Origin of the sequence: Geobacillus sp. BK01, assembly GCF_052220245.1 — a bacterium.
Lineage (GTDB): Bacteria > Bacillota > Bacilli > Bacillales > Anoxybacillaceae > Geobacillus.
This window is the reverse complement of record NZ_JBQPTH010000002.1, coordinates 1-230,686: the sequence shown is the minus strand read 5'-3', so window position 1 is coordinate 230,686 and position 230,686 is coordinate 1. Positions and strand designations below refer to the sequence as shown.

Genomic DNA, 230,686 nt, shown 5'->3' with positions numbered 1-230,686 from the left:
TGAAAACAAAAAAATCCTCCCGATTTTGGTCGAGAGGGTGCGAAATGTGAGTTTGAATATGTTTTTTCAAGCCTGAATATTTTGAATACCTATGCACCTATTCATTCATCGTCCTCATTAGGTATAACCTCAAATAGTAGTCTGGGCTTCCACGTTTTCCAGTTTATTCCCATCCCCTAGTCGATCACTCTCTCGGCCATACCTATACAGGGGAAATGAATGTGTTCATATATGTCACATCTAGCTAAAAATTGGGCTATAATGAATGGGAACGAAAGACCAGCACAAAACAGGTGATGAATGGATATGAACATAAAAACATTATTGATTGCCCCGTATCCCGGACTGAAAGAATTGGCCTCCACGCTAGCCAAAGAACAGCAGGAACTCGATCTGACCGTTGTGCAAGGCGACTTGCAAGAGGCCATTCCGATTGTGAAACAGTACGAAAAAGAAGGGTTCGATCTAGTGATTAGCCGCGGTGGCACGGCACAACTGTTACGCCAATATACTTCATTGCCCGTTATTGAAATTCAAGTGTCGGGTTACGATATTTTACGTATATTGACACTGGTGAAAGACTATCACGCTCATCATTGGATGATCGGATTCACGAACATTTGCCAAGGATTTGTTTCTGTATCTAACCTTTTAGATATCCAGATCCCTTACACCATTATCCATGACCAAAAAGAAGTCGATGAAGCGGTAAAACAGGCAAAAGCAGCAGGCGCTCAAACGATTATCGGGGATACAGTCACTTGCAGGACAGCGGAAGCGTGCGGACTGCAAAGCATTCTCATTACTTCCGGCAAGGAATCGGTCATCGAAGCGTTTGAACAGGCAAAGCAAACGTATCAAATGCTCAAAAATACAGCCAAAGAAGCCAAACGATATAAACAACTATTGCAACAAAGCCGTGTCGCCATTGCGGTTTACAATGAACATGGCACCATCGAGTATGCCAGCCCGGCTTTTCAAAACCGATTCAATTGGATGAAAAACAACTCCAACGAATCATCCATTTATGCCTGTTTCCCCTTTCTTGACCGTGAATATAATGAGCTATGCCGAGCGATCGCACCTGTGGAAATTCAATCCACCTGTATCGTCAATGATGAACGGATGCATTTGTGGCAAGGGTGTTTAAACAAAGATCCGCTTGAACATCACTATTACGTACGTTTGGCTGAAAGCACCAAGCCCCAAGAAGAACAGGGCTTAACCGTTGCTGCTGTACAGCCTGCAATGCGTTCATTTTCTCAAATCCTCGGCAACAGCGCATCGATTCATCAAGTGGTTGAGCAAGGCAAAAGGGCGGCGATGCATCGCGAACCAGTGGCGCTATACGGGGAACAAGGAAGCGGCAAAAAAACGCTGGCGGGAATCATCCATTGCGAGAGCAAGCAAACAGAAGGAATGTTGTTGCACGTCCGCCTGACAGCTGATGACGGGCAACTGATTGACCGCCTCCACTCTATTTTCACCTATAGCGAAGGCGGAACATGTGTATTGCAAGGAGTCGAACTGCTGCCGTTACTGCGCCAAGATGAGATTGCCCAACTCATCCCTGCGGCAGTGATGAGGATCATCTTTTTATTTGAGAACGCCCCGGCTCATTTAGCCCGACAAAAACAGCTATCTCATCATCTGTTCAAACAGTGTAAGACCAACCAAATTCGCTTGCCATCGTTAAGAGAGTACACGGAAGACTTAGAAGAATATGCGCGAAAATTCATCGCCCAATACAATGTAAAGTACGGAAAACAAGTGGTCGGCATCGACGAAGCGGCGCTCAAATGGCTGCACCGCCATCATTGGAAAGGCAATTTGCAAGAATTAAACAAGGTGATGGAGCAAGCCGTCCAAGTAGCCGGCCATGAATATATCCGGGTCGAAGACTTAAAAACTATCGGTTTCCTTGGCAGTGGAAACGATTTATGTTTGGACTTGCACAAGCCGTTGGCCGAGATTGAAAAAGAGATCATTTGGAGGGTGCTTGAAGAAGAAAACATGAACCAAACGAAAGCAGCGAAACGACTTGGCATTAACCGAAGCACCTTATGGCGAAAGCTGAAATGATGTTGCATTTCGCGACATTATTTCAGTTTTTTATTTATTTGAACAAAAATGTGTTGATAAATAAAACGCAATGAACTACAATGTACTTGCAAGCGATTTCATATGAGCTAAATGTTTCATTTTTCAACACTTCACAGAGGGGGAAAGGGAGAAATGAAAATCAAAGCGACATTGGAGCGTATTCCTGGCGGGATGATGGTCGTGCCACTACTGTTAGCCGCAACTATTAACACACTTGTTCCTGATTTACTCCGGATCGGAAACTTTACTGAAGCATTATTTGTAAATAGTGCAAGTGCTTTAATTGCCCTTTTTTTGCTTTGCGCTGGGGCACAAATCAACTTACGCAGCGCGGGGGTTGCTCTTGGAAAAGGTTTTACCTTGCTTTTCATAAAATGGCTAGTTGGCGCGGTTGTTGGGCTAATCGCCTACCTTTTTGCTGGTGCGGACGGTTTGTTTCTAGGGTTAGTTCCCCTTGCCATTATTGCCGCCATGACCAACAGTAACGGAGGGCTGTACATGGCAATTGTCGGCCAATATGGTAAAGAAGATGACAAGGCAGCCTATTCTCTATTAGCATTAAATGATGGACCATTTTTAACTATGGTTGCCTTATCGATTTTCGGGGCAATGGGGTTCGTTGACGGAATGTTTTCAGTTGTCTCCTTTATCTCCGTCTTACTTCCCATTATCATCGGAATGATTCTTGGCAACTTGGATAGCGACATGAGAGAGTTCTTAGCTAAAGGCAGTGATATGTTAATCCCATTTTTCGCCTTTTCCTTAGGAATGGGAATTAATTTCGAGGCTATTGTCAAAGGCGGATTAAGCGGTGTGTTGCTTGGAGTAGCCACCGTATTTCTTACCGGCACAGCCGGGTATCTTGTCTTTAAATCTCTAGGATGGAATCCGATCGTCGGGGCAGCTGAAGGTTCCACTGCAGGCAACGCAGTAGCCACCCCTGCCGCCATCGCAGCTGCCAATGCTTCTTTCGCTAATGTTGTCGACTTGGCGACCGTCCAAGTAGCAGCTAGTACGGTGACAACTGCAATTTTGTTGCCCTTGTATATTGCATTTTTGTCCAAAAAATTAGAAAAGAAGAATAACAGCAAGAACACCGTCAAGTATCAAATGGATTCATAAATTGGAACTTCCCCTACCTTAAGGAAGGAGATGCACATCATGAAAATCGCAATCATTGCAGATGACTTAACGGGGGCAAATGACAGCGGCGCACAATTTGCTTACCACGGGTTAAATACATCCGTTCTGTTTCAACCTGATCCGAAGGCTTGGCATTTATCTAATGCGGTTGTCATTGATACTGATAGCCGCTCCTTACCTAAAGAAAAAGCATACGAGAAGGTAAAAAGTGTGTCTGAAACAATTAAAGAATATGCTACACTGGTTTACAAAAAAATCGATTCCACCTTGCGAGGGAATATCGGCGCAGAAATTGACGCCATTTACGACACCATGCAGCCGACATTTATGATGATCGCACCGGCCTATCCGCAAAATGGACGAACGGTTTATCAAGGATACCACTTTTTGTATGGCACCTTGCTTCATGAAACCGAGCTATCAAGGGATCCGAAATGCCCGATCGATGAATCATCCATTCCCCGCTTGCTTGCCAAACAGACGAAGCGGCCGATCGGGGTGATTGATTATCAAACCCTGCGCCTTGGCTTCGACAAGGTGAAAGAGCAACTGGATCACTACCGGGCTAACGGCATCCCGTATATCGTCTTTGACTCTGTCAGCGAAGACGATTTGCGTCATATCGCCCAATATGTGCGTCAGCTCAACGAACAAGTCGTCTGGGTCGGCTCGGCCGGGTTGGCGTATTATCTTCCCGAAGTATATGGCCTGCAAACATCGCCCAAAACGATGACCATAAAACCGAGCGGACGACCGATCTTGCTCGTTGTCGGCAGTGTAAGCCAAGTATCGCGGACGCAGCTTGACCGTGTTCTTTCTTTACCAAACGTCAAAGGCATCCAAGTCGATTCTGTACAACTGGTGCGCGACTGCCAGTCCCGCATCACGGAAATGGAAAAGGCGTTGCGCCAGGCCGAGAACGAGGCAAAACAAGGATTCCATATCGCCCTCTATTCCTCCGCTTCCCCTAGCGACATCCAACAAGTACAAGCCATCGGGGAAGCGGGCGGACGAACCCCGATCGAAACGAGCAACCTCATCGCTGAAAGCTTGGGGGAAATCGCCGCCGGGTTGATCCGTAACGGATATGTTGGAGCCATGGTGTTAACAGGCGGAGATACTGCCAAATATGTATGCAGCCAAATAGGAGCGGCCGGTTTTGAATTGATTGATGAAATCGAACCAGGGGTGCCCATGGCAAAGCTGATCCATGAGTCGGGAATGTACGTCGTTACCAAAGCCGGAGCCTTTGGTTCAGAAAACACTTTGATTCAAGCCGTTCATCAGTTACAAGGAGTCGATGCCAAATGAAACCTACCATTGGAATCACGATGGGAGATGCCGCAGGAGTTGGTCCGGAGATTATCGTCAAAGCCCTGCAAAACGCGTCTATCTACGAACAGTGCCATCCTTTGGTGATCGGGGATGCAAAAATATTGGAACGGGCTGTCCGGATCACAAACGCCCGCCTGACGGTTCGCCCGATTTCCGACATCGTCGAAGCGGAGTACCAATACGGAACGATTGACTGCCTCCATCTAGATTTACTCCCGGTCGACTTGCCGTTTGGCCAAGTATCGGCCGCAGCGGGAGATGCCGCTTTCCAATTTTTAAAACGGGCCATCGAACTGGCCAAAAACGGGGCCATCGACGCCATTTGCACCGCCCCGTTGAACAAAGAAGCATTGCACAAAGGCGGCCATCTGTATCCAGGGCACACAGAAATCTTAGCTGATTTAACCGGCACAGAGGACTATGCGATGATGCTGTCTTCACCGCAACTAAAGGTCATTCATCTCACGACCCACGTCGGGCTCATTCAAGCGATCGAAATGATTAATCCCGAGCGCACCTACAAAGTCATTAAACTGGCTCATGATACATTGACAAGAGCGGGGAAGGAACACCCAAGCATCGCCGTATGCGGCATTAACCCCCATGCCGGGGAAAACGGGCTGTTCGGCAATGGAGAGGAAGAGGAAAAGCTAATCCCAGCCATTCACAAAGCCCAGGCAGAAGGAATCAATGTCACCGGGCCATACCCCGCTGACACGCTCTTTTACCGGGCCGTACGCGGGGATTTTGACATCGTTGTAGCCTGTTACCACGACCAAGGGCATGCCCCGATCAAAGTGCTCGGACTCGAAGCCGGCGTCAACATCACCATCGGCCTAAAAGGCGGCATCATCCGCACCTCAGTCGACCATGGCACCGCTTTCGACATCGCTGGGAAAAACTTGGCCGACGAACGAAGCATGCTTGAAGCCATCCGCGTCGCCGTTGAGCTAGCGCCGAAGCGGTGATGGACAACACCATAGGCGGCAGTCCCCCATTCCTGCCGCCTATGGTCTAAACATCACTCCGGTCTGCCATCAACCAACACACCTGGATTAGAAGGATCACCGTTGTCGTGTGAGTAGAGTTCTTCTCCCCTTATCACAATTCGTTTCGCTGACCTTTCCGTGAACGCTAGCTGAGGCCGCATCCTCATTCCCCATCCCCTTGATCTCGGGATAGCGCACGCTCCCGTCCCCCCTGCAGCTTCTTCATCTTTTTCAATTCTTTCTTGATCTCGATGAGCGAATGATGGATCTTCAATGAAAGGATCCCGTCTTTTCTCGCCAACAGCCCTTCGTCGATCATTTTCAAATGATCCCACGCTTTTTCAATCGTCTCCTCATCGTAATTTCCGGGTTGCTGAATGATCGCCAACAATTTCTCTTTCGTATCACTCAGGCTTTTCACGATCTCTTTCAAACATTCGATCTCGGCGTGCCTGCTGTCGAGCAGCCACTGCATCCGTTCCTCTGGTTCCATCGAGCCTTCCCCTCATCTTTCCGCTCGGTGTCGCTCCGAGACATATTCCTACAAACCAGCTCTCCTTATCCATAGCCGCCCCACTGGCAGCACCGCCTTCCAGCCCGCACCGTTTTGTGCCATCGCCCATGCAAATCCCATTCACCACCCGTACCCGATCCCGCCTATGCCCATCTGTCCAATCCGCAGCCGCAAACACCGCTGCTCCCTCTTCATCACCGTGGCGCCGAATCCTGTCCCCCACGTTGCCAAATCCCCCTCATGATGTACATCTTATTTCGCAACGCCGTTGTTATGCATAAGTGGACGGATCAATGATGTAAAAAATATTCGGTGATATGTGCTCGTTCACCACCGAACAAATCGCTTGAACTTCCCGTATCTTTATCTTTTTCACCAACCAATAGCAGGCACGAAACAGATCTTATAGTAAAATGATTGTTAAAGCTGTCACCGCAATGTACAAGGAGGAATACGACATGCATAGAATCGGATTAGTCGGTCCCCGCCAATCAATTGAACGAGTGTTGGCTGTTTCCAATGAATTTGAACATGAGATTGAATTTCTTCCTTTCTCATATCAAGATGCTCAAGAAGTAAAGGAAATCGTGAAGAAATACGAAAACGAAGTAGATGGGTGGTTTTTTTCAGGTCCAGTTCCGTATATTATGGCGAGAAAGATACTGCGCCCTAACGCCAATTATGTCTACACCCCTTATACAGGTTCAAGCCTTTATAAGTGTTTGCTACAAATGGCTTACTATCAAAACCAAATTGTCCAAGGGATCTCCATTGATATGATTCAATCAGAAAATGTAGAAGAATCACTGCTAGAACTCGAAATTCCGATTGAAAACATCTACGTTCGCCAATTTGATGAAAACTATAATCGGGAAGAACTCATTCAATTCCATCTGCAGCTATGGAGACAAAAAAAGACAAAAGGGGCGTTAACTAGCCTCCATGCCGTTTACCAAGCCCTAAGGCAGGAGGGCGTTCCCGTTTATCGAATTTTCATGACTAAAATGGAGATCCGACAAGCATTGAAAATTATTGTAGAGAAAGTAAAAAGCTCTTACTTTAAAGACACACAAATCGGTGTGGAGATTATTGAAATTGACCAATTTGATCGAATGGTCGAGAAGTCAAAAACACCTTACTACTTAAAGCATATGGAATTGAAAATCAAGCAAACATTGCTTCACCTTGTAGAACGAATCGATGGCTCCCTCATTGAAAACGGAAACGGACGGTATCAAATCTTCAGTTCGCGGGGTGCGATTGAAAGGGAGATTGAGACGTTACGCAGCACCGTGCAACAAATCTCTTTAGACGTCGGTGCTCCCGTTGCGATAGGGATCGGATTCGGCGAAACAGGCTATGCGGCGGAAATGAACGCCCGTATGGCTGTCCAGCATGCCAAAGCGAAAGAAAATGGTGGAATGGTCGCCATTGACGACAGCGGATTGATCATTGAATCGATCGGCCAAGAAGAGGAACTGGCTTATGCATATCGTTCTGATAATAAGGAAATGTTAGAGAAATTAAAGAAGGCCAACATTAGCATGAAAACGTACAAAAAAATTGAGGCATTAGTGCAACGCATGGGTTGGAGCGGTTTTACCACTGCCGATGTAGCCTCACACCTATCGATGACAGTCCGAAACGCCCAGCGCATCATCGGGGGATTATGTGAAGTCGGTTTAGCTGAATGTATCGGCGAAGAACAGTCAGCCGCCCGCGGGAGGCCAAGTAAAGTATACAAGCTTCGGAACAAATGAAACATCCCTAAACGGGGTGTTTTCTTTGTTAAAAATGGTCACCATTGTATTGAAATATGGCAATCGTTCAATATATAATGAATTTAACGAAAATTTCGTTAAATATTCTTTTACGAAGGAGGGTTTTTATGTCGAAACATTTACAAACTGTGGAAGTGACCACACCACCCGAGCAAAAAGGGATCTTACGATGGATCGAGCGAGTTGGGAATAAGCTTCCACACCCATTTATGCTGTTTATCTATTTAGCTATTACCGTCATGATTTTATCGGCTTTATTAGCTGGAATGTCCGTCACCCATCCAGGGAACGGTGAAACAGTTGTCGTGAAAAGTTTGCTCACCCAAGAGGGAATTGCGTGGGCATTGACAAACGCTATTGGCAACTTTGCTGATTTTCCGCCGCTGGGACTCGTATTAGCCATGGTGCTTGGGATTGGTTTAGCCGAACGAGTAGGGTTAATTGAAGCAGTCCTCCGCAAAATGATGATTAGCGTCCCGAAAGCCCTCCTCAGCATTTCCGTCGTCTTTGTAGGTGTTTTAGGAAACCTCGCCTCTGATGCGGCTTGGGTCATCATTCCCCCCGTCGGCGCAATGTTGTTTGCGGCGGTAGGCCGCCATCCGTTAGCTGGGTTTGCGGCCGCAGCCGCTGGGGTAGGATCGGGGTTTACGGCCAACCTTTTTATTGCCGGCACGGATGCGTTGCTTTCAGGGATTAGCACGGAAGTAGCCAAAACGATTGATGCCAACGCCGTTGTCACTCCTGTGGACAACTGGTTCTTTATGGCCATCTCCGTCTTTGTTCTCGCCTTGATTGGTGCATGGATTACCGACAAAATCATCGAACCGCGCTTAGGCGTTTATGAAGGAGAAAACCAAGCATCTGTAGCCAAACTGTCCGACTTAGAAAACAAAGCGTTGAAATGGACGGGAATCACCGCCCTTGCATACATCCTCGTCATCGCTTTACTCATTGTACCCGAAGGGGGGCTATTACGTGATCCCGAGACAGGCGGCATTCTCAACTCCCCGTTCTTAAAAGGAATTATTCCTATCATTCTATTATTCTTCATCGTTGTATCTGTCACGTACGGACGAAAGATGGGACGTATTAAAAGTCAGGGAGACGTTCCAAAACTCATGGGCGAATCGATTAAAGACATGTCTGGATTTATCGTGCTCGTGTTCGTCATTGCTCAATTTATCTCCTTCTTTAACTGGAGCAACCTCGGCATACTGCTTGCAGTCAAAGGTGCTGATTTCCTAAAAAGCATGGACTTAACCGGGTTCCCAGTTTTGCTTGGCTTTTCTTTGCTCACCGTTGTTTTGAGCATGTTTATCGCCAGCGGCTCTGCCTTATGGGCAGTTTTAGCACCTGTGTTCGTACCGATGTTAATGCTGCTCGATTTCCATCCCGCCTTTATTCAAGTAGCCTATCGTATTGCCGATTCAGCAACCAATACGATCACGCCGATGAACCCATATTTACCGATGATGTTGGCCTACTACCAACGATATAAAAAAGATGCGGGATTTGGAACCGTTCTCTCGACGATGTTGCCGTACGCAATCATGTTTTATGTTGCATGGGTTGTCATGATGCTGGTTTGGTACATGTTCGATCTGCCTATTGGCCCAGGCATTTCCGCTCATTAACATCCTAAAAACAAAAAAGGAGTTGGTTAACTTGGACGTTATAGCCTTGCGACGCGATTTTCATAAACACCCTGAAGTCGGCTTTACCGAATTTCGCACTGCTTCCAAAGTGGTCGAAATTTTAACTTCTTTCGGTTATGAGGTGATTTACGGGCAGGAGGCGATGGATGGCGATTCCCGTCGGGGATTGCCATCCGAAGAACAACTGAATAGGGCATTTGAACGAGCGTTGCGTGACGGAGCCAATCCTGCAATTGTGGAAAGAATGAAAGGCGGATATACGGCTGTGATCGGCATATTAAAAGGGAAACAACCGGGCCCTACCGTAGCGTTTCGTTTTGACATGGATGCCTTACCCATTCACGAAAGTACAGATAGCGATCATTTTCCGCAGGCAGCAGGATTCCGCTCCATATACGAAGGCCATATGCATGCTTGCGCCCATGACGCCCATACCGCCATCGGCCTTGGGCTAGCCGAACGGTTAGCAGACAGAGACTTCTCAGGAACGGTCAAATTGATCTTTCAGCCTGCCGAGGAAGGGGTAAGAGGAGCCTACGCCATAGTGCAAAAGGGGCATCTTGATGATGTAGATCTTATTTTCTCTCAACACCTTGGCGCTAATGTCCCTTTAGGAGAAATTCATGGTGGGACGTCCGGTTTCTTAGCCAGTACGAAGCTCATCGCCCATTTTTACGGGGTGTCCTCCCACGCTGGCGCCTCCCCGGAGCAAGGCCGGAACGCCTTATTGGGCGCGAGCACCGCACTGTTGAACATTCACGCCCTTCCGCGCTTTAGCTCAGGAGCCACACGCGTGAATGTCGGCATCTTGCAAGGAGGGACTGCAGCCAATATCATTCCTTCTTACGCCAAAATGGTCTTAGAAACCCGTTCCATCTCAGAGGAAGTGAATTCCGAATTAGAAAATCGGGTGCGAAATATCATTGCCCACAGCGCCGCCATGCACGGACTCGAGCATACCATCGAAGTCATCGGCGCAGCGATTCCCATTTCCTGCGACCAAGAACTTGTCGACACCGTCTTAGAAGAAGCAAAAAAGGTGGAAGGTTTCTCTTCTTTCAAAGGAATCGGGTCCACTTCAATGGGAAGCGAAGATGCGAGCTTCATGATTCGCCGAGTACAGGAACGAGGCGGAAAAGGCACGTATATGATTATCGGGACAAACCATCCCGCTCCGCATCACCACCCGAAGTTTGACATTTGTGAAGAGGTTCTTCCTTACAGTGTAAACTTGCTTGATCGCATCGCTAGACGAGTATTGAAGTAAGGGGGATGAACATGTCTCACATTCAACAAATCTCGGAACTGATCGAACAAAAGCGGGATCTATTTATTCAAGTCAGTGATCAAATATGGGAATACGCCGAAACGCGTTTTGAGGAATACCAATCCGCAGAATTGCTCTGTCAGACGTTAGAAAAAGAAGGATTTACCGTCGAAAGAGGCGTTGGCGGAATCGAAACTGCGTTTATCGGAAGTTACGGTGCAGGAAAACCGATCGTGGCGATTTTAGGAGAATTCGATGCCTTAGCGGGACTGAGCCAAAAAAAGGCGGTCGCGAAACAAGATCCACTCGTTCCCGGGGGCAATGGGCATGGTTGCGGCCATAACTTGCTTGGTGCCGGATCTTTGGCCGCCGCCATAGCCGTCAAAGAATATATGAAACAGCACCATCTCCCCGGAACAGTCCGCTACTACGGTTGCCCAGGAGAGGAAGGTGGCTCAGGCAAGACGTTCATGGCACGAGAAGGATTGTTTGACGATATTGACTTCGCCCTATGTTGGCATCCAATGGACTACAACAGCATTTTTTCCGTCCATTCCTTAGCCAACTTCCAAGTGTACTATAAATTTAAAGGGAAAAGTTCCCATGCAGCGATGAGTCCACACTTAGGGCGCAGCGCCCTCGATGCGGTCGAGCTGATGAATATTGGAGTCAATTATTTGCGGGAACATATTATTCCTGAAGCCCGTATCCATTATGCCATTACCGATACAGGCGGCATCTCGCCAAACGTCGTCCAGTCTTACGCTGAAGTGTTGTATTTAATTCGCGCCCCTGAGATTTCGCAAGTTCAGGATATTTACGAGCGGGTGTGCGATATCGCCCGCGGAGCCGCCCTCATGACAGGAACAGAAGTGGAAATCGTGTTTGATAAGGCGTGTTCTAATCTCATTCCTAACCGCGTGTTGGAATCGGTTATGTACAAAAACTTTTCTGAATTAGGCGTTCCCGTTCATGACAAAAACGAACTGGAGTTAGCCGAGGCTGTCCGTCAGACGTTGTCCGATCAAGAAACTAACAGAGTGAAAACGATGTTTCCAGACCTAGCGGATAAAGCACTCGCCGACCGCTTAAATCCTTATGACGGCCGCTCTGTACCGTTATATGGATCGACCGATGTCGGAGATGTGAGCTGGATTGCGCCGACTGCTCAATGCGCGACAGCCTGCTTCGTCGTCGGATCTCCTGCCCACTCATGGCAATGGGTCACACTCGGAGCGACATCCATCGCGCATAAGGGAATGCTTCATGCCGGAAAGGTGCTCGCTGCTACTGCGGTAGACTTGCTGCAACACCCAGAACTGATCGGACAGGCAAAAGCAGAACTAAACGAGCGGCTAAACGGAAGAAAATACGTTTGCCCCATTCCTAAAGACGTAAAGGCAGCAGCAAGAAGATAAGCCCTTACTCGGAGCTTTTCAAGAAGCCAACAAACGTCCCTCTCGGTATACTGTAGACAGGTTCACCCTAGCACCCGGCCGAGAGGGACATTAATGAGATAGATTCGCCCACCGCGAGAAACGATTGTCCTCATACGCAACGCACCGAAAACCCATTTTCGAACCACTTTAAATCACCTATCGAATCATCTCCCGTACATGTCGAACGAATCCCCCTATCTCTTGGTCAACATGAAGAAAAATTGGTAATTGCATATAAAAACAAAATGTCGTATATTTATAAAAAAGAATCTATGATCATACGATAGCGAGGGAGCCCGATGCACATTAGTCATGCCGTCACGAGCGATGTGAAAGAGATGCACGCGTTAATTCAACACTTTGCGGAAAAAGGATTGGTGTTGCCCCGCTCATTATTATCAATCTATCAGCACTTGCAATGCATGTATGTGGCCAAGGAGAATGATCAAATCGTCGGCACAGCGGGGCTGCATATCTTGGGGCACGATCTCGGGGAAGTCCGTTCATTAGTCGTATCCCCTGATCATATGGGAAAAGGAATCGGCCGCATGCTCGTTGACCATATTACGAATGAAGCCATCCGACTCGGAGTGAAGCGATTAATCTCCTTCACATACCAAATCGAGTTTTTTCAAAAATGCGGATTTGAAATTGCGGAAAAAGCCACATTGCCTGAAAAAGTATGGATCGACTGTGTCAATTGCCCGAAGCTCGACTGTTGCGATGAAACGGCCATGATTAAATACCTTTGATCCTTCTCCCACCTGCGCAACCGCGGAGAGGTGGGAGATTCTTTTTTCGCCCCCTGCAGCAGGCGGTGAATGGGGTCATCCCCTTCCAAACAATCCCGCCTGCAGGCGGCGCAGGGAGAACATCGATGATGACAGACGCCGATTCCCCGTTTCTCTTCCACTCCTGTTGAGAAGCAAAGACCTTCTCGGCTTGAGAGGATGAAACAACCGCCCCTCGACGGAGCGGTCCCCACATCATCTTCCTTTTCCCTGATGCCATCTCCATGCGCTTTCAATGATTTGTGCCAACGAATACTCCGCCTTCCAGCCGAGTTCTTCCTCAATTTTTTGCGATGAGGCGACGAGACGGGCGGGATCACCTGGACGGCGGTCGGTGTAGGCAATGACCGCTTTGCGGCCGGTGACTTGTTCGCAACGTTTCGATTACTTCTTTGACTGAATAGCCTAAGCCGTTGCCAAGGTTGTATACGGCGGTCTTCTTTTTCCCCGTCAACAGCGCCTCAAGCGCCAAAATATGCGCCTTGGCGAGATCGGTCACATGGATATAATCGCGAATGCACGTCCCGTCTGGAGTGTCATAATCGGTGCCAAAGACCGAGATGTTCTCGCGTTGGCCTAATAAGTGCTGCAGAATGAGCGGGATCAAGTGCGTTTCCGGGTTGTGATCCTCACCGATTTCCCCTGACTCGTGCGCTCCCGCGGCATTGAAGTAGCGGAGGACGACATAGTTCAACCCGTACGCCGCCGCCAAATCCGCCAGCATTTGCTCGACCATAAGCTTCGAACGGCCGTACGGGTTGATCGGATTCGTCGGGCAGTCTTCAGTAATTAGCTCCACATTCGGAATGCCGTATGTAGCCGCTGTCGAGGAAAAAATGAAATGTTTCACCCCATAGTCCAACATCGTCTCCAACAGCGTCAATGTCGCAGCGACATTGTTTTGATAATATTTCATCGGGTTCTTGACCGACTCACCGACTAAGCTGTTCGCCGCAAAATGCATAACGGCTTGAATCGGATACGTTTCAAAAATCGATTTCAAATCAGCCTTGTTTCCTAAATCCCCTTGCACGAACACCGCCCGGTCATCAACGAGATTCCGATGACCGGTCGATAAGTTATCCAGTACGATGACTTGTTCTTTTTCCACCAACTCTTTCACGACATGGCTGCCGATATACCCCGCGCCGCCGACGACAAGAATCACGAACACTCCCTCGCCTTCTCAATGATTTGTGCTACCTTGTCCATGACGCTCTGCTCCAACTCTGTTACTAGCCGTTCGCTTTCCGCCAGCGAAGCGCCTTTCACGCCGAAGTACAACTTCGCTTTCGGCTCCGTGCCCGATGGGCGCAGACAAAACCATGAACCGCCATCTGTATCTTTCACCGCCACACCGAGACGATCCGCATCCGGATCGGTGGCCATTAAGACATCGGCGTCGATGGTTTTTCCGTATTTTATCGCCAACACAAAGGCGGCGTGTTTTTCCAAGTTGGGGCTTTCTAAACTTAGACAATAAAATGATATGTAAATGTTTTGAATTTACACAAGGCTGATCTCCGGGGTGATTCTCGCTGAGCACTTCGTGCGATGAGGTCTTTTCCTTTGAAGGATCTGTTTGTTCAAAAGGGACTATTCGAACAGCTAATGTCCAGAGAAGACGAGTGGTTTGTCCCATTTCATCACTGAATTCCCTAAGCTGTCATTGATCAATATATAATGCGTTATAAAAATAAATCAGAAACCCACTTCTACCGAACCGACTGCCCATACGACTGGCGCACCTTCCGCACCGACATCCGCACGATCCATAACGCCAACGTTGCACCGAGCGCATCAATGACGACATCTGACAAAAGCGGCGTCCGCCCAGGCTGAAACGACTGATGCCACTCATCGAAACAGGCATAGATGACAGTGAACACCCACGCCCCCGTCATCGCCCACCGCCGCGGGTAAAGCGCCCGCCATACGACAACCGCAAGCAAGCCAAACACCGACACGTGAGCGAACTTGCGCACGAGGGCATTCCAGGAAAACATTCCATCATCAATATGATGGACATGGACAAACGGCAGCTGTCCGACCGTTTCGCGAATCCAGTTGGCCGTATTGGCGCCCGTAAATAGGGGGGATTCGGTAAAGTAATAAATCATCCCGCACCAAGCGAGAACAACCATCCAAAGCATCCATCGCTTTTTCATTTCATCACCTAACTGATTCCAATGATCGCTCCTCTTTGTTCAGTCATTCCCGTTTTCGCTTTTGAATATAATAGCGGATCATTTTTTCTAGCTGTTCGAGCGTGTCGAGCGAATGAACGTCTTGCAAAATGTAGCGGATCACCTTTTTGACCGATTTCGGTTGTTGTTGGAAGAAAGACATGGGGATCACCTCGTTACGATTCATTTTCTTTAAACACTTGCTTTAATTGCTGAATGAGCTCCTGCACCATGTCTTTGGCGGTCATATGAGCCGCCACCTCCCCGCGCTGGCACGCTTCTAATAAAATGTATTTCAATTGCTCCGTTTCGGGCAGCATTGTTTTTTTCTCTGCCATAGTGATCACCTCCTGAATATAAAAAGAAAAGCCCCCTGTGCCATCATGACAACAGGAGGCTCGTCCATCTTCGTTTATCGTTGAATCGCGTGAAGGAATACGTCGATCACCCGGTTTTGTTCCTCGACCGTCATGCTGGAGCCTGACGGCAGACAGATGCCGTTGGCAAACAAGTCGTCTGACACACTCCAGCCTTCCTCATGCGGATAATACCGCACTCCGGCAAACAGCGGCTGCAAATGCAGCGGCTTCCACACCGGGCGGGCTTCGATATTCTCCGCCGCCAACGCATTGATAATCTCCATCGGCGTCACGCCGAGCTTCTGTTGATCAATCGTCAGCGTCGTCAGCCAGCGGTTGGACATCGTCCCTTCGAGTTCAGGCATGAAATGAATGCCGTCAATCTCCCCTAACGCTTGTACGTAACGATCAAAAATCGCCCGTCTCGCCTTCACCCGCTCGTACAGCACCTCCAACTGCGCCCGGCCGATGCCTGCGACGATGTTGCTCATGCGGTAGTTGTAGCCCATTTGACTGTGTTGGTAATGCGGCGCAGGATCACGCGCTTGAGTCGCCAAAAAGCGAGCTCGTTGCAGCGCATCGACATCATTAGAAACCAACATTCCCCCGCCAGAGGTAGTAATAATTTTGTTTCCATTAAACGAATAAATGCCAAACGCCCCAAACGTACCGCTTTTCTTTCCTTTATACGTCGAACCGAGCGACTCCGCCGCATCTTCCACCACAGGCACGCCGTAGCGGTCGCAAATCGCCAAAATCTCATCCATCTTCGCACTTTGGCCATATAAATTCACGACCACCACCGCCTTAGGCAGCTTCCCTTCCCGCTTCGCCGCGTCCATCGCCCGCTCTAGCGCCTGTGGGGACATATTCCACGTATCCGGCTCGGAATCGATGAAAACAGGCTCGGCACCTTGATACAAAATCGGATTCGCACTCGCAATAAACGTCAACGAGGAACAAAACACCACATCGCCCCGCTCGACACCAAGCAGCCGCAGCGCCAAATGAATCGCCGCCGTCCCCGAACTGACCGCCGCCGCCCCTTTCGCACCGACATACGCCGCCAGCTCTTTCTCAAACGCATCAACATTCGGACCAAGCGGCGCGATCCAGTTTGTTTCAAACGCTTCTTGAATATACTTTTGTTCATTCCCGCTCATGTGGGGAGGGGACAAGTAAATTCTGTTTTGTTGTTTGTTTGTCATATTAAACACCTTCGGTAGTTATTAAAAATTACTAAACGATTTAGGCCTGATTGGCTTCATCATGAAATTTAATAGGTTTCGCAGGTACACCAACCGCTGTACAATGTGGAGGAATGTCCTTTACAATGACTGCTCCCGCACCGATAATAGCGTACTCTCCCACACTGACTCCTTGAATAATTGTTGCGTTCGTACCAAAGTCGACCCCTTCTTTAAGACGTACATTACCGGAAATAGATGAATTAGGAAGGATAGTAGTATAGTCTTCAATAACAGTATCATGACCAATAGTACAATTAAGGTTAACAATTACAAAATTTCCAATTTCGATATTGCAAGTTAATATGTTTCCTTCACATATAATATTCCCCATCCCTATCTTATTCGTATTAGATATCCTAACACCAGGATGAATAATATTAGGAAATTTTATATGAGAATAATCTTTAAGTTTATTATAAATTAATTTTTTTACTCGAGGAGAACCAATTCCAATAACTACATTAATTTCTTGATTAAGAGATAATAACCATTCAATTGTTCCTAATACGGGATATCCGTTTAGAATTTTGCCTGTATTTTCAGGGTTGTCATCTATATATCCTTTTAAATTCCATGTGACTTTCTTCTCATTAATTATTTCAATTAAATATGCAACCTCTCGAGCAAAACCACCTGCTCCATAGATAACAATATCTTGCATAAAGTAATCTACCTCACTTTACTTGATGTTTTTGAGATACATTTCCTGCAAACTTTTCCATTGTAACATATTCCGATTGATTAATACCTTCCTTTTTTAAGACTTTAATCACGGTAAGAAACAATATTTTTATGTCCAACCAAAAAGTGCGATTATCGACATACCAAACATCCAGTTTAAATTTTTCTTCCCATGAAATCGCATTACGTCCATTCACTTGCGCCCAACCAGTAATGCCTGGTTTTACTTCATGACGACGAGCTTGCTCTGGTGTATACAGCTCTAAATATTCCATCAGTAACGGTCTAGGTCCTACGAGACTAATATCTCCTTTCAACACATTAAACAGCTGTGGCAATTCATCAAGACTATATTTTCGAAGAAACTGCCCAAATGGAGTCAATCTTAGATGATCAGGTAATAGCTCTCCGTTTTCATCTCGTTCATCTGTCATTGTACGAAATTTATACAAATAAAACGGCTTGCCATGCAAGCCAGGGCGTTGTTGCTTGAACAAGACGGGAGAGCCTAATTTCCAATGCACAAGAATGGCCGTTACCACCATGATCGGCGATAAAACAGCAAGGGCAATTAGCGCAACAATGAAGTCAAAACTCCGCTTCAGAATAAACCATCCCTCCCGTTGTCAGTATTGGGCTGTTGATTCGAAGACCTGTTCATACCCATTCGGATTTTGTGACTGCCACCGCCATGCATCGCGGCACATGTCTTCAATTCCCCTTGTCGCCACCCAACCGAGCTCTTCCTTCGCCTTCGTCGGATCGGCATAGCACACCGCTACATCGCCAGGACGACGATCAACGATGGTATATGGGATCTTCACTCCTGTCACTCTTTCAAATGCCGATACAAGCTCAAGGACGCTATATCCCCGTCCTGTACCGAGGTTATATGCCTCCACTCCCGTCGTCTCAAGAACTTTCTCCAATGCCTTTACATGACCCAAAGCTAAATCGACAACATGGATATAATCACGAACACCTGTGCCGTCAACCGTCGGGTAATCGTTGCCGAATACACGCAGCTCTTTCAACTTCCCGACTGCGACTTGGGTAATATATGGCATTAAGTTGTTTGGAATACCGTTCGGGTCTTCACCTATCCGCCCGCTCGGATGAGCGCCGATCGGATTGAAGTAGCGAAGGAGGGCGATGCTCCAGCTATGGTCGGATAGGTATAGATCACGCAAAATCTCCTCGATCATCCACTTCGTCCGTCCATACGGATTCGTCGGTTGCGGCGGGAAATCTTCCGTTATCGGCACACGCTCTGGCATGCCATACACCGTCGCCGAGGAGCTGAACACCATGTTCTTCACGCCGTATTTACGCATCACATCACATAATATCAAGGTTCCTGTGATATTATTATGGTAATACAGAAGGGGAAGCTCCACTGATTCCCCAACAGCCTTCAGCCCTGCAAAATGGATGACCGCATCAATCGAATGTTTGGCAAAGACCGCCTCTAACTCATCTCGGTCTAACAAGTCAATTTGGTAAAAAGGGAAGTCCTTTCCCGTAATCTGTTGAACCCGTCGCAATGCTTCGGGTTTGCTGTTAGACAGTGAATCAATGACAACAATGTCGTACCCTGCATCTAATAGTTCCACGCAAGTATGGCTGCCGATATAACCAGCGCCGCCAGTGATAAGGATGGGCATCTTTATTCCCCCGTTTGGTCATGTAAGAAAACAACGTAAACATCCTAAATACTTACTACATTCGTTAGTACACTTTCTCTACCGATAGAATGATATTCAATTGGATACTTTTTCACCTCTTCCAACGGATAACAATTCCGCCCATCAAACACGATGGGCGTCTTCATCTGTTTCATGTACAAGTCCAGTGGAGTTTGTTTAATCTCCTCCCACTCTGTCACAATCATAGCCAAATCAGCACCGGTTAATGCTTCTTCTATGGATGAAGCGTACATGACTCCATCACCAATAATGCGTTTGGCATTTTCCACTGCCACCGGGTCATATGCCACAACTAGAGCACCATCTTTCAACAGCTCTTGCACAATGACAATCGAAGCTGCCTCACGCATATCGTCCGTGTTTGGCTTAAAAGCCAACCCCAGCAACGCTACTTTCTTACCTCGCAGACTTCCAAAGCGATTGCGTGCCTTTTCCACTAGCTTCACTTGTTGCTTATTATTCACCTTAATGACAGCTTCCAACAATTCAAATTGGTGATCGACGTCCCCAGCAATTTGCACCAGCGCTTTTGTGTCTTTCGGAAAACAAGAACCGCCATAGCCAATTCCTGCCCGTAAAAACTGTGGCCCAATCCTTGTATCAAGACCCATTCCATAGGCAACATCTTCGACATTGGCGCCAACCTTTTCGCAAATGTTCGCGATCTCATTAATAAAGCTGATTTTCGTCGCCAAAAAGGCGTTAGAGGCGTATTTAATCATCTCTGCACTGTGAATGTCCGTGCGAAAAATCGGAATGCCAAATGGCTTGTTTACCTCCTCGATGACGGATGCTGCCCATTCATTGTCGGCTCCAATGACAATCCGGTCGCCATGGAACGTATCATAAATCGCTGAGCCTTCCCGCAAAAATTCCGGATTAGATACGATATAGAAATGAATGTCTTTTGTTAGATGTTGCTTAATCCATGTTCTAATTTTCTCATTTGTTCCAACGGGAACGGTACTTTTCGTTACGACAATTACTCCATCCCGTTCGATATACGTCGCAATATCTTTTGCGGCTTGCTCCACAAACCGCAAATCTGCCGAACCATCTTCCTTTTGTGGCGTACCAACCGCAATATAAATCACTTCTGCATCTCGAAATGCTTGTTGGTGACTGGTCGTAAAATGTAGCCGACCCCTTTCGATGTTTTTCTTCATCAATTCATCTAGACCGGGTTCATAAATAGGAGAAATCCCTTGTTTCATCTTCTCTACTTTTTGTTTATCAATATCCACACAAGTCACGTAATGGCCGATATCGGAAAGGCAAACACCAGTGACTAGACCGACATATCCCGTTCCTACCACAGCAATTGTTTTCAATCATTTCATCTCCCTGTTCGTCCATAAAAATCCACACTTGCAAAGGTGCTGACTTAGTTACTGATAGTACGACTTATACCATTCAACAAACGATCGTAGTCCTTCCTGGACCGGAGTCGAAGGCTGAAAACCAACCGCTCGGTACAGATCGTCAATATCTGCATATGTCGCTTCCACATCTCCAGGCTGCATGGGCAAAAACTCTTTTTTCGCCTCCACACCAAGTAATGACTCTAATGTCTCGATAAAATCAAGAAGGTTCACCGGTCGATTGTTGCCAATATTATAAATCTTATATGGTGCGTAACTAGAGCTCGGATCCGGACGGGAACGATCCCATTGTTCGTTTGGAAGCGGCGGCCGATCCAATAGACGCACCATTCCTTCGACAATATCGTCGATATACGTAAAATCTCGTTTCATGTTTCCGTGGTTGAACACTTTAATTGGTTTTCCTTCAAGAATGTTTTTCGTAAAAGAAAAGTATGCCATATCCGGACGTCCCCATGGACCATACACCGTGAAGAAACGCAACCCCGTTGTTGGAATTCCGTACAAATGGCTATATGTATGTGCCATTAACTCATTCGCCTTTTTCGTCGCCGCGTATAAACTTACTGGATGGTCGACATTGTCACTTGTCGAGAACGGCATTTTCGCATTAGCTCCATACACAGAGCTTGACGAAGCGTAAATGAGATGTTTGACAGAATAACGACGACACGCCTCAAGAATATTGACAAATCCGACAAGGTTCGAATCGACATAGGCATAGGGATTTTGCAGACTATATCGAACCCCTGCTTGTGCCGCTAGATTAACCACATGGGTAAATCGATATTGTTGAAACAATGAGAAAAGGCGTTCCCGATCGACCAAATCCAATTTTATAAAAGTAAAGTGATTATAGCTATCCAATTCAAGCAATCGATCTTCTTTCAGCTTTGGATCATAATAATCATTTAAATTATCAATTCCCACCACTTCATAGCCTTCTTTTAAAAGTCGTTTGGAAAAATGCATACCAATAAATCCGGCCGCACCAGTTACAAGAATGGTCATATCCGTGCCTCCATTTATTCTACTTGTAATAACTCTTGATACATTTTTACGATCCGTTCCACAACGATTTCCTCTGTAAAATTTTCTTCAATTCTTCTCCGCCCATTATTTCCAAACTCTTTCCTTTTTCCTTCATCATTCAACAATACGTGAATACTCGAAGCAAGACTTTCAACATTCTTGTACTTCACCAATAATCCTGTTTCCCCATGAACCACTAACTCCCTAGTCCCCAACACATCCGTAGCTACAATCGGTTTGGAAAAAGCCATTGCTTCCATGATAATTCGAGGGACACCCTCTTTTTCAGATGTTAAAACAATGAGATCAGCCATTTTAATATAAGCATAAATATCTGTTTGAAATCCTATCATCTTGACCTCATTCGAAAGATGATAGTCCTCTATTTTCTGTTGGATCTGTTCTTTTAAAGGGCCATCTCCTGCCAAAAGACATATAAAATCTGATTCATTTTGATATTCTTTTAAATGTTTTATCCCCTCTAATAAAAAGAAGTGATCCTTTACAGGCTCAAATCTGGCGCCTACCAAAATGACCTTTTTATCATTTGAAATACCTAATCGGCTTTTTAGTATCTTAATTTGTTCATCACTTATATTTTTATTTTCCTCATCCAACCTACGTAAATCCACACCGTTTCCTTCATAATAAACTGGTTTACGAGGAGCATATTTCTTTATTTTTTCTATGTCCTCTTTGTTTTGTGAGGCGATTGCATCACAAAATAAAGCACCGACTTTCTCAAGAAAGCGGTAAGTATGGTACTTTTTCTTGCTTTGTCCCTCATAAAAAGGCAACCCGTGGCTAGTATGAATAACAACAGGAACACCAGCCAACCTGCCGGCTATACGCCCAATAATTCCTGCCTTCGCTGTATGAGTATGAACAATATGATATTTCTCTTTACGGAATAATTTTGTCATACGAAAAATGGATATCACATCGTCTATTATATGGATCTGGCGATTCATATAGATAAAGCGGAGCTTGAAATCATAGTTTTGCATTAATTTTTCATTATATCCTTCTTCCGATGAAATAAGGTGAATGTCATAGTTTCTTTTTTTTAATAACGCTAGTTTATCAACCAATATCTTATGACTTAAGCTTGATGTACAGACATGAGCTATTTTTACCATAACAGACGCACCTTTGGATATTATTTCTCTGATAATAGAGATTGATAAATACTCTCATACCTCTCTACTACTAAATCCAACGCAAAATGGCTTTCTACCCGTTGTCTTGCTTTTTTTCCCATTCGTTTACGTTCTTCAACAGAAAGGCTAAAATACCGTAACATTGCGTCTGCGAGAGCTTGTGAGTTTTCAGGAGGAACGACAAAACCTGTATCCCCAACAATATATGCAGAATCTCCCACATCTGTCGTTACACAAGGGACTTCACAGGCCATTGCCTCACCCAATACAATTGGGAACGCCTCTCCTGCTTTTGAAGAAGAAACATATAAATCAAACTGCGGCATTAATGTATGGATATCATTCCTTCTCCCCATCAAGTGAACATTATTCTGAATTCCTTCTTTTTTAATCAAAGCAGACAATGTTTCATTTCCCTGATTAACACCATCTCCACATAAGACAAAATGCACATTTGGATATCTTTCGACTACTAACTTTGCAGCCTTGATTAGATTAGGATGGTCTTTCTGTCCATGCCAACGTGCCGCATGGCCTACTAACAAGGAATCTTTATTTAAAGACAGTTCCTTAAGAAGAGATTTTGGGTACTGACTTGGTTGAAATACTCCTAGATCAAATCCATTTGGAATAACTACCATTTTTTCTTCATTGTATCCTAATTGCTTATGACACTTCAAAGATGCGTGAGAACAGCATACAATTTTGCGGGGTAAATTTGATAGCATGCTACATAATTTAGCAACTAGGATTGTTTGTCTCTTTTCGATTTTTGGATCAAGGTTACTATGATGAATGCCCCATACAATATTCTTCACTCCAGCGAATCTTCCCGCTAACAACCCCATCAGGTCCGCATGATACATCCATGTTTGCAATATATCCGGCTTTTCACGTTTTAATATTTTCGCTAATTTAAATAGAAAAAAAGGGTTAGGAATTCCACGTTTCATCCCTAACCCCATGACTGGAATGCCTAACTCCTCAATCTTCTTACCAATCGGACCGACATCGGTCAAAGAGATTACTGAAACACTAAATTTCTGTCGATCGGTTTTGGATAACAGCCGATATAGCATCATTTCCGCGCCACCGGTATTGAGGCCGGTGATGAGGTGGATTAATTTGTAGCTTCTCTTATTCATAAATAACACCCTTTTTCCATTATCAAACAATATCTACAAACTATTTATCATAAGTAATAGCTTCATATCTAGATGGTGCTAAAGAAGGAGTTTCTTTATGAAGATTTCCTGAAGCCATTATTGCTAATATTAACCAAAATACTTTTCTATATTCCCAAGTTAAAAAATTTACACCTAAAAAGAGCATAATCATAAATATAATATGTAAAACCCTATGTTCAGGGTCAGTAAACTTCATTATTACATATACTAAATACAAAATAACTAAAGAAAATATAAAGAATCCTATAACGCCCTGTTCGACAAGAATAGAAATAAATGTATTATGCGCTACCACCCTCGCACCATAACAATCTAAAACAGCTTGTCGGAATGCCCCTATTCCTACTCCATTAGCCCATTGAACGTAAAACAATGTGAGAGCACACTTCCAAATATTTGTTCTGTCATTTAAATCGCCATTTGATACTTCTTTACTTATAGTACTAAGGCGCTCAACTGATGCTTCTGGTATCAAATTATATACATAACTTGATACCAACAACACAGCCAAAAATATTATAATACGAGATTTTTTCGATAATTGATGAAAAGTAATAAAAATATATAATAAACCTATCAATGAGACAACAAATGAAGTGCGAGAGGCTGTTAAAATTATTGAAAAATATCCCAATGGAATGTAAACTCTATTTATAAAGCTATTTTTTTGCTTAAGCGATAGATACCAGGCAATAGGTAGAGAAAGTGCTAGTATTAGACCCAGATCATTTGGATCAAATCCTTGAGCAACAAATCTATTTCCGTACACACTTTTATTCTGAACATAACTAGAAATAACACTAGCAACTGAAACCATTGCCCCCAAAACATAGGACTGCAGTATCATTAGTCTCGCTTTACCATTTGACAAAAATTCACGTAAAATCCAAATCATGATTAACAATTGAACATTAGTCAAAATTCTTTGGGCACTAAGGATTTTATCAAAACTCCAAAAATATGTCAGAGTTCCCCATACAATAAAAACAAAAAATAATATATCAAATTTGTCGATTCTCCTTATTTTACCTATGACAATTGTATAAAGTAACACCACAAAAAATAACAAAGCACCTACTAACTTACTGATTGTTCCTAAACCGCTAATAGTAATAATGTTTTCTATTGGAATTACAAAGACAAAAACACAAACCAAATATAATGTAACCCTTCTCATATAATTAACCCCGTACGATTAGTTAAAAAGGTTTAAGTATTTACTAAATACAAATTCATTTTTAAACGGTTGATACGCCTCCATCAATACTTTTTCGTCTTGTTTTCCTACATCGAGTTTCTTTAAGATTTCCTTGGCTAGATCCTTATCATCCCCCGTTTTGGCTAGAGAACCATATTCCCCATTTTTTAGTATCTCCCTTGGCCCACTCGGACAATCTGTAGCCACTATATTTGCACCACAGGCTAAGGCTTCTACCAACACAGTAGGTAACCCTTCCCATTTAGACGAAAGAACAAATACTGAACAACGTTTCATATATGCATACGGATTCTGCACAAATCCTATGATATCCACATCTTGCTCTAATCCCATGTCCTTTATTAAATTTAACAACTCTGTTCTCTTTTCACCATCACCCAAAATCACTAATTTCGCCACTTTTTGTTGTCTCACATGATAGAAAGCTTTTATAAGTGTCGGATAATCCTTAGCTTCTGTTAATCGACCAACAGCTAAGATGATTGGATATTGTTTGTTCTTAAACCAAGGATGATCCACTTCTTCATTCGCCTTTTGAAATAAATCGTCAGTGATGATCGGATTATAAATCACTTTAATTTTGGGCCGAGCAATATCCAATGTTTTTGACAAATCATCAGCTACCCCATTAGAAACTGCAATTATGTGATCGGCCAATGGATAAAAAGATCTCATAAAAAAGGGTACTAACTTTGAGCGAGAGTTAGTTGGATGTAATAAAGAGCGGCTTAATGTACTGTGTTCAGTAACCAAAATCCTAGTTTTGGTTAAAGAAAATTTAACTGCTAAAATAGCAATAACATTAGCATGATTCAGAGCTGATATTAAAGCATGGGGCCTATTCTTACGCAAATATCTAACTAAAGGAAACAGACTTAAAGCGACACGCGACACATTTAAATCAACGATACGAATATCATCGGGGACTTGTGACAAATAAGGACCTTCCGCTTTTGCCAAAACCAAGTCTACTTGAAAGTTATTTTTTGCGAATACTTTTGCTAAATTGACCATTACTCTCTCCGCCCCTCCTCCACGAAGAGAAGGGAGGAAAATACCAATACGATGCTGACTCATAGCAATAAAACTCCTTCACCTAAAAAATATTGTTTAAACAGTGTGACCCCATAACAAACCTTTTAACTGCTTAACACTTACTTTTACAACTCCAAGAGCCAATCCAAGGAAGTAATTGATTGTATATAATTCATTTAACAACCTATTTACATGGCTCTGTTCTTTTAAAAATTCTAATATATAACGGTTGCCTAAATACCTATCTCTCTCTTTTCTCCATTTTCTGTAAAATTCTCTATGAATGGAACTCAAACTAACAGATGATATTACTCTAAAATAATACGTATGCATATATTTTAAATATAAAAACTCATCCTTATATTTTCTGTAGAGATTACTTCGTTTCATAAAACTTTCAATTTCATCAAACACCTTGTAAATATCATACATACTCGATTTGTAGGAGTGCATTGCACTATTTTCTCTCTGTATATAATGCAAAAAAGATTTCTCTATTTTAATGACTTTTTTAGCCTGTAGCATTAAAAAAAAGTTAATTAATAAGTCCTCTCCAACCCTGATCCCCTCAACATATCCAATATTATATTTAGTAAATAAATCCCTTCTGTACAATTTAGTCCAAACACTAGCTTTAATATTCCCAAGAAAGAAATCCTTAATCGGTTCTTCATTTATTAACCTTCCGTCTATAAAAGGAAGAAGAGTTCCATTATCATAATCAATATATGCATTCGTAATAACAATATCTGCTCGATTGTTTTCAGCAGCTTCATACATTTCCTCTAAGGCGTTTTGTTCAATCCAGTCATCCGCATCTATTTGATAGATATATTTTCCTGTGGACTGAAGCAATCCGCTGTTTCTTGCTGCTGAAACTCCTTTATTTTCAGAATTAATGACTTTTATTCTATTATCAATATCAGCAAATTTCCTAGTAACTTCTAAAGTATTATCATTAGAGCCATCATTAACCACAATGATTTCAATATCTTTTAAAGATTGGTTAACTATAGAAGTTAAACATCTTTCAATATAATTTCCTACATTATAAGCAGGAATAATTATACTAACTTTTGGCAATACCAACACTCCCTGATCCTTCTATATACATGCTTATTGAAAAATTAGAGCATGTTGAAAAAATAAAGAACTTTACTGTAGATGAGCAAATTCGCTAACACAAATTGACAACTAAACAAAAAAGGAGACATGACAAAAAACAGCTCCATGTCGCCTAAGGGGTACCCTGTTTGTCTCTTAGGGGATGGAAATTACTGTAATGAAAAATGCTCATCTACAGGAACTTTATAAAAAACATAACGAATCCAGATCCCACCTTTTTGCACGTAAATGGAACACATATGCCTACGTATCCACTGTTTGGCATGACCTATTTCTAAAAGAGCGAAACGGTGCTTCATCAAGCTCAGACAACCAACACCTTGACTTTCTCTGGATTTTTTGGTTTCTTTCTAACAAAAAGCTACTTTGGTCAGCTCATAGTCATGATACTGAATAACGGTCAGATTTCATCTGCTAACATAAAACGAAAGGCACTATTTGCACTACATTCCTCTCCTCCCGTGCTCAAATAGCTAGCTCGATCAATCGCAAATGGCTAAAAGATACGATCATTGCCAATGTATTTCATAAACTTGAAAACGGCTATAGGAAGGGGAAACGATGTTTTTCCTCAGGCCTCCTAAGACCTCCCTTCCAGCTCGTGAACGACATCCATAAACATTCAGGGAAAGTAATATAGCACTTAGGGGGTATATTGTGATGAAGGAGTATTCCTTTTCCTCTCTGATTCCTTTCCCTACACATGCAACCCGTGTAAAAACTTCCTTTCAGGCATTGCATTACATGTTTCGTATTTGCATTAAATCGGCAATATTCTCCAGCAAGCTAGGTTACCCAATTACATACAATGATTAAATTTTTCAAAAAAAGGATAATAATATCATTGTTGGTTCCGTATATAAATGGACTCTTCGACAGAAAGTGCCTGTCAGCCTTCTATTGGTGATGAGCTTTGTTCTGTCCTTAATCTATGTATTGCATGAAGTTTGTTTTTTTATTTTATTATATACATTTACAAATAACTGTTTCTCATAATCATTCATACCAAAAAACCACATAATAAAAATATAAATAATGCTGTAAATACTACATTGCACAATCAAAACTAACCATGAATTAGACGAAATTAGTAGCAATACACTGCCAATAACGACTGAACATATCAATGACAGTAACAAACTGGATAACTTCCTGCAGAATTCTGGAATATTTAAACGAACTTTAAAGTGATAATATATATTCATGATTATAATATTACCAAATATCAGCGATAACGCCGTCCCTATGGCAGCTCCTATAGCCCCGTATATCTTGGATAAAAAGAAGCTAATAAGGGTATTGATTATCGCAATAAAAAGATACATCCAAGAACGAAATGCATGCATATTTTTAGCTTGCAAAATAGATATACCTACAGTTTGAGTTAAGACAAGTGATAGAGGTATCATTACAACTAATGCTATCCCCCAAGACACTTCGTAACTTGGACCAGCCCATAATAAAATAAATTTTTTTCCAAACAGCACAAAAGTACTTAAAACCAATCCCAGAACTAAAAATTGTATTCTCCCCGTTTTCACCAAGATATCTGTTAGATCTTCATCTGAAGCTTCTGTTGTTACCATCTTTGTGATTTTTGGAAGAAAAACACCAGAAATTGCAGTAGCAAAAGTGATAAAATATTGTCCTATGGTCATGCCTACCGAGAAAACAGCTACCTCATTCGTGTCCGCAACTACTCCAAGTACCAAATGACCTATTTTCCAATAAATCTGATCAACAATTACACCGATAAAAACAGGAAAAGTATATAAAAAAATCTCTTTAATGAGGTATTTATCAAACTCATAAAATTTAATTTTTATATGTAACTTTACAAAAACATATATTACACTAACAAGCATTAAAGCAATATTCAAAGCTGCATCTAGCAATACAATGGCTATTGCCTTATATCCCCAGAATAATAAGAGAAATAAGAGAATGGATCTAATCAATATTCTAACTATGTTAAGCGAGTGAAGAAAAACAAACCTTTCATATGCTGTTATAATCCCCCTAAATAAATTCATAGGTAATGTCAATGAAAGGCTTATAATTAAAATAATAAACATTGTTTTTGCTATTTCAATTTCTTCTGGTGTTAAGGAATTGCGAAATACGACATCTAGACTAGGATATATAAGTGCGCCTAATACTAAAATGATAAACGAAATAATTAAATAAATTACAGAAGTTAAAAATAAAAAGTTTCGTTCTCCCTTTTTATCATTGACCGCATGATACTTAGACACAAATCTGACAGTAGTGTTACCCAATCCAAAATCAAGTATCGCTATATATCCTACAAATGCACCTATAAGCATGTATAATCCATATTGGGACTGTCCTAAACTCCGTATAATAAAAGGAGTAAGAATCAAGTTAGCAATGTTAGCAAGAAAGATGGATATATAAGATAAAATAATTCCAAATCCTAACTGATTAGCAATCATAATTATACTCCATTTCTGTGAAAATCCCACGCCGGCGAGCGGTGATTTTCATCCCCGGGTGGAGGACAGATCACTTGCCCATGGAACTTTTCTGTACAAACGCGGCTTGGAAATCATGTATAAGAGTGTTGCATGCGTTTTGCAACACCCTCATGTGTATAAATAATCATCCAATTTCTGAAACTGTTTTTCTGAATTTTTAATCTGCTGGCTAATATCTACCAAATTAGTTTCCATAGATCTAAAAACCTCTTCTGGTTCCAGAGAATCCAGACCATTAAAATCTACATACGAACCTTTAAATCCTACGTCCTCCATAACATTTATCATTTTGTTACTATAAGCTATAGGAAATACGGGTTTATTATATACCCATCCTAATATCATTGCATGAAACCTTGTTGCAACGATAAAACTTGAATCTGCAATAACATCTAAGGCTTCATCGATATTCAATTGATAACCATATTCACTCACGTTATTTAAATATTCATTTGGTATTAATTTCATTATATTCTTTACTGCTTCTCTATCCCCCTCATTTTCACAAAACGACATAAGGATAACATTATACCCCTTTTTAACAAAATGAATTGTAATATCTTTTATTTTTCTATAATAGACTTCATCATAACCACGTAAATATTCCCTGTTAGATGGTTTTATCACCGATATTGTTACTCGCCTTTTAGTCTGTCTCTGAATATTCCTTTTTCTTAGTTGAAACACTATGTCACTTGCTACTCTAACATTAGGCAAATCTGCAAATAGATTATAAGAGTACTTCTCTCTAAAGCATATATCCGTAAACCATTTAAAAATTTCCTTATGCTGAAGGTAAAAACCCCTATCTGTAAAAGGACCAAAGTTAGCCCCTAAAAGAAAAAAAGGCTTCTTATCAATCCTCATACTTCTTAAATTTTCTATTTGATTTTTCCAATTCTTCGCTTGTATAAAGAGGGATCCCCCAATGTATACTGCTGCATCACAGTTTTTAGCGGCTAAACTACGGAAAAAGGAGTAGTGGATCCTCAATTTTCTAAAAATAAAATCAATCCCCTTAAGAACTATAGGATCACTAGATAATATCTCTAAATTCCTTAGCCCCCTAAAACATTTTTTATATTTACTCGGAGCGTATAAAACAAATTGTGTTCTGGGGTACCTCTCACATAGTATCTTAATAAATAGATCGTCCCCTAGATTAAAATTTGCATATGCATAAATCATAACCTTTTTCACGCGATTCCACCTCAATGAAAACATAATAAAGACTATGCTCATGTATCTCTTTTATATATGCAACATGAAGAGTTAACCTTCCCCTCCTCCTGCGCTTTAGTACTTCCCCAAAGATTCCATAGGTGTTATCGGCAAACTCGAGTATGGAGAGCAGGAAACTCTTCGTGAACGAGGACAAATGCTAGCTTTTCAATGAACATGTAACAGCTAATATCGAAATTGGATTTTCTCAAGATATATTAAGGTCTTTTTAATGAGAGGGAAAACAAATTAGATAAATATTAATATAGCTTGACAAACGCACGTTTCTCACTAATTTTACTGATGAGATGATATTCTATTTAAACTCTTCAATAAATAAAACAATCCTTTTGTTTTATACCTCAGTATATTTTTTATCTTAAAAAAGCAATAAATCAGGCTAGACATCCTGTACCTAATTAAAAATCCTATTAGCTGTTGCTGTATGCTTCCACGATAAAAATAATTAATGTTTTTTATAACTATTTCACTATCAATTATCTCTTGTATTTGTTTCTTTCTATCATACGAACCAAGATGATTATCTATATGAAACAAGCTGTCTAAATAGCTTATTATACTAGATGCATAAAGCATTTCAATAAAAATTTTATTTTCCTCTGTATACTTCCCGTTTTTTATTAAGAACTCTCTCATTCTTTGGAGCAGCATTTGTTGAATATCAAGTAAGTTATTCCTATAGATTTTTGTCAAGGAGTTACTATTTTGCTGCACCAAGTAACCATATAACTGGTCTTTGATAATTGCAATCTGGTTACAAACCTCAAGATATTCAAGATTAAATAGTAAATCTTCTCCCAAGTCTATATTTTCTCTGAAATAAATTCTAAACTTCCTAATAAACTCAGTATCATACAATTTATTCCATAGATAACCTATAAAACTATGTCTAAATAATCGCCCAAAAAAGTTTAGAAACTCTTTTTTGGAGTAGACGCCTTCAATGAAAGGAACATTTCTTGAAACCATGAAGCCATCAGTCTCATTAAATCCACATACAACCAGTTGGATATTTTCTCTTTGCTCCATTGCCTCAACTAATTTCCTCGTCATATCAGGTTCAACCTTGTCATCAGCATCAACAAACTGAATATACGTCCCTGTTGCAGCATCAAGGCCCTTATTTCTAGCAACCGACGGCCCTGAATTTTTCTGGTGTATTACTTTCACGCGATGGTCTATTTTCTTATATTCTTCACAAATCCTCCCACTTTTATCTGTTGAACCGTCATTTACTAAAATAACTTCTATGTTTTCATACGTTTGACTTAGAATGCTATCCACGCAATTTTTTAGGTATGCTTCAGCATTGTATACAGGTACTATTATACTTACCACATGGTTGTTGGATCCCATTGCACACCCCATGCCTTCCTTGATATAAAGTAATTTGAAGGGATTGCGAAAGTCAAAATTCTTGCTAAGCGTTTGGTATAAAAAGCAATAAAAGCTCAAAGTATATTAGCCTTATTAATCTGCCATCAAAAGCAATTTTATTATCAGATTTTCTCTAGTATATCATGACTATTCGCAATCCCCACCACCGTCTCCTTCACCTCTTCTTCACTCATCCCTTCAAACCGTTCCATAAAATCGTGGAGGATGGCTTCGTCCACCGCCGTCGCCTTCCCAATATGAATTTTCGGAAACACCTGTTCCGGATGAACCTCATTTTCATTCAGCAATTCCTCAAACATTTTCTCGCCCGGACGGATGCCGGTAAATTCGATGCCGATTTCTTCAACAGTGTAGCCGGACAGTTTGATTAAGTTTTTCGCAAGGTCGACGATTTTTACCGGCTCGCCCATGTCGAGGACAAAGATTTCGCCACCTTTGGCCAAGGCACCGGCTTGGATGACGAGGCGGGACGCTTCGGGAATGGTCATGAAGTAGCGTGTCATGTCCGGATGGGTGACGGTGACCGGGCCGCCAGCTTGAATTTGTTTTTTGAACAGCGGGATGACGCTGCCGCGGCTGCCGAGGACGTTTCCGAAACGAACGGCGACGAATTTCGTTTTGCTTTGTTTGTCGAGTTGCTGGATAAGCATTTCGGCGAATCGTTTGGTCGCTCCCATAACGTTTGTCGGGTTGACGGCTTTGTCCGAAGAGATGAGGACAAACGTATGTACCCCGAACGTATCTGCTGCTTCAGCGACGTTTTTCGTGCCGAAAATGTTGTTTTTGACCGCTTCTTTCGGGTTGTATTCCATCAATGGCACGTGTTTATGGGCGGCCGCATGGTAGACGACATCCGGTTTGTGTTCTTCCATCACTTCAAACATGCGCACGCGGTCCTGGATGTCACCGATGACAGGAACGATCTCGATCTGATCTTTGTATTGATTACGCAGTTCCATGTCAATTTGGTAAATACTGTTTTCCCCATGGCCGAGAAGGACGAGTTTTTTCGGCCGAAATTGGCACACTTGGCGGCAAATTTCCGAACCGATCGAGCCACCCGCGCCGGTGACTAAAATCGTTTTGTTTTCAATGTAGCCAGCGATGCTTTCGATATCGAGCTTGACGGGTTCGCGGCCAAGCAAGTCCTCGACTTGCACGTCGCGGAACTGGCTGACGGATACTTTTCCCGTTACAATATCTTCTAATCTAGGGACGATTTGCGTTTTGGCGTTCGTTTTCGCACATTGTTCAAAAATGCGGTTCAGTTGTTTTTTCGTCAGCGACGGAATGGCGATAATAATGTGTTCAATACGCAAAGCTTGGACAACGTCTTCAATATCGTTTGTCGTGCCAAGTACAGGAATGCCAAAAAACTGCAGTTTTTGCTTGTTCGGGTCATCGTCAATAAACACGATCGGTTTCAATTCCGCTTCCGGGTTGTTGATGAGCTGACGCACCACCATCATGCCTGCGGCGCCAGCGCCGATAATCATCGTCCGCCGTTTATTGACGTTTGGCTTGATGTAGCGGTCGCGAAACACACGCCAAACGAAACGCGAGCCGCCGATGAAAAGAACGTGGATCATCCATGTGATCATGAGCGCACGGGCGTAAATGTCTTGAAAAACGGCCCACTGCACGGCCGCTGTCGTCACGACTGAAAGCGTGACGGCCTGAATGATCGCCGTCAATTCGCCGATGCTCGCGTATTCCCACGCTTTCTGATATAAGCGGTAAACGAAGGCGAACAGATGATGGCTTACTAACAGCGTGACCGCGGACAATAAAATCGGTTTATGTTCTAATATTTCTACGTACGGATATAGTGTAAATACGCTAATATAAATCGCCGTCAGCACGATCGCTGAATCAAGCAGCATTAAAAATGTTAATCGTTGTCGATACGCCAACGCTTGCGTCCCCCTTCACCATAATCAAAAACGAGCCGTATGTGGCGGCTCGTTATACGTTCATGCCTTGCTTTGTTTGTGCTACGATGTTCTCCATAAATGCAAGCAAATCGTCTCTTAATTCTTCATTTTGCACCGCAAACTCGATCGTTGTTTTGATGAATCCGAGCTTCTCGCCGACGTCGTAGCGTTTGCCTTCGAATTCGTAGGCGAAGACGCGTTGGATTTCGTTCAGTTTTTGGATGGCGTCGGTGAGTTGGATTTCGCCGCCGGCGCCGGTTTCTTGTTTGTCGAGGAAGAGGAAGATTTCCGGGGTGAGGATGTATCTTCCCATGATCGCCAAGTTCGACGGCGCGGTGCCGGGCGCTGGTTTTTCGACGAATTGGCGCACTTGGTAGCGGCGGCCGTTTTGTTCGCTCGGGTCGATGATGCCGTAGCGGTGTGTTTCGTTGTCGGGCACTTGTTTGACGCCGATGACCGAGCTCAACGTTTGTTCGTATTGGTCGATGAGCTGCTTCAAGCACGGCGGGTCGGCTTGGACGATGTCGTCGCCAAGCAGCACGGCGAACGGTTCATCGCCGATGAAGTTGCGCGCGCACCAGACGGCGTGGCCCAGTCCTTTCGGCTCTTTTTGCCGGATGTAGTGGATGTCGACTTTCGACGGTTCTTTCACTTTCTCGAGCAGGTCGTATTTGCCTTTTTCGATGAGGTTTTGCTCGAGTTCGAAGGCGATGTCGAAATGGTCTTCGATGGCGCGTTTTCCTTTCCCTGTGACGATGATGATGTCTTCGATCCCTGAGGCGATGGCTTCTTCGACGATGTATTGGATCGTCGGCTTGTCGACAATCGGCAGCATCTCCTTCGGCATCGCCTTCGTCGCCGGGAGGAAGCGCGTGCCTAATCCCGCCGCCGGGATGATCGCTTTGCGCACTTTTTTCATCTATATGTAACCCCCTATGTATGGTTGGCTCGTATGCCCCTGCGTATCGGCACAACCGCGGCTGTGCCGATACGCCGATGCATATGGGCGTAAAAACAGTCCCTTTTGGGGACTTAGTTTAGCCTCTTTGGTTCATGATCGACGTTTTGCTGGAGATGCGGCACGTCTTGACGAATGCTTCCGACTGTGCCTTCCAACCGCTCGAGCCGCTCGTGGACAGGTTTCAGTTCTTCTTGTAAGGCGGAACGAAGCAATTCTTTCAGCTCTTGGCTCATACGATGGCTTCCCCCCTTGCTTTTGATGATCGCATGGCGGGGTAGGAAAACGTTACAACGTATATTCTCCTTGTCCGGAGTCATCCAATTGAATGTGATGATGGGGAACTTCATTTTCCAAAATAAAGAGGCATCGGTCGTTCCAATCCATATACGGCAGCTTCTTCACGGCTTTCCCCACCGGTTGCCGAAGCAAACTGGGATTCGGCGATTTCGTCAATAATCGATCATGGCGGTATACGGTGTACACACAGATTTTCGAAAAAGGCGGAAGGTTCAAAAGGCCTCTCAACATATGGGCATGGAGGAGGCCGCCTTCAAACTGCCGTTTCACCTTTTCCCAATTGTCTTCTCGTACAGTTTTCTTGCATTCAAAAATGTGCAGTTCCCAATGAAGTTCTTCTCTTTTGACAAAAACGATGCCATCGGGGGTGTTTTTTGTACGAAAATACGGAAAGCCGCTGTTTGGCTTAATTGAAAATACCACTGTCTCATTCGAACAGCGGAGCGTTAATTGTGCTTCTCCAGATGTCTCCTGCTCCCTTACATACAATGTTCCGCCTTTTTCCCCCGTTTTCTCATAAAAGCTTTTTTCAAGGTATTTGAGACTCTCCATCCTCTTCCCCCACCTGAAATGCATATGTCTCTTCATTCAACTGTAAAATGACTTCATTGAATGTTTCGGCCGGAAAGCCGTTTTCCGTCGGAATGAGCGGTGTAATGATAGTATCCTGCCCCTCAAGGCGAAATTGATAAGCCTTTGCCTTTTTCGGATCAAGGGTATCTTCATCCACATAACCATATGTTTTCATCAACTGTTCCCTATTTGGATGATGGTGCAGTTTGATCAAATTGTTCACCTGTTGGAACAAAATATCGCTATGGGTTGTCAACCATACAGGCATGCCTCGGTTGACCAGTTTGACGAGCGCAGTCGCTAATACGCGCTGAACGCGTGGATGCAGATGCGCTTCTGCCTCTTCGAAAAAGAGCGAACGATACGTTGTCTTCGATTTTAAAAATAAAATCAATGGAGACAGTTCCGTTACAAGCGACGATGTGACGTACAACGGCAGGCGCTCCTGTTTGCCTTGCGGACAATAGTAAAACGATGGAATGGGCCCTTTTTCCTGAGCCATGATCCCGTTGGCAATCTGGGTTTCAATGAATTGTCCGATATCCGCGTATTTGGACTGCCCACTTTCCTCCAAGCGCAACAACGCCTGCAAGAATCGGTATACAGGCAAAGTGAATTCAAGGGACGGTTCTTCATGTCCTTCGTTGATCATCCGTTCCATCATTTCTTGAACGAGCGCTTTGTAAGCCAACATGAATCCTGTTCTCGAAGCAGGCAAATACAACGCTTCGCCAGTGGCTCGCCCTTGAATGCCGCCTTGTCGGGATGGCGGGTAAAACGGCGATGTAAGCCCATCCATCAGCAAATTCCATGTAATGTATTGAGCCATGCGATATCGCTCGGTCGCTTGCCCTTTGCTTCGCTCCGTATACGGGATGCGAATATAATGTTTCCCCGTCGAAAAACGAGCACCTTGGAGGGAATCTTTCTTGTCAAAGATGATTCGCAACGGTTCAGAGCGGCGGTAGCGCTCGATGCTTAACGAACCAATCGGAATTTTGCGGCGGAAAACCGTTCGAATCAACTCACTTTTTTTGTTTCGCAGGACATCATTAAACCATTGGACAAATTGTTGTGCTTCATGGTTTCTGATGAAACATTCATGGCCAATCGCGGCTTCAAGAAAACGATCAATTTCCTTATACACTGGCGTGGCCGGAGGGTCTTTGGGAAATAGTTTTCGCCCCTCGGACAATACTCCCCAAAGAAGCGACATCATATAGCTTTTGCCGCTATTGTTGTCACCGACAAACAACATCAGCGGGGCAATCTCAATTTCTCCTTGTTTGATCTTTCCAAATCGCTCGACCTTTAATGTCCAAGTTTGTTCCATGCGCGTATCGCCTCTCTTTACACAAATAACAAATCCTCTATCTTTCTATTATAAACGATAGGCCTTTCTAATAAACGATACGCCTTTCTAATAATCATGGATGGGATCCAAAAATGAGTGAAACATCGGGCATCTAACCCGCCCTCACGCCACACCCTCGACGACGGGCGTCTAAGGTGCCGGGACCGTCATCGTCCCCACCCACGGCATGGCCGAGTGCCTCCGTTGATAACGGTAAGGAGACATCACCGACAAGAAAATAGAAAACAAGAAGAAAACGGTCAATCTTTAAGACAAGGCAGTCACCGCCATCGATGTCCTGTTGTGTGACCAAGTCGTCTTAAAGAAAGAACCGTTGTTGTTCGCTGTGCCATATTGCGCCTTCTGTCGACAATGCTTGACCGATTTCTATAAGCAAAGTCAGTCAATTTTCGACAGTGAAACAAACAGAAACGGGTTGACCCCTTCCTTATCCAATGCCATCATAGCATAAAATCTCTCAAAAGAGTCCTAGAAACTTCTTCTTTTTTTTCACCCGCTCCGGTTCGTCGCGGAATACGGCTTGGCCGCGGACGAGCAGTTCGGCGTTTTCGCGGAAGTAGTAGAGCGCCTCGGTGCCGAATTCTTTGCGGACCGTTTCGTACGCCGCGCGCAGGCGGAACGGGCGGTTCGTGATGTTATGGGCGTCGGAGGCGATGAAATGGGCCAAGTTCGCCTCGATCAGTTGGAACGAGAACGTTTTGATCTTCTTGCCGAAATGGCCGGTGACGCTCGAAGCGGTCAGCTGGGCCAGGGCGCCGCGCTTGACGAGCTGGTACAATCGCTCGGGCTGCTCGATGATTTCGGCGTTTCGCTCCGGGTGGGCGATGATCGGGATGAGCCCGTTCACTTGCATGTCAAAGAGCAGCTGTTCGGCGTATTTCGGCACGTGATCGGGCGGAAATTCGATTAAGATATACGGTGTATCGGCAAGCGTCATCACCTCGTGCCGACGGAAGCCATCCAAAAGGTCGCCGTGCAGGCGCACTTCCTGGCCTGGCAGGACGGTCAAGGCGATGCCGCGCCGTTTCAATTCGTCGTTCAGCTCCGCCGCCAATGGCAAGACGGACGATTTCGGGTTGTCATAGGCCCCATTTCGGTGATGGGGAGTGGCGATGATCGTCGCAATCCCTTCGCTGGCTGCCGCTTGCGCCATGGCGATGGCGTCTTCCATTGTCGACGCTCCATCGTCAACACCTGGTAAAACGTGGCTATGAATGTCGATCATCGTCACTCCTCCTCGCTTTTTCGTTCTACTAAACAACTATTATGGTAACATAGGAAAAACGGGCTATCAATGGTTGGAAACTGTCGAATGTTGTCGAAGTGGAAATAAAATTCCACCGGTTGAGGATAGGAGTGGCAACCGTTCTGCTTGTCTTCCAGTTGTTTTCTGAGGCAAAACGGTCTATAATCGAAGTGTTGTGAGACATTTTTTATGATAAAGGAAGAGTACCGATGCGAACAAAACGGCGAAAAAAGAAGAAATGGATCCGCTGGCTGGCGGGGCTGTTCGTTGTGTTGCTTGCCGGGGTAGGAGTGTTTGCCTATTCCGTTTACCATCATGTGAAACAAACGGCCAATGAGATGCATGAACAAGTAAACTGGAAGTCGGAGAAGCGCCAAGAAGAAGTGTCGTTCGAACGGAAAACGCCGATCTCGATTTTGTTGATTGGCGTCGATGAACGCAAAGGGGATAAAGGGCGCGCCGATACGCTCATCGTCATGACGGTGAATCCGAACAAGCAGTCGATTGAGATGGTGAGCGTGCCGCGCGACACCAGAACCGAGATCGTCGGGAAAGGGACGGAAGATAAAATCAACCACTCGTACGCCTTTGGCGGGGTGGAGATGACGATGGCGACGGTTGAGCATTTTTTGGATATTCCGATTGACTATTACATTAAAGTCAACATGGAAAGCTTCCGCGACATCGTCGATGCGGTCGGCGGGGTGACGGTGAACAACCCGTTCGCCTTTACGTATGAGGGCACGCACTTCCCGAAAGGGGAAATTACGTTAAACGGCACGGAGGCGTTGAAATACTCGCGCATGCGCTATGACGACCCGCGCGGCGATTTCGGGCGCCAGGATCGGCAGAAGCAAATTATTCAAGCGATTATTGAAAAAGGGGCGAGCTTCTCGTCGCTCGCAAACTACAGTGATGTGCTCGCGGCGATTGGGAAAAACATTAAGACGAATTTGACGTTTGATGAGATGAAAGACATTCAGGAGAATTACAAAGACGCCCGCAAGCAAATCAAGCAGCTTCATATTACTGGCCGGGGAACGAAGATTAATGGCATTTATTACTTGCTTGTGCCGGAGAGCGAGCGTCTGGCGATTTCGAACGAATTAAAAGAGCACTTGGAACTGAAGGCGACGGCGTCGCGGTAAATGAGGCGCGCACCCTAAACGGGTGCGCGTCTTTACTTAGCAATAAAGTATTTCGCCAAGGCCTCGGCCCATCGTTTGGTGCCTTCTTTCGTCGGCAAGTCGCTGTCCGGGTCGATGAAGGTGGCGAATTCGTCGCTTTCATCATCCGGCCAGGCGGGCCAATGATCGAGGTATGTATAGCCGTTCTCTTTGGCGAACGCTTGCAAGGCGGCGACTTGTTGGGGGTAGTACGTCGCATTGGCGATCGGGTTCGGCGGCTGCAACATCACGACCGCGTTCGGGGCCGCATTTTTCAGTTGCCCGATCATCGCTTGAATATGTTCGAGCGAATCGTCGATCGTGACGACTCCGTTGTCGTTTAAGAGAAATGGTTCTAGCAACACAAGATCGGGTTGTTCCTCCGCCCAGTCGGCGGCGATGCGCTGTTCGTCGGCATCGGCTGTGGTGAACCCTTCATATTCATGGACAGTGATATCGAACACGCCCTTTCCGTATGCTTCGTCGAGGGCTTGTTTGAATAAATCAGGCCAACCGCCTTTCTCCGGGGTGGACTCCGAACCGGCGATCACGAGGCGGATCGGGCGGTTTTCGTTGACCGCCTGTTTCATGACATGTTGTGCTGCGGCGGGCAGTTGCTTGGCGCGGGCGAGCACCGTTTCTGCTTTATGGGCCATTTCGTCTTGTTTGGACGTCGTTTCCATTTTGGCGCGCGCCTCTTTTACTACCGCGGCGATATTTTGTTCCCAGTAGAAATGGCTCGCGACGATCAAAGTGAGGCAGGCTGCGGCGACAATGACAATCAACACAACGTTTTTCAACCGTTCTCTCCCCCTTCGTTTCTCTATCGCATGAACGGCTTCCCACGCGTTGGGGAAGCCGTTCGTTGTTACTTGTATTGGTAGTAATAATAATACCCGCCGTCGCGATGTTTCCGCTTGTTCAAGACGACGCCGAGCAGCTTGGCGTTCGCGGCTTCGAGCAGCTCTTTCGCCTTGACGGCCGCCTCAATTTCCGTTCGTCCGCTTTCGATGACGAGGACGGTGCCGTCGCATTGGTTGGCCAGCACTTGTGCGTCCGTTACCGCCAAGACAGGTGGGGTGTCGAAGATGACAAGGTCGAACGTTTCGTACAATTGTTTAAGGCATTGGGCCATTGCGTTCGAGCTAAGGAGCTCGGCCGGATTCGGCGGGATCGGGCCGGAGGTTAAGATCGATAAATGGTCGATCTCGGTCTCCTGGCACGTCGGCAACAGCGGCGCCGAGCCCGTCAAAACGTTCGTTAATCCCATGTAGTTGTTTAACCGGAAGGTGTAATGGACCGTCGGTTTGCGCAAGTCGGCGTCAATGAGCAATGTCTTTTTTCCTTGTTGGGCGAACACGACAGCTAAGTTGGCGGCCGTTGTCGATTTTCCTTCGCCGCTGCCCGTCGAGGTGACGATAAACGAACGAAGCGGCTGATCGACGAACGAAAACTGAATGTTCGTCCGAATCGTCCGGTATTGTTCGGAAATCGGCGATTTTGGATTGTCAACAGCGATCAGTCTTCGCTCTGTTTTTCGGGTTTGTTTTTTACGAGCCAATGGTTTCACCTCTTGTTTGCGGAATGGTCGTGTTCGTCTTTGTTTTTTGGTCGCTGTCAGCGGCAATCAAGCTGACGGCGCCGAGCACCGGCAAGCCGAGATGGTTTTCGACGTCTTCTTCGGTTTTGATCGTGTTGTCCAAGTACTCGAGCAGGAAGGCGATCCCGACGCCGGTCATGAGGCCGACGACAAAGGCGATGGCCATGTTCAGCAATGGCTTCGGTTTGACTGGGGTTTGGTTTTCTTTCACTTCCGCTTTCGAGAGAATCGTCACGTTGTCGATGTTCATGATTTTGACGATTTCGTTTTTGAACACTTCGGCTGTTTTGTTGGCGATGTTCGCCGCCATGGCCGGATCGGGATCTTGGACGGTGACGGAGAACACTTGCGAGTCTTTTTCGCTTGAGACTTGGATTTGTCCGTTCAGCTCGTCGAGCGTCTGGTCAAGGTTTAATTCGTTTTTCACTTTTTCCAAAATGGTTGGGCTTTTGATGATGACGCTGTACGTGTTGATGAGCTGCACGTTCGTCTGGATTTCGTTGAAGTTGTAGAATTGCTGCTCAGATTTCGCCTGGTTGACGAGAATTTGTGTCGATGCCTGGTAGATTGGCGTTAATAGAAAATAGCTGACCACACCGCTTACAACGGTCGCCAGCGCGGTGATCAAGACAATAAGCCAAAGCCGTTTGCGCAACGTTTCGAACAGTTCGCGCAGGCTGATTGTTTCTTCCATTGTGTACCCCCCCTATCATCACCCGCCCGCATGATTCGACAGCGGACGAACCATTCCCATTATAGCGAATATATGAAGACATATCTAGCCGAAATCAGTACTAAATTTCCCCAATTTAAAAAGGCCGCCCAGGCAGGCAGCCTTTTGTCGTTATTCGTCTTTATTATCCCGGTCGTTGGCGTCTTGCGGGTCTTCAATCGGGTCTTCCGGGTCCGGGTTCCGGTCGTTTTCATCGTCGCCCACGTCGTTGCCCGGCGCCAAGTCGTTGTCACCGTTGTCGCCCGGGACAAGGTCGCCGTTGTTATTGTCCCCCGGCACAACGTCGTTGTCGGCGTTATCGTCTTGGTTGATGTCATCGGCCGGGTTCATGTCCATGTCATTGACGCCGTTGTCATCGTTGTCATTGACATCGTTTTGTTCGTTGTTTGGCGGCGGCGGATTGTCGTTGTCATTGTCGCCGTTGCATCCGGCCGCTAAAAAGAGGGCGACGACGGCGCTGAACAGTTTGAACAGCAGTGTTTTGTTTTTCATGGCACCTTCTCCTTTCTTCGTGTTGTTGTGACCTTATGTAAGACCGGTCCTTGTTTATCTTTCCCAGAAGAGCGCATTTCATACATCGGTGGTGAAACAAATGCGGAGGTGGCGGTTAGAGGAATGAATATACGCGCCCACAGAGGGGCGCGCGTGGGTCAGCCGTTTGTTTTCTCGCCGAGGGCGAACATGAGCTCTGTTTCGCAGACGAGTTCGCCGTCGACGGTGGCGGTGCCTTTGCCTTTGCCGATGGCGCCGCGGGCGCGGAGAATTTCGACTTCAAGGCGAATTTGGTCGCCTGGTTTCACTTGCCGCTTAAAGCGGCAGTTGTCGATGCCGGCGAAAAAAGCGAGGCGGCCGCGGTTGTCCTCGCTTTGCAGGAGGACGACGGCGCCGACTTGGGCGAGCGCCTCGACGATCAAGACGCCCGGCATGACCGGGTATTCGGGGAAGTGGCCGGCGAAAACCGCTTCGTTGGCGCTCACGTTTTTGATGCCGACGGCGCGCTTTCCTTCTTCGATTTCAACGATGCGGTCGACAAGCAAAAACGGATAGCGGTGCGGGATGATCGCCTGGATTTGTTGGATGTCAAGCATGGAAACACTCCTTTTCATTAGCATCAAAACGGTGACGCCGCAAGATCCTCTTATGTCCCTTTTTCAACAACGTCAACAATGTGCTGCCACGTCGACGGGCGGAATACGTCAAGCCACGCCCCGTCGCCGATGGCGCTGTAGCCGATGATGGCGCCGACGGTGAGGCTTAAGGCCATCAAGGCGGCGACGATGATGAGACGAAGCCAGATCGGGATGAGTCGCGTGCGCGCGAAACGGCGCGGCTTGGCGCCACCAGCCTCGGATGGCGGTTCGTGCGCGTTGTCCGCCGGTTGCTCTTCCGGCAAGGCAGCGGCCGCGCCGCTGTCGTGCGGGCTGGCGGCGGAGCGTTGCTGTTCCCGCTGCTTTCGCCGCGCGACGCGGGAGAGCGGTTCGTTTTTCGTTTCATTGCTCATGGTGATCTCTCCTTATGAGGAGCGCAAGTTGTTGATAAGCCCGAGCATCTGTTCGGAAATGGAAACGGCGCGGGCGTTCAGCTGGTAGGCGCGGTTGGTCGCGATCATGCCGGTCAATTCCTCGCCGAGGTCGACGTTCGATTGCTCGAGAGCCCCTTGTTTTATGGCGATGTCGTTGCGCAAGGCGCCATTCAATTCCCGCGCGGCGCCGGGGACGGCCGGCAAGGTGAAGACGTTGTCGCCTTGCGCTTCGAGAAGCTGCGGCCGGTCAATGGCGGTGACGCCAAGATTGACGCGGGCGACGATGGCGCCGCTCGCATCGATGGCGGTCAGCGTCCCGGTCGGGGACAGCTCGATGCGGTTCGTGCCGGCCGGAAGCTCGACCGGTGCGTTCGTTTCATCGAGCACGGGACGGCCGTCGCTCGTGACTAGAGCGAGGCGGCCGGCGGAAGGCGTGAAAGAAAAATTGCCCGCCCGGGTGTAGCCGACCGTTTCGGCCCCGTTTTGGCCGGTAAGGCGAACGCGGAACCATTGGTTGGCGGCGGTGAAGGCGACGTCAAGCGCGCGGCCGGTCTCGATGAGCGCCCCTTGCGCGGGTACGAGCATCGTCGAGGCGAGGCGCGCCCCGTTGCCGTAGCGCACGCCAGGCGGCGTTTGGCGCGGCGCTCCGTCATCAGGCAGGCGGTCGACTTGCTCGGTTAGGAGCTCAGCGAAGCTCGCCTCGCGCCGTTTAAAGCCGACGGTGTTGCTGTTGGCGATGTTGTGGCTGATCGTATCGAGCCGCTGCTGCAAGGCGTTCATTGTGTTGGCGGCGGTAAGCATGGAGCGGAGCACGGGCTTGTCCCCCTTTCGTCATCATTTCAGGCGGCCGACTTCGTTGACGGCCTTGTCCAAACTGCGGTCGTACGCTTGGATGATCTTTTGGTTCGCTTCAAAGGCCCGATAGGCGGCCAACAAATCGGTCATCGCGCGCTCAATGTCGACGTTTGACCGCTCGAGAAAGCGTTGTTTCACCGTGTACGTCACATTGCCGGGCGCCTGCGGCAGCGGGCCTGCCGTGCTGCGGAACAGGCCGTTTCCTTCTTTCACAAGCGTTTGCGGATCGGCGGCGAAGACGACGCCGAGGCGGGCGATTTCCCGGTTTTCGGCGATGATCGTCCCGTCGTCGCGGACGGTGAACGTTTCGTTCGGAACGGCGATGCGCCCGCCGTTGTCATCGAGCACATACCAGCCGTCTTGCGTAGTGAAATAGCCGTCCGGGCTCACGGTGAAATGGCCGTTGCGCGTGTACCGGATGTCGCCTTGACCGTTTTCGACGGCAAACAAAAGCGCGCCCCGCCGCCCGCTTTCCGGGTCGGCGGGCACTTGTCCGTCCACGATGGCGACATCGGTCGCGAGCCCGGTCTCGTTCACGTCCCCTTGCCGAAAGTTCGGGATGAGTTCTTGCATATAGACGCCCGTGTTCAGCGGCCCGATCACCGTTTGCGTCGGAACGGCGCGCGGCGGGGCCGACGGCAAGGACGCATCCTCAAGCCGGGTCATGAGCAGTTCCGGAAACGCTCTCATCGCGGCCGCGTCGGCTTTGTACCCCGGCGTCTCGGCGTTCGCCAAGTTGTTGGTCAGCATCTCGACGCGCCGCTGCTGGGCGAGCATGCCGCCGGCGGCGGTATACAATCCTCTTAGCATGGCAGCCACCTCGCTTGTCCACGAAAATTCGTTGCAAAAAGCCGCGGCCGGCTTGGGCGAGCGGCTTCGTTAGTTCCATTATAGGCGGGCGGGGGCAGCAGCCGCATCCCCCGCTTTTCCTTTTTTACACCAACTGCGATTTCGGCGCGCGGTCGATGTTCTCAAGCATCAGCCCGGTGCCGATGGCGACGCAGTCCATCGGATTTTCAGCGATGAACACCGGCAGCTTCAGCTCTTCGGCAAGCAGCTGATCGACGCCGTGCAGGAGGGCGCCGCCGCCCGTTAAAATGACGCCGCGGTCGATAATGTCGGCCGACAGTTCCGGCGGCGTGCGCTCGAGCACGCTTTTCGCAGCTTGTACAATCAATGACACCGGCTCGCGAAGTGCCCGTTCGATTTCTTCGGAGCGGACGGTGATCGTGCGCGGCAACCCGGTGACGAGATCGCGGCCGCGGACGTCGATTTCCTCGGCCCGTGCGCCTGGGAATACCGTTGCGACTTTGATTTTAATCTCCTCGGCCGTTCGTTCCCCGATAAGCAGCTTATATTCGCGCTTAATGTAGTTTAAAATTTCCATGTCGAACTTGTCCCCGGCCATTTTAATGGAAGAGGCGGTGACAATGTCCCCCATCGAGAGAACTGCGACATCGGTCGTGCCACCGCCAATATCGACGACCATGTTTCCGCACGGCTGGAAAATGTCCATTCCGGCGCCAATGGCTGCGACTTTCGGCTCTTCCTCTAAGTACACTTTTTTGCCGCCGCTTTTTTCTGCCGCCTCTTTGATCGCTTTCCGTTCGACCGATGTCGTGTTTGTCGGGCAACAGATTAAAATGCGCGGTTTGGCGAAAAAGCCTTTTAGGTCGAGCTTGCTTAAGAAATGCTTCAGCATCGCTTCCGTAATGTCAAAGTCGGCGATGACGCCGTCTTTGAGCGGCCGAATGGCAACAATATTCCCAGGAGTACGTCCGACCATTCGTCGTGCTTCTTCGCCGACTGCGAGCACTTTGTTCGTGTTTTTATCGATCGCCACGACGGACGGCTCATTGAGCACAATGCCTTTGCCTTTGACGAAAATGAGGACGTTCGCCGTGCCTAGGTCAATGCCGATATCTCGTGAAAACATACATTGCTCCTCCTTGCCTCTGCCCTGAAATCATTCCTAATTGGTTATTTTACCATATTCCGCGACCGGAATGATACTGCCAACGGCAGATGGCAAGGAAAAAGTTAATTGTTTTTCACGGCCTGTTTTTTGTACTTTTTCTTCGTCGCTTCACCGCCGCGCAAATGGCGGATCGATTTATGGTAATCGAGAATTTGTTTTACTTCTTGGGCCAGCTCCGGGTTGATTTCCGGCAGCCGCTCAGTCAAGTCTTTATGCACAGTGCTTTTCGACACGCCAAACTCTTTCGCGATGACGCGAACGGTTTTCCTCGTCTCCACGATATACTTGCCAATCTTGATCGTACGCTCTTTGATGTAATCGTGCACACCACTCGCCCTCCCTAAGTTGGATGTGAGAAGTGAGAAGTGTGAAATGAGACTCGTCTTGCCACTGATGAGCGCCGCTTTCGTTGGATGTCTCAGAAGCATCTTCGCCGCGTCGCTTGCCGGTTGTGAACGATCCCCACCTCAACCACTCTCATTGCTGTTCAATTTGTAACATTTTATTAGACAAAACGGGTATATATACCAGAAATATCAAGGCGGACAACCGTTTTTTCACAATTTTTTGCGGTTTGTAACGGAGGGGAAATGGGAAACGACTATACGTATAGAGAGGAAAAAAGGAGGAGTTGGGATGGGCAAAGGAAAAATGATCGGCGTCGCAGCCGTGTTGGCCGGGGTGGCGGCGGCGAGCGCGCTGTTTATGTATAGCAGCGGCGGCGAGCGCCCGCAGGCGAAAGACGACTTGCTTGGCCCCGCTCCGGCGGGCAAACCGGCCCCCGCCGGCGGGAAAGGGATCATCGCCGGAACGTTGGAGCCGTCGCTCACGTACGAAACGCAAAACGATGCTTACGTGTTTACGTTTACGGTCAAAAACCAAACGGAGCGCGTGCAAACGGTGACGTTTACGAGCTCGAAAAAGTATGACTACATTTTGTACCGCGATGGCCAAAAGGTGAAGCAGTACAGCGAAGGGAAAATGTTTGCGCAAATTTACGAAGAGCGGACGTTAAAACAAGGGGAAGAGCTGTCGTTCCAGGAGACGTTCCGCGGCCTGGAGCCTGGAACGTATACGCTCGAGTGGTGGCTCGCCGACAAAAACTGGCCACACGCCCGGGCGAAAGTGACGTTTACGGTGCAATGAGGCTTCGGGTGAACGGGAGCCGCCGCATGCGGCGCATGCCAAACGCCGCTCGTGCCGAGTTGGCCAACAGCCCGGTGAGAGAGGGCGCCCGTTCGCCTGTCAACGGCAACAATGACGACAAGAGGGATGCTTCCGTCACTGTGAGGAAGCATCCCTTCCATCTTTCTTTAGCCATAGAGGCCATTCATGGCGAGAGAAACACCGCCCCGTACACGAGCGCCAAGGCGATGACGTACGCCGGATGGAGGCGCCATTTGCCGAACATCAACAAGGCGCTGGCGGCAGCGAGACACACCATTTGGACGAGCCCGGCTCCTTCGTACGACTCGCGAAAAAAGTCGATCGCCATGATCCCAAGCATGACGGCGATCGCCGGGCGGATGTAGGCGGTAAGGCGCTTCACTTGCGGCGCATCTTTCCATTTGTACAGCAGCTGCAAAAGAGCCAGCAGCAACATAAGCGACGGGGCGACGCTCGCAAACACGGCGACGGCGGCGCCAAGGACGCCCGCTTGTTCGTAGCCGATATAGCCGGCCATTTTCGTGGCGATCGGGCCGGGAAGCGAGTTGCCGATCGCTAGCACTTCACTGAATTCGTTGACCGTCATCCACTGATAGCGGTCGACGACTTCGTGCTCCACAAGCGGGATGGACGCCGGGCCGCCGCCATAGCCTAAAATGCCGGGCCAAAAAAAGGCGAGAAACAAATGCCAATAAATCATGGTGACGCCCTCCTTTCACCGCGCTCGTTCCCGTTCGCCGCTTCCCGTTTTCCCCGCCCGACAAACGCCGCCGCCAGCAAAATGGCGACAATCAGCGCCGGATGGAGCCCGAGCCACTGCAAGGCGACAAAGCAGGCGACAAGCAGCAACGCAGCCGGCCCGATGCCGAGGGCCGCGCGCGCCTGCTTGGCAAACTGCCACGTCATTTCCGCCAACATGACCGCTACGACCGGCATTACCGCTTTTGTCATCCCGGCCACCCATGGCGTATCTTTGAACGAGGACAGCACAGCCAACAGCACGATCATCAACACAACGGTTGGCGCGGTTGTTGCCAAGACGGCGTTCACGAGCCCGAGCGGACCGCCGACGCGATGGCCGATATAACCGGCGAGCTTCGTCGCGATCGGGCCGGGCAAGGCGTTGGCAATGGCGAGAATTTCCGCGAACTCTTCATCGGTCATCCACCGGTATTTCGTCACGACCTCGGCGCGCACGAGCGGGATCGAGGATGGCCCGCCCCCATACCCGAGCATGCCGACGCGGAAAAAGGCGAGAAACAAATGCCATTGGTTCATCGGTGTCCTTCCTTTATCTTGAATTTCACCAAGCGGCGACCGCCCCGTCCGTGCGCGGCTCCGTCCCAGCGGCGAGCACGCCGGTTTGCGGGTCGCGCCAAATGATTTGCCCGCGGCCGAACGGACCGCCGTCTAACGCCACGCGGATGTCATGCCCTTTGCGGGCGAGCGCTTCGGCGATATGGCGCGGGAAGTGCGGCTCGACGAGCACGGTTTTCCCTTCCGTCCACTGCCAGCGGGGAGCATCGAGCGCCGCTTGCGGGTTCAAGGCGAAGTCGACGGTGTTCATGATCACTTGCAAATGCCCTTGCGGCTGCATGAATCCGCCCATGACGCCAAACGGTCCGACCGGCACGCCGTCTTTGGTCAAAAAGCCGGGGATGATCGTATGGTACGGCTTTTTCCTTGGCGCCAGCCCGTTCGGATGGCGTTCGTCAAAGGCGAAGTTATGGCCGCGGTTGTGCAAGGCAATGCCCGTGCCCGGGACGACGAGGCCGGAGCCGAAGCCCATGTAGTTGCTTTGGATGAACGACACCATGTTCCCGTCGCCGTCGGCGGCGGCCAAATAGACCGTTCCGCCTTTTGGCGGCGCGCCCGGCTCCGGCGTGAGCGCCTCCGCGCCGATTTGCGCCCGGCGCATAGCGGCAAACGATGCCGACAACAATTCATCCGTGCTGTAGTCCATATAGCGACGGTCGGCGATATACGCTTTGCCATCGGCAAAGGCGAGCTTCATCGCCTCGATTTGCCGGTGGTACGTCTCGACATCGGGAATGTTCGGCACGTCAAAGCCGTTCATAATGTTGAGCGCCATTAAGGCAACAAGCCCCTGCCCGTTCGGCGGAATTTCCCACACGTCATAGCCGCGATAGGAGACAGAAATCGGCTCGACCCACTCCGGTTCATAGTCGGCGAGGTCGTCCGCCGCCAAAAAGCCGCCGTATTGCTTCGAGAAGGCGGCGATTTTTTCCGCCAGCTCGCCGCGGTAAAAGCTTTCCGCCTCCGTTTCGGCAATCGAGCGGAGCGTCGCCGCATGGTCCGGGGACGCCCACACTTCGCCGATGTTCGGAGCGCGGCCGCCCGGCGCAAATGTCGCAAACCACGAGGCGAACTCCGGCCCGTTCAGCGCTTCTTTGTACACCCGATAAGCGTTCGCCCAATATTTGCCCAGCACCGGCGATACCGGGTAGCCGTTCTCCGCATAGGCGATCGCCGGAGCGAGCGTTTCGGCAAGCGGCAGGCGGCCAAAGCGCTTCGCCAGCGCCGCCCACGCCGCCGGCGCACCCGGCACCGTCACCGGGGCAAAGCCGTACTTCGGCATCTCGGTATAGCCGCGCTCTTTCAACGCTTCAATCGAAATCGCTTTTGGCGCATAGCCGCTCGCATTCAGCCCGTACAGTTTCCCATTTGTCCAAACAAGGGCGAACGCATCGCCGCCAATGCCGTTCGACGTCGGCTCCACGACCGTCAGACAGGCGGCAGCGGCAATGGCGGCATCGATGGCGTTACCGCCCTTTTTCAGCACGTCAAGCCCCGCCTGGGCCGCGAGCGGCTGCGATGTCGCGACAACGCCGTTTTTCGCAAACACCGTCATCCGCTGCGACGGATAGGGGTGGTATAGGTAGTCCATGGCCGGTATGCCCCTTTCTTTTGTTAAGTAAATTGAATCAAGTTCTTAACAAACGGAATATTTCCTCTTTCCATCCATTTTAAAAGAAAACGGGCACTATTTCCAGCTTTGTTTGGCGAAATAGGTCTAATATTCCGAAAAAGTTTGCTGCTTCATAGCCGCTACAACTTCAACCCCGTCCGGCTCTTGAAGCGGCGCAGCAAAATATGGCTCTCCACTCTCGTGATGCCTTCTAGGGCGTACAGCTCGTTGTTGATGAATTTTTCCAGGGCGGCAAAGTCTTCGACAAGGACGTGCATATGGAGCGTGCTCGGGCCGGTCATTTGGTAGCAGCTTGCCACGTTCGGATTCTCCGCCAGCTTTTGCGCCACTTCGACCAAATACGCCGGCTCGCAGTCGACCTCGAAAAACGCCGACACTTGTTTGCCGAATTTCTCCGAATTGATGACAACGGTAAACTTTTCAATGACACCGTGTTTGACGAGCTGGTTGACCCGCTCGCGGACGGCAACGCGCGATAAGTTGAGCTTTTTGCCGATGTCGACATAGGACATGCGGCCATCTTCAATTAACATCTCCAGGATTTTGCGGTCAATGTCGTCTAGTTTCACTGCATCGTCACCCGCCTACGTATCCATTTTTCTATCATTATATCGGTTGAAGCGGTGCGTTGGAAACTCTTTCTTTCGGTTGCGCTCCCCCTTGAACGGAAAAAAGGCCCTCTGTTTGTCCTGGCAAACAGAGGGCCTTTTTCTTTGTCAAGCGCTATGTCGGTTAGGCTCTTGCCATGCCGATCGAGGCGTCTGGCGTTTTGTAGGAAGACGCATCATCATGTTGGTCTTGTTGGTCGTCGTTTGGCGCCGTTGTGTTTTCGTCAGCCGGCGTTTGTTCCGTTTCGTTCGCCGGGTTGTCTTGCGTCGGCGCTGTTTCGTCGCTTGGCGTCGCTTTCTTCTCTTCGCTTGCGTTGGCGTTATCCGTTCCGGCGTTGTCTTCGGCTTTGTCGGTCAAAGCGGTCAACGGTTTATCGACGTAGTCGATCGGGTTGACCGGTTTACCGTCTTTGCGAATTTCAAAGTGGACGTGGATGCCCGCTTGTTTGTTAAATTCGCTTTGCCCTGCCTTGCCAAGCACTTCGCCTTGTTTCACCGTATCGCCTGCTTCCACTTTCACGTCAGCGAGCGATTGATAGACGGTCGTGACCCCTTGTTCATGGTTGATTTCCACCACGTAACCTAAAATCGGGTCTTTTTCCGCTTTCGTGACCGTGCCGCTTAATGCAGCCGTAACGTCAAACGTTTTGCCGTCCTGGCGCACAAGGTCGATCCCTTGGTTTGGATGGTACGTATGATCATAAAAGACGAGGGCTGCTTCCTGTTCTTGTTCCGATGCTTTTTCGTCATAGAACGGTGTTTTCACTTGTACTGCGTTCGGATCGAGCACAGGCATCGCGATGTTTTCGACCGCTTCATTGACCGGAATGGCCGGGTTTTCTTGCTCGGCGGTGCCGTTTTTCGCCACGTCGTTTTCGCCCGCGTTCTCCTGTTTGTCCGCCTGGAACCAGAGCGCGCCGGCGACAATCAACGCCGCGCAAGATAGATAAATAGCCGGAAATACCCAACGTTTGCGAAAGAAACGCTTCAGCGACGGTTGTTTTTGTTCCTCTCTCATGTTCATCACCTCAGCAACCATTTTGAACAGAAAGAGGAAAAGATATACACGCCGCAAACAATTTTTTTGCTTATTTTTTGACATTCGGCCTCGTTTTATGCAAAAAAAATCGGAGCGGACGCTCCGTTATTTTTTCACGGTCAACTTATTCAAAAAAGCAGTCGCTGAGGAGATGCGGACGCCGCGGTAATAATGTTTGACAATGTCGGCGTACGTTTTCCCTTCTTGGGCCATAAAGTTGGCACCATACTGGCTCATGCCGACGCCATGACCGTAGCCTTTTGTCGTGATGATGATGTCATCGCCTTTCCGCACCCACGTAAAATCGGTTGACGGCAAGCCGAGCCGTTCACGCACCTCGCGCCCGGTAAACGTCTTGCCGCCAACTTTCACTTCACCGACGCGGCGGCCGGGCGTGCGTGATAAAATGACGCCGACCGAACCGTCGGCGGACAGCGTTACGCCAAGACGCCGTTCAAATTCCGCAACGGTCATCGTTTTTCGCTGATAAAACTTCGGCGATTGTGTATCCCACGGGCTGGCTACGCTCTTTAAATACGGAAACTCGTTTTGCCAATACGCCTCTGAATTTTCAGTATACCCGTTGCTTGTGGAAAAAAAGAGCGCCTCGATCGGTTCATTGTTGTACGTTAAAATTTGTCCGCGCGTATCCAAAACCGCCTTCGTTATTTTTTTCATTTTCCAGTCATAGTCGCTTCCCCATAGCTTCCGCAGTTCGTCATCACTGTAATACACTTGGTGTGTCACCGTATCTGTCACGTTTGCGCCTTCGGGCAGGCGAAACGGCTGGTTGGCAAGCAGCTGTTTGACAATGTACGTTCGGGCTGTCAGCGCTTGTGCCTTTAACGCCTCGAGTTCAAATTCAGCCGGCATTTCCGCCGCTACAACGCCAATGACATATTGTTCGAGAGGAATTCTTTCTACGCGTTGTTCTTTGCTTCGGTAGACCGCCACGTCAACGGACGGCCCTTCGGCTGCCTGCGAACGTTGGAGTTGTTCTTGCTTGTGCAGTTGTTCGGCCAATTTTGCCACCTTCCCGTCGTAAAATGGTAGAACGAGCGCCGCCGGAATGACGAGGATGGCGACAAATAGGCATAGTGCGAGTACGATTACTGGTTTTAGTCGTTTCACCATAGCCGAGCCCCCAATATGCATTTTTCGAGCGCAAGCGGACATCATGAATCAATGCCTGCATGGCTTCGGTTCGTTACTATAGTTATGGGCTCGGACAAGTATATATGACAGTTTTCTTTCACGTTCCCTCCCATCCTTGAACGAGCGGATTTTGCGGTCAAAACGCGGAGGGGTGGCATTGGCCGGTCAAGCGGGGGCTAACGTTGGCCAAGGAAGGGGCGGCCAGGAAATGCAAAAAAACGACCATTCCCTACCAACGGTAGTTCACGGTCGTTTTTCGCCATTATCCGTTCCATTCGATCGCTTGGACTTGGTCAAGTTGTTCCGTTTCTTCGCGGACGCGTTCAATATCGGCGCCAAGCGCCGCCAATTTTTCGTGGAAGCGGACATAGCCGCGGTCAAGATGGCGCAGCTCGGTCACGCGCGTGTAGCCGTCCGCTGCGAGGCCGGCCAAAATCAAAGCAGCCGCAGCGCGCAAATCCGTTGCCGCCACCTCGGCGCCTTGCAGCTGGCACGGGCCGTTAATAATGACGGAGCGTCCTTCAATTTTAATATCGGCGTTCATCCGGCGGAATTCTTCCACATGCATGAAGCGGTTTTCAAAGACGGTCTCCGTGATCATGCTGGTGCCTTCCGCTTTTAACAAGAGAGCCATCATTTGCGACTGCATGTCGGTCGGAAATCCAGGGTATGGCATCGTCTTAATATCGGCCGCTTTCAACGTTTCCGGACCGATGACACGCACGCCGTTTTCCTCTTCGATGACCGTCACGCCCATTTCTTCCAGCTTGGCAATAAGTGAGCTTAAATGTTCGGGAACCGCCCCTTGCACGAGGACGTTGCCGCCCGTGATGGCGGCGGCGACCATAAACGTGCCGGCTTCGATGCGGTCCGGGATGACCGTATGCGCCGTACCGACAAGCTCGTCGACCCCTTCAATACGGATCGTGCCCGTGCCGGCGCCCCGCACCTTGGCACCCATCGCATTCAAAAAGTTCGCCAAATCAACGATTTCCGGCTCTTTGGCACAGTTTTCAATCACGGTCATGCCTTCCGCGAGCACGGCTGCCATCATAATATTTTCTGTCGCTCCGACGCTTGGGAAGTCCAAATATACTTTGGCGCCGCGGAGACGGCCGTTCACTTCTGCATCAATAAAGCCGTTGCCGACTTTCACGGAGGCGCCCATTGCTTCAAAGCCTTTTAAGTGTTGATCAATCGGGCGCGAACCAATGGCACAACCGCCCGGCAGCGCAACACGGGCTCGGCCGTTGCGCGCCAACAGCGGTCCCATCACGAGCACGGAAGCGCGCATTTTCCGCACATATTCAAACGGCGCTTCCACCGTCAACGGACCGGTGGCATCGACCATCACGGCATTGCCGGCGATGCGCACATCGGCGCCTAAATAGCGGAGCACTTCGCTGATTGTATATACATCGGAAAGAGCAGGCACATCATGAATCGTACTTGTTCCTTTAGTCGCTAATAAGGTGGCAGCGATGACGGGCAAAACGGCATTTTTTGCACCTTCCACTTTGACGGTGCCGCTCAACCGGTTTCCGCCACGGACGATGATCTTTTCCAAGGTATTCCCCTCCGCGTCCAATTTCTCTATATTAATATTCAATGGTAATGATTGGGGTTCCAACAACGACGCGCGTCTTGCCGCCCAATCTTTCTCTCAAGGCGAGTTGCATGTTCATCTTCTGGTGATTGGCGGCCGGGAGAACGTTCTTCCACTGCCCAGTATATGCAGACAGGGAGACAAATGACTCTTCCCGCAACCACTCGACAGGCGTCGCTTGAAAGTCTCGCAGCAATTGAGAGGCCTGGTTGAACAAACCACCTTTCATATTACCATTGAACTCGCCTTCAATACAAGCATAAAATGTAGGATCGTTCACAAATAGTCCGTTCGTCTTTTCTCGAATGTGTTGTGCTGCTTCTTTCCACCTAGTTTGGCTCCATGTAGGGCCAGTTGCTTCATAGAGGATATACGTTTGCGGCGTCCCATTTGTGACGGTCATCACGAGCTGAATTTGTTCTTGAAAGAAGGGGTGTTCGCGTTTGCCGATCGCTTTTTGCCAATGACTTGTGCGGCTGAACGACCAGCGAAACGAACGATACGTTTGTTTCAGTTCGGCCATTTTTTTGAAAAAGTCCGCATCATTTTGAATATCGTGGGCATACTCTCTTGTGTAAATGACCCAGCGGCCAAGTGAGGCACCGTGTTGCGTTAATGTATGTGCCATTGTTTCCATCGGTACCGACCATTCGTCTCCCCGCGCACCTTCCGTCCGGTACTGCCATGCGGCCAAAAACAGACTTGTGAGCATGAGCGCCATCAGCCATTTGATCTGTTTTTTTCTCATCTTCGTTCCCTTCCTCTCCTTACTTGTTATTGTTGCCACCAGGCAAGGGAACATACGTCAAAAAAATCGACAACAGATGATTTTTGAAATCGTTTTCATGCATAAAAAAAGAGCGAGCGGGCAACGCCGCTCACAAAGGGGGAAGGAGCCCGCGGCCGGGCGTGCGGCGGGCACTAGAAGGCGGTAAGGCGCACCGCTTGTGGAAGTGTGGCGATCGAGCAGATGCAGGGGAGCGGCGAACGGAACAAAAACAGGGCTTGGGCGGAAGATAAGCCGACACGATGCGACAAAAGCGGCTTTGGCGGCTTTGCTTGAGCGGATTCCAACCACCCGCTCCCCTCAATCGCGGAACAAATACGGCAAATCAGTTGACCATGCCCAATAGTCAAGGAAAAAGTTCGCGACCGTTGAGCCGATGGCAATCGTGAGCAAAATGTACAACAGCCGCCCTTGGACGACGCGGTTTGGCTTCAGCAACAGATCAATCCGCACCGCTTGGAGCGTCCACCACGTCACGGCCATAAACGCCAAATGAACGATAATCGCAACCAATGCCTGTTGGCCAATGATTGACATCACCGCTTTCCACCGTTACGCAAAACTTACAAAACTCTACAAGGTTTTCGTAGTCCACGCGTTTATGTTCCAATCGAATCCGTATCTTCTGCATCTGTCTTTCGAGTTTTGCCGTGTTGCGTGTTTTGACGTAACGGATTGCACCACCTTTCTCTTGAATTTTATTCATTTCATACTTTCTTGAGCATTGGCGCTGCAATCGGTGCAAACGCTTCTCCAGCTTTTAACTCCCTTATCCTCTTCTTGGCTTGGTTGGCTCTGTTTGGTCGATCATTTCCATGTCTACGTTGCAGCGTTGACAGATTTGCTCCATTTGCCAATACTGTCATCCTCCATCGCAATCACCCTATACATAAATAATGCCATAAAATTTTATTATTTACGCATAGAGTTGTATAAATCGTTATAAAAATGGTTTAACTGCTAACACCCTCTCTCGAAAAAAGGTCCACCGCCTCATTTTCTCTCATTGTTGCCCTCGATAAAGGAATTCCGTACCCCCTGTTTAACAAAAAAGAGGAGAGGCGTTCCTCTCCCCTTATTGTACCGTTACGGCAAAAAATCACCAAAATGCCCGAATTGGGCGAGCACATCGTACGCAAGCCCCGGCGCCCAACCGACCGCCAGCGTTCCGAGCGCGCAAAGGACCACAGCGGTCGACAATCCCGCCGGCAAGCGGCGCAATGGCGCGAGAGAAGCCGGGCGGAAAAAGAGCTGAACGAGCAAGTTGAAATAGTACACGTACGAGATGACGGTCGTGATCGCCATCACCGCAGCCAGCACGTAATGGCCCGGTTCGGTCACGACAAGGCCGATGAACAAATAGAGCTTGGCGATGAATCCGGCCGTCCCCGGAATGCCGGCGAGCGAGAGCAAAAACAAGCCGAGTGCCGCTGCCAAGAGCGGACGGTGCCGGTATAAACCGGCGAGCCCGGCCAAATCATCAGAGCCGGTTTCGTTGACGATATGCGCCACGATGGCAAACGCTCCAATGTTCATAAACACATAGGCGAGCAAGTAAATCCAAAGCGAATCGATCATCGTCCATGACATCGCGGCAAACCCGGCGAGCAAGTAGCCGGCATGGGCGATGCTCGAGTAGGCGAGGAGCCGCTTTAAGCTCCGCTGCCGAAGCGCCACGACGTTGCCGATGATCATCGTCAGTCCGGCCAGCACGGCGATGACGGGCTGCATCGACAGCAAGAGTGATGACGGGTCCCGTCCTTCTGCCGGCGCGGCGGCAAACATCGTCACAAACAGGCGGAGAAGGAGAACGAAGCCGGCTGTTTTCGATACGACGCTGAAAAACGCCGTCGCCGGAACGGGCGCCCCTTCGTACACGTCCGGCGCCCACATATGGAACGGGACGGTCGCCAGCTTAAACGAAACGCCAATCAACAACAGAAGGAAGGCCAAAGCGAGCATGTACGTCTCGTTCGTCTCCTGCAGCCGGCGCGCCATATCGCCGAGATTCGTCGTTCCGGTCAAACCGAATACATAGCTCATGCCAAACAGCATGATGGCGGTGGCGATGCCGCCGTTAATCACATATTTGAGCGCCGCCTCGTTCGACGCCGTTGCCGTTTTGCGCAAGCCGGCCAAAATGTAGGACGAGACCGTAAGCAGCTCGATGCTGACAAACAGCGTCAACAAATCGCCGCTTGAAGCCACCATCATCGCCCCAAGCAAAGCAAACAGCATCATGTAGACAAATTCACCACGATAGCGGCCGCCCTCTTTCGGCTCCCACTCGGCGACAAGGAGAAGAGCGAGCGCCCCGCCGGCTAGCAAGATGAGCTTGAACGCTTTCGCAAAGCCATCAAGCCGGAACGTATCGTGCAAAATTGAAACCGGCTCGGCCGGAATCATTGCCGCCGTCACCGCCAATGCGACCACAGCTGCCGCCGCTGCGCCCCAGGCGAGCGGGCGGCGGCTTCGCTCCTTCGGCATGGCCAAGTCAATCAATAACAGCACGACCGCCGCCGTGAGAACGATCCATTCGGGTGTCATCATGCTCCAATTTGCTTGCCACACATCGTTCATGTCGATCAACCCCCTAACCCGTTCATCATCGTCTCCAGCACGGCGGCAAGCGGCCCGGCCAATAACTGCGGATACACGCCGACCGCCACGATCAAGACGACGAGGACGAACGCCGGCACGGCTTCTTTCGCTTGTAAATCGATTGCATCCCCTCGCGGCTCACCCAAACCCGCCGCAGACTCTTGCGACCCGTGCAGGCCCAACGCCGATTCATATCGTTCGCGGGCGCGGCCAAACGTGATGTCAAGAATGGCCCGCAGCGAATAAACGGCGGCGAAAATCAACCCGAGTGCCCCGGCCGCCGCCAGCGCCGGCTTCGTTGCAAACAGTCCGAGAAAAGCAGTGAATTCGCCGACAAATCCGGCAAGCCCCGGCAGTCCAAGCAGGGCGAGCGCCGCGGTTAGCAAATACCCGGAAAAAAGCGGCATCGCTTTCGCCAGCCCGCCAAGCCGGTTGATGTCGGTCGTTCCGATCCGGTTGGCGAGAACGCCGACGAGCAAAAACGACAAGGCGGCAATCAGCCCGTGGGCGACCGACTGAAACACTGCTCCTTGAATGCCGGCCTCATTGAGCGCGCCAAGACCGACGAGCACGACCCCCATATGCGATACGCTCGAATAGGCGAGCACATGTTTCAGCTCGCGCTGCCGGAGCGCCAACAGCGCTCCGTATAGCACATTGACGACCCCCAACACCGCAATGGCGCCGGCAAACGTGCGAAACTCACCCGGAAACAGGCCGATCCCGAAGCGGATCATCCCGTATGCCGCAATTTTCAGCAACACTCCGGCGTGGAGCATAACGACCGGCGGCGGCGCTTCGACGTGAACGCGGATGAGCCAGCGATGAAGCGGAACAGCCGGCAGCTTGACGGCAAACGCCAACAGCAACCCGCCAAGCAGCCAATGACGCGCTTCTGCCGTCAACGGGGCGATCAGCTGCCCTTGGGCGACCGGATTATGTAACATTTCATGAAGGAGCGCGAAATTTGCTGTTCCGGTGCGGGCGACAAGCACGGCAATGACAATCAGCAACAGCGCCGAGCCGAGCCCATTGTACAGCAAGTAGCCGTATGCCGCCCGTTCGCGCTCAAACCCGCCCCATTTGCCGACGAGCAAAAACATGGCAACCAGCGTCACTTCGAGGAAGAGGAAAAACCAGATGAAGTTGGCGGCGGCAAACACGCCAAGCATGCCAATTTCAAGCGCGAGCAGCCACATAAAATATCCTTTTTTCTCCGTTTTGATCAGCACGGACGCGACAGCGGCCAATGTCCCCAACACAGCAGTCAGGACGATAAACACAAGCGACAGCCCGTCAATGCCAAGCTCATAACGGATCACATACGCCGCGTCTGTTAAAAACGGAAGGTTGGCGAGCCGCACCCAATCGCGCGCCTCATCGAGCTGCTCAAGAGGAAAGCCGCGCCATGACTGGATGAACGCAAACAGTGCCAACAATAACGGCGGTACGGTGGCGGCGGTGCCAAGCCATTGAATCGTTTTCGTATCCGTCCGGCGGACAAACGCCAGCAAAAGGATGCCTAACAGCGGTGAAAAAACGAGCAGCGACAAAAAGATCATAGCCAGTTCCCCCCTGTCAACGCGAAGATGACGACCAAAATGGCCAGTCCGGCCACCGTCACCGCCCCATATGTCTGCGCTTGCCCGTTTTGTCCACGCGAGCCGGCGGACGCAGCCGTGCCGACGATGCCGGCAGCCAGCCGGGCGAGCCCTTCGACAAGGAAGCGGTCGACATACGCCAACAGGCGGCTAAGGAATGACACAAACGCTACAACCGTCCACCGGTAGAGGTCGTCAATGTAATAGTGGTGGCGCAGCAATTCGTACACGTGCGGCGTGCGCGCGGACAACCAGTCGCGCGGCACGGTCCGCTTTCCGTACATGAGCCAGGCAAGGAGAATCCCGGCAAGCGACACAGTTGTCGCCACAACGGCGAGCCACCCCGGCGCCGCTTCATGATGGTAAGTCCCATCGGTCAGCCACTCACCGAGGAACGAGCCAAACCACGGCGTTTGAATGTACCCGGAAGCGATCGACAACACGCCGAGCACCACCATCGGCCCGACCATGGACGCCGGCGCTTCATGCGCCTCGCCTTGGTGACGCGCCGGTCCCGCAAAGACGAGGAAAAAGAGCCGGAACATATAAAACGACGTCAGCAGCGCCGCGGCAACCGCGAGCCAAAAGAGCTCGACCGGCCCGTTCGCCCAAGCCGCCGCTAAAATTTCGTCCTTGCTGAAAAAGCCGGCAAACAGCGGAACGCCGCTGATCGATAGCGCCCCGACCAAAAAGAGCGGCGCGGTCCACGGCAGCCGCCGCCAAAGCCCGCCCATCTCTTCAATGTTTTGCGTATGAACGGCGTGAATGACGCTGCCGGCGGCCAAAAAGAGCAACGCTTTGAAAAAGGCGTGCGTCGTTAAATGGAAGATGGCGGCGACATAACTGCCGGATCCGAGCGCAAGCATCATATAGCCGAGCTGGCTGACCGTCGAATAGGCAAGAACCCGTTTAATGTCCGTCTGCACCAAGCCGATCGTCGCGGCGAAAATCGCCGTCACCCCGCCGATCACAGCCACGGTCATCATGGCCGCTTCGCTTGCCTCAAAGAGCGGGAACAACGCGGCGACGAGGTACACCCCAGCCGCCACCATTGTCGCGGCATGGATGAGCGCCGACACCGGCGTCGGTCCTTCCATCGCATCCGGGAGCCACGTATGGAGCGGAAACTGCCCGGACTTGCCGATGGCGCCAATAAAAATGAGAATAGCCGTCAGGGTCGTCATGTCCGGCGACAGTGTGCCGTCGCCGACGGCGCGGAAAATGTCGTCGTAATCAAAGCTTTTCGTCTGCCAAAACAAGAGCATTATGCCGATGAAAAAGCCGACATCGCCGATACGCGTCATAATGAACGCCTTTTTCGCTGCTGCTTTTGCTTCTTCTTTATAGAAGTAAAAACCGATCAGCAAAAACGAACCGAGCCCGACGAGCTCCCAGAAGATGTACGCCTGCAGCAAGTTCGGCGACAGCACAAGCCCGAGCATCGCAAACGTAAACAGCCCTAAGTACGCATAAAAAGTCGAAAACCGTTCGTCCCCCGCCATATACCCTTGCGAGTAAATATGGACGAGCCAGCTGACAAACGCGACGACCGCGAGCATCCATGCGTTTAACGCTGTAACAGAAACCCCGGCTGTGAGCGTCACGTCGCCGATGGTCATCCATGTCCAGTTCACTTCATGCGTTGCCCCGCCAAGGCGGCCAACGAGCACAGCGATGGCCGCCAGCAGCGACAGAAACGTGGCAGCGATGCCGACGTAGGCGCTCGCTTTCCCCCATTTCCGCCCGAACAACAGCAACAACAAAAACGAACAAAGCGGGAACAGCGGCACAACCCAAGCTAGGTTCATCATCTTTCCCCATCCCCTTTTCTAATGTTTCAATGAATTGGCTTCATCGACTTGAACCGTTTTACGGTTGCGGTAAAAGGCGATGAGCGCCGCCAAGCCGACAGCCACCTCCGCCGCCGCTATGGCGATCGCAAACAACGCGAACACGTGCCCGTGAACGCCGGGATGGGGGCCGTATTTGGCAAACGCGACGAAGTTGATGTTGACCGCATTTAACATAAGCTCGATGCAAATGAGGACGATGACCGTATTTCGTTTCGTCAGCGCTCCGTACAGCCCAATGCAAAATAAGATAAGCGCCAACGCCAAATAAGCCGATAATGTCATTCGTCTTCCGCCTCCTTGCCGTCTTTTCTCGCCAGCACGATCGCCCCGATCAAGGCGACAAGCAAAATGACGGACACGATTTCAAACGGAATCGTATAATACGAATACAGCCATTTGCCGATCTCCCTCGCGTTATCAGCCGCGAGCGCGCTGCCGTCAGCCCCAAAATCAAGACGGCGGATGCCAAAGTAAACAGCAAGGCCAAAGGCGAGGACAGAGACGGCAACGACCGCTTTATGCCAGATGCCAACCGCCGTTTGGCGCTCCGCGTCATCGCCATGATGACGGGTCAACATGATGGCAAACAGCATAATGATGGTGATAGCCCCGGAATAAATGAGCACTTGCACGACGGCGACGAACTCGGCGGAGAGCAAGACATACAGCCCGGCGATGCCCAAAAACGTCATGACGAGGGCGATGACCATATGGACGACGTTCGTCAATTGGAGCATCGTCACCCCGCCGGCAATGGCTGCAAGGGCGAGCAGGAAAAAAGCAATGTCGGTTCCGCTCACGGCTTATTCTCCCTTCTGACGTTCGTGTCGTTTTCATCAAGCCAGGTCAAATCTTTATACAGGGCGTCGCGGCTATATTCAGCGAGTTCGAAGTTGTTCGTCATGACGATCGCTTCCGTCGGGCATACTTCCGTGCACAAATCGCATAAAATGCAAATTTCAAAGTTAATGTTGTACGTGTCAATCACTTTCCCTTTTTTCGTCGGATCGGGATGTTTTTTCCCCGTCAGCTGAATGCATTCGGTCGGACAAATGTTCATGCACTGGTTGCAGACGATGCACTTTTCCGGATAAAACTTTTGGATGCCGCGAAACCGATCCGGGAGCGGGAGCGGCTCGTGCGGGTAATCGTATGTCACCTTTTCGCGCGTCAACTCTTTTAACGTATACGCTAATCCTTTCACTAACCCGATCATCCGTCTACCCCTCTCGTGGGAAAAATAACGTTCCGGTACGGCCACGGGCTCCGAACACCACGGAGCCGTGCCTATGGGCGGCGGGTCGCCTCCCCAGCAAGGCGGGACCCCGTTCGTTTAGAAGAACAACGATTTTATAACGGCCGTCAACACGATATTGACGAGCGAAAGCGGGAGCAACACTTTCCAGGCAAACTCCATCAGCTGGTCGGCGCGCACGCGCGGGAACGTCGCGCGGAACCAAATCAAGACAAAGATGACCGCACAAAACTTCAGCGCAAACCAAACCGCTCCAGGAATCCAGCCGAGAAATGCGACCGGATGCCAGCCGCCAAGAAACAAAATCGTGATCAGCGCCGCCATGGCAAACATGTACACATACTCAGCAAGCATGAAAAACGCCCAGCGGAATCCGGAATATTCGACGTGAAAGCCGGCGACGAGCTCAGATTCTGCCTCCGGCAAGTCAAACGGCACCCGGTTCAATTCGGCTACCGCTGCAATAAAGAAAATCAAAAAGGCGAGCGGTTGGGCGAAAATGAACCATACGTCGTCCTGCGCTTCGACGATGTCCACTAAGTTCATGCTTCCGGCCAACAGCACGACACCAAGCGCCGACATGACGAGCGGAATCTCATACGAAATCATTTGCGCCGCCGCGCGCATGCCGCCAAGCAGGGCGTATTTGTTGTTTGACGCCCAGCCGCCGGCGACAACCCCGACTGTGGTCAAACCGGAAACGGCAATATAATACAAAAGGCCGACGCCGATATCGGCAAACCGGAACGACTCGGTAAACGGCAGCACCGCCAACACCATAAACGACGGCGTAAAGGCGATGATCGGCGCCAACATGTACAGCGGACGATCAGCCGCTTTCGGAATCGTATCTTCCTTTAGCAGCAGCTTTAATACGTCAGCGACGGTTTGCAAAAGCCCCAGGCGGCCGCCGACTTGGTTCGGGCCGATGCGCCCTTGCATAAATCCCATCACTTTCCGTTCGGCCAAAATGCCGTACGTAACGAACCCGAGCACTGTCGCCAACAAAAGCGCTCCAAGTCCGAAAAAGACGGCGGCGTTCGTCCAGCTTGGCGCCGATTCGAGCCATTGCTCCATCATCCATCGACCTCCCCGAGCACAATGTCAATCGATCCGAGAATGGCGATGACATTGGCCAAGTTTTCCCCTTTGAGCAGCTTCGGGAGTATTTGCAAATTGTAAAACGACGGGCGCCGGAACTTGAGGCGGTACGGCTCTTTTTTTCCGTCGCTCGCAATATAGCAGCCGATCTCGCCGCGCGGCGCCTCGATGCGGACAAACGTCTCACCCGGCGGCGCCTTAATAATGCGCGGCACTTTCCCGATGATCGGCCCGTCAGCCGGAAACTGCTCGCACGCTTGCTCGATGATGCGGAGCGACTGTTCCATTTCCGCCATCCGGCATTCATAGCGGGCGAGGCAATCGCCGCCTTCTCGCACCGGCACGTCGAACTCGAAGCGGTCATAGATCGAGTACGGCTCATCTTTGCGCAAATCCCATTTGACGCCGGTCGACCGCAAGTTGACGCCGCTCAGCGAATAGCTGATCGCTTCTTCTTTCGTATACCGCCCGACGCCTGTCACGCGTTCGCGGAAAATTTCGTTGCCGGTGACAAGGTCGTGGTAGCCGGCCAATTTTTCGCGCATGTACGGGACGAACTGCTTCACTTTGTCGATCCAGCCGTCCGGCGCGTCCCATTTGACGCCGCCGATGCGCATATAGTTGAACGTCAGCCGCGCCCCGGACAGCTCATTTAATAGATTAATAATCATTTCGCGCTCGCGGAACGCGTACAAAAACGGGCTCGTCGCGCCAAGGTCAAGCAAATACGTCCCCCACCAGACGAGGTGGCTGGCGACCCGCCCGAGCTCCATGGCAAGAACGCGCAAATACTCGGCCCGCTCCGGCACTTCAATGCCCATCATCGTTTCGACCGCATGGCAAAGCACATAGTTGTTCGTCATCGCCGACAAATAGTCCATCCGGTCGGTGTACGGGATGATTTGCGTATATTGGAGCCCTTCGGCGATTTTTTCCGTCCCCCGGTGCAAGTAACCGATGACCGGCGTCGCTTCTTGGATGATTTCACCATCAATTTTTAAAATGAGGCGGAACACCCCGTGCGTGCTCGGGTGTTGGGGGCCGACGTTTAAAATCATTTCTTCTGTGCGCAGCATCGTTCACACCTCCGCATCATACGGCTCGTAATCTTTGCGCAGCGGATGCCCGACCCATTGCTCCCCGAGGAAGATGCGGATTAAGTTCGGGTGGCCGCGGAATCGGATGCCAAGCAAGTCGTACGCTTCGCATTCCGGCCAGTTCGCCCCGGGCCAAAGCGGGACGAGCGAATCGATTTCCGGGTTGTCGCGCTCGATTTTCACTTTGAGCGCTACTGGCTGTCGATTCGGGTACGAGTACAAGTGGACATACACTTCCATATGCGTTTGAAAATCGGTGCCGTGCAGCTCGGACAAATAGTCAAACCGAAGCTGTTCATTGTATTTTAAAAACTCGGCCACTTTGTAGTACGATTCCTTGTTAACAACAAGGGTCGGTACGTCTTTGGCCAGCCTGTTGACATATGCGTCTTCCAGCACGTCCGGCCCGAGATGTTCCTGAATGACGCGGACATATTTTTGAAGCAGCGGATCGTTCGGCGACGGGGAAGACGGTTTCTCCGCTCCGTCCCCCGCTTTAGCGGCTCCGGCCTTCGCGCGGGCGGCGGCCGCTGCTTTTGCTTTTGCCGCCGCGGCGGCCGCTTTCGCCTTCGCGGCGGCCGCCGCTTTTTGTTTCGCCAGCTCATCGTCGCTTCCCGCCGCTTCAGCGGCCTTTTGTTTGGCCAGTGCCGCCGCCTTGGCTTTCGCTGCCGCTGCCGCCTTTTTCTTCGCCGCCTCAAGGTCGTCGCCTGTCGCACCCGACGCTGACGCCTCACGCTGACGGCGCAGTTCGGCTGCTTTCGCCCGCGCTTCTTCCGCCGCTTTCTTCTTCGCCGCCTCAAGGTCGTCGCCTGTCGCACCCGACGCCGATGCCTCACGCTGTCGCCGCAGCTCGGCTGCCTTCGCCCGCGCTTCTTCCGCCGCTTTCTTCTTCGCCGCCTCAAGGTCGTCGCCTGTCGCACCCGACGCTGACGCCTCGCGCTGACGGCGCAGTTCGGCTGCCTTCGCCCGCGCTTCTTCCGCCGCTTTCTTCTTCGCCGCCTCAAGGTCGTCGCCTGTCGCACCCGACGCTGACGCCTCGCGCTGACGGCGCAGTTCGGCTGCCTTCGCTCGCGCTTCTTCCGCGGCCCGTTTTTTCGCTGCTGCGAGATCTTCAGCTGATGCTGGTTGCGCCACATCCGACTCTTTGTTTGCCGGGCTGGCAGACGAATCCGAAGGTGTTTTCACACCGTCGGCGGGAGGACTGTCGGCCGACTTGGCCTGTTCGGCCGCCTGCTTGGCGGCCAGCCGTTCGCGCGCCAGCTGCTTCGCCCGCTCGGCCGCTTCTCTTTTTCGCTGGGCCAAATCTTTTTCCTCATCCATCGGTTACAACACCTTCTTCCCCGTTTTGGCTTCCAAGCGGATTTTTTCTTTTAGTTTATGAATGCCGTAAATAAGCGCCGCCGGGTTTGGTGGACAGCCGGGTATGTACACGTCGACCGGGACGATTTGGTCAACCCCTTTAACGACGCTGTACGATTTCACATACGGTCCGCCGGCTGTCGCGCATGATCCCATGGCGATCACCCATTTCGGCTCCGGCATTTGATCGTACAACCGGCGCAAAAGCGGCGCCATTTTTTTCGTCACCGTTCCGGAGACGATCATAACGTCTGATTGCCGTGGTGAGGCGCGGAAAAACGAGCCGAACCGATCAAGGTCGTAATGAGCGCCGCCGACCGCCATCATTTCAATCGCGCAACAGGCGAGACCGAACGTCAGCGGCCAGAGCGAATTGCTTCGCGCCCACCCTTTTAACTGTTCCAACGTCGTAAAAAACACGTTGCGCTTTACTTCTTCCATTTCGTCAAACGTCATGCCATCCCATTTTACATCCATCGTAACACCTTCTTTTTCCAGGCATAAATGAGGCCAATGGCAAGCAAAACGATGAAAATGATCATTTCCACTAAAGCAAACAAGCCGAGTTGGTCGTAAACGACCGCCCACGGGTATAAAAACACTGTCTCGACGTCAAAAATAACAAATAGCAAGGCAAACAAGTAATAACGGACTTGGAATTGGATGCGCGAGTCATGAAATGGGATGTTACCGCTTTCATAAGTCGTAGCCTTCTCCTCGTCCGGCACGTGCGGCCGCAACAAGCGTCCGGCCGTAAGCGCCCCGATTGGCAGCAGCACCCCAAGGCAAAGAAAGACAAAGACAATCAAATAACTGTTGGCATAAATGTTGCTCAATAAGCCCGCCCCCTTCCCGGTTTACTACATACGTATGTTGTTAATATTGAAATTTTTAAACAATTTCTTCGAATCTATTATAACATTTATATCCAGACGTGTCAGCAAAACTTCAGATTATCCCTGTCAACACGATGGCAAAGCGCCGATGCCGATCGCACAAAGACAAATAGGATCGTCCGCTTCAAGGGAGCAAAACGGATGAAGACAATGGGAGGGGGAAACGAGACGGGAAAACGACGTGTCTATCTCCGTTGGCAGGCGCCACTGGACAGGCGGGAAAGTCATCGCCCTATGGCCTTCATCCTTCGCTTTCGACTAGCCAAACAGCAAAAAAAGCAGAGGGGCATTCGCTCCTCTGCTTATCTCATTTCAGAAACATTCAAGCGATTCAAGGCGCGTTTTAGCGCCAGTTCGGCCCGCCTGAAGTCAATATCATCCTGTTGGCTTTGCAAGCGGCGTTCCGCCCGCTCTTTTGCCGCTTTGGCGCGAAGGACATCAATGTCTTCCGCCCGCTCAGCAGCTTGGGCCAAAATGGTCACGTTGTCCGGGCGGACTTCGATAAAGCCGCCGCTAACCGCAACATAGTCCGTTTTGCCGTCCTTCTTCAGACGGGCCGCGCTGATCTCGAGCGGGGCGACAAGCGGAATGTGCCCCGGCAAAATGCCGAGCTCCCCGCTTTTCGCCTTCACGCTCACCATTTCGACATCGCCTTCGTACACCGGGCCATCAGGAGTGACGACGCTCACATGGATCGTTTTCATTGTCCAATCCCCCTATCCCGGGTCACACTTCGACGCCCATGGCTTTCGCTTTTTCAACCACTTCTTCAATGCGGCCGACTAAGCGGAACGCATCTTCCGGAAGGTGGTCGTATTTGCCCTCCAAAATTTCTTTAAAGCCGCGCACCGTTTCCTTCACCGGCACGTACGAACCCGGTTGGCCCGTGAACTGTTCCGCCACGTGGAAGTTTTGCGATAAGAAAAATTGAATGCGGCGGGCGCGGTGGACGACGAGCTTGTCTTCATCGGACAGTTCGTCCATCCCTAAGATGGCGATAATGTCTTGCAGCTCTTTATAGCGCTGCAATGTTTGCTGTACGCGGCGGGCAACTTGGTAATGCTCTTCACCGACAATTTCCGGCGCCAGCGCGCGCGATGTCGAAGCAAGCGGGTCAACGGCCGGATAAATCCCCATCTCGGCGAGCTTCCGCTCCAAGTTTGTCGTCGCATCCAAGTGCGAGAACGTCGTCGCCGGAGCCGGGTCTGTATAGTCGTCGGCCGGAACGTAAATCGCCTGGATTGAGGTGATCGAGCCTGTTGCTGTTGACGTGATCCGCTCTTGCAGCTGGCCCATCTCCGTCGCCAATGTCGGCTGATAACCAACGGCCGACGGCATGCGGCCTAACAACGCCGATACTTCGGAGCCGGCCTGTGTGAAACGGAAAATGTTATCGATAAAGAGCAATACGTCTTGCCCTTGCTCATCGCGGAAATATTCAGCCATCGTCAAGCCGGTCAACGCAACGCGCATCCGCGCGCCCGGCGGCTCGTTCATTTGTCCGAACACCATGGCCGTTTTGCTAATAACGCCGGAATCTTTCATTTCATGGTACAAGTCGTTCCCTTCACGCGTCCGTTCACCGACACCAGCGAAAACGGAAATCCCGCCGTGCTCTTGGGCGATGTTATGGATCAGCTCTTGGATCAAGACCGTTTTCCCTACGCCGGCACCGCCGAACAAGCCGATCTTACCACCTTTGATATACGGGGCGAGCAAGTCGACGACTTTAATCCCGGTTTCCAAAATTTCGACTTCCGTCGCCAGTTCATCGAATTTTGGCGCCGGACGGTGAATCGGGTCACGACGGGCTTCAGCCGGGATCTCGTCCTGCAAATCGATCGGCTCGCCCAAGACGTTAAACACGCGGCCAAGCGTGACATCGCCAACCGGTACCGAAATCGGCGCCCCGGTATCGACGACTTCCATGCCGCGGATCAAGCCGTCGGTCGATGCCATCGCGATCGTCCGTACTGTATCATCGCCAAGATGCAAGGCGACTTCCAATGTCAAGTCGATATCGACTTCGTTTTCGTTGCGCGCTTGATGTTGAATTTTCAGGGCGTTGTAGATGGCCGGCAAGTGGCCGTTTTCGAACTTGACGTCTACAACCGGACCCATGACTTGAATAACGCGTCCTCTTGTCATCGTTTTCCCTCCTAACTTGCTAGTCCGCTATTGCAAGGCGTTTGCCCCGGCGACAATTTCCGTAATTTCTTGCGTGATCGAAGCTTGGCGAGCGCGGTTGTAGGAAAGCGTCAACGTGCGAATGAGTTCATGCGCGTTGTCGGTCGCGTTCTTCATCGCTGTCATCCGGGCGGCGTGTTCGCTCGCTTTCGCATCGAGCAACGCGCCGTAAATAAGGCTCTCCGCGTACTGCGGCAACAAGACGTCCAAAATTTCCTCTTGCGACGGTTCAAATTCGTACACCGTGCGCTGCTGATTGTCAGCCAAATCGGTGAGCGGGAGCAGCTTCCGTTCTGTCACATCTTGTTGGATGGCGCTCACGTAATGGTTATAGTACATATATAGTTCATCAAACGTGCCATCGGCGAACAACCCGACCGTTTTGTTAGCAATCTCCTTAATATCGGCAAACGACGGCTGATCCGGCAAGCGGGTAATATCGAGAATAACCGGCATGTTCCGTTTGCGGAAAAAGTTTAACCCGACGCGGCCAATGACGATGATGGCGTACTCGTCCGGGGAGGTATGGCGCGCCTGAATCGTTTGGTAGACGGTGCGCAGCACGTTGCTGTTGTACGCCCCGGCTAAACCGCGGTCCGATGTGATGACTAAATATCCTGTCTTTTTCACCGGACGCGAGATGAGCATCGGATGGGAGACACCGCCGGCGCCAAGCGAGACGTTGGCCACGACTTCCTGCATTTTTTCCATGTATGGGACGAACGATTTCGCGTTTTGCTCCGCGCGGTTTAATTTCGACGTCGAGACCATTTCCATCGCTTTCGTGATTTGGCTCGTTTTTCTCGTCGAATTGATGCGCGTTTTAATGTCGCGTAACGATGCCAAAGGTTTCACCACCTTTTTGTTGCACGAGATCTAACAGGTGCGGGGGCCGAAACGCCCCCGTCAGCCTTATTGGGAAACGACAAACGTTTTCTTGAACGCTTCGATCGCTTTATTGAAATCTTCCTCATTCGGAAGGTCTTTCGTCGTCCGGATATGCTCAAGCAAGTGCTGCCCGTTTTGGTCGAGCCACAAGAAAAGTTCTTTTTCGAAACGGCGCACATCTTCAACCGGGATGTCATCCAAAAAGCCGCGCGTCAGAGCATAAATGATGGCGACTTGCTTTTCAACCGGAATCGGCTGATGCAAATCTTGCTTCAGCACTTCAACCGTGCGCGCCCCGCGTGCGAGTTTCGCCTGCGTCGCTTTATCGAGGTCGGAACCGAATTGGGCGAACGCTTCTAATTCGCGGTATGCGGCCAAGTCCAAACGGAGCGTCCCCGATACTTTTTTCATCGCTTTAATTTGCGCGGCGCCACCGACGCGCGAGACGGACAACCCTGCGTTGATCGCCGGGCGGACGCCGGAGAAGAACAGGTCGGATTGCAAGAAAATTTGCCCGTCTGTGATCGAGATGACGTTCGTCGGAATGTAAGCGGAGATGTCGCCCGCTTGCGTTTCGACGAACGGAAGCGCGGTCAACGAGCCGGCGCCTTTGGCATCGCTCAATTTCGCCGCGCGCTCGAGCAGGCGGGAGTGCAAGTAGAAGACATCCCCCGGATACGCTTCACGGCCTGGCGGACGGCGAAGCAAAAGCGACAGCTCGCGGTACGCAGCGGCTTGTTTCGACAAGTCGTCGTAAACCACCAATACGTGTTGGCCTTTATACATGAAATATTCGCCCATCGATACGCCCGCATACGGCGCCAGGAACAAGAGCGGAGCCGGTTGCGACGCCGAAGCAGTGACGACGATCGTATAGTCGAGCGCGCCATGTTTGCGGAGCGTTTCGACAACCGTACGAACGGTCGATTCTTTTTGACCGATGGCCACATAAATACAAATCATATTTTGGTCTTTTTGGTTGAGAATCGTGTCAATGGCGACTGACGTCTTCCCTGTTTGCCGGTCACCGATGATGAGCTCACGCTGACCGCGGCCGATCGGCACGAGCGCGTCGATCGCTTTAATCCCTGTTTGCAACGGCTCATGCACCGATTTCCGATCCATAACACCCGGCGCCGGGCTTTCGATCGGGCGCGTTTCCGTCGTTTCAACCGGGCCCAATCCGTCAACCGGCTGACCGAGCGGGTTGACGACACGGCCGATGAGCGCTTCCCCTACCGGCACTTCCATAATCCGGCCCGTGCGGCGCACTTCATCGCCTTCTTTAATGCCGGTATACGGACCTAAAATAACGATCCCGACGTTGTTTTCTTCCAAGTTCAGCGCCATGCCCATCACGCCGTTAGCAAATTCGACAAGCTCGCCGGACATGACGTTATCAAGCCCGTGAACGCGGGCGATCCCGTCACCGATTTGGATGACGGTGCCAACATCGCTCACTTGAATTTGCGATTCGTAGTTTTCAATCTGCTGCTTAATGAGCGCGCTAATTTCTTCCGCTCGAATGCTCATGCCTTTCACCCCTGTCTCCAAATGTTAACCAATGAGCTGCCGCTGAATCCGTTCCAGCTGCCCGCTGACGCTGCCGTCATAAATGCGGTTGCCGATGCGCAGCTTCACGCCGCCAATCAATTCCGGGTCGACGATATTTTCAATGCGGAGCGTCTCTTTGCCAACTTTTTTGGCAAATACGTCAGAAAGCGCCTGCAGTTCCTCATCCGTCAACGGCCGGGCCGAATACGCCGTCGCCTCAACGATGCCGCGCGCATCGTTGGCAAGGGCGACAAACTGATCTGCCAGTTCAGGCACAAGGCCGAAGCGATGGCGCTCAAGAAGAAGCAAAAGCGTGTTTTGCACCGGGGTGGAAACGCCGGCAAACACTTCACGAACGAGCGCTTTTTTCTTGTCCAAGGAAAGTTTCGGGTTGGAAAGAATCGATAAAAACTCGCCGTTTTCCACCAACGCTTGGCGCACGGCGCGGATATCTTCTTCGATTCGGTCTAGCTGCTGTTGTTCAAGCGCGATTTGAAACAGAGCGGACGCATACCGCTTAGCGATCACTTCTTGGCTCATCGCGCTCCTCCTACCTCTTGAACGTCCTTAATGTATGCTTGGATCAGCTTGCGCTGGTCTTGTTCGGTCAATTCTTTTTCAATCACTTTCGAGGCGATGAAGACAGACAACGAAGCCACTTGTTCGCGGAGCGCGGCCATCGCCTGTTCTTTTTCACGCTCGATTTCTTGTTTCGCCGCTTCTTTTACTCGTTCCGCTTCCGCACGGGCCGAGGCGACGATTTGTTCTTTTTGCTCTTCGGCAAGCTTGCGCGCATTTTCAATGAGCGTTTGCGCTTCTTGGCGCGATTGCTTCATCAGTTCACGCTGCTCTGCCAACAGTTTTTCCGCTTCTTGGCGGTGTTTTTCCGCTTGGTCGATTTCGTTTGCGATATGCTCCTCGCGCTGTTTCATGACGCTCATAAGCGGTCCCCAAGCAAATTTGCGGAGCAAGATCATCAACAGAATGAAAGCGACAAGCTGAAAAATGATGTCTCCACTGTTGACCGCCCCTGCCGTTGCGCCGAGCGCCCATGTTTGTACTGGTGCCAACATGCTTCGTTCACTCCTTTCGGTCGTTGTCTCTTACTGAACATTCCGTTTGCTCCTTGCGCCGTTATGCGAGCACATATACATAAAGCAATGGCGAAGGTTTCTACCAAATGGTCTTCGCCATCATGATTTTGATCTTTCCTTGTTGTGGAAGGCGCTTGTTAACATTCCGTTAACAAGCGCTCCTCAATCCGTTATTGTCCTTGCACCATAAACGCGATAACAACCGCGATGATCGGAATCGCCTCAACAAGCGCAACCCCGATAAACATCGTCGTTTGCAACATGCCGCGAGCTTCCGGTTGGCGTGCAATTCCTTCAACTGTACGAGAAACAATTAAACCGTTACCGATACCTGCGCCGAGTGCGGCAAGACCAATAGCGATTGCTGCAGCTAATACACCCATCTGTAAAATCCTCCTTATAATTTAGAAAATTAGTATATTAAGAAATATTAAACATTAATGGTCATGGCTGACTTTATGCGCCATATAAACCATTGTCAACATTGTAAAAATAAAAGCTTGAATAGCCCCGACGAAAATACTGAATGCCTGCCATACCATCGTCGGAATGATCGCGGCGATCGTTCCGCCAACACCTGTAGCCAAGCCGCCGACAAGCAATGCAAGCAAAATTTCGCCGGCAAAAATGTTCCCATAAAGACGGAGACCAAGCGTCAATGTGTTGGCAAACTCTTCAATAATTTTCAGAGGAAACATAAACCACATTGGGCTTGTAAATCCTTTTAAATACTCAGACACGCCGCGCAACTTAATGCCATAATAGTGGGAAAGAGCTACAACCATCATGGCCAATGCCAGTGTAATAGCCGGATCAGCCGTCGGCGATTTCCACCATAATTCGTCATGGACGACAATGGAGAATGGAAGACCTAACATATTGGCAACAAACACATACATAATCAAGGTTAAACCAAGTAAATGGAAGCGCCCCCCTGTCTTCCAGTCCATGTTGCTTTTGATAATCCCTTTCACAAAATCAACAACCCATTCCAAAAAGTTTTGCAATCCTGTCGGTTTCATGGAAAGGTTGCGCGTCGCTGCAATGGCGATAGCCAACACAATAATGCAAGTAATAGTCACCATCAGTACATTGGCCAAATTAAATGTAAGGCCAAACAATTCGTAAAGCGGTGCCTTATGATCCACCAATGCTCACCTCGCTTTCTATGCAGCTGAATGATCATTATGTAAAAAATGATTTGCTACCAATAGGATATATGGAGTGGCCAAGCCGATGACGACCGGCACAACGGACAAATGTTGGGGATACTGGGACACAAACAGCGCAACGGCGGCAGCCAACGCAAATCGAATCATGGTCCCAAGCGAAGGAGGGCGCTGTCCCTTGACCATCGCTTCTCCTACTTTCATGACACGCCGAGCCAGCAGGCGAATGCTGTACAACCCGGTTACCGTTCCAATGAGCAAACTAAAAAACCATGCTTCATAACTAGTCAATATCCATCCTAGCGCATAAACTATCATGAGTACCAACGATTGCTTTTGTATTCGTTTCACGATCATATCCATCATCGTTTCTTATTCCCCGAAAAAGCGCTGGATTGTTTTCAGCGTGGCGAACACCCCCGCCGCTAAGCCAAGCAACAGGCCGATGACAAGAAAAAGCGGTTCACTGTCTAATTGTCGGTCAACCCATCTGCCGCCAAACAAACCAACTAATGTACAGCCGACCAACTGTGATGTGATCGCCGACATCAAGCCGATGGCCCGAAAAGGATGACGGTCGTTTTTTTTCATAATCGTTACCATACCTCGCCCGCTTAGACAAAGATAATTTCCGACAGTGAAAACCTTCTCAATCTACCCCTTGTAAGCATACAACACCGCTTGGTCAATGTCAATGTGTTCCCACATAAAACCTTATTTACACAGGGGAAATATTAATAATTTGTGACAATTTTTCATTTACTTTTCACAAAGATGATGTATAATGATATATTTTATTTTTGAGCGTTTTTTCTATCCTGATGCGACCATCTTAGTCCAAAAATGGGACGGGCGCATCCTTGTTTTGATGTCAAAAGGGGGTGTCCCAGCTATCGGCGGGGCACCCCTTTTTGGCCGTATGTGGCAGCCAACCGTTATTTCGTGCCAAACAGCCGGTCGCCGGCGTCACCGAGGCCGGGGACGATATAGCCGTGGTCGTTCAGCCGCTCATCAAGGGCGGCGATGTAAATGTCAACGTCCGGGTGCGCGGTTTCGACCGCTTTGACCCCCTCCGGCGCGGCGATGAGGCACATGAACTTAATGCTTTTCGCCCCCCGCTTTTTCAGTGCTTCGATGGCCGCCACCGCCGAACCGCCGGTCGCGAGCATCGGATCGATGATGATAAAATCGCGCTCTTCGACATCGCTCGGCAGCTTGACGTAGTATTCGACCGGTTTTAACGTTTCCGGATCGCGGTACAGGCCGATATGCCCCACTTTCGCCGCCGGGATGAGCTTCAAGATGCCGTCAACCATGCCGATGCCGGCGCGCAAAATCGGAATGAGGCCGAGCTTTTTGCCGGCAATCACTTTCGCCTTCGCTTTGCTGACGGGGGTTTCGATCTCGACTTCCTCAAGCGGCAGATCGCGCGTAATTTCAAACGCCATCAACGTCGCCACTTCGTCGACAAGCTCGCGAAATTCCTTCGTGCCGGTATGCTTGTCGCGAATGTACGTCAGTTTATGTTGGATGAGCGGGTGATCAAACACATATACTTTTCCCATGGGTCATCTCCTCTTCCGTATGTATGCGGTACACTTCTATACATTCTACTGGAAAACAGACGCCCGTTCAACTGTCCAAACAAAGGAAAAGGCACACTGTCCAACCGATCGTTGGCAGTGTGCCTTTATCATTCCGAACTGGCAACTCCCGCTTCGAAACGTAATCATGGACGGGAGAATGCGTCATTGTCCCAAGCGCTGCCTGTATTCCTTTAGTCTTGATAGAGCGGGAACTTGTCCGTCAAGGCAGCGACACGCTGGCGCGCCTCTTCGAGCGCTTGTTCATTGTCTGTGTTTTTCAGCACAAGACTGATAATGGCGGCGATTTCGTCCATTTCCTCAAGGCCGAAGCCGCGCGTCGTCACCGCAGCCGTGCCGATGCGGATGCCGCTCGTGACAAATGGACTTTCCGGATCGTACGGAATCGTGTTTTTATTGACCGTGATGCCGACTTCATCCAATACTTTCTCCGCCGTTTTCCCGGTCAGCTGCTGCGGACGCAAATCGACAAGCAATAAATGGTTGTCCGTGCCGCCGGACACGAGGGTGAACCCTTCATTTTGCAAGGCGGAGGCGAGCCGTTTGGCGTTGTCAACAACGCGTTTCGCGTACGCTTTAAAGTCATCTTGCAGCGCCTCGCCAAGCGCGACCGCTTTCGCGGCGATGACGTGCATCAGCGGGCCGCCTTGAATGCCCGGGAAAATCGATTTATCGATTTGTTTCGCAAACTGTTCCTGACATAAAATCATCCCGCCGCGCGGACCGCGCAACGTTTTGTGCGTCGTCGTCGTAACGAAATGGGCATACGGCACCGGATTCGGATGAAGACCTGCCGCAACAAGACCGGCAATATGGGCCATGTCCACCATTAAATAGGCGCCGATCTCATCGGCAATTTCCCGGAACTTCGCAAAATCGATGACGCGCGGATAGGCGCTTGCCCCTGCGACGATCAGCTTCGGCCGATGAAGGAGCGCTTTCTCGCGCACATCGTCATAGTCGATGACTTGCGTTTCCGGGTCAACGCCATACTCCACAAAGTTGTATTGTATGCCGCTGAAGTTGACCGGGCTTCCGTGCGTCAAATGGCCGCCGTGTGACAAATTCATGCCGAGCACCGTGTCGCCGGGTTTGAGGACGGTGAAATAGACGGCCATGTTCGCCTGCGCCCCGGAGTGCGGCTGGACGTTTGCGTGCTCCGCCCCGAACAATTGCTTCGCCCGCTCGCGCGCCAAATCTTCGACGATGTCGACGTACTCGCAGCCGCCGTAATAGCGGCGGCCCGGGTAGCCTTCCGCATACTTGTTCGTCAGCACCGACCCTTGTGCTTCCATGACGGCGCGGCTGACGAAGTTTTCTGAGGCGATTAGCTCGATTTTCGCGTGTTGCCGGTTTCGCTCTTGTTCGATGGCGGCGAACACTTGCGGATCTTGCTGTGGCAAGTAGTTCATCAATAGCTCCCCCTTACGCAAAATTCAGTGAATATTCGCTTTTATTTTATCAGTTTTCACCGGACAAATCCATGAATAAAAAAACTAGAACGTACAGGAATCATTCGGGTTTTCCAACGAATAAACAGCGCGGGCGCCGCCGATCAGCTTCGGCCGCGTTTTGGCCAACGTCACGCACGCCGATCCGACATGTTTCACCGGGACGCGCACAGGGACGGCGACCGGCTTTAAATGCATGCCGATGAGCGTATGGCCGATATCGATACCGGCATCGGCGCGAATCGCTTCAACGACAACCGGATCGGCAAGATGCCGATAGGCGTAGGCGGCCATCGCTCCTCCCGCCTGCGGGACCGGAATGACAGAAACGGCCTCAAGTCCGTGGGCGCGCGCCGTCTCCCGCTCGACGACAAGCGCCCGGTTCAAATGTTCGCAACATTGAAAGGCAAGCTCGATCTCTGTTTCGCGCCGCCATGCGTCAAGTTCAGCAAACAACATGGCCGCCACGTCCGTCGACCCGGCCGTGCCGATCCGTTCACCAAGCACTTCGCTAGTGCTGCAGCCGATCACGACGATATGGCCGCGACCAAGCGATGTCTGCTCGCGGAACGCGCGCAGGACGGCTTGCCATTGCTGCCGCCATTCGGCCAATTGTGCGTCCATGGCCATCCCCCTCCTCATTGATAAGCCGTGATCCCCGCTATTTTTGGCGAAACGATGCACCTTTATTTTTTACAAATACTCGTTCTCATAATCGGCGATTTTCCCGATCCGCCGCGCATGGCGGCCGCCTTCAAATTCCGTCTCCAGCCACGCTTTCGCGATTTCACGCGCCAGACCGGGGCCGATCACGCGCTCGCCCATCGCGAGGATGTTGCTGTCGTTATGCATGCGTGTCAGTTTGGCGCTGTAAACATCGTGACAAAGAGCGCAGCGCACCCCTTTTACTTTATTCGCCGCAATCGTCATGCCAATGCCGGTGCCGCAAATTAAAATGCCGCGATCAAACTCGCCGCGCGCTACCTTTTCGGCGACCGGGAGCGCGTAATCCGGATAATCGACCGATGTTTCACAATCACAGCCAAAATCGGTATATTCGATGCCCATTTCATCAAGAAGCGCTTTAATTTCTTCACGGATGCGAATCCCACCGTGGTCGGAAGCAATCGCAATTTTCATGTTCATTCGTCTCCTTTCCATCCGCCCCCTCTTCAGTCCGGGATAGAGGGAGAGCCTTTCACCTCAAATATGGCGCTGTGCAAGACTATATGTATATCTTATGTCTTTACAATCAAGGTAGGCACGTTTTCGCCGGCGTCTCCGTCCGATTAGCTGGCGCGAAAACGAGCGACTGCCGCTTGCAGCTGTTCCGCCTGTTCGACAAGTTCATTCGCCAGCTTGTGGACATCGCCGATCGACGCGGTTTGCGCCCGCGTCGCCGCCGCAACTTCGAGCGCACCGGCGGACGTCTGTTCGGCGATGGCCGCCACTTCTTGCGTCTGGGCGGCGGCCCGTTCCATATGGGCCGTCTGATTTTTCGCCAGCTCAGCGATCTCATGAACAGCGCGGATCAATTCATCCGCTGACGCCGCCATGGCGGCCATGGCGGCGTTCGTGCGCTCCCCTTTTGCCGCCTCGGCGTTAGAGGCGGCGACTTGCTTGTCCATTTGCGTCACAACGCGGGCGACTTCGTTTTGAATGTTGCCGACAAGTTCGGCGATTTGCTTGACCGCCTTCGCGCTTTCATCAGCCAGTTTGCGCACTTCCTCGGCGACAACGGAAAATCCGCGGCCGTGCTCGCCGGCGCGGGCGGCTTCAATCGAAGCGTTGAGCGCAAGCAAGTTCGTCTGTTCGGCAATATCGGCAACGAGCAACGTAATATTGCCGATTTGTTTGGCATTTCCTTCGAGCTGTTTAACGACCGTTCGCGACGTTTCTTGATCACGGGCGAGCTGTCCGATGCCGTCAACAAGTGAACGGATCACGTCGCGGCTTGTTTTCGATGTTTCCGCCATCTCGTGCGCCGACTGTTCAGCGCGCTCCGCCGTCCCTTTCACTTGTCCGGCAATGGCCAGCACATCTTCGACCGCCGCAGCCGCCGCCTGCATCGCTTCGGCCGAAGCCACCGCCCCTTCGGAAATGTCATCAATGGTCGCCGCAATGTCGCGCGCACGGCCAGCCGCCGCTTCGGAAGCCTCTCTGATCTCAGCGGTCTTTTCGTTCGTGCGCACCGCGTTTTCTTCAATGTTGACAACGACCGCACGCAAATGGCTGAGCATGCGGTTGAACGCGACAGCAAGCGAGCGGATTTCGTCATGGGACGAAGGAAGCGGAACATCCGCCTCAATGTGCCCGGCGGCCGCCTTGACGGCCGCTTCTTCGAGGCGTTTCAGCGGCCTTGTAATCCAGCCGGCAGCGATATAGGCGAGCACCCCTGACCAAAAAATGCCAAGCAGCAAAATCACGATCGTAAATCCGCTTTTGTTTACTGAAGTGAACCACCAATCATACAACACGTATAAGAAAAAAGCGCTTGTGGAGTACGTAATCAGCGCCAGCACCGTCGTAAAGACGACGAGCTTCAAGCGCAAGCTAAACGGACGGCGTGTTTCCCCCATCGTTTTCCCCCTTACCGGTCACGTTATATGATCATTTCTCTTGAAATTTTTCCACCAGGCGGTCAATGAGCATCGCCAACTCATCGCGCGCCGCCCGATACGCATCAACCGAGCCGCCGAACGGGTCGGCGATGTCGCCATCCGTTCCCGAGGCAAACTGCTTCAGCGTAAACGTTTTATCTGTTGCCTCCGGAAACCGCTGAACGATCATCTCTTTATGGCCGGACGTCATCGCCAATACGTGCGTCGCCCAGTCAATATGTTCTTTTTGTAACAGCGAGGCCCGGTGGAACGAGTCAATCCCCTTTTCCTTCAGCACTGTTTTCGCATGGGCGGACGCCTCGCTTCCTTCTGCGGCGAACACACCGGCCGATTTCACTTCGACATCGGGAAGCTGTTTGCTTTTCAGAAGCGCGGCGGCCATCGGGCTCCGGCACGTATTGCCCGTGCAGACGAACAAAATGCGATACGGCATGACAACCACCTCTTCACAACAATGGCTTATCACCAATATACCATAGGAAAAAGAGCAAAAAAAAGCAGGCAAGTCCGCTTTTTCCCCACTCAAACGAAAAAATTGGCCCGCCCGTCCCGATTTTTCAAGAAAAGAGCAGCTTCAGCCCGAACGCGAGCAAAATGCTGCCGCCAAGCGCTTCGCTGTACGAGCCGAGCCATTGCTGAAAGTGGCGGCCCACCAACAGCCCGATCCAGGTCAATACCGTGCTGAACAAGCCAAACAGCAAGATTGTCACCATCGTCCGCGCCCCGAAAATGCCGAGGCTCAGTCCGACCGAAAAGCTGTCAAGGCTGACGCTAAAGGCAAAAAAAAGCAACCCCGTCCCGCGCGGAAATAACGGCGAACCGTCGCCCCGTTGAAAGGATGCGATGATCATTTGCCCGCCAAGCCATAACAGCAGCACCCCGCCCGCATATGTAGCAATGCTTCCGAACTCGCGCGACAAAAAGCGGCCGACCGCCATGCCAACAAGTGGCATGAAAATATGAAACAAACCGATCGTAAGTCCAATATAAAAAATTTGCCGGAGCCGTAGACGCAACAGCCCCATCCCTAAGGCGACCGAAAATGCGTCCATCCCTAACGCCAGCGCCATCAGCGATAGGGCGATGATCTCGCCGATTAATGCGCCCATTCCTCTCCCCTCCCGGACTGGCCTTAGTGCTAACATATGCACGTCCAGAACCGTTTAGAAGCAACCTGACGATGGGCGGGATAAAGAAAACCGGTCCATAACGGACCGGTGGTATTTCGGGGCTTTCGTTCCCGCTATTCGCTAATGACGCGCCCGCCGGCCGCTTTGTGCAGCCGGTTCATGATCGCCACGCCGATGCCATCTTCCGGAAATGCTTCGCTGTAAATGAGGTCAACGTTCGTTTCATCAAATTGACGCAACGTGTCATACAGGCACTGGGCAACCGTCGCCAGCTCACGGCGCGTTCCGCACGCCAGCACGACATCGGCGGCATACAAATGTCGATTTTCCTCCGTCGTCAGCACACCGACTTTTTTTCCTTCAGCCCGGCGTTCATCGACAAGCTTCTGCAAAAACGCCGGAGGGCCGGCGGCGATCCAAAGCGGGGCTTTTGGGGCATAGTGTGTATATTTCATTCCCGGCGCTTTCGGCGCTTCCTGTTCGTTCCCAGTGCCAACAGCCTCGGCCACATAGCCAATCACCTCACAAAGCATTTCCTTTGTCACCCCGCCCGGGCGCAAAATCGTCGGCACTTCCCCGCTGCAATCAAGCACGGTCGATTCAACGCCAATGCCGGTCGGCCCGCCATCGATCACTCCGGCGATGCGCCCGTTTAAATCAGCGAGCACGTGCGCGGCCGTCGTCGGGCTCGGTCTTCCGGATCGGTTGGCGCTCGGGGCGGCAAGCGCCAAGCCGCTCGCTTCGATCAAGGCAAGCGCCAACCGATGATCCGGCATGCGCACCGCCACGGTCGGGAGACCGGCTGTCACCCGTTCGGACACCGCCCCCGCCCGTTTTGGCAAAACGAATGTGAGCGGCCCCGGCCAAAACCGTTCCATTAACGTTTTCGCGACCGGCGGGATCGAGGCGGCGACCGCCTCCACGTGCGCCATGCTGGCGACATGAACGATGAGCGGGTTGTCACTCGGACGCCCTTTGGCGGCAAAAATTTTTTCCACCGCTGCCGTACTGGACGCGTCTGCGCCCAAGCCGTATACCGTTTCCGTCGGGAACGCAATCACCTCTCCGGCCCGCAGCCATTCGGCTGCCTCTTGTATTTGTGGATAAATACGCCGCTTATCAACAATATTATCCACAACCCAAACGTGTGTTTTCAATCGTTTCACCTTCTCTATCGCCTTGATTCACCTTGAAGATGGCGGCTTTGTTTGGAAGTGCCGCGCCGGCTTCCGCCGTCCGTCCATCGTTATGCACAAGTTGTGAATAAATTTGTTATTTTTGTGGATAACCTTGTGGATATAGGACTATGGAATGAGCCGGGCAAGCCACTCTTTGAAGAAAAATTTCACTTCCACCCGCTGATCCGGCTCCGCGATGACGACGGGGGAAGCGTTCTCACCGTCCCGTTGTCCCTCTTCCCTTGCGGCGCCCGCGTCTTCGTTTACGCCACCTGCAGCGCTGTCTGTTCCATCCACATCTTTGTTCACACCACCCACATGACTCCCGGTGTCATCCACATCTTGATTCACATCGTCCGCGCCATTCCGGCTTTTGTCCCCGGTAGCTTCATGGGTGGAAAAAGCGGCAATGCGTTCAAGTTTCCCTTCCATAGCTGCCGCGGCACCCGCATCTTCTTCTTTTCCATTCGTCTGCGCCGCTTCTTGCCCATCCTTCTTCATCTTCGCTTCAAACTCAGCGGACTGGGCGGCCTCAGCCGGTGCCGGTTTATCCGCTCCGCTTGCCGGCTTTTCTTTCGCCGCCATCATAACAGCGTCGCCGTTGGAAAAGTCGAGAAAACAAAGCGGAGGAAACAAGACACACCACCAGTTTGCCCCCTTTCCTTCCCCAAGTGTGATCAAAACCGCATCGTACGTGCCGGCGGGATAAACGTAGTTGCCGTACACCTTCGTCGGGAAGCGGACCGGGCCAAATTGTACTTTGTACGACTGGCTGCTTTGTTCTTCGCGGAGAATGCGGGCAACCGTCTGCTCAATGTCCGGCAGGTGGGAGCGGATGACACGCTTCGCTTCTTCGAACGATGTCAGTTCGGCCACCCAGCCGTTAATTTGCGCGTTCACCGCATCGCGCACTTTTCGCTTTAATTGCTGGTCGGCCACACTGTCGCTGTTCGCCAAGATGCGGAGGCGAATCGCCTCGTCGGGAACCGCAACCGCCGCGTTTGCCCCTGCGTTCGTCTGCTGGCCGTACAGCTGAACGAGAACGCCTGTTGTTAATAGAATGATATATAAACATACAGCGATGGAATGTCCCTTGATTACCATGATCGGCACCGTCCTTTCACCATTCAGTGTGGACGGCGCCGCCTCGTTTTAAACCTATGAATCTAATTTTTTCTTGTCATATATACCATCCGGTCTTTGCCGTTTAGGTCAAACGCCACTTCGACCTTTGCTTCGGGAAACGCCGCAGCGAAAAGCGCCGCGACCGCTTCTCCCTGTCCGGCGCCAACCTCAAAAGCGACAAGCGCCGGCACGCCGAGTACAAACGGCAGCTCGCGGGCAAAGCGGCGGTAAAAATCGAGCCCGTCATGCCCGCCAAACAACGCTGTATGCGGCTCATAGTCTTTCACGACCGGGGAAAGCGCCGCGGCATCCGTGTCGGGGATGTACGGCGGGTTGGACACGACAACATCGACGGTCTGGCCGTGTTCAATCAGCGGCTGCAGCAAATCCCCGCATCGAAACGCGACGCGAGCCCCAAGCCGGGCGGCGTTTTCCTTGGCGACAGTGAGCGCGTCTTCGGAAATGTCGGTGGCGGTCACTGACAGCCGCTCGTTCTCAAGCGCCAGCGTGATGGCGATCGCCCCGCTGCCGGTGCCAACGTCAACGACATCGATCCGCTCGCGGCCGGCAAACAGGCGGGGGAGACGCTCGAGCACCCCGAGCACAAGCTCTTCCGTTTCCGGACGCGGGATTAACACATGACGGTTGACGAGAAACGGCCGGCCGTAAAAGTACTCATAGCCGATCAAATATTGGATCGGCACATGGTCGACCGCATGGCGGCGCACGTCGGCGGCAAACCGTTCATACACCGCTTCCTCAACCGGCTCACGCCAACGGGCGAACAGCCCGGCCCGGTCGGTGGCTAAATGATGGCACAACAGCCATTCCGCCGCCCGTTCTTCCTTTCCGTGGGCGCGTAAAAAAGAAGAAGCCCAGGCGAGGACTTCATGTACGTTACGACGCATCGTTCGCTTGCTCCAATTTTTTTCCTTGGTCGTCCAAAATGAGCGCCTCAATAATTTCATCCAAGTTGCCATCGAGCACTTGATCAAGCTTTTGGATCGTCAGCCCGATGCGGTGGTCGGTGACGCGGTTTTGCGGAAAGTTGTACGTCCGGATGCGCTCGGAACGGTCGCCGGTGCCGACCGCCTGCTTGCGCGTTTGGTCATATTCAGCGCGCGCTTCTTGCTGGTATTTGTCGTAAATGCGGGCGCGCAACACTTTCATGGCTTTCTCTTTGTTTTTGATTTGCGATTTTTCGTCCTGGCAAGTGACAACAATGCCGGTCGGAATGTGGGTGAGGCGCACAGCCGACATCGTCGTATTAACGCTTTGCCCGCCCGGACCGCTCGAAGCAAACGTGTCGACGCGAATGTCTTTTTCGTGAATCTCGACTTCGACTTCTTCCATTTCCGGCAAACAGGCGACCGTGGCCGTCGATGTATGGATGCGTCCGCCTGACTCTGTCTCCGGCACGCGCTGGACGCGATGGGCGCCGTTTTCAAACTTGAGCTTCGAGTACGCCCCTTTTCCGTTGATCATAAAAATAATTTCCTTATAGCCGCCGAGACCGGTCGGACTCGCTTCGATCACTTCCGTTTTCCATCCTTGCTCCTCGGCATAGCGCGTATACATCCGGTACAAGTCGCCGGCGAACAGCGCCGCCTCCTCACCGCCGGCAGCGGCGCGAATTTCCATAATGACGTTTTTCTCATCGTTCGGGTCTTTCGGCAGGAGCAACACTTTCAGCTTCTCAACGAGCGCCTCTTCCCGTTCTTCCAGCTCGTCAATTTCCTCTTTCACCATCTCCCGCAGCTCCGGTTCAAGCTTTTCCTCGAGCATTGCCTTCGCATCCGCGAGCTGGTTGCGAACCGACTTGTATTCACGGTACGTTTGCACCGTTTCCGCCAAATCGGCCTGCTCTTTCGAATAATCGCGCAACTTTTTCGGATCGTTGATGACTTCGGGATCCATTAAAAGTTCATTTAACTTTTCATACCGTTGTTCGACAGCCTCTAACCGGTCAAACACATTATTCACCTCTGTTTTTCAGCACAGTCTAATTTTAAATTATAGCATGAACCAAAGCCAAACAAAAACCCCCGCTTTTCATAAGCGGGAGCTTTCAGTTCAAGCGCACGATAATTTCATACGTCGGAATCGCTTTGGTCAACAGTTTGTCAATGCGGCTCGCTTCATGTTGCCGCTCTTCGGCGGACAGCTCATCCGGCACATCGACCGTCACATACATATTGCCGCCGTGAAACCAGATGGAGCTGGCGCGATAATCGGTGTGCCGTTCAATGAGTTGCGCGGCTTTGCGCGTATCGGCGCGCTGATTTTCGCTTCCTTCGGTCAAACTAATGAAGTTCGGATTTTGCCGCGTTTTTTCCGGATCGTCAAAATTGTTGTACAAGTCGCTGTCGGCATCGATTTTCGGCCGCCCGTCCGTCATCAGCCGCGTGCCGTTTTGATCTTCGCTTTGCTGGCGGTAGGACGGATGATCCGGGTCGGGCGAGCAGGCAGAAAGAAGCAAAACAACCCCTAACAGCCAGATGCGTTTCATGATTTCGCCTCCCTGCTGTTAGGATGCCCGGGACAAGTCATAATATTTATCCTCTCCGGCTGGGAGAGATCCTTTTTTTCCAAACGGCGTGAACATCGGGAAAGCCAAGCCGTCATTCACGGACGACTTATCGGGCCAGATAGCGATGGAACAATCAGGCACACATCGGTATTTATGATCGTTATGAGGCGGCACAGTCATTGAACAAACGGCTGGCGGCCTTTTGCCTATCGCCATCTTTTCCCGTGACTTACGAGCACGGTTGGCAAGCGCCGGAAAACCCGGCACATGCCGCGGCCGGCTGTCATTTGCCAATGTTGCCGTTCCGTGGCTGCCTCATCCCTTCAACCCGATTGCGAAGCGCGTGGCGCCGGGCTCATTCACCAATGCTACCGTTTCGTGGCTACGTCCTGCTCTCATTCGCCTTTGTGTTCAGCAAGCGGGCGGCCATGCCGCTTTTTCGGTTTGCCCGGCACTTCATGGTGATGGCGGCAGCGCGGTTCGTACGCTTCGCTGGCGCCAACCAAAATGACCGGATCATCATACGAGGCGGGCACACCGTTAATGAGCCGCTGTGTCCGGCTGGCTGGGGAGCCGCATACCGTGCATACCGCCTGCAGTTTCGTCACCGATTCGGCGATCGCCATAAGCGCTGGCACCGGTCCGAACGGTTCGCCGCGGAAATCTTGATCCAATCCGGCGGCGATGACGCGGTAGCCGTGGTCTGCGAGCGTTTGCACGACGTCGATGATGTCATCGGAAAAAAACTGCACTTCATCGATGGCGACGACATCGGTGGCGGTGGAAATGTAGCGAAACATTTCCGCAGGCGTTGCGACCGGAATGGCGATCACCGAATTGCCGTTGTGAGATACGACGGCATCCTCGCTATAGCGGTTGTCGATTGTCGGTTTGAACACTTTCACTTCCTGCCTGGCAAACTGGGCGCGGCGGATGCGGCGGATCAGTTCTTCCGATTTGCCAGAAAACATGCTGCCGCAAATGACCTCCAGCCAACCGGACTGCGTCATCACATACATCAGGGCCTCTCCTTTCGCTCCACACTGTCATCGAAACGACGGGCGCCCCGCCAAGCAAAGCCTAAAACGCCCGACGGCGCCTGGCGATAGGGGCGGCCCGTCCATCCGTTTTCACGAAAAAGCAGGCAAGCGGTGCGCTTGCCTGCTTTCGTCCGTTCTTTTTTACTTAAGGCCGTATTTTTTATTAAATTTATCGACGCGGCCCGCTGCCGAAACGAATTTTTGTTTGCCCGTAAAGAACGGATGGCATTCCGAGCAAATCTCGACGCGCAGCTCGTCTTTGACCGAACCGCTTTCGAACTCGTTTCCGCATGCGCAGCGGACGATCACTTTTTTGTACGCTGGATGGATCCCTTGTTTCATCGTTTTCATCTCCTTCCGCCCTGTATCTTCATCGAAACAGAGTTATTCGTTCGTGCGGGCTCGATGCCCAAGACGCTTCCGCCCTTATGGCGAAGCGCCGCGCATGGAACAGCCGGGGCTTCACGAGAGCAGCCCGGCCGGTACAGACGGTTCATCGTGTGAACACATAAGCGCTGGCTAAAACACACATGTTAAGATTATAACAGCTTTTCCGCTCATTTGCAACGGGCGATTCCCGGCAAATTCCGCCAACGTGTTATAAACGAAGCGGTCCGCCGCTTCTCCATTCTTGGTCAAGCATGGCGAAAAACTCTTCATTGGATTTTGTGCGGCGCAGTTTGTTTAAAAACCGTTCGATGAAGTCCGGTGAATCGGCCATTGTTTTGCGAATCGCCCACAGCTTGTCCAGATGTTCTTTCGGAATGAGCAGTTCCTCTTTGCGCGTCCCGGAACGGCGGATGTCGATGGCCGGAAAAATGCGGCGCTCGGCGAGCGAGCGGTCGAGGTGGAGCTCCATATTGCCCGTGCCTTTAAACTCTTCATAAATGACGTCATCCATGCGTGACCCCGTCTCGATGAGGGCGGTCGCCAAAATCGTCAAGCTGCCGCCTTCCTCGATGTTGCGTGCCGCACCGAAAAACCGCTTCGGCCGATGGAACGCCGCCGGATCAATCCCGCCCGAGAGCGTGCGTCCGCTCGGCGGAATGACCAAGTTGTACGCGCGGGCAAGACGCGTAATGCTGTCCATTAAAATGACAACATCGCGCTTATGTTCGACAAGCCGCATCGCCCGCTCTAAGACGAGTTCGGACACACGGATATGATTTTCCGGCACCTCGTCAAACGTCGAGCTGACGACTTCGCCCTGCACTGACCGCTCAATGTCGGTCACTTCTTCCGGCCGCTCGTCAATGAGCAAGACGATCAACTCAACATCCGGATGGTTCGTCGTAATGCTGTTGGCAATTTCTTTCAGCAACATCGTTTTCCCGGCTTTCGGCGGCGCGACGATCAATCCGCGCTGACCGAAGCCGACCGGGGCAATCAAGTCGATGATGCGGGTCGACAGCTTGTCCGGGGTTGTTTCAAGCTTCATTTGCCGGTTCGGATAAAGCGGCGTCAATCCTGGAAAATGAACACGCTCCTTGGCGATTTCCGGGTCTTCGCCGTTGACCGCTTCAACATGAAGCAAGCCGAAGTAGCGCTCGTTCTCTTTCGGCTTCCGCACTTTGCCGGACACTTTATCCCCATTGCGCAAGTCAAAACGGCGGATTTGGGAAGCGGAAATGTAAATGTCTTCCGAGCTCGGGGAATAGCCAACCGGACGCAAAAAACCAAATCCTTCCGACGGAATGATTTCGAGGATGCCTTCCATGAACGAGAGGCCATCTTGTTCGGCACGCGCTTTCAAAATGGCAAAAATAAGCTCTTTTTTCGTCAACTTGCTGTAATAAGAAATTTTGTATTGTTTGGCAAGCTCGTACAGCTCTTTGAGCTTCATGTTTTCTAAAACCGCTAACGTTAATTCCATTTCGACACCACACTTTGCAAAGTTTCCTATTCTCCCATCGTTTTTGTACGGGCATCGTTCGACAGGCGAAGGGATCATTCATATAAGAAGGTAATGAAGGCTGAAATGAAGTAGAATGGCAGAGCTTATTTCTGCATAAGTAACACGACTATTTTACCCTTTTCTCCGTTTTTTAATCAATCTTTTTTTCTTTTTCCAGACAAGGCGGCGGCCATGGCTGCCGGCGCCGCCAAGCCGGATGAGCAGAAAGGGCGCCAGATGGCCCCGTTTCGTTTTGATGAGCCGTGTTTACGTTTCCGCCGGTCGGCCGGACTTCTTACTTAATGACCAAATTCGGTTTTTTCTTCAGGCTATGCCGTCCCTCAATGAAGCGGACGGTGCCGGATTTGGCGCGCATGACGACCGAGTGGGTGAGGCCGTACGATCCTTTGAGCTGCACGCCGCGCAGCAATTCACCGTCTGTGACGCCGGTGGCGGCGAAAATGGCATCGTCCCCTTTCACCAAGTCATCCATGCGCAACACTTTGTTGACGTCAATGCCCATTTTCTTGCAGCGCTCGAGCTCGGCCTCGTTTTGCGGCAACAGTTTTCCTTGCAGCTCACCGCCAAGGCATTTTAAGGCGACCGCCGCAAGCACCCCTTCCGGTGCGCCGCCGGAGCCGAATAAAATGTCGACGCCGGTATGGTCAAACGCGGTGTTAATGGCGGCCGCAACATCGCCGTCATTAATGAGTTTAATGCGCGCGCCGGCTTCACGCAGCTCTTGGATGAGCCGCTCGTGGCGCGGGCGATTGAGAACGATGGCGACGACGTCTTCGATATCTTTGTTTTTCGCTTTCGCCACCGCTTTTAAATTGTCGATGATCGGCGCTTCGATATCGATCAGGCCAACCGCCTCCGGGCCGACGGCGATTTTGTCCATGTACATATCGGGCGCATGAAGCAAATGGCCGTGATCGGCGACAGCGACGACAGCAAGGGCGTTCCAACCGCCGGAGGCGACGATGTTCGTCCCCTCAAGCGGGTCGACAGCGACATCGACGCGCGGACCGTAGCCGTTGCCAAGCTTCTCCCCAATATAAAGCATCGGCGCTTCATCCATTTCCCCTTCACCGATGACAACCGTCCCTTTCATCGGCACCGTGTCAAACACATCGCGCATCGCCGATGTCGCTGCGTCATCGGCCTCATTCTTTTTTCCGCGCCCCATCCAGCGGGCCGCAGCGAGCGCCGCTGCTTCCGTGACGCGCACGAGTTCCATCGACAAGCTTCGTTCCATCGTTATTCTCCCCTTCCCCTGTTATCTGCCAAACGTCAGGCGTTTTTCACCTGCTCGATTTCTTCATCGGTCATTTTTTCGCGCCAAATCGTGGCGCCGATCGCAGACAGCTTTTCGACTAACCCGCTGTAGCCGCGGTCAATATGTTCGACGCCGGTAATCTCCGTCACTCCTTCTGCCATGAGCCCGGCGACAACGAGCGCCGCTCCGGCGCGCAAGTCGCTCGCTTTCACTTTTGCTCCTTGCAGCCTGACCGGACCGGTGACAATGGCGGAACGGCCTTCGACTTTTACATTCGCGTTCATGCGTCGCAATTCGTCGATATGTTTGAAGCGCGCGCTGTAAATCGTATCGGTGACAACACTCGTGCCGTTCGCTTTCGTCAATAGCGCGGTAAACGGCTGCTGCAAATCGGTCGGGAAACCAGGGTAGACGAGCGTTTTGACGTCAACCGCTTTCAAAACGTCGGAGCCGCAGATCCAAATTTGATCTTCACCCGTCTCGACGTGCACACCCATTTCGCGCAGTTTGGCCGTCAATGATTCGACGTGCTGCGGGATGACGTTGTCGATGACGACTTCGCTGCCGATCGCCGCGGCGGCAATCATGTACGTGCCGGCTTCAATGCGGTCCGGGATGATGGCGTGGCGGCAGCCCGATAATTTTTCGACGCCGTCGATACGGATGACATCGGTGCCCGCGCCTTTGATTTTCGCCCCCATGTTGGAGAGCAATGTCGCCACATCAATGATTTCCGGCTCTTTCGCGGCGTTTTCAATAATCGTCCGCCCTTTGGCGCGCACCGCCGCCAGCATGATGTTGATCGTCGCGCCGACGCTGACGACGTCCAAAAAAATGCGGGCTCCGCGGAGTTCCTCGGCGCGCAAATAGATGGCGCCCTGCTCGTTCGTCACTGTTGCGCCAAGCGCTTCAAACCCTTTGATGTGCTGATCGATCGGGCGCGGTCCGAGATGACAGCCGCCCGGCAAACCGACGACCGCTTTTTTGAACCGGCCGAGCATCGCCCCCATCAAATAGTACGAGGCGCGCAGCTTTTTCACTTTTCCGTTCGGAAGCGGCATGGAAACCATGTTCGTCGGGTCAATGACCGCCTCTTTGCCATCAAACGAAAACGAACCGCCGATTTCCTCGATCAGGCTTCCTAAAATACGCACATCGGAAATGTCCGGCAACCCTTCGATCGTCACCGGCGACTCGGCCAAAATCGCCGCCGGAATCAAGGCGACCGCACTGTTTTTGGCTCCGCTTACTTTGATCGTTCCCCGCAGCCGATCCCCGCCGATGATTTTGATTTTATCCATCGTCGTCTCCCTTCTTTGCTCGGAAGTTGGCTTCACCCCCAGGGACAAGAAAGCGGTCAGGCGGGCTCATCCCCCCGGCCCGAACGCGCCGGGGTGAGCCCGCTTAACCTAGGAGGCAAACAGCCTATTTTCATTGTTGCCGATTCCAGTCAGCGAGAAACTTCTCGATCCCTTGGTCAGTGAGCGGATGGTTAAACAACTGCATCAGCACTTTGTACGGTACGGTGGCAATATGCGCCCCGCGCAACGCCGCTTCTGTCACATGGTGCGGGTGGCGGATTGAAGCTGCAATAATTTCTGTCTCGATGCCATGAATGTTGAAAATATCCGCGATTGTGGAAATGAGCTCTAAGCCGTTATGGCCGATATCATCGAGGCGGCCGAGGAACGGAGAAACGTACGTCGCGCCCGCGCGCGCAGCCAACAGCGCCTGGTTGGCGGTAAACACGAGCGTAACGTTCGTTTTAATGCCTTTTTCGCTGAACGTTTTCACCGCTTTTAAGCCTTCCGGTGTCATCGGCACTTTAATCGTAATGTTTGGGGCGATTTTCGCCAACTCTTCGCCTTCTTCGATCATGCCGGCCGCATCGGTGGAAATGACTTCGGCACTGACTGAACCGGAGACGATGGATGTAATTTCGCGCAACCGGTCGTGGAACGAGACGTTTTCTTTCGCCACTAAGCTTGGATTGGTTGTGACACCGGCCAAAACGCCGAGTTCATGGGCTTGTTTAATTTCTTCCAAATTTGCTGTATCGATAAAAAATTTCATGATGTAACCCTCCTTGTCGTTATTTGGATGCAGGCAGACAAGCCCGGGCGGCGACTGAAAGCCGCCTGCCAGGCCGATCTTGCCGGTTGCTTGTTATTGTGCGGCTTTTCCGGATGAACCGAACTCACGCATTTTGCCGATAACCGTCGCTTTGATCGCTTCGCGGCCCGGGCCGATAATTTTGCGCGGGTCATAAACGTCCGGGTCTTTCGCGAGCAGCTCGCGAACGACTTTCGTAAAGGCGATTTGGTTTTCGGTATTGACGTTAATTTTCGATGTGCCAAGGGAAATCGCGCGCTGGATTTGCTCAGTCGGAATGCCGGTGCCGCCGTGAAGCACAAGCGGAATGCCAGTCATGTCACGAATTTGTTCCATTTCGGCAAATCCGAGCTTCGGCTCCCCTTTGTACGGACCGTGCACCGAACCGAGCGCCGGGGCGAGGCAGTCGATGCCTGTCCGTTTCACGAGCTCTTCACACTCTTTCGGGTCGGCGTAAATGACGCCTTCGCCGACGACGTCGTCTTCTTGTCCGCCGACGATGCCAAGCTCGGCTTCAACCGAGACGCCGCGCGCATGGGCATATTCAACGACTTGCGAGGTGATGCGGACGTTCTCTTCAAACGGGTGGTGGGAGGCGTCAATCATGACCGAGGTGAACCCGGCGTCAATTGCCGCTTTACATTTTTCAAAGCTCGAGCCATGGTCGAGGTGAATGGCGACTGGAACAGTAATGTTCATGTCTTCCATTAAGCCCTTCACCATGTTGACGACCGTTTTAAATCCGCCCATATAGCGGGCCGCCCCTTCGGAAACGCCGAGAATGACCGGCGATTTTTCCTCTTCAGCCGCCGCTAAAATCGCTTGCGTCCACTCTAAGTTGTTAATGTTAAATTGGCCGACCGCGTATTTGCCGCGCAGCGCCTCGTTAAGCATCTCCTTCATCGATACTAACGGCATGGTTACATCCTCCTTAGCTGATCGTCGTCTTTGTCGCCATGGCGGAACGTAGGCCCACAGGCGCAAAATACATCTACGTTATAAGCATACCAACTTGCCGGCAAAACAGCAACATTTCCCTCCTTTATTCTGCTAAAGTTGCACAGGCAGTGAAAAAAGAACTTTTACAACGAAATATGTTTTTTGACGGCGGCGCGCAAATCATCAATATCAAACGGCTTGGCAAAATGCATCAGCGCTCCGAGCTCTTTTGTTTCTTGGATCATATCGAGTTCTCCATACGCGGTCATGATGATCACTTTAATATCCGGGTCAATGTCTTTGAGCCGCTTCAAAATTTCGATGCCGTCCATACCAGGGATTTTCATATCGAGAAGTACAAGGTCAGGGTGGTGTTTGCGGACGATTTCCAACGCCTGCATGCCGTTGGCCGCCTGGTATGTCTCATACCCTTCGCGTTGAAACACCTCGTTTAACAAAATGCGGATGCCGTACTGGTCGTCGACAATTAAAATTTTGTTTCCCACGGTTATACACCTCTATTCCTTTTTTCTCCCTATTAATGTTTCGCATTTCCCGAACGTATTTCCTGCTTGCTTTTCTTTCCATTTGCATGTTTTGTATAATAACGGCGAAAGGAGGCCGAACAATGAAAATTTTGACGACACAAATGATCGGGATGCTGCAAAAAATCGCGGCCGACGAAGAATTGGCGCTTGAGGATGGGGCACGTCTGCTCGCCCAAGCGGTCATGGGCGACGGATGCATCTGGCTGTATGGGACAGGCGAGCTGGATGCGGTCGTCACGGCTGCGCTTCTCGGCCCGGATCCGCTGCCAAAAGCGACGCGCCTCAAACCGGGGATGGCTGATGATTGGAACGAAAGGGATCGAGCACTTGTGTTCACCCGCTTTTCTAACGACGAAGAGGCGGTTCGCCTCGTTGAACAGCTGCAAGCGCATGGTGTCGATACGGTCGCCGTCTCAACGCTCGTCAAAGGCGAACCAAGGTTGGCGGATGTCGCCGCCGTCCATATCGACAGCAAACTGTCCCGGCCGCTCGTCCCGACGGAAGACGGCCGCCGCATCGCCATGCCGACAGTCGTTGCCGCTTCGTTCATCTACTACGGGCTGCTTGTTTTGCTTGACGAAATTTTGGAGGAGTATCGATAACAGCCGCTTTGAAAACGTGCGCACCTGTCGGATGAAGCCGTTAAAAAACGGTGTCCGTTCGTCGGACACCGTTTCGTGTTACTGTTTTAATGACGCTTTAATAAACTCGCGGAACAGCGGCTGCGGCCGTGTCGGGCGCGAAGTAAACTCCGGATGGAATTGCGCGGCGACAAACCACGGATGGTCTTTCAGCTCGATGATCTCCACAAGCCGCCCGTCCGGACTCGTACCGGAGAAGACAAAGCCATGCTCTTCCATCAGATGACGGTATTGATTGTTGAACTCATATCGATGGCGATGGCGCTCGTAAATGACCTCATCGCTGTACGCCGCATGGGCGAGCGTCCCTTCCTGCAGCTTGCACGGATACAAACCGAGGCGGAGCGTGCCGCCTAAGTCTTCGACATCTTTTTGTTCCGGAAGCAAGTCGATGATCGGGTGCGGCGTATTCGGATCAAACTCGGCCGAATGGGCATTAGCGAGGCCCACAACATGACGGGCGAACTCGATCGAAGCGAGCTGCATCCCTAGACAAATGCCTAAAAACGGCACGCGCTGTTCACGGGCATAGCGGATCGCTTCAATTTTTCCTTCGACGCCGCGGTCGCCAAATCCGCCCGGGACGAGAATGCCATCGGCGTCTTTCAGCAACTCCTCCACATTGTCGCGCGTCACATGTTCCGCATTGACCCATTGGATGTCAATGTCCGTATCAAACGCATAGCCGGCATGGCGGAGCGCTTCGACGACCGAGATGTAGGCGTCCGGCAGTTCGACATATTTGCCGACGAGGGCGATTTTCGTCGTTTTCGATAAGTTGCGCACTTTCTCAACGAGCGCTTTCCATTCCGTCATATCCGCTTCGCGGCAGTTGAGGCGCAAATGTTCGCAAACGATTTGGTCGAGCTTTTGTTCTTGTAGCATGAGCGGCACGGCGTACAGCGTATCTGCATCGCGCGATTCAATGACCGCTTTCGGGTCGATGTCGCAAAAGAGGGCGATTTTGTCTTTCATTTCTTGCGGCATCGGCATTTCTGTGCGCACGACGATGATGTTCGGCTGAATGCCGAGGCTGCGCAGTTCTTTCACACTATGCTGCGTCGGCTTCGTTTTCATTTCCCCGGCCACTTTAATGTACGGCACGAGCGTGCAATGAATGTACATGACATTTTCACGTCCGACATCGCTTTTGATTTGGCGAATGGCCTCTAGAAACGGAAGCGATTCGATGTCACCGACTGTGCCGCCAATCTCGGTAATGACGACATCGGCGTTCGTTTCCTTTCCGGCGCGGAAGACGCGCTCTTTAATTTCATTTGTAATATGCGGAATGACTTGCACCGTACCGCCTAAGTAATCGCCGCGCCGCTCTTTGCGGATGACGGCGGAATACACTTTTCCGGTCGTGACGTTGCTGTATTTGTTCAAATTAATATCGATGAACCGCTCATAATGCCCTAAATCCAAATCCGTTTCTGCGCCGTCATCGGTGACGAACACTTCGCCGTGCTGATACGGGCTCATCGTTCCCGGGTCGACGTTAATATACGGGTCAAATTTTTGGATCGTCACGTTCAAGCCGCGGTTTTTCAATAGCCGCCCGAGCGACGCAGCCGTAATTCCTTTTCCTAGCGAAGAAACGACACCGCCCGTCACAAAAATGTACTTTGTCATCATGTCTTCCCCCTTGCCGAAATTACAGTAACAGTTTCAGTGTTTGCGAAAGGCGCAAATAAAAAACGCTCCGCTTACCATCCGTAAGGGAGCGATAATTCGATTCGTCCGTTTTTCAAGAGCCCAACACACATTGTACCGAGTTCCCCCGGCGAAGTCAAGCGGTTATTCGTCCTCCTCCGGCTCCTCAAGATCAATCTCTTCGTCAAGCGGCTCTTCGTCCAATTCAAATTCTTCCTCCTCGAGAACGTCGTCCTCAAAATCGACATCTTCGTCAAGGTCGAACTCCTCATCTTCGAGCAGCTCTTCGTCGTCGATCTCAAGCTCTTCCTCATCGTATTCATCCAAGTCGTCATAATCGAGATCTTCTTCGTCAAGCAGTCCTTCATAATCGTCGTATTCGTCATCAAGCGCTTTTTTCTTCTTTTTCGGCTTGACAATCGTCACCGTTTCGTCTTCCGTCTGGTCAAACGGATACCACGCGCGCAACCCCCATACGTTTTCCCCGACGCAAATAAACCGTCCGTCGATATTTAAATCCGTGTAATACTGGGCAAGCCGCGCGGCGATGTCGTCCTCCGCCGCGCCAGTCAATGCCGCTACTTCGCGGACGATTTGGTCAAACGGCAGCGCCTCCCGCTTATCAAGCAAAATGAGGTTCGCCAACTCGACGAACGACATCTCCTGCAATTCCTCTGGCGAGTATTGCTGCTGCAGGCTCAAATTCAGCACTCCCCTTCTATATAATGAAACAAATGAATGCAAGTGGAATACATACCATTCATTATAAACAAATTGCCGGCGTTTATGCTAGCTATTTAGCGAAAAAAGCAAAAAGAGAGCCGCCCCGTGGCGGGGGCAGCCCTCTTTCCGACAGATTCATCCCGTCAAGGCCGTTCCCTTCTTCGAAAGGTTTCCGTGTTGGCCCAGGCGGGCGGGCAAGCATAACGCGGCCGCATAGTGCCGGTCAAAGGGGCGGGCACCACCGCTGGCGGAGGCGAACGACGGAACGCTTTTTCCTACATATTCCGCCGGTATTGGCCGCCGACTTCGTACAACGCGCGGGTGATTTGCCCGAGGCTGGCGACTTTTACCGTTTCCATCAACTCTTCGAAAATGTTGCCGCCGCTCGTCGCTACTTGTTTTAAGCGCTCGAGCGCCAGGCCGGCTTTGTCTTTGTTCCGCGCCTGGAATTCGCGCAAATTGTGAATTTGCAGCTCTTTTTCTTCATACGTTGCCCGGGCGAGCTCGAGATTGTTCAATTCTTCTTCCGATGGCGGGTTCGGGTTCAAGAACGTATTCACGCCGATAATCGGCAGTTCCCCGGTATGTTTTTTCGTTTCGTAGTAGAGCGACTCGTCTTGAATTTTTCCGCGCTGGTACTGCATTTCCATCGCCCCGAGCACGCCGCCGCGGTCGTTCAACCGTTCGAACTCTTGCAACACCGCTTCTTCCACCAAGTCCGTCAGTTCTTCGATAATGAACGATCCTTGAAGCGGATTTTCGTTTTTCGCCAAGCCAAACTCTTTTGTAATAATAAGCTGGATCGCCATCGCCCGCCGGACCGACTCCTCGGTCGGTGTCGTGATCGCTTCGTCATAGGCGTTTGTATGGAGCGAATTGCAGTTGTCGTAAATCGCCAACAGCGCCTGCAGCGTCGTGCGGATGTCGTTAAAATCGATTTCTTGGGCGTGAAGCGAACGGCCGGACGTTTGAATATGGTATTTCAGCTTTTGGCTCCGTTCGTTGGCGCCGTATTTTTCGCGCATGACGACGGCCCAAATGCGGCGGGCGACGCGGCCGATGACCGAATATTCCGGATCGAGGCCGTTGCTGAAGAAAAACGACAAGTTCGGCGCGAAATCATCAATATGCATGCCGCGGCTCAAATAATATTCGACGTACGTAAAGCCGTTGGCGAGCGTAAACGCCAATTGCGTGATCGGATTGGCCCCCGCCTCGGCGATATGATAGCCGGAAATCGACACCGAATAATAGTTGCGGACGCGGTGCTTGATGAAATACTCTTGGATGTCGCCCATCATTTTTAAGGCGAAATCGGTCGAAAAAATGCACGTATTTTGCCCTTGATCTTCTTTTAAAATATCAGCTTGCACCGTGCCGCGCACCGTTTGCAGTGTATACGCTTTCACTTGTTCATACTCTTCCGGTGTGAGCGGGCGCCCAAGCTCGGCTTCTTTTTTCTCGACTTGTTGGTCGATGGCCGTGTTCATAAACATCGCCAGCAAAATCGGAGCCGGGCCGTTGATCGTCATCGACACCGATGTGAGCGGGTCGCACAAGTCAAACCCTTTGTACAGTTTTTTCATATCATCGAGCGTACAGATGCTGACGCCGCTTTCACCAACTTTGCCGAAAATGTCCGGCCGGTAGTCCGGGTCTTCACCGTAGAGCGTGACCGAGTCAAACGCCGTGCTGAGCCGCTTCGCTTTGTCTTCTTTACATAAGTAATGGAAGCGGCGGTTGGTGCGCTCCGGCGTCCCTTCGCCGGCAAATTGCCGTTTCGGGTCTTCGCCTTGGCGCTTGAACGGGAAAACACCCGCTGTATACGGGAACGAACCGGGAACGTTTTCTTTATACACCCAGCGCAAAATTTCCCCGTAGTCTTTAAATTTTGGCAAGACGACTTTCGGGATGTCCAAACCGGACAACGTTTTTGTCGTCAGTTCGGTGACGATTTCTTTGTCCCGCACTTTTGTGACAAACTGTTTGGCCGCATATTTCGCTTTCGTTTCTTCCCATGTCGCCAAAATGCGTTTCGATTCCGGTGTCAGCTTCGCTTCATAATCGGCTTTGAGCGTCTCAAGCGCGCGAATGACATCGTCAGACTCCCCGCGCTCGTTCGCCGCTTCGATCGCCCCTTCGAGCTGAAACAGGCGGCGGGCGGCCTCGGCTTGCTGCTCGGCACGGCGGTGGTACGAGCGGACCGTCTCCGCGATTTCGCGCAAATAGTAGCGGCGCTCGTTCGGAATGATGACGTTATGCTTTTCGACGTTGGCGACCGTTTTCAAACTCGTCTTCCAGTCCGTGCCCGTTTTCCGGTTGATCGTATCGACAAGCGCAACAAAGAGCGTATTTGTCCCCGGATCGTTAAACTGGCTGGCGATCGTGCCATACACCGGCATTTCCGACACGTCGCGGTCAAACAGCTGATGGCTTCGCTGATATTGCTTTTGCACTTGCCGTTTTGCATCTTCCGAGCCTTTGCGTTCAAACTTGTTAATGGCGATCAAATCGGCGTAATCAATCATATCGATTTTCTCAAGCTGCGTCGGCGCCCCAAACTCGCTTGTCATCACATACATCGAAACGTCGCACACTTCCGTAATGGCAGCGTCGCCTTGGCCGATCCCGCTCGTTTCGACAATGACGAGATCGAAACCGGCCGCTTTGACGACAGAAATGGCGTCACGGATCGCCGGCGACAGCTCGGAGCGGGAATGGCGTGTCGCAAGGCTCCGCATGTAGACGCGCGGCGAATGGATGGCGTTCATCCGAATCCGGTCGCCTAACAGCGCCCCACCCGTTTTTTGTTTTGTCGGGTCAACGGATAAAATGGCGATCTTGATGTCACGGATTTCATTCAAAAAGCGGCGCACAAGTTCATCGGTAAGCGAGCTTTTCCCCGCCCCGCCCGTGCCGGTAATGCCAAGGACCGGCACGCGCTTTTCCATCGTTTTCACTTGCGCGATCGCTGCTTCAGCGGCGGCCGCCGCCTCGTCCTTCGCCGCAGCGCGGTACTCGCACAACGTAATGAGCCGGGCGACAGCTTGCACATCGCCGGATGCCAGCCGCTCGATTTCATCGGTCACCGCCGTGACGGTCGGAAAATCGCATTCTTCAAGCATGATGTTAATCATCCCTTGCAACCCAAAGCGACGACCGTCTTCCGGCGAGAAAATGCGGGCGATGCCATACTCGTGCAGCTCCTTGATTTCGCGCGGGATAATGACGCCGCCCCCACCGCCGTAAATGCGGATATGGGATGCCCCCCGCTCTTGCAGCAAGTCATACATATATTTGAAAAATTCCATGTGGCCGCCTTGATAAGACGAGACGGCAATGCCTTGCACGTCTTCTTGAATGGCGGCGTTGACGATTTCTTCAACCGAGCGGTTATGGCCTAAATGGACGACTTCGGCGCCGCTCGCTTGCAAAATGCGGCGCATAATGTTGATGGACGCATCATGGCCGTCAAACAAGCTCGAAGCCGTGACAAAGCGGACATGGTGTTTCGGGCGGTAAATATGCGCCATTCTCTCTCCCCCTTTGTTCAAACTTGCTGTTTCTCCATAATCCCCTTTAACAAAAACTCCGTCTGCCATTCAATATATTCGTCAAGCGTATACATTTTCCGCAGCGCCCAACGGCGGAACGCCCACATTTGCCCGAGCACGATGATGTTGTGGGCAAAAAGGCGAATCTCGCTTTCGGAAAGCTGCAACGTCCCGCTTTCGACACATGTGCGCAAAATACGCTCGAAAATGGCTGTCATATCGAGCTCTTTATTGAGCACGTATGGAAGCGATTCTTTGCTCAGCGCTTTTAATTCTTGGTACATAACGAGCACTTCGTCGTCAAGCTCATCGACAACGCGAAAATAATGAGCGATCGCACGCCGCAACCCTTCAATCGTGCCGTGATGATCGCCGAGATCTTGTTCGGTCCGCTCCCGCACCTCGTCGTAAATGCGGTCGCACACTAAATACAAGACATCTTCTTTTTTGCGAATGTACTCATACAGTGTACCGATGCTAAACCCGGATGCTTTGGCGATTTCCCTCGTTGTGGTCCGGTGAAAGCCTTTTTGCTTAAAAAGGGAAATGGCGCCTTTAATCATCTCGTTGCGCCGCTTTTTCACAAGTTTTTCGTCTTTGACCGATGCGATCACTTCCCGTTTTTTCATTTCGGTTTCTCTCCCCCATTCCCGTTTAGCAGCAAGGCGATGCCCCGCCCGGCTTCCCGTTCGCGCGGTGGAACGGCTGAAATATTGTGCGGCACATCCCCGAAATAACTACCATGACCCGCGCGTCAGATCAGAGCGGGGAGATGCCGCGCGCTCTCCTTGAAACAGCTACCGCGATTCGCCCGGCAGAACGGGGAAACGGCGCGCGGTCCTTTCGTCACTGTCATGAATCGCGCGTCAGCATGCGCGAGATAACGAGGCGCTGAATTTCTTGTGTCCCTTCGTAAATTTGTGTAATTTTGGCATCGCGCATAAATCGTTCGACCGGATAGTCTTTCGTATAACCGTTGCCGCCGAAAATTTGCACTGCATCGACCGTCACTTTCATCGCCGTATCGCCGGCAAACAGTTTCGCCATCGCCGATGCTTTGCCATACGGCAAGCCGTTCGACTCAAGCCATGCCGCCTGATACGTCAGCAGCCTTGCCGCTTCAATGGCTGTCGCCATATCGGCGAGCTTAAAACCAACTCCTTGCTGTTCGGCGATCGGTTTCCCAAATTGGACGCGTTGTTTCGCATAGTCCACAGCCGCGTCGAGCGCCCCTTGGGCAATGCCGACCGCTTGGGCGGCGATGCCGTTGCGGCCGCCATCTAACGTCATCATGGCGATTTTAAATCCTTCCCCTTCTTGGCCAAGCAAGTTTTCTTTCGGGATGCGGCAATCTTCGAAAATCAGCTCGGTTGTCGGCGACGAACGGATGCCGAGTTTCTTTTCTTTTTTCCCGATCGAAAAGCCGGGGGTCCCTTTTTCGACGATGAAGGCGCTGATTCCTTTATGCCGCTTTTCCGGGTCGGTGACGGCGAAGACGACGTAAATTTCCGCTTCGCCGCCGTTCGTGATCCATACTTTAGAGCCGTTCAGGACGTAATGGTCGCCGTCTTTGACGGCGCGCGTTTTCATCGAGGCGACGTCAGACCCCGCCCCCGGCTCGGACAGCCCGTACGCGCCGAGCTTTTCCCCGGTCGCCAAGGCGCGCAAATACTTTTGCTTTTGCTCTTCGGTGCCGAATTTGTAAATCGGCCAGCTCGCCAGCGAAATGTGGGCGGAGAGCGTCACCCCGGTTGAAGCGCAGACGCGCGACAGCTCCTCGACGGCGATGACATACGCCAAATAATCGCTGCCGATGCCGCCGTACTCTTCCGGCCACGGGATGCCCGTTAAGCCGAGCTCGGCCATTTTGTTGAAAATGCTGCGGTCAAACCGTTCTTCCTCATCGCGCTCAGCAGCGGTTGGCGCCACTTCGTTTTCGGCAAATTCGCGCACCATCTTCCGCAGCATTTCATGTTCTTCGCTCAGTTGGAAATTCATAGCTTCATTCCCCCGTTTTTATAATAAAATCCTCGTCCCCATATGAGCGTGGTCATTGTTTTGTGAGCTGTTTGCTGATGACAATCCGTTGGATCTCGCTCGTTCCTTCGTAAATTTGGGTAATTTTCGCGTCGCGGAACAGCCGCTCGACCGGATAGTCTTCCGTATAGCCGTTGCCGCCGAACACTTGCACCGCCTCGATGGCGTTGTCCATAGCCGCTTGTGAAGCGAACAGTTTGGCCATCGACGCTTCTTTGCCGCACGGCAAGCCTTGGGCGCGCAGCCAAGCCGCGCGGTAGACGAGCCATTTCGCCGCCTCCGCCGCCGTTGCCATATCGGCGAGCTTGAAGGCGACGCCTTGCTGCTCGGCAATCGGTTTGCCAAACTGCACCCGTTCTTTCGCGTATGCCACCGCATGTTCAACCGCCGCTTCCGCAATGCCGAGCGCCTGGGCGGCGATGCCGATCCGGCCGACGTCAAGGTTCGCCATCGCGATTTTAAACCCTTCCCCTTCTTGGCCTAGCAAATTTTCCGCCGGCACTTTAGCGTCGTCAAACGTAATCGTTACCGTTCGCGATCCGTGCAACCCCATTTTTTTCTCATCTTTGCCGATCGCCATCCCCGGTGTTCCTTTTTCGACGATAAACGCGGAAATGCCGCGGCTGCCTTTTTCCTCCGGATTCGTGCGGGCGAACACGATGTACGTATCCGCTTCGCCGCCGTTCGTAATGAAAATTTTTGAACCGTTCAATACGTACGTATCACCGTGGCGCACCGCTTTTGTCTTTAAGCTTTTCGCGTCCGAACCGGCGCCCGGTTCGGTGAGGCAAAACGCCCCTAAAAACTCGCCGCGGGCAAGTTTCGTCACATACTTTTGTTTTTGCTCTTCCGTACCGAAATACAAAATTGGATTCGTCCCGACTGATGTGTGCACCGATAAAATGACGCCAACCGTCGGGCTTACTTTCGAAATTTCATGAATGGCGATAATGTAGGAAATAAAATCCATGCCTGCGCCGCCGTACGGTTCGGGAACGGTGATCCCCATCAGGCCGAGCTCGGCCATTTTGTTTAAAATCGGGCGCGGAAATTCCCCTTGTTCCATGCGCTCGACAAACGGGGCGATTTCCGCCGCTGCGAATTCGCGCACCATTTGCCGCATCATTTCTTGTTCTTCCGTAAATCGAAATTGCACGGGCCATCCCCCTTTGTCCTGTTGCTCGTCAATGTTGCCTTTACCCGCTTATTCGTATGTGTAAAACCCGCGACCTGTCTTGCGGCCAAGCCAACCAGCCTTGACGTATTTACGCAATAGCGGGCATGGGCGGTATTTGTCATCGCCAAACCCTTCATGAAGCGTTTCCATAATGTACAAGCACGTATCCAGCCCGATAAAGTCGGCGAGCGTGAGCGGCCCCATCGGATGGTTCATGCCAAGTTTCATCACTTCATCAATCGCCTCTTTTGTCGCTACTCCTTCGTACAAGGCATAAATCGCTTCGTTAATCATCGGCATAAGAACACGGTTGGAAACAAAGCCCGGAAAGTCATTCACTTCAACCGGCACTTTGCCAAGCGTCCGGGTGACCGCCTCAACCGTCTCGTATACCTCATCAGCCGTTGCCAAACCGCGGATAATTTCCACCAGCTTCATGACCGGCACCGGATTCATAAAGTGCATGCCGATTACGTTCTCCGGCCGCTTTGTCGCCGCTGCGATTTCGGTAATCGGGAGCGACGATGTATTCGAGGCTAAGATCGTCTCCGAACGGGCGATTTCGTCGAGCTCCGCAAACAGCTTCGTTTTCACATCCATGTTTTCGACAACCGCCTCAATGACGAGATCGGCTTTGGCGGCGTCATGCAAGTCGGTTGAACGGACGAGCCGCGACAGCGCGGCGTCTTTGGCTTCGGCTGTCATCTTGCCTTTTTCCACTTGGCGGCCGAGCAACGTTTCGATATTGGCCAGCCCTTTATCGAGTTGGGCTTCGCTAATGTCGTATAACAACACGTCATAGCCGGCGACAGCGCATACTTGGGCGATGCCCGACCCCATTTGTCCGGCGCCGACGACCATGATCGTTTTGACGTCCATGTTTCCATCCCCCTATAGCCAAATTCGCTAACGCTTTTGTTCGTTTCCTGACTCCATCCTTGGACAACGCAGATCGCAAACCAGCGGCCGCAGCGCCCAAGGAGGCGGCAGGCCATCCATATTCCAAAACCGCGGCCGCCCCACCGCCAAGCAAACCGCCTCCTGTATGGCGACAACGCCGTCAGGCGGCATGACGCGTCACGCCTCGACGGCGCGCGGCCGCGATGACGCGGCAGGCCATGCTTTATACTTCGATTAAGATGGCGTCGCCTTGACCGCCGCCGCTGCAAATCGCGGCAATGCCCAGCCCTCCGCCGCGGCGCTTCAACTCATGGGCGAGCGTCAAGATGATGCGCGCCCCGCTCGCGCCGATCGGATGACCGAGGGCGACAGCGCCGCCGTTGACGTTTACTTTTTCCGGATCAAGCCCGGCGATTTGAATGGCGGCAAGCGCGACAGCGGCAAACGCTTCGTTCACTTCGAACAAGTCAATGTCGTCAACGGTCTTTCCTGTTTTGCGGAGCAGTTCGTTGATGACAAGCCCCGGCGTTTTCGGGAAATCTTTCGCCTCGACGGCGATGGCCGTGTGGGCGACGACCGTTGCGAGCGGTTCGAACCCTTCCCGGGCGGCGCGCTCTTCGCTCATTAAGACGAGCGCCGCAGCGCCATCGTTGACGCCCGGGGCGTTGCCGGCCGTAATCGTGCCTTGCGGGTCAAATACCGGTGCCAGTTTGGCCAGCTTTTCCAGTGACGTATCTTTTCTTGGCGCCTCGTCGTGCTCGACAATGAGCGGCTCGCCTTTGCGCTGCGGGATCGAAACCGGCACGATTTCTTCCGCCAGCCGTCCGGCTTCGATGGCGGCAATGGCGCGCATATGGCTGCGGTATGCCCATTCGTCTTGCGCCTCTCTTGTAATGCCAAGCTCACGCGCCGTATTCCCGCCGTAGACGCCCATATGAACACCGGTGAAGCTGCACGTGAGGCCGTCATACACCATTAAATCTTTCACCGTGCTGTCGCCCATCCGCAGCCCCCAGCGCGCTTTCGGAAGCACATACGGGGCGTTGCTCATCGATTCCATCCCGCCGGCGACGACGACATCCGCCTCGCCTAAACGGATGAGCTGATCGGCAAGCGTCACGGCACGCATGCCGGATGCGCATACTTTGTTCACCGTCTCGGTGCGGACGTGCCACGGGATGCCGGCATGGCGCATCGCCTGGCGCGACGGGAGCTGCCCTTGTCCGCCTTGCAAGACGGTGCCCAAAATGACATGATCCACTTGTTCGGCGCTCACATTGGCGCGGGCGAGCGCCTCCTTCACGGCAATGCCGCCAAGCTCCGCTGCTGACAGCGCTTGCAAAGAACCTCCCAATTTTCCGAACGGGGTGCGAACCCCGCTTACAATCACTGCTTTCCCCATCATTCCTCTCCCCCTTTTCTCCATAAAGAAAACGATTACAAAACAAAGACTGAACGTTCGCTCGATGATGAGGCGAAAGAGAAGGCGTACCGCTGTACACCTCCCCCTCCCATTATACTTACTATTTTAAAAAATAGAAATTGTCTATGCAACCATTTTATGATGCGGCTTCTTCTTTTTCCTCACCAAACACCGATTTCGCCAACAGTTCCGCGACATCGTACGTCGAGACCCGATCCTCGACTTCTTTCGCTTTCGTGCCGTCTGACAGCATCGTCAAGCAGTACGGACAGCCGGAGCTGATCACCGTCGGATTGACCGCGAGCGCCTGCTCGGTGCGAGCGACGTTGATCCGGTTGCCGGTCGTCTCTTCCATCCACATGAGGCCGCCGCCGGCGCCGCAGCACATGCCGCGTTCGCGGTTGCGCTCCATCTCGACAAGCTCAACGCCCGGAATGGCGCGCAAAATTTGCCTTGGGGCGTCATACACGTCATTGTAGCGCCCTAAATAACACGAGTCATGGAACGTGATGCGCTCGTTGACCGGGTATTTCGGCACGAGGCGCCCTTCCTCGATGAGTTTGGCGAGCAGCTCGGTATGATGATACACTTCCGCCTCGAGCCCGAAGTCCGGGTATTCGTTTTTAAACGTGTTGTAGGCGTGCGGATCGATCGTGACAATTTTCTTGACGCCTGCCTTTTCAAACTCGGCGATGTTGTTCGTCGCCAGCTCCTGGAACAAAAACTCGTTCCCTAACCGGCGCGGCGTGTCGCCTGAGTTTTTCTCTTTATTGCCTAAAATCGCAAATTTGACGCCTGCCTCGTTGAGCAGCTTGGCAAACGCCAAGGCGATTTTTTGGCTTCGGCTGTCGTATGAGCCCATCGAGCCGACCCAGAACAAATACTCGATCTCTTCGCCTGCTTTGCTCGCTTCTTTCACCGTCGGGACGTGGATATCTTCGCGCAGCTCGCGCCAGTTTTCCCGCTCTTTCCGGTTTAACCCCCACGGGTTGCCTTGGCGTTCGATATTCGTCATCGCCCGCTGCGCGTCCGGATTCATCCGCCCTTCTGTCAACACGAGATAACGGCGCAAGTCGATGATTTTATCGACATGTTCGTTCATGACCGGGCATTGGTCTTCACAGTTTCGGCACGTCGTACAGGCCCAAATTTCTTCCTCAGTGATGACGTCGCCGATGAGGCTTGGCATTTCAATGGCCGCCGCCTGCTCGGCTGCCGCGGCGAACGCCAGCTGATTGCCTTTCGTATTTTTAAAGGCGAACGTCGGCACCCATGGCGCCCGCGACGTGACGACCGCCCCTTTTTCGGTCAAATGGTCGCGCAGCTTCAAAATCAAGTCCATTGGCGACAACATTTTCCCCGTGCCGGTCGCCGGACACATGCTCGTGCAGCGGCCGCATTCGACACAGGCGTACAAGTCGATCAACTGCTTTTGCGTAAAATCTTCAATTTTGCCGACGCCAAACGATTCTTGGCTTTCGTCTTCAAAGTTGATCGGCGAAAGCTTCGGCCGCGTCAGCCGGCTGAAAAAGACGTTGATGGGCGCAGCGATCAAATGAGCGTGCTTCGACTGTGGCACGTAGACAAGGAACGTCAGCAAAATCAATAAATGCACCCACCAGGAGACAAAAAACAGCACTGCCGCCCCGGTTTCGCCGACCCACGAAAATGCGCCGGCAATGAGCGAGGCGACCGGTTCGCTCCATGTCGCTTCCTCACCATGCCAAATCATGCTCATGCCGTTGCCAAACAATACCGACAACATCAATCCGCCGATAAAGATCAACACAAGCCCGGCTTTGAAATCGCGCTTCAGACGGACGAGTTTTTCAATGTAGCGACGGTAAAAGGCGGCGAGCACGGCGATTAAAATGAGCAAGGTGACGATTTCTTGGAAAAACGTAAACCATGGGTAAAGCGGCCCAAGCGGCAAGTGCGCCCCTGGCGCAAGCCCTTTGATGATAAAATCAATGGCGCCAAACTGGACGAGAATAAATCCATAGAAAAAGACGACGTGGATCAAGCCGCTTTTTTTGTCTTTAAGCAACTTTTTCTGGCCGAACACGTTGATCCAAATGTTGCGCAGCCGCTCATTCACTTTCTCGTCAAACTCAACCTTTTTGCCAAGTTTGATGTACATTGCCCGCGTTTTCACCACATACGCGAACAAATAAATGGCGTAAGCGGTTACAAATAAAAACGCAAGCAAGTTCACCAACAATAAGGCGTTCATCTTCTCTCCCCTTCCCCCACTTTTCCGGCGATTTTGTTGACATAACAAAAGGAATTTTCAGAATTGCGCTTTACGTCTATTGTACAAATGAATGAGCATTCAGTCAATAGCTTTTTTATCATTTCCGTCAGGAAGGTTTCCCCTTTCGAGCGAAAGAGGGGGACAAGGGGCTTTATAGTTGTCGGCGAGACGAGCCTCTCCGCTCGCGCTTGATCCGGACACGGCGGGATCCGAAGCACCGGCCCCCTGTAAGAACCGTTAAGTGCCCATCCGGCCAGGCGGGACGGAATCGGCGGCTCGAGCTTTGCTATTTTTGTACGTTGTAGGACACATTAATAAGTACTGAAGCGATGCACAGGAGGGGAAGGCATGGCCGTCATTGCTGTTATTGCCATCATATTCATGCTCATTTATCTTGATGACAAACTCGGACAGCTCGCGTTCCGGAACGGACGGAAAAAAGTCGTCTATCCGGAACGGAGAAGCGATATTACGCTCTATGTCAACGGCAGGCATTTATTTTCCGACTATTTTGCCGAGCTGCGCCGTGCCCGCGACCATATTCACATCCTGTTTTACATCATCAAAAGTGATGAAACGACGACACCATTTTTCCAAATTTTAAGGGAAAAAGCAGCCGAGGGAGTGAAAGTACGAGTGTTGGTCGACTGGGTCGGCAGCCTCGGGTTGCCGAAAGCGCTCATCCGCTCGCTGAGGGCGAGTGGAGTCGAATTCGCCTACGCCCGGCCGCCGCGCTTTCCGTTTTTCATTTACCGCCTCAACCGCCGCAACCACCGAAAAATTACGGTCGTTGACGGAAAGGTTGGGTACATGGGCGGTTTTAACATCGGCCGCGAATACAATGGGAAAGACGCCAATTTCGGGGAATGGCGCGACTATCACTTAAAAATCAGCGGCGAAGGGGTACACGACTTACAGGAACAATTTTTGCACGACTGGGAGGAGGCGACGGGCAAAACCGTCGCTGACAAACCCCGTTACTTCCCGCCCCTTCGCGCCGGCGCCATTCGCCATCAATTGGTCGCCACCGATGGCGCCGCACTCGAGGAACAGTATATCGATGTCATCCGTCATGCAAAAAAAGAAATCGTGATCGGCACCCCGTATTTTATCCCGAGCCGGCCGTTGTTTGACGAGCTCATGCGCGCGATCCGGCGCGGAGTGCGCGTCACTGTCATTGTGCCGCTGCGGGCGGACCATTTGTTTGTCCGCGAGGCCGCTTACCCGTATTTTTATCAAATGCTGAAGGCCGGGGCGCGCATTTACCGATTTTACCAAGGATTTTACCACGCCAAAACGATTGTCGTCGATGAGGAATGGTGCGATGTCGGCACCGCCAACTTTGACCGGCGCAGTTTGTTTTTAAACAGTGAAATTAACTGTTATGTGTTTGACCGTGCGTTCACCCGGCTCGTCAGGCAGGCGATCGAACGTGACTTGACACGCGCCGAGCCGCTGACGCTCGATTTTTGGCGGAATCGTTCGCTCCTTGACCGCGGCAAAGAGTCGATTTCCCAGCTGATTTCCGCCTGGCTGTAGGCAACGCGAAAAAAGCCGGCGATGTTCATGACCAACCCGCCTAACAGCGGCTTTCCCCGCGGGGGAGAACCTCGCCAAATGAGCCTTTTTCCCGGCAAAACCCGGCGCTTGGACGAACGCTCGGACAAAAGGGCAAAAGAATCCCGGCCGAAACCGCGAAACAAAAAACCCGGCCGGCGCCCGCGGCGATCTCACATCGCCAACATGGCGCCAGCCGGGATTGAATCAGCTTGCCATCCTGCGGCCGCCGTTCATTTCCAAAACAACGCCAGCCATTGAAACAGCCGCATCCCGAGATACACCCCGACGATGCCGGCAATGCCGGCCAACGCCGGAGGGGCCGGAATCGGCAGGCGGAACAACGTGAATAAACAACCGACGACCATGCCAGTGACAAGCGACAAGATGACTTCTTTCATTCGTTGATCCTCCACCGTTGTTTTCCTTTAGGATGTCCAAACAAAAAGGGGGCAATCGCCCCCTCCGTTCGGTTTGTTCGTTTACATTTGTTCGGGCGCTGAAACGCCGATGAGTGCCAAGGCGTTGCGCAACGTGATTTGCACCGCCTTCACCAGCGCAAGGCGGGCTCTCGTTTTTTCGATGTTGTCAAGATCAAGCACTTTTTCCGCGTTGTAGAAGCTATGAAGCGCTGACGCCAACTCAAACGCATAGGCAGTGACGCGGTGCGGCATCCGCTTGAGCGCCGCCTCAGCGACCACGTCCGGGAAGTCGCCGAGCACCTTGAGCAGCTCAATTTCCTTCTCGGTCTCCACTAAATGATGCAAAGCGAGGTCGCCTTCGTGCGACACGTTTTGCTCTTCCGCCTGGCGGAGAATGCTTGAGACGCGGGCGTGTGCATATTGGACGTAGTAAACCGGATTTTCATTCGACTGCGATACGGCCAAGTCCATGTCAAAGTCGAGATGCGTATCGCCCGAGCGCATCGCAAAGAAATAGCGGACGGCATCGACGCCGACTTCCTCCATCAGCTCGCGCATCGTCACCGCCTTGCCGGTGCGCTTGCTCATTTTCACGCGCTCGCCGTTTTGGTATAAATTCACCATTTGGATGATTTCGACTTCGAGCGCCTCCGGATCGTAGCCAAGCGCCGCAATCGCCGCTTTCATGCGCGGAATATAGCCGTGGTGGTCCGCCCCCCAGACGTTGATGAGCTTTTTGAACCCGCGCCGCAGCTTGTCTTGATGGTAGGCGATGTCCGGAAGCAAGTACGTATACGTGCCGTCTTGCTTAATTAACACGCGGTCTTTGTCATCGCCAAAGGCGGTCGAACGGAACCATGTCGCGCCGTCTTGTTCGTAAATGTAGCCGCGCTCGCGCAACGTCGAGAGCGCCTCATCGATTTTGCCGCTTTCATAAAGCGACGTTTCCGAATACCAGACGTCAAACGGAACACGGAATGCGGCCAAATCTTGTTTAATTTTGTCGAGCTCATAACGAAGACCGTACTCGCGGAAGAACGCAAGCCGCTCCTCTTCATCGGCGTGGACGAACCGGTCGCCGTATTCCTCGGCCAGCTGTTTGCCGATTTCGACGATGTCGTCGCCGTAATAGCCGTCCTCCGGCAGCGGCATATCGGTGCCAAGCGCTTGGAAATAGCGGGCTTCGACCGATTTCGCCAAGTTGTAAATTTGCTTGCCGGCGTCGTTAATGTAGTATTCGCGCGTCACGTCAAAGCCGGCTTTCGCCAAAATGTTGCAAAGCGAATCGCCGACCGCCGCGCCGCGGGCATGGCCCAAATGCAAGTCGCCGGTCGGGTTGGCGGAGACGAACTCGACTTGCACCTTTTCCCCGTTGCCGACGTTCGATTCGCCGTACGCTTGTCCGGCCTGCAAAATCGCCGGTACGACCGCCGTCAAATAGCGGTTGTCCATGTAAAAGTTGATAAAGCCCGGCCCCGCCACCTCAACGCGCGCCACCGATACGCGTCCGCGGTCGAGCTGCGCGGCGATGGCTTCGGCGATCGCCCGCGGCGGTTTTTTCGCAAGGCGGGCAAGCTGCATGGCGATATTCGTCGAGTAATCGCCGTGCGCCTTTTCGCGCGGCACCTCAAGCAGCACTTCCGGCAGCTCGTCGGCCGAAACGAGCCCGGCTTTTACCGCCGCCTGGCGAATTTCGTCTTTCAGCTGTTCTTTCATTTGTCCGACAATGTTCATCGGCTTATACCCCCTTAAATGTCAACGTCAACGTATGGCGCCCGCTCCGCTCGTTTTGCAGCACGAGTTCGTAGGAGAGAAAGAGCCGCCCCCGCTTCCGCTTGTCGTCATAGTGAAACTCGATCGCATCCGTTTTCGCCGCCATCGCCCACCGCCCAAACGCCGTTTGGTAATGGCCGGGCAGCTCTTGCCGGCGGCGGAACGTTTGCCGCATCTCGACCGCCCCGGAGCGAATGACGACGACTTCCTCAGGCGCGATTTTCACCGTCGTTTTCACCCGCCCCAGTTCGTTTTCCTCCTCAAACTGCAAATAGCCCGTTGTCCCTTTTATGTAATACACACCGTCCGCCTCAAGCACGACCGTCTCCCGGCGCGCACTGTCGCGGATGACAGCGACTTGGCGAAGCTGCACCGGCATACCATTTCGTTCCTTCATGGCTGAACACACCTTTGCGAGCAAAACAGTCATAACATTAAGTATAAAGAACTGCCCCGTCCGATTCAAGGGGGGACAAGCTTGGCGGCGGGTTTCTGTCCCCGTTCGCCAAAAAGAAAAAAGCCCAAAGCCGAAGCCTTGGAGCTTTTCTCCAACCACATTTTATGACGGTGTCCGAACGTTTTGCAGCACGTTAACGGCAAACGCAATAACCGCGAGGACGACGAGCACCCCGCCGATGGCCGTCACCGGCACGAACGCTTCGTTGCCGTAAACGACGAAAACAAGACCGATCATCATAACCGGCAACCCGATATTGTGCAGCCAAAAATGAACGTTGGCCAACTTGGTGGCTGCTGCTTGCGGGAATAAATGATAAATAATACCGGCAAGCGTCAGTGCGGTCCAGCCGAGCAAGTTAATATGGACATGAACCGGAGTCAGCGTAAACGAATGGGTCATGGACATGCCAAGACCGATACAGACGCCAATGACAAAGTAGACAACGGAAATTTTGATCAGCTTCACGCCCATCTTTGTTCCCCCTCCCCCCTTTTCTTTTGTTAATATATTACATATTATTATGTTCCGTACCCTTATATTCCTGCTCCTTTGGCCCTGCCCAAGAAAAAAAAAGCGCCCTCGCACATTGGCGATTTAGGCGCTTTTTCCTATGTTCACTTCACCACCCAGCCGAGCAGCATTTCTCTCACAAGCTTGCTCGCTGTGTTGGCGGTTTGTTCCGAATGGTCGTAAATCGGCGCGACTTCCACTAAATCGGCGCCGACAACGCGAACGTCAGAGCGGGCGATCTCATGGATCGCCGCCAACAGCTCTTTCGATGTAATCCCGCCGGCATCCACCGTTCCCGTACCCGGAGCGTGGGCCGGGTCGAGCACATCGATGTCAATCGTCACATACACCGGGCGGCCGGCGAGTTTCGGCAGCACCGAACGGAGCGGTTCAAGCACGTCAAACTTGGCGATGTACATGCCGTTTTGTTTCGCCCATTCGAACTCTTCTTTCATGCCGGAGCGAATGCCGAACGAAAAGACGTTCGTCGGGCCGATGAGATCGGCGGCTTTGCGGATCGGCGTCGCATGCGACAACGGCTCGCCTTCGTAATGTTCGCGCAAGTCGGTATGGGCGTCCATGTGAATGACGGCCAAATCCGGGTAATAGTCGTGCACGGCTTTGATGACCGGCCAAGAGACAAGGTGTTCGCCGCCGAGACCGAGCGGAAACTTGCCGGCATCAAGCACTTTTCTGACGAACTGTTCTATCAGCTCCAAGCTGCGGGCGGCGTTGCCAAACGGCAGCGGGATGTCGCCGGCGTCAAAGTAACGGACATCCTTTAGCTCCCGGTCCAAATATGGGCTATATTCTTCAAGGCCGATCGACACTTCGCGGATGCGGGCCGGACCGAACCGCGAACCGGGCCGGTAGCTGACGGTCCAATCCATCGGCATCCCGTAGATGACCGCTTCGCTCTCCTCGAAATTCGGATGGCTGCCAATAAAGACGTTGCCGGAGTAAGCCTCATCAAACCGCATTCATCTTCCCCCTCATTTCACCAAGTCCGCGACAAACTTCGGCAGTACGAAACACGCTTTGTGCAGCTCTTTCGTGTAATATTTCGTGTCAATGTCGTGGAACCGGTCGTCGCTGACCGCAAGCGGGTCGTATTTTTTCGAGCCGAGCGTAAACGTCCAGAGCCCGCTCGGATACGTTGGAATGTTCGCCGTATACAAACGGGTGATCGGGAAAATTTCTTTCACATCGCGGTAGACGTTGCGGATCAAGTCAGCTTTAAACCACGGGTTGTCCGTTTGGGCGACGAACATGCCGTCCTCTTTCAACGCGTTGGCGATCCCGGCATAAAACCCTTTGGTGAACAAGCTGACCGCCGGGCCGACTGGTTCCGTCGAGTCGACCATAATGACGTCGTATTCGTTTTCGCTTTGGGCGATGTGCATAAACCCGTCATCGACTTTCACTTCGACGCGCGGATCATCAAGCTTTCCGGCAATTTCCGGCAAATATTTTTTCGAATACTCGATCACTTTGCCGTCAATTTCCACGAGCGTCGCTTTTTTGACGCTCGGGTGTTTCAACACTTCACGGATGACGCCGCCGTCGCCGCCGCCGACGACAAGGACGTTCTCCGGCTTAGGATGGGTGAACAACGGCACATGGGCGACCATTTCGTGGTAGACGAATTCGTCTTTTTGCGTCGTCATCACCATGCCGTCTAAAATGAGCATGTTGCCAAACTCCGCCGTTTCGACCATATCAAGCTTTTGAAACGGCGTTTGTTCTGTATGTAAAGTGCGGGTAATGCGTGCCGTGATGCCAAAATGTTCTGTCTGCTTTTCCGTAAACCATAGTTCCATCGGTAACATCCTTTCTCCGAACATTGCTTACTATCAAGTTTCCCTTGCCAACGAAAAACTAAACATGAAAAAGTATAGAGCAATCTAGCAAAAATGCAAGGGGAACAAGTTTAAAATAAAAAAATTTTTTTCATACTAGTAAGAAAAGTGGGGAGCGCCCGCCCGCTGCATTTCGCCAGAGGGCCAAACGACGCGCTTTTCCGCCAACATCGCCGAGGTGATGCGCAATGGAACCGATCCCGGGCAGCCGTTTTCGCGGCACGTGGAAATATGTGCGCGCCGCCATGTTTATTAGTGTTTTTCTTGCGATCTTTGCTTCCGCCGCCCTCGGGAGCTTTATTTTGTTCGCCAAAATCGAGGGCGCCCCGCCGGTTGCCGTGCCGCAAACGACGATTTTTTACGCGGATGACGGCCGCAAAATCGGGGAAAGCGACCATGGGCAAAAGCGGTACTGGGTCCGGCTTGATGACATTTCCCCGCACGTCATTGAAGCGACGATCGCCGTGGAAGATCGAAAGTTTTACGAACATCACGGATTTGACTTGAAACGGATCGCCGCCGCGGTGTTGGCCAACATCCAGGCCATGGACAAAGTGCAAGGGGCGAGCACGATCACCCAGCAATATGCCCGCAACTTGTTTTTAACGCATGAGAAAACGTGGTCGCGGAAAATTCAAGAAGCGCTGTACACGATCCGCCTTGAAGCCAACTACAGCAAAGAAAAAATTTTAGAAGGCTATTTAAACACCATTTACTATGGCCATGGCGCCTACGGCATCGAGGCGGCGGCGCGTTATTATTTCGGCAAGCATGCCGATGAACTGACGATAAGCGAAGCGGCCATGTTAGCCGGCATTCCGAAAGGCCCATACTACTATTCGCCGCTTGTGAACGAAGAGCGGGCGAAAGCGCGGCAAAAAATCGTGCTCACCTCCATGGTGGAAGCGGGCTACATCAGCCGCGAAGAGGCGGAGCGGGCGTACCGCGACAAGCTCGTTTACGTCCGCCACCGCGAACAGGAGCAGCCCATGGCCCCGTATTTCCAAGATGTCGTCAAACAGCAGCTGCGCACGAAGCTTGGCCTTGATGAGCGGACGATCGAGCTCGGGGGATTGCGCGTCTACACAACGCTCGACCGGCGCCTGCAGCGAATCGCCGAAGAACAATTTAAGCAAGTCATCAGCCCCCATTCCGCCATCCAGGCGGCATTGGTGGCCATGGATCCGCGCACAGGGGAAGTAAAGGCGCTCATCGGCGGCCGCGATTATGAAGAAAGCCCGTTCAACCGCGCTGTGCAAGCCGAACGCCAGCCGGGGTCGACGTTTAAACCGTTTTTGTATTACGCGGCGATCGAGCAAGGGTTTACCCCGTCGACGCAGCTGCGCAGCGAACTGACCACCTTTACGTTTGACGGGGGCCGGGCGACGTATACGCCGCATAACTACAACGACTATTACGCGGACGGCCCGATTACGCTTGCCCAGGCGCTCGCCGTCTCCGACAACGTCTTCGCCGTCAAAACGCTGCAGTTTATCGGTGCCGCTAAACTCGTTGAAACAGCGAAAGCGCTCGGCATTACGAGCAAACTGAAGGCCGTGCCGTCACTCGCCCTTGGCACGTCGCCGGTGAAAATGATCGACATGGTCGCCGCATACGGCACGATCGCCAACTACGGCAAAAAAGCGGGCCCGGTGTTCATTAAAAAAGTCGTCGACGCGAACGGAAACGTCTTATATGAACACAAACCGGCAAGCGAGCAAGTACTCGACCGCGACGCGGCGTTTGTGACCGCCCACTTAATGACCGGGATGTTCGATCCAAAGCTCAACGGCTATACGACCGTCACCGGGCAGTCGATCGCCGATGAAATGACGCGCCCGTACGCCGGCAAGTCCGGAACGACGAAAACGGACAGCTGGATGATCGGCTTCGCCCCGCAACTTGTTGCCGGCGTCTGGACCGGGTACGACCGCGGTGAGACGATGAGCCGCTTTGATGAGAAACAATACGCGAAACAAATATGGGTTCGTTTTATGGAGGAAAGCCTCGCCGGCGAGCCGGAAAAATCGTTTAAGCCGACCAAAGGCGTCATCGGCGTCTACGTCGACCCGCAAAACGGAAAGCTGGCGACCGATTCGTGCCCGGTGAAGCGGAAAACGTATTATATCGCCGGCACAGAACCGGTCGACTATTGCACTGATCATTGGGAAAAGAAAAAGAAGAAAAAAGAAGACGGCAAAAGTTGGTGGGAAAAATGGCTGCCGTGGTTCTAAAGAAAATCCCCTGCGTTTGCACGCAGGGGATTTTCTTGTCCTAGTTTTCCTGTGTTATACATGTAGATTTAGTTTATCCTTTTTTCCAAACAAGAACAAGCCCTTGCCCATATCTTTTCACAAAACCGTCACATTTCCCCTTCCAAATCTTGTTTCAGCTTATCGCTCGAGCGGTTCCATATCTCGATGTCGTGGCCTTTCAAAAAGTTCGCGAGCACCCGTTTTGATTTGGCGTCCATATGGTCGACGATAATGTGCCGCTTCAGCGATTTATCGAGCCGGTTCACATGTTCCGGCAACAGCTTATAGCCGCGGCGCGCCTCGCGATCAACCGTCATTTCGCACGCCGTCACCCCGGCGTAATACGGGCCGTCGGCGCCACGCTCGATCGTCACCCAGACGATCCAATACGGCTTGCCGTTCGGGACGGCGGAACGGTCGGGCAAAAATTTAATGCCGCGCTCGACAGCGCTGCGCGCATGCATCGCCCCCATGTCGACGAACGCTTCGCCCGCTTCGACGTCAATGATGACCGGCGACACGTTTTCCAAGCTCAACGCCCCGGCGCCAAAGCCGCGGTGCCCGTCGGTCGGATCGTCCTTAATGATGTTAAACCCGATGTTTTTTTTCTTTTTTTGCTCCACTCGCTTCTTCCTCCTTCCTACATAAACAAGCTGGCAGCCAACGACTGCAAGTTCTCAAGCACAAACGGCAGCGCCACTTGAAACACCGGCTCAATCGTATAACGGTCGAGCGGCGTCAGCACGAGAATAAGGAAAATGAGCGCCCCGTAGTTTTCCCATTGCGTCATTTTCGCCCGCAACCCGTCCGGCGCCAAATCTTCAATAATACGATACCCATCAAGCGGCGGAAACGGCAATAAATTAAACACAAACAAGACGGTGTTCAAGCCGATAAAAATTTGGAAAAACATATCGAACCCGGCCGCAAACCAATCAGGCAACGCCCGCATGATGCCGAAATCGATCATCGCATACCAGATGACAAACCCGAGCCCGGCCAGCACCAAATTGCTGAGCGGCCCGGCGACCGACACAAGAATGCCGGCCAGGCGCGGATTTTTAAAATGGAAGCGGTTGACCGGAACCGGCCGCGCCCAGCCAAATCCAGCCAAGAAAATGAGCAGCGTGCCAAGCAAATCCAAATGGGCAAACGGCGATAATGTCAACCGCCCTTGATTTTTCGCGGTCGGGTCGCCGAACTTGTACGCGACATACGCATGGGCGAATTCGTGCACGGAAAACGCCAGCGCCAGCGTCAAGAGCACATACGGAATTTCGCTTAACGAATACGGCAAAATGTGTTCCACGTGATTAACTCCTTTTCCCCTGTATTCACTATCCTTAGTATACATGATTTACCGTCAAAAGTGGACTCAACTTCCTTGCCGCATGGTATAATAAGCGCGACAGCACTCGACAATAAAATTAGGAGGGAATGGCTATGCCGTACGTCACGATCAAAATGCTCGCCGGCCGCACGGACGAGCAAAAGAAAGCGCTGGTGGAAAAAGTGACCGACGCCGTTGTGGAAACGACCGGGGCGAAAAAAGAGAGCGTGGTCGTGTTCATCGAAGAAATGACAAAAGACCATTATGCCGTCGCCGGAAAACGGCTGAGCGACGCGGAGTAACAAACGGGGGGCGCCAGCGGGCGTCCCCGTTGCTTTTTGGGATAAAAACGAATATTATTATAGTTGTCTTTCATATTGTTCGTTTTTAGGAGGTTGCCTATGATTCGTTTTTCGGACAACACTGTCGACCACAAAACGGAAATTTTCGCCGGGTTGACAACATTTTTAACGATGGTATATATCATCGTCGTCAATCCGGTCATCTTGTCGGACGCCGGCGTCCCGTTTGAACAGGCGTTCACCGCCACTGTCATCGCCACCGTTGTGGGCACGCTTTGGATGGCCATCTTCGCCAACTATCCGATCGCCATCGCGCCCGGCATGGGGCTGAACGCGTACTTCGCCTATTCCGTCGTCGGGTCGCACGGCGACATTTCGTACGAAACTGCGTTTTCCGCCGTGTTCGTGGCCGGGGTGCTGTTTTTGCTGCTGTCGCTCACCCCGCTCCGCAGCAAGCTGATCGAAGTGATCCCTGACAGTTTGAAGCACGGCATCACCGCTGGCATCGGGCTGTTTATCGCTTTCATCGGCTTGCGGCTGACCGGAATCATTCAAGCTCATCCGCAAAATTTAGTGGCGCTTGGCAACTTGCATGCCCCGTCGGCTCTGTTGACGCTCATCGGCCTCGCCGTGACGCTTGTACTCATGATGCGCGGCGTCAACGGCGCGCTCTTTTACGGCATGGTCATCACCGGCGTCATCGCCTACGCGACCGGTCAGCTTCACTTTGACAAAGGAATTGTGTCGCTGCCGGCGCTGCCGGACGGGCTTGTCGTCGCCAATCCGTTCGCGGCCGTCGGCGATGTCATTAGCCACAGCTTGTACGCTGTCGTCTTTTCCTTTTTGCTCGTCACGCTTTTTGACACGACCGGCACGATGATCGGCGTCGCCCAGCAAGCCGGGCTGATGAAAGGAAACACGTTGCCGCGCGCCCGCGAGGCGCTCTTGGCCGACTCGGTCGCGACGACGATCGGCGCCATGTTTGGCACGAGCCCGACGTCCGCGTACATCGAATCCTCAACCGGCGTCGCCGCCGGCGGCCGCACCGGCTGGACGGCGCTCACGGTCGCCATTTTGTTTATCGCAGCCGCCTTTTTCAGCCCGCTCGTCGGCGCCGTTGCTGGGCTTTCCGCCATCACCGCTCCGGCGCTCATTGTCGTCGGCAGCTTGATGATCAGCAACATCGCCCATATCGATTGGCGCGAATTGGACGAGGCGTTCCCGGCCTTTCTCATCATCTTAAGCATGCCGCTCACCTCCAGCATCGCGACCGGCATCGCGCTCGGCTTCGTCTCGTACCCGCTTTTAAAAATCGCCCGCGGCCGCTGGCGCGACGTGCACCCGCTGTTGTACGTGCTTGCGGTGCTGTTCTTTTTGCAGCTGGCGTTTTTGCCGCATTAATGAAGAAGGTGTCCCCGGAACAATGGGACACCTTTTCGTCTATGGCCAACTGACGATCCGTTGAAACCGCATTTTCCACCCGTCTACACACAAGCGCTCTTGTGGCATCGGCTGCGCAGCGCCTCAATATACGCATACGCCTCTTCGATTTCGTCCTCGGTATAGCGCTGTTTGCTTTTTAGGACAGCGATCTTCTCTTTTACGTCGTCTTTTGGCAAATGTTCAAAATAGAGCACGGTCGAGACAAGCTCCAAAAAGCGCGCGTTTTGTCCGTTCATCGCCTGCATGCATTCGGCAAGGCCCGGCATCTCCCAGTCGTAATGGCGCAAAAACTGTTCGCCCGCTTCGGTCAATGTGTAGCGGTATTGCACATAGCCGCTTTTTTTCTCTTTCACTTCATGCAAAAAGCCGAGCGCGCACAGCTCTTCGATGCGGCACGTCAACTCTTCCGAATACGGGCCGTAAAAGTGAAAGTCAAACTTCTCATAAAACGGAAAGTCGAGCTTCTTGGCGATGTAAATCATTTTTTGCAGCTTTTTGCGGCCCGCTATTTCCCCGGCGGCCGCCAACGCCTTCATCACTTTCGCATGCTCTGTGAGCACTCCCCGTCATCTCCTAACCCTTTAAAATTTCCATAATTTTTTTCTTTACTGTCCGCTTCGTCGACATGTCTTCAAGAAAATCAGCGGGGAAATAGAGCTTATGGTCGGTGCGCCGCTTGCCGGAAATGGCGTCAACAAGCACCGATTCGCGCGACAGCTCGCGCAATTCCCCGTTCGGCATCAACAAGTAAATCGGCAGGCGCTCGCCTTCTTCGCCCGGCCGGTAAAAATCGTACGGCAAATCGGATGACGAATCGACGACTAAGTAATAGTCCGGGTCGATCCCAGCCTTTTTAAACAGGCCGGTCAGCTCGATCAGCTTTGCCATTTGCTCGTTTGTCGGATGGAATTCCGTATATTTGAACAGGCGGCGGTGGACAAACCGCCGGCATAAGTCGCTTAAGATCGGATCCCGCTCGTATTGCCATTGTTGGAAGTAAAACAATATGACCGCTTCATCGAGCGCCAAATAGTCGCCAAGCGTTACATGGCCCTCGAAAAACGACAAAAAGTGAACCGGCTTCGTCTGAAAGGCATACCCGTCTTCGTACAGCTGTTTCGCCCGATGCAAAATTTTCGTCAAAATGACTTCAGCGCTGCGCGTCACCGGATGGAAGTACACTTGCCAATACATTTGATAGCGGCTCATAATGTAATCTTCAACCGCATGCATGCCGCTTCGCTTAATAACCACTTGGTCCTCGCGCGGACGCATGACGCGCAAAATGCGCTCCATGTCAAAATAGCCGTAGCTGACGCCGGTGTAGTACGCATCGCGCAACAAATAGTCCATCCGGTCGGCGTCAATTTGGCTCGAGATGAGACTGACGACGAGCTTATTCGAGTACGTCTTGGCAATCACTTCCGCCACTTTTTGCGGAAAATCGCCATCAACCGCACGCAGCGCGGCATTTACTTCCGTATCGCCTAAAATGATCGCTCTCGTAAAATCTTCATGGTCAAGGTGAAACACTTTTTCAAACGAATGGGAAAACGGCCCATGCCCCAAGTCGTGCAACAGCGCCGCGCATAAGCAAAGAAGGCGCTCGTTATGGTCCCAATGGTCGCGGCCGACGAACACATCGTCGATGATGCGGCGGATGATTTCATAAACGCCAAGCGAATGGTTGAATCGGCTGTGCTCGGCGCCGTGGAACGTCAAATACGTCGTGCCGAGCTGCTTAATGCGGCGCAGGCGCTGAAACTCTTTTGTACCGATCAAATCCCAAATGACTTTGTCGCGAACATGTATGTACCGATGCACTGGATCTTTAAATACTTTTTCTTCATGAAGCTGCCCGCCGGGATACATCGCGTCCTCCTCTTCCGTCTCCAACATACATCTATTATACGCCGTTTCTTTTGGCAAAGAAATAGTTGACTTTTTTCCCCGCCTTTCTCCATTATTGACGGAAAAAACAAAAAATCACCTTCTTTCGGCAAAGAAGGTGACCGATTAGCGTTTTTTCAGTTTTTCGGCAATTTTATCGATCAGTTCGTCTTCCGTCAATGCCGCCACCGGGCGATTGTTGACGAAGGCGAACGTTTTTTTTCGTCCCGGACCGCAATACGACTGGCAGCCGATTTTAATGACCGCATCCGGATCGAGCTTTTTCAAGCGCGGAAGCAATGTCTTTAAGTTCGGCGCCTTGCAGTCATCGCAAACGCGAAACTCGTTCGCCATCACTTTTCATCCCTTTCCACAGCGTTTGCTTTGTGTATTCTACCGCTTTCGCGGGAAAATTGCAAGCAAGCGGCTTTCATTCTTACAAGTTGCCAATCCTGTAAACTCGCAACGTATAATTTTTTTTCTTTTTGCCCATCCTTTTACTAGCAGCGAAAAAGGAGTGGAGAATGATGAAACAACGACAAGACGCTTGGACGGAAGAAGACGATTTATTGCTGGCGGAAACGGTGCTCCGCCACGTACGGGAAGGAAGCACTCAACTAAACGCGTTTGAAGAAGTCGGCGATAAGTTGAACCGGACGTCGGCCGCCTGCGGATTCCGCTGGAACGCGGTCGTCCGCCACCAATACGAAGAAGCGCTGCAAATGGCGAAAAAACACCGAAAAGAGCGGCAGCGGCTGCTCGCCAAACAAGGTGGGGTGAAGAAGCGGCGCCTGTATGAACCGCCGATGCCGTCATTGGAGGAGCTTGGCGACGTAATGCAGTTGCCGGCTGTCATCCCGGCGGCACCGCAACCTCAATCCGTAACGCTTGATCAGGTGATCGCCTTTTTGAAAACGTTCCAATCGCACGAACGAAAACGGGAAACGCTGGTCAAAGAAAACGAGCGGCTGCGCCGCGAAATTGAAGAATTAAAGCAAAAAAATGCGGAACTTGAAGAAAAGGTTGCGAAATTAGAAGAAAACTCGTCAACCGTCCAAGAAGATTTTGAGACGCTTGTCAAAATCATTAACCGGGCACGCAAAATGGTGTTGAAGGAAGAAGAAGAGCGGGGGTTGACTTTCCGCATGGACTCAAATGGAAATTTAGAAAAAATCGCCGAGTAACGACAAAGGATGCCGGGTGAAGATAGCGGCATCCTTTCCTTTTAGTTGGACGTTTACCATCTTTGTTTCCGGCAGCCAAAACGGCCCTTCTCAACGCCGTTGGCGAGCAACGAAGCTCTTTGTCTTGATCACAGCGAACAGACGTTACCCGTTGATGTCTTCCATTGGCTCTTTGGTGAATACGTTGGCATTTCGTTCGACAATGCGCGTCCAATATTGTTCATACCATTCCCATTCTTCACCGTCGAGAACGGACGAATACAAGGCGCCGCCAAGCGATTGCAGCGTGCGCCAAAGGGCGAGCAACAGCTCGTCGACTGACAACTCGCAGCCAATGAGTTCAGACAGCGATGCCATCACCCCCGGGACGACATCGGGGTAAGTGAATTTCGTTTCTTCCCCTTGCCGGCCGATCTCATAAAAGCGGCGAATGAGCTCGCCACGCTTTGCGCCGCTGCCGGTGACGCAAAGATAAACTTGTACCGCGACCCCACCGCGCACGCGCCGTTGGGAGATGCCGGCGAATTTTTTTCCACCGATGCTTAAGTCATAGCTGCCCGGGCAGTATGAGCCAACGACTTCCCCCGCCTCGACGCGGGCGCCGTATGGCGCGAGCATGGCGGCAATGAGCGCATACATCGCCTCATACCCTTGTTCGATGGCGATCTTGTGTTTCGTTTCCGGGAAAATGAGCGAGATGTTCAGCACTCCGCCGTCAAGGACAACAGCCAGCCCGCCGGAGTTGCGGACGACGACGTGGTACCCTTCCTTGCGCAAAAACGAAACGGCCTCATCAATATAAGGAAGCTTAGTGTCGGCGGCGCCTAAGACGACGGTATTCTCATGCACCCACGTGCGGACGACCGCATCCGACTGTCCCGCGCCAACCGCGGTGCATAATGCATCATCGATGGCAAACGATTGTTTCGCATCAAACAGCGGACCGAAATGCGACTGGTCGATGACCCGCCATTTCGGCTGCCGCAGCAGTTCATGGCTCATCGCGAGCAACCCCTTACGTTGAACGTTCCGCTCCCATTATACCACATCAAGCCGGAACCATTACGACCGGCAAAAAAAGAAAGCGGCTAAACAGCAGCCAGCCGCCTTCTTTGACCCCGAGCCATGCATGAACAAGGTGTCGCCCATTCTTTGGCGAAACGAACCGTTTCTGACTTCTTTTTTTCGGTCCGCCGCCTCTTTACTCCCCGAGCGACTGCGCCGCGGTGATGAGCGCGAGCTTATAGGCGTCTTCGGCGCTGCAGCCGCGCGATAAGTCGTTGACCGGCTTGTTCAGCCCTTGCAAAATCGGACCGACCGCTTCAAAGCCGCCGAGGCGTTGGGCGATTTTGTAGCCGATGTTGCCCGCCTCAAGGCTCGGGAAAATGAAGACGTTCGCGTCGCCTTGAATCGGGGAATCGGGCGCTTTCTTTTTCGCCACTTCCGGGACGAAGGCGGCGTCAAATTGGAACTCGCCGTCAACGATGAGGTCCGGCGCCATTTCTTTCGCCAGCCGCACCGCTTCCGCCACTTTTTCCGTCTCCGGCGACGAGGCCGACCCTTTCGTCGAAAAGCTGAGCATCGCAACGCGCGGCGTGAGGCCGAACATGTTCGCCGTGCGGGCGCTCTCGACCGCAATTTCGGCTAAGTCTTGGCTGTCCGGGGCGATGTTAATGGCGCAATCGGCAAACACATATTTTTCCTCGCCGCGCACCATGATGAACACGCCGGACGTTTTGCGGATGCCTGGTTTCGTTTTAATAATTTGCAGCGCCGGGCGGACCGTATCGGCCGTCGAGTGGGCCGCCCCGCTGACAAGGCCGTCGGCTGCCCCTGTATAGACAAGCATCGTCCCAAAATAGTTCTCATCCAGAAGCAGTTTGCGTGCCGCTTCTTCCGTCACTTTCCCTTTCCGACGCGCGACAAACGCGGAAACGAGCTCATCAAACCCGCCATAGCGGCGCGGATTGACAATCTCCACCCCTTCAAGCGGCAAGTCAAGCGCAGCTGCTTTCACCCTTACTGCTTGCTCATCGCCAAGGACGATCGGCTGAAGCACTTGCTCTGCCGCCAAACGGCTCGCCGCCGTCAAAATGCGGTCATCCGTTCCTTCCGGAAATACAATTTTCCGCCCGGTGCCGTCAACTTTCACCTTTAATGCCGTAAATAAATCGTTTGCCACGATTCATGCCTCCTTTATGATCGACTGGCGTTTTCCGTACGAAACACGCCAGCCTTCCTCTACTATTAAGCATACCGCTTTGGATGGGAAACGCAACGCTAGTAAGCCTTTCCAACCAATAATTCACCTTTTGGAACAATTCAGTATCTTTCGCCTAGTGCACGAACATCCGCTTTTTTGGCCAAACTATGATATAGTGATACTGTACGATTGATTGAATAAAGGAGTGACGATGATGAGCGAAGCGGCCCAAACGTTAGACGGTTGGTATTGTTTGCACGACTTCCGCACAATCGACTGGAGCGCGTGGAAAACATTGACAAACGAAGAACGCCAAGCGGCGATTGATGAGTTTTTGGCGCTCGTCGATCAATGGGAAGCGACGGAAAGCGAACAGCAAGGCAGCCATGCCATCTACACGATCGTCGGACAGAAAGCGGATATACTGTTTATGATTTTGCGCCCGACACTTGATGAACTTCATGATATTGAAACGGCGCTCAATAAAACAAAGCTCGCCGAGTATTTGCTGCCGGCGTATTCGTACGTCTCGGTCGTGGAGCTAAGCAACTACTTGGCGTCCGGCAGCGAAGACCCGTATCAAATTCCGGAAGTGCGCCGGCGCCTGTACCCGATTTTGCCGAAAACGAACTACATTTGCTTCTACCCGATGGACAAGCGGCGCCAAGGCCAAGATAACTGGTATATGCTCTCAATGGAACAGCGGCGCGAACTCATGCGCGCCCACGGCATGACCGGCCGGAAATACGCCGGCAAAGTGACGCAAATCATCACCGGGTCGGTCGGTTTGGATGATTTCGAATGGGGCGTCACGTTGTTCTCCGATGATGCGCTCCAGTTCAAAAAGCTCGTTTATGAAATGCGCTTTGACGAAGTCAGCGCCCGCTTTGGCGAGTTTGGTTCGTTTTTCGTCGGCACCCGCTTGCCGGTGGAAAAAGTTTCTTCATTCTTCCATGTATAAAAAAGAGGGGCCCAAACGCGGCAGGGCCCCTTCGCTTATGTTCCTATTCTTCAGGCAACCGGCGAACATCTTCCCCTGAAAGGTCAGCCAAATGAGCGATTTCTTCCGCCGTCATTCCTTTGCACGCCAGTTACAAATCAGCTGTTTCATTCCTTGCTTGATCCCTTCAGGACAAAAAATATTTCATAATCTGATTTCCTTTTTGGCCAACCTCCCCTGTTTTTGTCATATACAGCCCAACTGCCCCATACATATAAATCAGAAATTCCGTTTAAACCGTTTGTCCGCCTGTCACCATTTTCCCGTTCCATCAATAGCCTATTACTGTCGAAATTCACAACGACTGAGGTGACGATATGGGTCAGATCGCTCCCTCCATTGTAGCCCACACAGAAGAGGAAGTAAAGTTGCTGGCTCGGCTCATGCGAGCTGAAGCGGAAGGAGACGGGCGGCTTGGGATGCTCATGGTCGGCAACGTCGGCGTCAACCGCGTCATCGCCGACTGCCTTGACTTCCGCGGCATCCGCTCCATCCGGCAAATGGTGTTCCAAAGCCCGGGCGGCTTTGAGGCGGTGCAAAAAGGGTACTTTTACCAACGGGCGCGCGAAGTGGATATCGGACTAGCCCGCCAAGTGCTCCGCGGTTGGCGCTATCACCCGGCGACAAACGCGCTTTGGTTTTTCCGTCCGCCTGAAGGCGAGCCTTGCCCGCCGCAATGGTTCAACCAATGGAACGTCGGCCGCTACAAGTCGCACTGTTTCTTCGCGCCGACTCCATCCGATTGTCCGCGCGTTTATTAACATGTTTGATGAGGAGGTTTTTTCATGTCCAACCATACAGAAAACAATTTCTATCCGCTTGATGAGGAACAGCAATACCATTACTATGCGCCGTTCGACCCGGAGCGGCAGCAACCGTATGCGGCTTATCCGTACGGTTACCCGTATCCGCAGCCGTACTATCCGGCGGCGTACCCGTATGCCTATTACCCGCCGACGGCTGCTGCGCCGACCTTTGGTTTGCAAGCACCGACGTTTGCCGCCCCGACGCCGACACCGACCACCGCCGCTGCACCCGCCACCGCCGGCCCGACTGTTCCGGGGATGCTGCCGATCGAAGAATCGTACATTGAAAACATTTTGCGGCTAAATAAAGGAAAAATCGCCACCGTCTATGCGACGTTTGAAAACAACCGTGAGTGGAATGCGAAAGTGTTCCGCGGCGTCATTGAAGCAGCCGGGCGCGACCATGTCATCTTAAGCGATCCGCAAACGGGAACGCGCTATCTAATCCCTATGATTTATCTTGATTACGTCACGTTTGAAGGCGAAATCGCCTATGAATATCCGTTTGCCGGCCCGACGGCTGCGGCCGCGACACCGCTCGCCACATATACCCCGCGCTGAGGCGCAACATAGCCCATCCGAAAACCGGCAAAACGGCTCTTTAACTTGGCTGCCTTTTGGCAGCCTTCTTTTTTTAACTGATGTGATGGCTATCACAAACTGGTCCCCATCAACCATATATACTGATGGTAAACGAAACAAAAGAGGGGCTCGCCTATGGTTTGGACAGTACGCGACTTCTTGCTGGGAGTGCACATTGCCGCTGCGATGATATGGGTAGGGGGAATCGCATTCATTGGCTGGGCGGTGTACCCGGCCGCCCAATCAATGCCGCCGCTGCAGCGCCGGTCATTTTTCCGCTCGCTTATGCAGCGGTCGCATCGGCCACTTGCCGCCGCGGGCGCTGTCGTGATCATAACCGGAATCTTGCTCGGTACCGTCGCTGGTCCCATTCACCGTTGGGCGGACGTATGGGGGACTGTTTACGGCCGCTTATGGTTAGCCGCCCTCCTGACCGGGCTCACAACGCTCAGCTGGGGGACGTTTGTCGGCTACCGAAAAGCGATGGCCGTGTTTGCCGATGAACAGCTTTGGCGTCAGGCTGAAGACGGTGACGATGGGCCATTAAAAAAAGCCATGGCGTCGATCGTCGCCGTCCAATCGGTGGAAGCGGCCGGGTTTGTCGTGTTGCTCATATGCATGCTTTTACTTTCTTGATGGAAACGAGGGGGAGACATTGTTGAGCCATAAACATCACAACGAAAGCCAACCGCTGTTTTACCGTTTTTCATGGCTTCACTTAATGCGCCCGCCGACATGGAGCGGGACGATCAGCCCTGTGCTGGCTGCTGCCGCGTTTGCAGCGAAAAAGGCGAGTATGCGGCCCGGCGCGTTGTTGACTATGCTCATCGCCTCTGTCTTGATCCAATCGGCCGTCAACATGCTCAATGACTATTTTGACCGGCTGCGCGGCCAAGACGGCGACAAATGGACGGACACCCCCGGCCATGGCCCTGCCCACCGGCTGATTCCCGCCGCCGCTGGCGTCATGCTCGTTGCCGCCGGCGCCTTGGGCGGGTATTTGGCATGGCAAAGCCATATAGCCGTCGCATGGGTCGGCGTTGTCGCCATCGCATGCGGGATCGCCTACTCGGCGGGGCCGCGCCCGCTCGCTGCGCTTGGGTTGGGCGAGTTAACCGCTGCCATCTGCATGGGTCCGGTCATCACGATGCTCGCCTATGCCGTACACGGCCATGCGCCCGACGCTGCTGTGTTCGCCTTGTCCATCCCGTTTGCCTTCCTCATTGCCTCAATGATTTTGACGAACAATATCCGCGACATCGAAAAAGACCGGCCGTTTCGCCGCACATTGGCCATGCGGCTCGGGCGGAGAAACGCGGTGCGCCTGCTTGTGCTTCTTCTCGTCTCCGCCTATTTATCGATTGCTGCCTTGATCGTTTGGCATGTCGTCCCTTTGTTTGCCGCGATGACAGGGCTTGCGCTGCCGCTTGCTATCCGTCTTTGCCTCTGTTTCCGTCCGGGGGCTAGCCAAGCTGAACAAGCGAACGGCATGAAATGGGCGGCCCGGCATCATTGGGCGGCGGGGCTATTGTTAGCGCTCAGTTTGTGGCTTTCCTTATAAAAACAAAAAACGGAGCGTCCCGCTCGTGCGCTCCGTTTATAGCCATTTCAACGCCGCATAGCCGATCATCACCCAGGCGATCAAAAAGGCGACGCCGCCAAACGGGGTGATCGCACCGAGCGGCTTGATTTGCGTGACACTCAACACGTATAAGCTGCCGGAGAACAGCACAATGCCGGCAAACATCACCCAGCCGGCCGCGCCGATCAGCCCGGCGTTTGGCACCTTGCCAAGCAAAAGTCCGACGATAAACAGCCCGGCCGCATGAAACATCTGGTATTGAACCGCCGTTTTCCACGTGTCCAAATACCGATCCGGAATTTTTCCCTCCAACCCGTGCGCGCCAAACGCTCCCAACGCCACAGCCAAAAACGCGTTGAGCGCGCCGAGGAAGATGAACGTTTTCATCACGATCCCACCTTTCACATTTAGAGATCCCACCTTCCATTATAAATAAGGATATATCCTCGCCACAAATAGCAAAACTCCCATTTCCCCGTAACAGAATCCATTTTTTATTTTGCGCCAACATAACAAACGATGGCAAAAAACTGCCATCGTTTGTTGTCCCTGATCGAATTGTCATGCGGAAGAGCTTCTTTTTCCTCACATCTCTTCCGGTTTTTTCACATCAACATAACGTCCGCAGAAGAAGCCAAGGGCATCTCCGTCTTCGTACGTATAGCGTTTTACTTCTCCCAAAAACAAGATGTGGTCCCCTCCGTCATATTCCCGCCAAGGCGCGCATTCAATGACAGCAAGGCTTCCTTCTAAGTACGGAGCGCATTCGCCCTCCGCCCAAGGAATGGAAAGTTGCGGATTAGGCTTGCCGGCAAAATGGTTCGATAACTCCTTTTGCTCGGTGCGCAAAATATTAACAGCAAAAGAATTTCCGCTCATGTACTGACTTGCTTTTGTTTTCCGGTCAACAGAGACAAGAATGAGCGGAGGCTCAAGGGAGACAGATGTAAAAGAGTTGGCAGTCATCCCCCGCGGTCCCTCCGGACTATTGTACGTAATCACAGTGACACCGGTCGCAAACTTCCCAAAACATTTCCGCAAATCTTTCGTTTCGATCATTTGCTTTTCCCTCCTATCCGTATGTTTTCATTCTCTTCTTCATCATTGTTTCGGGAGCGTTTCTTTTTCATCCAAAGTGACTCCCCCGACACTCCAATGCGACTTCGGGAGTTCGTAAATCGCGATACGAATATTTCCTTTCGGAGCATTTAGCGTACGGGCGATCGCCTCGGCAACTTCGGCAATCATCTGCTTTTTTTGTTCCTCTGTTCTTCCTTCAAGCATGTGAATTTGCACGAGTGGCAACTTTTTCCCCTCCCCATTAAGCAAATCAGTAATTTCATGGTGCGTGTCGATGAAGGGACGCATTCCCCGATGGGGGAAACGTTGTGAACCTTCCTTTCCATCACGCTCAACAACCGTTGATCTACAAGAAACCGTCGTGTTTCACTTGTTCTTCTATTCGGCGTTCCTCACTCAAACACAACTTGCACATCGCCCAAATGGGCAAAACTGGCTTGCACGACATCCCCAGGTTGAACAGCGATCGCTTCTGTAATTCCGCCGGTAAGCACTAAATCTCCCGCTTTTAGCCGCTCCCCTTTGCGGGCCAGCATTTTTGCCAGCATTGCGACAGAACGGGCAGGATGGCCTAACACATTGGCAGGGGTCCCGGTGGCTTTCACTTCCCCATTAATGCGCAGCGTCATTCCGAAAGTTGCGACTTCTTCCTTTTTTGCGCCAACAAGGCGATGACCAAGAACAAATTTTGCTGAAGAAGCATTGTCCGCAACGACATCCGCCAACGTAAAACGAAAGTTTTCATAGCGGCTATCAATAATTTCAATAGACGCCATGAGATGGTCTGTCGCCTCTAACACTTCTTTCTCTGTCACATTCTCTCCGCTCAAGTCTCTGCCTAGCAAAAACGCCACTTCTGCTTCAACACGCGGATGAATAAATGAATTGTAGGAAAGACGTTCCCCATTTTCTACTAACATGCTGGCCAGCAATGTTCCATATACTGGTTCCGACACGTTCATTTGTTTCATCTTAGCCGGGCTCGTCAGCCCCATTTTATATCCGACTGCACGATCCCCTTCCTTTTGTTTATGGGCTATCCATGCCTCTTGAATCGCATAGGCTTCCTCTATGTCAAAGCGATGGGATAAACTGAGACAAGGGATCGCCTTGCGCTGCTTTTCCGCTTCCTCTAAGATCCTCACAATTCCGTCCCATTTTCCGTTTTCCAACAATGTTCCCCTCCCGTTTCGTCTGTCTGTTCCAGCCATGAAGCAGCGGCATTACTAAGCGGCCGTTCAATGTGACATGCTTCCTCTGTCTATGCCAACGCTTCGAAACGGGGGCTTCTCGGACGATCCGTCTCATCGTGGAAAGTGAATCGAGCGGATTCGTTGTCCACCCCGCGGTTCGAAGCCCGGTTCGTCCTTTTTATGGCGCCCGTGCATCTTCCAAAAGAGGAGACTGTTTTTAGGAATGGGCTAAAATTGAACCGACAGCGTTTCCCAACCAGAAAATTCGACGTTCACCTTATCGCCTGGCCGGACATCGACCGCTGCCGATAAAGCACCGGAAAGGACGACTTCTCCAGCCTTAAGCGGAATATCAAACCGGCCGAGAAAATTGGCAAGCCAAGCGACGCTGTATAGAGGATTCCCGAGCGCCGCCGCGCCTGTCCCCGTATTCACCAATGTATCGTTCACATATAGCGCCATTCCGATTTCCGTAACATCGATGTCTTGAAGCGGAATCGCTTCTTTCCCAAGAAGAAACAAGCCCGAAGAAGCGTTATCCGCGATCGTATCAGGAAGCCGGATGTTCCAATCGCGAATGCGGCTATCGACAATCTCGATCGCCGGCACAACCCGATCGACGGCGTTGATGACGTCAAGATGCGTCAGCCCAGGGCCTTTCAATGTTTTTTTGAGAATGAACGCAATTTCTCCTTCCACTTTCGGCTGCAGGAGCTTTTCCCACGGCACACGGTCTCCCGCTTTGATTTCCATCGTATGAAGCAAATGCCCATAATCGGGTTCATTCACTCCGAGAAGCTGCTGCATCGCTTTTGATGTGAGCCCAATTTTTTTCCCGACGATCCGATCGCCTTGATCGACTTTGCGACGGATATTGATCAGTTGAATTTGATATGCTTCCTCCGGTGTCAAGGAAGGGATGTGCGTTGTGAGGGGATCGATCCCTTCCCGCGTTTTTTCCGCTCGAAAAAGACGTTCAGCCAACTCTTCCAATGAAGGCATGAGCTGCTTCCTCCTTAAAATATTTGGCCGATATCACATCATCGTGACATTGGCTGTTTTCTTTTTGATTTCCAAAGCGACGTCGACAATCATATCCTCTTGGCCGCCGACGACTTTTCGTTTGCCAAGCTCGATTAAAATATCGCGGGCATCAACGCCAAACTGTTCTGCTGCGCGAAAAGCGTGAAGAAGGAAGCTGGAATAAACGCCCGCATATCCCATTGTTAAACTCACCCGGTCGATTTGCACGGGGCGGATCATTTTCGGTTTCACAATGTCTTCGGCGGCGTCCATGGCACTGTAAATATCGAGTCCGGTATCAATGCCCCGTTTATCAGCCGCCGCAGCGAACACTTCTAAAGGGGTGTTGCCGGCTCCTGCTCCAAGCCCAGCCAAGCTGCAGTCGATGCGGTCTGCCCCGGCGTCGATCGCAGCAAACGAGTTGGCGATGGAAAGACCGAGATTGTGGTGGGCGTGAAACCCGATTTCCACGTTGGGAGACAACGCTTGCCGTAAAGCGCTGACTTTTTCGCCTGCCTCTTCCGGAAGCATCGCACCGGCAGAATCCACGATATAAACGACATCAGCTCCATATGATTCCATCTTTTTCGCTTCTTCCACAAGAGTGCTTGCCGAAACCATATGGGACATCATTAAAAACCCGACAACTTCCAACCCCAACCGTTTCGCTTCCCCCATATGTTGTTCAGAAATATCCGCTTCTGTGCAATGAGTGGCGATCCGAATCGTTTCAACCCCGATTTCTTTCGCGCGGGCCATGTCTTCGGCTGTACCGATGCCGGGGAGAAGAAGAGCGGTCAGTTTCGCACGTTTGATCGACTCACGCGCTGCCCGCAACAAGTCTTCTTCTGTCTCTTTCGAAAAACCGTATTGAATCGTCGATCCGCCCAAGCCGTCCCCGTGAGTGACTTCAATATGGCTGACACCTAACGCATCAAGTTTAGATGCAATTTCCTTGACATCGTCCACGGAAAATTGGTGTTTGACAGCGTGCATCCCATCGCGCAGCGTCACATCCGTGATTTTGACTTTTTTCTTTTTCATCATATCCGCCTCCTTCTTCTACTCGTTTTTCACTACGGCGAGACGATGTTTAGCCATCTCTTCTGCCACTTTCACCGCTGCTGTCGTCATGATGTCCAAATTTCCAGCGTACACAGGAAGAAAATCGCCAAGCCCCTCTACTTCAATCGACACGTTGACGATACCGTCGCGGAAAAGAATATCCCGATTGAGGCGGTAACCCGGTACGTACGTTTGAATATAAGACACCATATCATGGATGGATTTGATGATGTTCGCTTCCGTTTCTTTGCCGACATCTCCCACTTGGCAGTAAATCGTGTTGCGCATCATAATCGGCGGTTCGGCCGGGTTGAGAATGATGATCGCTTTTCCTTTTTTGGCTCCGCCGATCACTTCGTGAGCTTTCGCTGTCGTTACCGTAAATTCATCAATGTTTTGCCGCGTGCCGGGCCCGGCGCTTTTGCTTGAGACGGTGGCAACAATTTCGGCATACTCGACCGGGGTGACCCGTTGCACGGCATAGGTGATCGGCACTGTCGCCTGGCCGCCGCATGTAATCATGTTGACATTCAACGTATCCAGATGCTCATGAAGATTCACGGCCGCACAAACGTAAGGCCCACGCGCTGCAGGGGTAAGGTCGATCGTCTGGATACCGAGAGTCTGCAATATTTTTGCATGGCGCACATGAGCTTTCGCGCTCGTGGAATCAAATACAATGTCCGGATGCACGCCGGCGTCGATCGCTTGTTTTAACCCTTGATCAAACGTCTCCAATCCCTTCTCTTTCGCCCGCTTCAAACCTTCGGATTGAGGATCGATGCCAATCATCCAGACAGGCTCGACCCACGGGCTGCGCAAAAGTTTATACATAAGATCAGTACCAATGTTCCCAGACCCGATAATGGCGGCTTTCAGCTTTTTGACGGCTGTCATCGGTTTCTCCCCCTTCTTAAAGTTTGACTGTAATGTTGGTCAGTTCGGAATAAAAATCGATGCTATGTGCTCCCCCTTCTCGTCCGATGCCGCTATGTTTCATCCCGCCAAACGGGGTGCGTAAATCGCGCAAAAACCATGTATTGACCCAAACGACCCCAGATTCGATCTGATGGGCGACGCGATGCGCTCGTTTTAGGTCACTCGTCCAAATCGTCGCACTCAATCCATAGTCGCTGTCATTAGCCCGGGCGATGACTTCTTCTTCTGTGTCGAACGGAAGGACGCACGCCACAGGACCAAAGATTTCTTCTTTGACTACGCGGCATTGGTCATCGACATCCACAATAATGGTCGGCTCCAAGTAATAGCCTTTTTCAAGGCCTTGCGGACGCTTTCCTCCCACTAGGATGCGCCCTTCGCTGCGGGCGATGTCTAAATAGCCGGATACACGTTCCAAATGCTCCTTGCTAATTAAGGCGCCTACATCTGTTTTCGAATCAAACGGATCGCCGACGACAAGCTGCTTCGTCCGTTCCACAAACCGTTCAAGAAATTGGTTATAAATCGGACGTTGTACGTAAATGCGCGATCCCGCTAAGCATACTTCCCCTTGATTGGAAAAACTAGATTTGATCGTTGTTTCGATCACATCATCTAAATCCGCATCGCTAAAGATGATGTTCGGGTTTTTCCCCCCTAGTTCAAATGACAGACGTTTCAATGACTTTGCCGCTGCAGCCATGATCGTTTTTCCTGTATGGGTCTCCCCGGTAAATGAAATGGCATTGACATCCGGATGCTCTGTCAAAAACTGGCCTGCCGAATGAGGACCGAAGCCGTGAACAATATTGACGACTCCATCCGGCAATCCGGCATCCTTCATCACTTCCGCAAGCAGGGTCGCTGTCATCGGCGTCAACTCTGCCGGCTTCGCAACGATCGTGTTCCCCATAGCGAGAGCTGGAGCCATTTTCCAAGTAAGCAAAAGCAACGGCAAATTCCACGGGTTGATTAGCCCGACGACGCCTACCGGCCGGCGGATCGCATAATGAAACTGGCCTGAATCCATCTGGTACGATTCCGTCCCCACAGAGTGAAGATAATCGGCAAAAAAGTGAAAGTTGTACGCCGCCCGCGGAATGTCGAGATGAGCGGACAACGAGTAAGGTTTCCCTGTATCGAGAGATTCCAATCTAGCAAACTCTTCTTTTCGCTCTAAAATGAGGTCGCCAATCCGTCGAATGACAGCGATGCGGTCATGAATGGAATATTTGCCCCATTCCCCTTTCAACGCGCGTTTGGCCGCTTGTACGGCACGGTCAATTTCTTCCCTCCCCCCCTCGGCAACCCAACCGAGCTCCTCTTCGGTTGCGGGATTGATGTTCGTAAACCGCTCCCCTGACTCAACGAACTGGCCATTAATAAAGTGACGGCAATGGAAGGTGAACCCCACTTTTTTGATCCCCTTTCGTTATCTTATATAATATCAAATATAATATATTATATCGAATTTTCTAAACATGATACCACATTTGTTCGCGGACGACAAGCGTCCGGGATGTTGGCCACGATCACGAAATCTCCTGGCTATTAGATTTTATTGGTGAAAAATTGGAGAACGAGCTGGTGAAACGCATGGCGAAGTTCAATTTGTGTCCAGTGGCTGCATTGGCCAAAAATGGCTAGTTTCATGTTTGGCAAATGTTGTGCTAAGTAATGGCTCGTTTCAACTGGAATAATTGGATCTTCGCGTCCATGGATGAGTAAAACTGGCTGCTCGATTCGCCGTAAGGATGCGGCTGGGACGACTAAATCATCGACATGTTGTTGCCGCGGAGACGGAAACATAGCTTCATATGAACGGCGAATTTCGGGTTGAAGGGCTGAGGCTAACCGCATTTCGGCAATCTCGCTTAATTGATCCCGCAAAAATTGATCGTCATAGGCAAACCAACGAATGATTTGCATCATAGTTTCTTTCGAAGCATCTTCGTAAAAGCCCCAAATGCGATCTAACTCTGTCGTAATTGGAAATGGCGCGCCGACCGGACCCATGAGTGTCACGCGATTGATCCGTTCAGGAATATGAAGCACTAAATGAAGGGCAACAGCTCCTCCTAACGAATTTCCTACCACATGCGTCCGCTCAATGTGTAAAGCATCCAACAGTTGTTTCAATTGTTCAATCCATATTTTCAACCAAGCCCGTGTCCCTTGTGGAGGAGAATCAGGCTTCTCACTTTTTCCAAAACCGATCAAATCGGGAGCGATGCTATAAAAACCATGCTCGCTAAAAAACGGAAGCGCATGTTGCCAATTGGAAAACGCCGTTGCTCCAGGTCCGGAACCGTGAATGAAAAGAATAGTCTCTTTTCCTTTCGGACCAGCTTCATGCAAATGCGTTTGGTACGCTCCTGTTTGGATGTAAATATCATTCATATTTTCCATATCCGTCTCCTCCATCATTGATAGTTTCCCTCTTGAAAACTATAGGCGTGGAAAGTCAAAGAAAACCGGTATTTTCCGTCAACGGATGGCCCGCTTAGAAGGATGATAAAACGAGAACCATCTGCCGGAAAATAGCGTGAAAAGGGCGGCTAGCAGATTTTTGACATACGAAACCTTTCTTTTCTTAACCCGACTTTCCACCCTAATCAGCTGTCTGTTAGACGACAACCGCCTATCCCCGTTTTTCCGACGATTTTTTGATTATGGAGAGATAGTCATGAAACGCCCGTTTCTTTTGAATGTACATCCATCTTTCCATCTCTTCTTCATTTTGCTCTTTCAATGCTTCGATCATCATCCAATGTTCTTTTTGGGATTCAACCATGCTTGCCGGTGTTTGGACAAAAATCCAACGCGACCGCGCTGATTTTTCCCATACCGTATTGACAATGCGGTACAATTCTTTCCATGATGAAAAACTGTAAAGCAATTGATGAAACTCATAATTTAATTGGGAATACTGGGCGGTGTCGTTTTGTTCAGCGCATTCATCCATTTGTTTGACAAGCTGTTCAAGTTGGGCAATGGCGTTCTCATCCACCCCTTTTACCGCCGTGCGAGCTAAAATCGGTTCTAACGCCAGCCGGATTGTAAAAAGTTCCTCCATCTCCTCGAGTCGCACCGGCGCCACCCTTGCACCGACAAACGGCGTTCTCTCGACCCATCCCTCTGCTTCCAGCCTGCGGAGAGTCTCCCGCACCGGTATTGAGCTCGTGCCCAACTCGCGGGCAAGATGATCGACGACAAGACGTTCACCGGGCGCTAACTTTCCGCTCAAAATCGCCTCCTTTAATTGCTCGTATACCCATTCCGAACGAGTTAACGGCATTCGCGCCATCAAAATAACCTCCTATATATTAACTAGGGCCATCAGGCATCCTCTTTACTATTATTTTTATTAGATATTTTATCATTTTTCGCCTCACCACCGCTAACGCTATTTTTAAAAAATTACGAACCATCCGCCTAAGCCCGAGGAATACTTTTCTCGTTGGGAATCAACGATGAACGGCAACCGTTCCGGACGAACGAAAGCAGCCCTCCATCCGGCTTCCCGGCGTTAAAAATAAAGGTTCTGTCATTCCTCCCGTTATCATGACTGAACCGGCTGTCAACAAATTGAATGAGCTCGTCTTGAATCGTATACGCGTCATTCACTGTCATTTCAGGCTACTCGGCCGTGAGCGGAGGAATGAGCTTTCACGCGCCCGCCATAGACGTTGTGCCAACTCCCGATGCCGTGCAGATGCCATTTGCTCCCCCTCCCTTCGGCTCTCGGCATGCCTCGTGAGACTCGATGGGGTGATTCGTATGGAGTTTTCATAGAACTGTTTGCATACGTCTAAACTGCCTTTGTAGTGAATCGATGACAACTTATATGATGCCTAATAGCTTCTCCGCTTCTTTCCAACGGCCTGTCGTAATGAGTGACCGAATTCTTGTGGATGAAATCACTTCGCCGGAGTCACAGCGAATCGGATCGATTGACCGAACATGAAAAACGGCGGCCAGCTCATCGATACTCCCTTCCCGATTGCGGCCAAACCGAAAGTCGCGGCCCACCCATATTTCTACGGGATGGAGTATGCGCAGTTCTTCCATAAATGACGCGGCACTACGCGTTATATAATGTTCGTTAAAACGGGCAACGATCACCTCATCGACTCCGAGCTTTTCTAAACGCTTTAGCTTCTCATCGATCGGCGTGATCATCGGCATGTTTTTTAAGTAGCATCGGGGCGGAGGATCAAACGTGTAGACGACAGCCGGAACACGAAACATGGCTGCCCGTTCAACCACTTTCCTAATCAGCGCTTGATGTCCTAAATGAACACCATCAAATGCGCCTACCGTCACTACGGATGAAGAAAGAGACAACTCATGGGGACGGTACAAACGCACAGTCATCACATCCTCTTTCCCCAGTTTGAAAGACGTTGCGAAATTGGCACAAACTATAGGACCGTATGAGCCAGATCCGCATGGACAAGACCCGAATCTGGCTCATACCCATCCGACAAACTAATGCGATTTATTTCTTGCGAATGAGGCTTACATCGTCCGGATTCACAAGATCCGGAACAGTCCACCCGTTCAGATCGTACTCCGCCATACACTGTTCAGCGAACTCTGTAAACCGTTTGGCATCGCCGTTGTTCAGCGCCAACAAAAGAACCTCAAGCCGAATATTCTCATGGTTGCCGCCGTAGTTGCGCTCATATAGTTCATGCCGGCCGCCGAATTCCGATCCGATCGCATCCCAAAGGAGCTTTAATAATTTGACGCGGCTTTCTGCATCGTATCCGTTTGATCCGCGCACATACTTTTCAAGGTAAGGACGAATCTCCGGACTCAGGAAGTCCGCCGCATGTGACGGGAGATAAATCAGTGAACTAGCCAAATCTTTCTCAATTAAATCTTTAATTTTTGGATAAGCCTCCGTCGCAAACACCCGATACGCCAAGCCGGCGGCAAGGTTCGGCAGCACATAATCCCCGGTCCAAGGTTCAGGATTCCGCACTTGAGCTTCCGACAGCGACCAGAATAGGTGACGCCAAGCCAATATTTCGCCTACCCGGGCTTGAACGCCACGGAAATCTTTGACCCCTGTCGCTTCAGTCGCCTTAAGTACGAGTCCGGCAATAAAGTCCAGTTTCACCGCCAACCTTGTCAGGCCATGGAGGGTATAGCGATTGATAAACCCGGAAAGCGGAAAGAACGCATTGACCTTCTCAATATCGCCATAGATAAAGATGTTCTCCCATGGGACAAGGACATTGTCGAAAACTAAAATCGCGTCGTTCTCGTCCAATCGGCTCGACAACGGATAATCGAACGGACTTCCTGTTGCCGCCGCCACAAACTCATAGGACGCCCGGCTGATCAATTTTACCCCCGGTGCGTTCATCGGCACGGTGAACGTCAGCGCAAATTTTTTATCTTTCACTGGAACCGGTCCATAATGGCTTACGAAATTCATATGCGTCAACGCGCTTCCCGTCGCCACAACTTTCGCACCGGACACAACCAGCCCCGCATCGGTTTCTTTCACAACATGCATAAACACATCTTTCGCTTCTTCAATCGCTTTATTCCGATCAATTGGGGGGTTTACAAGAGCATGGTTCCAAAACAATAGCTGCTCTTGCGTCTTTTTATACCACTGCTTCGCGTTTTCTTGATAAGGGGCGTAAAAATCACTGTTTGCCCCTAACGTCCCGATAAAAGCTGCTTTATAATCGGGCGATCGTCCAAGCCAACCGTACACGACACGCTGAAGTTCTGCGATCGTGTCGCGGCCCTTGATTAAATCTTCGGCGCTTTTCGCAGCGACAAAATATGGATGCGTCCATCCCCCGCTTCCCGTATCGGTCGGCACTGTCCACTTCCAGTTTTCCGGTCCGCCTTTCTCCTGATCTTCCGCATGCAGCTGATGAAGGCGATCATACCAGCGGGCAAACATCCGCGTCGCATTCCGATAAGCGGGGTGTGTCGTCACATCTTTGATTCGTTCCCCATACACATAAACTTCACGCCCATCGCGCAGGCTCTCTAAATACTCCTCCCCCGTAAAGGGGCGAACAGCCTTTTTTTGTTCGATTGCCATCCAAATCCCACCTTTCGTTTTTTGCAGCTCTTCACCTACACGTGCACTTGACGATGTAGCGGCGTTTAGATGGCCTGTCAAGCACAACCTTCGGTGAAGAGCGGGTTTGAACAGAGAAACTATTCTATTCATGTTGTGCGAGTAGAGCTCCGTATCAGGGGATGATCGTTGGAATGAATGGTGCGAAGTTTGAAAGGGAATGATTGCTCTTTGATCAAGTCGTTACGCCTGTGAAACCCTCAATCCACTCTTGGCGATGGTTAAAGTAGAAAATACCTCGGGCAAGCTGGTCGACCGTCCACTTCACGACCGGCATATCAGGATAAGCAATATAACCTCCTGTAAAGACTTCATTTCGGTTTCCTGACGGGTCAAAGTAATAGATCGTCTGTCCGCGCGTAATGCCGTGGCGTTCAGGTCCTACATCAATCGGTACATCATGTTTGGAGAACACATCTCCCGCTTTCCGTAAATCATTAAACTCATCGAGCCAAAAAGCAAAATGGTGGAGTCGTTCGTCTTTCCCTGGGATGATGGCAATATCGTGAGGAGTATTGCTTCTGAATAACCATGCAGCGATCGGCGTTTCCGACTGTTCGTTTTCCACAACTTTTTCACTCATATAAAAGTTAAGCGCCTTCATCAAAAAGTCAACAGTTTCATGAGGGCGTTCCGCCGTAATCAAAAGGTGGTCGATCCGTGGGACACCGACGCCGATCAGCCCTTCCGGCCATGGCGCGGGGTTGACTTGCGGAACCGCCTTTCCTTTATACTCCATGTCAACAAAAAGTTCCATCGTATGCCCGGAAGGAAGGCGGAAACGCAGCCCTTCACCAACTTTGTAGTTTTCACCTTTCGAAATGCGTCTAACTGATGCGCCATACCGTTGCAGCTGGATTTCTAGCCGCTCCATATCTTCGTATGTGTGCACTTTAAACGCCATTTTTTCGAGGCCGGCACGATCCGATTGGCGCAAGACGATGGAATGATGATCGTACTCGTCCCATCCTTTTAGATAAATTTCGTTTTCAGTACGGTCCGTCATTTGCAACCCCATGACTTCTACATAATGCTTCCTTGCCTCTTCGATGTCTGTCACATTCACAGAAACAAAGCCTAAACGCATAATTCCTTCTCCCATAACGAAACCTCCTTCTGTTTCATTAAATCGCTTCATCTTTCAGTCTAAATAAATGCGTGATCCGCGTTTCTTGCTTCCGTAAATAGATGGTTAGATCCGAAAGCGGCCGTGATTGGCAAGTAAGAATAAAATGCTTTTCCCGTTCTTCACTCGTGAGAGCAGCACGGGAATAAATGTCACGGTGATGCACCTCACCATCGAGCAGTTTTACTTTACAAAAGGCACAGCCTCCCCTTCGGCATCCTTGAAATGAAGGCTGACCGTCCCTGCCATAGAAATGCGTTCTCAATGTTTCCAAAATCGTTTCGTCTTCGCTTCCCGTGACCTCCTTTCCATAAGGCTCAATACGAATGGTGTATTGTTTGTTCACATGCATCACAACCTTTTTGGCATGCTGAAACCCGTTCACCCTCTGAACCGTTCGTTTCTTTTGTGCGAAGTATGTTTAGCGCCGCCCGGCCAATTTCCTCATCCTCTTCTTCCGTGCCGCCGCTGATGCCAATGGCGCCAATCACTTCGCCGTCTACCTCGATCGGAAATCCTCCCCCAAAAATAACGAGATCAGGGGTATGGGGGATCCCGTGCAACAGACGTGGATTATGTTGGATCACATCAAGCCATTCCCCCGTCGCCATTCCAAAGGCAGCCGCGCTATACGCCTTGCGCTGGGAAATTCCGATAGATAGTAGCGGAGCACCATCCATCCTGCGAAAAGCCTTTAAATGCCCGCTCTGATCAGCAATGGCCATATTGACGGCCACGCCCAGTTCCTTAGCCTTTTCTTCAGCACGGGCTAACATGGCTTCCGCTAGTTCAAGGGTAATACTTTTGATCATTTGATAGTTTTTCATCCTTCTCCCTCAACCTCATCATATCGTGTTCGGTTCACAACACCTTTCCATTCTCCCAATAAGCGGCCTTCTTTTTCTAGTTGCGCCGATATTTACGATCGTGACCACCTGACTCATACAAGCTGATACGACACGAACGCTCCCAGACAACATTTAAGCGCTTTCATAAACTACCTACGTATAATTGCAGTCGCCAAAAAACGTAAACGGATAAAAACGACGTACACACTTGCTGTGGGAAGGAGATATCGGCGCTGCTCGAACATCACCACCTTTTTTTAAATTTTCAATCTTCGTGGTTATAATATCAAATATAATATCAAATTTCAATACTGAATTTTTAAAAAACACAAAATAATATAATCAATTATGAAATTGGACTGCGGAATGGGAAGAAGGGGGTGCCCATTCACAGACAAACCCGCGGAGATAGTCGGTTATTCCGCGGGCTTTCTGCGTCTTATCCTCAAAAATCCAGCAACGACTCCCCGTTCGCCTCATCGTCAATGTCGGGGGAGCGTCCCGTGGCGGAAACGCCGCCAAGCGACAGCCCGCTCCCGACTGAAATCGGTCCGCTAATGACAAGCGGCCCTGCGGGGGCGGCTGGAGCGGACAGTTGCAGCTGGGCGGTTGGTTCGAGCATTAAGTCGCATAAGGCGCGGACAGCGGCGACATGTTCCCGCATTCGCTGCGGGTCATCGGCCGCCTTCGCCTTGCGCAATTCGTCTTCGATTTTGGCAACAACCGCTGCAAAAGGGATTGTCACGACTTTTCCCCCCTTCTTCATTCGGCGCGGGCGCCGATGTTCTCAATTTGCCAGTCAATCGGTTCGCGCCCGTGCTCGGTTAAAAAGGTGTTCGTCCGCGAAAACGGGCGGTGGCCGAAAAAGCCGCGCGCGGCGGAAAACGGGCTCGGGTGCGGCGCTTCAATAATGAGATGGCGCGGATTTGTAATCCGTTCTTTTTTCTCCTGTGCGTTCCGGCCCCAAAGCAAAAAGACGACGGGATCGTCCTTTTCATTGACGAGCTCAATGACGCGGTCGGTGAAATATTCCCACCCTTTGCCGCGGTGGGAGTTCGCCTGCCCACGGCGGACCGTCAGCACCGTGTTTAACAATAACACGCCCTGCTCGGCCCATTTGACAAGATAGCCGTTATCCGGTATGTAGCAGCCAAGATCGTCATGCAGCTCTTTAAAAATATTCACTAACGACGGCGGCACCGGCACGCCCGGCTTGACGGAAAAACTAAGCCCGTGCGCCTGCCCCGGGCCGTGATACGGATCTTGCCCGAGCAACACAACTTTGACGTTCGCGTACGGTGTATAGTGAAGGGCGTTGAAAATATCGTGCATATCGGGATAAATCGTCCGCGTCCGGTATTCTTCCTTTAAAAACCCACGCAGCTTTACGTAGTACGGCTTTTGAAACTCCTCGTCAAGCAGCGGAGCCCAGTCGTTTTGTAAAATCGGCATCACAGCCACTCCTTTGGCACTGACTTTTTCCTTTTATAATGTACCAAATCCAAGCCGAGAAAGAAACCAACGCAGCAACCAAACCGCAAGCCATACATATAACAAGATGATCAACGCACCGGCGGTCCAGTTCGTTGGTTTTCCGTTTTGGATCAATTTCTCAGCCCGCACGCGATGTTCAGCCGCCACATCGTGAGGCAGCCATTTCAATGCCAAATAAATCCCAAGCGGCACAAGCACGAGATCATCGATATACCCTAGGATAGGAATGAAGTCCGGGATGAAATCGACCGGACTGAACGCATAAGCAGCGACACAAAGCATAAACAGACGCAGCCAAACGGAAACGCGCCGGTCGCGGCAAGCGGAATAGAGGACAAAAATTTCCTTTTTCAACCTCCCGGCCCATCGTTTCCACTTTTCCATCATCATTTCTCCTTTTCATTCGACATCTCCCTGTTTCAACAAGTATAAAATATGGGTAGATAAAATGTAAACGCCCAAAGCCGGACAAGCGAGGCTGTTGGCAAGAACGCATCAGCAGAATATCCATTACGCACACTGAGGTGAAGAGAATGGACAGGAAACGATTCCACCTTGTTCACGACGAACAGCCGGATCGACATGTTATATACATAAAAGGAGAGCTTGATTTAGCGGCAGCCGAACAGTTCCGACGCGCTGTCGAACCGCTCGCCGACGATGCGGCGAAACTGCTTGTCATCCGCTTAGAGGAATTGACGTACATTGATAGCACCGGCATCGGCATGTTTGTCGCGCTGTTGAAAACGAGAAAAAAGCAAGGGGCGCCGTTTGCCATTGAAAACGTGCCGCCGAAGGTGCAGCGCTTGTTTGATTTGACTGGGGTATCCTACTTTTTTTCCGAAACGAACGCTACGACAGAAAGGATCGGAGGCCAATCATGAAAGAGCACGAAACCGTCGTACAGCTATCGATTCCGGCCGATGCACAGTTCATCGATATCGCGCGTTTGACGTTATACGGACTAGCCGCTAAGATGGGGTTTTCGTATGAAGAGATTGAGGATATGAAAGTCGCTGTTTCGGAAGCCTGCAATAACGCCGTTTTGCATGCGTACAACGGAAAAAGCGGAATGATTCATCTCCGTTTTGAAATGGGCGACGATGCCCTGACGATCGTTATTAAAGATGAAGGCAAAGGATTTGATTACAAACAGGCGGCGAAACGAGCGGTCCCACTGTCCGTTATGCCGCTTGAAGACGTCAAAGTCGGCGGTCTTGGTCTCTTTTTAATGGAAGCACTCATGGATGACGTGAGTGTCAACACAACGGACGGGACCGAAGTCCGCCTGACGAAATTCCGCCATCATGGCGAAGGAGAGCATGCCCATGAATGTATATCCTCCTCCTCTGTCCAAGAGCAAGCTTGACGCCCTCATTTCCGCTTATCAACGGACAAAGACGGAAGAGGCAGCGACAGCGCTGCTCGTTCGCTTCGAGCCGCTCATTGCAGCCGCGGCAAAAAAGATGGCGCGCAGCCGCCCCGATTTTTACGAAGACTTATTTCAAGTCGGACGGTTATCGTTTTTGCGCCTTCTTGATCATTACGACCCGAACCAAGGAACAAGCTTTGAATCGTACGCGATGAAAAGCTTGATCGGCTATATGAAAAACTATTTGCGCGACAAGGCGTGGTATATCCAAGTGCCGCGCAGAGTAAAGGAAAAAGGAAGCAAAGTGCAAAAAGCCATCGATGAGCTGACCGTCACGCTCGAGCGGTCACCAAACATCGAGGAGATCGCCAACCATTTAGGTTTATCGGTCGAGGAAACGATAGAAATTTTAGCCGGCCGCGACCATTATCAGGCGATTTCACTCGATGCCCCGGTGCAAGACGGAGAAAAAGATGCGACGACCATCGGCGAATTTCTTGCCGACGACACGAACGAGTTCGAAACATTGATTGAGCGGCTTGATTTGGAGGAAGCCATCGGCAAGCTGAACGAACAAGAACGGATTGTCATTGACGCGGTGTTCCACCGCGGAGAAACGCAGCGTTCGCTCGCCGAACGGCTCGGCGTCTCCCAGATGACAATCAGCCGCATTCAAAAACGCGCCATTGAAAAGCTGAAGCGGCAGTTGGCCACTGCCTACCCGTCGTAACAGCCAAACACGCCGCCGTTGCCGACTGGATCGGCATCAGCGGCGGCGCAACAACAATAACGTCTGATCGTCTTTTTGTTCGTATTGGTGGTACGCCTTGACTTGCTCGTACAAATCACGGACAATCTGCCCGGCCGGCTGGTTCAAATTGACTTGGGCGACCATAGAGGTGAGGACAGAAAAGCCATCGGCCTCTTCCTCTCCGCGCTTTTCGGTCACTCCGTCCGTGTGCAACAACACAAAGTCGCCCGGTTCGAGCACAACCGATTTGGTTTCAAACGAAAATTGCGGAAACAAGCCGAGCGCACATCCTTTTGCGTGAAGCGGCACGTATTGTTTCGTTTTCGCCCGGTATAGAAGCGCCGGCTCATGCCCGGCGCACGCGTACGAAAACGTGTGTGTTTTTTCATTATAATTGCCGACAAACATCGTCACAAACATCGACGGTTCCGTATAGTCATAGGCGAACCGGTTCAACAAATCAAGGTACACATGCGGCTGCGTCCCGTAATGAACGGTCCGGTCTAAAATAAACTTCATCAATGTCATGAGCATGGCGGCGGGAACGCCTTTTCCCGACACATCGGCAATGCCGACAGACACTGATGTTTGGTGGACGGAAAAATGATAAAAATCGCCGCTTAATACCCGGGCGGGAACGCTGAGGACGCCGATGTCAACATAGGACGGCAAGTTCGCTTCCGAAGACGTCTGCAAGAGCGTCCGCTGCATATTCGCTGCGAGCGACAGTTCAAAATCAAGCTGTTCACGCTCGCGTTCGAGCCGCTCCTTCTCTTTTTTCTCCGTCATGTCACGCAACACAGCGACAAGCCCCGTCAGCGCACCATTTTCTATCACAGGCGCCAACGTGTAGCCGACCGGCAGGCACACGCCGTCATGACGGCGGAACGGTTCTTCCTCGACGCGGATGACTTCACCGCTTTTGAGCCGTTTAACGACGCGGCGCAGCTGCTTCCAATCCCATGTATCCCCGTTTGGCCCAGCGAGCGAAACAAAGGAAAATAACGGCTTTCCTTTCGCTTCTTCGGGGACGACCCCGATCAGCCGGCCTGCTTCCGGGTTCATCCAAACGATTTGCCCGTCCCGGTCTAACATCATTAACCCTTCACCAAGGGCGTTCGCCATCATTTCCAGCTGCTGTTCGTGCTGCTTCAGCTCCACATACGGTTTTTCGATCGTTTCCACATACATAGCGCGTACGACATACAAAAAGCCGGCCACTTCGTACAGCTGCCCCCACAGCACATGCCCATTACCGAACATAAGCAACACTTGGCCAAAGGCAAACAGCAGCAAAGCCATCAACCAGTATAACAGTGAGGGGGATCCCCCGTGCCGATAGCGGCGCCATACAAGCGCACCCGCTGCCGCATCAAGCAAACCGATTGCCCCTTCTCCTACCTGCCACCAAAGCGGCCAGCGGCTCATCCCATTTTCCAACCAAAGCGGCGCCGCAAAATGGATGAATAAACCGACCGCTACTGTATAAGCAAAGGCCGCTAAAAACGCCTGCCAGCGTTGGCCGCTGCGCCGCTCCATCACCTCGTCCAGACGCGAAAATAAAAAGAGCAGCCCCCAAGCGATCGTAAAGCGGGCGGCGAGCGAAAACAATGAAACCTCGCCGGCGTCCGCGAATGAGAGAAGGAAATGAAACGAAAACAGCGCCCCTGAGGAGAAAAACAGTGCCCCCATCACAAGCCGCTCCATCGAAAGCGTATGGGGGAACACGGCCCATCCTTGCACGGCGACAAGCCAACAGACGACAACCGCAGCGAGCCCTAAAGCAAGATGAGTAGAATGATAGAAACCGGGTGAAAAAGAGAGTCGCCCTGCAGCGAATAAAAGCAAGCCAAACAGCATGGCAGCCAACGCTGCCGCTGTGCCGTGCAGGCGCATTAGTCGATTTTGTTCATGTTCGTCCACAAACGGTGAACCTCCACTCTTCGTTTATATGGTTTATTATACCATACGTCACCCGACTGGCGTATACGAACGTCACCGCACTTTTCCGTTCCGTTTGGCTTGAATAACAAAAAGGGACGTTCTCCGAATGGAGAATGTCCCTAGTTTGACTGCCGGCCATGTCCCACGCAATATTTTCTGCCGCAGTGGAATGGGAAAACAAATTGTGCCTCTTTCGATCAAAATGTGTGAGCCAAGTCTTTGGCCCGGGCAACGGCATTCGCTTTAATTTCTTCCGCTTTTTCCGGCACGGCCGCATGCCCTTCGACAAATAGACCTTCAAATGATGGCACGCCGAAAAACTGCATGATAACCCCTAAATAGCGGTGTCCCATTTCCATTTGTGCCGCCGGTCCTTCCGAATAAAACCCGCCGCGCGCCTGAATGTGGAGTGCTTTTTTATCAGTAAGCAACCCGACCGGCCCTTGTTCTGTATATTTGAACGTTTTACCGGCCACCGCCACGGCGTCAATGTATGCTTTTAATACCGGTGGGAAAGAAAAGTTCCACATCGGTGTGACGAACACATATTTGTCAGCGGAAATAAACTGCTCGCACAGCTCGTTCATCCGCCCGACTTTTGCTTTTTCTTCGTCGGATAATTCCTCAAACGATGTTCCGGAGCGAAGTTTGCCCCAGCCGCTGAACACGTCGACATCGATTTCCGGGATATACTCTTTATATAAATCGAGGTGAATGACTTCATGGTCCGGATGCACTTGTTTGTACGTGTCGATAAACGCTTTTCCGACCGCCATGCTGTACGATTGTGTATCGTCGTGAGGATGGGCGGTGATGTACAATACTTTCGTCATGATGCATACTCCCTTTCGCGATAATTTCAGCATTTTAGTATTTGCTGTTTGCAAAAACGACATACACTTACTTTTAATTCAAATATCTTTAACAAGAGATAATTATATAAGGACGACGCGGGCTTGGCAACCAATTTGACCGCAAAAAAAAAAATTGCCCTTGAGGCAATTTGCGTACAGGTCGGCTATTCGCTTTGTTCAACCGCAAATGGGTTGCCGCTGATTTGTTTTCTTATCTCATCCGTAAGCGTAAACGGTTCGTTTGTAACGGCGTTTTCATTAGCATCGCCAGGTTGATGACCGCTGCCATCGTAGTAGATCGGTTTTCCTTCCATGATGGTTACCCCCTCGATTTGTATGGGATACAAGAACTAGTCTACACTTCTATTTTACCATTTATTCAATGGAAATTCGACGTTTTTTTGAAATTTTCCCTATAAAAGCGATTCCATTTCCACACCCCTTCCCTATCATCTGTCTACCTGTTTGCCGAAAAAACTAATAAAAAAACCGGGGCTTCATGAATGCCCCGGCGTTTGTTTCATCAAAAGGAAATTTTTTCATCTAAAAAGGCTTTGAGCTCCCCAATCGGCAACCGCACTTGTTCCATTGTGTCACGGTCGCGTACGGTGACTTGGCCGTCTTGTTCAGATTCGAAATCGTACGTGATGCAAAACGGCGTGCCGATTTCATCTTGGCGGCGATACCGTTTGCCGATGGAACCCGTTTCGTCGTAATCCACCATAAAATGCTTCGCTAACTGTTCATAAATGCCGCGCGCTCCATCAGCAAGCTTTTTCGACAGCGGCAAGACGGCCGCTTTATACGGCGCGAGCGCCGGATGCAAACGCATGACCGTCCGGGTTGTGCCGTCTTCGAGCTCTTCCTCGTCATAGGCGTCAATCATAAACGCGAGCGTGACGCGGTCGGCGCCAAGCGACGGCTCAATGCAGTACGGGATGTAGCGCTCGTTCGTCTCTTGGTCGAGATAATGGAAATCCTCGCCGGAGTATTCCATATGCCGCTTCAAATCGTAATCCGTACGCGACGCGATGCCCCACAGCTCGCCCCAGCCGAACGGGAACTGGTACTCGATGTCGGTCGTGGCGTTGCTGTAGTGGGACAATTCTTCTTTCGTATGGTCGCGCAGGCGGATGTTGTCCTCCTTCATGCCAAGCGACAGCAGCCACTCCTTGCAAAATTGCTTCCAATAGTCAAACCATTGCAGTTCTTCACCGGGCTTGCAGAAAAACTCGAGCTCCATTTGTTCGAACTCGCGCGTGCGGAACGTGAAGTTGCCCGGCGTAATCTCGTTGCGGAAGCTTTTGCCGATTTGCGCGATGCCAAACGGCAGCTTTTTGCGCATCGTGCGCTGGACGTTTTTGAAATTGACGAAAATGCCTTGCGCCGTCTCCGGGCGCAAATAAATTTCGTTGGCGCTCGACTCGGTGACGCCTTGATACGTTTTAAACATTAAGTTGAACTGGCGCACGTTCGTAAAGTCGCGGCTGCCGCATTCCGGACAGGCGATGTCATGTTCGCGGATGAGCTCTTCCATTTTCGCAAGCGGCAACCCGTCAACGACCATCTCAATTCCTTTTTCTTCAAGCGCCTGCTCAATCAGCTTGTCGGCGCGGTGGCGCGCTTTGCACTGTTTGCAGTCGACCATCGGGTCATTGAAATTGCCTAAATGGCCGGATGCTTCCCACGTTCTTGGATTCATCAAAATGGCAGCGTCGAGGCCGACGTTGTACGGCGACTCTTGGACGAACTTTTTCCACCACGCCCGTTTCATGTTGTTTTTCAGCTCGACGCCAAGCGGGCCATAATCCCACGTGTTCGCCAGCCCACCGTAAATTTCCGACCCCGGAAAAACGAAGCCGCGATGCTTGGCGTGGGCGACGATTTCTTCCATTGTCGCAACCATCTTATTCATCCTCCTCCATTGATCATCGTCATAACAATGAAAAACGCCCTCGCCCCTAGGCCTTGCGCCTAGGGACGAGAGCGTAGCTCCCGCGGTTCCACCCTAGTTGATGCGCCAAACGCGCACCCTCTTTTTCCTATTCCGCTCCGGACTGCCGTTTCATTAACCGTCTTCACCGGGCTTCCACCGCCCCCGGCTCGCTTTGGAAGAGAGGGTTAACTACTATTGATCCGTCATCGCGATCCGTTATACGATTTTGTTCACTATCATAGCAAACTAAAAAGACCTATGTCAATGGTCGCTGGCATTTTTTTGCGCCCAAAACCGCGACACGACCGGCTGTCCGTCCCAGATGACTTCGCTTTTCGCCCGGCGCTTCGCCACCTCCGGCTCATCAAGCAAAAGCCAAAAGTTTTTCACCGGCAAATCGCCGAGCCCGTGCTTCTCGCACAGCCGCCGCAAATAGGCGCGCCGCTTGTCGTCGAGCTGTCGCGACACGTTGTCGCCGTCCGCGCTGAACGCGTATAAAACGGTCGCCGCCGCGACGCGGGTGACGCGACAGGCGGCCGCCGCGCGCAAAAAGAAGTCCCAGTCCCAATAATGGTGAACAGACGGGTCAAAATAGCCGATGTTGTCATGAAGCGCCTTCCGATAAACACTCCCGGACGGCACATACGTCGAAAACGTCCGCATCGCCTCAAGATCGCATTCATAGGCAAACAAAAAGCGGGACGCTGGGATGCGCTGGTGATGTTCCACCCGGTACTCGACGATTTCCGCATCGGCATAGGCAAAATCGGCGTCACGAAGCGCTGTGACCATCCGCTCGAGATGGCATGGCAACACTAAATCATCGTCGTCGCAAAGCATGATGAGGTCGCCGCGCGCCTCTTGGACGCCGATGTTGCGGGCTGCGACTTGCCCCCGGTTGCCGCCGCTGTCAAGGAGGCGGATGGCAAGCTCCGGGTACAGAGCAATGACGTCATGAACCGGGGCGCCGCCGTCGTTGACAATGACGACCTCAAAATGGCGGTACGTCTGCCGGCTTAACGCCTCAAGCAGCTCGGCGAGCGGATAAGGACGATTGTACGTCGGGATGACGACTGATACGAACGGGTGCAACCAATCCACCGCCTCTCTTCGTTTCCCCAACAAAAAAGGGCTTACCCTTAAGGTATCGCCCCCATGTTTCGTTTGTCAACTTAGGCGAGCTCTTGCTGCTTCGTCTCTTTGCCAAGGACGGCGACGGCGAGAACAGCAACGAGAACGGACAGGCAGAACAAGGTGAAGATCGCGGCGACCGGCACTCCTTGCGCGACAAGCGAGCCGACCAACAGCGGGCCGAAAATGCCGCCGATGCGGCCAAACGCCGCCGCCATGCCCGCCCCTGTCGCCCGGATCGACGTCGGATACTGCTCCGGCGTGTAAGCGTACAGCGCCCCCCAGGCGCCAAGGTTGAAAAACGACAGGAACATGCCGGACGCCATCAGCCCGATGAGCGACTCGGCTGTGCCGAAAAAGTAGGCGCTCGCTGCCGTGCCAAGCAAATACGTGATCAAGACAAACTTCCGCCCCGCCCGCTCGATCAGCCATGCGGCGCTGAAATAACCCGGCAGCTGAGCGAGTGTCATGATGAGCACATACTCAAAGCTTTTAATTAAGCTGAATCCCTTCATCACCATAACGCTCGGCAGCCATAAAAACATGCCGTAATACGAAAAGACGACGCAAAACCAAAGAAGCCAAAGCATGACCGTCTCTTTCCGGTACGGAGCGGACCATACGTTGACGATGTTCCTCCATACCGTTTCTTCTTTTCTTGCGGCCGCAAACCGCGGCGAATCAGGCAGGCGGAGCCGCAAATAAATGGCGTACAGCGCCGGAATGGCCGCCAGCCAAAGGGCCGTTCTCCAACCGTACGCCGGAATGACAAAATAGGAAATCACCGCCGCCAACAGCCAGCCGCCCGCCCAAAAGCTCTCGAGCAGCACGACAACCCGGCCGCGATCGGCCGCCGGCACCGCTTCCGAGACGAGCGTCGACGCGACCGGCAACTCGCCGCCAAGCCCCATGCCGATCAAAAAGCGAAGCGCCAAAAACGCCGCCAACGTCGTCGTGAGCGCCGACAGCCCGCTGCCAAGGGAAAACAATAACAACGTCAAAATAAAGACGTTTTTTCGGCCGATCCGGTCCGCAAGCAATCCGAACATAAGCGCCCCGACCGCCATGCCGATCGAGTTGATGCTGCCGATCCAGCCGACTTGCCCGGCCGTCAAGTTCCAATCTTTTTGCAAGGCGGCCATCAAAAACGACAACATGCCGACATCCATCGCATCAAACAGCCAGCCGAGGCCGGCAATGCCTAACAGCTTGCGCTGCGAAATCGCGGTTTGGTTCATGTGTATCCCCCTGTCATTATCTGTGTAAAGACACTTCCTACTGTTCATTATAAAGAGGGAAGGGAGTAAATTCAATCGTCTATTGCTCATTTCCTCACAAAACAAGCCGCAACAAAAAAGCTGCCAAGTACCAACCGCTTCCTTGGCAGCTTCCTTGCACACAAACGAACCTTATAATTCCCATTTCTCTATATCCATCTGAAGATGGCCATGAGCGCCAAAGAACATCGTTCGGTCATCCGGATATGGGAAAAACCGGGCAGTGAATGTCTCTTCGCCGTCATTGACGAACAATTCGATCGACGATGTATCTAAAAACACGTGGAGCGAACGGAGACGGGGCAGGCGGCATTGCCGCGTTTCCGTCAATCCATTCACAAAACTTTTCCGCTCAAGTGTCAGCACCCCTTCGTCGCTGTTGTAAATGAGGCGGGCGGCATGGCGAAAATGAATCTCCATCATGCTTCCAAGCAATTGAATACGATCAAGGCGAAGTTCGATGGCGTCTCCTTCAACTCCCGGCCACGACCGCAGCTCATTCGCCACAACGGCGTTCGGATACGCCACTTGTTGTTTGCGCAACTGTTTCAGTTCTTTCACTGGCGTTTGCCTCAGTTTGCCGTCAACAAGCCGAAGCTCGCGCGGCAAGGTGAGCGCGTGCACCCAGCGGTGGCCCACGGTCGGCTGGCGGTCTTCATTCTGATCCGGCACGCCCATCCAGCCGATGAGAATGCGCCGCCCGTTCCGGTCAAGCATCGTTTGCGGGGCGTAAAACTCAAAGCCGCGGTCAAGCTCCTCAAACGGCCCGTGGACGAATTCGGCCCGTCCATAGTCAAGGCGGCCGACAAAATAGCCTGACTGGTAAACGTTTTGATAGCGCATGCCGTCCGGTTGCAATCCCTGTGGGCAAACGATGAGCACATCTTGACCGTCTAACGGAAACAAGTCGGGGCATTCCCACATATAGCCGAACGGGCCGAGCCATTTCGAGTTCCCGCCGGCAATCGGGCCAAGATGTTCCCAATGGCAGAGGTCGCTAGAACGGAATAGAACCGCTTTCCCGTCGCCGCTTTTGCTTTGTGCTCCGATAATCATATACCAAAGCCCGTCTTTCCGCCACACTTTCGGGTCACGGAAATGAGCGGTATAGCCATCCGGCAGGTTGATCACGACCCCTTTTTTGGTAAAGTGAATGCCATCTTCCGACACGGCCATGCATTGGTATGTTTGGCGGTTTCCTTGGTCGTCCTTCACATTGCCGGTATAAAACAACACGAGCTTTCCGTCATCGTCAATGGCGCTGCCGGAGTAGCATCCGTTTTGGTCATACCATTCGCTTGGCGCTAAAGCAATCGGCTCCGCTTGCCAATGAACCAAGTCCGGGGACGTGTAATGTCCCCAGAACTTCGCTCCGTGGCCAGTGCGAAACGGCATCCATTGGTAAAAGACATGGTACGTCCCATTCCAATCGATCAGCCCGTTCGGGTCATTCATCAGCCCGACCGGGGGCATGAGATGATAGCGCAATCGATATGGATCGCGATGGACGAGATCTTGGTACTTTTCGATTTCGGCATAGGCTTGTTCCATGAGCTGCCGCTCGCGTTCGGATTTCATCCGCTTGCCCCCTCACTCTTCTTCTTCACGGAACTTTAGAAGGAATGTCGCCACAAACGCCGAACCGACGGCAATGGCAAAACCGATTAAGTAATGCATCAAGTTCGTCAACCCTTCCGGCGCGACGATGGCGATCATCGGGATGCCGGTCAGCCCATAGGCGTTCGCGACGACATTGGCAAACACGACATACGCCCCGCCGAGCGCGCCGCCGATGGCCGCGGCGATAAACGGTTTCCGGTATTTTAAGTTCACCCCGAAAATGACCGGTTCGGTAATGCCTAAAAACGCCGATAATGCCGCTGGTAAGGCGATTTCTTTCGTTTTCGCCCGCTTTGATTGGACGAAGACAGCCAATCCGGCGCCGCCTTGGGCGACGTTGGCCATCGACCAGATCGGCAGTAAATAGTTGACGCCAAGTTTCGCCAACAAGTTCGCTTCAATCGCATGGAAGCTGTGATGCACACCGGTAATGACAATCATCGAATACAACCCGCCAAAGATAAGGCCGGCGAGCGCTCCCCCATAATGGTAAATAAAGTTGAGCGCCATAGTAATCCCGTCGCCAAGCCAATTGCCAAGCGGCCCGATGGCCAAAATCGTAATAAACCCGGTCGAAATGACCGTCACAAACGGAACGACAAGCAAACTGACTGCATGGGGAACGACTTGGCGCAAGCCGCGCTCGATTTTCGCCATCACATACGTCGCCAGCAAAATCGGCACCACTGTCCCTTGGTAGCCGACCATGGCAATATCAAAGCCGAGAAAATGCATATAGTTTGGCTTAGCCTCGGCCAACCCCCACGGATTTAATAGTGCCGGATGGGTCATAATCCCGCCGATGACCGCCCCTAAAAACGGCGTTCCTCCGAACTCTTTGGCAGCGCTAAAGCCGATTAAAATCGGCAAAATGATAAACGCCGCACTTGAGAACATATCAAGGAGGATATACAGCGGGCTGTCCGCCGCTACCCATTTGAACGCCTTCATCATCCCAAGCAACCCCATTAACAAGCCGCTCGCAACAATCGCCGGGATGATGGGCACAAAAATGTTCGACAACGTTTTCGCAAAGCGGGCGAGCGGATTCATTTTTTGCTTGACCACTTCCTGGTGCGCATCCGTATGGCTTTGCGGCAAACCGGCTTCGCGGACAAATGATTCATACACTTTATTGACGACACCAGTGCCAAAAATGATTTGGAACTGACCAGAACTGGAAAACGCTCCTTTGACTCCCTCAAGATTTTCAATAGCTTTCACATCAGCCTTTTTGTCATCCTTTAAAACGAGCCGAAGCCTTGTTGCGCAATGGGCCGCGCTGATGACGTTTTCCTTTCCCCCTAATAGCGGAATAAGTTGTCGGGCGATTTGGCCGTGCTGCATTGATGAACCCCTCTCCTTCTGAATGATGATTGGCAAAAGCAAACAAAAAAGACCTAAAACATACAAAGGGCATACGGACGGCATGGTTCACTTGCCGTTCCCTTTATACGTTTTAGGTCTTGCCTGCTCGAAGCAGTCACAATCCCACAATATACGGTTGTTTACTCCGCATTATAAAGCAATACACCACCGTTGTCAACGCTTTCTCAATCGTTGAATGTGCAACACAATATAGGCGAGTTCCTCTGCCGGAAAGCGGATGCCATACGCCTGTTCCGCATATTCTGCCGCTTTTCGGGCACACGCCCACTCGTTCACATATTTTGCCTGAATGAGCGCCATCATCTCCTCGTCCATCGAATGAATCGGCTCCCCGTTTTCAATGCGGCTTAAGGCAAAGCGCAAATGGGTGAGCAACCGCTGGTATGAAATGCTTTCTTCATCGATCGATAGGCCGAGCTCTGTTTCAATCAAGCGAACCAGTTCATGAATGAGCGTTGTTTCGCGGAGCGTTTTGTTCATGCTCGCGGCGTCCATTTTGGCGGTATGGATATGCAAGGCGATATGAGCTGCCTCATCATCTGGGATCTCAATGCCAAGCCGCTCTTTGATCAACTGTTTCGCCCACAATCCGATCTCATACTCCGCCTTGTACAACACTTTAATTTCATTCAGCAACTTGTTTTGAATGCGGTATCCTTGTTTCAGCCGCTCGATAGCGAATGACAAATGGTCGGTCAACGCGATATGGATATGGTTGCTAAGGGGCGCTTGCAGCTTCCCTTCCGCATAGCTAATAATTTCTTCGGCAATATCGATATGCTCCTCTGGCAACGTGCGCAACAGTTGCTGGAATTTCTCGTTTTCTTCTTCCATGACGAAAATTTTCTCAATGCGGCCAACGGGGATGAGATCGTTTTTCCGCTTTTGAAACGCAACCCCCGGGCCCATGACAATTTTCTCTTTACCTTCATCGAGCACAACAACGGCGTTGTTGTTTAAAATCTTATGGATGCGAAACGCCATACTTTCTCCCTTCCGCTCTTATTTCATTTTCACCTGAAATAAGACCGTCTCGCCTTTTGTCGCCGATGTCCCAGCTTTTTTCTCCAAACTTTCAAGCGCATCGCCGTTCGTGATGATGATTGGCGTCACCGCGCTTTTGGCCTTGTCGCGAACGAGCGAAAAGTCAACGGAAAGGAGCCGCTCGCCCCGTTTCACCCGGTCACCGGCCTTGACATAGGCGGTGAACCCTTCCCCATTCATCGACACGGTGTCAATGCCGACATGAATAAGCAGCTCAACCCCCGCTTCTGAGCGCAAGCCGATGGCATGCTTCGTCGGAAAGAGTTGGACGATTTCCCCGTCCACCGGAGCGACGACATCCCCGTCCGCCGGGTCGATGGCGATGCCATCGCCCATCATTTTTTGCGCAAACACCGGATCCGGAACGTCTTCAAGCGGCACAATCGTCCCGTCAAGCGGCGCGGTGATCGTTTCTTCCTTCGGCTGTTGTTTGCCAAACCATTTTTTGAACAATGTATGTCATCCTTTCTGTTCAGTTCGTTCGACAACAAGTATACCGAAACGGAAAGAAAGTGCAAACCGCGCGCCTTGCTCCTCCTTTATCAACTGCGCTTATACAAACGCCGGCAAATTTCTTCCGTCACTTCCTTCGTCGTCGCTGTGCCGCCGAGATCCGGCGTTTTGATGCCGTCAGCGGTGACATCCTCGATCGTTTTTAACAAAAAGGCGCCGAGCTCTTCTTCGCCGAAATGGTCAAGCATCAGTTTCGCCGTCCAAATTTGCCCGATCGGATTGGCGATGCCTTGGCCGTAAATATCAGGCGCCGATCCGTGAACCGGCTCAAACATCGACGGGTACTTGCCGTTGACGTTGATGTTCGCCGCCGGGGCGATGCCGATGCTGCCCATGATGGCGCCGCCAAGGTCCGTCAAAATGTCGCCGAACAAGTTGCTCGCGACAACGACGTCAAACGTATGCGGCCTTGTCACGAAAAAGGCGGCTAACGCGTCAATATGATAGGACGCAGTCGCGACATCCGGGTAGTCGCGCTTGACGTCGGCAAACACTTCATCCCAAAACGGCATCGTATGGAAAATGCCGTTCGATTTCGTCGCGCTCGTCACATGCCGTTTCCGCTTCCGCGCCAGCTCGAACGCATAGCGCATCGCCCGCTCCGTCCCTTTGCGGGTGAAGACGGCGTTTTGAATGGCGATTTCGTCTTCCCCGCGGTGGATGCGCCCGCCGACTTCGCTATATTCCCCTTCGCTGTTTTCACGGACGACGATGAAATCAAACTCGCGCGGTTCGGCAAGCGGCGACGACAATCCGCGAAAAGACTTGGCCGGGCGGACGTTGATCACTTGTTCAAATTCGCGGCGGATTTTCAGAAGCAGCCCCCATAACGAAATATGGTCCGGCACGAGCTTCGGATTGCCGACCGCCCCGAGAAAAATAGCATCAAAGTTCCGCAACGTCGACAGCCCGTCATCCGGCATCATTTTTCCGTGTTCCATATAATAGTCGCAGCTCCATGGAAATTCAGTGAAGGAAAAGGAAATCCCTCCATGGACGTCCGCAACTGCTTTCAACACATCCAACGCCGCTGGCACAACTTCCTTGCCGATGCCGTCGCCAGGGATGACGGCGATTTCCCATTTTTTCACAACAGTCTCCTCCTTGATGAATCATTTCCTTTCCCTATATGTTCGACAGAAAGCGCACCGAACCCTCTCCGTTATAGAATACACGATGGCAACCTTTATTTGTGGTAAAATCAAACTACAATCCTATGGATGATGCGGGGGAACCGATATGCCTCATTACACCGACCCTTTCCACGGCGAATTTGACAGCCTCGAAGAGTTTGCCGACCGCGTCAGCGACGTGCTCCAATGTCCGGTGACAATTGAAGACGCGAACCATCGGCTCATCGCCTACAGCGCCCACGACGATTACACCGATCCGGCGCGGACGGCGACGATCATCAGCCGGCGCGTCCCGGAAAAAGTGATCAACAGCTTATGGAAACAAGGCGCCATCCCGGCGCTTCTCAAAAGCCGCGAGCCGGTGCGCGTCCCGCCGATTCATGACGTCGGCCTCGGCAGCCGCGTCGCTGTCTCCATTTGGAAAAATGACGAAGTGATCGGTTTCATCTGGGTGCTGGAAACGAACCGGACGCTGTCGCCCGAGGAGATGGAATGGCTCAAGCTCGCCGCCAAAACAGCAAAAAACAAAGTGTTGCAGCTGTATATGCGCAAAAACAAAAAAGAAGAGCGGGTGCAGGAGCTGTTTTGGAAATTGCTGACCGGCCATATCGCGACAGACGACGAGATTCGCGCCCATCTCACCGCCATGCAAATCCCGGCGGCGCCGCAGTTTGCCGTTGTCGTCTTCCGCTTTGCCGCTGATTTAACCGCCGAAATGGAGCGGCAAATTTCTTATCTCTTGCAGACGACCCAGCAAATCCCGATTCTTCTTTATACGACCGACGGCCGCGATGTGATCTTGCTGGCGGCGCCAAAAACGGGCCAGCCGCTGAAAGAGTTGAATGCGTTCATCGAATCGTTCGCCGCCAAACTGAAAGAACGGTTTCACATTCATGACGTGCAAAGCGGATTCGGCGTTGTATACAGCGCGTACCGGCTCATTGAAAAAAGCTATCGCGAAGCGCTCGCCGTGCTGGCGCTGAAGGAGAAGCTTGAGGATGACATCAACGGCGTCTACGGCTACGCCCAACTCGGCATTTACCAGTTTTTCGACTTTTTGCTCGAAAAAAAACGGCAAGGGAACTGGGCCAACCTGGCGCTCGAGAAATTGCAAGCGTATGACCGCAAACATCATAGCGATTTTGTGAAGACGTTTGAAACATTTTTTGACCATAACGAAAACATGCAAGAAACTGCTGACGTCCTCAATGTTCATCCAAATACACTTGCTTACCGGCTCAAGCGAATCGCCGACATCGGCGAGATCGATCTCGGCGATATGAACCAAAAAATCAAATTATACATTGATATTAAATTAGCGAAATACGAGGCGCGCGGATAATTTGTGGAAATCCACAAAACCCGCGCGCTTCTTTCTCTTTTTTGAACAATGCCGGTCTTGCTTATTCCCTTTTATACTAGTAGTAAGGTCATTTTGAATGAGGAGGACACGAACTCATGATCATTGGTGTACCAAAAGAGATTAAAAACAATGAAAATCGCGTCGCCATCACGCCAGCTGGCGTTTTGTCGTTCGTTCAAGCCGGTCATACCGTGCTCGTTGAAAAAGACGCCGGGGCCGGCAGCGGATTTGCGAATGAAGATTACGTCCGCGCTGGGGCGCAAATGGTCGAGCAGGCCGAAGACGTATGGGCGCAAGCCGATATGATCATGAAAGTGAAAGAGCCGCTGCCAAGCGAATACCGCTTCTTCCGCCCGGGGCTTGTGCTGTTCACCTACTTGCATTTGGCCGCCGATCCAGAGTTAACGCGCGCCTTAAAAGAAAGCGGTGTCATTGCCATCGCTTATGAAACCGTGCAAGTCGGCCGCACGCTGCCGCTGTTGACGCCGATGAGCGAAGTCGCCGGACGGATGGCGGCGCAAATCGGGGCGCAGTTTTTAGAAAAGCCGTACGGCGGCAAAGGCATCTTGCTTGGCGGCGTCCCGGGCGTCGCCCGCGGCAAAGTGACGATCATCGGCGGCGGGGTCGTCGGCACAAACGCAGCGAAAGTCGCGGTCGGCCTCGGCGCAGATGTGACGATCATTGACTTAAACGCCGACCGCCTGCGCGAACTTGACGACATTTTCGGCCGTCAAATTACAACGCTCATGTCCAACCCGATGAACATCGCCGAAGCCGTGGCCGAAGCTGACCTTGTCATCGGCGCCGTTCTCATCCCGGGGGCGCGGGCGCCGAAACTCGTCACCGAGGACATGGTGAAAGCGATGAAACCAGGCTCGGTCATCGTCGATGTCGCCATCGACCAAGGGGGCATTGTCGAGACGAGCGACCACGTCACAACGCACGACGACCCGACATACGTCAAACACGGCGTCGTCCATTATGCGGTCGCCAACATGCCAGGCGCTGTCCCGCGCACCTCGACGATCGCGTTGACGAACGTTACGATCCCGTACGCCTTGCAAATCGCCAACAAAGGCGTCATGCAAGCGATCACCGACAACCCGGCGCTTGAGCTTGGCGTCAACGTCGCCGGCGGCGAAATCACATACGAAGCGGTCGCCCGCGACCTCGGCTACCGCTACGTCCCGGCTCGCGAAGCGCTCGGCAAAACGTTGGCCGCCAACTAACCGTGATGGACACGGCCGGCAACGTGCGCTGCCGGCCGCTTGTTCATCACTGCCCATTCTTATCATAGATCGCCCGCTTATAGCGGGCGGCTTTTTTTGCATCCGTTTCGCTATGCAAAATCATTTTCGTTCAGCGAAGCGGGCAGTGTATAATGAAAATAGAAAGCTGGAAAGAAGGTGGTTTCGTGAACGTTCCGGAAAAACAGGCGGTGTCGCTTGAAGAATTTTACCGCATGCGGGAAACAACCGACCGCATTTTAGAATACATTGATAGCGCCGTGTTGATGCCTCCCTCCCCTTCGACCCAGCACCAACGCATATCGGGGCGATTGTACGTCAAACTGTTCCACTTTGTAGAAAAAAGCCGTGCGAAGTGTTTCATGCCCCTTTTGATATCGAGCTAAAGAGTGAGCGGATCGAAGGCAAGACAATCGTCGTTCCGGATTTAACCGTGATTTGTGACCAAAGCGGATTAACGGATACAAAATTTGTCGGCGTTCCAACGTTAATCATTGAAATTTTAAGTCCCTCCAACCAAGCGCATGATCTCGTGTTCAAATTGAACTTGTATATGCAATACGGAGTCCATGAATATTGGATCGTGAACCCTATGCAATCTGTTGTGCAAGTCTACTCGCTCAATGACGATGGACAGTATGAGCAAGCCGGCGTCTGGAAAGAAACCGGCATGGCATGTTCGCGCGCGCTTGACGGTTTTTCTGTTGATGTAGAACAACTATTTCGTCCTTGAAGGCCGCTTCATGATATAATCTTGTGGAACAAAGGAGTGATGACGATGACCATGCCAAAAGCGTTAACGATCGCCGGCTCGGACAGCAGCGGCGGCGCCGGGCTGCAGGCGGACTTGAAAACGTTCCAAGAGCTTGGCGTATACGGCATGACGGCGATCACGACGATCGTCGCCATGGATCCGCACAACCGTTGGGCGCATCAAGTGTTTCCGGTGGACTTGGCGACGATCGAAGCCCAGCTTGAGACGATCATCGTCGGCGTCGGGATTGACGCCTTCAAAACAGGCATGCTTCCGACAACGGATATCATTGAATTGGCGGCGCGCACCATTGAAAAACATGGATTGAAAAACGCTGTCATCGACCCGGTTATGGTATGCAAAGGGGCGGATGAGCCGCTCCACCCGGAAAATACGGTGTGCTACCGGGAAACGCTCGTGCCAAAAGCAACGGTCGTGACGCCGAACTTGTTTGAGGCGGCACAACTCTCCGGCCTGCCGCGCATCGAAACCGTCGAGGACATGAAAGAAGCGGCCGGACGCATTCATGAGCTCGGAGCTCAATATGTGATCGTCAAAGGCGGGCGGAAAATTCCGCACGACTATGCGGTTGACGTCCTTTACGACGGCAAAACGTTCGAACTGCTTGAGTCGGAACGGATTGACACGACGTATACGCATGGCGCCGGCTGCACGTTCTCGGCCGCCATTGCCGCCGAACTGGCAAAAGGCCGGCCGGTGAAAGACGCCATTGCGACAGCCAAAGCGTTCATCACGGCGGCGATCCGCCATTCGTTCCCGTTAAACGAATACGTCGGCCCGACACATCACGGCGCATACCGCCGCTATGAAGGAAAGTAGGCAAGGCTTCAAGCCTTGTCTTTTTTCACAAGGCGATTCGCCGCCGGAACTGTAAGGAGACTGTCTTCCCTTGAAAAGCGCGGGACTGCCGCATTCATGCCTTGAAAAAATGAATGCGCCAGACGGGCTTCGCCATGATAAAATAAGCATTATGCGTCGCGATAAAATTGAGAAAGGAGAGTGCCGCCATTGCGCGTATCCGCTGTCCAATATCATTTGCATACGATCGGTTCGTTTGACGAATTTGCCGCGCAAGTGACACATTACGTCAAAACAGCGCAAGAGTTTGACGCCGAATTTGTGTTGTTTCCGGAGTTTTTGACGACCCAGCTGCTTTCGATTCCGCTTGACGGCGGACGGCGGGCGACAATCAACGACTTGCCCGATTATACCGAAAAATATACCGAGCTGTTTACGTCGCTCGCCAAAGACACGGGCATGTACTTGATCGGCGGCACGCATGTCATCCGCCAAAACGGCAAGCTGTACAATGTCGCCCATTTGTTTACGCCGGACGGGACGGTCCATCGCCAGGCGAAGCTGCATATCACCCCGACCGAGGTCAACGAGTGGAACATCGCTCCAGGCGACGGGCTTCATATCTTTGAAACGGACAAGGCGACGATCGCCATCTTGACGTGCTATGACATCGAGTTTCCGGAAATCGTCCGTCTGGCGCGCGCCAAAGGGGCGGACGTCATCTTTTGTCCATCGTGCACCGACGACCGGCACGGGTTTTACCGCGTACGGTATTGCTGCCACGCGCGGGCGGTCGAGAACGAAGTGTATGTCGTCACGACCGGCACAGTCGGCTCGCTCCCGACCGTTGACTTTATGCGCGCCAACTTCGGCCAGGCGGCCGTCATCACGCCAAACGACATTCCGTTCCCGCAAGGCGGCGTGCTTGCATCGGGCGAGATCAACGGCGACATGGTCGTTACCGCTGACCTTGACTTGTCGCTCCTTCGCAAAGTGCGGGAAAAAGGATCAGTCACGACATGGCGCGACCGCCGCACCGATTTGTACCCGGACTGGAACACCATGGCGTAACATCGGCGAGCCACCCCAACACCGGGCGGGGCGCCGCCGCAACACGGCATGCCCGCGGTCCAACCGGAACGGCGCGGCACCGCGACACACATTGGCATCCGGACCAGAGCGGAGCGGGGCGCGACAACGCGACATGTGTTGACATCCGGACCAGAGCAGGGCGCGACACCCCTTTGCCCCGGCTTAAAGTTGATCATGACGGCACCGCAACACCGCCAGCGCCCGGCCGAGGCGGCAAAGCGGCGCGGCGGGCTGCAACAACGCTTATACTCAAGACAAAATGCCGATCATGACGACAGGGTGTCTCCGCCGAGGGACACCCTGTTCATTTCGCTTATGACAACGACCTTTTAAACTGATCAAACTGTTCCGCCACTTTCCCTTCCGGCGCTTTTGTCAACAGGCTGACGACGACAATGGCGACAAGGCTCGCGGCAAAGCCCGGGATCATTTCATATAGCAGCCCTTTCAAATACTCCGACTGCGTCCAAAGGATCACTGTCAACGCCCCGGCGACCATGCCGGCGAGCGCTCCCCATTTCGTCATCCGCCGCCAGAACAGGCTCAGCAAAATCACCGGCCCGAATGACGCGCCAAATCCAGCCCATGCATAGCCGACCAAGTTTAAAATCGTGTCATTTTTCGTATATGCCAGCGCGGTCGCGACAATGGCGACGATGAGAACCGACAGGCGCCCGACGAAGACAAGCTCTTTGTCCGAGGCAGAGCGGCGAAACAACACTTTATACAAATCTTCCGTCAGCGAGCTCGACGTGACGAGCAGCTGCGACGAGATCGTGCTCATAATCGCCGCCAAAATCGCCGCCAGCAGAAATCCGGTAATAATCGGATGGAACAAAATTTCACCCAGCTGGATAAACACCGTTTCCGGGTCATCAAGCTTCGTGCCGTGTTGCGAAAAGTAAGCGATTCCAAAAAGACCGGTCAACATCGCCCCGACAACGGAAAAAATCATCCAGCCCATGCCGATGCGGCGGGCGCTTTTCATTTCTTTCACCGACTTAATGGCCATAAAGCGGACAATGATGTGCGGCTGGCCGAAATACCCAAGCCCCCAGGCGAATAATGAAATGATGCCAAGAAAACTTGTTCCTTTCCATAAATTCAACAAGTTCGGGTCAATATCGCGAATCGTCCCCACCGTTTCAACGGGGCCACCCGTATGGAACAGCGTCACAACCGGAACGAGAATCAACGCGATAAACATGATCGTCCCTTGGACAAAGTCCGTCCAGCTGACTGCCAAAAAGCCGCCAAACAGCGTATAGGCGACAACGACCCCGCCGACGATCCACAATCCCGTATGGTAACTGACACCAAACGAGTTTTCAAACAACACGCCTCCCGAAACAAGGCCGGACGAGACATAAAACGTAAAAAAGATCATAATGACAATCCCGGACACCATCCGCAACAATTTCGATGCATCGCCGAAACGGTTTTCCAAAAATTCCGGAATCGTAATCGAGTCGTTTGCCACTTCCGTATAGACGCGCAAGCGCGGCGCGACGTACAGCCAGTTCGCATAAGCGCCGAGCGTCAACCCGATGGCGATCCACGCGGCGCTCACCCCGTCGACAAACATCGCTCCCGGCAGGCCCATGAGCAGCCAGCCGCTCATATCGGAAGCCCCGGCGCTGAGCGCGGTCACGGCCGGCCCAAGCGTCCGGCCGCCAAGCATATAATCGGACAAGTTGGCCGTCCGTTTATAGGCCCAATAGCCAATCCAAAGCATGCCAACTAAATACACAATGACGGAAAATAAGACCATCGCCACTCTCCTTCCCTTTGCTGTCTTGTCACCACTTCCATCATATCGAAAGAGATTGTATTCGAAAGAGATTGTATTTACACAATAGTATTTATTTTTTTCCATACCGTCATAGCAATGAAATAGCGAAAATCGTTGCCGCTCCCACCTTGTTTTTGATATAATATTCTGAGAATTCAAGGCAGATGCCCCTATTCCATCATAGAAAGTTATCTTATAAAAATTCATTTAAAATTATATTCTCCACATAACCTTTTTCATATTTCGCGAAAAACATTGAAAAATATGCTTTTTTCCCTTTTCGACGCCCATACCAAAATGTTCAAACAATTATTTTTATAAAACCTATTGCATAATCACAAAAATATTGATAGTATGATAATCGTTCATCGACAATTATTCCAAAGGGGGATTTTATAAGATGTTAAACATGAAGAAAGGGTTGATCGTGGCAGTCGTCGCCGCGTTGTTTATGGCGCTCGCCGCCTGCGGCAAGTCGACGGAGACAAGCTCGCCGTCAGGCAGTAAAGAAGAAGGAAACCAAAAAATCACCGTCGGGACAGACGCAGCGTTTGCGCCATTTGAGTATATGGAAAAAGGAAAAATTGTCGGCTTCGACGTTGACCTTCTCGACGCCGTCATGAAAGAAGCCGGCTTGGATTATGAATTAAAAAATGTCGGCTGGGATCCTTTGTTTGCTGCGTTGCAAAGCAAAGAGATCGACATGGGGATTTCCGGCATTACGATTACGGATGAACGGAAACAAACGTACGATTTCTCGGCTCCATACTTTGAAGCAACACAAGTCATCTTAGTCAAAGAAGGCAACCCGGTGAAAAACGCCCTTGACTTAAAAGGCAAAACAATCGGCGTCCAAAACGCAACAACGGGTCAGGAGGCAGCGGAAAAACTTCTTGGCAAAGGCAATCATATTAAAAAATTCGAAACATCTGTCGTCGCGATTATGGAACTGTTGAACGGCGGCGTTGATGCCGTGGTCACCGATAACGCGGTCGCAAACGAATACGTGAAAAACAACCCGGATAAAAAACTGCAAGTCATTGAAGATCCACAAAACTTCGCTTCGGAATACTACGGCATGATCTTCCCGAAAGACAGCGAATTGAAAGCCAAAGTGGACGAAGCATTGCAAAACGTGATCGACAGCGGCAAATATGCAGAGATTTACAAAAAATGGTTTGGTAAAGAACCGAATATAGAAGGCTTAAAACAACAACAATAAGCGCACGAACACGAAAAATGCGTAACTGCTAGCAAGTTACGCATTTTTCGTAGAGAAAGGTGAGATCGATGGACTTTCGTTTTGATATTATTGTCGAATACGCTCCTTATTTTTTCCAAGGGCTGCTCATCACGATCGGCGTATCGTTGGCCGGCATCATGTTTGGTCTTATTCTCGGGTTGTTCATCGGCCTTGGCAAAATGTCGTCCAACCCGATTGTCCGTTTGCCGTTTTCCTGGTACATTAACTTTTTTCGCGGCACACCGCTTGTTGTGCAAATTTTGCTCGTCCACTTCGGCGCCATGCCGCTCTTTTTCGGCCAACCAAATGCCATCGCTTCCCTGGCCGTCTCACTGTCGCTCAACTCGGCTGCGTATGTCGCGGAAATTTTCCGCGCCGGCATTCAATCGATCGACAAAGGGCAAATGGAAGCCGCCCGCTCGCTCGGCATGACGCACGTTCAGGCGATGCGTTATATTATTTTGCCGCAAGCGTTAAAGCGCATGATTCCCCCGTTTGCCAATGAGTTTATCGTCTTGATTAAAGATTCGTCGCTCGGGATGGTCATCGCCGCTCCGGAAATCATGTATTGGGGCAAAGCGGCCGCAGGCGAATATTACCGCGTCTGGGAGCCGTATTTAACGGTCGCATTCATTTATTTAATCTTAACGCTTTCCTTAAGCAAATTGTCACATTACCTTGAAAGGAAGTATTCGACCCAATGATCGACGTACGCCAGTTGAAAAAATCGTTCGGTTCGCTCCAAGTATTAAAAGGAATCGATGCCCATATCCGCGAAGGAGAAGTCGTGGTCGTCATCGGCCCGTCGGGGTCGGGAAAATCAACGTTTTTGCGATGCTTAAACTTGCTGGAAGATTTCGATGAAGGCGAGATCATCATTGACGGCATCAACTTAAAAGCGAAAGATACGGATTTAAATAAAGTGCGGGAAGAAGTCGGAATGGTGTTCCAGCGCTTTAACTTGTTCCCGCATATGACCGTTTTAAACAACATTACGCTTGCGCCAATGAAAGTGCGCAAATGGCCGCGCGAAAAAGCGGAGGCAAAAGCGATCGAGCTGCTCGCCAAAGTCGGGCTGCAAGATAAAGCGCACGTCTACCCGGACTCCCTCTCCGGCGGACAGGCGCAGCGCGTCGCCATCGCCCGGGCATTGGCCATGGAGCCGAAAATTATGTTGTTTGATGAACCGACGTCAGCGCTTGACCCGGAAATGGTCGGCGAGGTGCTCTCGGTCATGAAGCAACTCGCCAATGAAGGGATGACGATGGTCGTCGTCACCCATGAGATGGGCTTCGCCCGCGAAGTCGGCGATCGCGTTCTGTTTATGGACGGCGGCTACATCGTTGAAGAAGGGAAGCCGGAAGAGTTGTTCGACCGCCCGCAGCATGAGCGGACAAAAGCGTTTTTGTCGAAAGTATTGTAGAAGGCGTCTTGCCCATTCGAGGCAAGACGCCTTTTTGATGGCGGAAATGCCGCTGGCCTTCAGAGACGGAAAAAAGCCGGCCGAACCCCGTCCAGCCCCTCTTTACAATACAAATTGCATCACCCAAATGGATCCCGCGACAATGACAACGGCAATAAAGAAACTGTACACCATGTTGAACGTTTGCACTTTGCCGCTGTCGCTTTCCGCCACATGCATGAACATAAACAGCTGCAAGCTCGCTTGGATGATCGCGAACAAGACGATGATGACAATGACAGCCTTGAGCGGCAGCCCGGACGAGAGCGCCACCCAAAGAGCCGCAAATGTCAAGACGAGCGAAAGGACAAAACCGATGATATGTTTCCACGGAAATGATTCATGATGGCTGTTTGCGCCCATGTTAGATCACCATCCCTAACAAGTAGACGAGCGTAAAGATGAAAATCCAAACGACGTCTAAAAAGTGCCAGTACAAGCTGACGATAAACACTTTGCGCGCCGTTTTAGCCGTCAGGCCGCGCTGCAGGAGCTGAATGATGATCAAAATCATCCAGCCAATCCCTAAACTGACGTGAGCACCGTGCGTGCCGACGAGAACGAAAAAGCTGGACAGAAACGCGCTCGTCTGCATCGTCGCCCCTTCATGGACGTAATGGATAAACTCACGAATCTCAACCGTAATAAACCCCGCTCCAAGCAGAAGCGTCACGAGCAGCCAGGCGATCAGCCCGCTCATACGGCCGCGGCGCATTTCGAAAATGGCCAGCCCGCACGTGAAACTACTCGTCAACAACAACAGCGTTTCGATCAATACATCTTTGACTTGAAACAATTCCTGCGCTGTCAGCCCGGAGCCGGTCCGTTGGAACAAAACAAGATAAGTGGCAAACAAGGTAGCGAACAATACGACTTCCGCTCCAAGAAAAATCCAAAAACCTAATATATTCAAGCGGCTTTCCTCTGTCCGATACTCCAGCGGCAGTGTTTCATCATAGCGGTGTGCTGCTTCTCCCATTCGTCACGCCCCCTTTCGTGCCGACCGCTCGGTCCGTTTAATCTCCTCGACGCTCATATAATAGCCGTCGTCATTTTCAAACGAGCGAAGAATGAGCCCAAGCACAATGAACAGTGCACCGACAATGGCCAACGCAAACCATTTGAACACAAGGCCGAATCCGGCAATAAAGAACGCCACCGACATCCAAAACGGACGTCCCGAGTTGCTTGGCATATGGATCGGTTTCAATTCTTCCTCTTTCACTTGCAAACCGCCATATTTTTTCTTCATCACCCAATACGCGTCCAAATCTTCGACAACCGGTGTCACTGGGAAATTGTAATGCACCGGCGGCGACGCTGTTGCCCACTCAAGTGTCCGCCCGTTCCACGGGTCGCCAGTCATGTCGCGCTCGCCGTAGCGGGCGCTGTAATAAATGTTGTAACAAAGCACGATAAACCCGATGCCCATCAACACCGCTCCGACGGTCGCGACAACATTGAGCGGCGTCCAACCAAGGTCTGCCGAATACGTGTACATGCGGCGCGTCATTCCCATCAGCCCGAGGAAATACATCGGGAAGAAACAGACGTTAAAGCCGATCATAAACAGCCAAAACGTCCATTTGCCGAGCCGCTCGTTTAACATATGGCCGAACATTTTCGGATACCAATAATGCAAACCGGCAAAGCAGGCGAACACCGTACCCGCAATGAGCACGTAATGGAAGTGGGCTACTAGGAAATAGCTGTTATGATATTGGTAGTCGGCCGCTGCCATCGCCAGCATGACCCCCGTTACGCCGCCGATGACAAAGTTCGGAATGAACGCCAACGACCAAAGCATCGCCGTCGTAAAGCGGATTTTCCCTTTCCGGAGCGTAAACAGCCAGTTAAAAATTTTCACCCCGGTCGGAATGGCGATCGCCATCGTGGTGATCGAGAATACGGAGTTGACTGCTGGCCCGGCGCCCATCGTAAAGAAGTGGTGCACCCAAACGATAAAACTTAAGAACGCAATGCCGACGATCGAGCCGACCATCGCTTTATAACCGAACAGCCGCTTGCGCGCAAACGTGCTGACGACTTCCGAGAAAATGCCAAACGCCGGCAAAATGACGATATACACTTCCGGATGGCCCCAAATCCAGAACAAGTTCGCCCAAAGCATCGACATGCCGCCGTTCGCCATGGTGAAAAACTGCGTATCAAATAAGCGATCGAACGTCATTAACGCCAACGCGACCGTCAATACCGGGAAGGCGAACACAATGAGGACGGACGTAATGAGAATCGTCCACGTAAACATTGGCATGCGCATCAACGTCATGCCCGGCGCGCGCATTTTTAAAATCGTCACCAAAAAGTTGATCCCGGTCATTAACGTCCCGATCCCGGAAATTTGCAGGGCAACCGCATAGTAGTTGTTGCCGACGCCATGGCTGAACTCGTTACCGGCAAGCGGGAAGTATGCCGTCCAGCCAGCGTCCGGCGATCCGCCAATGACAAACGAAATGTTAAACAGCATCGCCCCGAAGAAAAAGAGCCAAAAGCTTAACGCGTTTAAATACGGAAACGCGACGTCGCGCGCCCCGATTTGCAGCGGGACGACGATGTTCATCAAACCGATAATAAACGGCATCGCCATAAACAAAATCATAATCGTTCCGTGCGTCGTGAAAATTTCATTATAATGTTGCGCGTCCAAAAACTCCATATTTGGCGCCGTCAGCTGCGCCCGCATCAAGAGCGCATCGACGCCGCCGCGGAACAACATGAGTACCGCGCAAATAATGTACATAACACCGATTTTTTTATGGTCGACGGTCGTGAGCCATTCATTCCAAAGCCATTTCCACTTTTTAAAATACGTCAAGATGAACACAATGCCGATTATCGTCAAAACGATTGCCACGTCAGCCGCATAAATAAGCGGTTCGCCTGTAACGAAAAACTCACTCCATTTCATCGCCCGTTCCTCCTTTCTTACTCCGTGTGATGATGGCTGTCTGTCGCCATGTTATGGTCTTGACCGTCATCGTCGCCTGCCGATTCGCCATTGGCATGATGGCTGTTTTGTTCCGCATGGTCAATCCATTCTAAATGGGTATTTGAAAATGTCATCCGGCCAACAAGTCCCGGTTCTAAAATTTGTGCATATTTGTCCTCGTTGAGCTTCGGCGCTGTCGCTTTCACTTCATCCACCCATTGCTTGAAGTCTCTGCTTGTTTGGGCGATAACTTCAAATTCCATATGGGCAAACTTTTCCCCGGAAAAGTTGGCGCTCCGCCCCATGTATGAACCCGGTTTGTCGGCTTGTAAAATCAGCTCCGTCTCCATGCCGTCCATGGCATACTTTTGCCCTCCTAGCTCCGGCACCCAAAACGAGTTCATTGGCCCGACAGATGTGAGCTTGAATTTGACCGGCACGCCAGCCGGGATATGGACGTAGTTGACTGTTTCAATGTTTTCTTCCGGATAGCTGAAAATCCATTTCCAGTTCGCCGCCGTCACATGAATCGTAATTGGTTCGACTTTATCAGTCGGCGGCTTCTCCAAGGCAAATGTCGCTTTCACGGTTGGAACGGCAAGCGCGATGACAATCAAAATGGGAATCGCCGTCCAAACGATTTCAAGCAGCGTATTTCCTTCCTCTTCCGGCGGCTCGTAATCGGCGTTTTCCGGCTTTTCGCGATAGCGGATGAGCACAAAAGCAAACAAGGCAAAGACGACAACAATAATAAACAGCATAAAACCAACCGACCACATAATTAAGTCGTATTGCGTCCGCGCCACCGGCCCTTGCGGGTTGAGCACCGCCGTGCGCTCGACGCAGCCGCTAAGCAAAAGCAGGAACGGCAAAGCCAATATGATGCGCCATATCGCCCGTTTCATCGCTGTATATCCTCCTTCGCCCGCCCCGGCTATATGAGGCGATTTCCACTTGTATTTTCTTTGTTTCTACCATATCAAAATTGAAAATGTTTGAAACCAAACGTACACAAAAGTTCATAAATCAGCAAAACATTTGTCACAAACTGTTCAATCATTGTTCAAGAAATCGCCACTTGTTTTCCTCGATTAGGGAAATATTGACCAAGAAGGGGATTCACAACAAAATATTCCACAAAAAATAGCCGGGCTCCTTTCATAGCAAAACCCGGCTATTTCCCACCTTTTTGTCCGATATATCCTTGCTGCTCCAATTGTTTCCGGATGCGTGGCTGCAACGTCTGCCACATCCATTGTTTGTATAGTTCCTTCTTCTCTTCCGGTGACAAATAATACTGTTTTCCTACTTGGCGGCGCGCCCGCTCAGTGACATCATAGAGCGCCAACGCCGCGGCGACGGAAATGTTGAAACTTTGGACAAAGCCGTGCATCGGAATGACGAACGTTCCGTCTGCGAGTTTCAGCGCCTCGTCGGATACGCCGCTATGTTCGTTGCCAAATAAAAGCACCGTCGGTTTGGATACGTCGATGTCGGAAAGAGGAATCGTCCCCTCGCCAAGATAGCTGGCATACACTTGGTATCCTTGCCGCTTCAAGTCGCCGATGGCCGTTTCGATATTCGGCTTCCGATGAAGTGTCAGCCATTGGTCGGCGTAGCGTGTCACGAGCCGGTTCGGTGAAAACGGCGCTCTCCCGGTGACGATATGGACATCTTGAACGCCAAACGCCTCGGCCGTCCGCAGCACCGCTGCCTGATTGTGCGGGTCGTCGACCGCTTCAATCAAAACCGTAATATAGCGGGTGCGCTCGTTGAGAACGTCATACATCCGTTTTAATCGTTTCGGCAAAATCATTTCCCAAACCGGACGCGTTTGTTCGGTTAACAGTCCTTCTTGCTGCAGCTGGGCAAGAAACGCCTTCATGTCCCGTTCTTCCATGTCAATCACCTTCGCTCCGTTCCTCTTCGCCTGTGCTTCCTATTGTACAAAATAGGATGCCGATGGGCAATCTCGATCATTTCCTGAACTGTTCAAACTATTCAAAACGGGTGTCCCACGCCGGACACCCGTTTCCTTTTCTTTTGTTTGCAGCCGCCCAAATGAATCCCGGCTTATGCGCTTCCTCCTCATCTTTCCTTGACGCCGATGTACGCCTGGCGCGGATGGTTCGGCTGGTCGGGATACTTTAGACGAATCTTCCCTTTCTCTAATAGTTTCCCTAAATAGTTGTTGCGCAACCCGTCCGGCGTCCGTTCAAGCAGCGCCGCCAATTCCTTCAGCCGCAGCGGCCGTTCGCGGCATAAGCGGACAATCATCTCTTCCATCACCGTCGGGGCCAACCGCTTTTTTCGACGTGCCAATTCCGCCATCTTCCATAACCGTTCATCGATCTTCTCCTCTTCCTCTTCGCCATCTATGTCACAGACGTTTATTTCGTTACTATCGGAGCTTGACAGATTATTTACGGAGTTAGGTTCGTTATTTATGGAGTTAAGGGATTTAGTTACGAAGTTCGCATCCTTTTTTACGGAGTTCGGGCTGTTGTTTACGGAGTTAGGTTCGTTAATAACGGAGCTTTTGTTTATATTTATGGAGTTAAGTTCGTTATTTCCGAAGCTCTCCTCGATCCCCTGTCCATCCTGTTCCGTCCATTGTTGTTCAGGCTGTTGCAATGATTCGGCTATTTCTGTTTCCATTGCGGCGCTCATCTCAGCTGGAAATAACAACGGGCATAACGTAACGACCGTACGGTCCGGATTCGTTTGTTGCGAGATGTCAACCGGTTGGACAAGCGCCCGTTCTTGCTTATCATGCATTCGTTTCAGACCGGATCCGGCCCGCTTGCAAACATCGATCAACAAAAACATTTTAAAGATATTTGGGTTGCGTAAATTGCTCATTTGTCCGGCTATAGCAGCTTCGACCGGCAAGCGGAACCGCCCCGGATTGGCAAATCGAAACGCCCCATCTTCTTTCTCAACGGTAATGCCGCCTTCTTCCCCGTAATCGGCATGAACAATGGCGTTGGCAAGCGCCTCACTGAGCAGAGCGCGCCCTTCCTCAAGCCAAACATGCCGTTCTAGCTCCGCTGATACGCGAAAATAAAAGTCGTACACATTGCCGGACCACGTCCCGTCCTGCGAGGTGAACCGCTTCGTCCAACCCGTTTCCTTTGCACCAGCATGCTCCCGGTACTCTAAAAAGTATTGCGGCAGCACCTCGGTAATGATCCGCTCCTCACTGAACATCAACAGGCCGGCGAGCGTCAGCCCTTCTTTGCTGCTGTCCCGCAGCTTTCCCCATGCGCCGATTTTGTATAAAAATTCTTTTGTCTCAAGCCCGTTCCATGGATGGTTCGGTTTTACGCGGGCGAACCGTTCCCGATAATGGCTGACCGTCTCAAAGTTGAGTTCACTTAAGCTGTAATGCTCCAAAATCCAACTGTCCGCTATCGCGTTGGCGCGTTCATGGAACGAATTTGTATATTTATTCATTCCTGATCTTCCTTTAACATTATTTTTACAAAACAGTTTTGACCTCTTTTTTTCTATTGTACCATCTTTTATTCTCCTTGCGGATGGCTGCCAAAAAAAGAAAATGGTTGTGGATATGTGGAATAGCTGACCATGGCAAAGAGCAAACTACAGAAGACAATTTTGGCATGCGAGGAGGCATACTTATGTCATTCCTTCCTTCTACTGTTGAACCGTACTGGCGCGATTCTGTTCCGCTTCCGTCCTTTCCGAAACTCGAGGAAGACATTGCTGTCGATGTCGCGGTCGTCGGCGGCGGCATTTCCGGTATTACGACGGCTTATTTGTTGGCGACACAAGGCGTGCGCGTCGCCCTCCTCGAGGCGGACCGGCTGCTGAATGGAACGACCGGTCATACGACGGCGAAACTGACCGCCCAGCATGATTTGGTGTATGATGAATTTCTGAACCACTTTGGCACGGAGAAGGCACGATTGTATTATGACGCCTGTATGGATGCGCTCGGCTTCATTCGCCGCACGGTTGAACAGCACCGGATTGACTGTGATTTTTGCGAACAAGACGCCTATATTTATACGACGTCTTCCTCATCGTTTCAGAAATTAGTGAAAGAATGGGAAGCGTACGAACGGCTCGGCATTGATGGGGCTTTCGTTGAGTCGATCCCGCTCCCGCTGCCGGTTAAAGCGGCAGTTGTCATGAAGCGGCAAGCCCAGTTTCATCCGCTGAAATATTTAGTCAAACTCGTCGATGCCCTGGTACAAGCGGGGAGCGCCATTTACGAATACACGCCAGTCGCCGACATCGAGCAAGGGGAGCGGCTGTCCGTCGTGACGCGCGACAAAAAGCGGGTTGAATGCAGCCATGTCGCCGTCTGTTCCCATTTTCCATTTTACGACGGCGGATTTTACTTTTCCCGTATGTATGCTGAACGGTCATACGTATTGGGAGTGACGACCGCCGAGCCGTACCCGGGCGGTATGTATTTAAGCGCCGACGACCCGAAGCGCTCGGTCCGTTCTGCAGCGGCGAATGGGGAGACGCTTATTCTCATCGGCGGAGAAAACCATAAGACCGGCCAAGGGGTGCCGACGATGCGTCATTATGAGGCGCTATCTTCGTTTGCCTCACAGCTGTTTACGGTGAAAGACATTCGTTACCGTTGGTCGGCCCAAGACTTGACGACACTTGATAAAATGCCGTATATCGGTCCGATGACGGCCGATACGCCGCATATTTATGTCGCGACAGGATACCGGAAATGGGGCATGACAAACGGAACCGCCGCGGGGATGTTGCTGTCTGACCTCATTCTTGGCCGCGACAACCGGTATCGCGACTTGTACTCCCCGTCGCGCTTTTACGCCGACCCGAGTGTGCGGCAATTTTTCACGACGAACCTCGATGTCGCCAAACACTTGGTCGCAGGGAAAATCGAGGCGGCCGGCCGCCGGCCGCAAGACTTGGCGCGCGGGGAAGGGGCGGTCGTCTCCGTCAACGGGAAACGGGCTGGCGCCTACAAAGACGAGGCCGGAACACTTCATGTCGTCGATACGACGTGCACCCACATGGGCTGCGAACTCGAATGGAACAGCGGCGACAAGACGTGGGACTGCCCATGTCATGGCTCGCGTTTTTCGATCGACGGTGATGTCGTCGAAGGACCAGCGAAACAGCCGTTGAAACGCCTTGAACTCGATGAATCGCCTTGACGCGCTGCCGTCTTTGCGGCGGCGTGTGGAGGCGACATGTTCACTTTAGCTCCTAACAGGGAGTGGGATCATACGTTTGCATCCTCTCATCATTTTCGTTTGCCGACAGTATATTTCATGGTAAGATGAAAGCGGGGTCACCGTAATTTCTACCGTGTTTGGAGGGGGAAACGATATGTATCAAGAACCGATTTTTCTCACTCCCGTCTTCCAGGAGCGCATTTGGGGCGGCACAAAGCTTGCTGAGCGGTTCGGCTACGATATTCCATCGGCACAAACGGGGGAATGTTGGGCTGTATCGGCCCACCCGCACGGGCAGACGATCGTCGCCCGCGGACCGTTTCAAGGGATGACGCTCGGACAGCTTTGGGAAGAGCGCCGCGACTTGTTCGGCCATTTTCCATCGGATCGCTTTCCATTGCTGACGAAAATTTTAGACGCCAACGCCGACTTGTCCGTTCAAGTCCACCCGGATGATGAATACGCAAAAACGCACGAAGGCGGGGAGCTCGGCAAAACGGAATGTTGGTACATTATCGACTGCAAGCCGGGCGCTGAACTTATTTACGGCCACCATGCCGAAACGAAGGGGCAGCTGCGCGCCATGATGGAGGCGGGGGAATGGGAGCGCTTGCTGCGGAAAGTGCCGATCCGCCCCGGCGACTTCTTCTATGTCCCAAGCGGCACGATTCACGCCCTTTGTGAAGGGACGCTTGTCCTTGAAACGCAGCAAAGCTCGGACACGACATACCGCGTCTATGATTACGACCGCGTTGACAGCCAAGGGCGGAAGCGGGAGCTTCACTTAGAGAAAGCGATTGACGTCACCACTGTCCCGCATCGCGACACCGACGTCCGTCCTCATGTCGCCGAAGTCCCGGGTGCGACCGTGACGACATTCGTAGAAGGCGACTACTTTGGCGTCCAAAAATGGGAGATCCGCGATGTGCTCGAATCAGAGCAGACGAAACCGTTTCTCATCATCAGCATCCTCGAAGGCGAAGGTGAGCTCGTCCACGAAGGACGGATATACCCGCTTCGCAAAGGCGATCATTTCATCTTACCGCACCAATTCGGCCTGTTTGCGATTCGCGGTGTACTCGAAGCCATTGCCTCCTGGCCGCGGACGGGTAAATAAACGAGCCGGTACGAACGGACCGGCTCTTCTTTTTGTCTAAAATATTAACGGGAAGAGTCTTTTCCTATTTGGCCAAGACGGTACACAGAGGCGATATGCCGCGCTGTTTGTGTCACATACTGTTCCGCCTGCTCAAACGCTTTCTCGAGCGGAATGACGCCGGGAACGATCGTAAAAAGGGCGTCAATGCCATGGTCTAAGACGACCGCGCTGTCGTCGCCTAATGATCCGGCGATGCCGATGACCGGGACGCCGAACCGCTTCGCTGTTTTGGCGACGCCGATCGGTGTTTTTCCGAATATCGTCTGCCCGTCGATCCGCCCTTCACCGGTGATGACCAGATCCGCCCCTTTAATGCGTTCAGCAAGTTGGACCGTTTCGATCACAATCTCGACGCCACGCTTTAATTCAGCCGGCAGAAACGCAAGCAGCCCCGCGCCTAAACCGCCGGCCGCACCGGCGCCTGGGATGGCGCCGATTTGTTTGCCGAGTTCGCGGCTGATGACATCAGCATAGTGCGCCAAGTTCTGATCGAGAACCGCGACCATATCGGGTGTCGCCCCCTTTTGCGGGCCAAAAATGGCGGACGCGCCTTTCGGTCCAGTGAGCGGATTGTCGACGTCACACGCGACATCAATGCGGACGCCCTCCAGACGCGGATCGAGCCCGGACAAGTCGATCGACTGCAAATGAGCGAGCGCCCCGCCTCCCGGACCGATGTCGCGGCCGTCGCGGTCTAAAAGCCGTCCGCCAAGCGCCTGCACCATGCCGGCCCCGCCGTCGTTTGTCGCGCTGCCGCCGAGGCCGATGATCAGGTGGGTGGCACCGGCATCAAGGGCGGCTCGGATCAGTTCCCCTGTCCCTCGCGTCGTCGTCACTAACGGGTTGCGCCGGTCGCGCGGGACAAGATGCAATCCCGAGGCGGCTGCCATCTCAATCACCGCTGTCTTCCCGTCGCCAAGCAAGCCGAAAAACGCCCGCACCGGCTCACCGAGCGGCCCGGTCACTTCGGTTTCCACCACGCGGCCGCCGGTCGCATCCACAAGCGATTGCACCGTCCCTTCTCCGCCGTCAGCCATCGGCACTTTCACATATTCGGCTTGCGGAAACACCGCCTGAAACCCGCGCTCGACCGCCTCAGCGACTTCGAGCGCTGAGAGACTTTCTTTAAACGAATCCGGGGCGATAACAATTTTCATCTTTTTCCCTCCTCACGTTATGAAACAAAGCGAAACACACCCAAACCATTCTCCATACCGAACCGACCGGCCGCTCACATGGCATAACGTTGAGCCGTTCTTTTCCCGTTCGGCCGTTTCCGCTGTCATTTGGACGACGCTCCCATACGGCCAATGGCCAAGGACAGTCGCCGGCAACTATAACGTTGTGCCGGCTGTACTGAAGAAAACAATCGCACCCGATCCCTGTCCTTTTCGCTGTCCATATTATATACGAAACAATCGATGTCCAGCTACCTTGTTTTCCGAGGGATGGGACACAATCGGAGGCAAATATCCTTCAATAATTGTCAAATTTTGTGGAAAAAAAGTGGACGTGAACACTATTTTTTCTATTTTCGGAATTATGTACATAGTACTATAATAGATTTAGCTAGATGTTTATTTGTTCTAATTGAGAATATGTGGACGATGCCAAAACAGTGGCTTCTAGATTCGTTATCCACCGTTGTTTTCCAATGACCCATACCGTGTTTCGAAACTACGGAAATAGGAGGGCCATCCTCTTTTTGGCATCACTTCGCCAACGATGAAGTTGTCAGAGGTCAGATCATAGGAGAGAGAGCCGAGATGTTACTCCGAGCACGACCGATTATTTTTGCCGTTTTTTTCTTGTCGATCACCGTTGCCTTTGTGTCAAAACCAACTTTCTTCGATCGCCCATATATGACCGCTTTGCTGTTTTACTGGCTGTTTTCTAGCCTGTATTCCCACTTGCGCGTCGTTGACAAAACGAAAAACAATATTCCGGTTGACTATGGCATCAATTACAGCTTGTAGTTTGCCCTGTTTGCCGGCCCACTCGGGCTGCTTATTTTTGAAACATTATTTCGCTTGACTGAACATATGACAAAAAAATACTTGAAAACAGCGGAATCCGACGAATGGCTGCACACGTTGTACAACATCGGTTCTTTTGTGACATTCAATTCACTGGCGTTTGCCTTATACGATTTCCTTCATCCACTGTTTCGTCCTATTCCGTTCATCGGCTTTTGGTTGCTTATTTTTCTGCTCGTCATCATCGTTTCCTTTTTAACTGACTGCTGTCTGATTATGATTTTTTATATAACCGGCGACATTCGGACACAGCGTGAGGCACTGGATTTTATTAAGACAAGAAGCTGGACGGATATGGGAAAAACCGCGCTGACGAACGGCCTGTTATTTCTCTTTTTGCAGGAGCAGCGGTGGGATATGCTTTTGAGCTTGTTTTTGCTCAATTACTTCGTCAGCCGCTCGTTCTTTTCCAAATCGCAAAGCATCCAGCATAAACTAGAGCGCGACCATTTTGAACGGATGGCGTATACCGACTTTCTGACCGGCGTTCATAACCGCGCCTACATGGATCAGACGATTGCCAAGTTAAACAAAACAGGAGAATGGATTGGTGTTGTCGTCGCCGATATCGACAATTTTAAAGCGATTAACGATACGTACAACCACGCCGTCGGCGATGAAGTCATTCGCCACTTTGCCTTGACATTAAAACAGTTCCTTAACGAAGATGATTTTTTGTTCCGTAGCGGCGGAGAAGAGTTTACCATGTTTTTGCGCCACCGCACATTTGAGGAAAGCGTCCAGCTTGTCGAGGGGATACGGGAAACCGTACGCCATAGCACCGTGCTGGTCGATGACGGAGCGGCCAAGCGTCCGGTTGCTTACACGTCGTCATTTGGCCTTTACTTTTTTCAAACAGGAGAAGCGATATCAATCGAAAAGGCGTACGTCTACGCCGATCACTTATTGCTCCATTCGAAAGAAAGCGGCAAAAATAAAGTATCGGCCCAGTGTGGGGGAGTTGCGTAATGAAGCAACTCCTTTTCGTTTTCCCTCATGCGCCGTTTGTCCCGTGCAAAAACGATGAAGTTTTCATACATTAACTAGAAAACGGGACCATCTTTGACCGCCCTGCCGAAACAAAATTCTTTATTACTTGCCGGTGGCAAAACCGTTCTGGATGGCCGGGATAAAAAGGGGGGGAACTATTGAAGGTTTTGGTGACAGGCGGCTGTGGGTTTATCGGCTCCCATATTGTCGATTTGCTAGTAGAATCAGGTTATGATTCGGCGGTCATCGACAACCTTTCTACAGGATCGGCGGCGTTTCTTCACCCGGAGGCAAAATGGCATCATGTCGATCTCTTATCCCAAACCGATGTCGACGCTGTGTTCGCCCATGAAAAACCTGATTATGTCATCCACCAAGCAGCGCAAACGTCCGTCCCCGCCTCCATTGCCGATCCGTCCGCTGATGCTTTAATCAATATTTTCGGCACCTTAACCGTCCTTCATTGCTGTGTAAAGTATAACGTGAAAAAAATCATTTTCGCGTCCTCCTGTGCCGTTTACGGCGATGCCGGCGACACGAGCATCACCGAATCGTCCCCCGTCAGGCCCACCTCCTTTTACGCTGCCTCGAAGCAGATGGGCGAGCTGTATATCCGCCTTTTTCACCGCTATTACGGCCTTACGTATACGATATTGCGATACGCCAACGTATACGGGCCGCGGCAATCTGCCAAAAATGAAGGCGGCGTTGTGGCGGCGCTCATCCGTAAACAGCTTGCCAAGGAACCGCCGGTTATATTCGGCGACGGCAATCAGACGCGCGATTTTGTATTTGTCAAAGACGTCGCTTGGGCGAACGTACTTTCTTTAACGAAGGGGGATAACAATACGTTCAACATTGGCACGAATCAAGGAACGACAATCAACGAGCTGGCGGCGCTCATTGCTTCCTTCTTTCCATCGCCGATCCGCTGTCTTTACCATCCCGAACGGCCAGGAGACATCCGTCATAGCCGATTGAACGCGGAACAGGCCAACCGTCAGCTTGGCTGGCTGCCGAAATACGATCTAGAAACCGGGTTAGCAGAAACGGTGCGTTTCTATCGGTCAAACAACTTCACCAAATGAAAAAGACCGCCATCTTCCGACAAAGGTGAGCGGTCTTTTCTCCAATCGGGACTGTCGAACGAACAATCCACCTCTCCGTTTGTGTGGAACATTGCCGTCCGCCAGGCTCCGGCATCTTTTTTTCCTGCGGGCGCTAGCCGCATCGTTCGAACATAAATGATTCTTTTTTCATATGTATATAGGAGGAGAAGAGAATCAGTCCCATAAGGTGGTGGGAAGTTGATCCATCTTGTCACAGCGACAAACGACGCCTACGCTTTGCCCCTTGGGGTCATGCTGACATCATTGTTCGTCAACAAAACGTCTGAATATCCAGTTATCGTTTATATACTATACGAAACGTTATCTGATAAAAACAAACAGAATATCGAAAAAATCGTCAACAGCTACAAACAGCAATCCATTTTTTTGCCGATTACCGACCCGATTTTTACTCAGTTAAAAGAAACAAATTATATTACAAAAGAAATGTATTACCGGATTGCCATTCCAGACCTGCTCGGTCCGGAAGTCAAAAAAGTGCTTTATCTTGACTGCGACCTCATTGTCAAAAAAGATATTTCCGAACTATGGGAGACAAACATTGACGATTGCTTCGTCGCTGCTGTCGAGAGCGTCGACGCTCAAGGAAGAAAAAATGACTTGCTTATTCCGGACGGGTACCATTACTTTAACTCCGGCGTTTTATTAATCAATGTAGAGAAATGGCGGGAACACCACATCTCCTCTAAAGTGTTCGAGTTCATTCAAACGCATCCGGAAAAACTTGTTCACCCCGACCAAGATGCGTTAAATGCCGTTTTGTATGACAAATGGCTGCCTTTGCATCCAAAGTGGAATTATACAACAGGCCATATCAAGCTTCCACGCCTGCACACAAAGCCGGTTATCATCCATTTCACCGGCCGGAAGAAACCGTGGGACACCGGCCATCCACTCGCCAAGCAATATTTTAAGTATCGAAAAAAGGTGGATTGGGAATAGGCGTTAAAACGGCAACAGATGAAAAAGAAGGCGCCCTTTCTTCCGCCCCGCTCTATCGGACAAACAGCATACATCACCGGACCATCCATGACGCCCCATACTGTGCCTTATCAAAACATGTAGACCGTTGAATTCCAATACTTAGGCTTTTCAATTTTATTTATGGTACGGTTCCCCCCGATTAATCCGAAACGCGCGGTAAATTTGCTCAAGCAAAATGAGGCGCATGAGCTGATGAGGAAACGTCATTTTCGAAAACGACAGCGCCTCGTTAGCACGTGCCATCACTTGTTTGCTTAACCCGAGCGAGCCGCCAATGACAAAAACGATTTTGCTTTTGCCGTAAGTGGCAAGTTCGTCAAGCCGGGCCGCAAATTGCTCGGACGATCTCATCTTCCCCTCAATGGCGAGCGCGATGACATAGGCGTCATGCGGGATTTTCGCCAGCAGCCGCTCGCCCTCACGCTGCTTAACTTGCTCTTCCTCAAGTTCGCTAGCCCGCTCGGAAGTTTTTTCATCAGCGACTTCGATTATCTCTATTTTCGCATACGCAGACAGGCGCTTTGTGTACTCATTGACCCCTTGAATTAAATATTTTTCCTTCAATTTGCCCACAGCGGCAATGCAAATATGCACATGTCATCCCCACCTTGCAAACAACTTATCAACAATAGTTATCCACATATACACAATACATATCCACATATTGTGCGAAAACATTAGTTCCCTACTACATATACAGCTTTTTTTCCGCAAAACCAACACGGTCTTTCGTTGTTATCCACAGGTGAGATATCGGGCGCCTGTTCTGTCTCCTCCACATATTCGTCAATGGCGACATCAATATGTTCTTCACATGTGAATATCATTGTTTCCGCCCCTTTCCTTGTGGAAAAAAGAAGGAGCGTTTCCGCTCCCTCCACTGTTTTGGTTTAATACGACTCGCGCGCCAATTTCATCGTGACCGTCCGCTTTTCCCCATCACGATAAAACGTGACTTCCATTCGATCGCCGATCGATTTTTCCGTATACAAATACTTGCGCAAGTCAAGCACGTTGCGAATTTTTTCCCCATCAAGCGCCACAATAACGTCAAACTGCTGCAAGCCTGCCTGCGCAGCTGGCGACATCGGCACGACTTGGATGACCGCCACCCCTTCCGTCACGTTCAGCGGCAAATGAAGTGTCGCCTGCAAATGATACGATGGAATGTCGCTCAGCGAGCGGAGTTCCACGCCCATGTATGGGCGGCGCACTTGTCCGTATTTCTCCAAATCGGAAATGATCGGGATGGCTGCGTTGATTGGGATGGCAAATCCAATGCCTTCCACTGCTTCCTGAGCGATTTTCATCGAATTAATCCCAATGACTTGTCCTTTGATGTTGACGAGAGCGCCGCCGCTGTTGCCCGGGTTAATAGCCGCATCGGTCTGCAATACTTCCGCATTCCAATCCGGGGCGCCATCTTGGTCCAAGTCAACTTCCACCGTCCGGTTCGTCCCGGAAATGATGCCTTGTGTCACCGACCCGGCAAACTGCAGGCCGAGCGGGTTGCCGATGGCGATGACCGGCTCGCCCGGCTTCACGGCATCGGAGTCACCGAACTCAGCCACCTTTTTCACATGCTTCGCGTCAATTTCCAATACGGCCAAGTCCATGAGCACATCGCTCCCGAGCAGCTTCGCCGGCACCCTCGTCCCGTCTTTTAAGCTTACTTCCAGCTGACTCGCGTTTTCAACAACATGGTGGTTTGTCACAATAAACGCCCGTCCCCCGGCTTTCTTGTAAATGACGCCCGATCCGACGCCCTCTTCGCCTCCTTGCGACCAAAAGCCCGCCTGTTGGATATTGACGACGCCGACGACCGCCTCGGACACTTGATTGATCGCTGTCGTCACCGCTGTCGTCACATCAACAGAAACACTTTGCCGGATGGGGGGAGCTCCGTTTTCTCCGCCCCGTTCTTCCTCCCTGCCTTGTGGCGGCACGACATCGTATGGGAGGACGTCCCAACGGGAAAGCGCCGGGATCGACATGAGGACGAGCAGTCCGCCCAGTATGGCGCCGACAAGGGCAGAAACAAACGAACCGCTGCGCCGTTTCCGCTTCATTTGCTCACGCGATTCGTAATGGTCATCGTAATATCCCATGCTCACCACCCTTTCCGCATTCGTCTCCATCCCTCATTATAATCATGAAAAGGTGAAAAAATCCAACAAACGCATTTCCCTCAGTTTAGACAAAACGACCGTCACACATACGCTAACGCAGTCGCCTTGCGCGGGTCGGTATCGTACAAACGAAAGCCGGCACCGACCGCCAGCCCCCTCTGTTCGAGCGTTTGCGCCACAGTCATACGCGCCAGCTCTTTCATATTGTTATCTTGGCTTAAATGAGCCAAATAAATTTGTTTCGTCCGTTCGCCAATTACATCAGCAAGCGCCAGACCCGCTTCTTCATTCGAAATATGGCCAACGTCGCTTAAAATGCGGCGCTTAACGTTCCACGGATACCTCCCCATTCGCAACATCCCGACATCATGGTTGCTTTCAAATACGAAGACATCAGCATTTTCGATCGTTTTTTTCATCCGCTCGCTCACATAGCCGGTATCGGTGAGCAAGGCGAGCTTTTTTCCTCCATAGTGGAAGACGTAAAACATCGGTTCAGCTGCATCATGGGAAACGCCAAATGACTCAACGTCGACATCACCGAACGTTCTCACCGCACCGAGCGGAAAGACAAACTTTTGCTCGGACGGGATGTCGCCGATGGCCTGTCCCATGGCCTGCCACGTTTTTTCATTCGCATAAACCGGTAAACGGTACTTGCGGGCGAGGACGCCAAGCCCCTTAATATGGTCGCTATGCTCATGAGTCACAAGCAACGCATCCAATTGCTTCGGATGGCGGTCGATTTCGGCAAACAGCTGCTCGAGTTGTTTGCCGCTCAGTCCGGCATCGACGAGCAGGCGCTGGCGGTTCGTTTCGACGTAAAAGGCGTTGCCGGTGCTGCCGCTGGCCAGTACACTAAATCGCATTGTCATTCGTTTTCACTCCAGCACATTTCCTTGATCCGTAATGACTTGCCCTTCAAACGCATTGACAAAATAGTCTTCTTTCCGGTTGACGACGATATGCCATGTCGGCGTTAGGACTTGCGAAGCGGTAAACTGGACGAGGCCATAGTAGCCAAGCTCGACTTTCGTGACACGGTCTCCTGGCTGCAAATGCCCTTTCCGATACAGCGTCTCAATGGCCTTAATGGCTGGAACGATATCTTGTTTCCGCTCGTATTTTTCCAAGTCATCCAGCATCGTCTGTTCATAGGACAGCGCCTCCCGCTGCTCGTTGACGTGAATAACGAGCTTGCTGTTTTCGTTGCCATAAATCACTTTCCCGTCATACACTTGGTAACAAATCACCGTGCCTTTCCTTTTGTCAAATGACCAAAAGGTGTATTGTTTCCCGTTTAAGATGTAGCGCTGTAAAAACTCACGCAGTTGGTACGGGTCTTCGACGTTTAAAGCGACCGGATGGGTGAACGTCCCTTTTAACTTTGTTTCCCCTTCAACTTCTACTTTTTGTCCAGACAGTTTTTTCGTATCAGCACTGGTAAATGAGCGGCTTTTGCCGCTAACATACGCCGCTTTTGTCACCTCTTTTGGTAAATCGACATACGTAATGCCGTTCGCCTCGAGCTGTTCTTCAATCGTCGTTTCCAAAATGACATCCAACTGGCTGCTATTTCTTTTTTCCATAAACTGATAGACTAAAAAGCAATCAAGGATGAGGAACACAATAATAAAAATCGTCTTTGTTTTACTCCAATCCATTCGTTCCCCCTCCTCCGCTCTCCCCGTCAACGTTCACCTTTTTCCACGTTTGCCCATACAAATAAAACCACGCCGGTTCAAGTCGAATCACCTTTTCCCGTTCCGGATCTTTGACGAGCTCGTAGCCGATAGCGACATCTTTCACGAGCGTTTTGCGGATGTCTTTTCTTTTTTCGAGCTGTTTGACAATAGCGCGGCCGGACGGCAAGGTTTTCGGTGTACGATTGCGGTCAGCAATTTCAAGACGGAAAAGCGGGCGCTGGTATTTCATTAAATCGCTCGCTCCCCACGTTTCCACGATTTCTGACATGCCATATTCGTTAAAAACCGGATAGCCGTTCACAACAAGACGGAAAATGACTTTCCGGTCTTCTTCACTCCAACGGGCAAAATGGTATAGATCAGTCCAGCCGCCATGTTCGTTGACAAAATCGATGCTTTTTTGAATGAGGTGGGTTTCCGATTTGGTTTGGCTAATGTTGGAGACGCGCGCGGCCGGATTGACATACAACAGCATGCGCTGGAGAAAATCAACGTCCATCAGCCGTGAACCATCGGTATATTCTTCGCCAAACGGAATCAAGTCTTTTTTGACAAAGCTCGGGTCACTAAATAGCGCCTCTTTAAATTTATCGACATCTAGTTCATCGGTATAATATTGCAAGCTGCTGAGCGCCACTTCGTTTTCCGGCAAATAAAGCTGTTTTGTCTCGCTGACCGGATAGGCAAAATAGCGGGGAAAGCGGCTTGCCTCTTTCGCCAGCCTGCTGATGACTTCCTGCGACGCGTCACTGGCGATTGCCTTATAAATTTTGTGTTTGTCCGTCGCGATAAAGTACACCGGAAACTTGTCCTCTCCTTCAAGTGGGACGAGGATACGGTCAAATGACAAACCGTCCAACCCTTTATCCTCCACCATAAAAATCAACCGGTATATGTCAATCGGCACTTCATCTGGATAAATCACTTCCAGCCGCTCCTTGCCGTTTAAAAATGACAAAAACTTTCCTGGCGGAACGGAGGATGAAATGTTTTCAAAATCGTCAAGCGTCCACTTTTTCATTTCTTTCAGCGCTTCACTTTTTTCTTCTTCTTTGGTTACGGCATAATGGGCGCCATTTTTATGGATGAGCATCTGCTTCGGCTGCACGACCATCGCTGTATCGACTTGCGTGTTGCTCACGGAAACGTGCTGAATGTACTCGTCGTTTTGCAGCACGTCATATTTCGGATGGTATGTCCATAAAACGAACGTCAACGTAATGCTGATCAGCACGAGCAATGTCAACACGACGGTTTTAATCGCCTCATACATCGTACCAGTCATCCTTTTGTTCTCGTTCTAGCGGCAACGTAAAGTAAATCGTCGTCCCCTTATGTTCTTTGCTTTCCGCCCAAATCGTCCCGCCGTGGGCAAGCACGACTTCTTTGGCAATGGCCAGGCCAAGGCCGGTGCCACCCAACTTGCGCGACCGCGCCTTATCAACCCGATAAAAGCGCTCGAAAACTTTCGCCAAATCTGCCTTCGGAATACCGACTCCTTCGTCGCTGACGCTGACGATGATTTCATCGGCCAACTCACGAACGCGGAACGTGATCGTTCCGCCTTGGGGAGAGTATTTCAACGCGTTAGAAATAATGTTGTCCAGCACTTGTGTAATTTTATCTTCATCCACTTCAACGAAAATCGCCTCGCGCGGAATTTTGCGGATGAACTTGATATTGTCGCTTTTCGTCAGCTCAAACCGGTCAATGACTTTATGAAAATAAGCCGAAAAATTGACCCATGTTTTCTTCAGTTTATAGTCTTTGCTGTCGAGCTTCGACAGATGGAGCAAATCGTTGACAAGCCGGATCATCCGCTCGGTTTCGTTTTGCACCACTTGAATGAACCTTGGTGCAATCTCCTTGTCTTGCCAAGCGCCATCAGCTAACGCTTCCAAGTAGCTTTTCATCGTCGTCAACGGCGTGCGCAGCTCATGCGACACATTGGCGACGAACTGCCGGCGCTCGCGATCGATTTTTTCCTGTTCGGTAATGTCGTGCAAGACGACGATCAACCCGTTGACAAACCCGCCTTCCTTTTGAATGACGGACAACGACGCACGCAAAATATACAGTTCGTCATCCGTGCTGAAATCCAAAATGAGCGAATCGCGCTCCTCGAGCAGCGTGTCAAACGTATATTGGTCGGCGATGCCAAGCACATCGACGATCGAACTCGACAGCACTGTTTCACGTGAAACATTCAAAATATTGATCGCGGCATCGTTAATGAGAATGACGCGGCCGCGGCGGTCAGTCGCGATGACACCGTCGGTCATATGTGTCAGCACCGACTCAAGTTTGCGCCGCTCCCCTTCTGTCGTGGCCTGCGCTTCCTGCAGCTTTTTGGTCAAATTGTTGAACGTCATCGCCAGCTGGCCGATTTCATCGTAGCCATACACTTTCACCTTGCGGGAAAAATCCCCCCTCGTCATCACTAGCGCTTGCCGACGCATATCGGAAATGGGCCGGGTGATCGTACGCGACAAAAAGATGCCCAGCACAGCAGTAATGGCGAGAGCGATCCCTGTCCCGGTCGCCAAAATCATGTTGATTTGCCGCATTTGTGAGAAGACGTTTTCCATGGAGGCAATGACGTAAATAACCCCCTTGACTTCCCCGCCCGTTTTGATCGGAGTCGAGGAGATGTACATGCGATAGCCTGTTTTCCGATCAAGCAACATCCGGTCGACAAGTTCACCGGTGACGAGCGAACGTTTCACATAAATCTCTGTCGTCCGCTTCCCGACGATATTTTGCATGTACGGATTCGATGTCGCCAACACTTTCCCTTTCTCATCGATGACGCGCACTTCGGAAATGTCTTGGGAAACGAAATCATGAAGAAGCGAACGGATGTCTTCTTCTAATGTCAGGCTTTTCTCATCCCGTTCCCGGTTCATCGCCTGCTCAACGTTATAAGCAAGCAGCGTCACCCGTTCGTTCAACGAATTTTTGAAGTTTTGCACAAGCTCCGTTTCCAGTTTGCGAACGAAATACACGCCGATAATTTGCATGGCGATGAGAATGAGCAACACATAAATAATGACAAACTTAAAATGGATCGAACGAAATGGCCCTACCTTTTTCATGCCGGCTCATGACTCCTGTTCCGGATTGCGCAAATAATAGCCGACCCCCCGCCTTGTGACGATCCATGACGGATGGGAAGGGTTGTCCTCGATTTTTTCGCGCAGCCGCCTTACCGTCACATCGACCGTGCGCACATCGCCGTAATAGTCGTAGCCCCAGACCGTTTGCAGCAAGTGTTCACGCGTCATCACTTGGCCGATATGTTTCGCCAAATAGTGGAGCAGTTCAAATTCGCGGTGGGTCAACTCAATCGTCTCCCCCCGTTTTTGTACGACATACGCGTCCGGGCGGATGACAAGCGGACCGATAACAATTTCGTTTGTTTCGTTTTCCCCTTCTTCCGGGGAGGTCGTTTGCACATGACGGCGCAAGTTTGCTTTGACCCGCGCCAGCAGTTCGCGCGTGCTGAACGGTTTGGTGACATAATCGTCTGCCCCGAGCTCGAGGCCGAGCACCTTATCAATCTCGGAATCTTTCGCTGTCAACATAATGATCGGCATATCATATTTTTTCCGCACTTCGCGGCACACTTCCATGCCGTCTCTTAACGGAAGCATGATATCGAGCAAAATTAAATCCGGCATTGTTTCTTCGACTTTTTGCAACGCTTCTTCACCATCGTAGGCGCAAATGACTTCATATCCTTCTTTTTGCAAGTTAAATTGCAAAATATCCGCAATCGGTTTTTCATCATCAACAACTAAAATGCGTTTTTCCATCTCGCTCACATCCTTCCTTTTGCGATGGAATGCTATCATTACTAATTTACCATGTTACGAAAACGAAATCACCCTTTGCCGATTACCATTTTGAGGGGCGGTTCGGTCGATCCCCGCTCCAAAACGATGAAACAGGCATAGACGCAGACGCATCTATGCCTGTTTCCTGTCGCCGCCAACCGCTTATGCGTAGACGCTGCGGACGACGTTCGTTTGCGAGCGATCCGGGCCGACAGAGAAAATCGAGAGCGGGATGCCGGTGAGCTGGGAAATGCGCTCGACGTAATGGCGGGCGTTCGCCGGCAGATCATCGAGGCTTTTCACACCCGTGATGTCCTCCATCCAGCCTGGCAGCTCTTCATAAATCGGCTCACACTCAGCCAATACTTTTAAGCTAGCTGGAAATTCCTCGATCACTTCGCCACGGTAGCGATAGGCGACACAAATTTTTAACGTTTCAATGCCGGTCAAGACGTCAATCGAGTTGAGCGACAAGTCGGTAATGCCGCTCACCCGGCGGGCATGACGGACGACAACGCTGTCAAACCAGCCGACGCGACGTGGGCGGCCGGTTGTTGTCCCATATTCGCGGCCGACTTCGCGGATGCGGTCGCCGATTTCATTGTGCAGCTCGGTCGGGAACGGCCCGTCGCCGACGCGCGTCGTATATGCTTTTGCCACTCCGACGACATGCTTGATTTTCGTCGGGCCGACACCGGCACCAATCGTCACCCCGCCGGCCACCGGGTTGGAAGACGTGACAAACGGATACGTCCCTTGATCGATGTCAAGCATGACACCTTGCGCCCCTTCAAATAAGACGCGACGCCCTTCATCGAGTGCGTTGTTCAATACGACTGACGTATCGCAAACGTACTTTGCGATTTGCCGGCCATATTCGTAATATTCTTCGAAGATATCCTCAAGCCGGAATCCCTCGACCCCGTACACTTTTTCAAACAACATGTTTTTCTCTTCTAAATTGCGGGCCAACTTTTCCGCGAACACATCACGGTCAAGCAAATCGACGATGCGGATGCCGATGCGCGCCGCTTTATCCATATAGGCGGGCCCGATTCCTTTTTTCGTTGTGCCGATTTTGTTGGCGCCTTTCCGTTCTTCCTCGAGCCCGTCCAATTTCAAATGATACGGTAAAATGACGTGGGCACGGTTGCTGATGCGCAAATTATCGGTTGAAACGCCGCGCTCATGCAAATACGAAAGCTCAGCGACGAGCGCTTTCGGGTCGACAACCATCCCGTTGCCGATGACGCAAACTTTGTCTTTATAAAAAATGCCCGACGGGATTAAATGCAGTTTATACTTTTCCCCGTTAAACACGATCGTATGGCCAGCGTTGTTTCCTCCCTGGTATCGGGCAATCACTTCCGCATTTTCCGATAAAAAGTCCGTAATCTTTCCTTTCCCTTCATCGCCCCACTGTGTGCCGACAACAACAACTGACGACATGGCGAGCACCTCCAGTTTCCTCGGTCTAAACATTGTAAGTGTATCAGTTTTCCGGCATAAAGTCAATGAAACACGAACATTAAAAACGATTATAAGTACTTTTATTCGTTTATTAACCGAGGCAACGAAGAGATGAACGCGCCGTTTTATGCCCCCGGCGGAATTTGCGCTTCATCGAAGCGGCGCTCTAGGTTGACAAACTTATTATACTCCTTGATAAAAGCGAGCTGCACCGTCCCGACCGGGCCGTTACGCTGTTTGGCAATGATGATTTCGATGATGTTTTTGTTCTCGGAATCTTTATTATAGTAATCATCGCGATACAAAAAGGCGACGATATCAGCATCTTGCTCAATGCTTCCGGATTCACGAATATCAGACATCATCGGCCGCTTGTCCTGGCGCTGCTCGACGCTGCGCGACAGCTGCGACAAAGCGATGACCGGCACTTCGAGCTCACGGGCGAGCGCCTTTAACGAGCGGGAAATTTCCGACACTTCCTGCTGGCGGTTTTCTTTGCTGCGCCCGCTTCCTTGGATGAGCTGCAAATAGTCGATGACAATCATGCCAAGACCGCTTTCTTGTTTCAGCCGACGACATTTGGCGCGGATGTCGCTGACACGGACGCTCGGCGTATCGTCAATATAAATACCGGCATTCGATAAGCTCCCCATTGCCATCGTCAGCTTGCCCCAATCTTCCGGCGTCAGTTTACCCGTACGCAAGTTTTGCGCGTTGATGTTGCCCTCTGCACAAAGCATCCGCATCACCAGCTGCTGGGCGCTCATTTCCAAACTGAAAATGGCGACATTTTCGTTCGTTTTCGTCGCCACATTTTGCGCAATGTTTAAGGCAAACGCTGTTTTCCCAACCGACGGCCGGGCAGCCACAATGATGAAATCGCTCCGCTGGAAACCGGACGTCATCCGGTCAAGCTCGGTAAATCCGGTCGGGATGCCAGTAATTTCTCCGTTCCGGTTATGGAGCATTTCAATGTTGTCGTACGTTTGAACGAGAACATCCTTAATATTTTTAAAAGCGCCCGAATGCTTGCGTTGGGAAACCTCCATAATTTTCCGTTCTGCTTCATCAAGCAGAAGATCGATTTCGTCTTCCCTTGTGTACCCGTCTTGGGCGATCGATGTCGCCGTGCGGATGAGGCGGCGAAGCACCGATTTTTCTTCCACAATGCGGGCGTAATATTCGACATTAGCCGCTGTCGGCACGGCGTCGGCGAGTTCGCTTAAATAGGAAACGCCGCCGATTTCTTCAAGCTGCTCGGAAGCGGCGAGTTCCGCTGTCACGGTTACTAAATCGACCGGCTCGCCTTTGTCGGCGACACGAAGCATGGCGTGGAAAATTTTTTGATGGGCGGCGCGATAAAAATCTTCTGGAATTAATATTTCCGAAGCGAGCGTTAACGCAGTGGGATCTAAAAACACGGCGCCAAGCACAGCCTGCTCGGCTTCAATGCTCTGCGGAGGAATTCGTTCAGAAAAAAGTTCGCTCATCGTTTCACCACCTTTTCCCCTGTTAGCCGATAAGCAAGGAAGCCCCGCCGCAGCGGGCGGGGGCATCTTCGCATCCTAGGATGAACCGTGACCGTTATTTTTGTTCCGTCACGTGTACTTTTAACGTTGCCGTCACTTCCGGATGAAGCTTCACCGGCACGTTCGTATATCCGAGCGCACGAATGGCATCGTCAAGCTCGATTTTCCGCTTATCAAGCTTCAGACCGTGTTGGGCTTGCAGCGCCTCGGCGATTTGCTTGCTCGTGATCGAGCCAAACAAACGACCGCCCTCGCCCGCCTTCGCCGCAATTTCCACCGTCAGCTTCTCAAGCTGCCCTTTTAACGTTTTGGCATTGGCCAACTCTTCCGCCGCTTGGCGCTGTTCCTTTTGCTTTTGCGCTTCGAGCGCCTTTAAGTTCGCTGGCGTCGCTTCAATGGCCAGCCCTTGTTTGAACAAAAAGTTGTTCGCATAACCGTCAGCGACGTTTTTGATCTCCCCTTTTTTTCCTTTTCCTTTTACATCTTTTAAAAAGATGACTTTCATGCTGGCTTACCCCCCTCAAAATAGTCATGAATAGCTTCACGAAGCTGCCGCTCCGCCTCCCCGACTGTCACCCCGGACAACTGGGCGGCGGCATTCGTTAAGTGCCCGCCTCCGCCAAGCCGCTCCATAATCACTTGCACATTGACATCACCGAGCGAGCGGGCGCTGATGCCGACTGTTCCGTCAGCCCGTTTGGAAATGACGAACGAAGCGACAACACCGCTTAACGTGAGAAGCGTATCAGCCGTCTGTGCAATTAGCACTTGGTCATGTACTTCGCTCTCGTCTCCTTTGGCGATGGCAATGCCATGCTCATCGATCGCTGCCCGCTCAATCAGCTTCGCCCGTTTGACGTAATTGGCCACACTTTCCCGCAGCAGCTTTTGCACGAGCACCGTGTCCGCCCCTTGGGCGCGCAAATGCGACGCCGCATCGAACGTTCGCGAACCGGTGCGGAGTGTGAAGCTTTTCGTATCGACGACAATGCCGGCGAGCAGCGCCGTTGCTTCCAGCATCGATAATTTTACCCGTTTCGGCTGATACTCTAACAACTCCGTGACGAGCTCAGACGTCGATGAAGCGTATGGCTCCATATAGACGAGAATCGGTGCCTCGATAAATTCTTCGCCGCGGCGATGGTGGTCAATGACGACAATATGGTCGGTGCGATACAACAGCCGCTCTTCAATGACGAGCGACGGCCGATGCGTATCAACCACGATCAGAAGCGTATCTTCCGTTACGAGTTCAAGCGCCTGTTCCGGCTTGACGCATCTTGACCATAACTCGGCCTGTTTTTTCATTTCCTCAAGCAACCGCTGCGCCCCGGCATCCGTTTTCGCCGCGTCAATGACAAGGAATCCTTCTTTTTGATTCGATTGGACGACTTTCAAAATGCCTATGGCAGCCCCAAGTGCGTCCATATCCGGATATTTGTGACCCATAATGAGCACTTTATCGCTTTCGGCGATCAGTTCGCGAAGCGCATGAGAAATGACACGGGCGCGGACACGCGTCCGCTTCTCCATCGGGTTCGTCTTGCCGCCGTAAAATTTCACTTTTCCGTTTCCTTGCTTAATCGCCACTTGGTCGCCGCCGCGCCCTAACGCCAAGTCTAGGCTCGATTGGGCAAGCGCCCCAAGCTCCGGAAGCGAGGATACGCCGGCGCCGATACCGATGCTCAACGTAAGCTGAGCCTGATGTTTTGCCGTTTGTTCACGCACTTCGTCCAAAATCGAGAACTTGCTTTTTTCCAATTGGGTCAATGTATGCTCGTTCAGCACGGCAATAAATCGGTCGGACGACGTCCGTTTTAAAAAGATGCCGTAATCGTTCGCCCAGCGGTTTAATACGGACGTGACAAGGCTGTTCATTTGGCTTTTCGCCTGATCATCCATTCCCTGGGTAATCTCATCATAATTGTCGAGAAAAATAATCGCCAACACTAATCGCTCCGCCTCGTACCGCCGTCTCAGCTCCATATGCTCGGTGACATCGAAAAAGTAAAGAAGCCGTTCATGGCGGCGGACGATCACTTTCAGCTGTTTTCCATTCAGTTCAATGATGTCTTCATCTGTTTTTCCTTTTTTCACAAAGGCAGCCAACGGCTCGGAAAGTTCAGCGAGCGAGCGCCCAACTAACGTCTGTTCTTTAAAGCAAGTCGCCAAAAACCGGTTTGACCATTCGATTTCGCCTTCCTCATCGATGAGCATAATGCCGATCGGCATCCGCATCAACGCTTCCTCGCCGACTTTTTTTACCCGGTGCGACAAATTGGAAATATATTGTTCCAGCTCCTTGTGTAAAGAGCGTTGCGACCAAATGACGTAGTAAAGCAAAAACCCGACACCGAGGAGACCGATCAGCCCAAGCAGCCATTGAAAATAGAACAAGCCAACGGCCATGAGCACCGCCAGAGCGGCTAACGCATAGGACGGGTAGCGGTACGCTTTCCTTTCATAAAAATGGGACATTCAAGTCAGCTCCTACACTGAAGAAATGGCTCACCTTATCCAATTATTATATGCGGCGGCGCAAATCAAATCCTACATCAATTATACCGAATATCGCCACAAGATAAAGTAGAAAAGGCAGGAATAAGCAAATAACCGTCCCCGCCACTACAACGCCTTTCCCGATGCCTTTTTTGTAAGCAGCATAGTACAAAAACGAAAATCCTTGCACAATCATGGCGAGCTGCAACACATATGAGATGTTCAATACAGCGATGTATGGGAATGTCCCCTCTTCAATCGGAAATAAAGAAAAGACGAGCACCAGAATGTAAATCCATAACACGCTTTTCGGCAAAGAGAGCTCACGAAACGGCGGCCACGTGCCGACCGGGAGCTTCAGCCTCTTCAGAATAGGCAACGAAACGACAATCGTCACATAAGCAAGGGCAAATGAAGCGATGACAAACAATGTCGGAATCATGTAGCCGATCAATTCAATTCCTTGTTCCAACTGTTTTTGCATCTCCGCTGGCGGCTCTTGGCCCATTCCTTCCATCACGCGCATTGCTGTATCAAACGATTCACGTACTAGCGCCAGCGTATCTTGGATCATATCAACTTGCAAAAACTGAATTGAAATGACATAGTCAAGAACAATGTTGACTAAAAACACAAGCGCGCCGACGAGCAAAACAAGGTAACGGTTTTTCTTTTTCGCCAGCATCGCGCCGACCGCTATGCCAACGGTTCCGAACATAAGTGCCATCGGCAGCGACAAAAGTGAGCCGATGAGACCGGAAACAACAAGGGACGCGATGAGCAGCAAACAAGCGGAAGCGAGTCCGTGACGCATCGTAAACACCATAAACGGAAGCGCCAAAAATAAGACAGCGATAACCCCGATGAACGGTACGTATAATGCGAGCAGAAACAAAACGGCAAACAGTGCAAGTTCAATCGCTGCTTCGGTGAGAGCGTGCGTTTTCCGCAATGAACGTTCCCCTTTCCAACTATTTTAGCCGGCTTACATAGAAAAAAGCAGTAAGGTCCCCCTTACTGCTTTTTTTTTGACTCACTCGTCCGCAACGTACGGCAAGAGCGCCATTTGGCGCGCGCGTTTGATCGCGACCGTCAGTTTGCGCTGATATTTCGCGCTCGTTCCCGTTACGCGGCGCGGTAAAATTTTGCCGCGTTCGGAGATGAATTTTTTCAGCAAATCAACATCTTTGTAGTCGATGTGTGTAATGTTATTTGCTGTGAAATAACATACTTTGCGGCGTTTGCCACGACCGCCTCTCCGTCCTGCCATGTCTATTTCCTCCTTCCTGCTTTCTAGTTGTTCAGGTAATTCGGTGACATACTCCCCCCACCTACGCTTCGCTTAGCGGTGGGGGCTTCTCGGGTAATCCCTTCTCATGATGGGAAGTTGACCGAGCGATCCCCGTGTGCCCCACGGTTCTGGTAGACGTTAGACTACGCCTAACTGTCTCATTCCCTCTTTTTTGATAAAGCCAACCGACATTCATCTCCCACGTACTCATTGGGCTGCGCCCTGCACATTCCTTGAGGATGGGAGACTTCTTTTGGAAACCCGTTAAAACGGCAAATCATCATCGGAAATATCGATCGTCTGGCCGTCATTGGCGAAAGGATCTTCATCGATGCGGCCAAATCCTTTTTCGTTCGGATGACGGTGGTTCTGATCTTGTCCGAATGGGAACGGATCCCCATAGTAGCCGCCTGCTGCTGCCCCCCGCTGCTCGTTGCTTCCTTTTGGCTCAAGAAATTGGACGTTATCAGCCACCACTTCCGTTACATACACGCGCCGTCCTTCTTGATTTTCATAACTGCGGGTTTGCAGCCGGCCGTCCACTCCGGCCAAGCTTCCTTTTTTCAAGAAGTTGGCGACGTTTTCCGCTTGGCGGCGCCAGACGACACATTGAATAAAGTCAGCTTCCCGCTCGCCCTGCTGGTTCGTGAACGGGCGGTTGACCGCGAGCGTAAATGTGGCAACAGCCACTCCGCTTGGAGTGTAGCGCAACTCCGGATCTTTCGTTAACCTGCCGACTAAAATGACACGGTTAATCATCAGAACCACCTCTTAACATATACGAAAAATTATTCTTCTTCTTTCACGACGATATGACGGATAATGTCTTCGCTGATGCGCGCTAAACGGTCGAATTCTTGCACCGCTTGCGGTTCTGCCATAACATTGAGGATCATGTAATAGCCGTCGCGGTATTTTTCAATTTCATAGGCTAAGCGGCGTTTGCCCCAATCCGTCACATTCGTAATCTCCGCACCGTTCTCCTTCAAGATGTTGTTGAACCGTTCGATGACAGCTTGTCTCGCTTCATCGTCCATATTCGGGCGGATGATGTACATAATTTCGTATTTTCTCACGCTCGTCACCTCCTTTTGGTCTAAACGGCCCTTCCACTGAAGGGCAAGGAGCAATAACCATTACTCACATTCGTTGATTATACCACGACTGGCAGCGATAAGCAAGGGAGTTCCCCACATTCCGCCCACAAAAACATCTTCCAGCCTTGTTGCTAAAAACGGGGGACGGACGGGGAAATTGCCTCCCCGGCCAACGCCATAGTTTCCCTTTGAGCTTGCTTTATGTCACACGTTGAACCGGAAGTGTATAATATCGCCGTCTTGCACTTCGTAGTCTTTTCCTTCGAGGCGAACTTTACCAGCTTCACGCGCTGCGGCCATCGATCCGGCGGCGACTAAGTCGGCGTATGAAACAGTTTCCGCACGAATGAACCCGCGCTCAAAGTCGGAATGAATAATGCCGGCGCATTGCGGCGCTTTCATTCCTTTGCGGAACGTCCATGCCCGCACTTCCTGCTCACCGGCAGTGAAAAACGTGGCCAACCCGAGCAAGCTGTAAGCGGCGCGGATGAGCTGATCAAGGCCGGACTGTTCGATGCCGAGCTCTTGCAAAAACTGCTGCTTTTCCTCATCGCCGAACTCGGCGATTTCTTCCTCAATTTTGGCGCAGACGACGATTACTTCCGCATTGTCACTTTTGGCAAACCCGCGCACTTCCGCGACAAACGGATTATCGTCCGGGTTGGCGATATCGTCTTCGCCGACATTGGCGACGTACAACATCGGCTTTGTCGTCAGCAAGTGCAGCTGCTTGACGACCTTCATCTCCTCATCGGCGAACTCGATTGTGCGCGCCGGCTTGCCGGCTTCGAGCGTCTCTTTTAACCGCAGCAAAATTTCGTGTTCAAACGCCGCCTCTTTATCCTTTTGCTTGGCGATTTTGCCTACCCGCTCGATTCGTTTGTCAACCGTCTCTAAATCGGCGAAAATGAGCTCCAAATTGATCGTTTCAATATCGGCGAGTGGATCGACTTTGCCGGCGACGTGGGTGATGTTTTCATCGTTAAAACAACGAACCACTTGACAAATGGCATCAACTTGACGGATGTGCGATAAAAACTTGTTGCCAAGCCCTTCTCCTTTGCTTGCCCCTTTGACGATGCCGGCGATATCGGTAAACTCAAAAACCGTCGGCACGGTTCGCTTCGGTCGAAACATTTCCGTCAACACCGTCAATCGCTCATCCGGCACTTCCACGACACCAACGTTCGGTTCAATCGTACAAAACGGATAGTTGGCAGATTCAGCCCCTGCCTTTGTAATGGCGTTAAACAACGTCGATTTGCCGACGTTTGGCAACCCGACGATTCCTGCTGTCAATCCCATTCGTTCCACTCCTCTTTCCCGTTCACATCTTCCCTCATTATATGGGCTGGCGCGAAAAATGACAAGCGTACAGCTAGCGGGGAGTTTTTCCGGCGGCCCACCTCAAAAAAGCGGTTTAAACCGTTTAGTTTGCCTTTGACATCGTTTTTTCGATATTGACCAAACAGTCATAAATCGTGCTGCCACAGCCGTTGTCCGACTCCAAATCAGACGTGAGCACATTAACCGGCCCGCCAAACGCTCCCCATTGTCCTTCGTCAATATTGATCGTCCCCGGATGAGCCCCATCAAGCACTTTGACCGTGCCCTCGACCGATCCGCGGCCGTTGTAGACGCGCGCTTGATCGCCGTCAATGAGCCCTTTTTCGGCGGCGACATCGGCCGCGACTTCAATGCGCACTGCCTGCAGCGCCGGAATGAGCGGATAGTGCTGTGAATGGTTCGACCGGAGTGGGTGAATCGTCAACAACCGGTACGGATATTTCGCGGCCAATAATGGATTGGCCTCTTCTGATTCGGCCGGGTACATCATTTGCAGCCGTCCGTCCTTTCCTTTTTGCCGGGCGGTTGCGGACGTAAATTCATACTTGCCGCTTGGCGTGTGAAAGCGACGGTCATGCCACGGCACCGGGTCAACAGGCAAAAGAACGCGGTGCTCGGTCTTCAGCCGCTCAAGTGTAATGCCATACCGCTCTAGAGGCCGGAGCGCCATCGCCAAAAACTGATCACGCGTATAGGCAAACGCATCGCCAAAGCCGAGGCGTTTCGCCAGCTCCGTCCAAATCCAAAGGTCGGGCTTCGCCTCGCCAGGCGGATCGATAAGCTTCGGTCCGTAGTTCAAATACGCATGGTACATCGACGAACAATAGGCGTCTTCCTCTTCAAACGAGGCGGCAACCGGAAGGACGTAATCAGCGGCGGCGGCCGTGTCCGTCATGAACTGCTCAAACACGACGACTGTCTCAACGGAAGCGAATGCCTTTTTCATTCGGTTCGTATTGGGCACTTGGGCAAGCGGATTGCCGCACGTGACGATGATCATCTCAATAGGCGGATCGTCCGCCCGCAAGATCTCTTCCGCCTGCTTCATCATCGTCCACGTGCGTGACACTGTTTTTCGATCCGGAAGTGTTAAGGCTGCCTTGTCAAAACACTCGCTCACTTGCAAGTTGCCAAAGTTCGCCCCTCCACCCGGAATGCCGACGTTGCCGCTCACCGCAACAAGGGCGTCGATCCAGCGGATCGTATTGCCGCCGTTCGCATAACGCTGCATGCCAAGCCCAAGATATGTCGCCGTCGGCCGGTCGCCGTAAAGCTGGGCGAGCTCTGTTATCATATGGCGGCTGATACCGGTGTGCCGCTCGATTTCCTTGAGCGAAATCGTCTGCAATAGTTGTTCGACGTCATGAAACCCGACCGTATGCCGTTCAATAAACACACGATCCTCTAGTCCGAGCCGAAGCAGCTCTTTCATAATGCCCATCGCCAAAAAGGCGTCCATTCCGGGCTTCACACATACGTACCGGTCAGCGATGCGCGCCGTCGGGCCGAACAGCGGATCGATGACAGTAATCGTCGCGCCGCGCTTTTTCGCCGCAAGCAATCGTTCCAATAAATGCATGTTCGTTCGGGCGACATTTCGCCCCCAAATGACGATATGACGGCTGTTGTCGATATCTTCCGGCGCATGGCTGTACGCGTTGCCAAAATCCCACGTCTGCGCCTCAATGCCAGCACCCCAGCAAAGGCTGCCGACAAGCTCCGTCACCCCGCCGTAACAATTGAAAAAACGCTGATCCAGCTGTTTCAGTAGTCCGTTATTGGCGTAATCATGACTATGGAGCACAGCTGTCGGACCGAGCCGTTTTTTTAATTCCTGCATTTTTTTAGCGATGTCATCAAGCGCCTCTTGCCACGAAACACGGACAAATTTCCCATTCACTTTTTTCAATGGATAAAGGAGCCGCTCCTTGGCGTTTGCCCGCTCTTTCAGCATCCGCCCGCGTCCGCAAATCGTCCCCTTTGTAATGGGATGCTGTTCATCGCCATCAATGCGCACCACTTTTTCACCGTTTACGGTTACCTTAAGCCCACAAACGTCCCAACAGTTGAGCGGACACGACGTCACATACGTTGTTTCCATCGTTTCCCTCCTCCCCCCTCATTAACAAAAGAGCATGGGACAGCCGCCCATGCTTTTTTGGCTCACTTTCCTTTATTCCTCATGCTTGACTACCACTTTTTTCATTTTGCGGACAAACTCCTTGCGCGGCAAAAGAACGCTATGGGCGCATCCTTCGCATTTAATGCGGATATCAGCGCCGAGGCGAATCACTTTCCAACGGTTCGCCCCGCACGGATGCGGTTTTTTCATTTCGACGATATCATACAGGCCAAATTCTTTCTCTTCCATCCGCTACCCCCCCATGATTGTCACGATTGTTGCCTTTGCCATTTGGCATCGAGCGGTTCCTCTCCGCCGCGCCGATGCAATACCATCCTTGGGTACGCAATTTCGATTCCGCGTTCGTCTAACAACATTTTCACTTCTTTACGGATGGCTCTTGCCACACCGACATGACTCATCGGCTTCGTTTCACATGTAATGCGAAGAACAACTTCTGAGTTCACTAAGTTTTGTACGCCAAGCAGCTGAGGCGGTGCGACCATGTCCTCATATTTTTCCGGCAGCTTCGGCAGCAGTTCGCGAATCGCCTTTTCCGCCTCTTCAATATCTTCTTCATAGGAGATGCTGATATCCACTACCGCCAAACTGTTGTGGAGCGAGTAATTCGTCACTTGCGTAATGCTGCCGTTGGGCAAAATGTGCACTTCTCCCGTCCAACTTTTAATTTTCGTCACCCGCAGCCCGATCTCTTCCACATACCCTTCAAAATTGCCGATGCGCACGTAATCACCGACCGCAAACTGGTCTTCAAAAATGATGAAAAACCCGGTGATGATGTCTTTCACTAAGCTTTGCGCCCCGAAACCGACGGCCAAGCCGACGACCCCGGCTCCGGCCAACAGCGCTTTGACGGGAACACCAAACGTATCTAAAATCATCAACAACGCAATAAAATATAGTACATACGTAATCACATTGTCTAACAGCCGCGCTAACGTCATCTCCCGACGTTCCGAAATGCGGAGCGGCGCTTTCTGGCGCACTTTGAACACGTTATGGACGGCCATTTTCAACACTTTCACCGCTATGGCGCATATGAGTAGGATAAGAACAATCTTAAGCACCCCTGTTCCAATCCGAAGCCACAGCTCCTCATTCATCAAAAACTCAAACAGCCGGCTAACCGTTTTTTCCATCGTATTCAATGTTGGCGACACCTCAACCTTTTCTATTTTGCGCTTTTTATTTTAACAAGACAGACCATTGATTGGTAGTCATGCAGCGAAAGAAAAAGAAAAACAAACGCCAAGATGTATATCATTCTTCCATTTTCCGTATACTGTTAATACTTTTGAATCGAAAGTAGGAGTGAAGCGAATGAGCATACCGTCAATATTTTTCTCTTCCAGGGAGGAAAAAGATCGCGTTTTTTATGATGAACAAGGGGCGACGACCTCAATCGCCTGGCGGATCGCTTCGCTGCTTCCCGATCCGCTCGCCCAGCCGGTTGTCATCGTTTGCATCGGCACGGACCGCTCGACCGGCGATTCGCTTGGACCGCTTGTCGGCACGATGCTGAAAGAGAAGCTGTTGACCCGTTTTCACGTATACGGAACGCTCGAGGAACCGATCCACGCTGTCAACCTAGAAGAAAAAGTGAGGGCCATTCAGCTCATTCATCGTGACCCATTTATGATCGCGGTCGACGCCTGTCTTGGGAGGCTGAAAAGCGTCGGCGCCATCACCGTAGCAAAAGGGCCGGTCCGCCCTGGGGCCGGGGTGAATAAGCAGCTTCCTCCCGTCGGCGACGCCCATATTACCGGAGTAGTGAATGTCAGCGGGTTTATGGAGTTTTTCGTCCTGCAAAATACGCGTCTTCATCTCGTCATGAATATGGCCAAAACGATTGCCAGCGGCATTTATGAGGCGGAACGGCATCTCGTCCGCAAAGAGCGGATCGCCGTCCAACCGCTTCCGAAAGACCGCCATTCATTATGGTAGGCGGAACATCCCCATCTTGACAAGGTATTCAAGAAGGGGATTTCTTTTCTCCTTGCCTTGAAGATACAGGCAGCGGGCGCCGTCAAGCGAAGAACGAAAGAGCGAAAACAGCAGCCGCCGCCACGAGAATGCTCGGCAGCAAATTGGCCACACGAATGTTCGTCAAACCGAGCATATTCAGCCCGATCGCCATAATTAAAATTCCCCCGGTCGCTGTCGATTCAGCGATAAATGAATCCAATACTTCCCTTGGCACAAACCGCTCGATTTGCGTCGCCAATAACGCGATGCCGCCTTCGTAAATGACGACGGGCAAGGCAGCGAACATGACCCCAATGCCAAGCGTCGTCGTTAAAATGACGCTAGCGAAGCCGTCCAAAATAGATTTCGTATAGAGAATGCTATGGTCGCCGCGCAGTCCGCTGTCAAGCGCCCCAACAATCGCCATTGCACCGATGACAAAGAGCAGCGTCGCGCTGACAAACCCTTTGGCGATGCTTCCTTTCCCGTTTCCACCGACTTTCTTCTCCAGCCATTGGCCGAGCCGGTTCAGCTTTTCTTCCCAGTCCCAAAACTCCCCGAGAATGCCGCCGAAAACGAGGCTGAAGATAACAACGAGAAACTGTTCACTTTTCATCCCCATCTGAACGCCAAGAAGCGCTACCGCAAGCCCGATGCCCCCCATTACCGTCTCTTTTACCCGCTCGGGAATACGGTGAAACCATTTTCCGATCAAGGCCCCCACCACAATGCTAATTCCGTTCACAATCGTCCCTAGCAATACCATGATGTTCAACCCTCTCTAGCTCCAGCAAAAATAAACCGGCCCCTATTGCCAGGCCGCTCCTACTCGTCGAACTGCACATCGAGCAGTTCCAATATTCTTTCTAAATCTTCCGGGGAAAAAAACTCGATTTCGATTTTCCCCTTTTTTTTCGTCTGTTTAATGGTGACGTTCGTGCCGAATTTTTCGCGCAACAGCGATTCGCTTTCCCGGAGAAACACGCTTTTTTCCGGTGGTTTCCGTTTCGATGTTTCACGTGAAACATTTCCGTTCATTTGCTGGATGAGTTTCTCAAGCTGCCGGACGTTCAGCCCATCGCGAACCGTCCGCTCGACGACGAACTTCATTTTGCTTTTTTGCTTCAGCCCTAAGAGCGCCCGACCGTGCCCCATCGACAGCGTACCGTCCACAAGTAGTTTTTGTACTTCCGGGGGGAGGGACAATAAGCGCAAATGATTGGCAATGTGCGGGCGGCTCTTGCCGACGCGGCTGGCGATTTCTTCTTGGGTCAAATGCAGCCTGTCGATCAACATTTTATACGCCATTGCTTCCTCGATCGGATTCAAATCCTCACGTTGCAAGTTTTCCAAAAGGGCAAATTCCATCATTTGTTCGTCCGTTAGCTCGCGCACAACGACAGGGACCGATGGCAAATCCGCCTCTTTCGCCGCCCGGTAGCGCCGCTCGCCAACGACGATTTCAAATCCCTTCGGCGAACGGCGGACGATGAGCGGCTGCAAAATGCCGTGCTGCAAAATCGATTGTTTCAGTTCCTCAATCGCTTCGGGTTGGAACGTTTTCCGCGGCTGGTACGGGTTCGGATGGAGGGTGTGGATGCTGACCTCTTGCACGATTTCCTCTTTTCCATCGAGTTCGAGGTTGTGAAACAGCGCATTGATGCCTTTGCCAAGACCTTTAGCCACGTTCAAGCACCTCCTTTGCCAGTTCCAAATACACTTCCGCCCCCCGCGATTTGACATCGTATAAAATCACCGGCTTGCCGTGGCTTGGCGCCTCACTCAGCCGCACGTTTCTCGGGATGATCGTTTCGTACACCATTTCCCGAAAATACTTTTTCACCTCTTGGATGACTTGCAATCCTAAGTTTGTCCGTGCATCGAGCATGGTCAATAAGACACCCTCAAGGCGCAAATCATAGTTTAAGTGCCGCTGCACGAGCCGGATTGTGTTGAGCAGCTGGCTGAGTCCTTCAAGCGCATAATATTCGCACTGAACAGGAATAAGCACGGAATCCGCGGCTGTCAGGGCATTTAACGTCAACAGCCCCAATGAAGGAGGACAGTCGATAATGATAAAATCATACATGGCTTTGAGCGGCTCAAGCGCATTTTTGAGCCGGATTTCGCGGGAGATGACCGAAACGAGCTCAATTTCCGCACCCGCAAGCTGGATCGTCGCCGGAACTACGTATAAATTTTCGATGTTCGTCGGCCGAATAACCTCTTTTGCCTTCATATCGCCAATAATAACGTTGTAAATGCATTCATCAACATCGCCTTTTTCAATGCCAATGCCGCTTGTCGCATTCCCTTGCGGATCGACATCAACAAGCAGCACCTTTTTTCCGAGATGCGCCAAACAGGCAGACAAGTTGACGGCCGTTGTCGTTTTCCCGACCCCGCCTTTCTGGTTTGCAATAGCAATGACTTTGCCCACGATGCCACCTACCTCTACCTCTTACTCATAAATTCTATTTTATCATGAAAATAAGAAAAATGACGTTGTTTTCTGAAAGAAAAAACCCCATCAGCCGCGCTTGATGAGGCAAAAGGTGACTTCGTTATTTTTTGGCGATGCGGATCGTAATTTGATAATAATCGTCAAACTCTTCCTCTTCGGAATGAACCGATACCCCGCTGTTTTCCACCATGGAAAGCGACTGGCGAATCGTGTTGACGGCGATGCGCATATCACGGCTGAACGCCTTTCGCTTCGGCTTCGGCTTTCGTTCACCTGCTTCAAGCATCTTTAACACTCGGTCTTCCGTCTGTTTGACATTTAATTGTTTCTCAATAATTTCTTGCAGCAACTTCAGTTGTTTCTCTTTATCTTTCAACACGATTAACGCGCGGGCATGGCGTTCGGTGATCGTCCGCTGCAGGAGCGCCTCCTGCACTTCTTGCGGAAGCTTGAGCAGGCGCAGCTTATTGGCGATTGTCGACTGCCCTTTGCCGAGGCGTTGGGCGAGCGCTTCCTGCGTTAAATCGTGGAGCTCAATCAGCCTGGCATACGCCATCGCCTCTTCAATTGGCGTCAGTTCCTCACGCTGCAAATTTTCAATGAGGGCAACGGAGGCGGTTTCCTTATCGTTTAAGTTTTTAATAATCGCGGGGATTTCCGTCCAGCCAAGCTTTTGCACCGCTCTCCATCTCCGCTCGCCGGCGATGATTTCAAATTGTCCGTTTCCACATTCGCGGACAACGATCGGTTGGATAATGCCGTGCGTGCGAATCGTCAATGCCAGCTCGGCAATTTTCTCTTCATCAAACACCGTGCGCGGCTGAAAACGGTTCGGAATGATGCCGGCAACTGGAATATGGCGAACTTCTTCCCTCTCTTGCTTTTCCCCCGCTTCTTCCTGCTCTTTTTCTCCAAAGCTGAACAAGCGCGAAAACGGATGCTTCATCCCCCTACACCACCTTTGGACATACTTGGCCAGCATTCTCTGTTTTGCCCGGCAGAAGCCGCTGCCTGTGGCCGTCTTTGTTTCCCTCGGCACGAGGCGCAAGACGGGAGTCGACACAGCCTTCTTTGCCTTTCCCGCCGCGTCCTCAAAAGGTTACTGAATCGGCTGTTTGCTTGGCGTTCCCGGTTTGCGCGGATATTGAGCCGGCGTCTTTTTCGCTTTGCGGACGAAAATAATCGTCCGTTCCCCTTCCTCAAACGGCAGCGTGAACGTTTCCGCTGCTTTCACTTCCCCGCCGAGCACAGCGATCGCCTTTTTCCCCTCTTTCAACTCTTCGGACGCCGAAGCGGCTTTCATCGCGATGAATGTACCGCCGATTTTCACAAGCGGAAGGCAAAGTTCGGCAAGCACCGGCATGCGCGCCACCGCCCTCGCTGTAACGATGTCGAACGATTCACGCATCTGTTTTTGGCGGGCAAACGTCTCCGCACGGTCGTGATAAAGGGCAATATCGTGAAGCCCTAGTTCTGCGGCAAGATGCTGCAAAAAGCGGATGCGCTTTTGCAGCGAGTCGACGATTGAAACGCGCAAGTGCGGAAAGCAAATTTTAAGCGGGATGCTCGGGAATCCTGCCCCGGCGCCGACGTCACAAAGCGAGAACGGCTTGGAAAAATCGTAATAAAAGGCCGGGGAAACCGAATCAAAAAAATGTTTTACATACACGCCGGGCTTGTCCGTAATGGCGGTCAAATTCATCTTCTCGTTCCATTCGACGAGCAGTTCATAGTAGCGCTCGAACTGCGCAAACGCCTGGGAAGAGAGGGAAATTCCCCTCTCTTCGAGCATGGCTTGAAATTGTGTCGCCTCCATAAGCCAATCCTTTCCCTCATGTTTATTCATTCGACACGCGCGCGATTCTTCCTTGTTCCAAATACACTAATAATATCGAAATATCGGCCGGATTGACGCCGGAAATGCGCGAGGCTTGGGCGATCGAGAGCGGGCGCACTCGCTTCAGCTTTTGCCGCGCCTCGGTTGCCAGTCCTTGGATGGCGTCGTAATCGATATCTTCCGGGATTTTTTTGTTTTCCATTTTTTTAAGCCGCTCAACTTCTTGCAGCGATTTTTGGATGTAGCCTTCGTACTTGACTTGAATTTCCACTTGCTCAGCGACTTCCGGGGCGACGTCCTCATCCGCCGGCGCCAGTTTTCGGATATGTTCATACGTCATTTCCGGACGCCGGAGCAAATCGGCGGCGCGGATGCCGTCTTTCAGCTCGCTTCCGCCCGCTTCGCGGATGACTGCCTGCACTTCCGGCGTCGGTTTGATGATCACGGTTTGCAGCCGTTTTTTCTCCCGTTCGATCGCTTCTTTTTTCGCCAAAAACGTTTCATACCGTTCTTTCGAAATCAAACCAATCCGATAGCCGAGCTCGGTCAGGCGCAAATCAGCGTTGTCGTGACGGAGCAACAACCGGTATTCAGCGCGCGATGTGAGCAGGCGGTACGGCTCGTTCGTCCCTTTCGTCACCAGGTCGTCGATCAAAACACCGATATAGGCGTCCGAACGGCTCAAAATGATCTCCTCGCGCCCAAGCGCGCGGTGGGCGGCGTTAATGCCGGCCATAATGCCTTGGCCCGCCGCTTCTTCGTAGCCGGATGTGCCGTTGATTTGCCCGGCGGTATACAAGTTTTTCACAAGCTTTGTTTCCAACGTCGGCCATAGCTGGGTCGGTACGATCGCATCGTACTCGATCGCATAGCCGGCCCGCATAAGCTGCGCTTTCTCGAGCCCCGGAATCGTTTCAAGCAGCTTGCGTTGAATATGTTCCGGCAAGCTCGTCGACAACCCTTGCACGTATACTTCTTCCGTTTCCCGTCCTTCCGGCTCCAGAAAAATTTGGTGACGCGGCTTATCATGGAACCGGACAACCTTGTCTTCAATCGACGGGCAATAGCGCGGTCCGGTTCCTTTAATCATGCCGGAGTACATCGGCGATAGGTGCAAGTTCTCGTCAATGATGCGGTGCGTGTCCTCTGTCGTATATGTCAGCCAACATGGCAGCTGGTCGGTGATATATTTGGTCGTCTCGTACGAAAACGCCCGCGGTTCCTCGTCGCCCGGCTGAATTTCCGTTTTGCTGTAATCGATCGTCCGGCTGTTGACACGCGGCGGCGTGCCCGTTTTGAAGCGGACGAGCTCAAACCCAAGTTCCTCTAAATGCTCGGACAGCCTGATCGACGGCTGCTGGTTGTTCGGGCCGCTTGAATATTTAATATCGCCGATAATAATTTCTCCGCGCAAAAACGTCCCGGTCGTAATGACGACGGCTTTGGCGTAATAATGCGCCCCTGTTTGTGTGATGACACCTTTGCAGACGCCGTCTTCAACGATGAGCCGCTCAACTTTTCCTTGCAGCAGCGTCAAGTTTTGTTCGTTTTCGAGCGTCTTTTTCATTTCCCGCTGGTACAGCACTTTGTCAGCCTGCGCCCGCAGTGCGCGGACGGCCGGACCTTTGCCGGTGTTGAGCATCCGAATTTGAATGTACGTTTTATCAATGTTTTTCCCCATTTCCCCGCCAAGAGCGTCAATTTCGCGCACGACAATCCCTTTCGCCGGGCCGCCGATCGACGGGTTGCAGGGCATGAACGCGATCATATCGAGATTGAGCGTAATGACGAGTGTTTTCGCCCCGATGCGCGCGGCCGCCAACGCTGCCTCACAGCCGGCATGACCGGCGCCGATGACGATGACGTCGTACGATCCTCCATGATACTCCATTTCGTTTCCTCCTTGCTTATTTTCCTAAACAAAATTGGGCAAACAGCTGATCAATCAAACTTTCATGCACTGTATCGCCCACGATTTCACCAAGCAGCTCCCACGCCCGGCGCAAATCGATTTGCACGAGATCGACCGGCATGCCGGCATCAATGCCAGCCAGCGCATCTTCCATCGCCTTTTTCGCCTGTTCGAGCAACGCGATATGACGGGAGTTTGAAACATAAGTCAAATCACCGGCCTCTAGTTCGCCGCCAAAAAATAAGTCTGCGATCGCTTTTTCCAGTTCGTCAATTCCTTGTTCGCGCAATAGTGATGTTGCCACAATCGGACGACCGGCCGCAAGTTCTTTGACCCGCTCCATATCAATGTGCTGAGGCAAATCTGTTTTATTGACGATAACGACGATATCCATTCCCTCTGTCATCGCAAACAGCCGCTCATCTTCTTCCGTCAGCGGTTCATGGTAATTCAAAACGAGCAAAATTAAATCGGCCTGTTTCAACATTTGCCGCGAGCGCTCGACACCAATCCGTTCAACAATATCCTCTGTCTCACGGATGCCGGCCGTATCAATCAAGCGGAGCGGCACACCGCGGACATTGACATACTCCTCAATGACATCGCGCGTCGTTCCCGGGATGTCAGTGACGATGGCCCGGTTTTCGTGGGCGAGCGCATTTAATAGCGATGACTTGCCGACGTTCGGCCGCCCGATAATGACTGTGGCTAAGCCTTCGCGTAAAATTTTCCCCTGCGTGGCGGTCGAAAGCAGCTTTTCGATTTGTCCGCGCACGTATTCCGCCTTCTCCCTTAGCAGGCGCGGCGTCATCTCTTCGACGTCATCGTACTCCGGGTAGTCAATGTTAACTTCAACATGCGCCAGCGTCTCTAAAATCGTCTGCCGCAATTCGCGGATCAGTTTCGACAAGCGCCCCTCCATTTGCAACAAGGCGACATTCATCGCCCGATCCGTTTTAGCCCGGATTAAGTCGATTACCGCCTCGGCCTGCGACAAATCGATGCGCCCGTTTAAAAACGCTCGCTTCGTAAATTCCCCCGGCTCGGCAAGCCGCGCTCCGTTCGCGAGCACTAACTGCAACACCCGGTTGACGGAAACAAACCCGCCATGGCAGTTAATTTCCACTACATCCTCGCGCGTAAACGTCTTCGGTGCCCGCATGACCGATACCATCACTTCTTCAACGGTCCGTCCGCTTTTCGGATCGACGATATGTCCGTAATGAATCGTGTGTGACGGGACGTCTTTCAGCCGCTTTCCAGCCGGGCTCTGAAAAAGCCGGTCGGCGATCTCCACCGCTTCATCCCCGCTCAAACGGACGATGGCGATCGCCCCCTCTCCCATCGGTGTTGAAATAGCGGCAATCGTATCAAATTCTGTCACCGCTTTTCACCTCGCTTTTCTCCGTTCCTTTTATATCCACAGCCTTTTTTGACTGTCTTTACCTTGTGGATGTTTGTTTAGTTCAATTTTAACTTATCCACATGTGAATAACAATATGGCACGCTCAGCCCAGTTGTCTAAAAATGTATATGGCCGCTGCGAACCGGAATGCATATGGCGGCAACATAGCATGGAACTCAACCATTCAGGCACCCCGTGCTTATAAAAAAAGAGACCTCCTCTATGTTGTTTAGAGAGAGGCCTCTTTCCTTGGCGACTTTTTGTCTGCTGCTAGCGAAATGACGATCGAACGGTGCGGGTCAGCTCCGATCGAATAGGTGGAGACATGTTTATTGCCAGCCAGCGCCGCATGAATGATTTTTCGCTCATGCGCCGGCATCGGTTCAAGTTTGACTTCCTTCCCTGTCCTGACCACCCGTGCTGCCAGCTTGTTTGCCAGTTCGACCAGCGTCTGTTCCCTTCGTTCGCGGTAATTTTCGATATCGACAGCGATCGACACATATTCGTCCGCATGGCGGTTGGCGACAAGCTGTGCCAAAAACTGGAGCGCGTTTAACGTTTGTCCGTGTTTGCCGATCAGCAACCCGACCGGCCCTCCTTGGACGCGGAGCATCACCTGCTTGCCGCGGCGGGAGGCTTCAACAATCGCCCCTTCCGCCCCCATTTGTGTGATAATCTGCTGCAAAAAACGCACCGTCTCCTCGACCGGATCGATTTTCAACACCGCTTTTACAACCGCCGGCCGGCCGCCAAACAGGCCGAACCAGCCTTTTTTCCCTTCATCGATCACGACGATCTCTGTGCGCTCCCGAGGCACACCAAGCTGTGCAAGCGCCAATTGCACTGCTTCTTCGACCGTTGCGGCAGTCGCGGTCACTTCCTTCACTTTTTCGCTCCTCCTGAATGGGCAGAAACAGTCGGCCCTTTAATAAGATACGTTTGCACAATGGAGAAAATATTTCCGACGACCCAGTAAAGCGACAAGGCGGCCGGGAAGTTGATCGCAAAAATGACGATCATAATCGGCATCATCCAAAGCATCATCGCCATTTGTGGATTTTGCTGGGCAGAGCCGGCCATCATAATTTTTTGCTGGATAAACGTCGTCACTCCAGCGATCACCGGCAAAATAAAGTACGGGTCCTTTTCGCCAAGGTCGAACCATAAAAAGTTATGTTGGGCGATTTCCCTTGTGCGCATAATAGCATGATAAAACCCGATTAAAATCGGCATTTGAATTAAGATCGGAAAGCAGCCGGCCATTGGGTTGACCCCGTGTTTTTGGAACAGCAGCATCATCTCTTGCTGGAGCTTCTGCTGGGTTTGCGCATCTTTTGAACTATATTTTTTGCGCAGCGCCTCGATTTCAGGCTGAAGCGCTTGCATCGCTTTCGCATTGCGCGTCTGCTGAATCATTAGCGGCAAAATGAGCAGGCGGATAAGAATGGTAACGACAATAATCGACAGCCCGAAGCTTCCGCCAAGCATCTCGGCGACGTATTTAATAAGCCAAGAAAGCGGATAAACGATATACTCGTTCCAAAACCCCTTGCTTTCTCGGGTAATTGGCTCGTTAATTTCCGTGCATCCGGACAACAAGGCAGCCAATGCACCGAGTAAAACAATCAATGTAATTCGCCTTTTCACCTTCTTTTTCCTCCCACATATACAAGTTCACGTATGTATTTTACCACCTTTTTTTCGCCGGATGGAGCATTTTTTCAAGTCAAATCCGACGTTCGGCCTCCTTTTTTCAACCCCCCGGCTTTCCGCAACACGTGGATCAAACTTTTTTTCACTTCGGCATAACCCATTTGAGCTGCAGGCTGCCTGGCAATGATAACGTAGTCCTTTCCAGGGACCACCTCTTCTTTCAATTCAAGAAAACATTGGCGGACGTATCGTTTAATTTGGTTTCTGACAACCGCTTTGCCGAGCTTTTTACTGACGGAAAGTCCGATGCGAAAGTAAGGCTGCTCCGGACGGTCAAGCGTATAGACGACAAACTGGCGGTTGGCGGTCGAAACGCCCCGTTGAAACACTTCCTGGAATTCCTCATTCTTTTTGATCCGATACTGTTTTTTCATTTTCCCGAAACACTCCATTTGCCTCATTTCCCGGCGGCAAAATGTTGAGAAAAAAGACCACTGATGCTTCAGTGGCCTATTATGCAGACAATACTTTTCTTCCTTTGCGACGGCGGCGCGCCAATACTTTTCTTCCATTTTTCGTGCTCATGCGCGCGCGGAATCCATGCACTTTGCTGCGCTTCCGTCTATTTGGTTGATACGTCCGTTTCATCTATGACACCTCCCTAGGGAATAACTGTTACGGGCAGTCTTTCTCATTATATTGAACAATCTTAGCAAATGTCAACTGCCTTCATGTTTTTCTTGTCTTAACGAGCGATGTGGATAATTTTTTTGCCCCAAATCACAATCCATAACATTTATCGACATTTTTTTCACATGTTCAACAGTGTGGATAATGGTTTTTTTCACAACCTGTCTGTTTTGTGGATAATTTAAAAACCCGTTGCAACAAGCCACTTTATTTGCTATTATTAATGTGTTTTCACTATGAATAATCGTGTGGATAAAAAAAGATATCCACATTTTGTGGATAGATTGTGGATATATTTTTGCACAACTTGTTTATAGTGTTGTCCACAGTTGGTGGATTTTGTCGAAAAGCCGCCTTTTTTCCTTAATATACTTTTCCACAAATTATTTTTTTTGATAACGAACCATTATCCTCTGAATAAGGGAGGGGCAACGGGTGGAAAATATCCATGACTTATGGGATCGCGTGCTCGGGGAAATCGAACGGAAAATTAGCAAACCGAGCTTTGAAACTTGGCTCAAATCGACGAAAGCCCACTCTTTACGAGGTGACACACTCGTCATCGTAGCCCCAAACGAGTTTGCTAGAGACTGGCTTGATTCCCGCTATTCCCATTTAATTGCGGAAACGATTTACGCGATTACCGGTGAAGAGTTGGCGGTTAAATTTATCATTCCGCCAAACCAAGCGGACGAAGAGTTGGAATTTCAGTCGTCTGCGAAAAAACAACGGAAACCGTACGAAGAGGCGAATGATTTTCCGCAAAGCATGTTAAATCCGAAATATACGTTCGATACGTTTGTCATCGGCTCTGGCAACCGGTTTGCGCACGCCGCGTCGCTCGCGGTCGCTGAGGCTCCGGCTAAGGCGTACAATCCCCTCTTCATCTACGGCGGAGTCGGGCTCGGAAAAACGCACTTAATGCACGCGATCGGCCACTACGTAATCGAACATAACCCGTCCGCGAAAGTCGTCTATTTGTCTTCGGAAAAATTTACAAACGAGTTTATTAACGCCATCCGCGACAATCGCCCTGACGACTTTCGCAATAAGTACCGGAATGTCGATGTTCTGCTTATTGACGATATTCAATTTCTGGCCGGCAAAGAACAAACACAAGAGGAGTTTTTCCATACGTTTAACACGCTGCATGAGGAAAGCAAGCAGATCGTTATCTCAAGCGACCGGCCGCCAAAGGAAATTCCAACGCTTGAAGATCGCCTGCGCTCTCGCTTTGAATGGGGGCTGATCACGGATATCACGCCGCCTGATTTAGAAACGCGGATTGCCATTCTCCGCAAAAAGGCGAAGGCTGAGGGATTTGACATTCCGAACGAAGTCATGCTTTATATCGCCAATCAAATTGATTCAAACATCCGTGAACTCGAAGGCGCTCTTATCCGTGTCGTCGCCTACTCATCGCTCATCAATAAAGAAATCACCGCCGACTTGGCAGCGGAAGCATTGAAAGATATCATTCCGAGCGCCAAGCCGAAAGTCATTACGATCCAGGACATTCAGCGCGTTGTTGGGCAGCATTTCAATATTAAACTCGAAGATTTTAAAGCGAAAAAACGGACAAAATCGGTCGCGTTCCCCCGGCAAATCGCCATGTATCTCTCCCGTGAGCTGACCGACTGTTCGCTGCCGAAAATCGGCGACGAATTTGGCGGCCGCGATCATACGACAGTCATTCATGCCCATGAGAAAATATCAAAGCTTTTGCAAACCGACACGCAGCTGCAAAAACATTTAAAGGAAATTCAAGAAAAGTTGAAGCAACTGTGAATAAACATCGCTGTTTTATGCACAGCTTATCCACATGTGGACAGGCTGTGCTTGCTTCGCTTTTTTGATTTATCCACATACTAACAAGCCATACGACTATTACTATGATTTTTCTTTTTATATTTTTATAATTTATTTTCCGACATCAACTAAACGGGGAGGAACGACAAGTGAACATTTCGATTGACCGCGAAGCGCTGGCCAAAAGCGTCCAAGACGTCATGAAAGCTGTATCGACAAGAACGACGATTCCGATTTTAACAGGGATGAAACTGACGGCGACCGCCCTTGGAGTGACGTTAACCGGGAGCGACTCTGACATTTCGATCGAGTCGTTTATTCCGCTTGAAAAGGAAGGACGGCTGCTCGTTGACGTAAAAAGGCCGGGAAGCATCGTGCTGCAAGCGCGCTTTTTTGCCGAAATCGTTAAAAAGCTCCCTCAACAAACGGTCGAAATCGAAACCGAAGACAACTTTCTGACTGTCATCCGCTCAGGCCATTCGGAATTTCGGCTCAACGGCTTAAACGCTGATGAATATCCACGTTTGCCGGAAATTGAAGAGGAAAACGTGTTTCAAATTCCGGCTGATTTATTGAAAACGGTCGTCCGGCAGACAGTGTTTGCTGTGTCAACATCGGAAACGCGCCCGATCTTGACAGGTGTCAACTGGAAAGTTGAAAACGGCGAATTGGTTTGTACGGCGACAGATAGTCATCGTTTGGCGATGCGTAAAGTGAGAATTGAAGCGGAAAACGCCGTTTCGTATAATGTTGTGATCCCTGGGAAAAGTCTCAATGAGTTGAGCAAAATTTTGGATGATGGCAGCGCTCCGGTCGACATCGTTATCACAGCTAATCAAGTATTGTTTAAGGCCGAACATATTTTGTTCTTTTCCCGGCTGCTTGACGGAAATTATCCGGAGACAGCCCGTTTGATCCCAACCGACAGCAAAACAAACATGGTCGTCAATGCGAAGGAATTTTTGCAGGCGATCGATCGGGCGTCCTTGCTTGCAAGGGAAGGAAGAAACAATGTCGTGAAGTTGACGACGCTCCCAGGTGGGGTGCTCGAAATTTCCTCCATTTCTCCGGAGATCGGAAAAGTAACCGAGCAGCTGAAGACCGAGTCGATCGAAGGCGAGGAATTAAACATTTCCTTCAGCGCAAAATACATGATGGATGCGCTGCGAGCGCTTGATGGCAACGATATTCAAATCAGTTTCACAGGGGCGATGCGGCCGTTCTTGTTGCGCCCGCTTCATACGGATTCAATGCTTCAACTTATTTTGCCGGTAAGAACGTATTGATGTTTCTGTCGTCAAAACAAAACCGTCTGTAGATGCATCACATCCGCGCTGTCTTGGGCGTTGCTCTTTCCATGCCCGATGAGGAGGACCGGAACGTTTGCTTCCCATCCTCTTCATCGGCTTTCTTTGCGAGTGAAAGAGTTTTTCGGTAAAATAAAAGAATAGGCAATTTGAAGGAAAGCGAGCGATGAGCGGATGGAACAAAAGGTAACGATTACAACGGAAACGATCACACTAGGTCAGCTGTTAAAGCTTATGAATTTGATTGAAACGGGCGGCGCAGCCAAATGGTTTTTGCAAGAGTACAACGTGTTTGTCAACGGCGAAAAAGAGAACCGGCGCGGACGGAAGCTGAAAGACGGCGACCGGGTCGATATTGAACAGATCGGCACGTTTATCGTCATGCAGACGGAGTAGGTGAAGGCCAGGTGTTTCTGACTGACTTAACGTTAACGAACTACCGCAATTATGGACATGAAACGTTAAGCTTTGAACAGGGCGTAAACATTATCTTAGGGGAAAACGCTCAAGGGAAGACGAACATGATGGAGGCCATTTACGTCCTGGCGATGGCAAAATCGCACCGTACCGCCAACGATAAAGACCTTATCCGTTGGAATGAAGAATATGCTAAAATAGAGGGAAGAGCGGAAAAACGAAGCGGTTCTTTAGCGCTTGAACTGACGATCTCCAAGAAAGGAAAAAAGGCAAGATGCAACCATATTGAACAGCAGCGGCTCAGTCAGTATGTCGGCCATTTGAACGTTGTCATGTTTGCTCCTGAGGACTTGAATTTAGTCAAAGGAAGCCCGCAAGTACGGCGCCGGTTTGTCGATATGGAAATCGGGCAAGTATCGCCCGTTTATATACATGATTTGAGCCAATACCAGAAACTGTTGCAGCAGCGCAACCATTACTTAAAAATGATGCAGGCACGCGAGCGAAGCGACGAGGCGGTGCTCGATGTATTAACCGAGCAGCTCATGGTGCTGGCGGCAAAAATCACCTTGCGGCGCCGCCAGTTTTTGTCGTTGCTCGAGCAATGGGCGATGCCGATCCACCATGAAATCAGCCGTGGCGCCGAACGGCTTCACATTCGGTATGAACCATCGGTCGATGTATCAGAAAAGGCAGAATTGTCGAGAATAGTAGAGGCATACAGCGAAACGTTTGCCGCCATGAGGGAGCGGGAAATTCAGAGGGGGACGACGCTTGTCGGCCCACACCGTGACGATATTGCGTTTATTGTCAATGGTAAAAACGTGCAAACTTTCGGCTCCCAAGGGCAGCAGCGCACAACAGCGCTGGCGGTCAAACTGGCGGAAATTGAGCTCATCTTTTCTGAGTTAGGCGATTACCCCATTTTATTGCTCGATGATGTGTTGTCGGAACTTGACGACTTTCGGCAAACCCACCTCCTTGATGCGATCCGGAAAAAAGTGCAAACTTTTGTCACTACAACAAGCATCGACGGCATTAAGCACGACATCATTCAAGAAGCGGCCATCTATCGGGTTTACTCCGGTTCGGTAACCGCCTCTTCTTGATTGCGAAACGTTGAACGTTTGCAAAGAAAGCGTAGGTGATATGGCATGACAATGGAACAACGGGTTGAGCAGGCGTATGATGCGAGTCAAATACAAGTGCTTGAGGGACTTGAGGCGGTTCGAAAACGCCCGGGAATGTACATCGGCTCGACAGGACCAAAAGGGTTGCACCATCTCGTTTGGGAAATCGTCGATAACAGCATCGATGAGGCATTGGCCGGCCATTGCACGGAAATTCATGTGACGATCGGAAAAGATGGCAGCATCACTGTCGCTGACAACGGACGCGGCATTCCAGTTGACGTGCACGAGGCGACCGGACGTCCGGCCGTTGAGGTCATTATGACGGTCCTTCACGCCGGTGGAAAGTTCGGCGGAGGGGGCTATAAAGTGTCCGGCGGCTTGCATGGTGTCGGCGCTTCGGTTGTGAACGCCTTATCGGAATGGCTCGAAGTTTATGTGTATCGTGGCGGGAAAATCTACTACCAAAAGTATGAACGGGGCGAACCCCGGACTGACTTGCAAATCGTTGGGGAGACCGACCGAACCGGGACGACCACCCGCTTCAAGCCGGACCCGGAAATTTTTACGGAAACGACCGAGTTTGACTATGAAACACTGGCCACTCGGCTGCGCGAACTTGCCTTTTTAAACCGCGGCTTGAAAATTATTCTTACGGATGAACGAACCGACAACCGGAAAAATGAGTATTTTTACGAAGGGGGCATTCGCTCCTATGTCCGCCATTTAAACCGGACAAGGGAAGTGCTGCATGAAGAGCCGATTTATATCGCCGGGGAACGCGACGGCATCGCCGTTGAAATCGCTTTGCAATACAATGACGGCTATACGAGCAACATTTATTCGTTCGTCAACAACATTCATACGTATGAAGGGGGCATGCATGAGTCCGGTTTTAAAATGGCGCTGACGCGCATCATCAACGACTATGCGCGCAAACAGCAAATTTTTAAAGACAACGATGCCAATTTGACCGGCGAGGACGTGCGCGAAGGACTGACGGCCATTGTGTCGGTCAAGCACCCGTCTCCACAGTTTGAGGGACAGACGAAAACAAAACTCGGCAACAGCGATGCGCGTACGGTGACAGACGCTGTCTTCTCCGAGCAGTTCGAGACGTTTTTACTCGAACACCCAGCCGTTGCCCGGAAAATTGTCGATAAAGGCCTGATGGCCGCCCGCGCCCGGTTGGCGGCCAAAAAGGCGCGTGAATTAACGCGGCGCAAAAGCGCGCTTGAAGTCTCCAATTTGCCGGGCAAACTCGCCGACTGCTCGTCAAGAGATCCGTCGATCAGCGAGCTGTATATCGTTGAGGGGGATTCGGCGGGCGGTTCAGCGAAACAAGGGCGCGACCGTCATTTCCAGGCGATTTTGCCGCTGCGCGGGAAAATTCTCAACGTCGAGAAGGCAAGAATCGACAAAATCTTGTCCAACAACGAAGTGCGGGCGATCATTACCGCTCTTGGCACCGGCATTGGCGAAGAGTTCGACATCTCAAAGGCGCGTTATCATAAAGTCATCATCATGACCGATGCGGACGTCGACGGCGCTCATATCCGCACGCTCCTTTTGACATTCTTTTATCGCTACATGCGCGAATTTATCGAGCACGGCTATGTGTATATCGCCCAGCCGCCCCTGTATAAAATCGAACAAGGAAAACAAGTGCGCTACGCTTACAACGACCGCCAACTCGAAAAAATTCTGGCCGAGCTGCCGGAACAACCGAAGCCGACAATTCAGCGCTACAAAGGGTTAGGTGAAATGAACCCGGAACAACTTTGGGAGACGACGATGAACCCGGAAAAGCGAACATTGCTTCAAGTCAGCTTGCAAGACGCCATTGACGCAGATGAAACGTTTGAAATTTTAATGGGCGACAAAGTTGAGCCACGACGCCAATTTATTGAAGAAAACGCCCGTTATGTGAAAAATTTGGATATTTAGGATGAAAAGAGAGGGATGGGACCGCCCTCCCCGCTTCTTTTTGCCGGCGGGGCCAACCGGCGCGCAAACGAAGCGGCGCCCGCCGTCCGCCTATGTCTGCTCCCTGTAAAGGCAGACCGGGCCGAAGAAGGCTCAAAAGGGAGGTTTATATGAATGGCAGAACATGAACAATCGCGCATTCGCGAAGTCAACATCAGCCAGGAAATGCGCTCGTCGTTCCTTGATTACGCAATGAGCGTCATCGTTTCGCGCGCCTTGCCGGACGTGCGCGACGGGCTGAAACCGGTGCACCGGCGCATTTTATACGCCATGCATGACCTCGGCATGACCGCCGATAAACCGTATAAAAAATCAGCCCGCATTGTCGGCGAAGTGATCGGGAAATACCACCCGCACGGCGACGCCGCCGTGTATGATACAATGGTGCGCATGGCGCAAGACTTCAACTATCGGTACATGCTCGTCGACGGGCATGGCAACTTCGGGTCGATCGACGGCGATGCGGCCGCCGCCATGCGTTACACAGAAGCGCGCATGTCGAAAATCGCAATGGAGCTGCTGCGCGACATCAATAAAGACACGATCGACTACCAGGACAACTATGACGGATCGGAAAAAGAGCCGGTCGTGCTGCCGTCGCGGTTTCCGAACTTGCTTGTCAACGGCTCGTCGGGCATTGCGGTCGGAATGGCGACGAACATCCCGCCTCATCAGCTTGGCGAGGTCATCGATGCGCTGTTGGCGTTAAGCCGAAACCCGGAGATGACCGTTGCCGACTTGATGGAATACATTCCAGGTCCGGATTTCCCGACAGCCGGACAAATCATCGGCCGCAGCGGCATCCGCAAGGCGTATGAAACCGGCCGCGGCTCGATTACGTTGCGTGCCAAAGCTGAAATTGAACAGCACGCCAACGGCAAAGAAACGATTATTGTGAGCGAGCTCCCCTACCAAGTGAACAAGGCAAAGCTGATTGAACGGATTGCTGAACTCGTACGTGAAAGAAAAATCGATGGCATCACCGATTTACGCGATGAGTCGGATCGGAGCGGGATGCGCATCGTCATTGAAGTGCGGCGCGACGCGAATGCGAAAGTCGTGTTAAACAACTTATACAAACATACCGCCTTGCAAACAAATTTCGGAATTAATATGCTCGCCCTAGTCGACGGCGAGCCGAAAGTGTTGAACTTAAAAGAGTGCCTAGAACATTATTTAACCCATCAAAAAACCGTGATCCGCCGGCGGACAGCATTCGAACTTAAAAAGGCAGAAGCGCGTGCCCATATATTGGAAGGTTTACGCATTGCTCTTGATCACTTAGATGAAGTGATCGACCTCATTCGCCGTTCGCGGACGACGGAGGCAGCGCGTGAAGGGTTGATGGAGCGGTTTTCGCTCAGCGAGCGGCAGGCGCAAGCGATTTTGGATATGCGTCTGCAGCGGCTGACCGGCCTTGAACGGGAAAAAATCGAACAAGAGTACCAAGACATTGTCCGTCTTATTGCTGAGCTGAGAGCGGTGTTAGCCGACGAAGAGAAAGTGTTGCAAATTATTCGCGACGAACTTAGCGAAGTGAAAGAGCGGTTCAACGATGAGCGGCGTACGGAAATCATTGTTGGGGCCGTCGAACAGCTCGACGACGAAGACTTGATCCCGCATGAGCATATTGTAGTTACGCTCACTCACAAAGGCTATATTAAGCGCCTGCCTTTATCGACATACCGGAGTCAAAAGCGCGGCGGCCGGGGCGTGCAAGGAATGCACACGGCGGAAGATGATTTTGTCGAACATTTGCTCATTACATCGACCCATGACACCGTGCTATTTTTCACAAACAAAGGGAAAGTATATCAGGCGAAAGGTTACGAAATTCCGGAGTTCGGCCGAACGGCCAAGGGCCTGCCGATCATTAACTTGCTTGAGCTTGATAAAGATGAGTGGATCAATGCCATGATCCCAATTGAAACATTTGATGATGAACGTTACCTTGTGTTTGCGACAAAACAAGGGATTGCCAAGCGTTCCCCGCTTTCCTCCTTCGCCCATATTCGCAACAACGGGTTAATTGCCATTCATTTGCGCGAAGGGGATGAGCTGATTTCCGTCAGACTGACGGACGGTAAAAAACATTTGATTATTGGCACGAAAAACGGGATGCTCATCCGCTTTCCGGAAACCGACGTGCGAACGATGGGACGCAGTGCAACTGGAGTCAAGGCGATCACGATTGACGACGATGATGAAGTCGTCGGCATGGAGATTTTAGAAGATCACCACGACGTGCTTGTCGTCACGAAAAAAGGATTCGGCAAGCGCACCCCTGCTTCGGAATATCGAGTGCAAAGCCGCGGTGGTAAAGGATTGAAAACGTGCAACGTTACAGGAAAAAACGGCTCTGTCGTCGCAGTGACAACGGTCGTCGGCAATGAAGACTTAATGGTTATTACGACCGGCGGCGTGCTCATTCGCATCGCGGTCAGCGATATTTCCCGAACAGGGAGAATCGCCCAAGGTGTTAAACTCATTCGTCTCTCCGGTGAAGACGAGCACGAATGCGTCGCTACCGTGGCAAAAGTACCTGAAGAAGAAAAGGAGGAAGAGGAAGATCATTCCGCTTAGTCATTATGACGTTCCGTCCACAAAGGTGCGGAGCGTCTTTTTTTGTCAGCGGCAGCACTGCCCCTACAGGTAAATTTATGTTACGATAAAATTGAACTATCGCTGCCGAATGTGTAATGAAATAAGGGAGCACGGATTCCGAAGAATATCGGTGTAACCGCCGGTTATGAAGCAAACCGTTCCCGCAGTTCCTACGGAAGGGGATATTTATCGCGCGAGTTCTCTGCAAGATAATTTGTTGAAATATTCGTTTTGGTGTCTCCCTTTCTTTCACTTGGTTTTTATCCCCTCGGGTTGCGCAAGGTGAATGGTACTTACATATTTTCTGTGTTACGGCCTCTCTGTCACAACTTCTGTTCTATTCGCTCATTTTCAGAAGAGAGCTTTGCGCAAAATGGAAATGGGTGTCTTCGATCAGAAAAAGGTAAATGATCGAGATAAGGAGGACATAACTGATGGTGCGCGTGAATTTGGCCCAGCTTCGTGAAGGCTGTGTGCTTGCTGAAGATGTGCTTGGTAAAACTAAAAAACCGATTGTGCCGAAAAATGCTATCATCAATGAGACACTGTTGCACGTGCTTAGCAAGTTTCTCATTGACGAAGTGGAAATCGAACCGGTGCTAGCCAACGGTGAGCCATTCCTTGCGGACGGCTCCCTCTCAATGGAACCTGACGAACGACCGATCATGTTGTATTTAGAAGCAGTCCAACATTATAAAAAGGCGTTCCAATCATGGCAATCCGGCTTGCCAATCGACATCGGTGAAATAAGAGAAATCGCCATTCCTCTTTTCAATGAAATGATAAAGCATAAACGGGAATTGCTTATGCTTCACCATTATACGACAAAGGAAGAATATTTATATCACCACGCTGTCAGTGTCGGGTTGCTCGCCGGTTTTTTAGCTGCGCATTTCGGCTACGGCCAAGGTGAATGCCATCAAATTGTGCTCGCTGGCATTTTAGCTGACTGTGGCATGGCCAAAATAAGCAGTCAAATTTTGCTGAAACCTTCGGCACTCACTGAGGCGGAATTTCGTCAAATAGAACAGCATCCTATTTTTGGTTACCAAATGGTGCAAAAAATTGCGGCATTGAGTCAAGGAGCAAAGTTAGCTGTGCTGCAACATCACGAACGGAATGACGGCAGCGGCTACCCGTTACGAGTTAAAGCAGAAAAAATTCACCCATACAGCCAGCTCATTGCGGTCGCTGACGTGTACTACGCAATGACTTCAGAACGTCTATACCGCCATAAGCAGTCTCCCTTTCGGGCTATTGAGGCAATGCAGCGGGAGCAATTTGGCAGACTAAATGCAGAGGCAGTCGCCTTGCTTTCGAACCATCTCGCTAGCTTACAAACGGGAACCATTGTCAAACTATCAAATGGCGAAACGGCTGAGGTCGTATTTATCCATCCTGATGAACCGGCAAGGCCGATCGTCAAGGTGACGGAAACTGGACAATTGCTTTCACTAGTCGAACAGCGTGACCTATACATCGAGGAAATTTTATCATCCTGAAGCAAGAAGAACCACACTTCCACTCGTGAGTGTCAGTAGGGATGAATCAGGGTTTGCCGTCATTCTTCCTCTTGCTTCCACAGAATAGAAGATGTAAAACGGATGATATAGAAAACATGTTCCTGTACGTGAGAGGAAAGATCATGCATAGAGCCTACCGCTTTTTGTTTTATCTCACCTCAACCAATTTTGTTTGTGACGACAACAAAATAAAAAAACTATTGACTTTTTGTTGCCCATAAGTTATTATTTAATAGCTGTCAACATTGACAGTAATCAAGCTCCTTGAAAACTAAACAAAACGCAAGCGTCATGAAGAAAAGCTGAGGTCCGATATTCCGCCTAAAAGCAACCTGCATCCTGCGGATGGCGGTGAAATATCGCCATTCTGGCGATCGCGATGGGCAAATGCTTTTCGCCTGCAGGGATGTTTACATTCCGGAGGCGAAGGTTGTTTGACCCCGGGCGGCGGGCCAAAGCTGGATTAGCCAATCAACTTTCTTTTGGAGAGTTTGATCCTGGCTCAGGACGAACGCTGGCGGCGTGCCTAATACATGCAAGTCGAGCGGACCGGATCAGGGCTTGCCTTGATTCGGTCAGCGGCGGACGGGTGAGTAACACGTGGGCAACCTGCCCGCAAGACCGGGATAACTCCGGGAAACCGGAGCTAATACCGGATAACACCGAAGACCGCATGGTCTTCGGTTGAAAGGCGGCCTTTGGCTGTCACTTGCGGATGGGCCCGCGGCGCATTAGCTAGTTGGTGAGGTAACGGCTCACCAAGGCGACGATGCGTAGCCGGCCTGAGAGGGTGACCGGCCACACTGGGACTGAGACACGGCCCAGACTCCTACGGGAGGCAGCAGTAGGGAATCTTCCGCAATGGACGAAAGTCTGACGGAGCGACGCCGCGTGAGCGAAGAAGGCCTTCGGGTCGTAAAGCTCTGTTGTGAGGGACGAAGGAGCGCCGTTTGAACAAGGCGGCGCGGTGACGGTACCTCACGAGAAAGCCCCGGCTAACTACGTGCCAGCAGCCGCGGTAATACGTAGGGGGCGAGCGTTGTCCGGAATTATTGGGCGTAAAGCGCGCGCAGGCGGTCCTTTAAGTCTGATGTGAAAGCCCACGGCTCAACCGTGGAGGGTCATTGGAAACTGGGGGACTTGAGTGCAGGAGAGGAGAGCGGAATTCCACGTGTAGCGGTGAAATGCGTAGAGATGTGGAGGAACACCAGTGGCGAAGGCGGCTCTCTGGCCTGTAACTGACGCTGAGGCGCGAAAGCGTGGGGAGCAAACAGGATTAGATACCCTGGTAGTCCACGCCGTAAACGATGAGTGCTAAGTGTTAGAGGGGTCACACCCTTTAGTGCTGCAGCTAACGCGATAAGCACTCCGCCTGGGGAGTACGGCCGCAAGGCTGAAACTCAAAGGAATTGACGGGGGCCCGCACAAGCGGTGGAGCATGTGGTTTAATTCGAAGCAACGCGAAGAACCTTACCAGGTCTTGACATCCCCTGACAACCCAAGAGATTGGGCGTTCCCCCTTCGGGGGGACAGGGTGACAGGTGGTGCATGGTTGTCGTCAGCTCGTGTCGTGAGATGTTGGGTTAAGTCCCGCAACGAGCGCAACCCTTGCCTCTAGTTGCCAGCATTCAGGTGGGCACTCTAGAGGGACTGCCGGCTAAAAGTCGGAGGAAGGTGGGGATGACGTCAAATCATCATGCCCCTTATGACCTGGGCTACACACGTGCTACAATGGGCGGTACAAAGGGCTGCGAACCCGCGAGGGGGAGCGAATCCCAAAAAGCCGCTCTCAGTTCGGATTGCAGGCTGCAACTCGCCTGCATGAAGCCGGAATCGCTAGTAATCGCGGATCAGCATGCCGCGGTGAATACGTTCCCGGGCCTTGTACACACCGCCCGTCACACCACGAGAGCTTGCAACACCCGAAGTCGGTGAGGTAACCCGCAAGGGAGCCAGCCGCCGAAGGTGGGGCAAGTGATTGGGGTGAAGTCGTAACAAGGTAGCCGTACCGGAAGGTGCGGCTGGATCACCTCCTTTCTAAGGATGAAGAAAAGCGGAGGCCGTAATGGCCAACTGTCGATACACCGCGCTTTCGTTTCGTTCGGTTTTGAGGGAATGAAAAATTCCTTCACGTGTTTTGCGCCTGCGTCTTCCAGCAGATTCAAGGAAGATGGATTCCTCGGCGCAAGACCGCAGAGAAGCAACTTCAAGAAGCAGTCTCGTTCCTTGAAAACTAGATAACCGGAAAAGCAAAGGAAGAAGCCGAGAAGCGCTGTAGGTTAAGCTAGAAAGGGCGCACGGTGGATGCCTTGGCACTAGGAGCCGATGAAGGACGGGGCAAACGCCGAAACGCTCCGGGGAGCTGTAAGCAAGCGTCGATCCGGAGATGTCCGAATGGGGGAACCCCCTGCCCGTAATGGGGCAGGATCCATGCCTGAATCCATAGGGCATGGAGGGCACACCCGGGGAACTGAAACATCTTAGTACCCGGAGGAGAAGAAAGCAAACGCGATTCCCTGAGTAGCGGCGAGCGAAACGGGAACAGCCCAAACCAAGAGGCGTGCCTCTTGGGGTTGTAGGACCGCCCAGATGGGAGTGAGAAAGGAACGGGGTAGACGAACCGGTCTGGAACGGCCGGCCAGAGAAGGTGACAGCCCTGTAGTCGAAACTTCGTTCCCTCCCGGGCGGCTCCTGAGTACGGCGGGACACGGGAAATCCCGTCGGAAGCAGGGAGGACCATCTCCCAAGGCTAAATACTCCCTAGTGACCGATAGTGCACCAGTACCGTGAGGGAAAGGTGAAAAGCACCCCGGAAGGGGAGTGAAAGAGAACCTGAAACCGTGTGCCTACAAGTAGTCAGAGCCCGTTTAAGGGTGATGGCGTGCCTTTTGTAGAATGAACCGGCGAGTGACGATGGCGTGCGAGGTTAAGCCGAACAGGCGGAGCCGCAGCGAAAGCGAGTCTGAACAGGGCGTATGAGTACGTCGTCGTCGACCCGAAACCAGGTGATCTACCCATGTCCAGGGTGAAGGCCGGGTAACACCGGCTGGAGGCCCGAACCCACGCACGTTGAAAAGTGCGGGGATGAGGTGTGGGTAGGGGTGAAATGCCAATCGAACTTGGAGATAGCTGGTTCTCCCCGAAATAGCTTTAGGGCTAGCCTCAAGGTGAGAGTCTTGGAGGTAGAGCACTGATTGGGCTAGGGGCCCTCATCGGGTTACCGAACCCAGTCAAACTCCGAATGCCAATGACTTATCCTTGGGAGTCAGACTGCGAGTGATAAGATCCGTGGTCAAGAGGGAAACAGCCCAGATCGCCAGCTAAGGCCCCGAAGTGCACGTTCAGTGGAAAAGGATGTGGAGTTGCCCAGACAACCAGGATGTTGGCTTAGAAGCAGCCACCATTTAAAGAGTGCGTAATAGCTCACTGGTCGAGTGACTCTGCGCCGAAAATGTACCGGGGCTAAACGTGCCGCCGAAGCTGCGGGATGACCGTTGGTCATCGGTAGGGGAGCGTTCTAAGGGCACAGAAGCCAGACCGGAAGGACTGGTGGAGCGCTTAGAAGTGAGAATGCCGGTATGAGTAGCGAAAACAGAGGTGAGAATCCTCTGCGCCGAAAGCCTAAGGGTTCCTGAGGAAGGTTCGTCCGCTCAGGGTTAGTCGGGACCTAAGCCGAGGCCGAAAGGCGTAGGTGATGGACAACAGGTGGAGATTCCTGTACCACCTCCTTCCCGTTTGAGCAATGGGGGGACGCAGGAGGATAGGGCGAGCAGGCGGTTGGAAGAGCCTGTCCAAGCCGCAAGGCTGATCCGTAGGCAAATCCGCGGATCAAAAAGGCCAAGCGGTGACGGCGACGGAGTCATCCGGAAGTCCCCGATTTCACACTGCCAAGAAAAGCCTCTAGCGAGGGAAGAGGTGCCCGTACCGCAAACCGACACAGGTAGGCGAGGAGAGAATCCTAAGGCGCGCGGGAGAACTCTCGTTAAGGAACTCGGCAAAATGACCCCGTAACTTCGGGAGAAGGGGTGCTCGTTTGGGTGACGAGCCCGAACGAGCCGCAGTGAAAAGGCCCAAGCGACTGTTTATCAAAAACACAGGTCTCTGCGAAGCCGAAAGGCGACGTATAGGGGCTGACACCTGCCCGGTGCTGGAAGGTTAAGGGGAGCGCTTAGCGCAAGCGAAGGTGCGAACCGAAGCCCCAGTAAACGGCGGCCGTAACTATAACGGTCCTAAGGTAGCGAAATTCCTTGTCGGGTAAGTTCCGACCCGCACGAAAGGTGTAACGACTTGGGCACTGTCTCAACGAGAGACCCGGTGAAATTATATTACCTGTGAAGATGCAGGTTACCCGCGACAGGACGGAAAGACCCCGTGGAGCTTTACTGCAGCCTGATATGGAATTTTGGTATCGCTTGTACAGGATAGGTGGGAGCCAGAGAAGCCGGAGCGCCAGCTTCGGTGGAGGCGGCGGTGGGATACCACCCTGGCGGTATTGAAATTCTAACCCGCACCCCTTATCGGGGTGGGAGACAGTGTCAGGTGGGCAGTTTGACTGGGGCGGTCGCCTCCCAAAAGGTAACGGAGGCGCCCAAAGGTTCCCTCAGAATGGTTGGAAATCATTCGGAGAGTGCAAAGGCACAAGGGAGCTTGACTGCGAGACGGACAGGTCGAGCAGGGACGAAAGTCGGGCTTAGTGATCCGGTGGTTCCGCATGGAAGGGCCATCGCTCAACGGATAAAAGCTACCCCGGGGATAACAGGCTGATCTCCCCCAAGAGTCCACATCGACGGGGAGGTTTGGCACCTCGATGTCGGCTCATCGCATCCTGGGGCTGTAGTCGGTCCCAAGGGTTGGGCTGTTCGCCCATTAAAGCGGTACGCGAGCTGGGTTCAGAACGTCGTGAGACAGTTCGGTCCCTATCCGTCGTGGGCGCAGGAAATTTGCGAGGAGCTGTCCTTAGTACGAGAGGACCGGGATGGACGCACCGCTGGTGTACCAGTTGTCCCGCCAGGGGCACCGCTGGGTAGCTATGTGCGGACGGGATAAGCGCTGAAAGCATCTAAGCGTGAAGCCCCCCTCAAGATGAGATTTCCCATCGCGTGAAGCGAGTAAGATCCCTCGAAGATGACGAGGTCGATAGGTCCGAGGTGGAAGCGTGGCGACACGTGCAGCTGACGGATACTAATCGATCGAGGGCTTAACCAAAATGCGGCTTCTTCCCA

Annotated in this window: 222 protein-coding genes, 2 rRNA genes and 3 pseudogenes; 49 read left to right on the top strand and 178 right to left on the bottom strand. The window is 51.5% G+C overall.

The window, feature by feature from the left end:
* Positions 1-306: 306 nt before the first annotated feature.
* From ACTVDO_RS03475 to pdxA, 4 genes are all read left to right on the top strand, one after another.
* Entirely contained in the window at positions 307-2,082 is a 1,776-nt protein-coding gene (locus ACTVDO_RS03475; RefSeq protein ID WP_442901049.1) for a PrpR N-terminal domain-containing protein, read from the top strand.
* Between the two features lie 153 nt (positions 2,083-2,235).
* The gene (locus tag ACTVDO_RS03470) at positions 2,236-3,225 is read left to right on the top strand and encodes a 2-keto-3-deoxygluconate permease (RefSeq protein WP_322310615.1); all 990 of its coding nucleotides are present in this window, start codon (positions 2,236-2,238) and stop codon (positions 3,223-3,225) included.
* Positions 3,226-3,264: 39 nt separating this feature from the next.
* Positions 3,265-4,557 (top strand): four-carbon acid sugar kinase family protein, encoded by a 1,293-nt coding sequence (locus ACTVDO_RS03465; RefSeq protein ID WP_442901048.1) that lies wholly within the window; start codon positions 3,265-3,267, stop codon positions 4,555-4,557.
* Positions 4,554-5,549 (top strand): 4-hydroxythreonine-4-phosphate dehydrogenase PdxA, encoded by a 996-nt coding sequence (gene pdxA / locus ACTVDO_RS03460; protein ID WP_442901047.1) that lies wholly within the window; start codon positions 4,554-4,556, stop codon positions 5,547-5,549. Before ACTVDO_RS03465 ends, pdxA begins: the two co-directional genes overlap by 4 nt.
* Positions 5,550-5,733: 184 nt before the next feature.
* On the opposite strand, the gene ACTVDO_RS03455 is transcribed toward pdxA, so the two are convergent.
* Positions 5,734-6,063 (bottom strand): hypothetical protein, encoded by a 330-nt coding sequence (locus tag ACTVDO_RS03455; RefSeq protein WP_442901046.1) that lies wholly within the window; start codon positions 6,061-6,063, stop codon positions 5,734-5,736.
* 479 nt (positions 6,064-6,542) lie between these two features.
* On the opposite strand from ACTVDO_RS03455, the gene ACTVDO_RS03450 reads away from it, so the two are divergent.
* The 5 genes from ACTVDO_RS03450 to ACTVDO_RS03430 all read left to right on the top strand — a co-directional run bounded on the left by ACTVDO_RS03450 (position 6,543) and on the right by ACTVDO_RS03430 (position 12,978).
* On the top strand, positions 6,543-7,844 hold the full coding sequence (locus ACTVDO_RS03450) for a hypothetical protein (protein ID WP_442901045.1): 1,302 nt from the start codon (positions 6,543-6,545) through the stop codon (positions 7,842-7,844).
* Positions 7,845-7,972: 128 nt separating this feature from the next.
* On the top strand, positions 7,973-9,499 hold the full coding sequence (locus ACTVDO_RS03445; RefSeq protein WP_322310620.1) for an AbgT family transporter: 1,527 nt from the start codon (positions 7,973-7,975) through the stop codon (positions 9,497-9,499).
* A gap of 31 nt (positions 9,500-9,530) precedes the next feature.
* Positions 9,531-10,787 carry an amidohydrolase gene (locus tag ACTVDO_RS03440; protein WP_322310621.1) on the top strand — a complete coding sequence of 419 codons (1,257 nt, stop codon included), beginning with the start codon at positions 9,531-9,533 and terminating at the stop codon, positions 10,785-10,787.
* Between the two features lie 5 nt (positions 10,788-10,792).
* Positions 10,793-12,205, top strand: a complete 1,413-nt coding sequence (locus tag ACTVDO_RS03435) for a M20 family metallopeptidase (RefSeq protein WP_322310622.1) — start codon at positions 10,793-10,795, stop codon at positions 12,203-12,205.
* A 320-nt stretch (positions 12,206-12,525) separates the two neighbouring features.
* Entirely contained in the window at positions 12,526-12,978 is a 453-nt protein-coding gene (locus ACTVDO_RS03430; protein ID WP_322310623.1) for an N-acetyltransferase, read from the top strand.
* Positions 12,979-13,212: 234 nt separating this feature from the next.
* Here ACTVDO_RS03430 and galE (ACTVDO_RS03425) read toward each other — a convergent pair.
* The 25 genes and pseudogenes from galE (ACTVDO_RS03425) to ACTVDO_RS03305 form a co-directional block, all read right to left on the bottom strand.
* A pseudogene (gene galE, locus ACTVDO_RS03425) lies at positions 13,213-14,185 on the bottom strand (UDP-glucose 4-epimerase GalE).
* Positions 14,182-14,490, bottom strand: a pseudogene (locus tag ACTVDO_RS03420) (hypothetical protein); the annotation flags it as partial. The pseudogenes galE (ACTVDO_RS03425) and ACTVDO_RS03420, both read right to left, overlap by 4 nt.
* Before the next feature lie 242 nt (positions 14,491-14,732).
* Positions 14,733-15,185 (bottom strand): VanZ family protein, encoded by a 453-nt coding sequence (locus tag ACTVDO_RS03415; protein WP_442901044.1) that lies wholly within the window; start codon positions 15,183-15,185, stop codon positions 14,733-14,735.
* Between the two features lie 43 nt (positions 15,186-15,228).
* The gene (locus ACTVDO_RS03410; protein WP_442901043.1) at positions 15,229-15,366 is read right to left on the bottom strand and encodes a LytR family transcriptional regulator; all 138 of its coding nucleotides are present in this window, start codon (positions 15,364-15,366) and stop codon (positions 15,229-15,231) included.
* Positions 15,367-15,379: 13 nt separating this feature from the next.
* On the bottom strand, positions 15,380-15,541 hold the full coding sequence (locus ACTVDO_RS03405; RefSeq protein WP_442901042.1) for a hypothetical protein: 162 nt from the start codon (positions 15,539-15,541) through the stop codon (positions 15,380-15,382).
* Positions 15,542-15,615: 74 nt separating this feature from the next.
* Positions 15,616-16,770: an aminotransferase class I/II-fold pyridoxal phosphate-dependent enzyme gene (locus ACTVDO_RS03400; protein ID WP_442901041.1), complete on the bottom strand. Its 1,155-nt coding sequence runs from the start codon at positions 16,768-16,770 to the stop codon at positions 15,616-15,618.
* A gap of 40 nt (positions 16,771-16,810) precedes the next feature.
* Complete coding sequence (locus ACTVDO_RS03395; protein ID WP_033026552.1) at positions 16,811-17,473, bottom strand: acetyltransferase; 663 nt, start codon at positions 17,471-17,473, stop codon at positions 16,811-16,813.
* A gap of 13 nt (positions 17,474-17,486) precedes the next feature.
* On the bottom strand, positions 17,487-18,098 hold the full coding sequence (locus tag ACTVDO_RS03390) for a sugar transferase (protein WP_442901103.1): 612 nt from the start codon (positions 18,096-18,098) through the stop codon (positions 17,487-17,489).
* A gap of 21 nt (positions 18,099-18,119) precedes the next feature.
* Positions 18,120-19,157: a UDP-glucose 4-epimerase GalE gene (gene galE / locus ACTVDO_RS03385; RefSeq protein ID WP_442901040.1), complete on the bottom strand. Its 1,038-nt coding sequence runs from the start codon at positions 19,155-19,157 to the stop codon at positions 18,120-18,122.
* Positions 19,158-19,201: 44 nt separating this feature from the next.
* Positions 19,202-20,530 carry a UDP-glucose dehydrogenase family protein gene (locus tag ACTVDO_RS03380; RefSeq protein ID WP_442901039.1) on the bottom strand — a complete coding sequence of 443 codons (1,329 nt, stop codon included), beginning with the start codon at positions 20,528-20,530 and terminating at the stop codon, positions 19,202-19,204.
* Between the two features lie 57 nt (positions 20,531-20,587).
* A complete protein-coding gene (locus ACTVDO_RS03375) occupies positions 20,588-21,592 on the bottom strand; it encodes an NAD-dependent epimerase (protein WP_442901038.1) in 1,005 nt (334 codons plus the stop codon).
* 14 nt (positions 21,593-21,606) lie between these two features.
* The gene (locus ACTVDO_RS03370; RefSeq protein WP_442901037.1) at positions 21,607-22,752 is read right to left on the bottom strand and encodes a glycosyltransferase family 4 protein; all 1,146 of its coding nucleotides are present in this window, start codon (positions 22,750-22,752) and stop codon (positions 21,607-21,609) included.
* 20 nt (positions 22,753-22,772) lie between these two features.
* Positions 22,773-23,918, bottom strand: a complete 1,146-nt coding sequence (locus ACTVDO_RS03365) for a glycosyltransferase family 4 protein (protein ID WP_442901036.1) — start codon at positions 23,916-23,918, stop codon at positions 22,773-22,775.
* A gap of 40 nt (positions 23,919-23,958) precedes the next feature.
* The gene (locus ACTVDO_RS03360) at positions 23,959-25,137 is read right to left on the bottom strand and encodes an O-antigen ligase family protein (protein ID WP_442901035.1); all 1,179 of its coding nucleotides are present in this window, start codon (positions 25,135-25,137) and stop codon (positions 23,959-23,961) included.
* 18 nt (positions 25,138-25,155) lie between these two features.
* The gene (locus tag ACTVDO_RS03355) at positions 25,156-26,256 is read right to left on the bottom strand and encodes a glycosyltransferase (RefSeq protein ID WP_442901034.1); all 1,101 of its coding nucleotides are present in this window, start codon (positions 26,254-26,256) and stop codon (positions 25,156-25,158) included.
* Positions 26,257-26,289: 33 nt separating this feature from the next.
* On the bottom strand, positions 26,290-27,306 hold the full coding sequence (locus ACTVDO_RS03350; protein WP_442901033.1) for a glycosyltransferase family 2 protein: 1,017 nt from the start codon (positions 27,304-27,306) through the stop codon (positions 26,290-26,292).
* Between the two features lie 962 nt (positions 27,307-28,268).
* Complete coding sequence (locus ACTVDO_RS03345) at positions 28,269-29,795, bottom strand: oligosaccharide flippase family protein (RefSeq protein ID WP_442901032.1); 1,527 nt, start codon at positions 29,793-29,795, stop codon at positions 28,269-28,271.
* Between the two features lie 150 nt (positions 29,796-29,945).
* Positions 29,946-31,037, bottom strand: a complete 1,092-nt coding sequence (locus ACTVDO_RS03340; RefSeq protein WP_442901031.1) for a polysaccharide pyruvyl transferase family protein — start codon at positions 31,035-31,037, stop codon at positions 29,946-29,948.
* Positions 31,038-31,355: 318 nt separating this feature from the next.
* Positions 31,356-32,435: a glycosyltransferase gene (locus ACTVDO_RS03335; protein WP_442901030.1), complete on the bottom strand. Its 1,080-nt coding sequence runs from the start codon at positions 32,433-32,435 to the stop codon at positions 31,356-31,358.
* 143 nt (positions 32,436-32,578) lie between these two features.
* On the bottom strand, positions 32,579-34,390 hold the full coding sequence (locus ACTVDO_RS03330) for a polysaccharide biosynthesis protein (RefSeq protein ID WP_442901029.1): 1,812 nt from the start codon (positions 34,388-34,390) through the stop codon (positions 32,579-32,581).
* Between the two features lie 52 nt (positions 34,391-34,442).
* On the bottom strand, positions 34,443-35,330 hold the full coding sequence (gene galU / locus ACTVDO_RS03325) for a UTP--glucose-1-phosphate uridylyltransferase GalU (RefSeq protein ID WP_442901028.1): 888 nt from the start codon (positions 35,328-35,330) through the stop codon (positions 34,443-34,445).
* A gap of 113 nt (positions 35,331-35,443) precedes the next feature.
* A complete protein-coding gene (locus ACTVDO_RS03320) occupies positions 35,444-35,605 on the bottom strand; it encodes a hypothetical protein (protein WP_442901027.1) in 162 nt (53 codons plus the stop codon).
* Between the two features lie 52 nt (positions 35,606-35,657).
* On the bottom strand, positions 35,658-36,221 hold the full coding sequence (locus ACTVDO_RS03315) for a hypothetical protein (protein WP_442901026.1): 564 nt from the start codon (positions 36,219-36,221) through the stop codon (positions 35,658-35,660).
* Positions 36,199-37,575: an AAA family ATPase gene (locus ACTVDO_RS03310; protein ID WP_442901025.1), complete on the bottom strand. Its 1,377-nt coding sequence runs from the start codon at positions 37,573-37,575 to the stop codon at positions 36,199-36,201. Before ACTVDO_RS03310 ends, ACTVDO_RS03315 begins: the two co-directional genes overlap by 23 nt.
* A 499-nt stretch (positions 37,576-38,074) precedes the next feature.
* Positions 38,075-38,842 (bottom strand): tyrosine-protein phosphatase, encoded by a 768-nt coding sequence (locus ACTVDO_RS03305; protein ID WP_442901024.1) that lies wholly within the window; start codon positions 38,840-38,842, stop codon positions 38,075-38,077.
* 230 nt (positions 38,843-39,072) lie between these two features.
* Between ACTVDO_RS03305 and tagU the strand changes: the two genes are divergently transcribed.
* Entirely contained in the window at positions 39,073-40,011 is a 939-nt protein-coding gene (tagU, locus tag ACTVDO_RS03300) for a polyisoprenyl-teichoic acid--peptidoglycan teichoic acid transferase TagU (protein WP_442901023.1), read from the top strand.
* 32 nt (positions 40,012-40,043) lie between these two features.
* On the opposite strand, the gene ACTVDO_RS03295 is transcribed toward tagU, so the two are convergent.
* From ACTVDO_RS03295 to spoIIID, 10 genes are all read right to left on the bottom strand, one after another.
* A complete protein-coding gene (locus ACTVDO_RS03295) occupies positions 40,044-40,829 on the bottom strand; it encodes an SGNH/GDSL hydrolase family protein (protein WP_442901022.1) in 786 nt (261 codons plus the stop codon).
* A gap of 68 nt (positions 40,830-40,897) precedes the next feature.
* On the bottom strand, positions 40,898-41,599 hold the full coding sequence (locus ACTVDO_RS03290) for a CpsD/CapB family tyrosine-protein kinase (RefSeq protein WP_442901021.1): 702 nt from the start codon (positions 41,597-41,599) through the stop codon (positions 40,898-40,900).
* The gene (locus ACTVDO_RS03285) at positions 41,580-42,323 is read right to left on the bottom strand and encodes a YveK family protein (protein WP_442901020.1); all 744 of its coding nucleotides are present in this window, start codon (positions 42,321-42,323) and stop codon (positions 41,580-41,582) included. Before ACTVDO_RS03285 ends, ACTVDO_RS03290 begins: the two co-directional genes overlap by 20 nt.
* A 150-nt stretch (positions 42,324-42,473) precedes the next feature.
* Positions 42,474-42,854: a hypothetical protein gene (locus tag ACTVDO_RS03280; protein WP_442901019.1), complete on the bottom strand. Its 381-nt coding sequence runs from the start codon at positions 42,852-42,854 to the stop codon at positions 42,474-42,476.
* A 158-nt stretch (positions 42,855-43,012) separates the two neighbouring features.
* The gene (fabZ, locus tag ACTVDO_RS03275) at positions 43,013-43,450 is read right to left on the bottom strand and encodes a 3-hydroxyacyl-ACP dehydratase FabZ (RefSeq protein WP_020961472.1); all 438 of its coding nucleotides are present in this window, start codon (positions 43,448-43,450) and stop codon (positions 43,013-43,015) included.
* 50 nt (positions 43,451-43,500) lie between these two features.
* Positions 43,501-43,863 carry a DNA-directed RNA polymerase subunit beta gene (locus ACTVDO_RS03270; RefSeq protein ID WP_442901018.1) on the bottom strand — a complete coding sequence of 121 codons (363 nt, stop codon included), beginning with the start codon at positions 43,861-43,863 and terminating at the stop codon, positions 43,501-43,503.
* A 12-nt stretch (positions 43,864-43,875) separates the two neighbouring features.
* A complete protein-coding gene (locus ACTVDO_RS03265; RefSeq protein ID WP_442901017.1) occupies positions 43,876-44,697 on the bottom strand; it encodes a flagellar hook-basal body protein in 822 nt (273 codons plus the stop codon).
* 21 nt (positions 44,698-44,718) lie between these two features.
* Entirely contained in the window at positions 44,719-45,549 is an 831-nt protein-coding gene (locus ACTVDO_RS03260; protein WP_020961475.1) for a flagellar hook-basal body protein, read from the bottom strand.
* A 124-nt stretch (positions 45,550-45,673) separates the two neighbouring features.
* Entirely contained in the window at positions 45,674-46,675 is a 1,002-nt protein-coding gene (locus ACTVDO_RS03255; protein ID WP_020961476.1) for a rod shape-determining protein, read from the bottom strand.
* 104 nt (positions 46,676-46,779) lie between these two features.
* Positions 46,780-47,043: a sporulation transcriptional regulator SpoIIID gene (spoIIID, locus tag ACTVDO_RS03250; protein WP_008880665.1), complete on the bottom strand. Its 264-nt coding sequence runs from the start codon at positions 47,041-47,043 to the stop codon at positions 46,780-46,782.
* 310 nt (positions 47,044-47,353) lie between these two features.
* Between spoIIID and ACTVDO_RS03245 the strand changes: the two genes are divergently transcribed.
* The gene (locus ACTVDO_RS03245) at positions 47,354-47,863 is read left to right on the top strand and encodes a BsuPI-related putative proteinase inhibitor (protein WP_442901016.1); all 510 of its coding nucleotides are present in this window, start codon (positions 47,354-47,356) and stop codon (positions 47,861-47,863) included.
* On the opposite strand, the gene ACTVDO_RS03240 is transcribed toward ACTVDO_RS03245, so the two are convergent.
* The 52 genes from ACTVDO_RS03240 to ACTVDO_RS02985 form a co-directional block, all read right to left on the bottom strand.
* Positions 47,850-48,002, bottom strand: a complete 153-nt coding sequence (locus ACTVDO_RS03240) for a hypothetical protein (RefSeq protein WP_442901015.1) — start codon at positions 48,000-48,002, stop codon at positions 47,850-47,852. The two genes, ACTVDO_RS03245 and ACTVDO_RS03240, sit on opposite strands and share 14 nt — an antisense overlap.
* A gap of 45 nt (positions 48,003-48,047) precedes the next feature.
* Positions 48,048-48,584, bottom strand: a complete 537-nt coding sequence (locus ACTVDO_RS03235) for a chromate transporter (RefSeq protein ID WP_442901014.1) — start codon at positions 48,582-48,584, stop codon at positions 48,048-48,050.
* Positions 48,581-49,162, bottom strand: coding sequence for a chromate transporter (locus ACTVDO_RS03230; RefSeq protein WP_020961480.1), 582 nt, complete (start codon positions 49,160-49,162; stop codon positions 48,581-48,583). Before ACTVDO_RS03230 ends, ACTVDO_RS03235 begins: the two co-directional genes overlap by 4 nt.
* 25 nt (positions 49,163-49,187) lie before the next feature.
* Positions 49,188-50,792, bottom strand: coding sequence for a gamma-glutamyltransferase family protein (locus ACTVDO_RS03225; RefSeq protein WP_442901013.1), 1,605 nt, complete (start codon positions 50,790-50,792; stop codon positions 49,188-49,190).
* Positions 50,793-50,953: 161 nt separating this feature from the next.
* Positions 50,954-51,403 carry an Lrp/AsnC family transcriptional regulator gene (locus ACTVDO_RS03220; protein WP_442901012.1) on the bottom strand — a complete coding sequence of 150 codons (450 nt, stop codon included), beginning with the start codon at positions 51,401-51,403 and terminating at the stop codon, positions 50,954-50,956.
* Between the two features lie 163 nt (positions 51,404-51,566).
* The gene (locus ACTVDO_RS03215; protein WP_442901011.1) at positions 51,567-52,460 is read right to left on the bottom strand and encodes a peptidoglycan DD-metalloendopeptidase family protein; all 894 of its coding nucleotides are present in this window, start codon (positions 52,458-52,460) and stop codon (positions 51,567-51,569) included.
* A gap of 126 nt (positions 52,461-52,586) precedes the next feature.
* Complete coding sequence (gene spoIID / locus ACTVDO_RS03210; protein WP_442901010.1) at positions 52,587-53,615, bottom strand: stage II sporulation protein D; 1,029 nt, start codon at positions 53,613-53,615, stop codon at positions 52,587-52,589.
* Positions 53,616-53,898: 283 nt separating this feature from the next.
* Positions 53,899-55,203 (bottom strand): UDP-N-acetylglucosamine 1-carboxyvinyltransferase, encoded by a 1,305-nt coding sequence (murA, locus tag ACTVDO_RS03205; RefSeq protein WP_020961490.1) that lies wholly within the window; start codon positions 55,201-55,203, stop codon positions 53,899-53,901.
* 31 nt (positions 55,204-55,234) lie between these two features.
* A complete protein-coding gene (locus tag ACTVDO_RS03200; protein ID WP_020961491.1) occupies positions 55,235-55,990 on the bottom strand; it encodes a YwmB family TATA-box binding protein in 756 nt (251 codons plus the stop codon).
* 173 nt (positions 55,991-56,163) lie between these two features.
* Entirely contained in the window at positions 56,164-56,316 is a 153-nt protein-coding gene (locus ACTVDO_RS03195) for a hypothetical protein (protein WP_442901009.1), read from the bottom strand.
* A 13-nt stretch (positions 56,317-56,329) separates the two neighbouring features.
* Positions 56,330-56,569 (bottom strand): DUF1146 family protein, encoded by a 240-nt coding sequence (locus ACTVDO_RS03190; RefSeq protein WP_041267804.1) that lies wholly within the window; start codon positions 56,567-56,569, stop codon positions 56,330-56,332.
* Between the two features lie 546 nt (positions 56,570-57,115).
* The gene (gene nuoN, locus ACTVDO_RS03185) at positions 57,116-58,609 is read right to left on the bottom strand and encodes an NADH-quinone oxidoreductase subunit NuoN (RefSeq protein WP_442901008.1); all 1,494 of its coding nucleotides are present in this window, start codon (positions 58,607-58,609) and stop codon (positions 57,116-57,118) included.
* Between the two features lie 5 nt (positions 58,610-58,614).
* Positions 58,615-60,192 (bottom strand): NADH-quinone oxidoreductase subunit M, encoded by a 1,578-nt coding sequence (locus tag ACTVDO_RS03180; protein WP_442901007.1) that lies wholly within the window; start codon positions 60,190-60,192, stop codon positions 58,615-58,617.
* Entirely contained in the window at positions 60,189-62,042 is a 1,854-nt protein-coding gene (gene nuoL / locus ACTVDO_RS03175) for an NADH-quinone oxidoreductase subunit L (protein WP_442901006.1), read from the bottom strand. Before nuoL ends, ACTVDO_RS03180 begins: the two co-directional genes overlap by 4 nt.
* 18 nt (positions 62,043-62,060) lie before the next feature.
* Positions 62,061-62,366 (bottom strand): NADH-quinone oxidoreductase subunit NuoK, encoded by a 306-nt coding sequence (nuoK, locus tag ACTVDO_RS03170; protein ID WP_442901005.1) that lies wholly within the window; start codon positions 62,364-62,366, stop codon positions 62,061-62,063.
* On the bottom strand, positions 62,363-62,884 hold the full coding sequence (locus ACTVDO_RS03165) for an NADH-quinone oxidoreductase subunit J (RefSeq protein ID WP_020961497.1): 522 nt from the start codon (positions 62,882-62,884) through the stop codon (positions 62,363-62,365). The genes nuoK and ACTVDO_RS03165 overlap by 4 nt, the downstream gene beginning before the upstream one ends.
* Entirely contained in the window at positions 62,881-63,300 is a 420-nt protein-coding gene (nuoI, locus tag ACTVDO_RS03160) for an NADH-quinone oxidoreductase subunit NuoI (RefSeq protein WP_020961498.1), read from the bottom strand. Before nuoI ends, ACTVDO_RS03165 begins: the two co-directional genes overlap by 4 nt.
* Before the next feature lie 117 nt (positions 63,301-63,417).
* A complete protein-coding gene (gene nuoH / locus ACTVDO_RS03155) occupies positions 63,418-64,419 on the bottom strand; it encodes an NADH-quinone oxidoreductase subunit NuoH (RefSeq protein ID WP_020961499.1) in 1,002 nt (333 codons plus the stop codon).
* Positions 64,416-65,516, bottom strand: a complete 1,101-nt coding sequence (locus ACTVDO_RS03150; RefSeq protein WP_020961500.1) for an NADH-quinone oxidoreductase subunit D — start codon at positions 65,514-65,516, stop codon at positions 64,416-64,418. Before ACTVDO_RS03150 ends, nuoH begins: the two co-directional genes overlap by 4 nt.
* Positions 65,517-65,519: 3 nt before the next feature.
* The gene (locus ACTVDO_RS03145) at positions 65,520-66,857 is read right to left on the bottom strand and encodes an NADH-quinone oxidoreductase subunit C (RefSeq protein ID WP_020961501.1); all 1,338 of its coding nucleotides are present in this window, start codon (positions 66,855-66,857) and stop codon (positions 65,520-65,522) included.
* A gap of 3 nt (positions 66,858-66,860) precedes the next feature.
* Positions 66,861-67,373: a NuoB/complex I 20 kDa subunit family protein gene (locus ACTVDO_RS03140; protein WP_008880690.1), complete on the bottom strand. Its 513-nt coding sequence runs from the start codon at positions 67,371-67,373 to the stop codon at positions 66,861-66,863.
* A complete protein-coding gene (locus ACTVDO_RS03135; protein ID WP_020961502.1) occupies positions 67,364-67,732 on the bottom strand; it encodes an NADH-quinone oxidoreductase subunit A in 369 nt (122 codons plus the stop codon). The genes ACTVDO_RS03140 and ACTVDO_RS03135 overlap by 10 nt, the downstream gene beginning before the upstream one ends.
* A 362-nt stretch (positions 67,733-68,094) precedes the next feature.
* Positions 68,095-68,496, bottom strand: a complete 402-nt coding sequence (locus ACTVDO_RS03130) for a F0F1 ATP synthase subunit epsilon (RefSeq protein ID WP_020961503.1) — start codon at positions 68,494-68,496, stop codon at positions 68,095-68,097.
* 22 nt (positions 68,497-68,518) lie between these two features.
* Positions 68,519-69,940, bottom strand: a complete 1,422-nt coding sequence (gene atpD / locus ACTVDO_RS03125) for a F0F1 ATP synthase subunit beta (RefSeq protein WP_020961504.1) — start codon at positions 69,938-69,940, stop codon at positions 68,519-68,521.
* A gap of 27 nt (positions 69,941-69,967) precedes the next feature.
* Positions 69,968-70,825, bottom strand: coding sequence for an ATP synthase F1 subunit gamma (gene atpG / locus ACTVDO_RS03120; protein WP_020961505.1), 858 nt, complete (start codon positions 70,823-70,825; stop codon positions 69,968-69,970).
* Positions 70,826-70,891: 66 nt separating this feature from the next.
* Positions 70,892-72,400, bottom strand: a complete 1,509-nt coding sequence (gene atpA, locus ACTVDO_RS03115) for a F0F1 ATP synthase subunit alpha (protein WP_020961506.1) — start codon at positions 72,398-72,400, stop codon at positions 70,892-70,894.
* A 24-nt stretch (positions 72,401-72,424) separates the two neighbouring features.
* A complete protein-coding gene (locus tag ACTVDO_RS03110; RefSeq protein WP_020961507.1) occupies positions 72,425-72,961 on the bottom strand; it encodes a F0F1 ATP synthase subunit delta in 537 nt (178 codons plus the stop codon).
* Entirely contained in the window at positions 72,958-73,494 is a 537-nt protein-coding gene (gene atpF, locus ACTVDO_RS03105) for a F0F1 ATP synthase subunit B (RefSeq protein WP_442901004.1), read from the bottom strand. Before atpF ends, ACTVDO_RS03110 begins: the two co-directional genes overlap by 4 nt.
* Positions 73,495-73,685: 191 nt before the next feature.
* Complete coding sequence (gene atpE / locus ACTVDO_RS03100; protein WP_033010834.1) at positions 73,686-73,898, bottom strand: F0F1 ATP synthase subunit C; 213 nt, start codon at positions 73,896-73,898, stop codon at positions 73,686-73,688.
* Positions 73,899-73,952: 54 nt separating this feature from the next.
* Complete coding sequence (gene atpB, locus ACTVDO_RS03095; protein WP_442901003.1) at positions 73,953-74,663, bottom strand: F0F1 ATP synthase subunit A; 711 nt, start codon at positions 74,661-74,663, stop codon at positions 73,953-73,955.
* A gap of 18 nt (positions 74,664-74,681) precedes the next feature.
* Complete coding sequence (locus ACTVDO_RS03090) at positions 74,682-75,050, bottom strand: ATP synthase subunit I (protein ID WP_442901002.1); 369 nt, start codon at positions 75,048-75,050, stop codon at positions 74,682-74,684.
* A gap of 6 nt (positions 75,051-75,056) precedes the next feature.
* On the bottom strand, positions 75,057-75,275 hold the full coding sequence (locus ACTVDO_RS03085; protein WP_442901102.1) for an AtpZ/AtpI family protein: 219 nt from the start codon (positions 75,273-75,275) through the stop codon (positions 75,057-75,059).
* A 344-nt stretch (positions 75,276-75,619) separates the two neighbouring features.
* Positions 75,620-76,249 (bottom strand): uracil phosphoribosyltransferase, encoded by a 630-nt coding sequence (gene upp, locus ACTVDO_RS03080; RefSeq protein ID WP_442901001.1) that lies wholly within the window; start codon positions 76,247-76,249, stop codon positions 75,620-75,622.
* A 212-nt stretch (positions 76,250-76,461) separates the two neighbouring features.
* Positions 76,462-77,700, bottom strand: a complete 1,239-nt coding sequence (gene glyA / locus ACTVDO_RS03075; protein WP_442901000.1) for a serine hydroxymethyltransferase — start codon at positions 77,698-77,700, stop codon at positions 76,462-76,464.
* Positions 77,701-77,784: 84 nt separating this feature from the next.
* Positions 77,785-78,363, bottom strand: a complete 579-nt coding sequence (locus ACTVDO_RS03070; protein ID WP_442900999.1) for a TIGR01440 family protein — start codon at positions 78,361-78,363, stop codon at positions 77,785-77,787.
* Between the two features lie 69 nt (positions 78,364-78,432).
* Positions 78,433-78,879, bottom strand: coding sequence for a ribose 5-phosphate isomerase B (rpiB, locus tag ACTVDO_RS03065; RefSeq protein WP_442900998.1), 447 nt, complete (start codon positions 78,877-78,879; stop codon positions 78,433-78,435).
* A gap of 149 nt (positions 78,880-79,028) precedes the next feature.
* On the bottom strand, positions 79,029-80,318 hold the full coding sequence (locus tag ACTVDO_RS03060) for a methyl-accepting chemotaxis protein (RefSeq protein WP_442900997.1): 1,290 nt from the start codon (positions 80,316-80,318) through the stop codon (positions 79,029-79,031).
* Positions 80,319-80,349: 31 nt separating this feature from the next.
* Positions 80,350-80,793 carry a low molecular weight protein arginine phosphatase gene (locus ACTVDO_RS03055; RefSeq protein WP_442900996.1) on the bottom strand — a complete coding sequence of 148 codons (444 nt, stop codon included), beginning with the start codon at positions 80,791-80,793 and terminating at the stop codon, positions 80,350-80,352.
* A 124-nt stretch (positions 80,794-80,917) separates the two neighbouring features.
* Positions 80,918-81,469, bottom strand: coding sequence for a manganese efflux pump MntP (locus ACTVDO_RS03050; protein WP_442900995.1), 552 nt, complete (start codon positions 81,467-81,469; stop codon positions 80,918-80,920).
* 134 nt (positions 81,470-81,603) lie between these two features.
* Positions 81,604-82,647: an L-threonylcarbamoyladenylate synthase gene (locus ACTVDO_RS03045; protein ID WP_442901101.1), complete on the bottom strand. Its 1,044-nt coding sequence runs from the start codon at positions 82,645-82,647 to the stop codon at positions 81,604-81,606.
* Positions 82,648-82,794: 147 nt separating this feature from the next.
* Positions 82,795-83,772, bottom strand: a complete 978-nt coding sequence (gene spoIIR / locus ACTVDO_RS03040) for a stage II sporulation protein R (protein ID WP_442900994.1) — start codon at positions 83,770-83,772, stop codon at positions 82,795-82,797.
* A 62-nt stretch (positions 83,773-83,834) separates the two neighbouring features.
* The gene (prmC, locus tag ACTVDO_RS03035) at positions 83,835-84,701 is read right to left on the bottom strand and encodes a peptide chain release factor N(5)-glutamine methyltransferase (RefSeq protein ID WP_442900993.1); all 867 of its coding nucleotides are present in this window, start codon (positions 84,699-84,701) and stop codon (positions 83,835-83,837) included.
* Entirely contained in the window at positions 84,691-85,767 is a 1,077-nt protein-coding gene (gene prfA, locus ACTVDO_RS03030) for a peptide chain release factor 1 (protein ID WP_442900992.1), read from the bottom strand. The genes prmC and prfA overlap by 11 nt, the downstream gene beginning before the upstream one ends.
* Positions 85,768-85,861: 94 nt before the next feature.
* Positions 85,862-86,302 (bottom strand): hypothetical protein, encoded by a 441-nt coding sequence (locus ACTVDO_RS03025; RefSeq protein ID WP_442900991.1) that lies wholly within the window; start codon positions 86,300-86,302, stop codon positions 85,862-85,864.
* A gap of 416 nt (positions 86,303-86,718) precedes the next feature.
* A complete protein-coding gene (locus ACTVDO_RS03020; protein WP_442900990.1) occupies positions 86,719-87,342 on the bottom strand; it encodes a thymidine kinase in 624 nt (207 codons plus the stop codon).
* 162 nt (positions 87,343-87,504) lie between these two features.
* A complete protein-coding gene (gene rpmE, locus ACTVDO_RS03015) occupies positions 87,505-87,705 on the bottom strand; it encodes a 50S ribosomal protein L31 (protein ID WP_008880715.1) in 201 nt (66 codons plus the stop codon).
* Between the two features lie 256 nt (positions 87,706-87,961).
* The gene (gene rho / locus ACTVDO_RS03010) at positions 87,962-89,236 is read right to left on the bottom strand and encodes a transcription termination factor Rho (protein WP_442900989.1); all 1,275 of its coding nucleotides are present in this window, start codon (positions 89,234-89,236) and stop codon (positions 87,962-87,964) included.
* Positions 89,237-89,552: 316 nt separating this feature from the next.
* A complete protein-coding gene (gene glpX, locus ACTVDO_RS03005; protein WP_020961527.1) occupies positions 89,553-90,515 on the bottom strand; it encodes a class II fructose-bisphosphatase in 963 nt (320 codons plus the stop codon).
* Between the two features lie 35 nt (positions 90,516-90,550).
* Complete coding sequence (locus ACTVDO_RS03000) at positions 90,551-91,837, bottom strand: UDP-N-acetylglucosamine 1-carboxyvinyltransferase (protein ID WP_020961528.1); 1,287 nt, start codon at positions 91,835-91,837, stop codon at positions 90,551-90,553.
* A gap of 130 nt (positions 91,838-91,967) precedes the next feature.
* Complete coding sequence (gene fsa / locus ACTVDO_RS02995) at positions 91,968-92,609, bottom strand: fructose-6-phosphate aldolase (RefSeq protein WP_020961529.1); 642 nt, start codon at positions 92,607-92,609, stop codon at positions 91,968-91,970.
* A gap of 93 nt (positions 92,610-92,702) precedes the next feature.
* On the bottom strand, positions 92,703-93,566 hold the full coding sequence (locus ACTVDO_RS02990; protein WP_020961530.1) for a class II fructose-bisphosphate aldolase: 864 nt from the start codon (positions 93,564-93,566) through the stop codon (positions 92,703-92,705).
* A 164-nt stretch (positions 93,567-93,730) separates the two neighbouring features.
* Positions 93,731-94,093 (bottom strand): response regulator, encoded by a 363-nt coding sequence (locus ACTVDO_RS02985; protein ID WP_020961531.1) that lies wholly within the window; start codon positions 94,091-94,093, stop codon positions 93,731-93,733.
* 122 nt (positions 94,094-94,215) lie between these two features.
* Between ACTVDO_RS02985 and ACTVDO_RS02980 the strand changes: the two genes are divergently transcribed.
* Positions 94,216-94,737, top strand: a complete 522-nt coding sequence (locus ACTVDO_RS02980; RefSeq protein ID WP_020961532.1) for a DUF2529 domain-containing protein — start codon at positions 94,216-94,218, stop codon at positions 94,735-94,737.
* A gap of 78 nt (positions 94,738-94,815) precedes the next feature.
* Here ACTVDO_RS02980 and ACTVDO_RS02975 read toward each other — a convergent pair whose 3' ends face one another.
* The 9 genes from ACTVDO_RS02975 to ACTVDO_RS02935 all read right to left on the bottom strand — a co-directional run bounded on the left by ACTVDO_RS02975 (position 94,816) and on the right by ACTVDO_RS02935 (position 108,479).
* Positions 94,816-96,411: a CTP synthase gene (locus ACTVDO_RS02975; RefSeq protein WP_442901100.1), complete on the bottom strand. Its 1,596-nt coding sequence runs from the start codon at positions 96,409-96,411 to the stop codon at positions 94,816-94,818.
* A gap of 165 nt (positions 96,412-96,576) precedes the next feature.
* Positions 96,577-97,134 carry a DNA-directed RNA polymerase subunit delta gene (gene rpoE / locus ACTVDO_RS02970; protein ID WP_020961534.1) on the bottom strand — a complete coding sequence of 186 codons (558 nt, stop codon included), beginning with the start codon at positions 97,132-97,134 and terminating at the stop codon, positions 96,577-96,579.
* Positions 97,135-97,430: 296 nt separating this feature from the next.
* Entirely contained in the window at positions 97,431-100,688 is a 3,258-nt protein-coding gene (gene icmF, locus ACTVDO_RS02965) for a fused isobutyryl-CoA mutase/GTPase IcmF (protein WP_020961535.1), read from the bottom strand.
* A 17-nt stretch (positions 100,689-100,705) separates the two neighbouring features.
* Positions 100,706-101,338, bottom strand: coding sequence for a TetR/AcrR family transcriptional regulator (locus tag ACTVDO_RS02960; RefSeq protein WP_020961536.1), 633 nt, complete (start codon positions 101,336-101,338; stop codon positions 100,706-100,708).
* A 223-nt stretch (positions 101,339-101,561) separates the two neighbouring features.
* The gene (locus tag ACTVDO_RS02955; protein WP_020961537.1) at positions 101,562-102,707 is read right to left on the bottom strand and encodes an acyl-CoA dehydrogenase; all 1,146 of its coding nucleotides are present in this window, start codon (positions 102,705-102,707) and stop codon (positions 101,562-101,564) included.
* A 52-nt stretch (positions 102,708-102,759) separates the two neighbouring features.
* Positions 102,760-103,902 (bottom strand): acyl-CoA dehydrogenase, encoded by a 1,143-nt coding sequence (locus ACTVDO_RS02950; protein ID WP_020961538.1) that lies wholly within the window; start codon positions 103,900-103,902, stop codon positions 102,760-102,762.
* A gap of 48 nt (positions 103,903-103,950) precedes the next feature.
* A complete protein-coding gene (locus ACTVDO_RS02945) occupies positions 103,951-104,802 on the bottom strand; it encodes a 3-hydroxybutyryl-CoA dehydrogenase (RefSeq protein ID WP_442900988.1) in 852 nt (283 codons plus the stop codon).
* A gap of 244 nt (positions 104,803-105,046) precedes the next feature.
* Positions 105,047-106,225: an acetyl-CoA C-acetyltransferase gene (locus ACTVDO_RS02940; RefSeq protein ID WP_020961540.1), complete on the bottom strand. Its 1,179-nt coding sequence runs from the start codon at positions 106,223-106,225 to the stop codon at positions 105,047-105,049.
* A 157-nt stretch (positions 106,226-106,382) separates the two neighbouring features.
* Positions 106,383-108,479 (bottom strand): heterodisulfide reductase-related iron-sulfur binding cluster, encoded by a 2,097-nt coding sequence (locus ACTVDO_RS02935; RefSeq protein WP_020961541.1) that lies wholly within the window; start codon positions 108,477-108,479, stop codon positions 106,383-106,385.
* A gap of 369 nt (positions 108,480-108,848) precedes the next feature.
* On the opposite strand from ACTVDO_RS02935, the gene cls reads away from it, so the two are divergent.
* Positions 108,849-110,039, top strand: coding sequence for a cardiolipin synthase (cls, locus tag ACTVDO_RS02930; RefSeq protein WP_442900987.1), 1,191 nt, complete (start codon positions 108,849-108,851; stop codon positions 110,037-110,039).
* A 251-nt stretch (positions 110,040-110,290) separates the two neighbouring features.
* Here cls and ACTVDO_RS02925 read toward each other — a convergent pair whose 3' ends face one another.
* The 6 genes from ACTVDO_RS02925 to speE form a co-directional block, all read right to left on the bottom strand.
* Entirely contained in the window at positions 110,291-110,458 is a 168-nt protein-coding gene (locus tag ACTVDO_RS02925) for a XapX domain-containing protein (RefSeq protein ID WP_020961544.1), read from the bottom strand.
* 81 nt (positions 110,459-110,539) lie between these two features.
* Positions 110,540-112,213: an arginine--tRNA ligase gene (argS, locus tag ACTVDO_RS02920; RefSeq protein WP_020961545.1), complete on the bottom strand. Its 1,674-nt coding sequence runs from the start codon at positions 112,211-112,213 to the stop codon at positions 110,540-110,542.
* A gap of 4 nt (positions 112,214-112,217) precedes the next feature.
* Positions 112,218-112,649 (bottom strand): DUF1934 domain-containing protein, encoded by a 432-nt coding sequence (locus ACTVDO_RS02915; RefSeq protein ID WP_041267805.1) that lies wholly within the window; start codon positions 112,647-112,649, stop codon positions 112,218-112,220.
* A gap of 162 nt (positions 112,650-112,811) precedes the next feature.
* A complete protein-coding gene (locus ACTVDO_RS02910; RefSeq protein ID WP_020961547.1) occupies positions 112,812-113,183 on the bottom strand; it encodes a hypothetical protein in 372 nt (123 codons plus the stop codon).
* A gap of 143 nt (positions 113,184-113,326) precedes the next feature.
* Positions 113,327-114,202, bottom strand: a complete 876-nt coding sequence (speB, locus tag ACTVDO_RS02905) for an agmatinase (RefSeq protein ID WP_020961548.1) — start codon at positions 114,200-114,202, stop codon at positions 113,327-113,329.
* A gap of 12 nt (positions 114,203-114,214) precedes the next feature.
* The gene (speE, locus tag ACTVDO_RS02900) at positions 114,215-115,042 is read right to left on the bottom strand and encodes a polyamine aminopropyltransferase (RefSeq protein WP_442900986.1); all 828 of its coding nucleotides are present in this window, start codon (positions 115,040-115,042) and stop codon (positions 114,215-114,217) included.
* A 227-nt stretch (positions 115,043-115,269) separates the two neighbouring features.
* Between speE and ACTVDO_RS02895 the strand changes: the two genes are divergently transcribed.
* On the top strand, positions 115,270-117,315 hold the full coding sequence (locus tag ACTVDO_RS02895) for a transglycosylase domain-containing protein (RefSeq protein WP_020961550.1): 2,046 nt from the start codon (positions 115,270-115,272) through the stop codon (positions 117,313-117,315).
* 128 nt (positions 117,316-117,443) lie between these two features.
* Here ACTVDO_RS02895 and ACTVDO_RS02890 read toward each other — a convergent pair whose 3' ends face one another.
* Together ACTVDO_RS02890 and ACTVDO_RS02885 are read right to left on the bottom strand one after the other, a co-directional pair.
* A complete protein-coding gene (locus ACTVDO_RS02890) occupies positions 117,444-117,959 on the bottom strand; it encodes a YwhD family protein (protein ID WP_020961551.1) in 516 nt (171 codons plus the stop codon).
* A gap of 17 nt (positions 117,960-117,976) precedes the next feature.
* Positions 117,977-118,645, bottom strand: coding sequence for a site-2 protease family protein (locus ACTVDO_RS02885; protein ID WP_020961552.1), 669 nt, complete (start codon positions 118,643-118,645; stop codon positions 117,977-117,979).
* A gap of 134 nt (positions 118,646-118,779) precedes the next feature.
* Between ACTVDO_RS02885 and ACTVDO_RS02880 the strand changes: the two genes are divergently transcribed.
* Positions 118,780-118,968, top strand: a complete 189-nt coding sequence (locus tag ACTVDO_RS02880) for a 2-hydroxymuconate tautomerase (RefSeq protein ID WP_020961553.1) — start codon at positions 118,780-118,782, stop codon at positions 118,966-118,968.
* A gap of 99 nt (positions 118,969-119,067) precedes the next feature.
* Complete coding sequence (locus ACTVDO_RS02875) at positions 119,068-120,369, top strand: NCS2 family permease (protein WP_020961554.1); 1,302 nt, start codon at positions 119,068-119,070, stop codon at positions 120,367-120,369.
* 83 nt (positions 120,370-120,452) lie between these two features.
* Here ACTVDO_RS02875 and ACTVDO_RS02870 read toward each other — a convergent pair whose 3' ends face one another.
* From ACTVDO_RS02870 to ACTVDO_RS02860, 3 genes are all read right to left on the bottom strand, one after another.
* A complete protein-coding gene (locus ACTVDO_RS02870; RefSeq protein WP_020961555.1) occupies positions 120,453-120,971 on the bottom strand; it encodes a YwgA family protein in 519 nt (172 codons plus the stop codon).
* A gap of 13 nt (positions 120,972-120,984) precedes the next feature.
* The gene (locus tag ACTVDO_RS02865) at positions 120,985-122,283 is read right to left on the bottom strand and encodes an HD domain-containing protein (RefSeq protein ID WP_020961556.1); all 1,299 of its coding nucleotides are present in this window, start codon (positions 122,281-122,283) and stop codon (positions 120,985-120,987) included.
* A 144-nt stretch (positions 122,284-122,427) separates the two neighbouring features.
* Positions 122,428-122,655 carry a DUF1450 domain-containing protein gene (locus ACTVDO_RS02860; protein ID WP_020961557.1) on the bottom strand — a complete coding sequence of 76 codons (228 nt, stop codon included), beginning with the start codon at positions 122,653-122,655 and terminating at the stop codon, positions 122,428-122,430.
* A 173-nt stretch (positions 122,656-122,828) separates the two neighbouring features.
* Between ACTVDO_RS02860 and ACTVDO_RS02855 the strand changes: the two genes are divergently transcribed.
* Positions 122,829-123,485, top strand: coding sequence for an RsfA family transcriptional regulator (locus tag ACTVDO_RS02855; protein WP_020961558.1), 657 nt, complete (start codon positions 122,829-122,831; stop codon positions 123,483-123,485).
* Positions 123,486-123,629: 144 nt separating this feature from the next.
* Here the strand turns inward: ACTVDO_RS02855 and ACTVDO_RS02850 are convergent, their stop codons facing one another.
* Together ACTVDO_RS02850 and pta are read right to left on the bottom strand one after the other, a co-directional pair.
* Positions 123,630-124,487: a lipoate--protein ligase family protein gene (locus ACTVDO_RS02850; RefSeq protein ID WP_020961559.1), complete on the bottom strand. Its 858-nt coding sequence runs from the start codon at positions 124,485-124,487 to the stop codon at positions 123,630-123,632.
* Positions 124,488-124,686: 199 nt separating this feature from the next.
* Positions 124,687-125,667: a phosphate acetyltransferase gene (pta, locus tag ACTVDO_RS02845; protein WP_020961560.1), complete on the bottom strand. Its 981-nt coding sequence runs from the start codon at positions 125,665-125,667 to the stop codon at positions 124,687-124,689.
* 235 nt (positions 125,668-125,902) lie between these two features.
* On the opposite strand from pta, the gene hemQ reads away from it, so the two are divergent.
* The 5 genes from hemQ (at position 125,903) to ACTVDO_RS02820 (ending at position 129,637) form a co-directional block, all read left to right on the top strand.
* Positions 125,903-126,649 (top strand): hydrogen peroxide-dependent heme synthase, encoded by a 747-nt coding sequence (hemQ, locus tag ACTVDO_RS02840; protein ID WP_020961561.1) that lies wholly within the window; start codon positions 125,903-125,905, stop codon positions 126,647-126,649.
* A gap of 356 nt (positions 126,650-127,005) precedes the next feature.
* Entirely contained in the window at positions 127,006-127,449 is a 444-nt protein-coding gene (locus ACTVDO_RS02835; RefSeq protein ID WP_020961562.1) for a cell wall hydrolase, read from the top strand.
* A gap of 24 nt (positions 127,450-127,473) precedes the next feature.
* Positions 127,474-128,055 (top strand): spore coat protein GerQ, encoded by a 582-nt coding sequence (gene gerQ / locus ACTVDO_RS02830; protein WP_020961563.1) that lies wholly within the window; start codon positions 127,474-127,476, stop codon positions 128,053-128,055.
* A gap of 156 nt (positions 128,056-128,211) precedes the next feature.
* A complete protein-coding gene (locus ACTVDO_RS02825) occupies positions 128,212-128,712 on the top strand; it encodes a hypothetical protein (protein WP_020961564.1) in 501 nt (166 codons plus the stop codon).
* Between the two features lie 22 nt (positions 128,713-128,734).
* Positions 128,735-129,637, top strand: coding sequence for a prenyltransferase (locus tag ACTVDO_RS02820; protein WP_020961565.1), 903 nt, complete (start codon positions 128,735-128,737; stop codon positions 129,635-129,637).
* 36 nt (positions 129,638-129,673) lie between these two features.
* On the opposite strand, the gene ACTVDO_RS02815 is transcribed toward ACTVDO_RS02820, so the two are convergent.
* From ACTVDO_RS02815 to ACTVDO_RS02730, 18 genes are all read right to left on the bottom strand, one after another.
* Complete coding sequence (locus tag ACTVDO_RS02815; RefSeq protein WP_020961566.1) at positions 129,674-130,045, bottom strand: DUF423 domain-containing protein; 372 nt, start codon at positions 130,043-130,045, stop codon at positions 129,674-129,676.
* Positions 130,046-130,243: 198 nt separating this feature from the next.
* The gene (locus ACTVDO_RS02810; RefSeq protein ID WP_020961567.1) at positions 130,244-130,717 is read right to left on the bottom strand and encodes a flavin reductase family protein; all 474 of its coding nucleotides are present in this window, start codon (positions 130,715-130,717) and stop codon (positions 130,244-130,246) included.
* Positions 130,718-130,759: 42 nt separating this feature from the next.
* A complete protein-coding gene (locus ACTVDO_RS02805) occupies positions 130,760-130,963 on the bottom strand; it encodes a 4-oxalocrotonate tautomerase (protein WP_041268044.1) in 204 nt (67 codons plus the stop codon).
* A gap of 167 nt (positions 130,964-131,130) precedes the next feature.
* Positions 131,131-131,910: a 2-keto-4-pentenoate hydratase gene (locus ACTVDO_RS02800; RefSeq protein WP_020961569.1), complete on the bottom strand. Its 780-nt coding sequence runs from the start codon at positions 131,908-131,910 to the stop codon at positions 131,131-131,133.
* A 249-nt stretch (positions 131,911-132,159) separates the two neighbouring features.
* A complete protein-coding gene (locus tag ACTVDO_RS02795; protein ID WP_020961570.1) occupies positions 132,160-132,933 on the bottom strand; it encodes a 2-keto-4-pentenoate hydratase in 774 nt (257 codons plus the stop codon).
* A 33-nt stretch (positions 132,934-132,966) separates the two neighbouring features.
* On the bottom strand, positions 132,967-134,001 hold the full coding sequence (dmpG, locus tag ACTVDO_RS02790) for a 4-hydroxy-2-oxovalerate aldolase (protein WP_023817795.1): 1,035 nt from the start codon (positions 133,999-134,001) through the stop codon (positions 132,967-132,969).
* A gap of 15 nt (positions 134,002-134,016) precedes the next feature.
* Positions 134,017-134,916: an acetaldehyde dehydrogenase (acetylating) gene (locus ACTVDO_RS02785; RefSeq protein WP_020961572.1), complete on the bottom strand. Its 900-nt coding sequence runs from the start codon at positions 134,914-134,916 to the stop codon at positions 134,017-134,019.
* Positions 134,917-134,932: 16 nt separating this feature from the next.
* Positions 134,933-136,372 carry an aldehyde dehydrogenase gene (locus ACTVDO_RS02780; protein WP_020961573.1) on the bottom strand — a complete coding sequence of 480 codons (1,440 nt, stop codon included), beginning with the start codon at positions 136,370-136,372 and terminating at the stop codon, positions 134,933-134,935.
* Positions 136,373-136,509: 137 nt separating this feature from the next.
* Entirely contained in the window at positions 136,510-137,385 is an 876-nt protein-coding gene (locus ACTVDO_RS02775) for an alpha/beta fold hydrolase (protein WP_442900985.1), read from the bottom strand.
* A 214-nt stretch (positions 137,386-137,599) separates the two neighbouring features.
* Positions 137,600-138,265, bottom strand: coding sequence for a GntR family transcriptional regulator (locus ACTVDO_RS02770; RefSeq protein ID WP_020961575.1), 666 nt, complete (start codon positions 138,263-138,265; stop codon positions 137,600-137,602).
* Positions 138,266-138,801: 536 nt separating this feature from the next.
* Positions 138,802-139,335: an FAD synthetase family protein gene (locus ACTVDO_RS02765; RefSeq protein ID WP_020961577.1), complete on the bottom strand. Its 534-nt coding sequence runs from the start codon at positions 139,333-139,335 to the stop codon at positions 138,802-138,804.
* A 124-nt stretch (positions 139,336-139,459) separates the two neighbouring features.
* Positions 139,460-141,034: a 4-hydroxyphenylacetate 3-hydroxylase N-terminal domain-containing protein gene (locus tag ACTVDO_RS02760; protein ID WP_020961578.1), complete on the bottom strand. Its 1,575-nt coding sequence runs from the start codon at positions 141,032-141,034 to the stop codon at positions 139,460-139,462.
* A 214-nt stretch (positions 141,035-141,248) separates the two neighbouring features.
* Positions 141,249-142,175 carry a catechol 2,3-dioxygenase gene (locus tag ACTVDO_RS02755; RefSeq protein ID WP_020961579.1) on the bottom strand — a complete coding sequence of 309 codons (927 nt, stop codon included), beginning with the start codon at positions 142,173-142,175 and terminating at the stop codon, positions 141,249-141,251.
* Between the two features lie 22 nt (positions 142,176-142,197).
* Positions 142,198-142,545 (bottom strand): 2Fe-2S iron-sulfur cluster-binding protein, encoded by a 348-nt coding sequence (locus tag ACTVDO_RS02750; protein ID WP_200865272.1) that lies wholly within the window; start codon positions 142,543-142,545, stop codon positions 142,198-142,200.
* Positions 142,517-143,026 (bottom strand): GlcG/HbpS family heme-binding protein, encoded by a 510-nt coding sequence (locus tag ACTVDO_RS02745; protein WP_020961580.1) that lies wholly within the window; start codon positions 143,024-143,026, stop codon positions 142,517-142,519. Before ACTVDO_RS02745 ends, ACTVDO_RS02750 begins: the two co-directional genes overlap by 29 nt.
* A gap of 466 nt (positions 143,027-143,492) precedes the next feature.
* Positions 143,493-143,792 carry a YwdI family protein gene (locus ACTVDO_RS02740; RefSeq protein ID WP_020961581.1) on the bottom strand — a complete coding sequence of 100 codons (300 nt, stop codon included), beginning with the start codon at positions 143,790-143,792 and terminating at the stop codon, positions 143,493-143,495.
* Positions 143,793-143,809: 17 nt separating this feature from the next.
* Positions 143,810-144,499 carry a uracil-DNA glycosylase gene (locus ACTVDO_RS02735; protein ID WP_020961582.1) on the bottom strand — a complete coding sequence of 230 codons (690 nt, stop codon included), beginning with the start codon at positions 144,497-144,499 and terminating at the stop codon, positions 143,810-143,812.
* A gap of 33 nt (positions 144,500-144,532) precedes the next feature.
* Positions 144,533-144,928 (bottom strand): YkvA family protein, encoded by a 396-nt coding sequence (locus tag ACTVDO_RS02730; protein WP_041267807.1) that lies wholly within the window; start codon positions 144,926-144,928, stop codon positions 144,533-144,535.
* 146 nt (positions 144,929-145,074) lie between these two features.
* Between ACTVDO_RS02730 and ACTVDO_RS02725 the strand changes: the two genes are divergently transcribed.
* From ACTVDO_RS02725 to ACTVDO_RS02715, 3 genes are read left to right on the top strand one after another with little or no spacing between them, the layout of a single operon-like run.
* On the top strand, positions 145,075-145,425 hold the full coding sequence (locus ACTVDO_RS02725) for an STAS domain-containing protein (protein WP_020961584.1): 351 nt from the start codon (positions 145,075-145,077) through the stop codon (positions 145,423-145,425).
* The gene (gene rsbW, locus ACTVDO_RS02720; protein WP_020961585.1) at positions 145,422-145,910 is read left to right on the top strand and encodes an anti-sigma B factor RsbW; all 489 of its coding nucleotides are present in this window, start codon (positions 145,422-145,424) and stop codon (positions 145,908-145,910) included. Before ACTVDO_RS02725 ends, rsbW begins: the two co-directional genes overlap by 4 nt.
* Positions 145,870-146,643, top strand: a complete 774-nt coding sequence (locus ACTVDO_RS02715) for a sigma-70 family RNA polymerase sigma factor (protein ID WP_020961586.1) — start codon at positions 145,870-145,872, stop codon at positions 146,641-146,643. The genes rsbW and ACTVDO_RS02715 overlap by 41 nt, the downstream gene beginning before the upstream one ends.
* Positions 146,644-146,679: 36 nt before the next feature.
* On the opposite strand, the gene ACTVDO_RS02710 is transcribed toward ACTVDO_RS02715, so the two are convergent.
* The 11 genes from ACTVDO_RS02710 to ACTVDO_RS02660 all read right to left on the bottom strand — a co-directional run bounded on the left by ACTVDO_RS02710 (position 146,680) and on the right by ACTVDO_RS02660 (position 159,463).
* Positions 146,680-148,560: a SpoIIE family protein phosphatase gene (locus tag ACTVDO_RS02710; RefSeq protein ID WP_420480336.1), complete on the bottom strand. Its 1,881-nt coding sequence runs from the start codon at positions 148,558-148,560 to the stop codon at positions 146,680-146,682.
* 245 nt (positions 148,561-148,805) lie between these two features.
* Positions 148,806-149,441: an FMN-dependent NADH-azoreductase gene (locus ACTVDO_RS02705; protein ID WP_020961588.1), complete on the bottom strand. Its 636-nt coding sequence runs from the start codon at positions 149,439-149,441 to the stop codon at positions 148,806-148,808.
* A 185-nt stretch (positions 149,442-149,626) separates the two neighbouring features.
* A complete protein-coding gene (locus ACTVDO_RS02700) occupies positions 149,627-149,776 on the bottom strand; it encodes a hypothetical protein (protein ID WP_020961589.1) in 150 nt (49 codons plus the stop codon).
* A 209-nt stretch (positions 149,777-149,985) separates the two neighbouring features.
* The gene (locus tag ACTVDO_RS02695; RefSeq protein ID WP_020961590.1) at positions 149,986-151,368 is read right to left on the bottom strand and encodes a glycine--tRNA ligase; all 1,383 of its coding nucleotides are present in this window, start codon (positions 151,366-151,368) and stop codon (positions 149,986-149,988) included.
* Positions 151,369-151,659: 291 nt separating this feature from the next.
* Positions 151,660-152,490, bottom strand: a complete 831-nt coding sequence (locus ACTVDO_RS02690; RefSeq protein ID WP_041268048.1) for a glycosyltransferase family 2 protein — start codon at positions 152,488-152,490, stop codon at positions 151,660-151,662.
* A gap of 80 nt (positions 152,491-152,570) precedes the next feature.
* On the bottom strand, positions 152,571-153,767 hold the full coding sequence (locus tag ACTVDO_RS02685) for an MFS transporter (RefSeq protein WP_442900984.1): 1,197 nt from the start codon (positions 153,765-153,767) through the stop codon (positions 152,571-152,573).
* Positions 153,768-153,938: 171 nt separating this feature from the next.
* Entirely contained in the window at positions 153,939-155,384 is a 1,446-nt protein-coding gene (locus tag ACTVDO_RS02680) for a glycoside hydrolase family 32 protein (RefSeq protein WP_020961602.1), read from the bottom strand.
* A 12-nt stretch (positions 155,385-155,396) separates the two neighbouring features.
* Positions 155,397-156,773: a sucrose-specific PTS transporter subunit IIBC gene (locus ACTVDO_RS02675; RefSeq protein ID WP_442900983.1), complete on the bottom strand. Its 1,377-nt coding sequence runs from the start codon at positions 156,771-156,773 to the stop codon at positions 155,397-155,399.
* A gap of 195 nt (positions 156,774-156,968) precedes the next feature.
* Entirely contained in the window at positions 156,969-157,799 is an 831-nt protein-coding gene (locus tag ACTVDO_RS02670) for a PRD domain-containing protein (protein ID WP_442900982.1), read from the bottom strand.
* A gap of 18 nt (positions 157,800-157,817) precedes the next feature.
* Complete coding sequence (locus ACTVDO_RS02665) at positions 157,818-158,312, bottom strand: PTS sugar transporter subunit IIA (RefSeq protein WP_020961605.1); 495 nt, start codon at positions 158,310-158,312, stop codon at positions 157,818-157,820.
* A gap of 89 nt (positions 158,313-158,401) precedes the next feature.
* Entirely contained in the window at positions 158,402-159,463 is a 1,062-nt protein-coding gene (locus ACTVDO_RS02660) for a tartrate dehydrogenase (RefSeq protein WP_020961606.1), read from the bottom strand.
* Positions 159,464-159,611: 148 nt separating this feature from the next.
* Between ACTVDO_RS02660 and ACTVDO_RS02655 the strand changes: the two genes are divergently transcribed.
* The 5 genes and pseudogenes from ACTVDO_RS02655 to ACTVDO_RS02635 all read left to right on the top strand — a co-directional run bounded on the left by ACTVDO_RS02655 (position 159,612) and on the right by ACTVDO_RS02635 (position 164,759).
* Positions 159,612-160,847, top strand: coding sequence for a PucR family transcriptional regulator (locus tag ACTVDO_RS02655; RefSeq protein ID WP_442900981.1), 1,236 nt, complete (start codon positions 159,612-159,614; stop codon positions 160,845-160,847).
* 116 nt (positions 160,848-160,963) lie between these two features.
* The gene (gene ald, locus ACTVDO_RS02650; RefSeq protein WP_442900980.1) at positions 160,964-162,097 is read left to right on the top strand and encodes an alanine dehydrogenase; all 1,134 of its coding nucleotides are present in this window, start codon (positions 160,964-160,966) and stop codon (positions 162,095-162,097) included.
* Between the two features lie 152 nt (positions 162,098-162,249).
* Positions 162,250-162,848, top strand: a pseudogene (locus ACTVDO_RS02645) (Uma2 family endonuclease).
* 45 nt (positions 162,849-162,893) lie between these two features.
* A complete protein-coding gene (pdxK, locus tag ACTVDO_RS02640; protein ID WP_020961610.1) occupies positions 162,894-163,709 on the top strand; it encodes a pyridoxine/pyridoxal/pyridoxamine kinase in 816 nt (271 codons plus the stop codon).
* Between the two features lie 189 nt (positions 163,710-163,898).
* Complete coding sequence (locus tag ACTVDO_RS02635) at positions 163,899-164,759, top strand: carbon-nitrogen hydrolase family protein (protein WP_442900979.1); 861 nt, start codon at positions 163,899-163,901, stop codon at positions 164,757-164,759.
* A gap of 334 nt (positions 164,760-165,093) precedes the next feature.
* Here the strand turns inward: ACTVDO_RS02635 and putP are convergent, their stop codons facing one another.
* Positions 165,094-166,551: a sodium/proline symporter PutP gene (putP, locus tag ACTVDO_RS02630; protein WP_020961612.1), complete on the bottom strand. Its 1,458-nt coding sequence runs from the start codon at positions 166,549-166,551 to the stop codon at positions 165,094-165,096.
* Positions 166,552-166,972: 421 nt separating this feature from the next.
* On the opposite strand from putP, the gene ACTVDO_RS02625 reads away from it, so the two are divergent.
* The 3 genes from ACTVDO_RS02625 (at position 166,973) to ACTVDO_RS02615 (ending at position 169,238) form a co-directional block, all read left to right on the top strand.
* Positions 166,973-167,794 carry a basic amino acid ABC transporter substrate-binding protein gene (locus tag ACTVDO_RS02625; RefSeq protein ID WP_020961613.1) on the top strand — a complete coding sequence of 274 codons (822 nt, stop codon included), beginning with the start codon at positions 166,973-166,975 and terminating at the stop codon, positions 167,792-167,794.
* A 68-nt stretch (positions 167,795-167,862) separates the two neighbouring features.
* Entirely contained in the window at positions 167,863-168,519 is a 657-nt protein-coding gene (locus ACTVDO_RS02620; RefSeq protein WP_020961614.1) for an amino acid ABC transporter permease, read from the top strand.
* Entirely contained in the window at positions 168,516-169,238 is a 723-nt protein-coding gene (locus tag ACTVDO_RS02615; protein WP_020961615.1) for an amino acid ABC transporter ATP-binding protein, read from the top strand. The genes ACTVDO_RS02620 and ACTVDO_RS02615 overlap by 4 nt, the downstream gene beginning before the upstream one ends.
* 102 nt (positions 169,239-169,340) lie before the next feature.
* Here ACTVDO_RS02615 and qoxD read toward each other — a convergent pair whose 3' ends face one another.
* The 6 genes from qoxD to ACTVDO_RS02585 form a co-directional block, all read right to left on the bottom strand.
* Entirely contained in the window at positions 169,341-169,640 is a 300-nt protein-coding gene (qoxD, locus tag ACTVDO_RS02610) for a cytochrome aa3 quinol oxidase subunit IV (RefSeq protein ID WP_020961616.1), read from the bottom strand.
* 1 nt (position 169,641) lies between these two features.
* On the bottom strand, positions 169,642-170,256 hold the full coding sequence (gene qoxC, locus ACTVDO_RS02605) for a cytochrome aa3 quinol oxidase subunit III (protein WP_020961617.1): 615 nt from the start codon (positions 170,254-170,256) through the stop codon (positions 169,642-169,644).
* A gap of 3 nt (positions 170,257-170,259) precedes the next feature.
* Complete coding sequence (qoxB, locus tag ACTVDO_RS02600) at positions 170,260-172,206, bottom strand: cytochrome aa3 quinol oxidase subunit I (RefSeq protein ID WP_020961618.1); 1,947 nt, start codon at positions 172,204-172,206, stop codon at positions 170,260-170,262.
* A gap of 17 nt (positions 172,207-172,223) precedes the next feature.
* Positions 172,224-173,132 carry a cytochrome aa3 quinol oxidase subunit II gene (gene qoxA, locus ACTVDO_RS02595; protein WP_020961619.1) on the bottom strand — a complete coding sequence of 303 codons (909 nt, stop codon included), beginning with the start codon at positions 173,130-173,132 and terminating at the stop codon, positions 172,224-172,226.
* A 269-nt stretch (positions 173,133-173,401) separates the two neighbouring features.
* Complete coding sequence (locus ACTVDO_RS02590; RefSeq protein ID WP_020961620.1) at positions 173,402-174,127, bottom strand: TrmH family RNA methyltransferase; 726 nt, start codon at positions 174,125-174,127, stop codon at positions 173,402-173,404.
* Positions 174,128-174,315: 188 nt separating this feature from the next.
* Positions 174,316-175,683: an ATP-binding protein gene (locus tag ACTVDO_RS02585; protein ID WP_020961621.1), complete on the bottom strand. Its 1,368-nt coding sequence runs from the start codon at positions 175,681-175,683 to the stop codon at positions 174,316-174,318.
* Positions 175,684-175,868: 185 nt separating this feature from the next.
* Here ACTVDO_RS02585 and ACTVDO_RS02580 point away from each other — a divergent pair, with 185 nt between their 5' ends.
* Together ACTVDO_RS02580 and manA are read left to right on the top strand one after the other, a co-directional pair.
* The gene (locus ACTVDO_RS02580; RefSeq protein ID WP_442900978.1) at positions 175,869-177,395 is read left to right on the top strand and encodes an FAD-dependent oxidoreductase; all 1,527 of its coding nucleotides are present in this window, start codon (positions 175,869-175,871) and stop codon (positions 177,393-177,395) included.
* Between the two features lie 175 nt (positions 177,396-177,570).
* Entirely contained in the window at positions 177,571-178,533 is a 963-nt protein-coding gene (gene manA, locus ACTVDO_RS02575; protein WP_020961623.1) for a mannose-6-phosphate isomerase, class I, read from the top strand.
* 44 nt (positions 178,534-178,577) lie between these two features.
* Here the strand turns inward: manA and ACTVDO_RS02570 are convergent, their stop codons facing one another.
* On the bottom strand, positions 178,578-179,732 hold the full coding sequence (locus ACTVDO_RS02570) for a glycerate kinase (RefSeq protein WP_020961624.1): 1,155 nt from the start codon (positions 179,730-179,732) through the stop codon (positions 178,578-178,580).
* A 609-nt stretch (positions 179,733-180,341) separates the two neighbouring features.
* Between ACTVDO_RS02570 and ACTVDO_RS02565 the strand changes: the two genes are divergently transcribed.
* The 4 genes from ACTVDO_RS02565 to ACTVDO_RS02550 all read left to right on the top strand — a co-directional run bounded on the left by ACTVDO_RS02565 (position 180,342) and on the right by ACTVDO_RS02550 (position 183,673).
* Entirely contained in the window at positions 180,342-180,551 is a 210-nt protein-coding gene (locus tag ACTVDO_RS02565) for a hypothetical protein (protein WP_442900977.1), read from the top strand.
* A gap of 6 nt (positions 180,552-180,557) precedes the next feature.
* The gene (locus ACTVDO_RS02560) at positions 180,558-181,580 is read left to right on the top strand and encodes a GGDEF domain-containing protein (protein WP_442901099.1); all 1,023 of its coding nucleotides are present in this window, start codon (positions 180,558-180,560) and stop codon (positions 181,578-181,580) included.
* A 179-nt stretch (positions 181,581-181,759) separates the two neighbouring features.
* A complete protein-coding gene (locus ACTVDO_RS02555) occupies positions 181,760-182,689 on the top strand; it encodes an NAD-dependent epimerase/dehydratase family protein (protein WP_442900976.1) in 930 nt (309 codons plus the stop codon).
* 219 nt (positions 182,690-182,908) lie between these two features.
* Positions 182,909-183,673, top strand: coding sequence for a glycosyltransferase family 8 protein (locus tag ACTVDO_RS02550; RefSeq protein WP_020961627.1), 765 nt, complete (start codon positions 182,909-182,911; stop codon positions 183,671-183,673).
* A gap of 156 nt (positions 183,674-183,829) precedes the next feature.
* On the opposite strand, the gene rlmH is transcribed toward ACTVDO_RS02550, so the two are convergent.
* The 20 genes from rlmH to ACTVDO_RS02450 all read right to left on the bottom strand — a co-directional run bounded on the left by rlmH (position 183,830) and on the right by ACTVDO_RS02450 (position 203,910).
* Positions 183,830-184,309 carry a 23S rRNA (pseudouridine(1915)-N(3))-methyltransferase RlmH gene (rlmH, locus tag ACTVDO_RS02545; protein WP_020961628.1) on the bottom strand — a complete coding sequence of 160 codons (480 nt, stop codon included), beginning with the start codon at positions 184,307-184,309 and terminating at the stop codon, positions 183,830-183,832.
* An 83-nt stretch (positions 184,310-184,392) separates the two neighbouring features.
* Positions 184,393-184,542 carry a CxxH/CxxC protein gene (locus ACTVDO_RS02540; RefSeq protein WP_020961629.1) on the bottom strand — a complete coding sequence of 50 codons (150 nt, stop codon included), beginning with the start codon at positions 184,540-184,542 and terminating at the stop codon, positions 184,393-184,395.
* Positions 184,543-184,605: 63 nt separating this feature from the next.
* Positions 184,606-185,823 (bottom strand): S1C family serine protease, encoded by a 1,218-nt coding sequence (locus ACTVDO_RS02535; protein ID WP_020961630.1) that lies wholly within the window; start codon positions 185,821-185,823, stop codon positions 184,606-184,608.
* A gap of 101 nt (positions 185,824-185,924) precedes the next feature.
* A complete protein-coding gene (locus ACTVDO_RS02530; protein WP_023817796.1) occupies positions 185,925-186,719 on the bottom strand; it encodes an MBL fold metallo-hydrolase in 795 nt (264 codons plus the stop codon).
* 6 nt (positions 186,720-186,725) lie between these two features.
* Positions 186,726-187,508 carry a two-component system regulatory protein YycI gene (locus ACTVDO_RS02525; protein ID WP_020961632.1) on the bottom strand — a complete coding sequence of 261 codons (783 nt, stop codon included), beginning with the start codon at positions 187,506-187,508 and terminating at the stop codon, positions 186,726-186,728.
* Positions 187,495-188,823, bottom strand: a complete 1,329-nt coding sequence (locus ACTVDO_RS02520; RefSeq protein ID WP_020961633.1) for a YycH family regulatory protein — start codon at positions 188,821-188,823, stop codon at positions 187,495-187,497. Before ACTVDO_RS02520 ends, ACTVDO_RS02525 begins: the two co-directional genes overlap by 14 nt.
* Positions 188,816-190,645, bottom strand: a complete 1,830-nt coding sequence (gene walK, locus ACTVDO_RS02515) for a cell wall metabolism sensor histidine kinase WalK (RefSeq protein WP_020961634.1) — start codon at positions 190,643-190,645, stop codon at positions 188,816-188,818. The genes ACTVDO_RS02520 and walK overlap by 8 nt, the downstream gene beginning before the upstream one ends.
* Before the next feature lie 6 nt (positions 190,646-190,651).
* Positions 190,652-191,365, bottom strand: coding sequence for a response regulator YycF (yycF, locus tag ACTVDO_RS02510; RefSeq protein ID WP_020961635.1), 714 nt, complete (start codon positions 191,363-191,365; stop codon positions 190,652-190,654).
* A 183-nt stretch (positions 191,366-191,548) separates the two neighbouring features.
* A complete protein-coding gene (locus ACTVDO_RS02505; protein ID WP_020961636.1) occupies positions 191,549-192,835 on the bottom strand; it encodes an adenylosuccinate synthase in 1,287 nt (428 codons plus the stop codon).
* A gap of 146 nt (positions 192,836-192,981) precedes the next feature.
* Positions 192,982-194,346 (bottom strand): replicative DNA helicase, encoded by a 1,365-nt coding sequence (gene dnaB, locus ACTVDO_RS02500; RefSeq protein ID WP_020961637.1) that lies wholly within the window; start codon positions 194,344-194,346, stop codon positions 192,982-192,984.
* A 94-nt stretch (positions 194,347-194,440) separates the two neighbouring features.
* Positions 194,441-194,890 (bottom strand): 50S ribosomal protein L9, encoded by a 450-nt coding sequence (gene rplI, locus ACTVDO_RS02495; protein ID WP_020961638.1) that lies wholly within the window; start codon positions 194,888-194,890, stop codon positions 194,441-194,443.
* Entirely contained in the window at positions 194,887-196,863 is a 1,977-nt protein-coding gene (locus ACTVDO_RS02490; RefSeq protein WP_442900975.1) for a DHH family phosphoesterase, read from the bottom strand. The genes rplI and ACTVDO_RS02490 overlap by 4 nt, the downstream gene beginning before the upstream one ends.
* Positions 196,864-196,909: 46 nt before the next feature.
* Positions 196,910-197,836, bottom strand: coding sequence for a YybS family protein (locus ACTVDO_RS02485; RefSeq protein ID WP_020961640.1), 927 nt, complete (start codon positions 197,834-197,836; stop codon positions 196,910-196,912).
* An 81-nt stretch (positions 197,837-197,917) separates the two neighbouring features.
* Positions 197,918-198,154 carry a 30S ribosomal protein S18 gene (rpsR, locus tag ACTVDO_RS02480; RefSeq protein ID WP_020961641.1) on the bottom strand — a complete coding sequence of 79 codons (237 nt, stop codon included), beginning with the start codon at positions 198,152-198,154 and terminating at the stop codon, positions 197,918-197,920.
* Positions 198,155-198,439: 285 nt separating this feature from the next.
* Entirely contained in the window at positions 198,440-198,934 is a 495-nt protein-coding gene (gene ssb, locus ACTVDO_RS02475; protein WP_020961642.1) for a single-stranded DNA-binding protein, read from the bottom strand.
* Positions 198,935-198,963: 29 nt separating this feature from the next.
* Positions 198,964-199,251 carry a 30S ribosomal protein S6 gene (gene rpsF, locus ACTVDO_RS02470; RefSeq protein WP_020961643.1) on the bottom strand — a complete coding sequence of 96 codons (288 nt, stop codon included), beginning with the start codon at positions 199,249-199,251 and terminating at the stop codon, positions 198,964-198,966.
* A 225-nt stretch (positions 199,252-199,476) separates the two neighbouring features.
* The gene (gene ychF, locus ACTVDO_RS02465) at positions 199,477-200,577 is read right to left on the bottom strand and encodes a redox-regulated ATPase YchF (RefSeq protein WP_020961644.1); all 1,101 of its coding nucleotides are present in this window, start codon (positions 200,575-200,577) and stop codon (positions 199,477-199,479) included.
* A 124-nt stretch (positions 200,578-200,701) separates the two neighbouring features.
* Positions 200,702-202,720 carry a molybdopterin-dependent oxidoreductase gene (locus ACTVDO_RS02460; RefSeq protein ID WP_442900974.1) on the bottom strand — a complete coding sequence of 673 codons (2,019 nt, stop codon included), beginning with the start codon at positions 202,718-202,720 and terminating at the stop codon, positions 200,702-200,704.
* Between the two features lie 72 nt (positions 202,721-202,792).
* The gene (locus ACTVDO_RS02455) at positions 202,793-202,990 is read right to left on the bottom strand and encodes a DUF951 domain-containing protein (RefSeq protein WP_020961645.1); all 198 of its coding nucleotides are present in this window, start codon (positions 202,988-202,990) and stop codon (positions 202,793-202,795) included.
* A gap of 20 nt (positions 202,991-203,010) precedes the next feature.
* Positions 203,011-203,910 (bottom strand): mechanosensitive ion channel family protein, encoded by a 900-nt coding sequence (locus ACTVDO_RS02450; RefSeq protein WP_020961646.1) that lies wholly within the window; start codon positions 203,908-203,910, stop codon positions 203,011-203,013.
* Between the two features lie 172 nt (positions 203,911-204,082).
* Between ACTVDO_RS02450 and yyaC the strand changes: the two genes are divergently transcribed.
* Positions 204,083-204,706 (top strand): spore protease YyaC, encoded by a 624-nt coding sequence (gene yyaC, locus ACTVDO_RS02445; RefSeq protein WP_020961647.1) that lies wholly within the window; start codon positions 204,083-204,085, stop codon positions 204,704-204,706.
* An 82-nt stretch (positions 204,707-204,788) separates the two neighbouring features.
* Here the strand turns inward: yyaC and ACTVDO_RS02440 are convergent, their stop codons facing one another.
* The 11 genes from ACTVDO_RS02440 to rpmH all read right to left on the bottom strand — a co-directional run bounded on the left by ACTVDO_RS02440 (position 204,789) and on the right by rpmH (position 214,646).
* On the bottom strand, positions 204,789-205,493 hold the full coding sequence (locus tag ACTVDO_RS02440; RefSeq protein ID WP_442900973.1) for a DUF554 domain-containing protein: 705 nt from the start codon (positions 205,491-205,493) through the stop codon (positions 204,789-204,791).
* Positions 205,494-205,552: 59 nt separating this feature from the next.
* Complete coding sequence (locus ACTVDO_RS02435) at positions 205,553-206,413, bottom strand: ParB/RepB/Spo0J family partition protein (protein ID WP_020961649.1); 861 nt, start codon at positions 206,411-206,413, stop codon at positions 205,553-205,555.
* The gene (locus ACTVDO_RS02430) at positions 206,406-207,167 is read right to left on the bottom strand and encodes a ParA family protein (RefSeq protein WP_020961650.1); all 762 of its coding nucleotides are present in this window, start codon (positions 207,165-207,167) and stop codon (positions 206,406-206,408) included. Before ACTVDO_RS02430 ends, ACTVDO_RS02435 begins: the two co-directional genes overlap by 8 nt.
* Positions 207,168-207,291: 124 nt before the next feature.
* Positions 207,292-208,137 (bottom strand): nucleoid occlusion protein, encoded by an 846-nt coding sequence (gene noc / locus ACTVDO_RS02425; RefSeq protein WP_020961651.1) that lies wholly within the window; start codon positions 208,135-208,137, stop codon positions 207,292-207,294.
* Between the two features lie 153 nt (positions 208,138-208,290).
* Positions 208,291-209,007 carry a 16S rRNA (guanine(527)-N(7))-methyltransferase RsmG gene (gene rsmG / locus ACTVDO_RS02420; RefSeq protein ID WP_442900971.1) on the bottom strand — a complete coding sequence of 239 codons (717 nt, stop codon included), beginning with the start codon at positions 209,005-209,007 and terminating at the stop codon, positions 208,291-208,293.
* A gap of 22 nt (positions 209,008-209,029) precedes the next feature.
* Positions 209,030-210,919 (bottom strand): tRNA uridine-5-carboxymethylaminomethyl(34) synthesis enzyme MnmG, encoded by a 1,890-nt coding sequence (gene mnmG, locus ACTVDO_RS02415; protein WP_020961653.1) that lies wholly within the window; start codon positions 210,917-210,919, stop codon positions 209,030-209,032.
* 16 nt (positions 210,920-210,935) lie between these two features.
* Positions 210,936-212,324 (bottom strand): tRNA uridine-5-carboxymethylaminomethyl(34) synthesis GTPase MnmE, encoded by a 1,389-nt coding sequence (gene mnmE / locus ACTVDO_RS02410; protein ID WP_020961654.1) that lies wholly within the window; start codon positions 212,322-212,324, stop codon positions 210,936-210,938.
* A 250-nt stretch (positions 212,325-212,574) separates the two neighbouring features.
* Positions 212,575-213,231 (bottom strand): RNA-binding cell elongation regulator Jag/EloR, encoded by a 657-nt coding sequence (gene jag / locus ACTVDO_RS02405; protein WP_442900970.1) that lies wholly within the window; start codon positions 213,229-213,231, stop codon positions 212,575-212,577.
* Positions 213,228-213,992, bottom strand: coding sequence for a YidC family membrane integrase SpoIIIJ (spoIIIJ, locus tag ACTVDO_RS02400; protein WP_020961656.1), 765 nt, complete (start codon positions 213,990-213,992; stop codon positions 213,228-213,230). Before spoIIIJ ends, jag begins: the two co-directional genes overlap by 4 nt.
* 74 nt (positions 213,993-214,066) lie before the next feature.
* Positions 214,067-214,432, bottom strand: coding sequence for a ribonuclease P protein component (gene rnpA, locus ACTVDO_RS02395; protein WP_020961657.1), 366 nt, complete (start codon positions 214,430-214,432; stop codon positions 214,067-214,069).
* Positions 214,433-214,511: 79 nt separating this feature from the next.
* Positions 214,512-214,646 carry a 50S ribosomal protein L34 gene (gene rpmH, locus ACTVDO_RS02390; RefSeq protein ID WP_020961658.1) on the bottom strand — a complete coding sequence of 45 codons (135 nt, stop codon included), beginning with the start codon at positions 214,644-214,646 and terminating at the stop codon, positions 214,512-214,514.
* Positions 214,647-215,123: 477 nt separating this feature from the next.
* Here rpmH and dnaA point away from each other — a divergent pair, with 477 nt between their 5' ends.
* From dnaA to ACTVDO_RS02345, 9 genes are all read left to right on the top strand, one after another.
* Positions 215,124-216,476 carry a chromosomal replication initiator protein DnaA gene (gene dnaA / locus ACTVDO_RS02385; protein WP_020958257.1) on the top strand — a complete coding sequence of 451 codons (1,353 nt, stop codon included), beginning with the start codon at positions 215,124-215,126 and terminating at the stop codon, positions 216,474-216,476.
* 170 nt (positions 216,477-216,646) lie between these two features.
* Entirely contained in the window at positions 216,647-217,783 is a 1,137-nt protein-coding gene (gene dnaN / locus ACTVDO_RS02380; RefSeq protein ID WP_020958258.1) for a DNA polymerase III subunit beta, read from the top strand.
* Positions 217,784-217,978: 195 nt separating this feature from the next.
* On the top strand, positions 217,979-218,200 hold the full coding sequence (gene yaaA / locus ACTVDO_RS02375; RefSeq protein ID WP_020958259.1) for a S4 domain-containing protein YaaA: 222 nt from the start codon (positions 217,979-217,981) through the stop codon (positions 218,198-218,200).
* An 11-nt stretch (positions 218,201-218,211) separates the two neighbouring features.
* The gene (gene recF, locus ACTVDO_RS02370; RefSeq protein ID WP_020958260.1) at positions 218,212-219,330 is read left to right on the top strand and encodes a DNA replication/repair protein RecF; all 1,119 of its coding nucleotides are present in this window, start codon (positions 218,212-218,214) and stop codon (positions 219,328-219,330) included.
* A 45-nt stretch (positions 219,331-219,375) separates the two neighbouring features.
* A complete protein-coding gene (gene gyrB, locus ACTVDO_RS02365; RefSeq protein WP_442900969.1) occupies positions 219,376-221,298 on the top strand; it encodes a DNA topoisomerase (ATP-hydrolyzing) subunit B in 1,923 nt (640 codons plus the stop codon).
* A gap of 153 nt (positions 221,299-221,451) precedes the next feature.
* The gene (gyrA, locus tag ACTVDO_RS02360) at positions 221,452-223,920 is read left to right on the top strand and encodes a DNA gyrase subunit A (RefSeq protein WP_442900968.1); all 2,469 of its coding nucleotides are present in this window, start codon (positions 221,452-221,454) and stop codon (positions 223,918-223,920) included.
* A gap of 455 nt (positions 223,921-224,375) precedes the next feature.
* Positions 224,376-225,443, top strand: a complete 1,068-nt coding sequence (locus ACTVDO_RS02355; protein WP_020958263.1) for an HD-GYP domain-containing protein — start codon at positions 224,376-224,378, stop codon at positions 225,441-225,443.
* A gap of 500 nt (positions 225,444-225,943) precedes the next feature.
* Positions 225,944-227,501, top strand: a 16S ribosomal RNA gene (locus ACTVDO_RS02350).
* Between the two features lie 240 nt (positions 227,502-227,741).
* Positions 227,742-230,669, top strand: a 23S ribosomal RNA gene (locus ACTVDO_RS02345).
* The 16S and 23S rRNA genes sit together here, the layout of an rRNA operon.
* Positions 230,670-230,686: the final 17 nt, after the last annotated feature.

What these genes read in the sequence shown, in the direction of transcription:
- ACTVDO_RS02815 (WP_020961566.1), bottom strand. Translation starts at nt 130,045, where the DNA reads ATGAAAACGTTCATCTTCCTCGGCGCGCTCAACGCGTTTTTGGCTGTG.
- ACTVDO_RS02440 (WP_442900973.1), bottom strand. Translation starts at nt 205,493, where the DNA reads ATGGTATTGCTAGGGACGATTGTGAACGGAATTAGCATTGTGGTGGGG.
- nuoN (WP_442901008.1), bottom strand. Translation starts at nt 58,609, where the DNA reads ATGAACGATGTGTGGCAAGCAAATTGGAGCATGATGACACCCGAATGG.
- rplI (WP_020961638.1), bottom strand. Translation starts at nt 194,890, where the DNA reads ATGAAAGTCATCTTTTTAAAAGATGTAAAAGGAAAAGGAAAAAAAGGG.
- ACTVDO_RS03355 (WP_442901034.1), bottom strand. Translation starts at nt 26,256, where the DNA reads ATGAGTCAGCATCGTATTGGTATTTTCCTCCCTTCTCTTCGTGGAGGA.
- ACTVDO_RS03305 (WP_442901024.1), bottom strand. Translation starts at nt 38,842, where the DNA reads ATGATCGACATTCATAGCCACGTTTTACCAGGTGTTGACGATGGAGCG.
- ACTVDO_RS02925 (WP_020961544.1), bottom strand. Translation starts at nt 110,458, where the DNA reads ATGAAAGAAGTCATCTTGTCGCTTGTCACTGGCATGGTCGTCGGTTGT.
- ACTVDO_RS02875 (WP_020961554.1), top strand. Translation starts at nt 119,068, where the DNA reads ATGATTCGTTTTTCGGACAACACTGTCGACCACAAAACGGAAATTTTC.
- ACTVDO_RS03055 (WP_442900996.1), bottom strand. Translation starts at nt 80,793, where the DNA reads ATGCCGTATCGCATTTTGTTCGTCTGCACGGGCAATACGTGCCGGAGC.
- rsmG (WP_442900971.1), bottom strand. Translation starts at nt 209,007, where the DNA reads ATGGAGGCGACACAATTTCAAGCCATGCTCGAAGAGAGGGGAATTTCC.
- pdxK (WP_020961610.1), top strand. Translation starts at nt 162,894, where the DNA reads ATGACCATGCCAAAAGCGTTAACGATCGCCGGCTCGGACAGCAGCGGC.
- ACTVDO_RS03370 (WP_442901037.1), bottom strand. Translation starts at nt 22,752, where the DNA reads ATGGTAAAAATAGCTCATGTCTGTACATCAAGCTTAAGTCATAAGATA.
- ACTVDO_RS02520 (WP_020961633.1), bottom strand. Translation starts at nt 188,823, where the DNA reads ATGTATGAGGCGATTAAAACCGTCGTGTTGACATTGCTCGTGCTGATC.
- ACTVDO_RS02535 (WP_020961630.1), bottom strand. Translation starts at nt 185,823, where the DNA reads ATGGGATATTACGATGACCATTACGAATCGCGTGAGCAAATGAAGCGG.
- glyA (WP_442901000.1), bottom strand. Translation starts at nt 77,700, where the DNA reads ATGAACTACTTGCCACAGCAAGATCCGCAAGTGTTCGCCGCCATCGAA.
- ACTVDO_RS03415 (WP_442901044.1), bottom strand. Translation starts at nt 15,185, where the DNA reads ATGAAAAAGCGATGGATGCTTTGGATGGTTGTTCTCGCTTGGTGCGGG.
- argS (WP_020961545.1), bottom strand. Translation starts at nt 112,213, where the DNA reads ATGAACATTGTCGGACAAATGAAAGAACAGCTGAAAGACGAAATTCGC.
- ACTVDO_RS02940 (WP_020961540.1), bottom strand. Translation starts at nt 106,225, where the DNA reads ATGGGGAAAGCAGTGATTGTAAGCGGGGTTCGCACCCCGTTCGGAAAA.
- glpX (WP_020961527.1), bottom strand. Translation starts at nt 90,515, where the DNA reads ATGGAACGAAGCTTGTCGATGGAACTCGTGCGCGTCACGGAAGCAGCG.
- ACTVDO_RS03410 (WP_442901043.1), bottom strand. Translation starts at nt 15,366, where the DNA reads ATGTCTTTCTTCCAACAACAACCGAAATCGGTCAAAAAGGTGATCCGC.
- ACTVDO_RS02735 (WP_020961582.1), bottom strand. Translation starts at nt 144,499, where the DNA reads ATGCCGATTTTACAAAACGACTGGGCTCCGCTGCTTGACGAGGAGTTT.
- fsa (WP_020961529.1), bottom strand. Translation starts at nt 92,609, where the DNA reads ATGAAATTTTTTATCGATACAGCAAATTTGGAAGAAATTAAACAAGCC.
- rpsR (WP_020961641.1), bottom strand. Translation starts at nt 198,154, where the DNA reads ATGGCAGGACGGAGAGGCGGTCGTGGCAAACGCCGCAAAGTATGTTAT.
- fabZ (WP_020961472.1), bottom strand. Translation starts at nt 43,450, where the DNA reads ATGCTTGACATCCAACAAATCCAGGCGATCATCCCGCACCGCTATCCG.
- putP (WP_020961612.1), bottom strand. Translation starts at nt 166,551, where the DNA reads ATGGTCTTATTTTCCGTCATTGTGTATTTAGTTGGCATGCTTTGGATT.
- ACTVDO_RS03465 (WP_442901048.1), top strand. Translation starts at nt 3,265, where the DNA reads ATGAAAATCGCAATCATTGCAGATGACTTAACGGGGGCAAATGACAGC.
- ACTVDO_RS02915 (WP_041267805.1), bottom strand. Translation starts at nt 112,649, where the DNA reads ATGAAGGAACGAAATGGTATGCCGGTGCAGCTTCGCCAAGTCGCTGTC.
- qoxB (WP_020961618.1), bottom strand. Translation starts at nt 172,206, where the DNA reads ATGAAATGGAGTGAGTTTTTCGTTACAGGCGAACCGCTTATTTATGCG.
- ACTVDO_RS03215 (WP_442901011.1), bottom strand. Translation starts at nt 52,460, where the DNA reads ATGAGAGAGGAACAAAAACAACCGTCGCTGAAGCGTTTCTTTCGCAAA.
- ACTVDO_RS02755 (WP_020961579.1), bottom strand. Translation starts at nt 142,175, where the DNA reads ATGGGAGAAGGAATTATGCGTTTAGGCTTTGTTTCTGTGAATGTGACA.
- rnpA (WP_020961657.1), bottom strand. Translation starts at nt 214,432, where the DNA reads ATGAAAAAACAGTATCGGATCAAAAAGAATGAGGAATTCCAGGAAGTG.
- ACTVDO_RS03310 (WP_442901025.1), bottom strand. Translation starts at nt 37,575, where the DNA reads ATGGAACAAACTTGGACATTAAAGGTCGAGCGATTTGGAAAGATCAAA.
- ACTVDO_RS03430 (WP_322310623.1), top strand. Translation starts at nt 12,526, where the DNA reads ATGCACATTAGTCATGCCGTCACGAGCGATGTGAAAGAGATGCACGCG.
- speE (WP_442900986.1), bottom strand. Translation starts at nt 115,042, where the DNA reads ATGGAACTATGGTTTACGGAAAAGCAGACAGAACATTTTGGCATCACG.
- ACTVDO_RS02785 (WP_020961572.1), bottom strand. Translation starts at nt 134,916, where the DNA reads ATGACAGCCGTCAAAAAGCTGAAAGCCGCCATTATCGGGTCTGGGAAC.
- nuoK (WP_442901005.1), bottom strand. Translation starts at nt 62,366, where the DNA reads ATGACATTATCGGCTTATTTGGCGTTGGCGCTTATCTTATTTTGCATT.
- dmpG (WP_023817795.1), bottom strand. Translation starts at nt 134,001, where the DNA reads ATGATGAAAAAGAAAAAAGTCAAAATCACGGATGTGACGCTGCGCGAT.
- yycF (WP_020961635.1), bottom strand. Translation starts at nt 191,365, where the DNA reads ATGGAAAAACGCATTTTAGTTGTTGATGATGAAAAACCGATTGCGGAT.
- tagU (WP_442901023.1), top strand. Translation starts at nt 39,073, where the DNA reads ATGCGAACAAAACGGCGAAAAAAGAAGAAATGGATCCGCTGGCTGGCG.
- gyrB (WP_442900969.1), top strand. Translation starts at nt 219,376, where the DNA reads ATGACAATGGAACAACGGGTTGAGCAGGCGTATGATGCGAGTCAAATA.
- ACTVDO_RS03445 (WP_322310620.1), top strand. Translation starts at nt 7,973, where the DNA reads ATGTCGAAACATTTACAAACTGTGGAAGTGACCACACCACCCGAGCAA.
- ACTVDO_RS03475 (WP_442901049.1), top strand. Translation starts at nt 307, where the DNA reads ATGAACATAAAAACATTATTGATTGCCCCGTATCCCGGACTGAAAGAA.
- ACTVDO_RS03145 (WP_020961501.1), bottom strand. Translation starts at nt 66,857, where the DNA reads ATGGATGAGGAAAAAGATTTGGCCCAGCGAAAAAGAGAAGCGGCCGAG.
- qoxA (WP_020961619.1), bottom strand. Translation starts at nt 173,132, where the DNA reads ATGAAACGGGCGATATGGCGCATCATATTGGCTTTGCCGTTCCTGCTT.
- ACTVDO_RS02525 (WP_020961632.1), bottom strand. Translation starts at nt 187,508, where the DNA reads ATGGATTGGAGTAAAACAAAGACGATTTTTATTATTGTGTTCCTCATC.
- speB (WP_020961548.1), bottom strand. Translation starts at nt 114,202, where the DNA reads ATGCGGTTTGATGAGGCTTACTCCGGCAACGTCTTTATTGGCAGCCAT.
- ACTVDO_RS02765 (WP_020961577.1), bottom strand. Translation starts at nt 139,335, where the DNA reads ATGACTGTGCGTTTGTACCGTCCCCATGAGTTGTCTCTTTCTTCATCC.
- ACTVDO_RS02980 (WP_020961532.1), top strand. Translation starts at nt 94,216, where the DNA reads ATGAAAATTTTGACGACACAAATGATCGGGATGCTGCAAAAAATCGCG.
- ACTVDO_RS03395 (WP_033026552.1), bottom strand. Translation starts at nt 17,473, where the DNA reads ATGCAAGATATTGTTATCTATGGAGCAGGTGGTTTTGCTCGAGAGGTT.
- ACTVDO_RS03335 (WP_442901030.1), bottom strand. Translation starts at nt 32,435, where the DNA reads ATGGGATCCAACAACCATGTGGTAAGTATAATAGTACCTGTATACAAT.
- ACTVDO_RS02850 (WP_020961559.1), bottom strand. Translation starts at nt 124,487, where the DNA reads ATGAGCCATGAACTGCTGCGGCAGCCGAAATGGCGGGTCATCGACCAG.
- ACTVDO_RS03085 (WP_442901102.1), bottom strand. Translation starts at nt 75,275, where the DNA reads ATGAAAAAAAACGACCGTCATCCTTTTCGGGCCATCGGCTTGATGTCG.
- hemQ (WP_020961561.1), top strand. Translation starts at nt 125,903, where the DNA reads ATGAGCGAAGCGGCCCAAACGTTAGACGGTTGGTATTGTTTGCACGAC.
- gyrA (WP_442900968.1), top strand. Translation starts at nt 221,452, where the DNA reads ATGGCAGAACATGAACAATCGCGCATTCGCGAAGTCAACATCAGCCAG.
- ACTVDO_RS03235 (WP_442901014.1), bottom strand. Translation starts at nt 48,584, where the DNA reads ATGATTTATTGGCATTTGTTTCTCGCCTTTTTTTGGCCCGGCATTTTA.
- atpE (WP_033010834.1), bottom strand. Translation starts at nt 73,898, where the DNA reads ATGGGTGTATTAGCTGCAGCAATCGCTATTGGTCTTGCCGCACTCGGC.
- atpD (WP_020961504.1), bottom strand. Translation starts at nt 69,940, where the DNA reads ATGACAAGAGGACGCGTTATTCAAGTCATGGGTCCGGTTGTAGACGTC.
- pdxA (WP_442901047.1), top strand. Translation starts at nt 4,554, where the DNA reads ATGAAACCTACCATTGGAATCACGATGGGAGATGCCGCAGGAGTTGGT.
- ACTVDO_RS02540 (WP_020961629.1), bottom strand. Translation starts at nt 184,542, where the DNA reads ATGATATTCACATGTGAAGAACATATTGATGTCGCCATTGACGAATAT.
- ACTVDO_RS02355 (WP_020958263.1), top strand. Translation starts at nt 224,376, where the DNA reads ATGGTGCGCGTGAATTTGGCCCAGCTTCGTGAAGGCTGTGTGCTTGCT.
- ACTVDO_RS02655 (WP_442900981.1), top strand. Translation starts at nt 159,612, where the DNA reads ATGCCTCATTACACCGACCCTTTCCACGGCGAATTTGACAGCCTCGAA.
- ACTVDO_RS03345 (WP_442901032.1), bottom strand. Translation starts at nt 29,795, where the DNA reads ATGATTGCTAATCAGTTAGGATTTGGAATTATTTTATCTTATATATCC.
- yyaC (WP_020961647.1), top strand. Translation starts at nt 204,083, where the DNA reads ATGAGCATACCGTCAATATTTTTCTCTTCCAGGGAGGAAAAAGATCGC.
- rpiB (WP_442900998.1), bottom strand. Translation starts at nt 78,879, where the DNA reads ATGAAAATTGCGATTGCTTCCGACCACGGTGGGATTCGCATCCGTGAA.
- ACTVDO_RS02770 (WP_020961575.1), bottom strand. Translation starts at nt 138,265, where the DNA reads ATGGCGCGAATGCCGTTAACTCGTTCGGAATGGGTATACGAGCAATTA.
- ACTVDO_RS03230 (WP_020961480.1), bottom strand. Translation starts at nt 49,162, where the DNA reads ATGAACCAATGGCATTTGTTTCTCGCCTTTTTCCGCGTCGGCATGCTC.
- ychF (WP_020961644.1), bottom strand. Translation starts at nt 200,577, where the DNA reads ATGGGATTGACAGCAGGAATCGTCGGGTTGCCAAACGTCGGCAAATCG.
- ACTVDO_RS02505 (WP_020961636.1), bottom strand. Translation starts at nt 192,835, where the DNA reads ATGTCGTCAGTTGTTGTTGTCGGCACACAGTGGGGCGATGAAGGGAAA.
- ACTVDO_RS03320 (WP_442901027.1), bottom strand. Translation starts at nt 35,605, where the DNA reads ATGAGCCAAGAGCTGAAAGAATTGCTTCGTTCCGCCTTACAAGAAGAA.
- qoxD (WP_020961616.1), bottom strand. Translation starts at nt 169,640, where the DNA reads ATGGGCGCAAACAGCCATCATGAATCATTTCCGTGGAAACATATCATC.
- ACTVDO_RS02835 (WP_020961562.1), top strand. Translation starts at nt 127,006, where the DNA reads ATGGGTCAGATCGCTCCCTCCATTGTAGCCCACACAGAAGAGGAAGTA.
- ACTVDO_RS02675 (WP_442900983.1), bottom strand. Translation starts at nt 156,773, where the DNA reads ATGCAGCACGGCCAAATCGCCCGACAACTTATTCCGCTATTAGGGGGA.
- ACTVDO_RS03225 (WP_442901013.1), bottom strand. Translation starts at nt 50,792, where the DNA reads ATGGACTACCTATACCACCCCTATCCGTCGCAGCGGATGACGGTGTTT.
- ACTVDO_RS03365 (WP_442901036.1), bottom strand. Translation starts at nt 23,918, where the DNA reads ATGAATAAGAGAAGCTACAAATTAATCCACCTCATCACCGGCCTCAAT.
- galE (WP_442901040.1), bottom strand. Translation starts at nt 19,157, where the DNA reads ATGCCCATCCTTATCACTGGCGGCGCTGGTTATATCGGCAGCCATACT.
- nuoH (WP_020961499.1), bottom strand. Translation starts at nt 64,419, where the DNA reads ATGATGGAGCAATGGCTCGAATCGGCGCCAAGCTGGACGAACGCCGCC.
- ACTVDO_RS02715 (WP_020961586.1), top strand. Translation starts at nt 145,870, where the DNA reads ATGAATGTATATCCTCCTCCTCTGTCCAAGAGCAAGCTTGACGCCCTC.
- ACTVDO_RS03000 (WP_020961528.1), bottom strand. Translation starts at nt 91,837, where the DNA reads ATGGATAAAATCAAAATCATCGGCGGGGATCGGCTGCGGGGAACGATC.
- gerQ (WP_020961563.1), top strand. Translation starts at nt 127,474, where the DNA reads ATGTCCAACCATACAGAAAACAATTTCTATCCGCTTGATGAGGAACAG.
- atpA (WP_020961506.1), bottom strand. Translation starts at nt 72,400, where the DNA reads ATGAGCATTCGAGCGGAAGAAATTAGCGCGCTCATTAAGCAGCAGATT.
- ACTVDO_RS02565 (WP_442900977.1), top strand. Translation starts at nt 180,342, where the DNA reads ATGTTACTCCGAGCACGACCGATTATTTTTGCCGTTTTTTTCTTGTCG.
- ACTVDO_RS02895 (WP_020961550.1), top strand. Translation starts at nt 115,270, where the DNA reads ATGGAACCGATCCCGGGCAGCCGTTTTCGCGGCACGTGGAAATATGTG.
- ACTVDO_RS02825 (WP_020961564.1), top strand. Translation starts at nt 128,212, where the DNA reads ATGGTTTGGACAGTACGCGACTTCTTGCTGGGAGTGCACATTGCCGCT.
- ACTVDO_RS03130 (WP_020961503.1), bottom strand. Translation starts at nt 68,496, where the DNA reads ATGAAAACGATCCATGTGAGCGTCGTCACTCCTGATGGCCCGGTGTAC.
- ACTVDO_RS02615 (WP_020961615.1), top strand. Translation starts at nt 168,516, where the DNA reads ATGATCGACGTACGCCAGTTGAAAAAATCGTTCGGTTCGCTCCAAGTA.
- ACTVDO_RS03315 (WP_442901026.1), bottom strand. Translation starts at nt 36,221, where the DNA reads ATGGAGAGTCTCAAATACCTTGAAAAAAGCTTTTATGAGAAAACGGGG.
- nuoL (WP_442901006.1), bottom strand. Translation starts at nt 62,042, where the DNA reads ATGATGAACCTAGCTTGGGTTGTGCCGCTGTTCCCGCTTTGTTCGTTT.
- ACTVDO_RS02775 (WP_442900985.1), bottom strand. Translation starts at nt 137,385, where the DNA reads ATGATGGAGGAGACGGATATGGAAAATATGAATGATATTTACATCCAA.
- ACTVDO_RS02625 (WP_020961613.1), top strand. Translation starts at nt 166,973, where the DNA reads ATGTTAAACATGAAGAAAGGGTTGATCGTGGCAGTCGTCGCCGCGTTG.
- qoxC (WP_020961617.1), bottom strand. Translation starts at nt 170,256, where the DNA reads ATGGGAGAAGCAGCACACCGCTATGATGAAACACTGCCGCTGGAGTAT.
- ACTVDO_RS02960 (WP_020961536.1), bottom strand. Translation starts at nt 101,338, where the DNA reads ATGAAAAAACGGGAAGTGATCGCATCGGTCAAAGACGAAAAACTTGTG.
- ACTVDO_RS02680 (WP_020961602.1), bottom strand. Translation starts at nt 155,384, where the DNA reads ATGAAATCCGAACGCGAGCGGCAGCTCATGGAACAAGCCTATGCCGAA.
- ACTVDO_RS02620 (WP_020961614.1), top strand. Translation starts at nt 167,863, where the DNA reads ATGGACTTTCGTTTTGATATTATTGTCGAATACGCTCCTTATTTTTTC.
- ACTVDO_RS03435 (WP_322310622.1), top strand. Translation starts at nt 10,793, where the DNA reads ATGAACATGTCTCACATTCAACAAATCTCGGAACTGATCGAACAAAAG.
- ACTVDO_RS03285 (WP_442901020.1), bottom strand. Translation starts at nt 42,323, where the DNA reads ATGGAAGAAACAATCAGCCTGCGCGAACTGTTCGAAACGTTGCGCAAA.
- ACTVDO_RS03255 (WP_020961476.1), bottom strand. Translation starts at nt 46,675, where the DNA reads ATGTTTTCACGAGATATCGGCATTGACCTAGGCACGGCGAACGTCCTC.
- spoIIR (WP_442900994.1), bottom strand. Translation starts at nt 83,772, where the DNA reads ATGGTAATCAAGGGACATTCCATCGCTGTATGTTTATATATCATTCTA.
- ACTVDO_RS03060 (WP_442900997.1), bottom strand. Translation starts at nt 80,318, where the DNA reads ATGGGGGAAACACGCCGTCCGTTTAGCTTGCGCTTGAAGCTCGTCGTC.
- ACTVDO_RS02490 (WP_442900975.1), bottom strand. Translation starts at nt 196,863, where the DNA reads ATGTCCCATTTTTATGAAAGGAAAGCGTACCGCTACCCGTCCTATGCG.
- ACTVDO_RS02910 (WP_020961547.1), bottom strand. Translation starts at nt 113,183, where the DNA reads ATGGGCGTGAAGCTGATCAAAATTTCCGTTGTCTACTTTGTCATTGGC.
- rpmE (WP_008880715.1), bottom strand. Translation starts at nt 87,705, where the DNA reads ATGAAACAAGGGATCCATCCAGCGTACAAAAAAGTGATCGTCCGCTGC.
- ACTVDO_RS03050 (WP_442900995.1), bottom strand. Translation starts at nt 81,469, where the DNA reads ATGGGCGCATTAATCGGCGAGATCATCGCCCTATCGCTGATGGCGCTG.
- yaaA (WP_020958259.1), top strand. Translation starts at nt 217,979, where the DNA reads ATGGAACAAAAGGTAACGATTACAACGGAAACGATCACACTAGGTCAG.
- ACTVDO_RS02990 (WP_020961530.1), bottom strand. Translation starts at nt 93,566, where the DNA reads ATGCCGTTAGTATCGATGAAGGAGATGCTTAACGAGGCGCTGCGCGGC.
- ACTVDO_RS02455 (WP_020961645.1), bottom strand. Translation starts at nt 202,990, where the DNA reads ATGGAAGAGAAAGAATTTGGCCTGTATGATATCGTCGAAATGAAAAAA.
- ACTVDO_RS03450 (WP_442901045.1), top strand. Translation starts at nt 6,543, where the DNA reads ATGCATAGAATCGGATTAGTCGGTCCCCGCCAATCAATTGAACGAGTG.
- ACTVDO_RS03470 (WP_322310615.1), top strand. Translation starts at nt 2,236, where the DNA reads ATGAAAATCAAAGCGACATTGGAGCGTATTCCTGGCGGGATGATGGTC.
- walK (WP_020961634.1), bottom strand. Translation starts at nt 190,645, where the DNA reads ATGAAAAAGGTAGGGCCATTTCGTTCGATCCATTTTAAGTTTGTCATT.
- galU (WP_442901028.1), bottom strand. Translation starts at nt 35,330, where the DNA reads ATGAAAAAAGTGCGCAAAGCGATCATCCCGGCGGCGGGATTAGGCACG.
- ACTVDO_RS03455 (WP_442901046.1), bottom strand. Translation starts at nt 6,063, where the DNA reads ATGGAACCAGAGGAACGGATGCAGTGGCTGCTCGACAGCAGGCACGCC.
- atpF (WP_442901004.1), bottom strand. Translation starts at nt 73,494, where the DNA reads ATGTTGGCACCAGTACAAACATGGGCGCTCGGCGCAACGGCAGGGGCG.
- ACTVDO_RS02795 (WP_020961570.1), bottom strand. Translation starts at nt 132,933, where the DNA reads ATGCCTTCATTGGAAGAGTTGGCTGAACGTCTTTTTCGAGCGGAAAAA.
- mnmG (WP_020961653.1), bottom strand. Translation starts at nt 210,919, where the DNA reads ATGGAGTATCATGGAGGATCGTACGACGTCATCGTCATCGGCGCCGGT.
- ACTVDO_RS02695 (WP_020961590.1), bottom strand. Translation starts at nt 151,368, where the DNA reads ATGGTTGCGACAATGGAAGAAATCGTCGCCCACGCCAAGCATCGCGGC.
- ACTVDO_RS03140 (WP_008880690.1), bottom strand. Translation starts at nt 67,373, where the DNA reads ATGGATGTAAAATGGGATGGCATGACGTTTGACGAAATGGAAGAAGTA.
- ACTVDO_RS02580 (WP_442900978.1), top strand. Translation starts at nt 175,869, where the DNA reads ATGTCATTCCTTCCTTCTACTGTTGAACCGTACTGGCGCGATTCTGTT.
- upp (WP_442901001.1), bottom strand. Translation starts at nt 76,249, where the DNA reads ATGGGAAAAGTATATGTGTTTGATCACCCGCTCATCCAACATAAACTG.
- rsbW (WP_020961585.1), top strand. Translation starts at nt 145,422, where the DNA reads ATGAAAGAGCACGAAACCGTCGTACAGCTATCGATTCCGGCCGATGCA.
- ACTVDO_RS03360 (WP_442901035.1), bottom strand. Translation starts at nt 25,137, where the DNA reads ATGAGAAGGGTTACATTATATTTGGTTTGTGTTTTTGTCTTTGTAATT.
- ald (WP_442900980.1), top strand. Translation starts at nt 160,964, where the DNA reads ATGATCATTGGTGTACCAAAAGAGATTAAAAACAATGAAAATCGCGTC.
- ACTVDO_RS02685 (WP_442900984.1), bottom strand. Translation starts at nt 153,767, where the DNA reads ATGAACCAAACCGCGATTTCGCAGCGCAAGCTGTTAGGCATTGCCGGC.
- ACTVDO_RS02935 (WP_020961541.1), bottom strand. Translation starts at nt 108,479, where the DNA reads ATGAACGCCTTATTGTTGGTGAACTTGCTTGCGTTTTTATTTGTAACC.
- ACTVDO_RS03110 (WP_020961507.1), bottom strand. Translation starts at nt 72,961, where the DNA reads ATGAGCCAAGAAGTGATCGCTAAGCGGTATGCGTCCGCTCTGTTTCAA.
- ACTVDO_RS02760 (WP_020961578.1), bottom strand. Translation starts at nt 141,034, where the DNA reads ATGGCAATCGAACAAAAAAAGGCTGTTCGCCCCTTTACGGGGGAGGAG.
- ACTVDO_RS02945 (WP_442900988.1), bottom strand. Translation starts at nt 104,802, where the DNA reads ATGGACGTCAAAACGATCATGGTCGTCGGCGCCGGACAAATGGGGTCG.
- ACTVDO_RS02975 (WP_442901100.1), bottom strand. Translation starts at nt 96,411, where the DNA reads ATGACAAAGTACATTTTTGTGACGGGCGGTGTCGTTTCTTCGCTAGGA.
- ACTVDO_RS03180 (WP_442901007.1), bottom strand. Translation starts at nt 60,192, where the DNA reads ATGATCTTTTTGTCGCTGCTCGTTTTTTCACCGCTGTTAGGCATCCTT.
- ACTVDO_RS02590 (WP_020961620.1), bottom strand. Translation starts at nt 174,127, where the DNA reads ATGGAAGAACGGGACATGAAGGCGTTTCTTGCCCAGCTGCAGCAAGAA.
- ACTVDO_RS03070 (WP_442900999.1), bottom strand. Translation starts at nt 78,363, where the DNA reads ATGGACGCACAATTGGCCGAATGGCGGCAGCAATGGCAAGCCGTCCTG.
- ACTVDO_RS02860 (WP_020961557.1), bottom strand. Translation starts at nt 122,655, where the DNA reads ATGGCGAACGAGTTTCGCGTTTGCGATGACTGCAAGGCGCCGAACTTA.
- ACTVDO_RS03245 (WP_442901016.1), top strand. Translation starts at nt 47,354, where the DNA reads ATGGGCAAAGGAAAAATGATCGGCGTCGCAGCCGTGTTGGCCGGGGTG.
- ACTVDO_RS03405 (WP_442901042.1), bottom strand. Translation starts at nt 15,541, where the DNA reads ATGGCAGAGAAAAAAACAATGCTGCCCGAAACGGAGCAATTGAAATAC.
- ACTVDO_RS02880 (WP_020961553.1), top strand. Translation starts at nt 118,780, where the DNA reads ATGCCGTACGTCACGATCAAAATGCTCGCCGGCCGCACGGACGAGCAA.
- noc (WP_020961651.1), bottom strand. Translation starts at nt 208,137, where the DNA reads ATGAAGCATCCGTTTTCGCGCTTGTTCAGCTTTGGAGAAAAAGAGCAG.
- ACTVDO_RS02745 (WP_020961580.1), bottom strand. Translation starts at nt 143,026, where the DNA reads ATGAAAAACTATCAAATGATCAAAAGTATTACCCTTGAACTAGCGGAA.
- dnaB (WP_020961637.1), bottom strand. Translation starts at nt 194,346, where the DNA reads ATGAGCGAACTTTTTTCTGAACGAATTCCTCCGCAGAGCATTGAAGCC.
- ssb (WP_020961642.1), bottom strand. Translation starts at nt 198,934, where the DNA reads ATGATTAACCGTGTCATTTTAGTCGGCAGGTTAACGAAAGATCCGGAG.
- ACTVDO_RS03260 (WP_020961475.1), bottom strand. Translation starts at nt 45,549, where the DNA reads ATGCTAAGAGGATTGTATACCGCCGCCGGCGGCATGCTCGCCCAGCAG.
- ACTVDO_RS03375 (WP_442901038.1), bottom strand. Translation starts at nt 21,592, where the DNA reads ATGACCATTCTTGTAACTGGTGCGGCCGGATTTATTGGTATGCATTTT.
- ACTVDO_RS02810 (WP_020961567.1), bottom strand. Translation starts at nt 130,717, where the DNA reads ATGATCGAAACGAAAGATTTGCGGAAATGTTTTGGGAAGTTTGCGACC.
- spoIID (WP_442901010.1), bottom strand. Translation starts at nt 53,615, where the DNA reads ATGGTGAAACGACTAAAACCAGTAATCGTACTCGCACTATGCCTATTT.
- ACTVDO_RS02570 (WP_020961624.1), bottom strand. Translation starts at nt 179,732, where the DNA reads ATGAAAATTGTTATCGCCCCGGATTCGTTTAAAGAAAGTCTCTCAGCG.
- ACTVDO_RS03200 (WP_020961491.1), bottom strand. Translation starts at nt 55,990, where the DNA reads ATGAGAAAAAAACAGATCAAATGGCTGATGGCGCTCATGCTCACAAGT.
- ACTVDO_RS02855 (WP_020961558.1), top strand. Translation starts at nt 122,829, where the DNA reads ATGAAACAACGACAAGACGCTTGGACGGAAGAAGACGATTTATTGCTG.
- ACTVDO_RS02700 (WP_020961589.1), bottom strand. Translation starts at nt 149,776, where the DNA reads ATGGAAGGAAAACCGATCTACTACGATGGCAGCGGTCATCAACCTGGC.
- ACTVDO_RS02530 (WP_023817796.1), bottom strand. Translation starts at nt 186,719, where the DNA reads ATGACAATGCGATTTAGTGTACTGGCCAGCGGCAGCACCGGCAACGCC.
- ACTVDO_RS02725 (WP_020961584.1), top strand. Translation starts at nt 145,075, where the DNA reads ATGGACAGGAAACGATTCCACCTTGTTCACGACGAACAGCCGGATCGA.
- ACTVDO_RS03400 (WP_442901041.1), bottom strand. Translation starts at nt 16,770, where the DNA reads ATGACAAACAAACAACAAAACAGAATTTACTTGTCCCCTCCCCACATG.
- prmC (WP_442900993.1), bottom strand. Translation starts at nt 84,701, where the DNA reads ATGCGTCGTAACGTACATGAAGTCCTCGCCTGGGCTTCTTCTTTTTTA.
- ACTVDO_RS02670 (WP_442900982.1), bottom strand. Translation starts at nt 157,799, where the DNA reads ATGGCGTTTCGCATCCATAAGATTTTAAACAACAACGCCGTTGTTGTG.
- ACTVDO_RS02705 (WP_020961588.1), bottom strand. Translation starts at nt 149,441, where the DNA reads ATGACGAAAGTATTGTACATCACCGCCCATCCTCACGACGATACACAA.
- ACTVDO_RS03025 (WP_442900991.1), bottom strand. Translation starts at nt 86,302, where the DNA reads ATGAAACGCATCTGGCTGTTAGGGGTTGTTTTGCTTCTTTCTGCCTGC.
- ACTVDO_RS02730 (WP_041267807.1), bottom strand. Translation starts at nt 144,928, where the DNA reads ATGATGGAAAAGTGGAAACGATGGGCCGGGAGGTTGAAAAAGGAAATT.
- rho (WP_442900989.1), bottom strand. Translation starts at nt 89,236, where the DNA reads ATGGAATTAACGTTAGCGGTTTTAGAAAACATGAAGCTCAAAGAGCTG.
- rpmH (WP_020961658.1), bottom strand. Translation starts at nt 214,646, where the DNA reads ATGAAACGGACGTATCAACCAAATAGACGGAAGCGCAGCAAAGTGCAT.
- ACTVDO_RS03280 (WP_442901019.1), bottom strand. Translation starts at nt 42,854, where the DNA reads ATGAAAAACAAAACACTGCTGTTCAAACTGTTCAGCGCCGTCGTCGCC.
- ACTVDO_RS03270 (WP_442901018.1), bottom strand. Translation starts at nt 43,863, where the DNA reads ATGAGCAATGAAACGAAAAACGAACCGCTCTCCCGCGTCGCGCGGCGA.
- icmF (WP_020961535.1), bottom strand. Translation starts at nt 100,688, where the DNA reads ATGGCGCATATTTACCGCCCGAAACACCATGTCCGCTTTGTCACGGCT.
- ACTVDO_RS02585 (WP_020961621.1), bottom strand. Translation starts at nt 175,683, where the DNA reads ATGAATAAATATACAAATTCGTTCCATGAACGCGCCAACGCGATAGCG.
- manA (WP_020961623.1), top strand. Translation starts at nt 177,571, where the DNA reads ATGTATCAAGAACCGATTTTTCTCACTCCCGTCTTCCAGGAGCGCATT.
- ACTVDO_RS03150 (WP_020961500.1), bottom strand. Translation starts at nt 65,516, where the DNA reads ATGCTGCGCACAGAAGAAATGATTTTAAACGTCGGCCCCCAACACCCG.
- nuoI (WP_020961498.1), bottom strand. Translation starts at nt 63,300, where the DNA reads ATGATCGGGTTAGTGAAAGGATTAGCGTATACGTTAAAAGAGTTGACG.
- ACTVDO_RS03020 (WP_442900990.1), bottom strand. Translation starts at nt 87,342, where the DNA reads ATGTATGTGATGACGCAGTCCGGTTGGCTGGAGGTCATTTGCGGCAGC.
- ACTVDO_RS02460 (WP_442900974.1), bottom strand. Translation starts at nt 202,720, where the DNA reads ATGGAAACAACGTATGTGACGTCGTGTCCGCTCAACTGTTGGGACGTT.
- ACTVDO_RS02710 (WP_420480336.1), bottom strand. Translation starts at nt 148,560, where the DNA reads ATGCGCCTGCACGGCACAGCGGCAGCGTTGGCTGCCATGCTGTTTGGC.
- cls (WP_442900987.1), top strand. Translation starts at nt 108,849, where the DNA reads ATGGCCGTCATTGCTGTTATTGCCATCATATTCATGCTCATTTATCTT.
- ACTVDO_RS02865 (WP_020961556.1), bottom strand. Translation starts at nt 122,283, where the DNA reads ATGTATCCCGGCGGGCAGCTTCATGAAGAAAAAGTATTTAAAGATCCA.
- ACTVDO_RS03090 (WP_442901002.1), bottom strand. Translation starts at nt 75,050, where the DNA reads ATGATGGATATGATCGTGAAACGAATACAAAAGCAATCGTTGGTACTC.
- ACTVDO_RS02955 (WP_020961537.1), bottom strand. Translation starts at nt 102,707, where the DNA reads ATGAATTTCCAACTGAGCGAAGAACATGAAATGCTGCGGAAGATGGTG.